General features: G+C 60.8%; 218 protein-coding genes and 1 tRNA gene (2 of these 219 only partly in view). 102 read left to right on the top strand and 117 right to left on the bottom strand.

Annotation, left to right across the window (positions count from 1 at the left end):
* From yaaA to glpK, 5 genes are all read right to left on the bottom strand, one after another.
* Window positions 1–684, bottom strand: the 5' portion of a protein-coding gene (gene yaaA / locus ACOQOT_RS09385; RefSeq protein ID WP_420559025.1) for a peroxide stress protein YaaA. 102 nt of this gene lie to the left of the window's left edge; 684 of the gene's 786 nt are visible here — the first part of the coding sequence; the start codon lies at window positions 682–684; its stop codon lies beyond the left edge, outside the window.
* The gene (locus ACOQOT_RS09390) at window positions 681–3,023 is read right to left on the bottom strand and encodes a xanthine dehydrogenase family protein molybdopterin-binding subunit (protein ID WP_420559026.1); all 2,343 of its coding nucleotides are present in this window, start codon (window positions 3,021–3,023) and stop codon (window positions 681–683) included. Before ACOQOT_RS09390 ends, yaaA begins: the two co-directional genes overlap by 4 nt.
* 90 nt (window positions 3,024–3,113) lie before the next feature.
* Window positions 3,114–3,890 carry a class II aldolase/adducin family protein gene (locus tag ACOQOT_RS09395; RefSeq protein WP_045448087.1) on the bottom strand — a complete coding sequence of 259 codons (777 nt, stop codon included), beginning with the start codon at window positions 3,888–3,890 and terminating at the stop codon, window positions 3,114–3,116.
* A 248-nt stretch (window positions 3,891–4,138) separates the two neighbouring features.
* Window positions 4,139–5,533: an FAD-binding oxidoreductase gene (locus ACOQOT_RS09400; protein WP_420559027.1), complete on the bottom strand. Its 1,395-nt coding sequence runs from the start codon at window positions 5,531–5,533 to the stop codon at window positions 4,139–4,141.
* Window positions 5,534–5,724: 191 nt separating this feature from the next.
* Window positions 5,725–7,221: a glycerol kinase GlpK gene (glpK, locus tag ACOQOT_RS09405; RefSeq protein ID WP_420559028.1), complete on the bottom strand. Its 1,497-nt coding sequence runs from the start codon at window positions 7,219–7,221 to the stop codon at window positions 5,725–5,727.
* 194 nt (window positions 7,222–7,415) lie between these two features.
* On the opposite strand from glpK, the gene moaA reads away from it, so the two are divergent.
* Complete coding sequence (gene moaA / locus ACOQOT_RS09410) at window positions 7,416–8,453, top strand: GTP 3',8-cyclase MoaA (protein ID WP_420559029.1); 1,038 nt, start codon at window positions 7,416–7,418, stop codon at window positions 8,451–8,453.
* Here the strand turns inward: moaA and cutA are convergent.
* Window positions 8,450–8,797: a divalent-cation tolerance protein CutA gene (gene cutA / locus ACOQOT_RS09415; protein WP_420559030.1), complete on the bottom strand. Its 348-nt coding sequence runs from the start codon at window positions 8,795–8,797 to the stop codon at window positions 8,450–8,452. The two genes, moaA and cutA, sit on opposite strands and share 4 nt — an antisense overlap.
* Before the next feature lie 103 nt (window positions 8,798–8,900).
* Between cutA and ACOQOT_RS09420 the strand changes: the two genes are divergently transcribed.
* Window positions 8,901–9,668, top strand: coding sequence for an NAD kinase (locus ACOQOT_RS09420; protein WP_420559031.1), 768 nt, complete (start codon window positions 8,901–8,903; stop codon window positions 9,666–9,668).
* 5 nt (window positions 9,669–9,673) lie between these two features.
* On the opposite strand, the gene ACOQOT_RS09425 is transcribed toward ACOQOT_RS09420, so the two are convergent.
* A complete protein-coding gene (locus ACOQOT_RS09425; RefSeq protein ID WP_420559032.1) occupies window positions 9,674–10,471 on the bottom strand; it encodes an NUDIX hydrolase in 798 nt (265 codons plus the stop codon).
* 224 nt (window positions 10,472–10,695) lie between these two features.
* Here ACOQOT_RS09425 and ACOQOT_RS09430 point away from each other — a divergent pair, with 224 nt between their 5' ends.
* Window positions 10,696–11,841 carry an EAL domain-containing protein gene (locus tag ACOQOT_RS09430; RefSeq protein WP_420559033.1) on the top strand — a complete coding sequence of 382 codons (1,146 nt, stop codon included), beginning with the start codon at window positions 10,696–10,698 and terminating at the stop codon, window positions 11,839–11,841.
* A 17-nt stretch (window positions 11,842–11,858) separates the two neighbouring features.
* On the opposite strand, the gene pcaF is transcribed toward ACOQOT_RS09430, so the two are convergent.
* The 4 genes from pcaF to ACOQOT_RS09450 all read right to left on the bottom strand — a co-directional run bounded on the left by pcaF (window position 11,859) and on the right by ACOQOT_RS09450 (window position 15,861).
* Window positions 11,859–13,073: a 3-oxoadipyl-CoA thiolase gene (gene pcaF, locus ACOQOT_RS09435; protein WP_045448108.1), complete on the bottom strand. Its 1,215-nt coding sequence runs from the start codon at window positions 13,071–13,073 to the stop codon at window positions 11,859–11,861.
* Window positions 13,074–13,131: 58 nt separating this feature from the next.
* Entirely contained in the window at window positions 13,132–14,292 is a 1,161-nt protein-coding gene (locus ACOQOT_RS09440) for a DUF2336 domain-containing protein (RefSeq protein ID WP_420559034.1), read from the bottom strand.
* Between the two features lie 178 nt (window positions 14,293–14,470).
* Window positions 14,471–15,376, bottom strand: a complete 906-nt coding sequence (locus ACOQOT_RS09445) for a sterol desaturase family protein (protein WP_420559035.1) — start codon at window positions 15,374–15,376, stop codon at window positions 14,471–14,473.
* A 140-nt stretch (window positions 15,377–15,516) separates the two neighbouring features.
* Window positions 15,517–15,861 (bottom strand): TraR/DksA family transcriptional regulator, encoded by a 345-nt coding sequence (locus ACOQOT_RS09450; RefSeq protein ID WP_420559036.1) that lies wholly within the window; start codon window positions 15,859–15,861, stop codon window positions 15,517–15,519.
* Between the two features lie 143 nt (window positions 15,862–16,004).
* Here ACOQOT_RS09450 and ACOQOT_RS09455 point away from each other — a divergent pair, with 143 nt between their 5' ends.
* The gene (locus ACOQOT_RS09455; protein WP_420559037.1) at window positions 16,005–17,210 is read left to right on the top strand and encodes a CaiB/BaiF CoA transferase family protein; all 1,206 of its coding nucleotides are present in this window, start codon (window positions 16,005–16,007) and stop codon (window positions 17,208–17,210) included.
* 29 nt (window positions 17,211–17,239) lie between these two features.
* Here the strand turns inward: ACOQOT_RS09455 and ACOQOT_RS09460 are convergent, their stop codons facing one another.
* Window positions 17,240–18,142 (bottom strand): lytic transglycosylase domain-containing protein, encoded by a 903-nt coding sequence (locus ACOQOT_RS09460; RefSeq protein WP_420559038.1) that lies wholly within the window; start codon window positions 18,140–18,142, stop codon window positions 17,240–17,242.
* A 139-nt stretch (window positions 18,143–18,281) separates the two neighbouring features.
* Between ACOQOT_RS09460 and ACOQOT_RS09465 the strand changes: the two genes are divergently transcribed.
* Complete coding sequence (locus ACOQOT_RS09465) at window positions 18,282–19,664, top strand: spinster family MFS transporter (protein WP_420559039.1); 1,383 nt, start codon at window positions 18,282–18,284, stop codon at window positions 19,662–19,664.
* Window positions 19,665–19,777: 113 nt separating this feature from the next.
* On the opposite strand, the gene ACOQOT_RS09470 is transcribed toward ACOQOT_RS09465, so the two are convergent.
* The 3 genes from ACOQOT_RS09470 to ACOQOT_RS09480 form a co-directional block, all read right to left on the bottom strand.
* Window positions 19,778–20,278, bottom strand: a complete 501-nt coding sequence (locus ACOQOT_RS09470; RefSeq protein WP_420559040.1) for a response regulator — start codon at window positions 20,276–20,278, stop codon at window positions 19,778–19,780.
* Between the two features lie 153 nt (window positions 20,279–20,431).
* A complete protein-coding gene (locus ACOQOT_RS09475) occupies window positions 20,432–20,848 on the bottom strand; it encodes an HIT domain-containing protein (RefSeq protein ID WP_045448121.1) in 417 nt (138 codons plus the stop codon).
* Window positions 20,849–20,856: 8 nt separating this feature from the next.
* Window positions 20,857–22,026 carry an acyl-CoA dehydrogenase family protein gene (locus ACOQOT_RS09480; protein WP_420559041.1) on the bottom strand — a complete coding sequence of 390 codons (1,170 nt, stop codon included), beginning with the start codon at window positions 22,024–22,026 and terminating at the stop codon, window positions 20,857–20,859.
* An 83-nt stretch (window positions 22,027–22,109) separates the two neighbouring features.
* Between ACOQOT_RS09480 and ACOQOT_RS09485 the strand changes: the two genes are divergently transcribed.
* Genes ACOQOT_RS09485 through ACOQOT_RS09500 form a run of 4 tightly spaced genes read left to right on the top strand, consistent with a single transcriptional unit; the run spans window position 22,110 to window position 24,628 of the window.
* Window positions 22,110–22,568 (top strand): MaoC family dehydratase, encoded by a 459-nt coding sequence (locus tag ACOQOT_RS09485; protein WP_045448128.1) that lies wholly within the window; start codon window positions 22,110–22,112, stop codon window positions 22,566–22,568.
* Window positions 22,569–22,572: 4 nt separating this feature from the next.
* Window positions 22,573–23,436, top strand: coding sequence for an HpcH/HpaI aldolase/citrate lyase family protein (locus ACOQOT_RS09490; protein ID WP_420559042.1), 864 nt, complete (start codon window positions 22,573–22,575; stop codon window positions 23,434–23,436).
* Window positions 23,437–23,454: 18 nt separating this feature from the next.
* Window positions 23,455–24,282 (top strand): phytanoyl-CoA dioxygenase family protein, encoded by an 828-nt coding sequence (locus ACOQOT_RS09495; RefSeq protein WP_420559043.1) that lies wholly within the window; start codon window positions 23,455–23,457, stop codon window positions 24,280–24,282.
* A 46-nt stretch (window positions 24,283–24,328) separates the two neighbouring features.
* Window positions 24,329–24,628 (top strand): hypothetical protein, encoded by a 300-nt coding sequence (locus ACOQOT_RS09500; RefSeq protein WP_420559044.1) that lies wholly within the window; start codon window positions 24,329–24,331, stop codon window positions 24,626–24,628.
* Window positions 24,629–24,640: 12 nt separating this feature from the next.
* On the opposite strand, the gene ACOQOT_RS09505 is transcribed toward ACOQOT_RS09500, so the two are convergent.
* A complete protein-coding gene (locus ACOQOT_RS09505; protein ID WP_420559045.1) occupies window positions 24,641–25,234 on the bottom strand; it encodes a nitroreductase family protein in 594 nt (197 codons plus the stop codon).
* 172 nt (window positions 25,235–25,406) lie between these two features.
* On the opposite strand from ACOQOT_RS09505, the gene ACOQOT_RS09510 reads away from it, so the two are divergent.
* On the top strand, window positions 25,407–26,219 hold the full coding sequence (locus tag ACOQOT_RS09510; protein ID WP_420559046.1) for a hypothetical protein: 813 nt from the start codon (window positions 25,407–25,409) through the stop codon (window positions 26,217–26,219).
* A gap of 45 nt (window positions 26,220–26,264) precedes the next feature.
* Here the strand turns inward: ACOQOT_RS09510 and thrS are convergent, their stop codons facing one another.
* The 4 genes from thrS to cysS form a co-directional block, all read right to left on the bottom strand.
* Complete coding sequence (thrS, locus tag ACOQOT_RS09515; RefSeq protein ID WP_420559047.1) at window positions 26,265–28,253, bottom strand: threonine--tRNA ligase; 1,989 nt, start codon at window positions 28,251–28,253, stop codon at window positions 26,265–26,267.
* A gap of 10 nt (window positions 28,254–28,263) precedes the next feature.
* Entirely contained in the window at window positions 28,264–28,629 is a 366-nt protein-coding gene (gene yidD / locus ACOQOT_RS09520) for a membrane protein insertion efficiency factor YidD (protein ID WP_420559048.1), read from the bottom strand.
* A 502-nt stretch (window positions 28,630–29,131) separates the two neighbouring features.
* Complete coding sequence (locus ACOQOT_RS09525; RefSeq protein WP_045448149.1) at window positions 29,132–29,572, bottom strand: iron-sulfur cluster assembly scaffold protein; 441 nt, start codon at window positions 29,570–29,572, stop codon at window positions 29,132–29,134.
* Window positions 29,573–29,590: 18 nt separating this feature from the next.
* Window positions 29,591–30,988, bottom strand: a complete 1,398-nt coding sequence (gene cysS, locus ACOQOT_RS09530; RefSeq protein ID WP_420559049.1) for a cysteine--tRNA ligase — start codon at window positions 30,986–30,988, stop codon at window positions 29,591–29,593.
* Window positions 30,989–31,463: 475 nt separating this feature from the next.
* On the opposite strand from cysS, the gene folE reads away from it, so the two are divergent.
* The 3 genes from folE to ACOQOT_RS09545 all read left to right on the top strand — a co-directional run bounded on the left by folE (window position 31,464) and on the right by ACOQOT_RS09545 (window position 33,740).
* The gene (folE, locus tag ACOQOT_RS09535) at window positions 31,464–32,102 is read left to right on the top strand and encodes a GTP cyclohydrolase I FolE (RefSeq protein ID WP_420559050.1); all 639 of its coding nucleotides are present in this window, start codon (window positions 31,464–31,466) and stop codon (window positions 32,100–32,102) included.
* A 24-nt stretch (window positions 32,103–32,126) separates the two neighbouring features.
* Window positions 32,127–32,591, top strand: a complete 465-nt coding sequence (gene hisI, locus ACOQOT_RS09540; protein WP_420559051.1) for a phosphoribosyl-AMP cyclohydrolase — start codon at window positions 32,127–32,129, stop codon at window positions 32,589–32,591.
* Between the two features lie 84 nt (window positions 32,592–32,675).
* Entirely contained in the window at window positions 32,676–33,740 is a 1,065-nt protein-coding gene (locus ACOQOT_RS09545) for a patatin-like phospholipase family protein (RefSeq protein ID WP_420559052.1), read from the top strand.
* A 2-nt stretch (window positions 33,741–33,742) separates the two neighbouring features.
* Here the strand turns inward: ACOQOT_RS09545 and ACOQOT_RS09550 are convergent, their stop codons facing one another.
* Window positions 33,743–34,171: a CBS domain-containing protein gene (locus ACOQOT_RS09550; protein ID WP_420559053.1), complete on the bottom strand. Its 429-nt coding sequence runs from the start codon at window positions 34,169–34,171 to the stop codon at window positions 33,743–33,745.
* 236 nt (window positions 34,172–34,407) lie between these two features.
* Here ACOQOT_RS09550 and ACOQOT_RS09555 point away from each other — a divergent pair, with 236 nt between their 5' ends.
* Both ACOQOT_RS09555 and ACOQOT_RS09560 read left to right on the top strand, forming a co-directional pair.
* Complete coding sequence (locus ACOQOT_RS09555) at window positions 34,408–35,715, top strand: DUF2157 domain-containing protein (protein WP_420559054.1); 1,308 nt, start codon at window positions 34,408–34,410, stop codon at window positions 35,713–35,715.
* Window positions 35,712–36,344 carry a GDYXXLXY domain-containing protein gene (locus tag ACOQOT_RS09560; protein ID WP_420559055.1) on the top strand — a complete coding sequence of 211 codons (633 nt, stop codon included), beginning with the start codon at window positions 35,712–35,714 and terminating at the stop codon, window positions 36,342–36,344. The genes ACOQOT_RS09555 and ACOQOT_RS09560 overlap by 4 nt, the downstream gene beginning before the upstream one ends.
* 1 nt (window position 36,345) lies before the next feature.
* Here the strand turns inward: ACOQOT_RS09560 and ACOQOT_RS09565 are convergent, their stop codons facing one another.
* Window positions 36,346–37,767, bottom strand: a complete 1,422-nt coding sequence (locus ACOQOT_RS09565; RefSeq protein ID WP_420559056.1) for a carotenoid oxygenase family protein — start codon at window positions 37,765–37,767, stop codon at window positions 36,346–36,348.
* 218 nt (window positions 37,768–37,985) lie between these two features.
* Here ACOQOT_RS09565 and ACOQOT_RS09570 point away from each other — a divergent pair, with 218 nt between their 5' ends.
* Window positions 37,986–38,963, top strand: a complete 978-nt coding sequence (locus ACOQOT_RS09570) for an NADPH:quinone oxidoreductase family protein (RefSeq protein ID WP_420559057.1) — start codon at window positions 37,986–37,988, stop codon at window positions 38,961–38,963.
* Between the two features lie 21 nt (window positions 38,964–38,984).
* On the opposite strand, the gene ACOQOT_RS09575 is transcribed toward ACOQOT_RS09570, so the two are convergent.
* From ACOQOT_RS09575 to ACOQOT_RS09585, 3 genes are all read right to left on the bottom strand, one after another.
* A complete protein-coding gene (locus ACOQOT_RS09575) occupies window positions 38,985–39,332 on the bottom strand; it encodes a DUF4389 domain-containing protein (protein ID WP_420559058.1) in 348 nt (115 codons plus the stop codon).
* 106 nt (window positions 39,333–39,438) lie between these two features.
* Complete coding sequence (locus ACOQOT_RS09580) at window positions 39,439–40,224, bottom strand: rhomboid family intramembrane serine protease (protein ID WP_420559059.1); 786 nt, start codon at window positions 40,222–40,224, stop codon at window positions 39,439–39,441.
* The gene (locus tag ACOQOT_RS09585) at window positions 40,217–40,849 is read right to left on the bottom strand and encodes a 2-hydroxychromene-2-carboxylate isomerase (RefSeq protein ID WP_420559060.1); all 633 of its coding nucleotides are present in this window, start codon (window positions 40,847–40,849) and stop codon (window positions 40,217–40,219) included. Before ACOQOT_RS09585 ends, ACOQOT_RS09580 begins: the two co-directional genes overlap by 8 nt.
* Window positions 40,850–41,185: 336 nt before the next feature.
* Here ACOQOT_RS09585 and hfaA point away from each other — a divergent pair, with 336 nt between their 5' ends.
* Window positions 41,186–41,638: a holdfast anchoring protein HfaA gene (hfaA, locus tag ACOQOT_RS09590; protein WP_420559061.1), complete on the top strand. Its 453-nt coding sequence runs from the start codon at window positions 41,186–41,188 to the stop codon at window positions 41,636–41,638.
* A gap of 16 nt (window positions 41,639–41,654) precedes the next feature.
* A complete protein-coding gene (gene hfaB / locus ACOQOT_RS09595; protein WP_420559062.1) occupies window positions 41,655–42,635 on the top strand; it encodes a holdfast anchoring protein HfaB in 981 nt (326 codons plus the stop codon).
* A gap of 310 nt (window positions 42,636–42,945) precedes the next feature.
* On the opposite strand, the gene ACOQOT_RS09600 is transcribed toward hfaB, so the two are convergent.
* Both ACOQOT_RS09600 and ACOQOT_RS09605 read right to left on the bottom strand, forming a co-directional pair.
* Window positions 42,946–43,236, bottom strand: a complete 291-nt coding sequence (locus ACOQOT_RS09600) for a GIY-YIG nuclease family protein (RefSeq protein WP_420559063.1) — start codon at window positions 43,234–43,236, stop codon at window positions 42,946–42,948.
* Between the two features lie 305 nt (window positions 43,237–43,541).
* Complete coding sequence (locus tag ACOQOT_RS09605) at window positions 43,542–44,327, bottom strand: hypothetical protein (protein WP_420559064.1); 786 nt, start codon at window positions 44,325–44,327, stop codon at window positions 43,542–43,544.
* Between the two features lie 448 nt (window positions 44,328–44,775).
* On the opposite strand from ACOQOT_RS09605, the gene ACOQOT_RS09610 reads away from it, so the two are divergent.
* From ACOQOT_RS09610 to ACOQOT_RS09620, 3 genes are all read left to right on the top strand, one after another.
* The gene (locus ACOQOT_RS09610) at window positions 44,776–45,459 is read left to right on the top strand and encodes a PAS domain-containing protein (protein ID WP_420559065.1); all 684 of its coding nucleotides are present in this window, start codon (window positions 44,776–44,778) and stop codon (window positions 45,457–45,459) included.
* 119 nt (window positions 45,460–45,578) lie between these two features.
* Entirely contained in the window at window positions 45,579–46,112 is a 534-nt protein-coding gene (locus ACOQOT_RS09615; protein ID WP_420559066.1) for a MarR family winged helix-turn-helix transcriptional regulator, read from the top strand.
* Window positions 46,113–46,147: 35 nt separating this feature from the next.
* Window positions 46,148–46,627, top strand: coding sequence for a DUF417 family protein (locus tag ACOQOT_RS09620; RefSeq protein WP_420559067.1), 480 nt, complete (start codon window positions 46,148–46,150; stop codon window positions 46,625–46,627).
* 74 nt (window positions 46,628–46,701) lie between these two features.
* On the opposite strand, the gene ACOQOT_RS09625 is transcribed toward ACOQOT_RS09620, so the two are convergent.
* Window positions 46,702–48,342 carry a choline dehydrogenase gene (locus ACOQOT_RS09625; protein WP_420559068.1) on the bottom strand — a complete coding sequence of 547 codons (1,641 nt, stop codon included), beginning with the start codon at window positions 48,340–48,342 and terminating at the stop codon, window positions 46,702–46,704.
* A gap of 229 nt (window positions 48,343–48,571) precedes the next feature.
* Window positions 48,572–49,474 (bottom strand): OmpA family protein, encoded by a 903-nt coding sequence (locus tag ACOQOT_RS09630; RefSeq protein WP_420559069.1) that lies wholly within the window; start codon window positions 49,472–49,474, stop codon window positions 48,572–48,574.
* Window positions 49,475–49,722: 248 nt separating this feature from the next.
* Here ACOQOT_RS09630 and ACOQOT_RS09635 point away from each other — a divergent pair, with 248 nt between their 5' ends.
* The 4 genes from ACOQOT_RS09635 to ACOQOT_RS09650 all read left to right on the top strand — a co-directional run bounded on the left by ACOQOT_RS09635 (window position 49,723) and on the right by ACOQOT_RS09650 (window position 52,710).
* Window positions 49,723–50,325, top strand: a complete 603-nt coding sequence (locus ACOQOT_RS09635) for a PilZ domain-containing protein (protein WP_420559070.1) — start codon at window positions 49,723–49,725, stop codon at window positions 50,323–50,325.
* 113 nt (window positions 50,326–50,438) lie between these two features.
* Window positions 50,439–51,140 (top strand): crotonase/enoyl-CoA hydratase family protein, encoded by a 702-nt coding sequence (locus tag ACOQOT_RS09640; RefSeq protein WP_420559071.1) that lies wholly within the window; start codon window positions 50,439–50,441, stop codon window positions 51,138–51,140.
* 36 nt (window positions 51,141–51,176) lie between these two features.
* Window positions 51,177–51,674 (top strand): RT0821/Lpp0805 family surface protein, encoded by a 498-nt coding sequence (locus ACOQOT_RS09645; protein WP_420559072.1) that lies wholly within the window; start codon window positions 51,177–51,179, stop codon window positions 51,672–51,674.
* Window positions 51,675–51,948: 274 nt separating this feature from the next.
* Window positions 51,949–52,710, top strand: coding sequence for a transglutaminase-like cysteine peptidase (locus ACOQOT_RS09650; RefSeq protein ID WP_420559073.1), 762 nt, complete (start codon window positions 51,949–51,951; stop codon window positions 52,708–52,710).
* Window positions 52,711–52,863: 153 nt separating this feature from the next.
* On the opposite strand, the gene ACOQOT_RS09655 is transcribed toward ACOQOT_RS09650, so the two are convergent.
* On the bottom strand, window positions 52,864–53,643 hold the full coding sequence (locus ACOQOT_RS09655; RefSeq protein WP_420559074.1) for an enoyl-CoA hydratase-related protein: 780 nt from the start codon (window positions 53,641–53,643) through the stop codon (window positions 52,864–52,866).
* Between the two features lie 268 nt (window positions 53,644–53,911).
* On the opposite strand from ACOQOT_RS09655, the gene ACOQOT_RS09660 reads away from it, so the two are divergent.
* Window positions 53,912–54,622 carry a hypothetical protein gene (locus ACOQOT_RS09660; RefSeq protein WP_420559075.1) on the top strand — a complete coding sequence of 237 codons (711 nt, stop codon included), beginning with the start codon at window positions 53,912–53,914 and terminating at the stop codon, window positions 54,620–54,622.
* A 23-nt stretch (window positions 54,623–54,645) separates the two neighbouring features.
* On the opposite strand, the gene ACOQOT_RS09665 is transcribed toward ACOQOT_RS09660, so the two are convergent.
* Window positions 54,646–55,764, bottom strand: a complete 1,119-nt coding sequence (locus tag ACOQOT_RS09665; protein WP_420559076.1) for a hypothetical protein — start codon at window positions 55,762–55,764, stop codon at window positions 54,646–54,648.
* Between the two features lie 100 nt (window positions 55,765–55,864).
* The gene (locus ACOQOT_RS09670) at window positions 55,865–56,395 is read right to left on the bottom strand and encodes a gamma carbonic anhydrase family protein (RefSeq protein ID WP_420559077.1); all 531 of its coding nucleotides are present in this window, start codon (window positions 56,393–56,395) and stop codon (window positions 55,865–55,867) included.
* A gap of 170 nt (window positions 56,396–56,565) precedes the next feature.
* Here ACOQOT_RS09670 and ACOQOT_RS09675 point away from each other — a divergent pair, with 170 nt between their 5' ends.
* A complete protein-coding gene (locus ACOQOT_RS09675; RefSeq protein ID WP_420559078.1) occupies window positions 56,566–58,569 on the top strand; it encodes a PhoX family protein in 2,004 nt (667 codons plus the stop codon).
* Window positions 58,570–58,681: 112 nt separating this feature from the next.
* Window positions 58,682–59,761, top strand: a complete 1,080-nt coding sequence (locus ACOQOT_RS09680; protein WP_420559079.1) for a hypothetical protein — start codon at window positions 58,682–58,684, stop codon at window positions 59,759–59,761.
* Between the two features lie 152 nt (window positions 59,762–59,913).
* Here the strand turns inward: ACOQOT_RS09680 and ACOQOT_RS09685 are convergent, their stop codons facing one another.
* From ACOQOT_RS09685 to ACOQOT_RS09695, 3 genes are all read right to left on the bottom strand, one after another.
* Window positions 59,914–60,201, bottom strand: a complete 288-nt coding sequence (locus ACOQOT_RS09685; protein ID WP_420559080.1) for a hypothetical protein — start codon at window positions 60,199–60,201, stop codon at window positions 59,914–59,916.
* Window positions 60,202–60,419: 218 nt separating this feature from the next.
* Window positions 60,420–60,728, bottom strand: coding sequence for a DUF6949 family protein (locus ACOQOT_RS09690; protein ID WP_420559081.1), 309 nt, complete (start codon window positions 60,726–60,728; stop codon window positions 60,420–60,422).
* 36 nt (window positions 60,729–60,764) lie between these two features.
* On the bottom strand, window positions 60,765–61,106 hold the full coding sequence (locus tag ACOQOT_RS09695) for a hypothetical protein (RefSeq protein ID WP_420559082.1): 342 nt from the start codon (window positions 61,104–61,106) through the stop codon (window positions 60,765–60,767).
* A 321-nt stretch (window positions 61,107–61,427) separates the two neighbouring features.
* Between ACOQOT_RS09695 and ACOQOT_RS09700 the strand changes: the two genes are divergently transcribed.
* The gene (locus tag ACOQOT_RS09700) at window positions 61,428–62,156 is read left to right on the top strand and encodes a hypothetical protein (protein ID WP_420559083.1); all 729 of its coding nucleotides are present in this window, start codon (window positions 61,428–61,430) and stop codon (window positions 62,154–62,156) included.
* 13 nt (window positions 62,157–62,169) lie between these two features.
* Here the strand turns inward: ACOQOT_RS09700 and ACOQOT_RS09705 are convergent, their stop codons facing one another.
* Both ACOQOT_RS09705 and ACOQOT_RS09710 read right to left on the bottom strand, forming a co-directional pair.
* A complete protein-coding gene (locus ACOQOT_RS09705) occupies window positions 62,170–62,388 on the bottom strand; it encodes a DUF3126 family protein (protein WP_420559084.1) in 219 nt (72 codons plus the stop codon).
* Between the two features lie 304 nt (window positions 62,389–62,692).
* Window positions 62,693–63,037 (bottom strand): winged helix-turn-helix transcriptional regulator, encoded by a 345-nt coding sequence (locus tag ACOQOT_RS09710; protein WP_420559085.1) that lies wholly within the window; start codon window positions 63,035–63,037, stop codon window positions 62,693–62,695.
* Window positions 63,038–63,195: 158 nt separating this feature from the next.
* On the opposite strand from ACOQOT_RS09710, the gene gstA reads away from it, so the two are divergent.
* From gstA to ACOQOT_RS09730, 4 genes are all read left to right on the top strand, one after another.
* Window positions 63,196–63,813, top strand: a complete 618-nt coding sequence (gene gstA / locus ACOQOT_RS09715; protein WP_420559086.1) for a glutathione transferase GstA — start codon at window positions 63,196–63,198, stop codon at window positions 63,811–63,813.
* A 69-nt stretch (window positions 63,814–63,882) separates the two neighbouring features.
* The gene (locus tag ACOQOT_RS09720) at window positions 63,883–64,287 is read left to right on the top strand and encodes a nuclear transport factor 2 family protein (protein ID WP_420559087.1); all 405 of its coding nucleotides are present in this window, start codon (window positions 63,883–63,885) and stop codon (window positions 64,285–64,287) included.
* Between the two features lie 14 nt (window positions 64,288–64,301).
* Window positions 64,302–64,511: a tautomerase family protein gene (locus ACOQOT_RS09725; protein WP_420559088.1), complete on the top strand. Its 210-nt coding sequence runs from the start codon at window positions 64,302–64,304 to the stop codon at window positions 64,509–64,511.
* A gap of 30 nt (window positions 64,512–64,541) precedes the next feature.
* Window positions 64,542–65,504 (top strand): NAD(P)H-dependent flavin oxidoreductase, encoded by a 963-nt coding sequence (locus ACOQOT_RS09730; RefSeq protein ID WP_420559089.1) that lies wholly within the window; start codon window positions 64,542–64,544, stop codon window positions 65,502–65,504.
* A 16-nt stretch (window positions 65,505–65,520) separates the two neighbouring features.
* Here ACOQOT_RS09730 and ACOQOT_RS09735 read toward each other — a convergent pair whose 3' ends face one another.
* Window positions 65,521–66,300, bottom strand: coding sequence for a glucose 1-dehydrogenase (locus tag ACOQOT_RS09735; RefSeq protein ID WP_420559090.1), 780 nt, complete (start codon window positions 66,298–66,300; stop codon window positions 65,521–65,523).
* Window positions 66,301–66,496: 196 nt separating this feature from the next.
* On the opposite strand from ACOQOT_RS09735, the gene ACOQOT_RS09740 reads away from it, so the two are divergent.
* Both ACOQOT_RS09740 and ACOQOT_RS09745 read left to right on the top strand, forming a co-directional pair.
* Window positions 66,497–66,784: a hypothetical protein gene (locus ACOQOT_RS09740; protein WP_420559091.1), complete on the top strand. Its 288-nt coding sequence runs from the start codon at window positions 66,497–66,499 to the stop codon at window positions 66,782–66,784.
* Window positions 66,785–66,846: 62 nt separating this feature from the next.
* Entirely contained in the window at window positions 66,847–68,127 is a 1,281-nt protein-coding gene (locus ACOQOT_RS09745) for an NAD(P)/FAD-dependent oxidoreductase (RefSeq protein WP_420559092.1), read from the top strand.
* Between the two features lie 24 nt (window positions 68,128–68,151).
* On the opposite strand, the gene cysE is transcribed toward ACOQOT_RS09745, so the two are convergent.
* Window positions 68,152–68,976: a serine O-acetyltransferase gene (cysE, locus tag ACOQOT_RS09750; protein ID WP_045448274.1), complete on the bottom strand. Its 825-nt coding sequence runs from the start codon at window positions 68,974–68,976 to the stop codon at window positions 68,152–68,154.
* Window positions 68,977–69,156: 180 nt separating this feature from the next.
* Here cysE and ACOQOT_RS09755 point away from each other — a divergent pair, with 180 nt between their 5' ends.
* The 4 genes from ACOQOT_RS09755 (at window position 69,157) to ACOQOT_RS09770 (ending at window position 73,359) form a co-directional block, all read left to right on the top strand.
* Window positions 69,157–69,981, top strand: a complete 825-nt coding sequence (locus tag ACOQOT_RS09755) for an alpha/beta fold hydrolase (RefSeq protein WP_420559093.1) — start codon at window positions 69,157–69,159, stop codon at window positions 69,979–69,981.
* Window positions 69,982–70,060: 79 nt separating this feature from the next.
* The gene (locus ACOQOT_RS09760; RefSeq protein ID WP_420559094.1) at window positions 70,061–71,599 is read left to right on the top strand and encodes a sulfatase; all 1,539 of its coding nucleotides are present in this window, start codon (window positions 70,061–70,063) and stop codon (window positions 71,597–71,599) included.
* An 18-nt stretch (window positions 71,600–71,617) separates the two neighbouring features.
* Window positions 71,618–72,412 (top strand): enoyl-CoA hydratase, encoded by a 795-nt coding sequence (locus ACOQOT_RS09765; protein ID WP_420559095.1) that lies wholly within the window; start codon window positions 71,618–71,620, stop codon window positions 72,410–72,412.
* 89 nt (window positions 72,413–72,501) lie between these two features.
* Complete coding sequence (locus ACOQOT_RS09770; protein WP_420559096.1) at window positions 72,502–73,359, top strand: SDR family oxidoreductase; 858 nt, start codon at window positions 72,502–72,504, stop codon at window positions 73,357–73,359.
* 29 nt (window positions 73,360–73,388) lie between these two features.
* Here the strand turns inward: ACOQOT_RS09770 and ACOQOT_RS09775 are convergent, their stop codons facing one another.
* Window positions 73,389–73,976, bottom strand: a complete 588-nt coding sequence (locus ACOQOT_RS09775; RefSeq protein ID WP_420559097.1) for a hypothetical protein — start codon at window positions 73,974–73,976, stop codon at window positions 73,389–73,391.
* Between the two features lie 138 nt (window positions 73,977–74,114).
* Here ACOQOT_RS09775 and ACOQOT_RS09780 point away from each other — a divergent pair, with 138 nt between their 5' ends.
* Window positions 74,115–74,903: an SDR family NAD(P)-dependent oxidoreductase gene (locus ACOQOT_RS09780; protein WP_420559098.1), complete on the top strand. Its 789-nt coding sequence runs from the start codon at window positions 74,115–74,117 to the stop codon at window positions 74,901–74,903.
* On the opposite strand, the gene ACOQOT_RS09785 is transcribed toward ACOQOT_RS09780, so the two are convergent.
* Window positions 74,900–75,658, bottom strand: a complete 759-nt coding sequence (locus ACOQOT_RS09785) for an alpha/beta fold hydrolase (RefSeq protein WP_420559099.1) — start codon at window positions 75,656–75,658, stop codon at window positions 74,900–74,902. The genes ACOQOT_RS09780 and ACOQOT_RS09785 overlap by 4 nt on opposite strands.
* A gap of 82 nt (window positions 75,659–75,740) precedes the next feature.
* Between ACOQOT_RS09785 and ACOQOT_RS09790 the strand changes: the two genes are divergently transcribed.
* On the top strand, window positions 75,741–76,997 hold the full coding sequence (locus ACOQOT_RS09790) for a M20 family metallopeptidase (RefSeq protein WP_420559100.1): 1,257 nt from the start codon (window positions 75,741–75,743) through the stop codon (window positions 76,995–76,997).
* Between the two features lie 33 nt (window positions 76,998–77,030).
* Here the strand turns inward: ACOQOT_RS09790 and ACOQOT_RS09795 are convergent, their stop codons facing one another.
* Window positions 77,031–78,398 (bottom strand): MFS transporter, encoded by a 1,368-nt coding sequence (locus tag ACOQOT_RS09795; protein WP_420559101.1) that lies wholly within the window; start codon window positions 78,396–78,398, stop codon window positions 77,031–77,033.
* A 31-nt stretch (window positions 78,399–78,429) separates the two neighbouring features.
* Window positions 78,430–79,854, bottom strand: a complete 1,425-nt coding sequence (locus tag ACOQOT_RS09800; RefSeq protein ID WP_420559102.1) for an MFS transporter — start codon at window positions 79,852–79,854, stop codon at window positions 78,430–78,432.
* Between the two features lie 312 nt (window positions 79,855–80,166).
* On the opposite strand from ACOQOT_RS09800, the gene ACOQOT_RS09805 reads away from it, so the two are divergent.
* On the top strand, window positions 80,167–80,391 hold the full coding sequence (locus tag ACOQOT_RS09805) for a zinc-finger domain-containing protein (protein WP_420559103.1): 225 nt from the start codon (window positions 80,167–80,169) through the stop codon (window positions 80,389–80,391).
* A 20-nt stretch (window positions 80,392–80,411) separates the two neighbouring features.
* On the opposite strand, the gene ACOQOT_RS09810 is transcribed toward ACOQOT_RS09805, so the two are convergent.
* From ACOQOT_RS09810 to ACOQOT_RS09830, 5 genes are all read right to left on the bottom strand, one after another.
* The gene (locus ACOQOT_RS09810) at window positions 80,412–81,278 is read right to left on the bottom strand and encodes a PAS domain-containing protein (protein ID WP_420559104.1); all 867 of its coding nucleotides are present in this window, start codon (window positions 81,276–81,278) and stop codon (window positions 80,412–80,414) included.
* Between the two features lie 403 nt (window positions 81,279–81,681).
* Window positions 81,682–82,047 (bottom strand): DUF488 domain-containing protein, encoded by a 366-nt coding sequence (locus ACOQOT_RS09815; protein ID WP_420559105.1) that lies wholly within the window; start codon window positions 82,045–82,047, stop codon window positions 81,682–81,684.
* A 113-nt stretch (window positions 82,048–82,160) separates the two neighbouring features.
* A complete protein-coding gene (locus ACOQOT_RS09820) occupies window positions 82,161–83,966 on the bottom strand; it encodes an arylsulfatase (RefSeq protein ID WP_420559106.1) in 1,806 nt (601 codons plus the stop codon).
* A 13-nt stretch (window positions 83,967–83,979) separates the two neighbouring features.
* Entirely contained in the window at window positions 83,980–85,083 is a 1,104-nt protein-coding gene (locus tag ACOQOT_RS09825) for a glutathione S-transferase N-terminal domain-containing protein (RefSeq protein ID WP_420559107.1), read from the bottom strand.
* A gap of 72 nt (window positions 85,084–85,155) precedes the next feature.
* Complete coding sequence (locus ACOQOT_RS09830; RefSeq protein ID WP_420559108.1) at window positions 85,156–85,758, bottom strand: TetR/AcrR family transcriptional regulator; 603 nt, start codon at window positions 85,756–85,758, stop codon at window positions 85,156–85,158.
* Between the two features lie 105 nt (window positions 85,759–85,863).
* Here ACOQOT_RS09830 and ACOQOT_RS09835 point away from each other — a divergent pair, with 105 nt between their 5' ends.
* The gene (locus ACOQOT_RS09835) at window positions 85,864–87,012 is read left to right on the top strand and encodes a glutathione S-transferase C-terminal domain-containing protein (RefSeq protein ID WP_420559109.1); all 1,149 of its coding nucleotides are present in this window, start codon (window positions 85,864–85,866) and stop codon (window positions 87,010–87,012) included.
* Between the two features lie 33 nt (window positions 87,013–87,045).
* Here ACOQOT_RS09835 and ACOQOT_RS09840 read toward each other — a convergent pair whose 3' ends face one another.
* Window positions 87,046–88,368: a DsbA family protein gene (locus tag ACOQOT_RS09840; RefSeq protein WP_420559110.1), complete on the bottom strand. Its 1,323-nt coding sequence runs from the start codon at window positions 88,366–88,368 to the stop codon at window positions 87,046–87,048.
* A 100-nt stretch (window positions 88,369–88,468) separates the two neighbouring features.
* Between ACOQOT_RS09840 and ACOQOT_RS09845 the strand changes: the two genes are divergently transcribed.
* Window positions 88,469–89,110 carry a hypothetical protein gene (locus tag ACOQOT_RS09845; protein ID WP_420559111.1) on the top strand — a complete coding sequence of 214 codons (642 nt, stop codon included), beginning with the start codon at window positions 88,469–88,471 and terminating at the stop codon, window positions 89,108–89,110.
* 25 nt (window positions 89,111–89,135) lie between these two features.
* Window positions 89,136–89,579, top strand: a complete 444-nt coding sequence (locus tag ACOQOT_RS09850) for a hypothetical protein (RefSeq protein WP_420559112.1) — start codon at window positions 89,136–89,138, stop codon at window positions 89,577–89,579.
* A 3-nt stretch (window positions 89,580–89,582) separates the two neighbouring features.
* Here the strand turns inward: ACOQOT_RS09850 and ACOQOT_RS09855 are convergent, their stop codons facing one another.
* The 3 genes from ACOQOT_RS09855 to ACOQOT_RS09865 form a co-directional block, all read right to left on the bottom strand.
* Window positions 89,583–91,250, bottom strand: coding sequence for a sulfatase (locus ACOQOT_RS09855; RefSeq protein ID WP_420559113.1), 1,668 nt, complete (start codon window positions 91,248–91,250; stop codon window positions 89,583–89,585).
* A gap of 148 nt (window positions 91,251–91,398) precedes the next feature.
* On the bottom strand, window positions 91,399–93,201 hold the full coding sequence (locus ACOQOT_RS09860; RefSeq protein ID WP_420559114.1) for a ShlB/FhaC/HecB family hemolysin secretion/activation protein: 1,803 nt from the start codon (window positions 93,199–93,201) through the stop codon (window positions 91,399–91,401).
* Between the two features lie 11 nt (window positions 93,202–93,212).
* Window positions 93,213–99,110 (bottom strand): MBG domain-containing protein, encoded by a 5,898-nt coding sequence (locus ACOQOT_RS09865; RefSeq protein WP_420559115.1) that lies wholly within the window; start codon window positions 99,108–99,110, stop codon window positions 93,213–93,215.
* A gap of 336 nt (window positions 99,111–99,446) precedes the next feature.
* Between ACOQOT_RS09865 and ACOQOT_RS09870 the strand changes: the two genes are divergently transcribed.
* On the top strand, window positions 99,447–100,400 hold the full coding sequence (locus tag ACOQOT_RS09870) for a LysR substrate-binding domain-containing protein (RefSeq protein WP_420559116.1): 954 nt from the start codon (window positions 99,447–99,449) through the stop codon (window positions 100,398–100,400).
* Window positions 100,401–100,419: 19 nt separating this feature from the next.
* Here ACOQOT_RS09870 and ACOQOT_RS09875 read toward each other — a convergent pair.
* From ACOQOT_RS09875 to ACOQOT_RS09885, 3 genes are all read right to left on the bottom strand, one after another.
* Window positions 100,420–100,506 (bottom strand) — tRNA-Leu (locus tag ACOQOT_RS09875).
* A gap of 168 nt (window positions 100,507–100,674) precedes the next feature.
* Window positions 100,675–100,881, bottom strand: coding sequence for a hypothetical protein (locus ACOQOT_RS09880; RefSeq protein ID WP_156101683.1), 207 nt, complete (start codon window positions 100,879–100,881; stop codon window positions 100,675–100,677).
* A gap of 315 nt (window positions 100,882–101,196) precedes the next feature.
* Window positions 101,197–101,979 (bottom strand): competence/damage-inducible protein A, encoded by a 783-nt coding sequence (locus tag ACOQOT_RS09885; protein ID WP_420559117.1) that lies wholly within the window; start codon window positions 101,977–101,979, stop codon window positions 101,197–101,199.
* Between the two features lie 156 nt (window positions 101,980–102,135).
* Here ACOQOT_RS09885 and sfsA point away from each other — a divergent pair, with 156 nt between their 5' ends.
* From sfsA to ACOQOT_RS09905, 4 genes are all read left to right on the top strand, one after another.
* Window positions 102,136–102,834 (top strand): DNA/RNA nuclease SfsA, encoded by a 699-nt coding sequence (sfsA, locus tag ACOQOT_RS09890; protein WP_420559118.1) that lies wholly within the window; start codon window positions 102,136–102,138, stop codon window positions 102,832–102,834.
* A gap of 47 nt (window positions 102,835–102,881) precedes the next feature.
* Window positions 102,882–103,667: a type I methionyl aminopeptidase gene (gene map, locus ACOQOT_RS09895; protein WP_420561933.1), complete on the top strand. Its 786-nt coding sequence runs from the start codon at window positions 102,882–102,884 to the stop codon at window positions 103,665–103,667.
* Complete coding sequence (radC, locus tag ACOQOT_RS09900) at window positions 103,631–104,380, top strand: RadC family protein (RefSeq protein ID WP_420561934.1); 750 nt, start codon at window positions 103,631–103,633, stop codon at window positions 104,378–104,380. The genes map and radC overlap by 37 nt, the downstream gene beginning before the upstream one ends.
* Window positions 104,381–104,597: 217 nt before the next feature.
* A complete protein-coding gene (locus ACOQOT_RS09905) occupies window positions 104,598–104,855 on the top strand; it encodes a YjhX family toxin (protein WP_045444465.1) in 258 nt (85 codons plus the stop codon).
* A gap of 57 nt (window positions 104,856–104,912) precedes the next feature.
* Here ACOQOT_RS09905 and ACOQOT_RS09910 read toward each other — a convergent pair whose 3' ends face one another.
* The gene (locus ACOQOT_RS09910) at window positions 104,913–106,403 is read right to left on the bottom strand and encodes an amidase (protein ID WP_420559119.1); all 1,491 of its coding nucleotides are present in this window, start codon (window positions 106,401–106,403) and stop codon (window positions 104,913–104,915) included.
* Between the two features lie 262 nt (window positions 106,404–106,665).
* On the opposite strand from ACOQOT_RS09910, the gene purB reads away from it, so the two are divergent.
* Both purB and ACOQOT_RS09920 read left to right on the top strand, forming a co-directional pair.
* Window positions 106,666–107,973 carry an adenylosuccinate lyase gene (purB, locus tag ACOQOT_RS09915; RefSeq protein WP_420559120.1) on the top strand — a complete coding sequence of 436 codons (1,308 nt, stop codon included), beginning with the start codon at window positions 106,666–106,668 and terminating at the stop codon, window positions 107,971–107,973.
* Between the two features lie 133 nt (window positions 107,974–108,106).
* The gene (locus ACOQOT_RS09920) at window positions 108,107–108,823 is read left to right on the top strand and encodes a histidine phosphatase family protein (protein ID WP_420559121.1); all 717 of its coding nucleotides are present in this window, start codon (window positions 108,107–108,109) and stop codon (window positions 108,821–108,823) included.
* Between the two features lie 3 nt (window positions 108,824–108,826).
* Here ACOQOT_RS09920 and ACOQOT_RS09925 read toward each other — a convergent pair whose 3' ends face one another.
* Together ACOQOT_RS09925 and ACOQOT_RS09930 are read right to left on the bottom strand one after the other, a co-directional pair.
* Window positions 108,827–109,585 carry a DUF4336 domain-containing protein gene (locus tag ACOQOT_RS09925; protein WP_420559122.1) on the bottom strand — a complete coding sequence of 253 codons (759 nt, stop codon included), beginning with the start codon at window positions 109,583–109,585 and terminating at the stop codon, window positions 108,827–108,829.
* Between the two features lie 6 nt (window positions 109,586–109,591).
* Complete coding sequence (locus ACOQOT_RS09930; protein WP_420559123.1) at window positions 109,592–111,580, bottom strand: pyrroloquinoline quinone-dependent dehydrogenase; 1,989 nt, start codon at window positions 111,578–111,580, stop codon at window positions 109,592–109,594.
* Window positions 111,581–111,685: 105 nt separating this feature from the next.
* On the opposite strand from ACOQOT_RS09930, the gene ACOQOT_RS09935 reads away from it, so the two are divergent.
* Together ACOQOT_RS09935 and ACOQOT_RS09940 are read left to right on the top strand one after the other, a co-directional pair.
* On the top strand, window positions 111,686–112,369 hold the full coding sequence (locus tag ACOQOT_RS09935) for a helix-turn-helix domain-containing protein (RefSeq protein ID WP_420559124.1): 684 nt from the start codon (window positions 111,686–111,688) through the stop codon (window positions 112,367–112,369).
* Between the two features lie 179 nt (window positions 112,370–112,548).
* Window positions 112,549–113,127 (top strand): PAS domain-containing protein, encoded by a 579-nt coding sequence (locus tag ACOQOT_RS09940; protein ID WP_420559125.1) that lies wholly within the window; start codon window positions 112,549–112,551, stop codon window positions 113,125–113,127.
* A 57-nt stretch (window positions 113,128–113,184) separates the two neighbouring features.
* On the opposite strand, the gene ACOQOT_RS09945 is transcribed toward ACOQOT_RS09940, so the two are convergent.
* Window positions 113,185–113,508, bottom strand: a complete 324-nt coding sequence (locus tag ACOQOT_RS09945; RefSeq protein WP_121879632.1) for a DUF1476 domain-containing protein — start codon at window positions 113,506–113,508, stop codon at window positions 113,185–113,187.
* A 249-nt stretch (window positions 113,509–113,757) separates the two neighbouring features.
* On the opposite strand from ACOQOT_RS09945, the gene purC reads away from it, so the two are divergent.
* The 6 genes from purC to grxD all read left to right on the top strand — a co-directional run bounded on the left by purC (window position 113,758) and on the right by grxD (window position 118,390).
* Window positions 113,758–114,525, top strand: a complete 768-nt coding sequence (purC, locus tag ACOQOT_RS09950) for a phosphoribosylaminoimidazolesuccinocarboxamide synthase (protein WP_420559126.1) — start codon at window positions 113,758–113,760, stop codon at window positions 114,523–114,525.
* A gap of 93 nt (window positions 114,526–114,618) precedes the next feature.
* Window positions 114,619–114,861: a phosphoribosylformylglycinamidine synthase subunit PurS gene (purS, locus tag ACOQOT_RS09955; protein ID WP_045444485.1), complete on the top strand. Its 243-nt coding sequence runs from the start codon at window positions 114,619–114,621 to the stop codon at window positions 114,859–114,861.
* On the top strand, window positions 114,858–115,526 hold the full coding sequence (gene purQ / locus ACOQOT_RS09960) for a phosphoribosylformylglycinamidine synthase subunit PurQ (RefSeq protein WP_420559127.1): 669 nt from the start codon (window positions 114,858–114,860) through the stop codon (window positions 115,524–115,526). The genes purS and purQ overlap by 4 nt, the downstream gene beginning before the upstream one ends.
* Window positions 115,523–117,739, top strand: coding sequence for a phosphoribosylformylglycinamidine synthase subunit PurL (purL, locus tag ACOQOT_RS09965; RefSeq protein ID WP_420559128.1), 2,217 nt, complete (start codon window positions 115,523–115,525; stop codon window positions 117,737–117,739). Before purQ ends, purL begins: the two co-directional genes overlap by 4 nt.
* A 30-nt stretch (window positions 117,740–117,769) precedes the next feature.
* Window positions 117,770–118,006, top strand: a complete 237-nt coding sequence (locus tag ACOQOT_RS09970) for a BolA family protein (protein ID WP_045444493.1) — start codon at window positions 117,770–117,772, stop codon at window positions 118,004–118,006.
* Window positions 118,007–118,045: 39 nt separating this feature from the next.
* On the top strand, window positions 118,046–118,390 hold the full coding sequence (gene grxD, locus ACOQOT_RS09975; RefSeq protein ID WP_045444496.1) for a Grx4 family monothiol glutaredoxin: 345 nt from the start codon (window positions 118,046–118,048) through the stop codon (window positions 118,388–118,390).
* 557 nt (window positions 118,391–118,947) lie between these two features.
* On the opposite strand, the gene rpsD is transcribed toward grxD, so the two are convergent.
* Both rpsD and ACOQOT_RS09985 read right to left on the bottom strand, forming a co-directional pair.
* Window positions 118,948–119,565: a 30S ribosomal protein S4 gene (gene rpsD, locus ACOQOT_RS09980; RefSeq protein WP_420559129.1), complete on the bottom strand. Its 618-nt coding sequence runs from the start codon at window positions 119,563–119,565 to the stop codon at window positions 118,948–118,950.
* Window positions 119,566–119,768: 203 nt separating this feature from the next.
* On the bottom strand, window positions 119,769–120,581 hold the full coding sequence (locus ACOQOT_RS09985) for an RNA methyltransferase (protein WP_420559130.1): 813 nt from the start codon (window positions 120,579–120,581) through the stop codon (window positions 119,769–119,771).
* A 253-nt stretch (window positions 120,582–120,834) separates the two neighbouring features.
* Between ACOQOT_RS09985 and ACOQOT_RS09990 the strand changes: the two genes are divergently transcribed.
* The gene (locus ACOQOT_RS09990; protein ID WP_420559131.1) at window positions 120,835–122,055 is read left to right on the top strand and encodes an NADP-dependent isocitrate dehydrogenase; all 1,221 of its coding nucleotides are present in this window, start codon (window positions 120,835–120,837) and stop codon (window positions 122,053–122,055) included.
* Window positions 122,056–122,109: 54 nt separating this feature from the next.
* Here ACOQOT_RS09990 and ACOQOT_RS09995 read toward each other — a convergent pair whose 3' ends face one another.
* The 3 genes from ACOQOT_RS09995 to recA all read right to left on the bottom strand — a co-directional run bounded on the left by ACOQOT_RS09995 (window position 122,110) and on the right by recA (window position 127,413).
* Window positions 122,110–123,357: a cyclic nucleotide-gated ion channel gene (locus ACOQOT_RS09995; protein ID WP_420561935.1), complete on the bottom strand. Its 1,248-nt coding sequence runs from the start codon at window positions 123,355–123,357 to the stop codon at window positions 122,110–122,112.
* Window positions 123,347–126,022 (bottom strand): alanine--tRNA ligase, encoded by a 2,676-nt coding sequence (gene alaS / locus ACOQOT_RS10000; protein WP_420559132.1) that lies wholly within the window; start codon window positions 126,020–126,022, stop codon window positions 123,347–123,349. Before alaS ends, ACOQOT_RS09995 begins: the two co-directional genes overlap by 11 nt.
* A 281-nt stretch (window positions 126,023–126,303) precedes the next feature.
* Window positions 126,304–127,413 (bottom strand): recombinase RecA, encoded by a 1,110-nt coding sequence (recA, locus tag ACOQOT_RS10005; protein ID WP_420559133.1) that lies wholly within the window; start codon window positions 127,411–127,413, stop codon window positions 126,304–126,306.
* Window positions 127,414–127,803: 390 nt separating this feature from the next.
* On the opposite strand from recA, the gene ACOQOT_RS10010 reads away from it, so the two are divergent.
* Complete coding sequence (locus ACOQOT_RS10010; protein WP_420559134.1) at window positions 127,804–128,592, top strand: hypothetical protein; 789 nt, start codon at window positions 127,804–127,806, stop codon at window positions 128,590–128,592.
* Between the two features lie 20 nt (window positions 128,593–128,612).
* On the opposite strand, the gene ACOQOT_RS10015 is transcribed toward ACOQOT_RS10010, so the two are convergent.
* From ACOQOT_RS10015 to ACOQOT_RS10045, 7 genes are all read right to left on the bottom strand, one after another.
* Window positions 128,613–131,213 carry a response regulator gene (locus ACOQOT_RS10015; RefSeq protein WP_420559135.1) on the bottom strand — a complete coding sequence of 867 codons (2,601 nt, stop codon included), beginning with the start codon at window positions 131,211–131,213 and terminating at the stop codon, window positions 128,613–128,615.
* 69 nt (window positions 131,214–131,282) lie between these two features.
* Window positions 131,283–132,368: a flagellar biosynthesis protein FlhB gene (gene flhB, locus ACOQOT_RS10020; protein WP_420559136.1), complete on the bottom strand. Its 1,086-nt coding sequence runs from the start codon at window positions 132,366–132,368 to the stop codon at window positions 131,283–131,285.
* 23 nt (window positions 132,369–132,391) lie between these two features.
* Window positions 132,392–133,150: a flagellar biosynthetic protein FliR gene (gene fliR, locus ACOQOT_RS10025; RefSeq protein ID WP_420559137.1), complete on the bottom strand. Its 759-nt coding sequence runs from the start codon at window positions 133,148–133,150 to the stop codon at window positions 132,392–132,394.
* A gap of 32 nt (window positions 133,151–133,182) precedes the next feature.
* Window positions 133,183–133,446, bottom strand: coding sequence for a flagellar biosynthesis protein FliQ (gene fliQ / locus ACOQOT_RS10030; protein ID WP_121879651.1), 264 nt, complete (start codon window positions 133,444–133,446; stop codon window positions 133,183–133,185).
* Window positions 133,447–133,523: 77 nt separating this feature from the next.
* On the bottom strand, window positions 133,524–133,844 hold the full coding sequence (locus tag ACOQOT_RS10035) for a flagellar hook-basal body complex protein FliE (protein ID WP_420559138.1): 321 nt from the start codon (window positions 133,842–133,844) through the stop codon (window positions 133,524–133,526).
* A gap of 14 nt (window positions 133,845–133,858) precedes the next feature.
* Window positions 133,859–134,269, bottom strand: a complete 411-nt coding sequence (gene flgC / locus ACOQOT_RS10040) for a flagellar basal body rod protein FlgC (protein ID WP_420559139.1) — start codon at window positions 134,267–134,269, stop codon at window positions 133,859–133,861.
* A gap of 14 nt (window positions 134,270–134,283) precedes the next feature.
* Window positions 134,284–134,658, bottom strand: coding sequence for a flagellar basal body protein (locus ACOQOT_RS10045; protein WP_420559140.1), 375 nt, complete (start codon window positions 134,656–134,658; stop codon window positions 134,284–134,286).
* Window positions 134,659–134,952: 294 nt separating this feature from the next.
* Here ACOQOT_RS10045 and ACOQOT_RS10050 point away from each other — a divergent pair, with 294 nt between their 5' ends.
* Together ACOQOT_RS10050 and fliP are read left to right on the top strand one after the other, a co-directional pair.
* The gene (locus ACOQOT_RS10050) at window positions 134,953–135,372 is read left to right on the top strand and encodes a FliO/MopB family protein (protein WP_420559141.1); all 420 of its coding nucleotides are present in this window, start codon (window positions 134,953–134,955) and stop codon (window positions 135,370–135,372) included.
* Entirely contained in the window at window positions 135,372–136,121 is a 750-nt protein-coding gene (fliP, locus tag ACOQOT_RS10055; RefSeq protein ID WP_420559142.1) for a flagellar type III secretion system pore protein FliP, read from the top strand. Before ACOQOT_RS10050 ends, fliP begins: the two co-directional genes overlap by 1 nt.
* 93 nt (window positions 136,122–136,214) lie before the next feature.
* Here the strand turns inward: fliP and ACOQOT_RS10060 are convergent, their stop codons facing one another.
* The 7 genes from ACOQOT_RS10060 to ACOQOT_RS10090 all read right to left on the bottom strand — a co-directional run bounded on the left by ACOQOT_RS10060 (window position 136,215) and on the right by ACOQOT_RS10090 (window position 144,490).
* Window positions 136,215–139,802 (bottom strand): hypothetical protein, encoded by a 3,588-nt coding sequence (locus tag ACOQOT_RS10060; RefSeq protein WP_420559143.1) that lies wholly within the window; start codon window positions 139,800–139,802, stop codon window positions 136,215–136,217.
* Window positions 139,799–140,509, bottom strand: coding sequence for a flagellar motor protein MotB (locus ACOQOT_RS10065; RefSeq protein ID WP_420559144.1), 711 nt, complete (start codon window positions 140,507–140,509; stop codon window positions 139,799–139,801). Before ACOQOT_RS10065 ends, ACOQOT_RS10060 begins: the two co-directional genes overlap by 4 nt.
* The gene (locus ACOQOT_RS10070; protein ID WP_420559145.1) at window positions 140,506–141,219 is read right to left on the bottom strand and encodes a hypothetical protein; all 714 of its coding nucleotides are present in this window, start codon (window positions 141,217–141,219) and stop codon (window positions 140,506–140,508) included. The genes ACOQOT_RS10065 and ACOQOT_RS10070 overlap by 4 nt, the downstream gene beginning before the upstream one ends.
* Before the next feature lie 215 nt (window positions 141,220–141,434).
* Window positions 141,435–142,223: a MotE family protein gene (locus ACOQOT_RS10075; RefSeq protein WP_420559146.1), complete on the bottom strand. Its 789-nt coding sequence runs from the start codon at window positions 142,221–142,223 to the stop codon at window positions 141,435–141,437.
* 21 nt (window positions 142,224–142,244) lie between these two features.
* Window positions 142,245–142,754: a DUF6468 domain-containing protein gene (locus ACOQOT_RS10080; protein ID WP_420559147.1), complete on the bottom strand. Its 510-nt coding sequence runs from the start codon at window positions 142,752–142,754 to the stop codon at window positions 142,245–142,247.
* Complete coding sequence (gene fliM, locus ACOQOT_RS10085; protein ID WP_420559148.1) at window positions 142,754–143,953, bottom strand: flagellar motor switch protein FliM; 1,200 nt, start codon at window positions 143,951–143,953, stop codon at window positions 142,754–142,756. Before fliM ends, ACOQOT_RS10080 begins: the two co-directional genes overlap by 1 nt.
* Before the next feature lie 15 nt (window positions 143,954–143,968).
* Window positions 143,969–144,490 carry a flagellar basal body-associated FliL family protein gene (locus ACOQOT_RS10090; RefSeq protein ID WP_420559149.1) on the bottom strand — a complete coding sequence of 174 codons (522 nt, stop codon included), beginning with the start codon at window positions 144,488–144,490 and terminating at the stop codon, window positions 143,969–143,971.
* A gap of 326 nt (window positions 144,491–144,816) precedes the next feature.
* Here ACOQOT_RS10090 and flgF point away from each other — a divergent pair, with 326 nt between their 5' ends.
* From flgF to flgH, 4 genes are all read left to right on the top strand, one after another.
* Entirely contained in the window at window positions 144,817–145,551 is a 735-nt protein-coding gene (gene flgF, locus ACOQOT_RS10095; RefSeq protein ID WP_420559150.1) for a flagellar basal-body rod protein FlgF, read from the top strand.
* 43 nt (window positions 145,552–145,594) lie between these two features.
* Window positions 145,595–146,380 carry a flagellar basal-body rod protein FlgG gene (gene flgG / locus ACOQOT_RS10100; RefSeq protein ID WP_045444544.1) on the top strand — a complete coding sequence of 262 codons (786 nt, stop codon included), beginning with the start codon at window positions 145,595–145,597 and terminating at the stop codon, window positions 146,378–146,380.
* Window positions 146,381–146,409: 29 nt separating this feature from the next.
* Window positions 146,410–147,408 (top strand): flagellar basal body P-ring formation chaperone FlgA, encoded by a 999-nt coding sequence (gene flgA / locus ACOQOT_RS10105; RefSeq protein ID WP_420559151.1) that lies wholly within the window; start codon window positions 146,410–146,412, stop codon window positions 147,406–147,408.
* Window positions 147,409–147,485: 77 nt separating this feature from the next.
* Complete coding sequence (gene flgH / locus ACOQOT_RS10110; protein ID WP_420559152.1) at window positions 147,486–148,256, top strand: flagellar basal body L-ring protein FlgH; 771 nt, start codon at window positions 147,486–147,488, stop codon at window positions 148,254–148,256.
* A gap of 152 nt (window positions 148,257–148,408) precedes the next feature.
* On the opposite strand, the gene dksA is transcribed toward flgH, so the two are convergent.
* Window positions 148,409–148,825, bottom strand: coding sequence for an RNA polymerase-binding protein DksA (dksA, locus tag ACOQOT_RS10115; RefSeq protein ID WP_045444552.1), 417 nt, complete (start codon window positions 148,823–148,825; stop codon window positions 148,409–148,411).
* A 188-nt stretch (window positions 148,826–149,013) separates the two neighbouring features.
* The gene (locus tag ACOQOT_RS10120; protein ID WP_420559153.1) at window positions 149,014–149,436 is read right to left on the bottom strand and encodes a flagellar assembly protein FliX; all 423 of its coding nucleotides are present in this window, start codon (window positions 149,434–149,436) and stop codon (window positions 149,014–149,016) included.
* Between the two features lie 326 nt (window positions 149,437–149,762).
* Here ACOQOT_RS10120 and ACOQOT_RS10125 point away from each other — a divergent pair, with 326 nt between their 5' ends.
* The 8 genes from ACOQOT_RS10125 to ACOQOT_RS10160 all read left to right on the top strand — a co-directional run bounded on the left by ACOQOT_RS10125 (window position 149,763) and on the right by ACOQOT_RS10160 (window position 157,733).
* Window positions 149,763–150,905 carry a flagellar basal body P-ring protein FlgI gene (locus ACOQOT_RS10125; protein WP_420559154.1) on the top strand — a complete coding sequence of 381 codons (1,143 nt, stop codon included), beginning with the start codon at window positions 149,763–149,765 and terminating at the stop codon, window positions 150,903–150,905.
* A complete protein-coding gene (locus tag ACOQOT_RS10130) occupies window positions 150,905–151,216 on the top strand; it encodes a rod-binding protein (RefSeq protein ID WP_420559155.1) in 312 nt (103 codons plus the stop codon). Before ACOQOT_RS10125 ends, ACOQOT_RS10130 begins: the two co-directional genes overlap by 1 nt.
* Window positions 151,213–151,689, top strand: a complete 477-nt coding sequence (locus ACOQOT_RS10135; RefSeq protein WP_420559156.1) for a hypothetical protein — start codon at window positions 151,213–151,215, stop codon at window positions 151,687–151,689. The genes ACOQOT_RS10130 and ACOQOT_RS10135 overlap by 4 nt, the downstream gene beginning before the upstream one ends.
* Before the next feature lie 156 nt (window positions 151,690–151,845).
* Complete coding sequence (locus ACOQOT_RS10140) at window positions 151,846–152,211, top strand: flagellar protein FlaG (RefSeq protein ID WP_052379249.1); 366 nt, start codon at window positions 151,846–151,848, stop codon at window positions 152,209–152,211.
* A 150-nt stretch (window positions 152,212–152,361) separates the two neighbouring features.
* Window positions 152,362–154,419, top strand: a complete 2,058-nt coding sequence (locus tag ACOQOT_RS10145) for a tetratricopeptide repeat protein (protein WP_420559157.1) — start codon at window positions 152,362–152,364, stop codon at window positions 154,417–154,419.
* Complete coding sequence (locus ACOQOT_RS10150) at window positions 154,416–156,233, top strand: tetratricopeptide repeat protein (protein ID WP_420559158.1); 1,818 nt, start codon at window positions 154,416–154,418, stop codon at window positions 156,231–156,233. The genes ACOQOT_RS10145 and ACOQOT_RS10150 overlap by 4 nt, the downstream gene beginning before the upstream one ends.
* 212 nt (window positions 156,234–156,445) lie before the next feature.
* Window positions 156,446–156,610 (top strand): hypothetical protein, encoded by a 165-nt coding sequence (locus ACOQOT_RS10155; RefSeq protein ID WP_420559159.1) that lies wholly within the window; start codon window positions 156,446–156,448, stop codon window positions 156,608–156,610.
* Window positions 156,603–157,733: a flagellin gene (locus ACOQOT_RS10160; protein WP_420559160.1), complete on the top strand. Its 1,131-nt coding sequence runs from the start codon at window positions 156,603–156,605 to the stop codon at window positions 157,731–157,733. Before ACOQOT_RS10155 ends, ACOQOT_RS10160 begins: the two co-directional genes overlap by 8 nt.
* A gap of 450 nt (window positions 157,734–158,183) precedes the next feature.
* Here ACOQOT_RS10160 and istB read toward each other — a convergent pair whose 3' ends face one another.
* Together istB and istA are read right to left on the bottom strand one after the other, a co-directional pair.
* Window positions 158,184–158,975, bottom strand: coding sequence for an IS21-like element helper ATPase IstB (gene istB, locus ACOQOT_RS10165; RefSeq protein WP_121881981.1), 792 nt, complete (start codon window positions 158,973–158,975; stop codon window positions 158,184–158,186).
* Entirely contained in the window at window positions 158,965–160,491 is a 1,527-nt protein-coding gene (gene istA / locus ACOQOT_RS10170) for an IS21 family transposase (RefSeq protein WP_420559161.1), read from the bottom strand. Before istA ends, istB begins: the two co-directional genes overlap by 11 nt.
* Between istA and ACOQOT_RS10175 the strand changes: the two genes are divergently transcribed.
* The 3 genes from ACOQOT_RS10175 to flaF all read left to right on the top strand — a co-directional run bounded on the left by ACOQOT_RS10175 (window position 160,490) and on the right by flaF (window position 162,568).
* On the top strand, window positions 160,490–161,602 hold the full coding sequence (locus tag ACOQOT_RS10175) for a flagellin (protein WP_420559162.1): 1,113 nt from the start codon (window positions 160,490–160,492) through the stop codon (window positions 161,600–161,602). The two genes, istA and ACOQOT_RS10175, sit on opposite strands and share 2 nt — an antisense overlap.
* Before the next feature lie 179 nt (window positions 161,603–161,781).
* The gene (gene flbT / locus ACOQOT_RS10180; protein WP_420559163.1) at window positions 161,782–162,174 is read left to right on the top strand and encodes a flagellar biosynthesis repressor FlbT; all 393 of its coding nucleotides are present in this window, start codon (window positions 161,782–161,784) and stop codon (window positions 162,172–162,174) included.
* A 22-nt stretch (window positions 162,175–162,196) separates the two neighbouring features.
* On the top strand, window positions 162,197–162,568 hold the full coding sequence (flaF, locus tag ACOQOT_RS10185) for a flagellar biosynthesis regulator FlaF (protein ID WP_420559164.1): 372 nt from the start codon (window positions 162,197–162,199) through the stop codon (window positions 162,566–162,568).
* Between the two features lie 97 nt (window positions 162,569–162,665).
* Here flaF and ACOQOT_RS10190 read toward each other — a convergent pair whose 3' ends face one another.
* The 3 genes from ACOQOT_RS10190 to ACOQOT_RS10200 all read right to left on the bottom strand — a co-directional run bounded on the left by ACOQOT_RS10190 (window position 162,666) and on the right by ACOQOT_RS10200 (window position 167,539).
* Window positions 162,666–164,165, bottom strand: a complete 1,500-nt coding sequence (locus ACOQOT_RS10190) for a flagellin (RefSeq protein ID WP_420559165.1) — start codon at window positions 164,163–164,165, stop codon at window positions 162,666–162,668.
* A 3-nt stretch (window positions 164,166–164,168) separates the two neighbouring features.
* Window positions 164,169–166,043, bottom strand: coding sequence for a flagellar hook-associated protein FlgK (flgK, locus tag ACOQOT_RS10195; protein WP_420559166.1), 1,875 nt, complete (start codon window positions 166,041–166,043; stop codon window positions 164,169–164,171).
* Window positions 166,044–166,114: 71 nt separating this feature from the next.
* Window positions 166,115–167,539 carry a flagellar hook protein FlgE gene (locus tag ACOQOT_RS10200; RefSeq protein ID WP_420559167.1) on the bottom strand — a complete coding sequence of 475 codons (1,425 nt, stop codon included), beginning with the start codon at window positions 167,537–167,539 and terminating at the stop codon, window positions 166,115–166,117.
* A gap of 388 nt (window positions 167,540–167,927) precedes the next feature.
* On the opposite strand from ACOQOT_RS10200, the gene ACOQOT_RS10205 reads away from it, so the two are divergent.
* Together ACOQOT_RS10205 and ACOQOT_RS10210 are read left to right on the top strand one after the other, a co-directional pair.
* Window positions 167,928–168,773: an AAA family ATPase gene (locus ACOQOT_RS10205; RefSeq protein ID WP_420559168.1), complete on the top strand. Its 846-nt coding sequence runs from the start codon at window positions 167,928–167,930 to the stop codon at window positions 168,771–168,773.
* A gap of 224 nt (window positions 168,774–168,997) precedes the next feature.
* Window positions 168,998–170,176, top strand: a complete 1,179-nt coding sequence (locus tag ACOQOT_RS10210; RefSeq protein ID WP_420559169.1) for a vWA domain-containing protein — start codon at window positions 168,998–169,000, stop codon at window positions 170,174–170,176.
* A 10-nt stretch (window positions 170,177–170,186) separates the two neighbouring features.
* Here ACOQOT_RS10210 and ACOQOT_RS10215 read toward each other — a convergent pair whose 3' ends face one another.
* From ACOQOT_RS10215 to ACOQOT_RS10225, 3 genes are read right to left on the bottom strand one after another with little or no spacing between them, the layout of a single operon-like run.
* The gene (locus ACOQOT_RS10215) at window positions 170,187–170,864 is read right to left on the bottom strand and encodes an ABC transporter ATP-binding protein (RefSeq protein ID WP_420559170.1); all 678 of its coding nucleotides are present in this window, start codon (window positions 170,862–170,864) and stop codon (window positions 170,187–170,189) included.
* Window positions 170,864–172,117, bottom strand: coding sequence for an ABC transporter permease (locus ACOQOT_RS10220; RefSeq protein WP_420559171.1), 1,254 nt, complete (start codon window positions 172,115–172,117; stop codon window positions 170,864–170,866). The genes ACOQOT_RS10215 and ACOQOT_RS10220 overlap by 1 nt, the downstream gene beginning before the upstream one ends.
* Before the next feature lie 3 nt (window positions 172,118–172,120).
* Window positions 172,121–173,131: an efflux RND transporter periplasmic adaptor subunit gene (locus tag ACOQOT_RS10225; RefSeq protein ID WP_420559172.1), complete on the bottom strand. Its 1,011-nt coding sequence runs from the start codon at window positions 173,129–173,131 to the stop codon at window positions 172,121–172,123.
* A gap of 186 nt (window positions 173,132–173,317) precedes the next feature.
* On the opposite strand from ACOQOT_RS10225, the gene ACOQOT_RS10230 reads away from it, so the two are divergent.
* The 4 genes from ACOQOT_RS10230 (at window position 173,318) to ACOQOT_RS10245 (ending at window position 175,595) form a co-directional block, all read left to right on the top strand.
* Window positions 173,318–174,550, top strand: coding sequence for an MFS transporter (locus tag ACOQOT_RS10230; protein ID WP_420559173.1), 1,233 nt, complete (start codon window positions 173,318–173,320; stop codon window positions 174,548–174,550).
* Window positions 174,551–174,564: 14 nt separating this feature from the next.
* Window positions 174,565–174,957, top strand: coding sequence for a hypothetical protein (locus ACOQOT_RS10235; protein ID WP_420559174.1), 393 nt, complete (start codon window positions 174,565–174,567; stop codon window positions 174,955–174,957).
* Between the two features lie 73 nt (window positions 174,958–175,030).
* Window positions 175,031–175,288, top strand: a complete 258-nt coding sequence (locus ACOQOT_RS10240) for a hypothetical protein (protein WP_420559175.1) — start codon at window positions 175,031–175,033, stop codon at window positions 175,286–175,288.
* 16 nt (window positions 175,289–175,304) lie between these two features.
* On the top strand, window positions 175,305–175,595 hold the full coding sequence (locus ACOQOT_RS10245) for a hypothetical protein (protein WP_052379251.1): 291 nt from the start codon (window positions 175,305–175,307) through the stop codon (window positions 175,593–175,595).
* Window positions 175,596–175,598: 3 nt separating this feature from the next.
* Here ACOQOT_RS10245 and ACOQOT_RS10250 read toward each other — a convergent pair whose 3' ends face one another.
* From ACOQOT_RS10250 to ACOQOT_RS10265, 4 genes are all read right to left on the bottom strand, one after another.
* Window positions 175,599–176,219, bottom strand: a complete 621-nt coding sequence (locus tag ACOQOT_RS10250) for a class I SAM-dependent methyltransferase (RefSeq protein WP_420559176.1) — start codon at window positions 176,217–176,219, stop codon at window positions 175,599–175,601.
* A gap of 68 nt (window positions 176,220–176,287) precedes the next feature.
* Entirely contained in the window at window positions 176,288–177,100 is an 813-nt protein-coding gene (locus ACOQOT_RS10255; protein ID WP_420559177.1) for a hypothetical protein, read from the bottom strand.
* Between the two features lie 76 nt (window positions 177,101–177,176).
* Window positions 177,177–177,503: a 2Fe-2S iron-sulfur cluster-binding protein gene (locus ACOQOT_RS10260; RefSeq protein WP_045444615.1), complete on the bottom strand. Its 327-nt coding sequence runs from the start codon at window positions 177,501–177,503 to the stop codon at window positions 177,177–177,179.
* Between the two features lie 27 nt (window positions 177,504–177,530).
* Window positions 177,531–178,559 carry an NAD(P)/FAD-dependent oxidoreductase gene (locus ACOQOT_RS10265; RefSeq protein WP_420559178.1) on the bottom strand — a complete coding sequence of 343 codons (1,029 nt, stop codon included), beginning with the start codon at window positions 178,557–178,559 and terminating at the stop codon, window positions 177,531–177,533.
* Window positions 178,560–178,849: 290 nt separating this feature from the next.
* On the opposite strand from ACOQOT_RS10265, the gene ACOQOT_RS10270 reads away from it, so the two are divergent.
* The gene (locus ACOQOT_RS10270; protein WP_420559179.1) at window positions 178,850–179,149 is read left to right on the top strand and encodes a chorismate mutase; all 300 of its coding nucleotides are present in this window, start codon (window positions 178,850–178,852) and stop codon (window positions 179,147–179,149) included.
* A 3-nt stretch (window positions 179,150–179,152) separates the two neighbouring features.
* Here ACOQOT_RS10270 and ACOQOT_RS10275 read toward each other — a convergent pair whose 3' ends face one another.
* The 9 genes from ACOQOT_RS10275 to ACOQOT_RS10315 all read right to left on the bottom strand — a co-directional run bounded on the left by ACOQOT_RS10275 (window position 179,153) and on the right by ACOQOT_RS10315 (window position 187,833).
* On the bottom strand, window positions 179,153–179,842 hold the full coding sequence (locus ACOQOT_RS10275) for a cytidylyltransferase domain-containing protein (RefSeq protein WP_420559180.1): 690 nt from the start codon (window positions 179,840–179,842) through the stop codon (window positions 179,153–179,155).
* Window positions 179,839–180,918 carry a nucleotidyltransferase family protein gene (locus ACOQOT_RS10280; RefSeq protein ID WP_420559181.1) on the bottom strand — a complete coding sequence of 360 codons (1,080 nt, stop codon included), beginning with the start codon at window positions 180,916–180,918 and terminating at the stop codon, window positions 179,839–179,841. Before ACOQOT_RS10280 ends, ACOQOT_RS10275 begins: the two co-directional genes overlap by 4 nt.
* A gap of 6 nt (window positions 180,919–180,924) precedes the next feature.
* Window positions 180,925–182,004, bottom strand: a complete 1,080-nt coding sequence (gene neuB, locus ACOQOT_RS10285) for an N-acetylneuraminate synthase (protein WP_420559182.1) — start codon at window positions 182,002–182,004, stop codon at window positions 180,925–180,927.
* Window positions 182,001–182,669: a PIG-L deacetylase family protein gene (locus ACOQOT_RS10290; RefSeq protein WP_420559183.1), complete on the bottom strand. Its 669-nt coding sequence runs from the start codon at window positions 182,667–182,669 to the stop codon at window positions 182,001–182,003. Before ACOQOT_RS10290 ends, neuB begins: the two co-directional genes overlap by 4 nt.
* Window positions 182,666–183,838, bottom strand: coding sequence for a UDP-N-acetylglucosamine 2-epimerase (gene neuC / locus ACOQOT_RS10295; RefSeq protein WP_420559184.1), 1,173 nt, complete (start codon window positions 183,836–183,838; stop codon window positions 182,666–182,668). The genes ACOQOT_RS10290 and neuC overlap by 4 nt, the downstream gene beginning before the upstream one ends.
* A complete protein-coding gene (locus ACOQOT_RS10300) occupies window positions 183,828–184,739 on the bottom strand; it encodes a GNAT family N-acetyltransferase (RefSeq protein WP_420559185.1) in 912 nt (303 codons plus the stop codon). The genes neuC and ACOQOT_RS10300 overlap by 11 nt, the downstream gene beginning before the upstream one ends.
* Window positions 184,740–184,763: 24 nt before the next feature.
* Entirely contained in the window at window positions 184,764–185,984 is a 1,221-nt protein-coding gene (locus ACOQOT_RS10305; protein WP_420559186.1) for a LegC family aminotransferase, read from the bottom strand.
* A gap of 9 nt (window positions 185,985–185,993) precedes the next feature.
* On the bottom strand, window positions 185,994–187,181 hold the full coding sequence (locus tag ACOQOT_RS10310; RefSeq protein WP_420559187.1) for an NAD-dependent epimerase/dehydratase family protein: 1,188 nt from the start codon (window positions 187,179–187,181) through the stop codon (window positions 185,994–185,996).
* Window positions 187,182–187,512: 331 nt separating this feature from the next.
* Window positions 187,513–187,833, bottom strand: coding sequence for a 2Fe-2S iron-sulfur cluster-binding protein (locus tag ACOQOT_RS10315; RefSeq protein ID WP_045444904.1), 321 nt, complete (start codon window positions 187,831–187,833; stop codon window positions 187,513–187,515).
* Between the two features lie 287 nt (window positions 187,834–188,120).
* On the opposite strand from ACOQOT_RS10315, the gene ACOQOT_RS10320 reads away from it, so the two are divergent.
* The gene (locus ACOQOT_RS10320; protein ID WP_420559188.1) at window positions 188,121–189,242 is read left to right on the top strand and encodes an NAD(P)/FAD-dependent oxidoreductase; all 1,122 of its coding nucleotides are present in this window, start codon (window positions 188,121–188,123) and stop codon (window positions 189,240–189,242) included.
* 3 nt (window positions 189,243–189,245) lie between these two features.
* Here the strand turns inward: ACOQOT_RS10320 and ACOQOT_RS10325 are convergent, their stop codons facing one another.
* The 3 genes from ACOQOT_RS10325 to ACOQOT_RS10335 all read right to left on the bottom strand — a co-directional run bounded on the left by ACOQOT_RS10325 (window position 189,246) and on the right by ACOQOT_RS10335 (window position 190,977).
* Window positions 189,246–189,641: an Hpt domain-containing protein gene (locus ACOQOT_RS10325; RefSeq protein WP_420559189.1), complete on the bottom strand. Its 396-nt coding sequence runs from the start codon at window positions 189,639–189,641 to the stop codon at window positions 189,246–189,248.
* 488 nt (window positions 189,642–190,129) lie between these two features.
* A complete protein-coding gene (locus tag ACOQOT_RS10330) occupies window positions 190,130–190,516 on the bottom strand; it encodes a hypothetical protein (RefSeq protein ID WP_420559190.1) in 387 nt (128 codons plus the stop codon).
* A 128-nt stretch (window positions 190,517–190,644) separates the two neighbouring features.
* Complete coding sequence (locus tag ACOQOT_RS10335) at window positions 190,645–190,977, bottom strand: nuclear transport factor 2 family protein (RefSeq protein WP_420559191.1); 333 nt, start codon at window positions 190,975–190,977, stop codon at window positions 190,645–190,647.
* Window positions 190,978–191,060: 83 nt separating this feature from the next.
* Here ACOQOT_RS10335 and ACOQOT_RS10340 point away from each other — a divergent pair, with 83 nt between their 5' ends.
* Window positions 191,061–191,474, top strand: a complete 414-nt coding sequence (locus ACOQOT_RS10340; RefSeq protein ID WP_420559192.1) for a winged helix-turn-helix transcriptional regulator — start codon at window positions 191,061–191,063, stop codon at window positions 191,472–191,474.
* A 170-nt stretch (window positions 191,475–191,644) separates the two neighbouring features.
* Here the strand turns inward: ACOQOT_RS10340 and ACOQOT_RS10345 are convergent, their stop codons facing one another.
* Window positions 191,645–194,665: an autotransporter outer membrane beta-barrel domain-containing protein gene (locus ACOQOT_RS10345; protein ID WP_420559193.1), complete on the bottom strand. Its 3,021-nt coding sequence runs from the start codon at window positions 194,663–194,665 to the stop codon at window positions 191,645–191,647.
* Between the two features lie 183 nt (window positions 194,666–194,848).
* On the opposite strand from ACOQOT_RS10345, the gene ACOQOT_RS10350 reads away from it, so the two are divergent.
* On the top strand, window positions 194,849–197,128 hold the full coding sequence (locus ACOQOT_RS10350) for a hypothetical protein (RefSeq protein WP_420559194.1): 2,280 nt from the start codon (window positions 194,849–194,851) through the stop codon (window positions 197,126–197,128).
* A gap of 15 nt (window positions 197,129–197,143) precedes the next feature.
* On the opposite strand, the gene ACOQOT_RS10355 is transcribed toward ACOQOT_RS10350, so the two are convergent.
* Genes ACOQOT_RS10355 through ACOQOT_RS10370 form a run of 4 tightly spaced genes read right to left on the bottom strand, consistent with a single transcriptional unit; the run spans window position 197,144 to window position 200,701 of the window.
* Entirely contained in the window at window positions 197,144–197,806 is a 663-nt protein-coding gene (locus tag ACOQOT_RS10355; protein WP_420559195.1) for an ABC-type transport auxiliary lipoprotein family protein, read from the bottom strand.
* Window positions 197,806–198,729: an MlaD family protein gene (locus ACOQOT_RS10360; protein WP_420559196.1), complete on the bottom strand. Its 924-nt coding sequence runs from the start codon at window positions 198,727–198,729 to the stop codon at window positions 197,806–197,808. Before ACOQOT_RS10360 ends, ACOQOT_RS10355 begins: the two co-directional genes overlap by 1 nt.
* A 52-nt stretch (window positions 198,730–198,781) precedes the next feature.
* On the bottom strand, window positions 198,782–199,558 hold the full coding sequence (locus ACOQOT_RS10365; RefSeq protein WP_420559197.1) for an ABC transporter ATP-binding protein: 777 nt from the start codon (window positions 199,556–199,558) through the stop codon (window positions 198,782–198,784).
* Between the two features lie 3 nt (window positions 199,559–199,561).
* Window positions 199,562–200,701 (bottom strand): ABC transporter permease, encoded by a 1,140-nt coding sequence (locus tag ACOQOT_RS10370; protein WP_420559198.1) that lies wholly within the window; start codon window positions 200,699–200,701, stop codon window positions 199,562–199,564.
* A gap of 188 nt (window positions 200,702–200,889) precedes the next feature.
* Here ACOQOT_RS10370 and ACOQOT_RS10375 point away from each other — a divergent pair, with 188 nt between their 5' ends.
* The gene (locus tag ACOQOT_RS10375; RefSeq protein ID WP_420559199.1) at window positions 200,890–201,288 is read left to right on the top strand and encodes a c-type cytochrome; all 399 of its coding nucleotides are present in this window, start codon (window positions 200,890–200,892) and stop codon (window positions 201,286–201,288) included.
* Between the two features lie 56 nt (window positions 201,289–201,344).
* On the opposite strand, the gene ACOQOT_RS10380 is transcribed toward ACOQOT_RS10375, so the two are convergent.
* Window positions 201,345–203,933, bottom strand: coding sequence for a TRAP transporter permease (locus ACOQOT_RS10380; protein ID WP_420559200.1), 2,589 nt, complete (start codon window positions 203,931–203,933; stop codon window positions 201,345–201,347).
* A gap of 54 nt (window positions 203,934–203,987) precedes the next feature.
* Window positions 203,988–204,959: a TAXI family TRAP transporter solute-binding subunit gene (locus ACOQOT_RS10385; RefSeq protein ID WP_420559201.1), complete on the bottom strand. Its 972-nt coding sequence runs from the start codon at window positions 204,957–204,959 to the stop codon at window positions 203,988–203,990.
* A gap of 271 nt (window positions 204,960–205,230) precedes the next feature.
* On the opposite strand from ACOQOT_RS10385, the gene ACOQOT_RS10390 reads away from it, so the two are divergent.
* Together ACOQOT_RS10390 and dgcA are read left to right on the top strand one after the other, a co-directional pair.
* On the top strand, window positions 205,231–207,420 hold the full coding sequence (locus ACOQOT_RS10390) for a CHASE2 domain-containing protein (protein WP_420559202.1): 2,190 nt from the start codon (window positions 205,231–205,233) through the stop codon (window positions 207,418–207,420).
* A 72-nt stretch (window positions 207,421–207,492) separates the two neighbouring features.
* Complete coding sequence (dgcA, locus tag ACOQOT_RS10395) at window positions 207,493–208,473, top strand: N-acetyl-D-Glu racemase DgcA (RefSeq protein WP_420559203.1); 981 nt, start codon at window positions 207,493–207,495, stop codon at window positions 208,471–208,473.
* A gap of 18 nt (window positions 208,474–208,491) precedes the next feature.
* On the opposite strand, the gene ACOQOT_RS10400 is transcribed toward dgcA, so the two are convergent.
* Together ACOQOT_RS10400 and ACOQOT_RS10405 are read right to left on the bottom strand one after the other, a co-directional pair.
* On the bottom strand, window positions 208,492–209,499 hold the full coding sequence (locus ACOQOT_RS10400) for a zinc-dependent alcohol dehydrogenase family protein (RefSeq protein ID WP_420559204.1): 1,008 nt from the start codon (window positions 209,497–209,499) through the stop codon (window positions 208,492–208,494).
* A gap of 147 nt (window positions 209,500–209,646) precedes the next feature.
* Window positions 209,647–210,504 carry a TauD/TfdA dioxygenase family protein gene (locus ACOQOT_RS10405; protein WP_420559205.1) on the bottom strand — a complete coding sequence of 286 codons (858 nt, stop codon included), beginning with the start codon at window positions 210,502–210,504 and terminating at the stop codon, window positions 209,647–209,649.
* A 141-nt stretch (window positions 210,505–210,645) separates the two neighbouring features.
* On the opposite strand from ACOQOT_RS10405, the gene ACOQOT_RS10410 reads away from it, so the two are divergent.
* Complete coding sequence (locus tag ACOQOT_RS10410; RefSeq protein ID WP_420559206.1) at window positions 210,646–211,404, top strand: polyphosphate kinase 2 family protein; 759 nt, start codon at window positions 210,646–210,648, stop codon at window positions 211,402–211,404.
* Here ACOQOT_RS10410 and ACOQOT_RS10415 read toward each other — a convergent pair.
* The 4 genes from ACOQOT_RS10415 to ACOQOT_RS10430 are packed head-to-tail and all read right to left on the bottom strand — an operon-like array spanning window position 211,401 to window position 215,228.
* Window positions 211,401–212,564 (bottom strand): MFS transporter, encoded by a 1,164-nt coding sequence (locus ACOQOT_RS10415; RefSeq protein WP_420559207.1) that lies wholly within the window; start codon window positions 212,562–212,564, stop codon window positions 211,401–211,403. The two genes, ACOQOT_RS10410 and ACOQOT_RS10415, sit on opposite strands and share 4 nt — an antisense overlap.
* 60 nt (window positions 212,565–212,624) lie before the next feature.
* Window positions 212,625–213,074, bottom strand: a complete 450-nt coding sequence (locus ACOQOT_RS10420; RefSeq protein WP_420559208.1) for a hypothetical protein — start codon at window positions 213,072–213,074, stop codon at window positions 212,625–212,627.
* Complete coding sequence (locus ACOQOT_RS10425) at window positions 213,071–214,111, bottom strand: phosphotransferase family protein (RefSeq protein WP_420559209.1); 1,041 nt, start codon at window positions 214,109–214,111, stop codon at window positions 213,071–213,073. Before ACOQOT_RS10425 ends, ACOQOT_RS10420 begins: the two co-directional genes overlap by 4 nt.
* 10 nt (window positions 214,112–214,121) lie before the next feature.
* Complete coding sequence (locus ACOQOT_RS10430; RefSeq protein WP_420559210.1) at window positions 214,122–215,228, bottom strand: hypothetical protein; 1,107 nt, start codon at window positions 215,226–215,228, stop codon at window positions 214,122–214,124.
* A 272-nt stretch (window positions 215,229–215,500) separates the two neighbouring features.
* Between ACOQOT_RS10430 and ACOQOT_RS10435 the strand changes: the two genes are divergently transcribed.
* The 9 genes from ACOQOT_RS10435 to ACOQOT_RS10475 all read left to right on the top strand — a co-directional run.
* Window positions 215,501–215,878, top strand: coding sequence for a DUF423 domain-containing protein (locus ACOQOT_RS10435; RefSeq protein WP_420559211.1), 378 nt, complete (start codon window positions 215,501–215,503; stop codon window positions 215,876–215,878).
* Between the two features lie 128 nt (window positions 215,879–216,006).
* Complete coding sequence (locus ACOQOT_RS10440) at window positions 216,007–217,497, top strand: FAD-dependent oxidoreductase (RefSeq protein WP_420559212.1); 1,491 nt, start codon at window positions 216,007–216,009, stop codon at window positions 217,495–217,497.
* Between the two features lie 25 nt (window positions 217,498–217,522).
* Window positions 217,523–218,506, top strand: a complete 984-nt coding sequence (locus ACOQOT_RS10445; protein WP_420559213.1) for an alpha/beta fold hydrolase — start codon at window positions 217,523–217,525, stop codon at window positions 218,504–218,506.
* A gap of 47 nt (window positions 218,507–218,553) precedes the next feature.
* A complete protein-coding gene (locus ACOQOT_RS10450; RefSeq protein WP_420559214.1) occupies window positions 218,554–218,964 on the top strand; it encodes a nuclear transport factor 2 family protein in 411 nt (136 codons plus the stop codon).
* A gap of 36 nt (window positions 218,965–219,000) precedes the next feature.
* Window positions 219,001–219,411, top strand: coding sequence for a hypothetical protein (locus ACOQOT_RS10455; RefSeq protein WP_420559215.1), 411 nt, complete (start codon window positions 219,001–219,003; stop codon window positions 219,409–219,411).
* A 131-nt stretch (window positions 219,412–219,542) separates the two neighbouring features.
* Window positions 219,543–220,004: an ABA4-like family protein gene (locus ACOQOT_RS10460; RefSeq protein ID WP_420559216.1), complete on the top strand. Its 462-nt coding sequence runs from the start codon at window positions 219,543–219,545 to the stop codon at window positions 220,002–220,004.
* Between the two features lie 325 nt (window positions 220,005–220,329).
* The gene (locus ACOQOT_RS10465) at window positions 220,330–221,688 is read left to right on the top strand and encodes a glycosyltransferase family 4 protein (protein WP_420559217.1); all 1,359 of its coding nucleotides are present in this window, start codon (window positions 220,330–220,332) and stop codon (window positions 221,686–221,688) included.
* The gene (locus ACOQOT_RS10470) at window positions 221,654–222,376 is read left to right on the top strand and encodes a methyltransferase domain-containing protein (RefSeq protein WP_420559218.1); all 723 of its coding nucleotides are present in this window, start codon (window positions 221,654–221,656) and stop codon (window positions 222,374–222,376) included. The genes ACOQOT_RS10465 and ACOQOT_RS10470 overlap by 35 nt, the downstream gene beginning before the upstream one ends.
* Window positions 222,373–222,464: the 5' portion of a prenyltransferase gene (locus tag ACOQOT_RS10475; protein ID WP_420559219.1), read on the top strand. It continues 994 nt past the right edge of the window; only the first 92 of its 1,086 coding nucleotides appear in the window; the start codon lies at window positions 222,373–222,375; the stop codon falls past the right edge of the window. The genes ACOQOT_RS10470 and ACOQOT_RS10475 overlap by 4 nt, the downstream gene beginning before the upstream one ends.

Below are 222,464 nucleotides of genomic sequence, written 5' to 3' on the forward strand. Positions count from 1 at the left end.
ATCGCGCACATCGTTTTCCACGATGAAGCGCGCCATCATACCCCGCGCGCGCTTGGCATAGAAACTGACGACGCGTGCTGCGCCTGCCCGCTCTTCTTTGAAGACCGGCGTTATGACGGGCACGGAAAGTTTTTTCGTGTCGACGGCTTTGAAATATTCGACCGAGGCGCAATTGACGAGCGCGGCCGCGCCCGCTTCCTCGATATCCGCATTCAAAAGTGCCGTCACCTCTTCCTTCCAGAAGGCATAAAGGTCGCGCCCCTTCGGATTGGGAAGCCGCGTGCCCATTTCCAGCCGGTAAGCCTGAATGAGATCGAGCGGCTTCAAGACGCCGTAAAGGCCGGAGAGAATCCGCAGCCGCTTCTGCGCTTCCTCCACCGCCGGACGTTTCAGCGTTGCGACATCGAAGCCGCGATAGGTATCACCGTTAAAGGCATAGATCGCGGGTTTGGAACTACGCTCGGGATGTTCCGGATCGAAAGCCTGAAACCGCTCATAAGTCAGATCGGCAAGATCTTCGGAAAGATCCATGAGCGATCTGAAGTCCGAGCGGCTGCATTGGCGGGCCACTTGGCCAAGCTCGCCCGCCTCTTCCAAAAGGCGGGGCATCGTAGGAGACGCATCAAGGGCCAGCGGCCCGAAATCGAGTGCCTTGGCAGGCGACACAACACACAACAAACTCACGCAGCTTTCTCCTCCGCCCCGTGCAACGCCTTCCACAAGCTATAAGGCGTCACGGGCATGTCGATATTCTCTACCCCCGCGACGCGCAGCGCATCGAGAATAGCATTGATGAAAGCGGACGGTGCGCCCACCGTGCCGGCTTCCCCCGCCCCTTTCACGCCGAGCTGATTGTTCTTGGACGGGATCTCGTTATAGCTCGTATCGAAGAACGGCAGATCGTCGGCGCGCGGCATCCAGTAATCCTGGAAGGAACCGGTCAGTAGCTGCCCCGATTCCTCATCATAGACCGTCCGCTCGCCCATCGCCTGACCGAGCCCCTGCACGATCCCGCCATGCACCTGTCCCGCAACGATCATAGGGTTGATGACATGGCCGAAATCATCGACAGCAATATAGCGCGTAATCTCGAAATCGCCCGTGTCTCGGTCGATCTCGACTTCACAAATATGTGCGCCGTTCGGATAGGAGTTGCCGGCTTCTTTATATTCGCCTGCTGCTTCGAGCGCGGCGCTGTCCGTCTGGCCTTCGGCTTTGCGCGCCACCTCGAAAAGATCGATGCGCTTGTCCGTGCCCACCACGGCAAAGACCGCCTCGCCGTCCGCGCCCCGGTATTCGATATCGGCCACGGCAGCTTCCAGCTCATTAGCAGCGATCTGTTTGCCCTTTTCGATCAGCGTGTCGGAGGCGACGCCAAGCGCGCCCGTTGCCATGTAAACGGCTTTCGAACCGCCCGTGCCCGCGCCGCCCGGCAGCACATCGCTGTCGCCGGAATGCACGACGATCTGATCGGCATCGAGGCCAAGGCGGCTGGAGATAAACTGCGTCCAGACCGTTTCATGCCCCTGCCCGTTCGTCTGCGAGCCGGTATAGGCATGCACGACATTGGTTTCCACATCCACGGCAAGCTGCGCGAATTCGGACATGCCCGCTGCCGTACGCTCCACGTAATAGCAAAGGCCGAGACCGAGGAGTTTGCCATCCTTCGCCTTTTCCGCCCGGCGCTTTTCAAAGGCTTCGTAGTCGGCCTTGGCCAGCGCATCGTTCAGGTTGCGGTTGAAATCGCCGGAATCGAACGGCAGCGAGGGCTTTTGATTGTAGGGCATTTCCTCGGCGGGAATGAAATTGCGCCGGCGGATTTCGATGGGGCCAAGCCCCGTCTCGTGACCCGCCTGATCCATCAGCCGTTCGATGAGATAAGAGGCTTCCGGCCGCCCCGCCCCGCGATAAGCATCGACGGGCACGGTATTCGTCAGCACCGCGCGCACATGGTTATAGATCGCCGGCACTTTATAGACGCCCGCCTGCATGTCGCGCGGCGCAAGCGTCGGGATGAAGGCGCCGAACTGGCTCTGATAAGCGCCGAGATTGGCGATCGTGTCGATATAGATGCCGAGAATGCGCCCGTCCGCATCGAGCGCAAGCTGCGCTTCGGTCACGTGGTCGCGCCCTTGCGTATCGCTCAGGAAGGACTCGGCGCGGTCCGCCGTCCATTTCACCGGACGGCCAAGCTTCTTGGCGGCGTAAAGCACCAGCGGATATTCGGGATAAGCGAAGGTCTTCATGCCGAAACCGCCGCCCACATCTTCGGTGATGACGCGCAGTTTTTCCGGCGGAATTTTCAGCGTGTCATTCGCAATGCGGTCGCGCAGCCCGTGCACGCCCTGGCTCGGTACATGCAGCGTGTAGCGGTCCTGCTCTTTGTCATACATGCCGAGCGCGGCACGCGGCTCCATCGCATTCACGACGATGCGGTTGTTGATCAGCTTCAGTTTGGTGACGTGATGGGCGTTTGCAATCGCCGCGCGCGCCGCGTCCTCATCCCCCTTGCCCCAGTCGTAAGCAAGGTTGGAGCCCGCTTCTTCCCAGATCACGGGGCTCGAGGGATCGGCGGCTTTTTCGGTATCGACGACGACAGGCAGTTCTTCGAAATCGATCATCACAAGCTCGGCGGCATCGCGCGCCGCAGCTTCGCTTTCGGCAATCACCGCGGCAATGGCATCGCCGGCATGGCGCACCCGGTCCACCGCCAGCACATGGCGCGTCGTTTTGAACGCGGGGCTGCCGTCCCGCTGCTTGATCAGCGCCACTGCCGCATTCGACACTTCGCCGAGCCCTGCCTCCTGCAATTCCTGGCCGGTCAGCACATCGAGCACCCCCGGCGCTTCGCGCGCGCTTTCGGTATCGACGGAAAGAATTTTCGCATGCGCGTAAGGCGAGCGCACGACCACCATATAGGCTTGTCCGGGCGCGCGGAAATCATCCGCATATCTGCCGCCGCCCGTGATCAGCCGGTCGTCTTCCACACGCCGCACAGATTGACCGACACCGAATTTGACCATGGAAAGTCCCCGCTCAGTTCTTATGAGAATTCAAGCTGAAAAAGCCGATGCCTTTATCTAGGCACCGGCCTTATCGAAAACAAGTTTACCTTAATCCCGGTAAGAAGCGTCCTGCCGGTCGAGCGTGCGCAAAAGCGCGGGCCAAGCCAGATCGCCAATGCCGTTCGCGGTGCCAAATTTCGCCTGACCGGCGGTTTTCTCCGGCACGCCCTGATCCGGCATGGTCAGCTCGCGTCCGCCCGAGAGCGCGCGCACCTGCATGGTGCAGGCCCGCTCCAGGAAGAAGAGCCGCAGGAAAGCATCCGCGCAGGTCGCCCCTGTGGTGAGCAGCCCGTGATTACGCAGGATCATGGAATGTTTCTCGCCAAGATCGGCAATCAGCCGCTCGCGCTCATCGAGATCGAGCGCGATGCCTTCATAATCGTGATAGGCGAGATCACCGAGCACGATCATTGCCGTCTGGCTGAGCGGCAGAAGCCCATCGGCTTGCGCGGAGACCGCCACACCATCATTCGAGTGGGTATGGATGACGCAATGCGCATCCTTGCCCGTCGAATGCACGGCGCTGTGGATCGTGAAACCGGCGGGGTTCACCTTGAAAGGCGTATCCATCACGATCTCGCCGTCGAGGTCGATCTTCACCAGGCTCGAGGCGGTGATTTCATCGAAGGTCAGGCCATACGGGTTGATGAGGAAATGATTGTCCTCCCCCGGCACCCGCGCCGAAATATGCGTGTAAATAAGATCGTCCCAGCCGTAATGGGCAACGAGACGGTACGTAGCGGCCAGATTGACGCGCTGCTCCCATTCGGCAGCGCTCACCTGTTCACGGACCGCAGGAAAGCTAAGATCTTCCGCGACGGACATGGCGTCCTCCCTAATTGCTGAATTACCTCAAGATTGGCCCGCTGAGCGGCAACTGTCAAACCACCCGGTTAAAAATGCGGGGGCAGCTGACACGTTTGTCGGCGCCGTGCCACCTTTTTCCTCTGCATGGACCCCGGCACGGGGGCCGGGGTGACAGCTTGTGTAAAAGGCACCGCGTCGCACCAAACACAACGCGTCACCCCGGGCTTGACCCGGGGTCCATGAAGCGCCCGTGTCAGGCAAAGCGCCTACTCCGCCGCCGCCTTCATCTCCGGTTCCAGCACCTTGCCCGGATTGAGAATGTTCTTCGGATCGAGCGTGCGTTTCAGCGTCGCCATGAGCGCGATTTCCGCCGGGCTGCGGGACCAACCGAGATAGGGGCGTTTTTCAAGCCCGATCCCGTGTTCGGCGGAAACGGAACCGCCAATGTCGCGCAAGGGATCATAGACGATCCCCTCCACAAGGCGCCGCGTCTCCGGCGTGCCGTCATGGCTGCCGACGATCACATGCAGATTGCCATCACCCAGATGCCCGAACACGATCAGCGAATGACCGGGCACTTTCGCTGTAAGGTCCGCTTTCACTTTCTCGATATAGGTTTCCATATCCGCGATACGCAGGCTCACATCGTAGGTGAAGATCGGGAAGAGATTGATCACTTGCGCCACATCGTCCCGCAGCGCCCACATGGCATCGCGCTCCGCCTGGCTCTTGGCGATAACGGCATCACTTGCAAGTCCGGCTTCAAGCGCGCCCATCAGCGCGTTTTCAAAACGCGGCGTGTCTTCGTCCTGATTACCGCCCAGTCCTTCCACCAGCACATAGTAAGGGGAGCCATGCGGCAGGATCGGTTTGCCTTGCGCAGGTTCGGTGGAAACGAGCTTATAGAAATCCTCCCACATCACCTCGAAAGCCGAGAGCGTGCCGCCCATCGCCGCTTCCATATGGCGCAGGAGTTTGGGCAATTTAGCGAATTCATCCACCGCCACGAAGCCCGTATCCTGGCTCTTCGGCGCAGCGCGCAGGCGCAAGACGGCGCGCGTAACGACGCCGAGCGTGCCTTCCGAGCCGATGAAAAGCTGCTTCAGGTCATAGCCCGCATTGTTCTTGAGCATCTGGTTCATGGCGGAGATGACCGTGCCATCGGCCAGCACCGCTTCGACGCCCAGTACCAGCTCGCGCATCATGCCGTAACGCAGCACGCGGTTGCCGCCCGCATTCGTCGCGATATTGCCGCCGATCGTTGCCGAGCCACGCGCGCCCAAATCGAGCGGAAAGAAGAAGCCTTTTTCTTCCGCCGCATCGCAGGCCGCCTGCAGCGGCACCCCGGCGCCCGCCGTCATCGTGCCGCTGACGGGATCGATCGCCTCGATCTTGTTCATGCGTTCAAGTGAAAGCGCGATCAGCCCTTCCGCATTGCCGCCTTCCACAAGGCCGGTCTTGCCGCCCCAAGCGACAACGCCCTGCCCCGCCGCGTGGCAGGTTTTCAGCACGAAGGAAACTTCTTCGGTCGTTGCGGGCCGGATCACGGCTTTCGGTGTGCCCAGATGGCTCCAGCCGCCTTGCGCTTTTTCCGCTGCCGCTTCGCCTTCCAGAACCCCGCTCTCCCCGAGCTTGGCTTTCAGGTCTTCGAGCACGCCCATGACGTTCCTCCCGCTGTCTGTTTCTTGCGCCGACTATAGCAGAAGAGGCCGGGACACGCATTTGCTCTTCACCTCTCAACTGTCATGGCCCGGTTTATCCGGGCCATCCACGGCAACCAGCCGAAACGCCTGAGAGAAGCGCCCGTGGATGCCCCGCATAAAGCGGGGCATGACATCTGAAGGAAAACATCCTATCTCGACAAAATACGCCCGACCGCCTCTTTCCAGCGCCCGTAGCGCCGGTCCGCATCCGCGCCGGGCAATGCCGGGTCGAAATGCCGGTCGCAGCGCCATTTCGCGGAAATATCCGCCGGGCTTTGGAAGAGCCCGGCTTCGAGCCCGGCAAGATAGGCCGCCCCCAGCGCCGTCGTCTCGATCACTTCGGGCCGTTCCACCGGGCAGCCGATCATGTCGGTGAGGTTCTGCAGGAACCAGTTATTGGCCGCCATGCCGCCATCGACGCGCAGCGCGTTCGGGCGCGAGAGGCCGGCCCCCTTCATATCCGCCCCCATCGCCTCCATGAGATCGCGGGTCTGGAAGGAGACGGATTCCACCCCGGCCCGAACGATGTCGGCGGCATGGGTGTCCCGCGTCATGCCGAGAATGGCGCCGCGCGCATGCGGGTCCCAATAAGGCGCGCCGAGGCCGGTAAAGGCGGGCACGAGAATGACATGGCCGTCGGGGCTCGCCTCCGCCGCCAGCTTTTCCGAGTCCGCCGCGCTCTTAATGAGTTTCATCTCATCGCGCAGCCACTGGATCGTCGCCCCGGCCATGAAGATCGAGCCTTCCAGCGCGTAATGCGTTTCTCCGCCGAGCCGGTAGCCCACGGTCGTGAGCAGCCGGTTTTGCGAGGCGACGAATTCCGTGCCCGTATTCACCAGCGCAAAACAGCCCGTGCCATAGGTAGATTTCATCATGCCCGGCTCGAAACAGGCCTGGCCGATGAAAGCTGCCTGCTGGTCCCCTGCAACGCCGAGAATGGGGACTTCCGCGCCCAGCACCTCCTTACCCGCCACGCCGAACGGCGCGCAGCAATCTTTCACCTCCGGCAGAAGCGCGCGGGGAATATCGAACCAGCCCAGAATCTCATCGTCCCAGTCCTGCGTGCGGATATTGAAGAGCATGGTGCGCGAGGCATTGGTGGCATCGGTCACATGCGCGTTGCCGCCCGTCAGGTTCCAGATCAGCCAGCTATCGATCGTGCCCGCCGCCAGCTCGCCCTTCACCGCCCGCTCGCGCGCGCCTTCCACATTGTCGAGCAGCCAGGCGAGCTTCGTGCCGGAAAAATAAGGATCGAGCAGCAGGCCGGTCTTCTCCTGCACAACGGCCTCTTTGCCCTCGGCGCGCAGCGTCTCGCAAAGGCTCGCCGTGCGCCGGTCCTGCCAGACGATGGCATGATGCAAAGGCTTGCCGCTCGCCCGCTCCCAAAGCACGATCGTTTCGCGCTGATTGGTAATGCCGATCCCGGCAATGGAAGGCGCGCCCGCTTTCTTTAGCGCCTCGCGGCAGACCTCCACCGTGTCGCGCCAGATTTCGGCGGCATCATGCTCCACCCAGCCGTCTTCGGGATAAATCTGCCGGAACTCGCGCTGCGCAACGGCGAGTTGCTGCCCCGTCTTGTCGAAAACCAGCGCCCGCGAGCTGGTAGTGCCCTGGTCGATACTCAAAATCGCGTGATCCGCCGCCACACTTTCCCCCTTCAAATGCCGCTTTCATCCCGCGCTAGGCTACCGCTCAGGCCGGACGGCGCAAGCCGGAAGGCGCCCTCATGCCGCCTTTACCGCCCCAAACGCTTCTCATCGGCCAAAGAACGCTTATATGCGCAAGAAACCATTCAGAAACGGGGGACGAAAATCCCCCGCAACCATGTTAAACAGTGCTTATGGATCAACACCAGCCCATCGAGACGAAACGCGCGCCCGCCGGGCAGATGATCGACCCCTTCGGGCGGGCCGTGACCTATCTGCGCGTCTCCGTGACGGACCGCTGCGACTTCCGCTGTGTTTATTGCATGGCCGAGCACATGACCTTTCTGCCGAAGAAGGAAATTCTGACGCTGGAAGAACTGGACCGCGTCTGCAAAGCCTTCATGCGCAAGGGCGTGCGCAAGATCCGCCTGACGGGCGGCGAGCCGCTGGTGCGCCGGGATATCATGACGCTGATCCGCTCGCTGGGCGATGAAGTGAAAGCGGGCAATCTCGACGAACTGACGCTGACGACGAATGGCAGCCAGCTCGCCCGCTTCGCTGATGAACTTTACGAGGCGGGCGTGCGCCGCATCAATGTCTCGCTCGACACGCGCGATGAAGAAAAATTCGCCGAGATCACCCGCTGGGGCCGCATGAGCCAGGTGATGGACGGTCTGGCAGCGGCCAAGCGCGCCGGGCTTCAGGTGAAGATCAACACCGTCGCGCTTAAAGGCACGAATGAGTATGAAATTCCCGCGCTTATCGACTGGGCGCATGGCGAGGGATATGACATTACGCTGATCGAGACCATGCCGCTCGGCGATATCGACGGCGACAGGACCGATCAATATCTGCCGCTCTCCAAAGTGCGCGAGGAACTCGAAGAGCGCTGGACGCTTTCCGATATTCCCTACAAGACCGGCGGGCCCGCCCGCTATGTGGAGGTGAAGGAAACCGGCGGCCGCCTCGGCTTCATCACACCGCTTACCCATAATTTCTGTGAAAGCTGCAACCGCGTGCGCCTCACCTGCACGGGCCAGCTCTTCATGTGCCTCGGCCAGGACGACGACAAAGACCTGCGCGCCAAGGTGCGGGCGAGCGAAGGCGATGAGCTCTTGGAAGCGGCCATCGACGAGGCGATTTCCCGCAAGCCCAAGGGCCATGATTTCGTCATCGACCGCGCAGGCCAGGCCCCCGCCGTCAAACGCCACATGTCCCTCACCGGCGGCTAACCTGTCTGCCCTCTCGTCTGCTCCCTAGTCTGCTCTTTAGCCCAGGTCAGATAATCGCCGTCCACCCGGCCGAGCGGAATTTCCAGGAGCGCCGGCACATCATATGGATGAAGGCGGCGCACCTCCTCCATTGCGCGCACTGAAAGCGTGGCAGGCACCTTGATGAAGAGGCTCACTTCCTCATCGATCTCCACTTTGCCCTGCCAGCGGTAAACCGAGCGCATGCCGGGATAGATATTGACGCAGGCGGCAAGCCCCGGCTCCACCAGCGCGGTTGCAATTTTCTCCGCCGCTTCCATATCGCCTACGGTGGTGTAAATGAATAAAAGCGCATCTTCGCTCATGGGTCCTCCCTTGCGATTCCCCCGCCTCCGCTGAACATGTATAGTGCCCGCCACCGGCCAAAGAGCCAATGCGCGAAGCCCGCGCCCAATAACGAGACGGCCAATGACGTTTGAAAAAATCGCCTTTGTCGCCACGGACGTATCCGAAGCGCAGGATGCCCTGGAACAGCTTTCCAAGCGCTACGGCAATTGCCCGCCCGAAGAGGCCGACGTCATCGTCGCGCTGGGCGGCGACGGGCTGATGCTGCAAACACTCCACCGCTATATGGAAAAGCGCATCCCCATTTATGGGATGAACCGGGGCTCGGTCGGCTTTCTGATGAACGAATACAGGGATAACGACCTGAAAGAGCGGCTGAACGCTGCAGAGACCACGACTCTCCACCCGCTGAAGATGGAAGCGGTGAGCGTGGACGGCGAAAGAACCTCGGCGCTTGCCATCAACGAAGTCTCGCTGCTGCGCGAAACGTTCCAGGCCGCGAAAATCCGCATCGCCATCGACGGGCGCGTGCGGATGGAAGAAATGATCTGCGACGGTGTGCTGGTTTCAACGCCTGCCGGCAGCACCGCCTATAATTTTTCCGCGCAAGGGCCGATCATTCCGATCAATGCCGAGCTTCTGGCGCTGACGCCGATCAGCGCCTTCCGTCCCCGGCGCTGGCGCGGCGCGCTCTTGCCGCACACGGCTTCCGTGACGTTCCATGTGCTCGAAGCGGCAAAACGCCCGGTCTCCGCCGTGGCCGATCATACGGAAGTGCGCAATGTGGAATGCGTCACCGTTTCGGAGGAAAGCAGCATCGATCTTCTGATGATGTTCGATGAAGGCCATACGCTCGACGAGCGCATCCTCGCCGAGCAGTTCATTCACTAGGCGCCTCAGCCCATAATGTTTTCAAGCTTCTCTTCGGTCACGGCATAGCCCGCTTCGGCGGGAATCGTGAGCACCGCCCCCTCGCCGCGCTTTTCGACCTTGGGCAGCACGGTGACGATCTTTTCCGCCTTCGCCGCCTTGAACGCTGCTTCCATGTTGGCGCTCTTACCGAGCTTCAAAAGGTTCATCCGTGTCGGGAAGATCACCGTGCGGGTGCCCGCCTCCGCTTCCCGCACCGCTTCATTCGGATCGATCCAGACGGAATCGACCGATTCCCCGCCATCATGGGCGGCGACATGATCCTCCGGCGCCACGGCGATATAAAAATGAGTGTCGAAACGCTTCGGCATCATGTCCGGCGTGATCCAATGCGCGAAGGGCACCAGCATGTCGCAGGCAAGCTCCAGATCGAAATGGGTCAGGAACTCGGCAATGCCCTTCTCGCTGCGATTGAGCGGCTCGCGCCAGCTTTCCATTTCATCGAGGCGGCTGCCGGCAACGAGCTTGCCCGTTTTGTTGTCATAGGCAAGCAGCACACCCGATTCCTCGAACGCCTCGCGGATCGCGCCGACCCGAAGCGCCAGCAGCGTATCGTCGAGTCCCTCCGCCCCGCGGCAGAGCCCGCGCACTTCCGGCGCGCTGTCATGCTTGTCGATTTTCCCGCCCGGAAAGACGAGCGCGCCCGAGGCAAAGTCGATCTGGTGATGGCGCACCACCATGAAAACTTCGAGCCCCTTATCCCCGTCCCGCAGCAACATGATCGTCGCCGCCGGAATCAGGGCGCCGGATTTTTTCTCGCTCATATGTGTCCTCCCAAGAGACGCAGCGTTTTCCGCCGTTTTTGGTTTTGAGGCTTTCCCGCCTCTTCTTCCTTGCTAGCAGAGAGAGCGGGAATGGGAAAGAAAAGCGCAAAACCCGAGGAAATCCGCGCCTTGAACGCGCCAAAAGGGACAATTTTAGATTTCCGCTTCACCGCCTTCTAACGCCCGCTTGCTAGAAACGGGAAGGCACAAAAAGCGGCGGACCCATGCTCCAGCAATTGGATGATTTGAACGATGCAAGAGCGGCCATCGCCCTCGATCAGGGCGAGTTTCACCTGCTCTTCCAGCCCAAGATCGAGCTTGCCAGCGCCAAGATGACGGGCGCGGAGGCCTATGTGCGCTGGGCCCATCCAGAGCTTGGCCGGCTCTTGCCCGCCAGCTTCCTTTCCGCCCTCGAGCGCCAGGAGCGGCTGGCCGACCTCACCAACATGGTCCTGCGCGAAAGCGCCCAGGCCGCGCGGCGCTGGTACAACCAGGGCCGCAGCTGGCATGTGACGGTAAACCTTTCCCCGGCCGAACTCATCGACCCGGAGCTCGGCGACCGGCTGACCGCCCTTGTCGATGAATGCGAGCTGCCTTACGGGCTTTTCGTTTTCGACATTCCGGAATCGGCGTTTCTCGTGCGCGATGAAAACCTGATCCCGGTGCTTGAAGATATGCGCCATCGCGGCTTCGCCCTGGCGCTTGAAGGACGCGGCGCGATGACCGCCTCGGCGGAAGACATTCCCCTCGCGCTATTCAACGAGATCAAGGTGTCCGGCAGCGCGATCATCAAATTCGCGCTGACGACGAAATCCGCCGGCGGGCTCATCGCCGAGCGCCAGAAAATGGCGGCGGCACATTCCCTGCCGCTGACGGCGGTCGGCGCGGAAGATGCCCGCACACTCCATGCCCTGAAAGAACTGGGCTTCACTTATGCCCAAGGCGCTTTCATCAGCCGGCCAGCAGAAGCGCGCGTCCTCGATACATGGACGGTGCCCGCCGCCGTCAAAGCCGCGCTGACCGGGCCCGCCCCCCGCACGCGCCGCGCCGCAGCGCCCCAGCGCGCGGAGAAGAAACCGGCGCCCAAAGCCGCCCCCCTTAAGAAGAGCCTGCAAGACACAACTTTCGGGCCGGAGATGGTGACGCTCGATTTCGAAGCGATCGGCGATTTCGATCTTGCCTTGCCGGGGCCGGGAAATTTCAACCCGCTCTGCCTCATCATGGCCGAACGCATGCGCCTTATCCGCCATGCTCCCCAGCTCCATGGCCGCCGCGTGCCGGGCATCGGCAAACGCATCGTCATGAAGGTGCAAGAACCGCCCATGAAAAAACCGAGGCGGCCAAGCATGCTGGCCCGCCTCGGCTTTTAAAGCCCGTTTGGCTTCAATCAGACGCGTTCGATAATCGTCGCAATGCCCTGGCCGACGCCGATGCACATGGTGCATAGCGCATAACGGCCCTTGCGCCGCTCCAGCTCATAGGCCGCCGTCGTCAAAAGCCGCGCCCCGCTCATGCCGAGCGGATGGCCGAGCGCAATCGCCCCGCCATTCGGGTTCACATGCTCCGCATCTTCCGGAATACCGAGATCGCGCAGCACCGCGATGCCCTGTGAGGCAAAAGCTTCGTTGAGCTCGATCACGTCGAGATCGTCGATAGTCAGACCGGTTTTCTCCAGCACCTTGCGTGTGGCAGGCGCAGGCCCCATGCCCATGATGCGCGGCGGCACACCGGCTGTTGCCATGGCAACGATGCGCGCGCGGGGTTTAAGGTCGTGGGCCGCAATCGCTTCTTCCGAGGCGACGATCATCGCGCAGGCCCCGTCATTGACGCCCGAGGCATTGCCCGCCGTCACCGTGCCGCCTTTGCGGAAGGGCGTCGGCAATTTTGCAAGATCTTCCAGCGTCGTTTGCGGGCGCGGATGCTCGTCCTTGTCCACCACCGTCTCGCCCTTGCGGGTGGAAATGGTGACGGGCACGATTTCTTCCGCAAGCCGCCCGGCTTCCATGGCAGCGCCCGCCTTCTTCTGGCTGCGATAGGCAAAAGCGTCCTGGTCTTCGCGGCTGATCTGGAATTCCTCGGCCACGTTCTCGCCCGTCTCCGGCATGGAGTCGGTGCCGTATTGGCTCTGCATCAGCGGATTGACGAAACGCCAGCCGATCGTCGTGTCATACATCTGCACATCGCGCGCGAAAGCCGTGCCGCCCTTGGCAACAACGAAGGGCGCCCGCGACATGCTTTCCACACCGCCGGCCAGAATGAGATCGGCTTCACCGGATTTGATGGCCCGCGCGGCGGTGCCCACCGCATCCATGCCCGAACCGCACAGCCGGTTCAGCGTCGTGCCGGAAACGCCGACGGGCAGGCCCGCAAGCAAAGTGGACATGCGCGCCACGTTGCGGTTGTCTTCGCCTGCCTGGTTGGCACAGCCGAAGATCACATCATCGACCCGTTCCCAATCGACACCGCTCTGGCGTTCCATCAGCGCCATCAGCGGCACGGCGCCCAGATCGTCCGCCCGCACGCTCGACAAGGAGCCCGCATAGCGGCCGATAGGCGTGCGCACGGCATCGCAGATAAATGCTTCTTGGGAAGAACGGATCATTGTCGGCCTCATCCAGTGTGAATCAGGATGGGGACCCTATCAGCTTTTTTCCGTTGCGTCAGGCAACCTTTTCTGTAGCCCGCTCTGCGCTTTTGCTCAGCTGCTGTTCGTGGCGGATGAGCTTCGCAAGGCCTGCCAACAAGAAATCGAGATCCTTGGTTTCCATGCCCTGATATTGGGTCAGCACACGCTCGACCATGCGGGCGCGGAAGGCCGGACGGCCGAGATCGAGATGCGCTTCCTGCAGCTCGTGATAGATGTCGAGGGCCACACGGAAGGCCGGATAGAAGACTTCCGGCAGGCCGGCGCGCGAATAGATGGCACGGAAGCCGAGCGGGCCTTCATCATGCACGAGCCGCCATACTTTCTGCTCCGGCAGGCCGGTGAGATAGGCCATCGCGGCTTCGACGAAAAGCATTTCGCCGAGGCAGGCAGCGCGCAGAATCAAAGACGGCGTCAGGCGGCCATTGCCCGCAAGCTGGCGCACGAGATGCGGCATGTCGTCGGCGCGCGCATTACTGTCCACCAGATTGACGGTGGCGCGTTCGCGGCTTTCGTCGATGAGGCGCGCAGCAACGTCCTCGCTAATGTCATGCTGCTCGATGAGATAAGTGCGCAGCCGGTCGGACACCATCGTGACCAGGCGCTCGATCATTGTGACCGGCAGATCGCCCCGGCGCACCAGCGGCGCAGCAATGCTTTCGTCGTCGCCGTAACGATCGACCACCTTGCTCATCGTGTCATCGGCAATCTCCGCCCCGTCATTGCCGACAAGGCGCACCACGGCGCGGCGGTTATCGGTGTTGACGAGCGCCTCACTCACCGGCGCGGAAACGGTGGCGCGCCCGGCAATGGCGACCTGCTTGGCTGCCGAGCCTTTGACGATGATGTCGATGAGATCGGCATCGGTCAGAACGGGAGACTCTTCGAGAATGGGCGCGGCCACTTCGTCGATATCGCGGGCGAGAATACGCACGATGTCGCGCGGCGCACCGGGCAGCGCGCTCAGGCTTTTCGACAGGCTCTCGCGCACCAGAACGGCGGCGTCATGCACCATGAAGCCGAGAATGTCCTGCGCCAGCTCACGCTGGCGGTCGGTCAGTTCCACATTCTCGTATTGGCTGGCAACCTTGACCGCGACCTCGGCCCGCACCGTGTCGGAAGGTTCCGTCAAAAGCCGCTCGATATCGCGTTCGCTGAGCGCCAGTGTTTCCGCCATGGTCCGTTCCTTTCGAGCTTTCGCGCGCATGCCCGCTTCTGCGAGACATCTTTGGTCGGGCCAAATTATCAATCAGACGTTAATAACCCGTTCGGCGGGTAGGTCGTTTTTTATGAAAGCTCTATTAAGATCGAAGGCGGATTTCCGCTTCCCCTTCAACCCCTTAACGAAGCGCTGCTCACTCCGCGGGGGAGCTTTCCTCCGCCGGCGGGCTGCGGAAAGGGTAAACGAGCTGATCACGGAAACGTGCCGGCATAGGCTCATGAATGCCGATCCGCGCAGGCGGCCGCCGGCTCGGATCGTCATAGTAAGTGCCGAAAAGCCGGTCCCAGAGCATCAGGTTCTCGCCGTAATTGCGGTTGCCCTCTTCCAACCGCATGGAATGGTGCCAGCGATGGAGCTGCGGGGTGTTAAAGATAAAATCGAGATAGCCGGTGCGCGTCTCGATATTGCAGTGGGTCAGAATGCCGATAAAGGCCGTGGTCGCGCTCACCCAGAGGAAAACGTCGAGCGGCGCGCCCAGCACATAAAGCAACGGCTGGCTGAGCAGAATGCTCCAGAATGTATCGACGAAATGAAAGCGCCCGGTATTGATGAACCAGAGCCGCGTGACCGAATGATGCACGGCGTGAAACCGCCACAGCAGCGGTATTTCATGGGCAAGCCGGTGCGCCCAGTAAAGACCGAATTCGGCCACGACCAGCCCCAGCACAGCCTGCGCCCAGAGCGGCCAGCTTACCGGCCAGATCGCATAAGACGCCGCGCTCGGTTCGACCACCGCCGCCGCGCCGACCACTGCCGACACCACAACCGCAACTTGCACCAGCCCCTTGTTCAGCAGCGTGTGAGAGAGATTGGCAAGCGTTTGATGATCGTTCTCAAGCCAGGTCCGCTCATGCGGCATCAGCCGCTCGAACAGGCCCACCGTCAGCGCGAACGCCACATAGACTGCATTGAAGACGAGAACCGGATACTCCGTCTGCATGCCGAGCCCCGTCAATGTCAGCGCCGTGGCCAAAAGCCCCGGCCAGATGACATAGGAGACGGCGCGCCGCCAGCCGGCCGCGCTATGTGTGGGTTGCATTTCAGACGGTTTACTCACCTCGCCCTCCGTTCGAACACTTTTGGGCCGCCATACCGGCAGCCGCAGGTACTTGCTGAGGATTTTCATGATTAGCCGCTTTGCCGGGCCGGTGCAATTTCCCCAAAAGCACACCTGAACACTTATTTGGCATGAGCGATACAGGTGGCCGCCGCAGGGTCGAGATCCAGCCTTTTGCGCGCGATGGGCTCACCGCAAACCGCACAGAACCCGTATTCCCCCTCGTCCATACGGGAAAGCGCGGCATCGATCTTCTGAAGCTGAATCTGGCGGCGGCGCGCCGTTTCCTGCGCCATGGCCTGGGCCTGCATGGCATCCATGCGCGACAGCCGTCCGACGCTCTGCTGATCCAGCGTCACGGTTTTCACCGCCTCGCGGGAAGCACCAGAAAGCGCATCAAGCTCGTCCTTCTGCGCCAAAAGCAGCGCCTTGTAGCGGGCAAGCTCCGATTCTGTCAGATCGTCCATGCCCCGAGCCTAGCCCTCCCCCGCAAATCTGGCCAGCGAGCCGCAGGCTCGTGCTTTGACAGGCCGCCCGTTTCGTGGATGATCCGCCCATCAAAATTTAAAACCAAGAAACAACAGCAATAAGCAAATACGGGGAACGTCACATGCTCGAAGGCATCCGCGTCATCGAAATGGCAACCTATATCGCAGCGCCCGGCGCCGGCGGCATTCTGGCCGACTGGGGCGCGGAGGTGATCAAGGTGGAGCCGCTATCCGGCTGCCCCATGCGCAATTTCTTCAAATCCGTGGGCGTCGATCATCTGAAAGGCAATCCGGTCTTCGACCTCGACAACCGCGGCAAGCGCTCCGTCGCCCTCAACACGGCAACGCCGGAAGGGGTGGAAGCCATCAAACGGCTGGTGAAAGACGCAGATGTCTTTTTGACCAATGTGCGCCCCGGCGGGCTGGAGCGCGCGGGCCTAGACTACGAGAGCCTGAAAAAAGTCAACCCGAAGCTGGTTTACGCAACGGTTTCAGGTTACGGCCTGCAAGGGCCCGACCGGGACCGGCCGGGTTTCGACATGGCCGCCTTCTATGCCCGCTCCGGGCTCGGCGCCATCACCACGCCCAAGGGCCAGGAACCGGCGCCGCTGCGCACCGCGGTCGGCGATCACACGACCTCCATGGCCACGACGGCGGGCATTCTGGGTGCGCTTCTGGAGCGCCAGCGCACCGGCAAGGGCCGCCTCGTCGAAGCCTCGCTACTGCGCACCGGCATTTATGCGCTGGGCTCGGACATGTCCATCCAGCTCAAGTTCGGCAAGCTCGGCTCGACGAAGTCGCGCCATGAAGCGATCAACCCGCTGAACAATTTCTTCAAGACCTCCGACGGCATCTGGATCGCCATCATCCCGCGCCAGGGCTCCGTCGATTGGGATGCGATCTGCAAGGCCATCGGCCAGCCAAAAATGATCGAGGACCCGCGCTTCAAAAGCTCCCGCGACCGCCGGGCCAACGGCACCGAGCTCGTGGACATTCTCGATGCGACCTTCGCCCAGCACGATCTGGAATATTGGACGAAAGCGCTCGATGAACAGGACATGGTCTGGGCGCCGATGATGCCGCCCGGCGATGTCGCCGCCGACCCGCAGGCGGAAGCTGCCGGGGCCTTTTTCGAAGTGCCGGAAAATGATGGCTCGGGCACCTTCCGCGCGCCTGCCTCGCCCATCCGCTTCGGCGGCGAGGGCGAAGACGCCCACCCGCGCGGGCCCTCGCCCGATCTCGGCCAGCACACGCTCGATGTGCTCAAGGAGTTCGGCTATTCGGAAGCGGATATCGCAGGGCTGCAGAAATCCGGCACGATTGCCTGATTTTCTTATACCCCCCTCAGACGAGTTAATTACGCCACCGCGCCGCGCAGGGAATAGGCGTCATTCGCCGCTTTGCGCGCGCCGTTGCCGCCACTCTCAGCAAAGGGCACGTCGAGCGAGGCGAGAATATCAATCAGGACCGGCGAAAGCTGCAGCCCGCCGGTGCCGGGCACGCCGGACCCAGGAAGCCCCGCATAGCCGCCGCCTGCCGCGCCGGAAGGCGCGCCATAGCTGCGCGCGCTCGGCGCAAAATCCCGCGCCACCGCATAAAAGCGCCCCGGCGCTTCATTTGCCGGAAGGCTGGGTACGGGCACCTGCGTGTCGCCATGTTTCGAGACGAGGTTGGCATAAACCTCTTTCAGCGAACGCGGCTCGCCGGATCTGGAATAGAAGATCGGCTTATTGGCGTTCGCGGCCTGAGGAAAATATTCCGCCGCCGCGCCATTCGGGTTCCGGTCGAGGGCCGTCAGAAAATCGATGGCCCCGCCCGTCCCCATGAAATGGGCGATATAGAGCTCGCCCTGATTGGGCTCCCGGCCCAGCGTCTTTTCCAGGGCATCCGAAATGTCGCTGGTCAGCGCCCCGGCCATGAGCGAGGCGGCTTCGGCATCATGGCGCAGGGCAAGAATTGCCTCCTTCGCCTGCCCATCGGGCACAAAATACCGCCCCTTGCCGTCCTGCTGAATGGCCGCCGCTTCCTGCGCATAGCCAAGCTCAGGCCCGTGCTTCTTGACCGTGCCGAGCCAGGTCTGCTCGATGAACTGAAAGAGCCCTGCCGCACTCGAAGTCTTTGCTTTTGCTTGTGTTTCCAGCCCCGACTCCCGGACGGCCGTCTTCAACAGATAGTCGAAATCCGTACCGGTTTTCAGGCTCGCCTTGTGGATGGCCTGAGTGACGGGGCTCTGCGGTGATATGGCGCTGATAAGGCTCATAAGGGTCTTGCTCCAAGATCTGCCCTTTCAGGAGCAAAGCCCGTGCCAGCTCAAAATATCCTCGGTCGAAGAGGTCATGCGACAATGGGGGCGCTTACGCGTATCATTTGCCCGCGAGTCACCAAGGGAGGGGAGGCCCATGGCGGAAACCGAAATCGCCGCGGAGACGGCGATGGCCGAAAATGCGGCCAAAGCCCCGGCAGCAGCCGGGCATATCGAATATCCCAGCCAGCTTTATGCCTGGTACGCGGTGGCGGTTCTTGTCATTGCCTATACGTTTTCCTTTATCGACCGGCAGATCCTGAGCCTGCTCGTCGGGCCGATGAAGCGGGATCTGGAAATCTCGGACTTCCAGATGAGCCTGCTGCAGGGCTTTGCCTTTGCCATTTTCTACACGCTAATGGGCCTGCCCATCGGGCGCATGGTGGACAGCCACAACCGGGTGCGGATCATCACCATCGGCATCGCCGTGTGGAGCCTGATGACGGCTTTATGTGGGATTTCAAAGTCTTACATGCAACTCTTCATCTACCGCATGGGGGTAGGTGTCGGCGAAGCCGCGCTCTCGCCCGCCGCTTATTCCATGCTCTCGGACTATTTCAAGCCGGAGCGGATCGGCGTCGCCATCGGGGTTTACGGCACCGGTGTTTACATCGGCGCGGGCCTTGCCCTCGTCATCGGCGCGGAAGTCGTGGAAGCCGCCCGGGCGGCCGGTTCCAGCACGTTCCCCATTATCGGCACGGTCTATCCCTGGCAGATGGTGTTCTTCATCGTCGGCCTGCCCGGCCTTCTAGTGGCGCTCTGGGCCTGGACGCTGCGCGAGCCGCCGCGCCACGGGGCGACGGAAACCCCGCCCCTGCGCCAGGTTCTGGCCTATATGAAGGCGAACCGTTTCACCCTTATCTGCCACAATATGTGCTACGCGCTTTCGGCCATGATGGGCTACGGCGTTGCCGCCTGGATACCGGAATTCATGATCCGCACCCATGGCTGGAGCGCCGGGCAAATCGGCTCGGCCTATGGCTGGATCATTGCGATTTTCGGTACGGCGGGGGTTATCGCGGGCGGCTGGCTCGGCGATTTCGCCGCCAAGCGTTCCCGTAACGGGCGGATGCTGGTGCTGGCGCTGACGGGTATTCTGACCCTGCCCTTCGCCCTTGCCGCGCCCCTGGTGGATAACCCCATGCTCGCCGTTTACCTGCTCATCCCGGCGACCTTCTTTGCCACCTTCACGACCGGCGGCGGACCCTCGGCGATGCAGGAACTCATGCCCAACAAGATGCGCGGCATGGCCTCGGCCATCATGCTTTTCGTGGTGAACATCATCGGCCTTGGCCTCGGCCCGAGCGCCATTGCCTTCATGACCGACTTCATTTTGCAGGATGAATCGCAGCTTCGCTATTCGATCGCCATCGTGCCGGCGGTGCTTCTGGCGGGCTCCTCGCTCTTCGGCTTCATCGGATTGCGGGCCTATCGGCGCAGCCGGGACTTCCGCGATCAATACGAGGCCGCGGAAGCCTGATTAATCATAAAAAACAAGCATTTATGCGGGGTTCCGGAATCAGTTTCGGAGCCCCGCTTCATTTTCGAGGGAGTTCCTTGAATCGAACTCTTAAGAACAGAAAAAGCTGAAGCTCAGCAAAGCCTTAGATCGGGTTTCGCAGAAGCGGCCTGACCCTGGGTCACAGAACCACTCATACCGACGGCCTCGCCCTGACGTTCGGCTTCGAGCGCCGTCATCCAGCCCGGCACACGGCCCTGCTCGGCGGCAAGATCGATCTTGAAGAGCAGTTGGTCGGCATCGAACGCATCCGCCAGATAATCGTCCGCTCCGGCGGCCAGCGCGTCGCGGATGAGCTTTTCCGTTACCTCTTCGGCCAGCAGCACCACATGAGCGCCCTGGGAGGGATAGGCATCGCGGAAAGCGTCGATCGCCTGCGCGCCCGCCCCGTCCTTCAGCCAGGACTGCACGAAGAGCACATGGAAATCCTGGGTGCGGGCGTGAAAGCGGATGTCGGCCCCGCAGCGCGCCTCCAGCACCTCAAAGCCCAGCCGGACCAAAAGGTCGGCAAACCGGCGGCGGCGCGGATCTTCGGAATCGGCAATGACGCAGCAAGGCATGGGGCAGTTCTCCATGGGGTCCCCTGCCGGGGTCCCGTTTCGACTGCCCTGAAACTACACAGGCTTTCTAAACCAACAGTTAACCCTGATTTACAATTTATGAGCGCCAAGCCCTGTTCAGGGGCTCATTGGGGGCCGATCTGTGGATAACCGGGCTTTTGGGCTGCCTTACCCCACCGCAAGCCGGGCAACGGTGACATTGAGCTTGCCGATCAGAAGGTCGGCCTTGCCGGGACCGTAAGGCTCCGCCTCCCCCACACCCCAGACCGGCTTCGGCCAGGCGGCATCCCCTTCAAAACGGGCGACCACATGAACATGGAGCTGGGGCACCATATTACCGAGGGCGGCGACATTCATCTTTTCCGCCCCCGAAGTTTCCCGCAGCGCCCGGCTCGCAAGCTCGATTTCCTCGAAAAACCGCCATTTATGGACCGCCGGCACCTCATCGAAATCGCGCAGGCCTTCGATGCGCGGCACAAGAATGAGCCAGGGGTAGCGCGCATCGTCCATCAGGAGAACGCGGCATAGCTCCCAATCGTCGACGGTTTTCGTGTCTGCCTCCAGGCGGGGATGGAGTTCGAACATAAGGCCTCTCAATAGGACTTCGGCTGGCCGAGCACCCGCTCGGCGATGAAGGAGAGAATGAGTTCCCGGCTCACCGGCGCAATGCGGGCGATCATCACCTCGCGCATATAGCGCTCCACGTGAAACTCTTTGGCATAGCCCATGCCGCCATGGGTGAGGATGGCGCTTTCGCAGGCATGGAAGGCGGCTTCGGCGGCCAGATACTTGCCGGCATTCGCCTCCGCCCCGCACGGCTGGCCCGCGTCGTAAAGGGAAGCGGCCTTGAAAACCATGAGGTTCGCCGCTTCCAGCTCCGCCCAGCTTTTGGCGAGCGGATGCTGGATCGCCTGATTCTGGCCGATGGGCCGGCCGAAAACCACCCGCTCGCGGGCATACTCAGACGCCTTTTTAAGGGCGATGCGGCCGATGCCCACCGCCTCGGCACCGATCAGCACGCGCTCCGGGTTCAGCCCGTGCAGGAGATAGTGAAAGCCTTTGCCTTCTTCGCCGATGAGATTTTCCTTCGGCACTTTCAGCCCGTCGAAGAACACCGCATTCGTGTCCACCGCCTTGCGGCCCATCTTGGCGATCTCGCGCACTTCCGTCGCCCCGCCCCGGTCGAGGTCCGTATAAAAGAGGCTGAGCCCTTCGGTGGGCTTGGCGCAATCTTCCTTGGGCGTGGTGCGGGCAAGAAGCAGGATCTTGTTCGCGGTCTGGGCGGTCGAGGTCCACATTTTCCGGCCATGGACGACATAATGATCGCCCGTCTTTTCCGCGCGGGTAGAAATTGCCGTGGTGTTGAGCCCGGCATCAGGCTCCGTCACCCCGAAGCAGCAGCGGTCCTCGCCCTTGATAAGCGGCACGAGCATGCGCTCTTTCTGCTCCGCCGTGCCGAAGACGACAACGGGCATCGGCCCGAAAAGGTTCATATGGATGGAGGAGGCGCCGGAAAGGCAGGCCCCGGATTCGGCAATGGTCTGGGCGATGATGGCCGCTTCCGTAACCCCGAGCCCCGCGCCGCCATATTCCTCGGGCATGGCGATACCAAGCCAGCCGCCGGCCGCGATATCGGCGACGAAATCCTCCGGAAACTCGCCGTCCGTGTCCCGGGCCAGCCAATAGGTATCGTCATATTTCGCGCAAATCCGGGCGACGGCGTCGCGCACCGCTTCTTGTTCCGGCGAGAATGTGAAGTCCATGGGGCCTCCCCTCTTTTTGCGTTATAACCTACCCAATCTCTCAAGCCGCCGATAGAGCGGCACCGGACGACAGGGAGCCTTTCATGCCGGGTATGTATTTTGAAGAATTCGAAGAGGGCCAGATCATCGCCCATGCCATCCGCCGCACCGTCACGGAAACGGACAATGTGCTCTTTTCCACCATGACGATGAACCCGGCGGCGCTGCATCTCGATCACGACTACGCCGAAAAAGAGACGGAGTTCGGCAAGCCTCTGGTCAATTCTCTTTTCACGCTCGGCCTGATGATCGGCATTTCGGTGCATGAAACGACGCTCGGCACCACCATCGCCAATCTGGGCATGACGGACATCACCTTCCCCAAACCCGTTTTCCACGGCGACACGCTGCGTATCGAAACGAAAGTCATGGGCAAGCGTCGCTCGAAGTCGCGGCCCAAGGCGGGGATCGTGACCTTCGAGCACACCGCCTTCAACCAGCACGGCGATGAAGTGGCCAAATGCACCCGCCAGGCTTTCATGCACGCCAAGACGGAGGGCTGATCCCATGCGCTCCCTTCTCTTTGTGCCGGGCGACAGCGAAAAGAAACAGGCCAAGGCCCAGGATAGCGGCGCGGATGCGCTGATCCTCGATATGGAAGATTCCGTCGCCCTTTCGGCGAAGGAAACCGCGCGGGCCATGACCGCCGAATATGTGAAAGGCGCGCCTGCAACGGGCCCTAAACTTATCGTGCGCATGAACGCGCTCGACACGCCTTTCTGGGAAGAGGATTTGAAAGCCATCGTCCCCGCCCGGCCTTTCGCCGTCATGGTGCCGAAAACGATCTCGGGCGCCTGCATCGCGAAAGTCGCCGGGGCGCTGGACAGGCTCGAACAGGAAAACGGCCTGCCGGAAGGCGCGGTGAAGCTCTGCAATGTGGCGACGGAAACCGCCGCCTCTCTCTTCAATATGGGCAGTTATGCAGGCGCAAGCCCCAGGCTCTTTGCCATGACCTGGGGCGCGGAAGACCTGGCCGCCGATCTTGGCGCACGCTCCAACAAGGATGAAAGCGGTGCTTATACCGGCCCCTATCAGCTTGCCCGCACGCTTTGCCTTCTCGGCGCTGTGGCAGCGGAGGCCATGCCCATCGATTCCATCTGCAAGGAATTCCGCGATGAAGCGGCCTTACGGGCGGAAACCCGCGCCGGGCTGCGCGACGGCTTTACCGGTAAAATGGCGATCCACCCCGCCCAGGTGCCGGTGATCAACGAGGTCTATACGCCGAGCGATGACGACCTTGCCCATGCCCGCGCCATTGTGAAAGCCTTTGAGGAGGCTGGCGATGTGGGCGTGGTAAGCCTCGACGGTGTGATGCTCGACCGCCCGCATTTGAAACAGGCCGAGCGCATTCTCGCCAAAGCGGCAGGATAAAAAGACCGGGAGGAGACGATGGAGGAAAAACAGAAGGAAGCGCATCTGGCGCGCCTTAGCGAAGACGGCTACACGATCGTCGAAAACGCCATCGAGCCGGATTTTATCGAGGCGCTGAACGAGACCCTGCTTGGCCTTGAAAAGGAGCTCGGCATCGAGCCCGCCTATAATTCCTTCGAAGGGCACAAGACGCTGCGCATCTACAATCTGCTTGCCCGCGCACGGCTTTTCGAGCGCGTGCCGGTGCATGAGAATGTGCTGCCGCTCATCGAAGGCGTGCTCGACAAGGGCTGCCTCATCTCCTCCCTTTCCTCCATCGCCATTCTGCCCGGCGAGCGCGCCCAGCCCATCCATTCCGACGATCAGGTGATCGGCCTCACCCGGCCGCATAAATCCGTCGTCTGCAATTCCATGTGGGCGCTCAGCGATTTTACGGAAGAAAACGGCGCAACCCGCCTCGTGCCCGGCAGTCACAAATGGGATCATTGCCCGACCTATGGCGAGCATTACGCATCCATTCCCGCCGAAATGCCGAAAGGCTCCGTGCTGGTCTGGGTGGGCAGCCTCTGGCATGGCGGCGGCGCGCATAAAGCTGAAGAGCGGCGCACCGGCCTTGCGATGAATTATTGCGCCGGCTTCATCCGCCAGCAGGAGAACCAGCAGCTCGGCATTCCGCTGGAGCGGGTGAAAGAGTTTTCCCCGCGCTTGCAGGAGCTTGCCGGTTTCGGCACCTATCAGGGCTTGATCGGCCATATCGACAAGCAAAGCCCGCGCGAGGCGGTGCTGGGCCAGAAAGGCGGACATAAATCGATCTGGGATCACGATAAAAAGGAACCGGTCTCCTGAGGTCCCGCTTCATGCTATGCTGATCTTATCCAGGATGGGGGCGAAGATGAGCTGGAGAGATTTGACCATTAAACGCGTTGCAAGCCTTGCCTTGGCGATTGCCACGGGCGGCGCGGCCTTTCTGATTTATCTGGAAAGCACGCTGGGCGGTTTTTGCATTGCCGTGCTGGCGCTGGTTCTGGCGGCGGGCGGTGTACTCGACCGGCGCGTGTCGGGCGGCTTTGCGTCGGACGATCTTGAAGGGCGCAAAGCCGCGCTGCGCGGCGTTGCCGTGCGCCAGGGCCGCGCCATGACACGGCGCGAGGAAGGCGAGATCAGCGGCGCCCCGCCTTCGGGCAATGCATAAGCGCAGGCGCCGTCAGCCTTTCCAGTAACTCACCCGCTCTTCAAGCGGCGGGCGTACGCGCTCATCGGGCTTGGCGGCAGCGGAACCGAGATAGATGAACCCGGCCACCCGGTCCCCTTTCCGCATGCCGAGGAGCTTATGAACCTTCTTGTCGAAGGCATACCATTCCGTCAGCCATTGCGCGGCAAGACCAAGCGCGCTCGCGGCAACCAGCATATTCTGGCAGACGGCGCCGGCGGAAAGCCGCTGCTCCCATTTCGGAATTTTGGGATGATCTTCGGCGGTGGAAATCACCGCCACAACAACCGGCGCGCGCGTCAGCCGTTCGGCTTCTAGTGTCACGCGTTTTTCATCCGCTTTGGGTTCCTGCTTCTTGAAGATACGGGCAAGCTCTTCACCGAACGCCGCCCGCGCCGCGCCTTCGAAAACGACGAAGCGCCAGGGCCCAAGCTTGCCGTGATCGGGCACGCGCCAGCCTGCTTCCAATATCTGCTCGAGCTCGGCCTTACTCGGCCCCGGCCCCTGCATGTCCTTCGCCGTGACCGAGCGGCGGGCAAGCAGCACATCGAGAAAACCGGGCAGCGCGGGAAGCGGCGTCGCACTCATGGGAAGTCCTTTTTGCGAATCTTTATCAAAAATAACAAAGTGCTCCTCACATAAGCCATCCGGGCCCATTGTTCAAACCGGCTTCGCGCCTGCCTCCGAGCCGCACATCACATTTACGCGCGCAGGCGAGCTTTGCCTTTACCCATGAAAACTTGCGTTTCACCATATTTCGATGGGGGCGGCGAATAGTATATGGGGCGGTATCGCGGGAACGGGGCTGGCGCTGATGTCGAGCGCCCTGCCCGCCCATGCCGGCGCCTGGCCGCAGGAGAAAGGCAAGACGCTCGTCATTACCTCTTTCACGGTGGCCGAAGCCAGCCGGGCTTACGGCGCGGACGGGCGCGCGGCGCCCACCAACCCTTTCAGCAAAAAAGAATTTCAGATTTACGCCGAATATGGCTGGCGCGACACCGTCACGCTGGTCGGCAAGGCCGCCTATTCCAGCGAGATTGTGGAGAGCCCCATCGGGCGGGTCGGCTCGAACGATCTGCGTTTCATCGAAGGGGGCGTGCGTGTGGCGCTTGGAGAATGGCGGGGCACCCGCATCGCGCTTGAAACGCTGGGCACGCTCACCACCGCCACCTATGAAGGCGATACGTTTTCGCCGGAAGCGGGCAATGTGGATGTGGAAAGCGCAGTCTATTTCGGCCAGACGACAACGCTTCTGGGACGTGATGCCTTTACCGATCAGCGCGTGGCTTACCGGCTGCGCACCGGCGGCAAACCCGATGAGATCAACGCCATCGCAACTGCGGGCGTTCATATGAGCCCGGATTGGACGGTGCTTCTTCAATCCTCAAACTTTCTATCCATCGGCCCGGAAAATGCGCCGCGCGGCTCGGCCAGCGCCTACAAGGCGCATCTCTCATCCATCATCCGCATGAGCCCCATTCTTTCCGTGGAGATCGGTGGCTACACCACCTATGCCGGCATGAACACGGTGAAAGACAGCGGCATCAAGCTCGGCTTCTGGTATCACTTTTAAAGAGCCCAAAAGAAAAGGCCGGGGTGCCCCGGCCTTTCCTCGATCTTATTCAGCAGCTTTTGCCGCGCTTCGGGCGGGCGCGAGATCCGGCGGCAGCGCCTCTTCGCGCAGCGCGGCAATCGTTTCATCGAGCCCCGCCACCGTCTGATCCTTGGAGCCAAGACGGCGGATGGAGAAAGTCTTTTCCTCCGCCTCGCGCCGGCCCGCGACGAGAATGACCGGCACCTTGGCGACCGAGTGCTCGCGCACCTTGTAGTTGATCTTCTCGTTCCTCAGATCGAGCTCGACGCGCAGACCCGCCGCGCGCAGCTTTTCATACGACTCGCGCGCATACTCATCCGCATCCGACGTAATGGTCGTCACCACCGCCTGCACGGGCGCGAGCCAGAGCGGGAAGCGGCCTTCATAGTTCTCGATCATGATGCCGATGAAGCGCTCCAGCGTGCCGAGCACCGCGCGGTGCAGCATGACGGGCCGGTGGCGGCCGCCATCCTCACCCACATAAGAGGCATCGAGACGCTCCGGCAGCACGAAGTCGAGCTGCAACGTGCCGCATTGCCAGGTCCGCCCGATCGCATCGCGCAGGTGGAATTCGAGCTTCGGCCCGTAGAAGGCCCCCTCGCCCGGCGCGAACTCGAACTCGAGCCCGGCGGCATTAAGCGCGTCTTCAAGGCCCTTCTCGGCTTTATCCCACACCGCATCTTCGCCCGCGCGCACTTCCGGCCGCGTGGCGAGCTTCACCGCAATGTCCGTAAAGCCGAGATCGTGATAGACCTTCTGCAACAATTCGCAGAAAGCGACGCTTTCCGCCGTGATCTGATCCTCACGGCAGAAAATATGCGCATCGTCCTGCGTCATCTGGCGCACGCGCATAAGGCCATGCAGCGCCCCATGCGCTTCGTTGCGGTGACAGCAGCCGAACTCGGCCATGCGCAAGGGCAGGTCGCGGTAGGATTTGATGCCCTGCTTGAAGATCTGCACATGGGCCGGGCAGTTCATCGGCTTCAGCGCCATGAACTCCGCCTCGCCGGAAAGAACCGGCGCATCTTCCTCCGTGCTCGGAATTTCATCCGGCACGACGAACATGTTCTCGCGGAATTTCGACCAGTGGCCCGACTGTTCCCAAAACTTGGAATCGAGAAGCTGCGGCGTTTTCACTTCCACATAATCGCTCTCTTCCAGGCGCCGGCGGATATATTGCTCCAGCGCCTGCCAGATGCGGTAGCCCTTCGGGTGCCAGAAGACCGAGCCCTGCGCTTCTTCCTGAAGGTGGAAAAGGTCCATCTCGCGGCCGAGCTTGCGGTGATCGCGCTTTTCCGCCTCCTCCAGCATATGGAGATAGGCTTTCAGCTCTTTCTCATTCGTCCAGGCCGTGCCGTAAATGCGCTGAAGCTGCTCGTTCTTCGCATCCCCGCGCCAATAAGCGCCCGACACACGCATCAGCTTGAAAGCCTTGCCGAGCTTGCCCGTGGAGGGCAGGTGCGGCCCGCGGCACAGGTCCAGCCAGTCGCCCTGCTTATAGATGCGGATGTCCTCGCCATCCGGGATGTCGTTCACGAGCTCGACTTTGTAAGGCTCGTCGATCTTCTTGAAATAGGCGATCGCCTCGTCCTTCGACCACACCTCGCGCACGATGGGTTCGTCCCGGTCGACGATTTCCTGCATCCGCTTTTCGATCTTTTCCAGATCGTCCTCGGAAAAACGTTCCTCGCGGTGGAAATCGTAGAAGAAGCCGTTCTCGATCACCGGGCCGATCGTGTCATGGGTGCCGGGGAAAAGCTCTTGGACGGCCTGCGCCATGACATGGGCCGCATCGTGGCGCAGAAGCTCGAGCCCGTCCGGGCTTTCCTTCGTCACCACCTCGACCTTGGCGTCATGGGCAATTTCGGAGCAAAGATCGTCGACCTTCCCGTCGATCTTCACCGCCACGGCCTTCTTGGCGAGCGATTTGGAAATGCTTTCGGCCAGCTCGAAACCGTTCAAGGCTTTTTCATACTCGCGGACGGACCCGTCCGGCATCGTCAATTTGATCATCGTTTCTCTCTTAAACGTGCTTACCGGATGTCCGGCAGGCCGCCTCATCATTTCCTTTATCCGCGTTCGGGAGCCGCCAGACACCATAGCGCCAGGGCGCATAGATGGGCTGGGGCTGAAGCGCCGCCGGCACCGGGTCGAAGCCGTGGCTGCCCCAGGGGTGGCAGCGGGCAATGCGGGCAAGCGTCAGCCAAAAGCCCCGCCAGGCCCCGTGCCGGCGCACCGCCTCCAGCCCGTATTCCGAGCAGGTGGGCAAATGACGGCAGCGCGGCCCGATCAGCGGCGAAATTCCCAGGCGGTAGACCTGGATGAAGCCGATCATCAAAAGGCTTCCCAAAAAGCCTAAAGGATTGCGCGCCACGGCTTTCTCCCGCATTCCCGCCCCTTTTGGAGGGCGGCTCGTTCATGACTGTGTAGCCGGTATTGAAAGGCGGCTCAACAGCGCGGATGGAAGGAAAGGAGACGGCTAAACCGTTCTCATCCTTCAATTTTCATCGATTGTGGGTCGGAAAGAAGCCGCCCGGCGCGCCCTCGCGGGGAGCGGCTGGCTCCGGGGCACAGGCTTACGCCCGTCCGGAGCCGGGGGTAGTGAGCGTTACGGTGAGCGTGATGGCACAAGCGCGCGCAAAAGCCCGGCGCCCTGCGGGCCCCGCCTTCAGCATCTTGGCGCTGTTTCTGCCGTAACTCATTGCTGCTCCGTTTTATGCGGTCTCAATATAATAACCGGAATGCTAAGCAAAGGCTAATCCGCCTTATGGACCCCGGGACAAGCCCGGGGTGACACTTTGCGTTTGATGCGACGTTCCGCCTTTTACATGAGGCCGTCACCCCGGCCCCCGTGCCGGGGTCCATAGAGCCTCAGCAAAAAACAACAATCCTTAAGCCGCTCCGGCTTTTTCCAGCGCTTGCTCCACCGCTTCGAGCGTTGCCTCGAAGGTGAGGAGGGTGGAGGCGTGGCGGGCTTTGTACTCGCGCACGGGCTCTAGGATTTCGAGGTCCTTCCACTTGCCGGTGGGCGGGGGCCCGCCTTCTTTCAGCATGGCTTTCATTTGATCGCGGAGCGCGCGCAGCTCTTCCACGTCTGCGCCGATGACGAAATGCGCCATGATCGAGGAGGAGGATTGGCCGAGGGCGCAGGCCTTCACATCATGGGCGAAGTCCACGACCTTGCCGTCCGTCACCTTCACATCGACCGTGACCTTGGAGCCGCAAAGTTTAGAGACGGCCGTCGCCGTGCCGTCAGGATTTTCCAGCCGGCCGATGCGGGGAATGTCCCCGGCATATTTGAGAATGCGCGCGTTATAAATGTCGTCGAGCATATCCGTCTCCGGCGGGGTTTACGCCACCCGCCATTTCGTGCCGTCCGGCCCATCCTCGATGGCGATGCCCATATCGGTGAGCGCATCGCGGATCCGGTCCGCCTCGGCAAAGTCTTTGGCCTTGCGGGCTTCAAGCCGGGCGGCGATGAGCCGCTCGACTTCCGCAGCTTCAATATGGGTATCCCCGCCTGCCTGTTCAAACCAGGCCGCCGGGTCCTGCTGCAGAAGGCCGATCACCTTGCCTGCCGCCAGAAGCTGGGCTTTCACCTCCGCCTTCTCCGCCTGCCCTTCGGCCTGATTGGCTTTCTTGGCGAGCGCGAAAAGCTCGGCGAGCGCTTTGGGCGTATTCAAATCATCGAGCAGCGCCTCGAGGAATGCCGCCGGCAGATGTGCCGGTTCCGCCTCGACATCCGCCAGCGTGCGCAGCGCGCCGTAAAGCCGGTCGAGCATGCGCTTGGCCTGTTTCAGCCCCTCACCCGTCCAGTCCAAAGGCTGGCGGTAATGGCCGTTCAAAAGCGCAAGGCGGATCGCCTCGCCCGGCGCTTCTTTCAACAAATCATGCACGAGAAGGACGTTGCCGAGCGACTTCGACATTTTTTCCTTCTCGATATTCACGAAGCCATTATGCATCCAGAACCGGGCAAGCGCCTTGCCGCCATGGGCGCAGGTGCTTTGCGCCACCTCGTTTTCATGGTGGGGAAACTGCAGATCGATGCCGCCGCCATGAATGTCGATGGTCTCCCCCAGATGCTTCTCGATCATGGCCGAGCATTCGATATGCCAGCCAGGCCGCCCGCGGCCCCAGGGGCTTTCCCAGCCCGGCTGCTCGGCGCTCGACGGCTTCCAGAGCACGAAGTCGGAGGCGTTTTTCTTGTAAGGGGCAACTTCCACCCGCGCGCCCGCTTCCATCTCATCCTGATCGCGCCGGGAGAGCGCGCCGTAATCGCCAAAGCTGGGCACATCGAAAAGCACATGGCCTTCCGCTTCATAAGCATGGCCGGAGGCGATGAGCCGCTCCATGAGCGAGATCATGGTTTCCGTCGTCTCGGTTGCCAGCGGCTCGATATCGGGGGGCAGCACGCCGAGCGAGCCCATATCCTCCCGGTAGATCGCCGCATATTTCTCGGTAATGGCGGAAATCGGCACGCCCTCGTCCTGGGCGGCCTTGATGATCTTGTCCTCGATATCGGTGATATTGCGCGCGTAAACGACGTGCCCCGCGCCATAAAGATGGCGCAGCAGCCGGGCCAGAAGGTCAAAGACCACGGCCGGGCGCGCATTGCCGATATGGGCGAAATTGTAAACGGTCGGCCCGCAGACATACATGGTCACGCGCTTGGGGTCCTGCGGCGTGAAGAGGTCTTTCTGGCGGGTCAGCGTGTTGTAAAGCTTGAGGGACTTGGTCTCAGCACTCATCGGATCTGTTCTCTTGGTCGGATCGGGCCGGAGATGGGCTGCCGGCGCTCCCTAAAAGAGGCCTAGGCCAGCCGGGTGAACGAGGTCTGGCGGCAGCGGCAACACAGATGACAGGTCATATCGTCAACCTCAAGGTGTCGGAAACCGCCGGAACCTAATGCAGAAACCCGCCGAAAACCAGCCCAAATGGCCCGGATTGCGCCCGGAACGCACCGGAAAAGGGAAATCCGGCGCCTCGGGCGGCGCCCATTATCAACATTCCGTCAAGGCTTTGCGCATTTGCAAGGTCCACAAAGCTTGATAGCCCCTTTCTGCAAGGCTATATGCACACTCTAGACGGTGTCACATCATCTGCAGCATGGCATAAGACCCGTGCTTGATGGGCAAAATAGGCAGAGGAGGACCGCTGCCTGTGACTTGAACCGGCACTTTCAAACCCTCCCGTCAGGGTTTTGGCCGGCGAACCCCTAAGAGAATGGTCGAAATGGATATGAATGCTGTAGTGGATAGCTTGTCTTCAACGAAAACCGATCGCGCTCGCCCTTCCCGCGAGGAAGCGGAAGCGGCCGTGCGCACCCTCATCGCCTGGGCCGGGGACAACCCGGACCGTGAAGGCTTGATCGAAACGCCGAACCGCGTCGTGCGTGCCTATGAAGAATTCTTCGCAGGCTACGAAGAAGACCCGGACGAAGTGCTGGGCAAGACCTTCGAGGAAGTCGAAGGCTATGACGACATGGTCATGCTGCGCGATATCACGCTGGAATCGCATTGCGAGCACCATATGGTGGCTATTCTGGGCAAGGCGCATATCGCCTATGTCCCCACCAACCGGGTGGTCGGCATCTCCAAGCTTGCCCGCGTGATCGAAATCTACGCCAAACGCCTGCAGACGCAGGAAACGATGACGGCGCAGATCGTCGACTCGATCAACCGCGTGCTCAAGCCCAAGGGCGTTGCCGTTCTCGTCGAAGCCAAGCACCAGTGCATGACGACGCGCGGTATCCGCAAACCGGACGTGGCGACTATCACCACGCAGTTTACGGGTGTCTTCCGCGACGATCTGCGCATGGAGCAGCGCTTCTTGCAGATGATCCGCGGCTACCAGGAACGGTAAGCCGCCCGCAGCAAGGCACCTGCCGTGAGCGATAAATCCGAATCTTACTTTGCCGAGCGCGGCGCGAAGGCAGAGATCGAAGAAGGTTCCGTCTTCGCCCCGAAATTCGGCGAAGACGGCCTCATTCCCGTTGTCACCACCGATGCGGCGACGGGCGATCTTCTCATGCATGCCTATATGAATGCCGAAGCCCTCGCCCTGACCATCGAGACGGGCGAGGCGGTCTATTGGAGCCGCTCGCGCGGCGGCCTTTGGAAAAAGGGCGAAACCAGCGGCCAGGTGCAAAGCGTGGTGGAAATGCGCACCGACTGCGACCAGGACGCTATTTGGCTGAAAGTCAATGTGGCCGGCAATGGCGCGACCTGCCATGTCGGCTACAAGGCCTGTTTTTACCGCTCCATTCCGGTGGGCACGGGCAAGAAACCCGCCCCGCTCGATTTTGAAGAGAGCGAAAAGGTCTACGACCCCAAAGACGTTTACGGGAAGTAAGGCCGCAGGCCTTCGCGGCCTCGGGCGCCATCTTGTCTAACCGGGTCTTTGTGATGTAATGCGCAGGTAACGTGAAGGGTCCCCATGCGCAAACCTGCTCCCAAACATACCGGCACACCGAAAATCGGCCTCGCCCTCGGCTCGGGCGTGGCGCGCGGCTGGTCGCATATCGGCGTCATGCAGCGCCTTGCCGAAGAAGGGATCGAGATCGACGTGATCTCCGGCACCTCCATCGGCGCGCTGGTGGGCGGGTGCTATGCGGCAGGCAAACTCGATGCGCTGGAAGAGTTCGCTCGCTCGCTGAACGCGCGCCGGCTCTTCAATCTCATGGATATCCGCTTCAACGGCTCGGCGCTTTTCGGCGGCAGCAAGCTGGCCGAGCTTTTGAAAGAACATCTGCATGAACGCCAGATCGAAGACCTGCCGCGCAAATTCGTAGCCGTGGCGACGGACATGAATAGCGGTCATGAGGTGTGGCTGAAACACGGCTCGATGATCGATGCCATCCGCGCCTCTTACGCCCTGCCCGGCGTTTTCGAACCCATGGCCTATGAAGGGCGCTGGCTGATCGACGGCGCGCTCGTCAATCCGGTGCCGATTTCCGTCTGCCGCGCTTTCGACGCCCATCTCGTCATCGCGATCAATCTCAACCTCGATGCCTTCGGCATGACCTCGGCGCTGAATTATTACCGCCTGGAAGAAGAGCTGGAAGCAGAGCGTGAAGCCAAGCGCGAGGCGGAACGGAGCACCTTCGAGACGGAAGACATGATCAGCCTCGAAAACACCCATCTGGAAATGCCGATCGAGGATGACGAAACGCCGGAAAAGAGCCTGCGCAAATCCATCTCCGAGCGGCTGAAACAGATGCGCAGCGGCACGGACCGCGCGCTGCTGCAGCAGCTTTTCAAACGCGACGCCCCCTCAGGGCCGGGGCTGACCACCGTCATGACGAGCGCGCTCAACATCGTGCAGGACCGCCTTGCCCGCGCGCGCATGGCCGCAGACCCGGCCGATGTCGTCATCGAGCCGGATGTGGGCCATATCAATCTCATCGATTTCGATAAAGCGGATGAACTGATCCGTCACGGCCGCGAGGCAGCCGACCGCTCCATGCCTTTCATCGAACGGGCGCTCAAACAGCTCAGCTAAGCTTAGCCGGTGGCGATATACATTTTGAGCTGCTCGGCTTCCATCTCCGTTTCCGCGATCTTGTATTTGACCACGTCACCGATGGAGATGAGCCCGATCATCTCACCCTCTTCCACCACAGGTACGTGACGGAAACGCCCGCCGGTCATGATGCCCATCAGATGGTCCACCGTATCCGCGCGCGAACAGGTGATGACATTCTGCGTCATGGTTTCGCGGACGGGCTTGTCCAGCACGGCAGCGCCGAATTTGGAAATCGCGCGCACGATGTCCCGCTCGGACAGGATGCCGCCCAGCTTTTTCCCATCGGCGACCACCGCAGCCCCGATTTTCTTTTCGCTCAGAAGATCGGCAGCCTCTTTCAGCGTCGCATCGGCGGGAATGGCCACAACCTTGTGGCCCTTTTCTTTCAGGATCGTTTCAACGTTCATTCGGCTCCTCCTGTTGAGGCGCATGCTCGCCGCATCGCCCGTCATCCCCCGGAGACTTAAAGGCTCTCCCAAGCCCGCGAATAAAAATGATGACCCCGCCGCGCCCGACATTCAAGATGCTCGCGAGTCGAAAACATCATTAAAATGTCAGAGACACTGCCCTATTTGCGACACAATAATCCTGACACTGACGTCACCTTTATAGTTAAAAGCGCAGGAAGCCGGGGGAAACGGGCATGGATGGTTGGCCTTTCTGGAAACGCCTGTATCAAAAGCAAATAAATCGTGATCTGGACATTTGGGTCACGAAGGGCTGGGTCACCCAGCAAAATGCCGAAGCGATCCGCCGGTCGCTGGAAAACGAGGATGGCGGTAGCCGCCTGCCTCTCGTGCTTTCGCTTCTGGGCGCGGCATTACTCGGCCTTGCCGCCCTCTCGTTCGTCGCCGCCAATTGGGCGGAGATGCCGAAGCTCCTGCGCCTTCTCATTCTCTTTGCCTCGCTGGGCGCTGCTTACGGCGCCGCGATCTGGCTTTATCTGAAAAAACACACGGGCTTTGCCGAAGCCGCCCTACTTCTTGCCACGCTCCTGTTCGGCGCGAATATCATGCTCATCGCGCAGATGTATCATCTGGCGAGCGATTACACGGGCGGGCTTTTCGCCTGGTCACTCGGAGCACTGGCGCTTGCTTGGGCGGCAAAGTCCCGCGCCGTGCTGGCCGGCTCCTTCGTGCTGCTCTTCATCTGGACGGGCACGGCCTCGCTCGATGCCGGTATCAGCCCGCACTGGACTTACATCCCGGCCTGGGCGGCGGCCACCTTGCTAGGCTTCCGCCTGCAATGGACGCCCTCCTACCATCTGTCCCTGCTCTCCTTTTTCGGCTGGCTGCTGATGGGGCTCGAAGGGTTCGACAATTATCACTGGGACAGCGGCAACCTTCTCTTCTTCGGTCTTGCCATCGCGCTCACCGTCTGGCTGAAAGGCCGGCTCGGCGGCGAGCTTGGCCTGCGCATGGGACGCGTTGCCGAAGCTTACGGCGCCATCGTCACCGGCATCCTGCTTTTCGCCCTGCAATTCGATGAGCTCGATTTTACCGGCGAGATGAGCTGGCGTCTGACACTGCTCGCCTTCGGTGCTTTCAACGTGGCGCTCCTGTTCTTCTGTGTGATGCGCCGCGCCTTCACCATGACGGGGCTTGCCGGGTTCGGCGCGCTGCTGGCGCTCACCGTTCTGCCGGCAATCATCACCAGCGGGGAAACGAATTATCTCGATATGACGACCGGCATGGGCGGTGTTCTCTATTTCGCCTTCGCCATCTGGCTTATCTTTCTCGGTACGCAGTCGGCCAGCCGCTTCCTCGTCAATCTGGGCTTCACCGCCTTTGCCGCCGAGGCTTTCTATATTTACGCCGAAACGCTCGGCACGCTGCTCGACACCGCGATCTTCTTTGCCCTGGGCGGTATATTGCTGATCGCAGGCAGCTGGGCGCTCAACCGCTGGCGCAAAAAGATGCTGGCTGAAACCGGCAAGGGAGAGGCCCAATGAGCTTCATCGATGAGCAGATCAAAGGCCTGCAAGCCCCTGCCCCGCGCGCGCCCGGCACCTTTGCGCTTGCCGTTGCCGCGATCTTCCTTGCGCAGGCGCTCTTTCTCGGCGCCATGATCTGGGACCGGATGATGCTCCTGCGCTCCGGCACGGAAGTCACGCTGGCCATCGAACCGGTCGATCCCCGCGATCTTTTCCGCGGTGACTATGTCATCCTCACCTACGACATCTCACGGCTGGAAGAATCGAAACTTGCCGGCGACAACGATTTCAAAGAAGGCGATACGGTTTGGGTGGCGCTTGAAGAGCAAGGCGGGCTCTGGCAGGCCGCCGCCCTTCACCGCAAAGCCCCAAGCGAGGGTACCTTCATCCAAGGCCGGGTTGATTATGCGATCGGCGCGCGCCCGCGCACCGTGGAAGAAGACGAGCCCTGCGAGAATTGCCGCATGCTCACGCTCTCCTACGGCATCGAAAGCTATTTCGTGCCGGAGGGTACGGGCTGGGATCTTGAAGAACAGCGCAACGAAAACCGCCTTGCCGCGCGCATCGCGCTCGGCGGCGATGGGGAAGCCGCCATCAAAGGGCTCCTCCTCGACGGCGAGCTGATCTACGAAGAACCGCTCTTCTAGTTTACGCGGGCCGCCAATTGCCGTGGAAGCCATGGGGAATGCGTACCGGCAGATGCGCAAGCGCGAGCGGCCCCGCACCGACATCGCTTGCATCGAAGACGGCAAAATCCGAGAGGTTCGTCTCCCGCCGGTAGATCGCGGTAACGAGATAGCCGTCCCCTTCCGCAGAGCCCGGCGCGCGCGGCACGAAGACGGGTTCGAGCACCGTGTTGCCCGCGCCTGCATCCCACTCGGTTTTCTTGCCGGTCTCAAGATCGATATGCACCAGCACGTCATAGGAAGCAGCCTCCGCTTCCGGCCGCGCCATGGAGGCATAATAGCCGTGCCGGTAGCCGAGCCCCGCAAAACGCTCATCGAGCCGCGGAAACTCGCCGCGAAGGTCGGATAGAACCTCTTCGCTATAGCTGTTCGTATTGCCGTCGAGATCGAAGGTCCAGCGCACCAGCAGCCCTTGCTCGCTGGAAAGATCGGAAGGCGGGCGCGCGCCGTTTGCATCCGGGAAAAGCGGTACGCGGGAATATTTCATCACATCGGCAATAACTTTCGTGTGCCCGCCCTCATGCACCGTAAAGGCGTTCATCGGGTGGTACACATAACAGGGATCGCCCTCGAACCAGCGCATATCTTCCACCGCCCCGTCCCGGCGCATGATGCCGATCATGCTCGGCGTATCCGGGTCCCAGGCGATGACCGGCCCGCCCTGCATGATCCGGTCAACATCGATGGTTGCGGGGAAAAGCGGAAAGATCACATGCTCATCCGTGGTGATGAAGTCATGCATCATCGTGCAATAAGGCGCCTCGAATTTTTCCGTACGCGTCACGCGCCCGTCCGCGCCCACCACATTATAGGCGATGGTCTTGGAGCCCGGCCCATCCGCCATATAGGCGAAGAACAGCATTTCGCCCGTTTCAGGATCGATCTTGGGATGGGCGGTCATCGCGCCTTTATATTTGCCCTCGAAGGTCCAGCTTCCCGCCGTTTCCAGCGTCAGCGGGTCCATGGCGACAGGCGAGCTTCCCTCATCAAGTGCCAGAAGCTTGCCGCCATGCCAGACGATATTGGTATTGGCGACATTGTTGCGCAGCTCCTCACCGCCCGGCGCGCGGGGCTCGCCAAAGCCCGTACCGACAAGCCGGCGGCCCGCCTTGCGCTGCGCCTCATATTGCTCGGTATGCACCCAGCGGTTCCGGTAAGAAGCGCGCCCACCTTCCACATGAATGCCATGCACCATGCCCTCGCCCAGGAACCAGTGATGTTTTTCTCCGAGCGGGGGAAACATCGGGTTCGGACCATTGCGGTAAAGCGTGCCGGAAAGCGTCTCGGGCATATCGCCCGTCACAACAAGCTCCGGCGCGTCCATCTCGGCCAGCACCGGCGCGTAATTGCCCTTCAGGACACCAATTTCTGGAAACGGTTTCATAAGCCAGGCTCCTCCATCCTCCCCGCCATTACACAGCCGCCGGGGGCCGATTGCCACCGCGCAAGCGGCTCATTTGTGAACAATGGGATGTGCAGGGAACGCCCGTTCGATTCGCTCGATCTTCAAAACCGCCCTTGCCGACGCGGCGTTAGAAGCGGCGCCATTGCGCTGGACCTTGCCTCTTCTATGATGACGCCAAACAAATTTGGGAGCCTCCGATGAAAGCCATTCTCTGCCACGACTACGCGCCGCCGGAAAAACTGCGTTTTGAAGACGTGCCCGATCCTGCCGCGAAAGACGGTCAGGCCGTCATCGCCATCAAGGCGGCAGGCGTCGGCTTTGTGGACGGCCTGCTCGTTCAAGGGCTTTATCAGGTGAAAATCCCCCTGCCCTTTATTCCCGGCACGGAATTTTCCGGCATTGTGGAGAGTGTGGGCGCAGGCGTCACGGGCTTAAAACCGGGCGACAGGGTGCTCGGCTCGACCATGGGCGGGGCCTGTGCGGAAAAGATCGCCGTGCCTGCCGCGTCCTGCGTGCCCATTCCGGACAATCTGGACTTCGCGCCCGCCGCCGGCATCATCATCTCTTATTGCACGGCGCTTTACGGGCTGCGCGCCTGCGGAAATGCCAAGGAAGGCGAAACGCTTCTCGTCCTCGGTGCGGCAGGCGGTGTCGGCAGCGCCGCCATTCAGCTTGCAAAAGCCATGGGGCTGAGCGTCATTGCCGCCGCTTCCAGCGAGGAAAAGCGCAAAACCGCGCTGGAGCTCGGCGCGGATCATACCGTCGATTATACGAAGGAAGACTGGCGCAGCGATCTCAAGGAACTGACGGGCGGCAAAGGCGTCGATCTTGTCTATGACCCGGTGGGCGGGCCGATTTCGGAAGCGGCGCTCCGCTCACTCGCGCCGGGCGGACGGCATCTCGTTGTCGGCTTTGCGGCAGGCGACATTCCACGCATTCCGCTCAATCTACCGCTTTTGAAGCGCTGCTCGGTGGTCGGCGTGGATTGGGGCGGCTTTGCCCGGGCCGAGCCGCAAAATGCCGCGCCCTTCATGCGCGATCTTATGGCGATGATCGCCAAGGGTGAGCTGAAACCGGAAGGCTTTGCCCTTTATCCCATGGCCGATACCGGGCGGGCGCTCAGCGACATCGCCGCGCGCAAGGCGCTCGGTAAAGTGGTGCTGACGAACGACTAAAGGATTAGCGCGGGACGGCGCTCAGTCGTCCCGCTCGTCCGGCCGCTCTTCCGGAAACTTGCCGAAGGGAAAGGGTTTTTCTTCCTGCCCATAGGTAATGAAGGTCAGGCATTCCCAGACATAGGCGACCAGCCGTTTGGAAAAGGCGGCCAGCTCCTCGTTTTTTTCGCCGTTGATCAGCACGACGATGAATTGCACCGCACCGAGCAGGATCGACAGGGAAAAGGCGATATTTCCTAAAAACCAGAAGCCGATCATGTAAAGCACACGCTGCCAGGCCGCGCCGCCCGGGCGCTCATCCGTGTGCGCGCCGCTGCGGTCTGAACCAGAACTCGAATGGGAACCTGAATGGGAAGATGCGTCGCTCATTGGGGTCTCCTGGAGTTCGCGCCGGCGCGCCGAACGCCGCGCCTTATAAGATGTGGGCGGCAGGGGCGCGCTTTCAAGCTCTAGAGCCGGGGCGGGCTGGCGAAGTTCAACCCTTCCACTCCCCATAGCCCACATTGCCCGGCCCGCCGGAGGGAGAGGTTTTGATGGGATCGAAAAACCCGAAAAGCAGAAGTCCGGCGAAAAAGCCGCCAAGATGCGCTTCCCAGGCAACCGAGACGATCTGGCCCGAAGGCGTCAGCCCCGTAATGCCGAACAGCAGGTTCATACCGATCCAGATGGCAATGAAGATGAGCGTACGCCGGTCCGTCAGGGCCTGCAGAATGCTGGCCTGCGCCCTTGGCGCGCCGGGAAGTCCCGTCTGACCCGTGCCGATCATGCCGAGCGGACCGCCCGCCAGAAAGACGAAGCGCGCCGCCCCGCCCATCAGGCCGGATACCGCCGCCGAGGCCCCCACCACCGGCGTCAGCTCACCCGCATAGATCACCACATGAGTAATGCCGCCAATAATGGCGCAGATCACATAGAAGGTAAGAAACCGCGCCGTGCCGATCCGCCGCGCCACGGGCGTACCGAAGGCAAGTAGCCAGATCGCGTTGAAAATCACATGGGTCCAGCCCCCATGCAAAAAGGCATAGGTGATGAAGGTCCAAAGGTCCGCGAGAATGCCGCCGGGAAAGAAGTAAATATTGCCGTCCACCGCCGGGGCATAACGCGCGGGAATAAGCGAGCCCCAGATCAGGAGATCGCCGGATAATTCACGCCCGCCATACGCCTGCAGCAGAAAGACCGCGAAAATGGCGGCGACCAGCGCAATCACCACGGAAGGCGCGTTGAATGCGGGCGGCTCTTTATATTCCTGTAAATCAGCCACGGGCCGCCGCCTTCTTTAGGGGAAGTTCGCCTTTCAGCGCCGCCTCGACGAGGGGCAGCCGGTCATTGCCGAAGAACATACTCTCTCCATTCACGAACATGGTGGGCGAGCCGAACCCGCCCCGCTCGATTACTTCTTCCGTGTTTTGCTTCAACCGGTCTTTGATATCCTGATCCTTGATCCGTTTAAGCAGCATTTCAGGATCGATGCCGACCTTCTCGCAGATTTTCACGATTTCTTCCGGCTGGCTGATGTCTTTCAGATCGCCCCAATAAGCCTCGAACATGGCCCAGGCATAAGGCACGAGCTTGCCTTCATCCTGCGCGACGATCGCCCCGCGCATCGGGTCCACCGCCTTAACGGGGAAAACCGGCGGCTGGCCGATCTTGATGCCGGTGAAATTCGCCCAGTCCTGCAGGTCCTTCACATAATACTTGCCCTTGATCGGATTGGGTTTGGCGCGCAGCTCGTAAACTTCCTTGTTAACCACATTGAAGATGCCGCCCACCAGGATGGGTTTCCAGATCACCTCAGCGCCCGTGCGCTCGATCACCTCGTGAACCCGCGCAAAACAAAGGTAAGTCCAGGGGCTCGAACAATCGAAATAGAATTCCAGCGTCGCCATCCCGCCGCTCCTTATGGTTAACCGCCCGGCTTGCCGCGGGCATTGAGCGCGAGTGTGGCCGCTCGGGGCCGGATTCGCAACGCGGCCCCGTCTGGCCACCTTTCCGCTCGCCGGTGCCACCTGTCCCAGCAAGAGACAAATCCGGCGTGCCAAAGGGAGGCCGGAAGCGGGATTTCCCCCGTTTTCCCCTTAACCCCGCCTTAACCATGCGAAAAAACCGGCGGAAAAGCTGGGGTTTTTCGCAAAAACATCCCCGCCCTGCCGCTGGCACGGCCATTGCGATCCCCTTGGCAAAACAAAAAAAGATCTCAGACCAATCGTTTGACGAGGCTCAACATGGCAAGCACGGCAACAAAAAAAGCGCTCAGCGCCCTTACCGGCATCACCGCCGGTATTGCCATCGGCACTTTGTCGGCAATCGCGCCGGCAGCCGCCTTCGATTTCGAGGAAAATCGCTTCACGGCCAATGTGCCCTACGGCATGGATTCCTCGGTCGAGCTGAACCAGCCCATGTACCCCTCGTTCCGCGATGACAATGGCAACCGCGTCATTGCTAACGGCGATCTCACCGCATCTGGCGGCGGCACCCACACCTCGGGCGTCGGCTTCACCAACACCAGCGGCGGGAACGGCAATTGCAATGGTGTGAGCTGTGGTTCCAATTCGGCACAAGCCATCGGGAACCAGATCAACGTTGTGACGACCGGCTCCTACAACACGGTCGTGATCAACGCAGAACAAATAAACAATGGCAATCAGCAGGCTACGGTGACCAACAATGTTCAGTAACCCTCTTGGATATACGATGAAAAGCGCGGGCCGCATTCTGTCCATCGCAAGCGTCGCAGCCGCTCTGGCAGGCTGCATCTCCCCGGTGGCGGATACGACGGGCCGTTATGCGGAGCCGATCGGCAATGCCCCGGTGATCAACAATGAAACACCTTATTCGAACGCGCTGCGCTGCATCGCGCGTTCCTCCCGCAACGTCAGCACCGCCCCGCGCATCGCTGTCGGCAATATTCAGGATTACACCGGCAAAGCCGAACCTGAAGGCGGCCGGAAAGTGACCCAGGGCGCCGCCCTGATGGCCATTTCCGCCCTCGCCAAAGCCGGCGTGCGCCAGGTGGAGCGGTATGACACGGGTGTCACCGAGCTTGAGCTGAAATATGCCAATAACAAGCTGATCGGCGACCAGGACGGTCAGGCTTTCCGCCAGATCGTGGCCGGCACCATCCGCGGCTCCGACTATTACCTTGTCGGCGGCATCACGGAGCTGAACTTCAACATCCGCTCCGGCGGCGTGGACGGTTTCTTCTCCGATCTCGACACGGACGGCACGAAAGCCAACCTGCTGGTCAACCAGTTCGTCATGAATGTGGGCCTGGACCTGCGCCTGGTGGACAGCCGCACGCTGGAAGTGATCGATGTCGTTTCCTACCAGAAGCAGATCATCGGCCGTGAAATCAAAGCCGGCGTCTTCGATTTCTTCGGCGGCAACATCTTCGACATCGCCGCGGGCGAGAAGGCCCTCGAGCCGCTGCAGCTCGCCGTGCGCTCGGTCATCGAACGCGCCGTCCTGGAAATGATCGTGCCGGTCTATGGCATCGATCCGGCCCCTTGCGCCAATTTCGGCAAGGACGGCGATCCGCTGGGCGAAATCTACTACGACGCCCCGCGCGGTCAGCAGAACGCCGACAATGGTATGCGCACCGCCGCCGCCCCGGTCCGTCCTTACGACTACTACTCCGAGCCGGTCTTCACGGGCCTGCGCGGCCGGGTCAACTAACCTTCAAGAATTCCGCCGGGCTCCGGCCCGGCCACAAGTTTCCCAAGAGGAAAGCCTGAGAGCCAACTAGGGGAGGATCGCAAGATCCTCCCTCTTTTTTTGTGCGGGGGCGGGTGAGGCGAATGCCCATGGACCCCGGGACAAGCCCGGGGTGACGGTTGCGGAGAATGGTGAGGCGGTGCGCTCTCAGGCTCTCGTGGCGGAGCGCTGGGATTTGGCAAAGCCACAGCTCCATATAGAAGCTGTCACCCCGGGCTAGTCCTGGGGTCCATACAACAGCAAGGCCGAGAAAGCTGGCGTGAAAGCTCCCTCACCCCAGCAACCCCTTATAAAGATCGCGCCACTCCGGGTTGTGTGCCTCGATCACGTTTATCTTGTAACTGCGCCGCCAGCGTTTGATGCGCTTTTCAGAACGGATCGCTTCTTCCACATCCGGCGTTGCTTCAAACCAGACGAGGTCCTTGATGCCATACCGTTTCGTGAAGCTGTCGGCTGCTCCGGCTTTGTGCTCATAGACCCGGCGCACCAGGTCATTCGTCACACCCACATAAAGCGTGCCCCGTCTGCCGCTGGCGAGAATGTAGACGTAGTAAGTCTTCATGACTGCCGAGTATGCGGCCTGTGGACCCCGGGACAAGCCCGGGGTGACGGTTTTATTTGAGGAGATACAGTGCCACACCGTGTTTGTAACATCGCGTGCATCTTTGTGGAGCAAGGCCGCAGTTCCACATAGAAGCTGTCACCCCGGGCGTGTCCCGGGGTCCATACGGCAGCAGCTGCAAATGTACGTGCGAACAGGACGGCAAGAGCAAGCACCGCCCACCCTTTAACACCCCGCACACAAAAAACCGCGGCGTCCGTGCAAAGACGCCGCGGCTTCGAGGTGCCGTCAAGAAAGAGAGAAGATCAGTTGCCGACACCGCCGGAAAGATAAAGCCCCGAAGTGTCGCCCACCTGGCTCATCTGCGGGCCGCCGGTCGTTTTCTGCAGAATGATTTCGGCAAAGCGCGCACGGGGGGCGATGCCGCTGTTGAATGCAAGGTCCGAGGCCGGGCCGCAGGCAACGCGGCCGTCTTCGCCCACATGCAGGCTGCTGCCCACCTGGCATTCGAACGTATAACCGCCCTGATAATCCGTGCTCGTGCCATCTTCCAGGAACCGGCCGAGCGTCACCACCATCATGTCGCCGGCAAGGCAGTGGAAGACCTCGCCTACATAAGAGCCAGCCTCGATGATCTTATTCGGCACGCTCATGCGCGCGGCTTCTTCAAGACCCTTGGCGTCCTGGCACACGCCCTTGACGGGCTTGCGCAGTTTTTCGACCGCGTTCGGCACAACCACGGTGAGCTGGCCGAGCGGAGTAACCGCTTTCGGCGCTTCGATAAACGTGGTGCTGCCGCCGACGAAAACGGTCTTGTTCCGCGCGCCGCGGTCCACATTGATATTGAAGACGCGGTTGTCGTTATGAACGCTCGTATTCGTCGTCGTGGTGTTTTTGTTGATGGTGATCTTCTTCGTATAGCTCTTGTTGATGATCACCTTCTTGCCGCCGCCATGATGCGGGGGTTTATGCGGCCCGCAGGGCGTATCCGGGACGCAGGGCTGGTCCGGGCAATAATCGGCCGGATTGCCTGCCGAAGCGGGCATCGGAACAGCCGCATCCATGGCCGTGGCGCCCGCCGCCACACTCATTGCAATGAACAAATTCTTAACTTTGTGTCCCATAACGGCACTCCATAACGGCACTAAGAGCTATTTTGGCGCATTTCGGCGCGTTTCATTTCCTTGTGCCCTGCCATCGCAGGAGCCGTGCCACTTGCCGGAGGCGCCCGTTAACCTTTTCCCGCCTGCCCTCAATAGAAGAAGCGAACTGGTGCTTTCAGTTTTTAAGCGCTTTCCCCCTCCCGCCCCGCGCTGCTGGCACGCTTTCTGCTCCCTCCCGCCCAAGAGCGCCGCTTGTGTGCCGAAAGTGTTCCGGCACGGCACGCAAGGAAGCTCGAAAAGGAACAGAGGACACACAAATTCCCCCGTTTCGCGGGGCCGGGACGCGACAGCGTCACAAAACTGGATTAACGTGCCGGCTTGGCTCCTCTTGGGGGGAACCCGGCCGGAACGCGGAACGGGTTCAGAGGGCAGAGTAATGCAGCATCAGACGACACAGGCACTTGTTGAATATTGGAACGCGATCCGGGGAGACCGCCCCGCACCGCGCCGCAGCGAAATCGAGCCGCGCGACATCAAGCGGCTGCTTCCTTACGTGTTCATTCTGGAACGCCAGGACCATTGGTCCTTCCGCTTCCGCCTTGCCGGCACCGGCCTTTGCAATGCCTATGGCACCGAATTCCGCCGCCAGAACATGCTCGGCCTCTGGCAGGACGAGTGCCATACCAATATGACCCACCTGCTCAATGACGTGACGGGCAGTGCGGCTGCCGGTGTGCTGGAATACACCGCCGAGACGGGCGAAGGCCGCCAGGTCTCCTTCGAAATGGTGCTGCTGCCGCTCGCCCAGGACAATGGCGCCCTCACCCGCATCATCGGCGCTGCCGTGCCGCTGGAAAATCCGGCCTGGCTCGGCGACCAGATGCTGACCCGCCAGTGGATCGACCGCATTCAGCTCATCGATCCGGATCAAATGCCGAAATCCGCCGCCGCAGCCCTTGCCCCGCGCATCGCCCGGCAGGCCCCGCCGCGTATCCATGCCGGTATCCCGAGCCTTGCGGCCCGCCGCCAGCGCCTGAGCGGCGAGCGGCCTTATCTGCGCCTTATCAAATCGGAAGTGCCGAATACGGGCACGGCGACCGGAAAAGTCTTCGAAAGCTAATTACTTCCTCTGTTCCAACCGGATGAACGGGCCCCTCCTCAGGGGCCCGTTTTTTTGGCTCACGGGAGAGTGATGGGCAGGCGTCCTCTTATTATATGCATCATGCATATAATAAGCGCATGACAGAGAAACAGCTTACCAACCGCCTCGGCGCACTGGCCCTTGCCGCAAGCGATGCGCAGCTCAAAGGCGCAACCCGCATCACCGGGCTCAGCGCTTCGTCCTGCGCACTTATCGTCTCGCTCGGTCTTTATCCCGGCGGCACGGTATCTGAGGCAAGTACCCTGCTCGATCTCAGCCATTCGGCCACCGTGCGCCTGACGGAGAAACTGGCGGCCCAAGGGTTTCTCACCCGCCGCCCCGGCGCGGACAAGCGCGAAGTCGCGCTGGCGCTCACGGCCAAAGGCGAGCGGATGCGCAAAACCATTCTTACCGCGCGCGAAGAGGCACTTAGCACCATTCTGGACGGGCTGACGAAACAGGAGCGCAAAACGCTCTTACCGCTGCTCGATAAATTGCTCGCCTCCTTGACCGTGGATGCCGTTAGCGCCGGGCGCATGTGCCGCCTGTGCGATGACGGCATGTGCGGCCATGACGCTTGCCCCGTCCACCGCACCTATGAAGAGCTCGAAGCGGCGGGCGCCCCGCATTGAGCCCAACCCCCAAAGCGCCCCGAGGAGGACCCCACATGAACGAGACCCAGCTTGCCGCCTATTTCGGCTATGCGGAAAAGATCGGCCGCGCCGTCGCCTATTACGGGCTCGGCCTGATTTTCTTTGCCTTCGGTCTTTATAAATTCACGCCGGAGGAAGCTGCCGCCATCGAGCCGCTGCTCATTCACAGCCCGTTCCTGTCCTGGCTGCATGCCGGTTTCGGTGCGCAAGGCGCATCCAACGTGATCGGCGTCGTGGAACTTGCCATCGCACTTGCGATTTTCGCCCGCCGCTTCCTGCCCCGTGCCGCCGCCTTCGGCTGCTTGGGTGCGGCCGGTTCACTCGTCATGACCGTGAGCTTTCTCTTCACCACGCCGGGCGTGAGTGAGGATACGGCCGGCTTCCTCATCAAGGACGTGCTGCTTTTCGGCATCGCCATGTGGGCGGCGGGGGAAGCCTGGGCCATGGCCCGCAGCGGCGCGCGCAGCCCGGCAGCGCTTGCCCGTTCCGCCTGAAGGAAACGTCCCCCCAAAACAAAAGCGGGCCCTTTCACAAGGGCCCGCTTTCTTTTTACCTGTCTCGTCGGCGCTTACGCGACCTCGCGGTCCTCGGCGATCATGACATTCTCCGGCGGCAGCGGCGCCTTGCCCAGCATGTCGTCGGAAATCTTTTCCGCGATCATGATGGTCGGGGCGTTGGTGTTGCCACCCACCAGCGTCGGCATGACGGAGGCATCGACGACGCGCAGGTTTTCCAAACCGTGCACGCGGCAGCGCTCGTCCACCACGGCCATGTTGTCCTTGCCCATCTTGGCGGTGCCGACGGGGTGATAGATCGTCTCCGCCGTCTCGCGGATCCAGGCATCGATCTGCTCGTCGGTTTTGACATCCGCGCCCGGCCAGAATTCCGCACCCCGGTAAGGGTCCATCGCCTTCTGTGCCAAAATCTCGCGCACCATCTTCACGCCTTCGCGCATCACGATGCGGTCGGCTTCCGCTTCCAGATAGTTCGGCTGGATGATCGGCGCCTGTGAGGGATCGAGGCTCTTCAGCCCGATAAAGCCGCGGCTTTCCGGGCGCAGCTGACAGATATGCGTCGTATAGGCATGACGGTCAGACTTGATCCGCGCGTGATCGCGCATGAAGGCTGCCACGAAGTGGATCTGCACATCCGGCACTTCCAGTTCCTTGCGCGTCTTCAGGAAGCCGCCGGACTCAAGCCCGTTCGAGGTGCCGACACCGGATTTGAAGAAGACATATTGCATGCCCGTCATCAGCTGCTTGAGCGGGTTCGAGACCTGGCTATGCAGCGTGACGGGCTCCGGGCATTCCTGGATCACCGTGCAATCGAGGTGATCCTGCAGGTTCTGCCCGACGCCGGGCAGATCGGCGACGACATCGATGCCGAATTTGCGCAGGTAATCGGCCTTGCCGATGCCCGAGAGCATGAGCGTTTGGGGCGAATTGATCGCACCGCCGCACAGAATGACTTCCGCATCGGCATAAGCCTTCTGCGTTTGTTTCTTCTGCACATATTCAACGCCGACGGCCTTATTGCCTTCGAAGAGAATGCGTGAAGTCAGCGCTTCAACTTCCACCGTCAGATTGGGACGGCCGAGCGCGGGCACGAGATAGCCCTTGGCCGCGCTGCAGCGCTGACCGTTCTTGATCGTATGCTGGTAAGGGCCGACGCCTTCCTGCTGCGGGCCGTTGAAGTCGTCCGTATAAGGATGGCCTGCCTGCTTGCCCGCTTCGACGAAGGCATCGAAAAGCACATTGGGGCTGCGTCCGTTGGAAACGCCGAGAGGTCCGTCGCCGCCATGGAACGTATCATTGCCGTTCTCATTACCTTCCGAGCGGCGGAAATAGGGCAGCACATCGGAGAAGCCCCAGCCCTCAAGGCCCATCTGACGCCACATGTCATAATCGCGCGCATGGCCGCGAATATAGATCATGCCGTTGATGGAGGACGAGCCGCCCAGCACCTTGCCGCGCGGCCAGTAAAGCTTGCGGTTGTTCAGATGCTGCTGGCCTTCGGTCCAGTAATACCAGTTGGCGAATTCATTGCCGATCAGCTTGCCGACGCCTGCGGGCATATGAAAGAGGACGCTCTTGTCCTTGCCGCCCGCTTCCAGAAGCAGGACTTTCTTGCTCGGATCGGCGGACAGGCGGTTGGCCAGAACGCAGCCGGCGCTGCCGGCCCCGACAATGATATAATCGTAACGTGTCATAAGCTTCCCTTCTCACAGCTTCCTGGCCCGCAGTTTCTTATCGCAAGAATGTGGCTGCCATGTCCGGCAGCCCGCTCCCTGCCCTGCTATCCGGGCTCGGCCCTTCACGGCCTTTTATAATGGCCTTTTTCTCAGGCCCTTGTTCTGATTTTGCCGAATTGTGATATGTCAGCAAAGATGACGCAAGCGTCATCTTTGCCAAATCTCGCCTGAAAGCTTTTCCCTTAACTTACGGGATCAGCGTGACCAAGGTGCGCCGGTTCAACGGCTCGCGGACCCCGTCCCCGGTCGCCACGGCAGGACGGGTTTCCCCATAGCCAATCGTCTCGATCGCTTCGGGAAGCGCGCCCATTTCCACCAGCACCGTTTTCACGATTTCGGCGCGGCGTACGGAAAGCCGGTCATTGTAAGAAGCAGGGCCCGATGTATCCGTATGCCCTTCGGCGCGGATGAGGCCGTGGCCGCCGGCACGCGCCGTTTCGATGGCGGTATTGAGCACTTCCAGCGCCTCGGCGGAAAGCGACCATTCATCGAAGCCGAAATAGACGGTGAAATTCGCCGGCTGCGGCGCCTGCACGACCGGCGCAGGGGCCGGGGCAAGGGCCGTTTCCAAACGGCTGATATAGGAAAGGAAGCGGCCCCGGCATTCAAAGGCAGGCGCGGCACCCGAATCCATGGCGATCTCATGGACCCAGCAGTCGTAAGCGGTTTGCGCCACCGCGGCCATATCGGGCTCGGCTTCCTTGGCGCCGAGATTGAAGGCCGCCGTCAGACGCTGACGCGCATCTGCGGTCTCCGGCACGCTGGCGATGGGCGCCAAAGGCTCGACATCGACGCCGCCTGCCGCTTCCAGCGCTTTCGCGGCATAGAACTCGGCTTGCTCATCGGCGCCCTGCCCATCACGGGCCGTCGCTAGATTAAGATAAGAGCGGTAAAGCGCCTGCTGAAAGGCGCTGCCGCCCGGCACCGTGTCCAGCGCATCGTCATAAAGGCTTGAGGAACACGCAGCGACGGCGAGACCTAAGAAAAGAACCACGGCATATTTGAAAGCCGCCCCCGATGAAGCGAATACCGCGCCGATTGCCCGTCCCCGGAAACCGTTTTCCATCGTTTTTTGTGCCGTGCCCCGCATCGTGCCCTCATCTTCGGCTGCATACCGCAGCCCCGTTGCGCCGCTCGAAACGGCTTGTTCTTTGGTCCTGGGTTGTCCTAAGTAAGGTTAACCGCTTTAGTCTTATAGCGCGAAAAGACGTGTTTAGGCCAGCAATGCTGCGTAAAAGCGAAGCAACTCATTAACTTTCCTGTCCTAGGATAAACGGCAAAGAACACCATGCAGAATCGGCAGTTCAAAGGGGCGCGCCTGTCATGCAGGAGAAGAAATTGAACGAAGACCGCCGCCGCGCAGAGCGTAAAGAGCTTTCCGTCGAAGGCCGTCTGATGACGCCGGCGGGCGAGGAATATACATGCAGCGTGCTCGACATCTCGCTGGTCGGCATCGCGCTCTCCACACCTGCCCCGGCGAATCTCGACGACAAAGTCATCATCTATCTGAACGATCTGGGCCGTTTCGAAGGCAAGGTCGTGCGGATGATCGATAATGGGTTCTGCGTGGAAATTCACCTGGTGACGCCGCGGCGCGAACGGGTTGCCGAACGCATCCGCTGGCTGTTCGAGAACCAGCGTCTGCCTGCGGCATCCGCCGAAAGCCAGCGCCAGTTCCCGCGTATCACGCCGAAGGAATCCGGCCTTGGCGCGGCCTCACGGCTCATCCTGCCAAACGGCGAGCGCACAGAATGCCGCGTGCTCGACATGTCGCTGAGCGGCGCGCATCTGAAAACCGATCTGCGTCCGCCCATCGATTCGCGTGTGCAGGTGGGCCGCATGACCGGCCGCGTCGTGCGCCATACGCCCGAAGGTATCGGCGTGCATTTCGACACGCTCGCCACCGAGCTGCCGACCGACGCCTCGCATCTGACCGAGTAATCCCGCCAAATTAGCAAAACAGGGCGCGAGGATGCGGGGACACCCCCGCTATCCGCCCTGCGCCCTGGCCGCTAAACTGCCCCGTCAAGGAATCAGAAAACGGGGCGGAACTCATGTCAGACAATCTGCTGAGCTATGAAGTGAGAAACGGCGTTGCCGAAATCCATATGGATGACGGGCGCGCCAATGCACTTGGTCATGAAATGATCGGCGCGCTCAACGGCGCGCTCGACAAAGCAGAAAAGGAAGCAAACGCCGTCTTGCTCTCCGGGCGCGAAGGCCGCTTCTGCGCGGGCTTCGATCTGTCGGTGATGAGCGGCGGACCGGAAGCTGTGCAGAACCTGGTGGGCTCCGGCGCCAAACTTCTCACCCGTCTTTATATGTATCCGCTGCCCGTCATCACCGCCTGCACGGGCCATGCGCTGGCTGCAGGCGGGCTTTTGCTGCTTGCCTCGGACTACCGGATCGGGGCGGAAGGCGCGTTCAAGATCGGGCTCAATGAAGTAGCGATCGGCATGACGACGCCGCTCTTCCTCCTCGACTTCGCCCGCGACCGCGTGCCCGCGCCGCTCTTCGATCAGGCGACCGTCCATGCGCGCATCTTCGACCCTGAAAGCGCGGTTTCCGCCGGCTTCCTCGATGAAACCGCCACGCCGGAAGCGTTGATGAAAACCGCTATCGCAAAGGCCGAAGCCATGGGCGCCCTGCCCCGCGCAGCCTTTTCCGGCACCAAACGCAAAGCTCATGGCCCCACCGTCCGCCATATTGAAGACACACTCACAGCCGATTCTTCGAGCTTTGATGGGGCGCATTAGCCTCTGTTCTCAGGAGAACGGAAAATGAGGCGGTTCATGCATTTTCGCTTTCTGACGATCGGCCTGCTTGCGGCGGGCCTGGCCTTTGCTCAAAGCGCGCCGGCGAGGGCCGAGTGCGCCGTGGACAGCACCGAGGGCGTCCTTGGCGGGCTTGCCGGGGCGGCGCTGGGCGGTTTTCTCGGCTCGAAAATCGGCAGCGGTTCGGGCAAAACGGCCGCCACGATCGGCGGCGCGCTGCTGGGCGGTTTTGCGGGCAATCAGGCCGCACGTAATCTGACCTGCCAGGACCAATCTTATATGTACGACACCACCCAGTCCTCACTGGAGCGCTACCCGTCCGGGCAGAGCGCCACGTGGCGCAATCCCGATAGCGGGCATTGGGGCACGGTAACGCCGGTCAGCACCTATCAGGGTAACGGTGGGCGCAATTGCCGCGAGTTCGAACAGACGATCTATATCGACGGCCAGCCGGAACAGGCGACGGGCACGGCCTGCCGTCAGGGCGACGGCACTTGGAAGATCATCGGCGGCTAAGCACAGAAACGCCGAAGCGGTTTAAAGCGGGAGACGGCAACGTCTCCCGTTTTGCTTTGCGCCCGCCTGGGCGGCATCCAGCGAAATTGCTTCAAATTATCGGAAAAGAAATCTGAAAATTGAATACAAATAAAAACAAAAGATAATAAAAGTATATACAAATAATCTCTGAACTTATCTCAAATACACCCTCCCGTTTTGGAAATATAGAAACCCGAGACGTGTAACTTACTCAATACAGGATCGAAAGATCGGGGTAAGTACAATGTTCTTGATGCGTTTAGTAATCAGCGTTGCGCTGGTGCTTTATCTGGTGGGGTGCCAGACGATTGCGCCGGATGCGACGTCCGGGCTGAAAGCCGGTAAGCCAGTGGCGCCGGCCGAAAGAGCCCTCCAGCTTGCTTCCATGGAAGCTGGCTCTCAGGTCGTTCCCCCCTTCGGATATATCGGATTTTGCCTGCGCCATGCGGCGGAGTGCGAAACCGGCACCGACACGCCTTCCAGCGTGGAGCTGACGCCCGAAAAATGGCGCGAGCTCAACGAGGTGAACGACTACGTCAACAAAGCCATCCGGCCGGTCGAAGACATCGAGCTTTATAGCCGTGCCGAATGGTGGGCCTATCCGGGCGAAGAAGGCGGCGACTGCGAAGATTATGCCCTGCTCAAGCGTAAATTGCTGATCGAGCGCGGCTGGCCTGCAGATGCGCTGCTGCTCTCCGTGGTGAAGGAGTGGAACGGGGCCGGTCATGCGGTGCTTACCGCCGTCACCGACAAGGGCGACTACGCGCTCGACAATCAGGCCGCCAACATCGTGCTCTGGAAAGACACGCCCTATAGCTGGGTGAAGCGCCAGTCCCGCACCCATCCTTATATGTGGGTCAACCTGGACCCGGAGCGCGAGGAAGCCATCCGTCTTGCAAGCGCCGAGGTGCCGAAGCGCCCGGCCTTGCAAAAGCCTGCCGGCGCAGCGCCGGAAGGCACGTCCAACCTGCAAAAGCCGCTTGAAGAAGGCGTCTTGAAGCAGAGCGTAAATTAGGAGATCGGGCAGGCCCCGCCTGCCCCACGATCCCCCCGATCAGGCCCTTTCACCCCCCTTGGGCCTGGTCCTGTCGAGGCCGGTCCCGTCGCGAGGCGGGGCCGGCTGGACAGTTTTAGGCCATGAGAAAGCGAGGCCGAAAGGGAACGGCTCTTACCGGCCCTTCCATTGGGGTTTGCGTTTTTCGGCAAAGGCGCGCGGACCTTCGATTAGGTCTTCGCTTTTGAACAGTGCCGCAACGGCGGGATATTTCCCGTTCACCGCTTTTTCCAGGTCCGCCTCATCAAGCCCTTTATAGACGCTCTCTTTGGAAGCTTTGATCGACATGGGCGAGCATTCCATGATCAGCCCGGCCCAGCGTTTGGCTGCCTCAAGAAGCTGATCCGCCGGCACGACTTCATTGACGAAACCGAGCTGGCGCCCTTCTTCCGCACCGACGACACGGCCCGTCAGGATCATACCCATGGCCTGCTTCAGGCCGATCTGGCGCGGCAGCCGGTGGAGGCCCCCGGCGAGCGCTGCAAGCCCGACTTTAGGCTCAGGCAGCGCGAAATTCGCTTTCTCCGAGGCAATGATGAGATCGCAGGCGAGCGCGATCTCGAAGCCGCCGCCCATGGCCACACCGTTTACCGCGGCAATGACCGGCTTGTTGAGGTCATAGCGCGCGGTGAGCCCGGCAAAGCCGGTAGCCGGAACTTCCAGCTTGTTGCCTTCGGCCTGGTATTTCAGGTCGTTGCCTGCCGAAAAGGCGCGGTCCCCTGCCCCGGTGATGATCGCCACCCAAAGATCGGGATCGGCGGCAAAATCGTTGAAGACTTTCTCCAGCTCGAAATTGGCCGGCGGGTGCAGCGAGTTCATCCGGTCGGGACGGTTCATCGTCACGATCAGCAGGTGTCCGTCGCGCTCCACCGAGCAGAATTCATAATCAGCCATTTGTTTCTCCCTGTTCGCCGCCCCCTCACCGGAGGGCGCTTTATTGCTTGCCATCAATTTGCCGTGCGCGGCCCGTCAGGACAAGCCGGGGGCAGGCCACCCCCCGGAGCGCGCTAAATTCCCGTAATCGGACGCAGCGGCAGCCCCGGGTAAGCCTCCATTAAGCATTCTGCCCTTAAGTTGTCCTGTGGTGAAAAGCCGCCACAAGTCCGTTTCGAATCAAGGCACACAGTTTATGAGCGCCCAGATCAACCAAGCAGAACTCGACATGGCAGAGACGGCCGCGCCCGCTGGCGATGCCCGGCCGGAGACTGCTGGCGAAACCGGCACGCCCGCCGCCGCTGCAGACGCGCAGCCGCAACCGGCACGCGAGGCGAAGACCTTCTGGACACTGAAATATGGCGACCAGATCTATGGGCCTTATGCGCATGAGGCGATGGAAAAATATATCGGCGAAGGCCGGATCGTCGCGCAAAGCGTCATCGCGCCTGCAGGCAGCGAAGAATGGAAATTCGCCAAGGATGTGAGCGCCTTTGCGGTTCACTTCGGCGGCGCGCCCGCGCAGCCGGAGGCGGAGACAGGCCTTCAGGCAAGCACGCAGCCCGACCGGCGCGCGAACCGCAGAGCTGCCGATACCGGCGATGACCGCCCCGCTTATGGCCCCGCTAAAGGTCAGATCGACCGGCGCAAACGGCCCGAGTCGAATAACTTCGTTATCATTGCCGAGATCAAATCCCACCATGGCCCCGAGCTTGAACGGGCGCTGATGTCCGCCGGGCCCGCCATGAAGATTGCAAGCAACGCCTGGGTGCTGAGCGCCAAAACCTCCGCGCCGGGCCTGCTCAATCAACTCAGCCAGCATATCGGCCGCTCCGACCAGCTCTTCATTTCCGATGCCACCTCGGACCGGATCGCCTGGTTCAATTTCGGGCCGGAGATGGACGCGAAAGTCCGCCGCGTCTGGCGCAAGCCGACCTGATCTCTTTTATTTTTGCAGCAACCTCAAGGGCGCGCCAATGGCAGCCTGAGCCCGCCCGCCGTTAGCGGCAGCGGTGCAGGTGCCGTCACCGCTGCTTCCGCGCCGGGCCGGGCCAGTGGCAGTAGCGCGGCGTCTTCTTCCGCCTCACGGGCCGGGTTTTCCTGCGGCAGGACAACAGACGGCGCAGCAACCGGCTCTCCTCCCTCGCTGCGCACCGGGACCGCATCGCCTGCAAGGCGCTCCATGATGGATTTCGCAGGCCGCCAGCGGGCAATCAGCGGCGCGCGCATGGCGCCAATATCGATGCAGCGCGGGCCCGCCTCCTCACCCCTGTCGCAGCGTACCGTCTCCCGCAAGATATCGAGCTGGAAATTGACCTTGCGCACGAATTCGTCGATCAGCCCCGCATCGCGCACCTTGCCTACCAGGACAAGATAGTCTTCGCAGCCGATCTGCTGGCGCTCCAGGAGCGTTTCGAGTTGGCGCGCGGAGAATGTGTCATGCGGCGGCGCTCCAGAGCAGATGCGCCACAAAAGCTCGGCGGCCACATGATCGAAAAGCTGCACGAGATCACGCTCACTCCCCGAAAGACCGCCATAGACTTGCGCGAGTTCCTTCGGCTCAAGACGGCGGAAGGCTTCCAGAAACCCAAGAATGTCTCCCGGCAAGGGCCGGGAGGTGACGGGCGCCGGTACTTTTTCTTCTTCCGGTTTTTCCTCCGGCGCCTCCGGCAGACGCAGCCCCTCTTTCAGGAACGACATCTCGGTAGCTTCGGCAATATCGGGTTCACCCTCAGGGCCTGCGGGAATGAGCAGAAACTGCAGCCCGAGCGGGCGCTCTTCCATATGAAAATAGAAAGTCTCCGCGCCGCGCTTCAAAAGCCCCTGCGCGGCGGCGCCGGTTCGATGCCCGTTCAATGCGAAAGCCGATTGGCCGGGCGGGCGCAATTGGCCTGCAATGCGCGCTTCGGCTTCCGTCACCGTGAGCCGGTAGCCTTCGGCCTCGGCCAGGCCCGTATAGCTACCGCTAAAGGAACGCGCCTCGGCTTCGGCGGAAATCAACGCCAAAAACGGGAGAATGAGACAGGTCAGAATCCGCCCCCAGCGCCCCCGCCAGGCGAAATCACGGCCACAAGCTCGCACGTCCCCACTCCCCAACTCGTCACTTTCAGGCCGGCACAACAAGGCCGGTCCGCTTCCACCGCCCATCATATGCCGGACGATGGAAAAACCGGTTAACCGGTCAGCCGACCGGCTTCAGCCCCGCCGCATAGCGCTTCCAGTTTTCCACATAATGATCGGCGGAAAGTTTCAGTGCGCCGCCTTCTTCCTCCGACAATTGCCGCACGATCTTGCCGGGCGAGCCCATGACGACGGAATTGTCCGGAATTTCCTTATTCTCAGTGATCAGCGAGTTCGCGCCGATCAGGCAGTTCTTCCCGATCTTCGCGCCATTCAAAATGATCGAGCCGATGCCGATCAGCGAATTGTCGCCGATCGTGCAGCCATGCAGCATCACTTTATGGCCGATCGTGACGTTCTTGCCGAGCGTCAGCGGATAGCCCATATCCGTGTGCAGCACGGAAGCATCCTGCACGTTGGAATTCTCGCCGATGGTGATGCGCTCATTATCCCCGCGCAGCACCGCGCCGAACCAGACGCTGGCCTGATGTTTCAATTCGATATTGCCCATCATCTGCGCATCGGGCGCAACCCAATACTGCCCCTCTCCGGGCAGGATGGGGGTGACGTCCCCCAGCTTGTAAATCGTCATGAATACCTCCTTGAAACGCCGCGCGGAGCGCGCCGTGCTTTTGCCGTTGCCGGTTCTTCTTGCTGGCCGGACTATGCCACGGAAAAGATAAATCTGTCATGGATTTGCCGTCTGCGCGCAATAGGATGGAAGAAACGCACCCGTCAGATTTGAGAGGCAGAACCGAGGCCATGAGCGACACTTCCCGCACCCGCGCCAGCGACAAAAACTTTCTTGCCTTGGAAAAATATAAACGCAGTGAGGACCGGCCCGTTCCGCGCCCCATGGCGCGCGCCTTTCGCGATATTGCCGCCGCACGCTTCAGCCGCCGGTCTTTCCTGCAAGGCACGTCGAGCGCGGTGCTGGCGCTCGGCGTCTCAGGCGCGCTTGCCGCCTGCAGCGAGAAAGAAGAAACGGGCATTCCCGGCTTCGATTTCGACGAGATCGCCCACGGCGTCGATGAAACCCATCACGTCGCGCCCGGCCATGACGCGGATATTCTTTTGCGCTGGGGCGACCCGCTCTTTGCCGATTCCCCGCCTTTCGATCCGGAAAGTCAGAGCGCGGCCACGCAACTCAAACAGTTCGGCTACAATAACGACTTTCTGGGCCTCACCCCACTGCCCTTCGGTGATGCACAGAGCCCGCATGCGCTGCTTTGCGTCAATCACGAATTCACGAACGATCCGCTGATGCACCGCGCGCTCAGCGAAGCTGCCGACCCGCGCCTTGCCTATACGCCGGACATGGCGCGCATCTCCATGGCAGCCCATGGCGGCACCATTGTCGAAGTGAAAAAGACGGACCGCAAATGGGCGCCCGTTACGGACAGCCCTTTCAACCGCCGCATCAGCGCGCTTGAAACAGAGATGGCGCTGGACGGCCCTACCGCAGGCCATCCGCGCCTGCAGACCTCCGCCGATCCGAGCGGACGCAAAGTCATCGGCACATTCAACAATTGCGCCGGCGGCATGACGCCCTGGGGCACCTATCTAATGGCGGAAGAAAACTTTCACGGCTATTTCGCAGGCGATTTGGACAGCCATCCCGAAAAACGCAATTACGAACGCGTCGGCATACCCGGCGGGTTTTATCCCTGGTTCATTGCCGATGAGCGTTTCGACATCAACAAGGAGCCGAACGAGGCGAACCGCTTCGGCTGGGTCGTCGAAGTCGATCCTTACGATCCTGCTTCCACGCCGGTTAAACACACCGCCCTTGGCCGCTTCAAACATGAAGGCTGCGAAACCATTCTCGCGAAAGATGGCCGCGTCGTCATCTACTCGGGCGACGATCAGCGCTTCGAATATCTCTATAAATTCATCAGTGCCGCCAAAGTCGATCCCAGCAACAGGTTGGCGAACATGAAAATACTGAGCGAAGGTACGCTTTACGCCGCCCGCTTCGCGGAAGACGGCAGCGGCGAATGGCTGCCGCTTGTTTTCGGTAAGAACGGCCTCGATGCTGCAAACGGGTTTGAAAGCCAGGCGGACGTCTTGATCGAAACGCGCCGCGCCGCCGACATTCTGGGCGCAACACCGCTCGACCGGCCCGAAGACGTTCAGCCCAATCCGAAGACGGGCCGCGTCTATGCCGCGCTCACCAACAATTCTAAACGCGGAGAAGACGCGACCGACGCCGTTAATCCGCGCGCCAACAATATCTGGGGCCAGATCGTCGAAATCACGCCGGAAGACGGCAATCACGGCGCGCAAAAATTCAGGTGGGACTTGCTGGTGAAAGCGGGGAATCCGGCCAAGCCCGAAACGGGCGCCGCCTTCAATAAAAAGACCAGCGCCAATGGCTGGTTCGCTTGCCCCGACAATCTCGAAATCGATCCGCAAGGCCGTCTCTGGGTGGCGACCGACCAAGGCAAGGACTGGCCGGAAGTATCCGGCACCGCCGACGGGCTTTGGGCGCTCGGCACGGAGGGCGAGACGCGCGGGCTCGGACGCATGTTCTTCCGCGTACCCGTGGGCGCTGAAATGTGCGGGCCGCGCTTTACCGCAGACGGCGAAGCGCTTTTCCTTGCCGTGCAGCATCCGGGTGCCGACGGCGCGGAGGACTACGCTGCCCATGGCCGCCCCTCGACTTATACTGACCCGGCAACGCGCTGGCCGGATTTCGACCCGGCCATGCCGCCCCGCCCCTCTGTTGTCGTGATCACCCGCAAAGGCGGCGGCAAGGTGGGCTAGCTTCGCGCATTAACCATGCCGGTTGCATCAAACGGAACGCTCAAGCACTCTATATGCCTGCTTGCGCGTGCCCATCGGCATTTGCGCCTGGCCAAAGGGAAACGGGGGTTCCATGCGGCTCTTCAATACGGTTGTTCTGCTTTTCATCGGCTTGCCGGCGGCATTCTTCTTTGCCTATCAGCAAGGCTGGCTCGATCCTTATGTCGAGGAAGATTGGATTCCGGCGGGCCCACTCATTCAGGCGGAACTCCGGGCCAAAGTGAGCCCTGAGGAGCTTGAGGCACGCATTGCCAAAGCGCTTGAAGAAGACGATTACGCGGATGCGCAGCTTTATGCGGAAATCGCAGATTACGCTTCCATTCCCCTTTCGGATGAAACACGCGCGGCACTCGACGACGCCAATTCGCTAACGAACAATATCCGGCGCACCGGCGGCTCTTTCTTCGAAGGCTTCGTCTATGGGCGCGGCAGCGACACGGCAAGCTTCATGGGCGCGCTCACCTCGGACCTCACGGTCATCGGTGATGTACGCGACATTGCCGGGGAAGGCGAAAAAATGGTGCGCGGCGAAGACTATTCCACACTGGTGCTCGGCCTTTCCGTGGCGGGTGTTGCGGCGACAGCGGCAACGGTCGGCTCCGGCGGCGCGGCTTTGCCGACGCAGGCCGGCCTTTCGCTTCTCAAAGTCGCCAAAAAAGCCGGCACACTCACCGCCAGCTTTGCCAGCGAGCTGCGCCAGCTCCTTTCCGAAGCCGTCAATTTCAAGAAGTTGAAGGAAACGCTGCAAACGACGAGCCTTGGCGATCTTTCCGCCACGCGCCGCGCGGTGGGCGATTATGCGGACAATGTTTCCTTCGCCAAACTGACGCCGGTTGTCAGCGATGTCGGCGCGCTGCAGCGCGCCGCGGGACCTGCCGAAACCATCCGCCTGATGCGCTATGTGGAAAACAGCGGCGACCTTGCACGCATCACCCGCATGAGCAAAACACTCGGGCCGAAGACACGCGGCATTATAGAGCTGACGGGCAAGACAAGCCTGCGCGCCTTCAAGACTTTGGCGAACTTCGTGCTCTGGCTGCTCTCCTGGGCCTGGGCCATCGTGGCCGGCATCGCCACCTGGCTCGGCGGTATGGGAATGCGGCGCGGCGTGCGCCGCCTGAGACGCCGGCGCGTTTACACCCGCGAAGCCTGACGGCAAACCCACTTAAAACGAAAAGCCCGCAGCACGAAAATGCTGCGGGCTTTTGTCAGTTCGGGACCACCTCTTTTCAGAGGGCTCCACCGGCGGATACCGGGAGCTGTCCCCACTACTGGCCACGCTTCAGAAGAAGCGAAAACCTTCGATTAGAGATAGGTCAGCGTCTGAACGACAATGACCGTGCCCAGCGCGGCAGACGCCACGAAGGAAAGATACCCGGTCTTCGCGCTGCCTTCCGGCTTCGTGAAAAGCGCGGCAATGGCATTGCCAAGCGGCTGGTTCTCGAAAGCCATGAGCTGGTAGCCGGTATAGACCGCGAGCACGGCAAAGGCGCCGAAGAAAGCGTCGCGGGCAGCCAGAAGGCCGAATTCAAAACCGGCCGCAATCAGCACGATCGCGGTAACCGAAACGATATTCCAAAGTGTCGAGCGCATGGGGGGCGTCCTATCTTTGTTTTGCGGTGCAATGTATCGCAATGCAGCATCTTTGCTGCGCCGCACAGGTTATAGATAGGAACTAACTGACAAATAGTCAAGTAGCGAAATTCGGTATGTTTACCAAAGGCTTGCGAATACCGCCATGCTCCTTAACCTATATAGGAGCTATATAGGGGCGGACGCAGGGGAAAACAGCCCCGCCCCGGCCTTATTTCTTAAGCGAGCACCAGGGAGAGAATGAAGATCCCGACAAGGAAGCTCCAGAACGAGGCGATGAGCGTGCTCAGAAGGAGCCAGAAAGGCGGGCGGTTTTCGATCACCTGGGCGCGCACCGCATTGCGCAGAATGACCGTCGGCCCGGCAAAGACCAGCGTGCAGACGCCCATGACCAGTCCGGCGGTCGTTTCCTGCCACATCTGAAAGCTGGCGGGCTTGTTCGTTACCAGGCGGTAGAAGCTGCCCGTCAAACCGGCAGCCACATATCCCGTGATCAGCGTCAAAAAGAAAACCATCAACTCGTGCATAATCCCTGCTCCCATGGCCGCCCCGCGGCCAGCGCCTTACGGCTTTGCCTCATCTTCAATGCCGTTCTCAAAGAGCGGGCCGCCTTGGGCCAGATCCCGGTCTTGACCCTGATCCTTGACCGCAAACTCGTCGGCCAGGGCCGGGCGCAGCGCATTGCCCTCCTCCAGGAACGCCAGATCGGCGCCAGGCGGGGCCGGAACATGACCGTCGAGCGGCAGGACTTCTGCCTTGGCCATGGCACAGCGCGCAGGTTCCGTGATGCAGGGGCTGACGGGGGCCGCGCTGGCGCCAGACCAGACCAAAACGGCATCCGTGGGACCGCCGGCATAAGCGACGTAACCCAGCAACATCATCACTTTGAGAACGAACGTAACCATGCCCCCGCTTGCGCAAGCCCCGTACCAGAGCGCAGCCCAATAGCGGTTTTTGCCGCTAGGGCATGTCTGGCGACGAAAAATTAAGAAAAATCAGGCAGTTATAGGAAAAGCCCGGCATAGGGCAGCCCCCGCGCGCCAAGGCGCGAACCGGCGGTTCTGTGCCGTTCTGTGCGCAAAACCGGGATGGCGAGGCCGATCTGTCTCAAAAGGAAACGCCTGCCTCCCTTCAAGTCCCCCCAAGGGGCCGCTAAGATGCGCCCGCCTGGGGCAAACCGAAACGCCCGGCAATGGCCGGACGAGGACAAGGAAGCGAGTGGTCAAATGGATGCAGCCGTAAAGGAACGCCCTGCCTGGCTCATTCCCGCTATTGTGGCCCTGGCCATTCTCGGCCTCTCGGCCGTCTTTCTCTATTATTACTTCGGCCCCTCGGCGAACGAGATCCTGGGCCTCAGCCCCAAGGCGACGGCAAGCGAGGAAATCGCCGAAGTGACGGTGGGCGGCAAGACGCTCTATGTGCCCTCGAATTTTACCCGTTACCCGGCCCAGCGCGGCGGCGAGCAGGAAGAGCTCGCCCTTCACGCCCTCCTGCCGGACCTCACGCCCTTCAGCCCGGAAGAGCGCGCGCTTTTCGAGGATAACAGCCCGAATTCCCGCGTCGTCCTGTTCAGCCTGAAAGCCGGCGACATGACGCTGCCTGAAGACCAGCGCTTTGCCGCTGTCTATAGCCGCTATTTTTCAGGGGAAGAGCCCGACGAAGTGATGAACGGGCTGGAGCACTACGCCTTTGCCGAAGGCTCGGGCTACCGCGACCAGGACCTTTTCCTCGCCACGGATGATCATGGAGAAATGCTGCTCCTGCTCTGCTTCCGCGAAACACCGGTGATTTTCAGCCCGTCCTGCTCACGCACGAAAGTGCTGCCGAACGGGCTCGTGCTGACATACCGGTATAAGCGCACGCGGCTGAAAAACTGGGCGGCGATCGACAGAAACATCCAGGCGCTGGTGGACAGCTTTTCCGAAAAACCCGGCAAAGCAGCTTCCGCTTCTTAAGGCGGGCGCGGATTTAGATATTTTCCGGCAGATCGATGTCGAGGATCGCCATCTGGAAGGCGTAGGAAACTTCGCCTTCGTCTTCGTCGCGAAAGATTACGCCGATAAATTCATCGCCGATATGCACTTCCACAGAATCGGATTTCTGCGGGCGAGCCGACACATGGATCGTATCCAGCCGGAATGTATCGCGCAGGTATTTTTCGAGACGCTTAACTTCTTGCTTGTCCAAAACGATCCCCAACTCACTGAAACAAATGGAAACACCTGCCATTCAAAGGCAAGGCGCAGGTTCTAACGAGCCTGCGCTGCCGATGCAACCTTTGGGAGCGGCAGCATTAACCGGCGCCAAAGAAGACCATATTGACGCAGCCGGAACAACCACCCGTTGCAGCTCATCACCGAGGCGTGAGCATAGAACGGCGCAGAAACCTGCTCTCCCCACCTTTGCTTGAGCATTTTTACTCCCGCCCGCCGCGCCTTTGCACAATGCGCAGCACACAAGCGGCGCGGGCGATACCTAAGAACGAATCGCTTCACGCCCTCTGCTTCAGCTTGTGGCCGACATCGACAATCGCCTCGATCGCCGGCACAAGCTCGGCGCCGAGTTCCGTCAGTTCATATTCGACGGAAGGAGGCGAAGTCGGCTTCACGTCGCGCCGCACGACGCCGCGCGTTTCAAGCTCGCGCAGCCTGGTGGTGAGCACTTTCGGCGAGACAGGGGGAATATCGAGCCTAAGCTCGCTGAACCGGCGCGGGCCAGCGCGCAGGCTCCAGATCACATTCACCGTCCAGGCACCGCCAATGATCGACATACATTCCGTAAGCGGACAGGCCTCCGGCGGCTGAGGGCTTTTGTTTTTGCGGATTTTCAAGGGCATGGCGCGTTTCCACCGGGTTGCCGGACAAAGAGATCGCCGCAGACGGGTTACCGGATGGAAACTCAATTCTGCAAGTTTCCAAAGGATAGTACATTTACAACAGAAAGCCTACTGCCTAGCTAGGAGCGCATCAGCCACCCCAATGCAAGGGACACAAGATGAAGCTCTACTACAAACCCGGCGCTTGTTCGCTCGCCCCCCATATCGCTCTGCGAATGGCAGGGCTCGACTTCACCCTGGAAAAAGTGGACACCCAGAAAAAAACCACGGAAAGCGGCGCGGATTATCTCGCCGTAACACCGAAAGGGTATGTCCCGGCGCTGGAAATCGCGGGCGGCGAAGTGCTGACCGAAGCTCCCGCCGTTCTGCAGTTCATCGGCGATCAGAAGCCGGAAAGCGGCCTTGCCCCACAGCCCGGCACGCTGGAGCGGCTGCGCGTTCAAGAACACCTGAACTATGTGGCCTCCGAACTTCACAAGGCTTACGGCCCCTTCTTCGGCGCGGCGCCGATTTCCGATGACGCCAAGCCCGCCGCGCTCGCCAATATCGAAAAGAAGCTGAATTATTTCGAGACGGTGCTGAGCGATGGCCGCGCCTATCTGACGGGCGGCACCTTCACCGTGGCCGACAGCTATTTCTTCGTCGTGACCAATTGGAGCAACTTCATCGGTCTCGACCTCGGCAAATGGCCGCATATCGCAGGCTATATGAGCCACGTTTCGGCACTGCCCGCCGTGCAGGAAGCGCTGAAGGCGGAAGGCCTTCTTGCCGCTTGAGCAAGAACCGAGCGGCTGGCCGGCGCAAACCGGCCAGCCCTTCCCTCTCCTTTGATAACGAGGCATCCCATGCATCCCGCGCATGCCACGGCAGCCTTTAGCGACATCGTTCAGACGCTGCAGGATTATTTCGACGGTCTTTATTACAGCGACGCGGAAAAGCTGGCCGGTATTTTTCATACGAAGGCAAATTACGCCTGCGCCACCGAAGCACCGCTTCTTTACTTGCGGATGGACGAATATCTGCCCATCGTCGCAAAGCGCCCATCACCTGCAAGCCGGGGCGAACCGCGGCGCGACAGTATCGAAGCTATCGAATTTGCCGGTCCCTACACCGCCTTTGCGCATGTGAAATGCGCAATCGGTCCCAAATATTTCACCGATTTTCTGACATTGATCCGTACGGACGGGAAATGGCAGATCATCTCGAAGATTTTCCATTACGATATCCTGCCAGAAACGGCAGAAGCTTGAAGAGAGGAGCACCCATGCCCTATGTGAATATCAAAATCACCCGCGAAGGCGTGACCCCGGCGCAGAAAGCAGAACTGATCAAAGGCACGACGGATCTGCTCGTCAAAGTGCTGAACAAGAACCCGGCAACGACGGTCGTCGTCATCAATGAAGTGGACATGGAAGATTGGGGTATCGGCGGCCTGCCGGTGGAAGAATACCGCAAGACCCTCACGTCCTCTTAACAGGATAAAGCCTCATAAAAGGATAAACCCATGGCCCTTGTCAGCGCGCTTACTGAAAAGCTCGGCATCGACATTCCGCTGCTGCTTGCCCCCATGGCCGGGGTAAGCGGCGGGGAACTTGCCGCCGCCGTCAGCCGGGCGGGCGGGCTCGGGTTTATCGGCACGGGCTATATGGAAGAAGACTGGCTGCGCGGGGAACTTGCCAAGGCAGGAAACGAGAAGGTCGGCGCCGGCTTCATTACCTGGGTGCTGGCGCAGAAACCGCACCTCCTCCCCTTCGCGCTCGATCATGCGCCGAAAGCCATCTTCCTGTCTTTCGGTGAGATCGAACCTTTTGCCCCGCAAGTGAAAGAGCGCGGCATCCCGCTCATTGCCCAGGTGCAAACGCTGGCTCAGGCCAAACGCGCCGCTAAGGCCGGAGCTGATTTCATCGTCGCGCAGGGAACGGAAGCGGGCGGGCATGGCGCAAAGCGCGCCACCTTCCCGCTCGTGCCTGCCATTGCCGATGCCGTGGACGTGCCCGTCATTGCGGCGGGCGGCATCGGCGACGGGCGCGGACTTGCCGCCGCCTTGATGCTGGGGGCCTGCGGTGCCGTTTGCGGCAGTGCTTTTTACGCCGCCCCCGAAGCGCTCTCCCACGCCAAAGCAAAAGAGCAAGCACTGAGCGCGAGCGGCGATGACACGCAGCGCAGCTCCGTTTTCGACATTGCCCGCGGCATCAACTGGCCGCGCGAATGGACCATGCGGACGCTGAAAAACAGCTTCTCGGAAAAATGGACGGGTGATACGCAGGCGCTGCAACAGCATGCCGCCGAAGAAGGCGCACGTTACGCAGAAGCTGCCGCCAAAGGCGATTTCGACACCGCCGCCATCATCATCGGCGAGGCCGTGGATCTGGTGACCCAAAGCCGGCCTGCCGAAGAGATTACCCGGAAGATCGCAGGCGATACCGAAGCGCTGCTGAAAAACGCCGCTGCAAATTTTCTGCGCTGAGACTTTCTATAAGGACTTAGCGGGCCGTATAGCCGCCATCGACGACAAGCTCCGAGCCCGTGACGAAAGAAGACTCGTCCGAGGCAAGGAAGAGGATCGCCTTGCCGATTTCCATCGCCGTGCCAAGCCGGCCGATGGGGTGCAGCATCGAAAGCAGGCCCAGCATTTCATTGGGGCTTGCCTCTTCTGAGCGCTCCACCACGCCGCGCACGAGCGGTGTATCGATATAGCCCGGATGCACGGAATTGACGCGGATATTGTAGCCCGCCTCCGCGCATTCCAGCGCAGCGACTTTGGTGAGCAGCCGCACCCCGCCCTTCGCGGCGTTGTAATCGGATGAGCGCGGCGTGCCGACGAGGCCCATGATCGAGGAAATATTGATGATCGAGCCGCCGCCCGAATTCTTCATGGCGCGGATCGCGTATTTGCAGCCGAGAAAAACGCTGTCGAGATCGACGGCAAGCGTGCGCCGCCAGCTTTCAAGCGGCATGTCCTCAATGGGATGACCTTCCGGCGCAATGCCCGCATTATTGACGAGCACATGCAGCCCGCCGAAAGCGCGCACCGTCTCGGCAGTCACTTTCTCCCAGGCCTCTTCGCTCGTCACGTCATGGGACATGAAGGAAGCAAGGTGACCGGCATTCTGGATTTTATCGGCAAGCGCCTGGCCTGCCGCCTCGTCCACATCCGTGCACATGACCTTCGCGCCTTCGCTGGCCAGAAGTTCGGCCGTTGCCGCACCGATGCCTTTTGCCGCGCCCGTCACAATGGCGACCTTGCCGCTCAACCGTCCCATAGGAAGCTCCCCGTTATCGCGTGTTGTTTTGCGGCATCTTGCCGCCGCGACGAGGCAATGGCCAGCCCTTAAACGCCGCACCCTAGAGCGCTTCAAAGAGGACAGAGACGCCCGCCCATGCTATAGGCTGGCGCAAAGAAATATCCGCGCCCGGCAGCGGCGCGGCAGGCAAAACGGTAAAATCAGGGAGTGCCCCATGGCGATCGCCTATCTCATCACCTATGAAGCATCGGACCCGGATACGATCGTGCAGCAGCTCAAAGCCTATAAGGAACGCGAGCTCGACCGCTCGCCGCCCAAGGGCTATCTCGGCGCGCGCATTCTGGAAGGCACGGATGGCAAGACTGTGACGTTTCTGACCGAGTGGGAAAGCGAAGAGCAGCTTGAAGACACCCGCGACAGCGCGCCCTGGGAAGCCTGCATGGACCTGAACGAGACCTTTTCGGACAGCAACAAGGCGCTGACGTTTAAAATGATAAGCTGAGCGGCAGCCGCTCCCACCGGCGCGCTGGCCTGAGACCCGCCGGCGCGTCTATCATTTGCCCCATGAGCAGCACCTACCCCAATTCCTATTATGCGGCGACGGCCAAGGGCGTGCCGGCGCTGACCCGCCTTGAAGAGGACATCACCTGCGATGTCTGCATCATCGGGGCGGGCTATACCGGCCTTTCCGCCGCGCTGCACCTTGCAGAAAAAGGATATAAGCCCGTCGTCCTTGAAGCCGAGCGCATCGGCTGGGGCGCGTCGGGGCGCAATGGCGGCCAGCTCGGCACCACCTTGCGCAAGGAACAAGGTGAGCTTGAAGCGCTCTATGGCAAGGAAATGGCGCAGCGCCTTTGGGAGCTTGCCCAAGATTCCGTTGCCACCGTCAAATCCATCATCGAGCGCTACAAGATCGACTGCGATCTGACGCCCGGTATTTTACACGCTGCCTGGAAGCGCAAGGATGCCGCGGATCTTGAAGAAGAAGCCGCGCATATGCGCGAGGCTTACGGCTATGAAAAGCTGCGCTATGTGCCGCGCGAGGAAATGCGCGAAATGGTGGCAAGCCCGCGCTATTGGGGCGGCGCGCTCGATGAAGGCGCAGCCCACCTTCACCCCTTGAATTTCGCGTTGGGCATGGCTGAAGCGGCAAAGGAAAAAGGCGCGCGGATTTTTGAGGACAGCCGCGTGCTCGACATCAGCGAAAGCGACCCGGCCCGCATCCGCACTGCCCATGGCACGGTAAAAGCTTCCCATGTCGTTATCGCCTGCAACGGTTATCTCGGCAAACTGGAAAGCCGGGTGAACGGCTACATCATGCCGATCAACAATTTCATCATCGCAACGGAGCCGCTCGGCGCGGAAGGCGCAAAGGCGCTGATCCGCGACAATGTCGCCGTGGCGGATACGAAATTCGTGATCGACTATTACCGCCTCTCCCCCGACGGGCGGCTGCTTTTCGGCGGCGGGGAAAACTACTCGCCGAACTTCCCCAAAGACATTGCCGCTTTCGTGCGCAAGCCCATGCTGCGCGTCTTTCCGCAGCTCAAAGACGTGCGCATCGATTATGCCTGGGGCGGCACGCTCGCCATCACCTTGAGCCGCATGCCGCAATTCGGCCGCCTCGCGCCCAACCGGATTTTCGCCCATGGCTATTCCGGCCAGGGCATCAATGTGGCAACACTTGCCGGCAAACTGATCGCCGAAACCGTAAGCGGCACGGCGGAGCGCTTCGATCTTTTGGCCGGCATGAAGACACAAAAATTCCCGGGCGGCACGTTGCTGCGCTACCCGGGTCTTGTTGCCGGCATGCTCTTTTATGCGATGAAAGACAGGCTGCCTTAAGCGGCCTGTTCTTTCAGTCCACGCCTATTTTTCTTTCGGCTTGTCTTCCTCGCGGATCACATGATCCATCGCCCGCGACGGCCGCTCGCAGCCCGCGCAGCCGACGACCTTGGCGGGAATGCCCGCCACCGTGCAATTGGCCGGCACGTCCTGCAGTACGACGCTGCCCGCACCGACGCGCGCGCAATCACCGATCGTAAGGTTACCGAGAATTTTCGCATCCGCGCCGAGCAGCACACCGTTGCCCACCTTGGGATGGCGGTCGCCGGATTCTTTCCCCGTGCCGCCGAGATTGACCCCGTGCAGCATGGAAACATCATCGCCCACGACAGCGGTCTCACCGATCACGACGCCCGTCGCATGGTCCATCATGATGCCGCGCCCGAAGCGGGCGGCGGGGTGAATATCCACCGCGAAAAGTTCCGACACCCGGCTTTGAATGAAAAGCGCCATGGCCTTGCGCCCGCCCGTCCAAAGCTCATGGGCGAAACGGTGCGCCTGAATGGCGTTGAAGCCTTTGAAGAACAAGAGCGGCTGGATATAGGCATGGCAGGCCGGGTCCCGGTCGAAGACCGCCGACATATCCGCCCGGCAGGCCGCCGCAATGTCCGGGTTAGCCTTCAACACATCCTCGAAGACTTCCCGCAGCACCATGGCCGAGACTTCCTCGCTGGAAAGTTTCCGCGCCACATGGAAGGACAGCATTTCATCGAAGGAATCGTGGTTGAGCACGGTGCCGTAAATGTAACTCGCCAGCACTGGTTCGCTGGCCGCCATTTCGCGGGCTTCTTCCTGAAGGCGCTGCCAAATCGGATCGCAGCTCTCGACCTGCTCGATAGGTCTGGACATGGCCGTCCCTCTCTTCAAGTGGCCGCGCGCGGCCTCTAAGTCAAACCAGACTATCACATAGGCCAGCCCTTATGCGAATTCAACTGGGCAGCGTGGTCAACGGGACGTGAATGCTCCCCGGCGCACCTGTGCTAAGCTCGCCCAAAAGCGGGCAGAAAAGCGCGCATTTCGGGAGGTTTCATGACGATTGCACCGGCTGGTTTCGTATCCCTTGAAACGATTCGGCTCTATGCCGAATGGCAGGGCGAAGGACCGCCCCTCCTCTTCATCTCCGGCACGGGAGGCGACCTGCGCAAAAAGCCGAACCTTTTCGACGGCCCCTTGCCCAAAGCCTTCACCACCCTTTCCTACGATCAGCGCGGCCTCGGCCAGAGCGGGAAACCGAAGGCATCGCAGAGCGCGCCCTACACAATGCAAGACTATGCCGAGGACGCAGCCGCGCTGATGGAAGCGGCGGGCTGGAAACGCGCGCATGTCATGGGCGTTTCCTTCGGCGGCATGGTGGCCCAGGAACTCGCCATCCGGTTCCCCGAAAAAGTGGATAAGCTCGTCCTTGCCTGCACCTCGCCCGGCGGAGACGGCGGCGCCTCCTACCCTCTCCATACGCTCACCCATATGAGCGGGGAAGAACGCGCCCGGCACATGATCCCCATTTCCGACACCCGTCACGGCGACGATTGGGCAAAGGCCCATCCCGAACATTATGAAGAGCTCGTGCGCATGGCCGCCGACGATCCTTATGCGGGCGAACCCGGCCATGGCGAGGGCGCGCTTGCCCAGCTTGAAGCGCGCGCCGCCCATGACACCTGGGACCGGCTCGGCGCCATCAAAGCCCCGACGCTTATTTGCGGCGGCACATATGACGGCATCGCCCTGCCCGAAACCCAGGAAAAGCTGCAAAGCCGGATTGCAGGCGCGAAACTGGAAATGTTCGAAGGCGGACATCTTTTCCTGCTGCAGGACCGCCGCGCTTTTAAAGAGATCATCGCCTTTCTGAAGGACTGACTGCCCAATTCGGGCAGTCCCCAGAGAGCACCCAAAGAGCTAGTCTCCCCGGCGGAATTCGGGACTTCGGGAGGACAAGATGGGCCGCAAAATTCTTTTCATCACGACCGACCAGATGCGTTTCGACGCGCTGGGCTGCAATGGCGGCAAGGTCGCGCGCACGCCCGCTATCGACGCGCTGGCGAAAGGCGGCGTCAATTACACCCGCGCCCATGGCCAGTCGGTCGTGTGCATGCCCGCCCGCTCCACCATGTTGACCGGCCAATATGTCAGCACGCACGGCGTATGGATGAACGGCGTGCCGCTGCCCGAGAACGCGCCCTCCGTCGCCGCCTACCTGAAAGAGAACGCCAATTACGCCACGGCGCTGATCGGCAAGGCGCATTTCGAGCCTTTCGTGGATTTCGATCTGAAATTCTATGAAAACCGCATGGCGCGCAACGGCGAATACGGCCCTCACCGCGGCTTCGACCATATGGAGCTTTCAAGCCATACACCGCTCATTCTTCATTACAACGAATGGATGAAGAAAAACGCGCCGGACGAAATCGGCGGCTTCTACCGCAATCTCAATGAAAAATTCGAAGTGAATGCCGCAGGCGGCGGCGACACTGGCGCTTGCCAGGTGCATCACAACCCCGTCTCCCGCGAGCATTACCACACAGACTGGGTGGCCGAGCGCACCATGGCCTGGCTCGACAGTCTGGATGCGGACGAAGATTTTTTCTGCTGGATGAGCTTTCCCGATCCCCATCACCCCTGGGACCCGCCGGAAAGCGAGCTCGCCCGGATAGACTGGCGCGATCTTGCCCTGCCCGAAGCCTATCCGGGCTCGAAGGAAAAGATGCGGGAAATCCTGGAAGGCAAGCCCAAGCACTGGATGTGGTACTGGACGGGCGAGCGCGTCACCAATGTCGAAGCCCCGCCGGAATTCGCCGCCCGCGATATGACGCCCGATCAGGTGCGCGAAATCAACGCCATGACCCATATCGAAAACGAGCTGATCGACGAAGCCTGCGCGAAGGTTTTCGCAAAGCTGGAAGAACGCGGCTGGGCGGACGATACCGACATTATCTTCACTACCGATCACGGCGAGTTCCAGGGCGATTATGGCCTCCTCTTCAAAGGGCCTTACCATGTGGAAAGCCTGATGCGCCTGCCCTTCATCTGGAAGCCGGGAAAATCGGCGGGCATCGCCCCGGCGCAAGTTAACCGCCCCGTCGGCCAGATCGATCTGGCGCCTACCTTCTGCGAGATCGCGGGCCTGCCCATACCGGACTGGATGCAAGGCAAGACCCTGCCCAAAAACGAAGAAGAAGCGGAACGGCAGAACCGGGACCGCGTCTTCACCGAATGGGATTCGGTTTATAAGGACGGTACGGAAGTTTCCATCCGCACACTCACCCGCGATCACTACATCATCACCGCCTATAACAAGACCAATATCTATGAGGGCACCGAGGGAGAGCTTTACGACCTCAAGGAAGACCCCTATCAATGGCGGAACCTTTGGGACGACCCGGCTTATAAAGACATCAAAGCCGGGCTCTTGGACGACCTGAAGGCGGCTCTCCCGCCGGTGCGTGAACCGCGTCTGGATTGGGTGGCCATGGTGTGACCCGGAGCGGAGGCGGAAATGACGAGCAGCACGGAACGTATGATCGCGGAAAAAGACGGCGCCATCGGCTGGATGGTGTTCAACAATCCGCTCCGCCACAACGCGGTAAGCACCGATATGTGGCAGGCCGTGCCGGAAATTCTGGATGCCTTCGAAAATGATGACGCCATCCGCGTGATCGTGCTGGCCGGGGCCGGGGAAAAAGCCTTCGTTGCCGGCGCCGACATTTCCCAGTTCGAGGAAACGCGCTCTTCACCTGAAAAAGTGCAGGAATATGAAGATATGACGGCGAGCGCTTTCGAGCGCATTGCCGCATGCACCAAGCCCACCATCGCCATGATCGACGGCTATTGCATCGGCGGCGGGCTTGGCATCGCGCTGTCTTGTGATCTGCGCTATGCGGCGGAAGGTTCGACCTTCGGTATTCCCGCCGCCCGCCTCGGCCTTGCCTATCCGCTCGGCCAGACGCGCCGTCTCGTCAATCTGGTGGGCCCTGCCTGCTCGAAAGAAATCTTTTTCACCGCCAAACGCTACGGCGCAGAAGAAGCGCTCGCCATGGGTCTCATCAACCAGCTCTTTTCCAAAGAAGACTTGCGCGAGCATGTGCTCGCCACCTGCGCTTCCATTGCCGACAATGCGCCGCTCACCGTTGCCAGTGAAAAGCAGATTGTCGATGAGATCGGCAAAGCACCGGGCAATTTCGATGCGGCCTACTGCAACCGGCTGATCGGCCGCTGCTTTGCCAGCGAAGATTATGCCGAAGGGCGCACCGCCTTCATGGAAAAACGCCGCCCCCGCTTCCGCGGCAGGTAAGCCTCCTATTTCCGAGATCGCGCTAGAGAAGCGCCGCCAGACCGGCTAGAGTCCCGTCCAAACAAGAAACAACGGACAGGGAGTTTGATATGGCAGGTCGGCTGAAAGGCAAAGTCGCCATCGTGACAGGCGGCGCAAGCGGCATGGGTAAAAGCACCGTGGAGCTTTTTCTCGAAGAAGGCGCGAAGGTCGTTGCCGCCGATGTGACGGACCATCTGGGTGAGGAAATGACCCAAATTCTGGGTCCGGATTTTCTCTATATCCACACGGATGTCTCCGTCGAAGCGGATATGAAACATCTCGTCAACGAGACCGTGAAGAAATTCGGGCGGCTCGATTGCATGTTCAATAATGCCGGCTATGTCGGCGCGCGCGGCGAGCTTTTCCAGATCGATATGGACGAGTTCGACGAAACGGTGGGCGTGCTGCTGAAAGGCGTGTTCCTCGGCTATAAATACGCCGTGCCGGTGATGAAGGTGCAAGGGGCAGGCTCGATCATCTCCACCGCCTCCGTCGCGGGGCTCCAGGCAGGCTTCGGACCGCAGCCTTATTCGGCCTGCAAGGCAGCCGTCGCGCATCTCGCCCGCACGGCGGCGCTCGAACTTGGGCCGCACAACATCCGATCAAACGCCATTTGCCCGGGCGGCATCGCCACTTCCATCTTCGGCTCGGCCATGGGGCTCGGCTCGCAGGTGGCCGATAAGTTCGGTGAATTCATCAAGCCGCGCCTTGCCAAGATCCAGCCCATTCCGAAGGCAGGGCTCGGCCAGCATATTGCCGAAACGGCGCTCTTTCTTGCTTCCGATGCCTCCGAATTCGTGACCGGCCAGGCCATCGCCGTCGATGGCGGGCTGACCGCCGGTCCCATGCACGGGATCGGCACCAGCTTGAACATGGAAGAAGCGGTGACGGAGTTCATGAATTCCGTGCAGGACGGTCAGTCCTGAACGGCTGAGAGAAAAGTTCTGGGGGCCGCCTAGCGGATCCCCAGATCCTCGCCCACCACCCCTTCAAGATCGGGCGCATCGCTCCGGCAAACGAAATGGGCGGAACGGTCATCCGCGACGTTCCGCGCCACCGCATTGGCATTCGGTGTTTCCAGCGCATCGATAAAGGCCATGTGGCAGCTTTCGCCGTCCTCGAATTTCGAGACGACCAGTACCTGCCCGTCCGGTAAAGGATCGATGCCTGCCTGATGAGAGCCGCGATCGACGAAATAGCGCACGATGGTGGCGAAAGGCCGCCCCTCTTCATCGAGCCGCCATTCCAGCTTCTCGCCGAGCCGGTTGAAGGGGGCAAGCGTCTGGCCGTGCGTGCCGGGAAACGCCCCGTCCCGCCCGAAAGCAATATAGAACCGCAAATCCCCCTCGCGCAGATAGATGTCATACCCGGCAATGCCATCGCAGCGCCAAAGCGCGGAGCCGAATTCCGGCTCTTCCTCCAGCAGCGTGCATTTGTCGAGCGCGATGTCGGAATAGACGCTGGCAGGCGCGGCCTGAAGCCCGCCGCTTGAAACAAGACATCCAGCAATGATGGCCGCAATGGCCGAAACCCGTTTTCTCATACCCCGCCCCTCTTTGCCCGCAGTTTAGCGCAGATGGCGGCAACATCCAGAGAGGTTTGCAGCCGCGCCGGGGCTAGGGCCGCGCCGCTTTTACCGTTAGACTGCCGCCAACCACAGTCAAAATCCGGGGAGAAATCCATGTCGCTCGAAAATACCGTTTCCATTGTCACGGGCTCCGCAACGGGGCTCGGCGCCGCCGTTGCCATCGGCCTTGCCGAACGCGGCTCCAAGCTCGTCATCAATTACACCAAGAGCGAAAAGGAAGCGAAGGAAACGGTGGAGGCCTGTAAGGCCAAGGGCGCGGAAGCCATTCTCGCCCAGGGCGATGTGGGCAAAGACGAAGATTGCCAGCGCATTGCCAAAGCCGCGCTCGACAAGTGGGGCCGCATTGATGTCCTCGTCAACAATGCGGGCACGACGCAATTCGCCGACCATGCAAAGCTCGATGCGCTGGATGCCGATGATTTTCTCAGCATCTACCGCATCAATGTGGTGGGGCCCTATCAGATGATCCGCGCCTGCGCACCGGCGATGAAGAAACAGGGCATGGGCCGCGTGGTGAACATTTCTTCTATCGCGGGCGTCACCGGCATCGGGTCTTCGGTCGCCTATGCCGCTTCCAAAGGGGCGCTCAACACCATGACGCTCTCGCTTGCCCGTTCGCTTGCCCCGGAAATCCGGGTGAATGCGGTCTGTCCCGGTTTCATCGGCACGCGCTGGTTCTCGGACCGCTTCGGGGAAAATCAGTTCAACAGCATCGTCAAACAGCAGGAAGAAACGACGCCCCTGCAGCGCGCGGGCATGGCCGAAGACATCGCCAAAGCCGTGATCTTCTTTGCCGATGAAGGGGGCGAGCACATTACCGGTGAAACGCTGATCACCGATGCCGGGCTGCATCTGGGCTTTGCGCCGCTCGCCGCCCGTTAAGAACGGGTAACGTTCTTCAGAAAAGCCAGCACCGCGCGCTTCGTTTCCGCATCGCCCACACTGCGCATGTGATCGCGCCGGGGCACGACATGCGCCTGCCCGCCCGCAATGGCATCCGCCAGCGGGCCGGGCGGTCCGGCGAGATCGTCCCGTTCCCCGGCAATAACGAGAACGGGCGCGGCGATGCGGGAAAGTTCCTGGCGCGTGAAAGGCTCCCGCGCCCGCGCAAAACACGCGGCCAGCGCCTTACGGTCCTGTTTGTTGTGATCGGCAAAAATCCGGAAGGCGCGCGCCGCCGGGTCCATGATGCTGGCCGGATCATTCGCTTCCATCGCCGCGATGACGGGCTCGACATGGGAAGGCGGCTCGAAGAGCCGCGCGCCCACCCCGCCTGCGATGAGCGAGCCGAAAAGCTGCGGGGCATCCGAGGCGAGGCGCAGGCCGATCATCGCGCCCAGCGAATAACCCATGACATGGGGCCGTTTGAGGCCCAGATGCTCAATCAGCCCGGCAAGGTCGCGGGCAAGGAGCGCGGGGCTGTAATCCGCCGGATCGTAAAGCTTACCGCTCCTCCCATGGCCGCGCAGATCGAAAAGAATGGTGCGGTAACCGGCTTCCTGAAGCGCGCTCGTCCAGCCGGGCTCCACCCAATTGGCAAGATGCGTCGAGGCAAACCCGTGCACGAGGATGATGGCCGGGCCTTCCCCCTCGTCCCGATAGGCGATCCGCACGCCCTCCGACTGAAAATACTCCATCACGCCTCCTTGAAACCGCCTGCTTTGCTGCCGCTGGCAAGAGCTGCCGCCTCCCGCTAGGATAAAGAAAAGGGAGGCTTATATGGCTGATACGAAAGCGCTGAAAAAGCAAGTCTGCGACATGATCGACGCCATGTCGGGGGAGCTGATCGATATCAGCCATGCTATTCACGCCCGCCCGGAGCTTGCCTTTCACGAGCATCACGCGGCCAAGACCCTGACCGGCGCGCTGGAGAAAAACGGCCTGCCCGTGACCCGGGAAGCCTTCGGCCTTGAAACCGCCTATGCCTCCGCCTTCGGTGCCGGCGGGGCGGAAGTTGCTATCCTTTCCGAATATGACGCCCTGCCCGGTATCGGCCATGCCTGCGGCCATAACATCATCGCCACGACCGGCCTTGGCGCGGCGCTCGCCCTTTCGAAACTGAACGGCGCCCTGCCCGGCCGCGTGCGCTATCTCGGCACCCCGGCGGAGGAAAAAGGCGGCGGCAAGGAACTGATGGCCCAGTTCGGCGCCTTTGACGGGCTCGATGCCGCCATGATGGTGCACCCGGCGGGCATCAACCTTGCCACCATGCCCTGCATCTGCATTTCGGAAGTGGAAGTCACCTATCACGGCAAGAGCGCCCATGCCTCCGCCATGCCTCATGCCGGAATCAACGCGCTCGATGCGCTGATCACCGCCTATCAGGCGATCGCGCAATTGCGCCAGCACATCCGCCCGACCGAGCGCATTCACGGCATCATCACCAAAGGGGGTGATGCGCCCAATATCGTGCCGGAAGTAGCCCAGGCGGTTTTCTATGTGCGCGCGGCGAATGCCGAAGACCTTGCCGCGCTCAAAAAGCGCGTCACCGGCTGCTTTGAAGCGGGCGGCATGGCGACGGGCGCTGGGGTCCAGATCCGCTGGGCAAAGGCGGACTATCTCGACATGAAAACGAGCTGGCCCCTCGCCAAGGCTTATGAGGAGAACAGCCGTATGCTGGGACGGGATTTCTTTCCGCTGGAAAAACTCCCCACCGGCTCAGCCGGCAGCACGGATATGGGGAATGTCAGCCACCGCGTGCCCTCCATCCATCCCATGATCGCCTCGGCGCCGGCCCATGTCGTCATCCATAATCCGGAATTCGCCCGCTGGGCGGGCTCCGACCTCGGCGACAAAGCCTGCATCGACGGCGCCAAAGCGCTTGCCATGACCGCCATCGATTTTTTGAGTGATCAGGCCATGCAGGCAGAAGCGAAAGAGGGTTTTGCCAAGAGCGCGGAATTTTCCGCCCGTTCCGTCGCCGCCGCGTTCAACCCGGACGGCGTGCAGGAAATCGGCGGCTGCGGCTGCTGTTAAGCCGCTGCCGCCGAATTTCGATCACAGACCCGATCACGGAATAGGCCGCTGGGCGCTTTCCACTTCTTCCAGATAGCGCTCTTCCAGAATCTTGCGCATTTCCTTCTGCTTCTTCTCGTCGATGGGAAAGCCCCACATCAAGAAGGCGACGCTGGCATTGGCCAGCATCGGAATGCCGACGAAAATATAGGAAAGACGGTCCACGACCTCCGGCGGGTTATCTCCTTGCGGGTCGAAGCCGACCAGCGCCAGAAGCCAGAAAACCACACCGACGGCAATCGCCGCGCCGGTCTTCTGCGTCAGCGTGAGGAGCGAATAGAAAAGCCCCGTGCGCCGCTCCCCCGTTTCGATTTCATCGAGATCGCCGATATCGGCCATGATCGAGCGGTAAAGCAGGTTCATCGCCCCGGCATTCACCCCGAGGAAAAAGAGCATGCCGCCCGCAATCCAGATATTGCCGTCGGGAATGAGGAAGACGAGCGGCACCAGGCAGGCATTGAACGTGCCTGACGCCACCGCCGCGCGGTGTTTGCCGAGCGCGCGGGCAAGACGCACGACAACCGGTACGAAAAGCACGCCCGCCGTGAAATAGAGCAGCAGAAGAAGCGGGATATATTCTTTCAGCCGCCAGTCATATTCCACGATATAGACGAAGAGCGAGCCGAGCGAGGCGCCGGAAACACCGGAAGCGAAATCCGCCGCCGTCACGCGCCGCAGCGGCGCATTGCGCAGGAGCGGCTCCAGCATCTGCTTGACGGAGAGAACGCCGGGCAGCTTGATGTTGCGTTCCGGCGTAATGGTGACGGCAAAGAAGACCGCGATGGGCAGCATCACGATGACGAACCAGCCGATGGAATTCACCCGGTCCGCATCCACCGTGTCGGGCGTGCTCAGATAAATCTGCACCAGCGCCACGAGCACCAGCACGATCGGCACACCGGCAATCTGCGCCCCTTCACGGAAACCTTGAATGCGCGAGCGTTCATTATAGTCGCGGTCGAGCTCCGCCCCCCAGGACATGTGGGAAATGGTGAGCATCGTCCAGCCGATATAAAGAAAGATCATCCAGCCCGCGAGATAATAGGGCGTGACGGGTTTTGAAGGCAGGAAGACCATATAGGCGGAAAGCATGAGGATCGGCACGGAAAGCGCGATCCAGTGCCGCCGCCGCCCCCAGCGCGAGGGGTACTTGTCCGACAGGAAGCCCATGACCGGGTCCGTCACCACATCCCAAAGGCGGCAGATCAGAAAGATCGTGCCGACCGTGGCAAGGCCGAGCCCCATTTCACCCGCATAGAACTGCGGCAAAAACACCGAAATCGGCACACCGAGCGCTGCAATGGGAACGGCGGGACCTGCATAGAGAAGCAAACGCCAGTTGGACAGACGGCCTTCATTCATCCGCAAAACTCATTTTCTTGTTGGTTGGGGGTTAATCCGCTGGCGCACCTGTCGGCCGCGGATCGACGGTAGCGGCAGTACGCGATCCGATGGCCGCTTCCGCGACATCGAGCGCCCGCGCTTCCAGGATACGGCGGTTTTCCAATTGCTTCGTTTCGTCGATGGGAAAACGCCAGATGAGATAGGCACAGGCCAGCGCGATGATAAAGGCCGGCCACACATAAACGGCCTTGAGGCCCGCAATGACTTCCGGTGAATTGTCCCCGCCCGCCTGAAAGCCGATCAGGTCGAGCGCGGCATAGGCGATGCCGATCGCCACCGCATGGCCGACCTTGTTCGTCATGGTGAGGAGCGAATAGAAAAGCCCCGTGCGCTGCTGCCCGCTCTGCACCGCATCGTGATCTGCCACATCGGCCATGATCGAGCGGAAGAGGAAAGGCCCCGCGCCCATATTGACGCCGAGCGCCACCCAGCAGGCCATGGCCATAGGCACATTGCCTTCGGGAATAAGCAGAATGAGCGGCAGTGTCGCACCGCTGAAAAGCGCGGAGAAGGCAACGGACTTGTGCTTACCGAATTTGCGCGACAGGACCATGATCAGCGGGATAAAGGTCACGCCGGAAATGAAATAGACGAGCAGCATCGCATCCGATGCGCTGCCGAGCTTTAAGGCATCGCTTGCCAGGAAGATAAAAAGCGAGGCGACGATGCCGCCGGAAATACCGGAAATGAGATCCACCGCCAGAATGATCTGCAGCGGCTTGGAGGTGGCCAACAGTTTGACGGCCTGCTTCCAGGGCACATGCTGGGGCGGCGGGGTCTTGCGCTCTTTCACGCCGAACACGGCCACGGCAACCGTGAGAGGGAGCATGATGATAATAAAAAGCCCCATCAGCGTAACCGCATGGGGCTCGGACTCTTCGGGGAAAATCAGATGCGCAAAGACCGGCAGGGTGAGCACGAAGACCATGCCCAGAATAAGCGCGATCTCGCGCGCACCGTGCACGCGGCTGCGCTCATAATAAGCCGGCGTCAGCTCCGCCCCCCAGGACAGGTGCGAGATCGTCAGCAATGTCCACCCCACATAAAGAATGAACATCCAGAACATGAGATAGACGCCGTTCACCTCCCCGCTCGGCAAGAAAATCATATAGGCGGAGAGCATGAGGATCGGTACGGAGAGCACGATCCAGTGACGCCGCCGCCCCCAGCGCGTTTCGAACTTGTCGGAAAGAATGCCGAGCACGGGGTCCGTAAAGACATCCCAGAACCGGGCGATCATGAAGAGGAAGCCGACCAGCGCCAGCCCCAGGCCCATTTCCTTTGCATAGAAAGGCGGCAGGTGCACCACGAGCGGCAGCCCGAGAGCGGAAATGGGAATTGCCGGCAGAGAATAGGAAAACAGCGTAAAGTTTTTCAGCGCGTCAGAACGCTCGCGGCTGGCAGCCTCGGCCATGCCTCTCCTCCCTATGGTCCTCCACCCGGCAGCGCCTTTCTTGCGAGGCGTATTACCGGGATGAAGTATGACAGAATGTCACGGCTCCCATCAACGTTTTTAGGGTAACGAACCGTAACAGAGGCAGAGCCGCCCCGGACAGCGCTCGGCAGCCCCTGCAGAGGGACCAGTTTAGGACTAGGCAGCCGCGCCTCGGGCCGGTAGGTTACGCCCGTTTCAAGCCTCGCAGGAAACGCGTTGCAAGGCTCCGCACTGAAGCCGCAGCGCGGCACGGGGCCTTGCGGCAGAACTTACGCAAAGACGGGATCGAACATGGCCAGCGACCACTCCGTACCGAAATTCGCCAATGATGAAGGTGTTGCCGAAATTCGCATCGGCGCGCGGGAATTCGAATGCATGGGCGCCTCGGCCCCCTTCGATCATCCCCATGTCTATCTGGATATGGGCTCGGACGACCATATCGTCTGCCCTTATTGCTCGACGCTGTACCGTTTCGACGCCAGCCTGAAGCAGGACGAGCAGAAAAACGCCGCCTGATAGAGCGGCATTAAAGCCCGTTATTTCGGTGAAGGCTGGACGCGGACCTGCTTGCCGAGCGAGTCGATGATGTCCTTCTGACTGCCGACTTCTTCGCGCAGGTGCGCAAGCTCCGCCTGCTGGGCATGAACTTGGCCCGTGGAGCGCTCCAGCGCCTGTTCAAGGCGCTGTTTCTCGGCAAGGTCCTCCATCATCAGATAGATCGCCTGCTGGCCGTCATAATCGATATTCACTGCATAGACATGCACCCGGAAACTGCGGCCAGCCGCATCGCACATGGAAATCTCAGTGCCCGTTTCCGCATCCCCGCCATCGGCGACAAGCGCCATCAGCCGCTCGTAATCGGCAGGCTGCGGCACGAAGACGGAAAACCGCCGCTTGGAAAGCTCCGTCGGTGTCAGCCCGAAAAGCCCGCCCGCCCGCCTATTGGCAAAGAGCACGCGGCGCGCAGCCGGCTCGACCACCAGCACGGGATAAGGCGCCACATGAAAAAGCGCATCATGACGCATGGCGAGCCGCCGGGCAGCCCGCAGTGTCATTTCATGGTCGCGCTTTTCCATCGAGAGCGCTTCTTCCGTTGCAGCAAGACCGCTTGAGGCTTCCTTGTAATCGCGCTCCAGCGCGGCCAGACGCGTCTTCGTCAGACGCTGCCCGGCGAACAGCCACATGGCAGCAATAAAGCACAAAAGCCCCATCAGGCTGGCACCCACGGCAATGGTGGCCGCCAGGCCGAAACCTGCTTCCATCTGCGTTTCCGCATCCGCCATCCAGAGCCAGATACCCGCGCCTCCCGCAACAAGGAGGCCCCACAGGACCACCCCGCCGGCCATCAGGCCGGGAAAATACGTGTCGCCGTCCTCGTGAGCGGGATCCTGTGTCCGGCTCATCTGGGACGGCTTGGAGGGCTTCTCTGGAACATCCAGATAGTCCGGGGTGTTGTAAGATGCCGGTGTCCGCATCACCCTGACCAATCCATGAATTCGCCTTTTCAGGCATAGAGGCAGCGCCTTAAGAAACCACGCCTTATCCTCATCAATTTCCGTTAAAATTGAAACAATTGTTTCAACATGCCGGGCGCCAGCCTTCAGTGAACGCCGCAACACAGGCAAAGGTCCCTGAAATATGCAATCCGCAAATGTGCCGGAAAGCCTGAGAAACCAAAGCAGATAGCTTGATCCGTTCAGGGAGTAAGTCAGACAAACATGGCAAAATGAGGGTGTATGGGAGATGAACACGGCAGGTCTTGCCGCCTGGCTGCGTCGTTCTACCGCAGCATTTTAATGGCAAGGATTAGCCGGCTTTGCCGGTCAGCAGCTCCTTGAGAATGACCGCTTGATTGTACTCCTCGTCTTTGGCCCCATAGACGAGGGTCAGCGGCCCCTCCTTCGCAAGCGCCTTGAGCTCACCCAGCGCTTCTTTCTGCGCGCCTTTACCGAGTTCGGCCTTGTAGCGCTTTTTCATCTCGGCCCATTTTTCCGGATCATGATCGAACCACTTGCGAAGCTCCGTACTCGGTGCAACCTCTTTGAGCCAATGGTCCACCTTCAGCGCCTCTTTAGAAATACCGCGCGGCCAGAGCCGATCCACCAGCACCCGCGTTCCATCGCTTTTGGCCGGGGCCTCATAAGCCCGTTTTAAAAAGACACGCTCCACCATGGCGCTGCTCCTCGTCTCTCTTCTCTTCGGCGATCACATGCCGCAGATTTCCCGGAGGTTCAGTATGACAGAAAAGCCAAAACCAGCGGATCAAAAGGGTGTGCTTAGCCCTTTCAGCCGCGGGCCCGCCTGCGCCGGTAATAGACCGCGCCGCCGATAGTGCCCGCGAGCAGCAGCACGGCAAGCCCGGCCCAGGGAAGCAGCCGCCCCATCCGCTTTTCGCGGGTGAGCGCGGCCACCCGTTTCATCTGCTCATATCCTTCCGGCACGTCGAGCACGCCGACGCGGGCGGCATAAGCCTCATACTCACGCATCATATCCGCAAAGAGTTCCGGCTCGGCCGCGGCCAGGTCCTCCGTCTCGCCCGGATCGGCTTTGATGTTGTAAAGCCGCCAGATCCGGTCGCCGAGCGGCGGCATATTCCGCGTCAGCTTATAGTCCCCGCGGAAGAGCGCGGCATTGCCGCCAAGCTCGATGCCGACTGCGTCTTCGGGCCCGCGCACGCTTTGCGCCTCGCCCTTCAAAAGCGGCGCGAGAGAGCGCCCGGCAAATTCCTGAACCGGCACACTGCCGATTTCCGCGGCAGGCGTCACACCCGCCAGATCGAGCAGGGTGGGTGTCAGGTCGGTGACGAAGGAAAAGGCATCCGCCCTGCCTTGGCCCACCCCTTCGCCTGCGATGATGAGCGGCACGCGCAGCCCGCCCTCGCCTGCGTAAAGCTTGAAGAAGGCGCCGGGTGCAGCCGCTGCGCTGGCAAACTCGGACCCGATAAAGGCGTAGGAACCTTTCTCGCCCAGTGTTTCATAATCCCGGCTATAGCCGGCGCTCCAGAGCCATTCCTTAAAACCGAAATGCTCGGTGGGCTCGTTAGGCTCGGGGCCATTATCCGACATGACAACGAAAATCGTGTTCTCATAATCGCCTGTCTCTTTCAGATGATCGATAAGCCGGCCGATATGAAAATCCATCGCCTCCAACATGCCCGCATTCACCGCCATGCTTTTCGCCAGATAGCGCTGCTCTTCGGGCGTGAAGCTTTCCCAATCCTCGAGCCCATCGGGCATCGGGCCCATCTTCGTGCCGGGGGGCAAGAGGCCGCGTTCCATCACAGCTTCGAAGCGCGCGGCGCGCAAAGCGTCCCAGCCGTCCGCATAGACGCCTTCATATTTCTCGATGAAAGAACGCGGCGCCTGAATGGGAATATGGACCGCCTGAAAACCGATATAGGAGAAGAAGGGCTCGCCTTCCTGCCGGTCTTCCTCAAGGTAAGTGATCATCTTGTCGACGAAAAATTCCGAGGAATAGAAATCCTCCGGCAGGGAGGCCGGCTTGCCGTCTTCGAACCAGGGCGCTTCGTCATAAAGCGGCAGATAGCTTTTCTTTTCCCAATTATCCGCTCCCGAGGCATCAAGCGCGAAGGACCGGTCGAAACCGCGCGCATTCGGCAGCGCGCCAGGCTCATGACCGAGGTGCCATTTGCCGGCCATGTAGGTTTTGTATCCGGCCTCTTTGAGAAGGCTCGCCAGCGTCACCACATCGTCCCGCAGCCTGCCAAGATAGGCCGGATGCCCCTGATGGCTTTCGGGCAACGTCTCGGGCAGATTGCCGATCCCCGCCCGGTGGCTTTCCACCCCCGTCATCAGCATGGCGCGGGTCGGCGCACAGACGGGGGAAACATGGAAGTTGGAAAAGAGCGTCCCTCGTCCCGCAAGCGCATCGATATTGGGGGTACTGATCTCGCTGCCATAGGCGCCGAAATCGGAAAAGCCCACATCATCGGCAACGAGCACAACGATGTTCGGGCGCTTTACGCTTTCTTGCGCCGAAACCGGCGCTGCCATGGCTGCGCAGAGAAGCGCCGCCAGCGCGCTCTTTTTCCAGAAAACCCTCATGTTCCGCTTGCCCGTTTCCCCGTTCATGACTTCCGTCCCTTCAGCGCCATTGCCGGTCGGCCGGCTTGGCATGTGCGGCGGGCGCATCCGGCGCCCTGCCTTTGTAATCCGACAAAATCCGCGCGCCCTCTTGCAAAAGCGGTTCGAGCTGTGCCCTCTCGCCGCCGGAAAGCGCTTGATACGCCCCCGCTAGCGCTGCAAGGCAATGCACCCTGTATGGATTGACCGGCAGGGCCCAGCTTGTCCCTGCCGCTTCATAGCGCAAGTCCCGCGCGCCGCGTTCAAAGGCCGCACTATTCGCCGCAAGATAGGGCAGGTATTCATCGCGGAAATCCGCCATCAACCCGTCCAATCCGTCCGGAATGCCCTCGGGCAAAACCGTCCCTTGCGCATCTTCCGGGCGGTAGGCCCAAAGCCGGGCCACCCAGGCAAACACATAAGGCGCTTTTTCCCGCATCAGCGCGGCAGGCGTCGGGTCATGGGAGAAATGCCGGAACATCGAACCGAAGAATCCGAAATCCGCTTCACAAGGACGCGCGCCAAGAAGGAAGGGACGCGTTTGAAGCAGTCCGTCCATCTCGGCCAAAGTGCGCTTGTAGAGCGCTTCGATGGCAGGCGCCGTCTTCGCGGTAACCCCGTCTTCTTTCAGAAAGACTTTGCGCTGGCGCCGTAGAATAAATTGCCGCCGCAATGCGAAAGGCAGCGGCAGATCGCGCAGCATGGTGCGTGCAATCTGACTGCTCATCAGCCGCGCATCTTCATCGAACGCCCAGCGGTAATAAAGCGCGGGCCGCCAGAGCCATTCATCGCCGTAATCCTCAAGCGCAAGACTGAGGAAACGCGTCACGGGATCGGCGGGGCTGAATGCCGGCCCCTCTCCCTTTTCTTCGAAATGCCGGATGATCGGCGTTGTATCGCTAAGCCAGGTGCCATCCGGATATTCAAGCTGCGGCATCTGCGCGATACCCGTCGCGCGCGCCGCCCGGCGGAACGCCGCCATATCCATTTCGCGGAACCTGTAGCCGAGCCCCTTGGCCCGCATATAGGCTTCGAGCTTGCCGGTAAAATAAGAAAGGGTCAGACCGTGCAGGACGGGTAAGGCATCCCCGCCCGCTTCATTCTCTTGCCTGTGATCCATCGCCATGCCGGGCACCCGCTCGCATAATGACAGACATTATGTCATTATATCTCCCGTAGCCAGAAAATTCTCCGGCCCTCAATAGGCGCGCGTGATCAGCTCCGTCACCGTTTCCTCGATCACGGCCCGGGCCTGGGCATCGGAAAGGCGCTGCAATTCCTTCAGCCGCGTCCAGCTTTCGAAGGACAAAAGCAGATCCGCCGCCTCGAAGGTCTTTTTGGGAAGCGCCGCGCATTCGGGCAGTGCCTTCAGCAGCAAGGCGCGCATCAGTTTCTCGTCCTGCCGGGTCAGCTCCTGTAACGCGGGCGAGGTCCAATAGCGCGCAATCAGCGCCCGGCGGAACATGGTGATACGTTTGAAAAAACGGATGCGCTGACGCACGACAAGCTTGATCCGTTCGTCGAGCGGCAGATCCGTGGAAATTTCCGTCAGGATCGGCTCGATCAGTTTGAAGATCTCATCTCTGATAGCCGAATAAAGCGATTCCATTTCCTGAAAATGCCGGAACACCGTCCGGTGTCCCACCCCGGCCCTCAGCGCTACCTGCTCGCTGGTGGGCGCAAGATTGCCTTCATCCACCATCTCGACAAAGGCGGCGGCAATCGCCGCTTTCGTCTTCACGCTCCTGTTCAGCCGGCCGTCCTGTTTCGGCTCGCTCTTTCGTGCGGCGCTGCCCGCCATCGGCCCGTCCTTTTTCACTCGATGAATGCTTTTATTGGCAGATATTATGCCATATGGTCGCGCCATTAGAACGCCTGAAAAGAATTTATTTCCGGAAGAATTTTCATGACCAAGTTCCGCTTTTACGGCATGCCGCATTCGCTTTACTCCGGCAAGGCCCGCTCTTACCTGATCAAGCAGCATGTGGATTTCGAGGAAATGACGCCGGGCCATCCGCGCTATGGCGAAAAAGTCATGCCCGCCATTCAGCGCTGGATCATTCCCGTGCTCGAAACGCCGGACGGCGAAATCGTTCAGGACGGCACGGATATTATCGACTGGTTCGAGAAGCGCGGCCTCGCGCGCCATTCCGCCTATCCTGAAAGCCCGCGCCAGCGCATCACCTCGCTCATCTTCGAAATGTTCGGCGGCGAGGGCATGGTGCGCCCGGCCATGCATTACCGCTGGAATTTCGATGAAACCAATCTCGATTTCATCGAAGATCAGTTCGGCCTTTTCGCCATGCCCTCCGCACCGCGCGAAAAGCGCCTGGAAATCATCCGCAAATCGACAGGCCGCATGCGCGCCGCCGCCGTCATGTTCGGTGTGGTGCCGGAGACGATACCCGTCATCGAAGAGGCTTATGAAGAGCTGCTGGGTGAGCTCAACGCGCATTTTGCCGAAACGCCCTACCTTCTCGGCGGCACGCCCACCATCGGCGATTATGGGCTCATCGCCAGCCTCTTTGCGCATCTCGGCCGCGATCCTTACCCTGCCCAGATGATGAAGCGCCGCGCACCGGCACTCTTCCGCTGGACAGAGCGCATGAATGCCTGGGGCACGGACATGTCCGAGTTCCTGGATTATCCCGAAACGCTGCTGCCGGGTGATGACATTCCCGCCACGCTAAAAACCCTGCTGAAGCGTGTCGCCTCCGACTATCTGCCGGAGATCCGCGCCTTCACCGCCTTCACAAATGACTGGCTGGCCGAGAACCCGGACCTGCCGGCGGATGCGCCCGTCGGCGGGGAAAAGCTCGTGCGCGCCATCGGTAAATGCACCTTCGAATGGCGCGGCAAGACATTCGATGTCGGCGTGATGCCCTACCGCTTCTACCTGCTGCAGCGCATTCAGGACGCGTTCGATGCGCTGGGAGAAGAAGACAGGAAATCCGTCGGCGCGCTGCTCGAGGAAACGGACCTGAGCGACATCATGACACTGCGCAGCGCCCGCCGCGTCGGCCGGAAAAACAATATCGAGGTTTGGGAAGGTTAAACCCAGACCTAACGTTGACGATCAAACGCGCGCTCAGCCTTGGGCGCGCGTTTTCGCTTTCAAGCGAATGATTTCGTCCTCCACCGCCCAGAGCCGGTCCTGCCCCCAAACGGCAATATCGCCCACCGCAAAGGTCGGCACGCCCCAAAGCCCGTGCTCAAAAAGCGCTTTGCGGTTTTCCTCCGCCTCTTCCCGCCAGCTTTCATCGCCCAGAAAAGCTTTGGCTTCTTTCCAGTCAAGTCCGGCGCGCGCCACGATCTTTTTCAACCCCGGATTAAAACCGGAGCGGATCGCCTCCGCCCAGACACCGCTGAGAAAAGAAAGAACGAAAGCCTCTCCTTTTCCTTGGCTCACCGCATAAGGAATGAGCGCAAGGCCCCGCTCGGAAGGCCTGCCGAAAGGATCGGCAATGCGGCCGAAACCGATCCCCGCCCGCGCCGCCTCACGCTTGGCATCGCGCATGATGTAGGTCTGCTTTTGAAAAGACGCAGGAATGCCGCGCATCATCATCGGCAAGACGAAACGCAGCCGCACCGGACAATTGTGATGCCGGGCAAGAGCGAAAAGCTGCGGCGCGGCGACATGCGTGTAAGGACTGCGCAAGGAGAGAAAGAAATCGATCGCGGGTCCTGCCGCTTCATCACCTGGCCCAGCCAAGAGCGCAGGCGGCGGTTTGAGCGGCGCAAAGGGCTCCTCTCCCATATAAGCGCCAAGCGCATGTAACCGCGTTTCCAGATGATGCAGCCGGTCCGCGCCCCAATATTGCTCGCCCGCATAGCAGAAGACCCCGCCGAGATAATGCCCGAGGCGCCTCCGCATCTCGGCCCCTTTTTTCATCGCATGGGCCGTCTCCGCTTCTCCCGCCATGCCGAACTCCCCGGCAAGGGCGTCGATCCTGCCCGTATCCTCCTGCCAAAGCGCCCGGTCCACCGCGCAAACCGCCTCTGAAAAACGCTCCTTGGCGATGGCGCTTGCAAGGATCCGGCGCGCAAGCGCGGTAAGCGCTCCCTCCGGCTGGCGGCCGGGATCATCGAACGAAAGCCCGTATTTTTGCGCCAGCATCGCGCCGTCCCTGCGCGAGTAATTGATCAGCGCCTCGCGCTCCGGCGCGTCATTATCGGCAGGCGGCGGCACCAGCATGGGTATCAGCTTGATATCGAAGCGCTCTGTCAGGCTTTGCAGAAGCTGGGCGGCAAGAACCGCATAGGGATCGTCCGGTTGGTGAAAATAAAAGACCTCATGAGGCGCACCCGCTTTCCGGCGCGCTTTTTCGGCAGCGGCCCTAGCCTCCCTCTGTCTTTTTTCACTGACGATACGGGCTGCAAAAAAGGGAGAAACGATTTCCCGAATGCTCATGGAAGGCCCCTGCCTGGAAGAAATGCGGTTTTCTTTGACCGGCATAATTTATTGACATAATTTATGTCATTAGATTGCGCCCGTCAAATGCGAGGATCATATGAACATTCTCTGGCTCTGGGCCGCCGCCCTTTTCATCTATCTCGGTTTCCTTGGCTGGTATCAGAACTGGCAGGGCCCGCTCACGCCGGAGGAAATCGAGACATATATGGCCCGCCTTGCCGAGGGAACGCCGAACGGCGCAACGGACCCGGCAGTGCTGCGCCGGTTTTTGGAGAAGGATGACGGGCGCGAGTTTTTCATGCTCAATCTCGTCAAACTCCATGAAGGAAAAGTCCCGGACCCGCAAACGGGCGAACTCAAATCCTCCCAGGAAATCTTAAGCGGTTATACCTCCTCTTTCTTCAAAGCGCTTTTCAGGCGCGCGGGCCATCCCGCCATTGCCGCCCGCATTGTGGGCGGCAATGTGGATAGCTGGAACGTCGCTGAAAATCCCGGCTGGACGGTAATGGGCTGGATGCGTTACCGCAGCCGGCGCGATGCAATGGAACTGGTTACAGACCCTGCCTTTAAAGACGGGCACATGTTCAAGGTCGCGGCCATTCCCGCCACGTTTTCCGTCCCCACCTCCCCCATGATCAGCTTTATGGCAGGCCCGCGCATCTGGGCGGCACTGGGGCTCGCTCTTGCCGCTGCACTGGGCAGCATAGTGCTGCTATTTCTGCGCCAGCCGGGCGCATAGCCGAGTGCATAAGGAGAGATATGAAATGAGCGCGCTTCTTCCCGCCCCCACCATTCCCTATCAAGGGCACAAAGCCTGTCCGCCATTCCTCGCCTTTCTAGCCCTCGGCACGATTGTGCCGGGCCTCATCCACAGCTTCCTGCCGGACGGGGGCGCAGGGTCCATCGCCGGGCTCGATCTAAGCGCGGGCGGGCCCGTCATCATCGGTACCTTTGCCTGGGCGGGCGCCACGCAACTTGCCTATGGCACACTCATGCTGCTTGTGGCGCTGCGCTACCGCTCGCTGGTGCCGCTCTTCTTTCTCATCATTTTGGTGGAGCGCAGCCTTATCGCGCTCAATACCTGGGTGCTCAAACCTGCCGGCACCGGCCATCACCCGCCTGAAGCCTATGTGACGCTGGCGCTCCTGCCGCTCCTCGCCGCAGCGCTCTATTTCTCTTTAAAGCGCCGGGCAGGCATCGCCCCTTAAAAATCAGTTTGGCCAGTAGATATATTCATCTCCCGGCTCCGCCTTCTCGGCGCCCGTTTTGTCGATCAGCACGGGCAGTTCGCTAACGGAGGGCCAGGAGGGTTCGGCCTGCTCCGCATTGAACGCGGCGAGCATTTCTTTCAACTCGGCGACTTTTTCAGGCTTCGCCTCCGCCAGATTGTTCTGTTCGGTCGGGTCTTCGCGCAGATTGAAAAGCCATACCTTGTCCGGATTATCCGAGACATGCATCTTCCAGCCCTGGTGCAGGACAGCCTGATAATAACCTTCCCGCCAGAAGATCGGACGCTCGAATGCCTCTTTCTCGCCGGTGAGATAGGGAAGCAGATCGACGCCGTCGATGGGTTTCACCTCCCAGCCGGAAAGTCCGGCAACGCTTGCGGATGTAGGCAGAATGTCGAGATGAGAAACCGGGCTCTCAAGCCGGCTTCCCGGCGCAATGCGCCCCGGCCATTTGGCGAAGAAAGGCACATGGGTGCCCCCTTCGAACATGGTCAGCTTCCAGCCGCGATAGGGCTGGTTGATCTCCGGCAGGCCCACATAATCGGCGCCGCCATTGTCGCTGGTGAAAATCACGAGCGTGTTTTCCTCCAGCCCCTCCTCTTTGAGGGTCTGCAGAACCTGGCCGACGCTGCGGTCGAGCGAGCGCACCATTGCCGCATAAACGCGCAGCCGGTGATCTTCGATATGCGAGAGAGCATCGTAATCGGCTTTGGCCGCTTGGAGCGGGGTGTGCACGCCCCAATGAGCGAGATAGAGAAAGAAGGGCCGGTCGCGGTTGGCCTTGATCGCGGAGACCGCTTCCTCGGTAAAATAGTCGGTCAAATATCCATCCGGCTCGAAGGGCACGCTGTCATTGAAGCTGACGGAATAGTTCAGCACCTGCCATAGCGCCTGGTCGATGAAATCGAAAGGCTGTTTGGAGTTGACGACATCGGGCGAGCTTTCGGGCAGGTAGAGCCCGCCTTCCATCATCAGGCTTTCATCGAAACCCTGATCGCGCGGGCGGAACCCTTCCGTCCGGCCCAAATGCCATTTGCCGATATGCAGCGTTTGATACCCCGCCTCTTGCAGCACTTCGGCAATTGTCGTTTCGGATGCCGGCATGCCGCGCTGCGCGAAGGGAATATCCGATTCAGGTACATCCGCATCCACAATGACGGGATGCAGCCGGTCATCACCGCTGGAGAGCACGCGGATCACCTGCTGCATGCCGTCCGGCACGGGCGTGAACTCGAAGCCGAAGCGCGTGGAATAGCGCCCCGTCATGATCATGGCCCGCGAGGGTGCGCAGACCGCATTGCCCGCATAGCCATTGGAAAGGTTCATGCCCTCACGGGCGATGGAATCGATATGCGGCGTCGGCACGCTGCCGCCCGCCACCCCGCCGCCGAAAAAGCTCAGGTCGTTGAAGCCGAGATCGTCTGCAACGATGAGAACGATATTGGGCCGCTCGCCCGCCGGGCGCGCCGCTGCCGTTTCGTTTTCCGGCGCGGCCCAGGCCACCGCGCGGTTCTGCTCCACATGGCGGTTCCACTGCATGTACATGCCTATGGCGTTGACGAGCAGTGTCTTGCGCTCCGCGTAGGCCGCGCCGATCAGCACCGCCACCAAAAGCACCGGCACCAGAATTTTCCAATTGAGAAAACGCATTCCATCCCCTCCAGGCCCGGTTATTTTCCGCGCGCTCAAATTAATGATATACATTATGTCGATTGAACGTCCCCGTCAATTTCCTGGTGCCGGAACGAAAAAGGCGGCCCGGAGGCCGCCTTGAAGCAAGTGTCAGTATGAGGAAGGATCAATAGCTCAGCGTCACTGAAACCGTGCCCAGCTGGCCTTCGTCGCTCGCACCGGGCAATTCGCGCAGCTGCCAGCCATAATCGAAACGCACGGAAAGATAGCGGTCGAGCACATAGCGCGCGCCCACGCCCACACTTTGCAGCGTCACGCTTTTGGACAGGTTGGGCTGGCGGTCCTTATCCGAAAGATAGGCATAATCCCAGAAACCGACGAGCTGCATCCGGTCTTCGGCCCAGTCGAAGCCCTGGCCTAGAACCGGAAACGGCGGCGAGCGCAGCTCATTGCTCACCAGAACACCCTGCGCCCGGTTCACCGCCCGCTCTTCATAACCGCGCACGCTATCCACGCCGCCGCCGCCAAGCTGCTCACTGGGCAGAAGGTTGCCGTCGGAAATCTGCCCTTTCACGCGCAGCACCCAGCTTGCTTCTTTGGGCAGGCGCGTCGCGCGGGTCAGCTCCAGCGTGTCATAAAGATAAGAAGCCTCGGCAAAGGCGGTGCCGGAACCGGCAAAGGCATCGTCCGTATTATGACTGTTGAAACCGCCCGGCCCCCAGACCAGTGAATTGACCAGCGTCGTCTGCCCGTAAGGGTCCACCGCGCTTGCTTCATAATTCAACAGGAACTGATCGACATTCGTCGTATTGGCAAAAACCTGCGTGCCGCCAAAGGACAGGTTGTTATTGGTCGATTTGTGGTCGAAGCCAAGGCTCACGCTGTGGCTTGCAAAGGAAAGCGAGGGCAGCGCATGGCGGTAGCGCGCGCTGAGCTGATAGGAAAGCCCCTCCTGCCCAAAGAAAGGCCCCAGATCCGGCACCTGCTTCACATGCGAGCCGAAAAGCTGCAGCGTATCCCGCCAGGGCAGCGGCGCGGTGTAGGTGAAGGAATGCGCTTCAAAGCGCAAATCATCGCTCTGGCCCGCGCCCCTGTCCCGGTCCTGCAAAAGATCGCCGCTGGTCGTCACTTGATAGGAAAGCTGATGACCAAGCCAGAAGGCATTGCCCCAGTTGAAACCAAGGCTCCAGCGGTCCCTGTCCGTCAACGGCGTGCCGGTATTGTCGTAACTTGCATAAACGCGCAAAGGAAAGCGGTCTTCGGCCTGCAGCGCGATATCCGTGGCGCCGGGGCTCGCGCCCGGTTTCAGCACCGCATCGACCCGGCGGAACGGGTTGGTATTGAGCTGATTGATGCCCTGTTTCAGCCGTTCGATTTCCACCGGCGCGCCGGGGCGAATACCGATCCCGTCCCGGTACTGCGCTTCAGAAAACCACTTATTGCCAGCCACCTCTATCTGTCCGAGGCGGAACTCCGTCACCAGCACCTGTACGGTGCCCGCCGTCACATCCTGCGGAGGAAAAGAGACATCGACGAAAGGCCGTCCGGCTTCACGGTAAATGTTGACGATGGCCCGCGACACTTTGCCGATATCGCCTTGGTGGAAGGGTGCGCCCAGAAAAGGCTCAAGCGCCGCGCGCACGGCAGCTTCTTCATCCCCGAGCGCAGCGGCATCGATACCCGGCCGGTCGACACCGCCCGCCTCGATCGCGCTCCCATCCCCACGCACCACAATACCTTTCAGCTCCGGCAGAATGACATTGCCTGCCTCGCCATCCGGTTCTTCCAGCGCATCGGGCACCGTGAGGGTGCCGCCCCCTTCAAGCGGCGGGGCTTCTTGCGGAGCAATCCGCTCGAAATCCTCGTCCGCCGCCTGCGCCATGCCGCCGAAAGCCGGTATCATCAGTGCCAGCACCGGTAACGTGTAACGCAAACGCCGCCGGCGCGCTTCTTCCAACCGATCCCCCACACTCTGTCCTATCATTCTGTCGCCCCGGAAAAACTACCGGTGACGGGGAGAGGCCGCAGGTCCTGCACCCCGATATTCGTGTAAGAACCGAAGCGGCCTGCCTGGCCTGTAAAGAGGTTCCAGCGCTCTTCGTCACTGCCGTCATTCGGGCCGTCGCTCTGGCCGTCTTCCTGGCCAATCGAGCCGGTCACGAGGCCGCCATCATCCGTACCGCCGCCGAAGCCGCCAAGCTGCAACAGGATCGGCAGCGTCCAGAAACCGCCTGCTCCCTCGCCCTTGCCGATAGGTTGATCTTCCGGCCGCCAGGCATTTTGCAGCGTGCCGGGCTGGAAGGAGGTCAGCGTAATATCGCCCGGAAGCTGCGGCGTGCCGGGCAGCGGATTGGGCTGCACGAGCGGCATTTCGATCACCGTCAGCTGACCGTTCACATAGGTAATGGCGTAGTTGGAAAGACCGGTGCCCGCGGCATTGCTTGCGGTGATGACATAGGTACCGGGCGCCGCACTTGCCACTGTCCCGGCGCTCGTCAGGCTGACGCCGCTTACGCTGTCCCCGGCCACAAGCCCCGCCACGCTGAAGCCATTGAGCAGCAGCGTATCGCCTTCATCCTTTTGGGCATCATTGGCGGTAATGGTCAGTGCCGCCGGAGTGATGGTGAAGTCGGCGCCGGTGAAATTGATCGTATAGTTGCCGCCGGCAGAAAGCGTGCCGTGGCCGATGGCGTAGGGCCCACCTGCCACCGTCTCCCCTGCCGCGCGGGAAAGTGCGCCGGTAAAGAGCAAGGCATTATCCCCGCCGACAAAGCCGGCGAAGTTGAAGGTGAAGGAAGGATCGGCCTCGCCATAAGTTTTGGAGAGCGCATCCGCCGAAACCGACAGCGCCGCAGGCGTGATGGAAGCGCTCGTTGCCGCGTTAGGCGAGAGCGTATAGTTGCCTGCATCGGCGCCTGAAAGCGTGAGGCCCGTCACATTGACCGCTTTCCCGGCCCCTACATCGGCATCATTAAAGGCAAAACTGCCCGAGGCCGTAACATCATCGCCGCCGACAATGCCGCTCAGGCCGCCTACCGTGCCGGTCGCGGCCACCGTTCCGTCATAGACCTTGTCGTCGGCGGAGACGGAAACGCTGAGCGCCTTCGGCGTAATGACGAGATTGGCGCCATTGAAGCTGATGGTGTAGTTGCTGCCTGCGGAAAGCGTGCCTTGCGTAATGGCGTAAGGTCCGCCTGCTACCGTCTCGCCAGCCGCACGGGCAAGCGCCCCGGTAAAGACGGAGGAATCATCCCCGTTCGCCAGGCCCGTAAAGCCGAAGGTCAGCGCCGGGTCGATATCACCATAAATTTTGGAAAGCGCATCCGCCGTCACGCTCAGCGCCGCGGGCGTGATGGTGAAGTTTGCACCGTTGAAGCTGAGGACATAATTGCTCGTTGCCGCCAGCGTGCCTTGGGTAATGGCATAAGGACCGCCTGCCACTGTCTCCCCTGCCGCACGCACCAGGGCGCCGGTGAAGATCGAGGCATCATCCCCGTTTGTCAGCCCGCTATGGGTGAAGGTAAGCGCCGGGTCCACCCCGCCATAGACCTTGGAAACCGCATTCGCCGTAACGCTCAGAGCCGCAGGCGTGATGGTCAGGTTCGCGCCGGTGAAGCTGATCGTGTAATTGCTACCGGCCGAAAGCGTGCCCTGGCTTATCACGTAAGGACCGCCTGCCACGGTCTCGCCAGCCGCACGGGCAAGCGCGCCGGTGAAGACCGAGGCATCGTCCCCATTCGTCAACCCGCTATGAGTGAAGGTAAGCGCGGGGTCCACCGCGCCATAGACTTTTGAAAGCGCATTCGCCATTACCGTCAGCGCTGCCGGCGTGATGGTCAGGTTCGCGCCATTGAAGCTGATCGTGTAATTGCTGCCGGCCGACAGCGTGCCTTGTGTGATCGCATAAGGTCCGCCTGCCACCGTTTCGCCTGCGGCCCGCACGAGCGCGCCGGTGAAGACCGACGCATCATCCCCATTCGTTAGCCCGCTATGGGTGAAGGTGAGTGCCGGGTCACGCTCAGCATAGACTTTGGAGACCGCATCCGCCGTGACGGTCAGCGCGGCAGGCGTGATGGTCAGGTTCGCGCCGGTGAAGTTGATGGTGTAATTACCCCCGGCGGAAAGCGTGCCTTGGCTAATCGCATAAGGCCCGCCTGCCACCGTCTCCCCCGCCGCGCGGGTCAGCGCGCCGGTAAAGAGCGAGCTGTTATCCCCGCCGACAAAGCCGGAAAAATTGAAGGTGAATGCCTGGTCCGCGTCACCGTAAGTTTTCGTCTGCGCATCCGCCGTCACACTCAAACTTGCCGGTGTAATCGATGCCGAGCTGCTGGCCGTCGGCGAAAGCGTGTAGTTCCCCGCATCGCTGCCGGAAAGCGCAAGGCCCGTTACATTCACCATCTTGCCCGCGCCCACATTGGCATCGGTAAAGGCAAAAGTGCCGGAGCCGTTCGCCGTCACATCGTCGCCGCCGACAATGCCGGTGAGCCCCAAGATCGTACCGGTCGCCGTGACAGTGGCATCATAGACTTTGTCATCCGCGGCCACATTCACACTGAGTGCCTTCGGCGTAATCGTGAAATTCGCGCCCGTGAAATCGATGATGTAGTTGCCGCCCGCCGAGAGCGTGCCTTGGCCAATCGCATAAGGCCCGCCCGCCACCGTTTCGCCCGCTGCGCGGACGAGCCCGCCGGTAAAGAGCGAACTGTTATCCCCGCCGACGAAACCTGAGAAGTTGAAAGTCAGGCCGGGGTCCACATCGCCATAAGTCTTGGAGAGCGCATCGGCCGCAACCGTCAACGTTGCCGGCGCAATCGTTGCCGTCGCCGCCACGCCCGGCGCCAGGACGTAATTATTGGCATCGGCACCGTTAAGCGCCAGGCCCGAAATCAGAATGTCCTTAGCGACGCCCGCATTGGGATCGGCAAAGGCAAAGCTGCCCGAAACCGTGACATCATCTCCGCCGATCACGCCCGTCACGACGCTGCCTGAAACACGTGCCGCCACCGTGCCGTCATAAACCTTGTCATCCACCGTCACGGTCACCGTCAACGTTGCCGGGTCGATGGTCAGCGTGCCGTTCTGCCAGATGATGTCGACGCCGAGCGCATCGGAAAAGAGCCCGCGGATTTCATAAGTGCCCGCATCCGTCACCCCGGCAAGATTGCCGCCCAGCGTGCCGGACAAGGCAGCCATGGGATCGGAGATTGTCGCCGTGAAGCCGCTCGCTGCCTGCCCGTCATAGGTTTTGGTGATATCGTTCACATCTATGGTGATAGGCGTGAGGAACGAGCGCAGCACCGGGCGCGCTTCATCTTCGTAGATTCGCCAGGTCGTGCCTGTGCCGCCATCACCGTCAATGTCCCAGCCCGCATCGATATAGGTTTGCAGGTCCATGAGTTCGGCTGTCGTGTGGCCCGTCACCGGCGAGCCGCCGCCGACACCGTCAAGCCCGATGCCGTTTGCCTGGCCCGATGTGTCCGTATCCCAGAAGGACCCGGTAAGCGGCGCGCCGCTGCCACCGGGGGCAACCCGACCCGCATAACCGCCGACATTGGTGCTGCCCGTCACCGCGCCCGATGAATAGGTATTGACGATGCGGGACTGTGCCGAGGCCGGGGCATAGCGCCCGGCAAAGCCGCCCACTTCGTCATTACCGTTCACGCTGCCGGTTGCATAAGAATCCTCGATAATGCCCGATTGCAGACCGACAAAGCCGCCGATCAAGTTGTTCCCGCTTACACTGCCGCTCGCAAAGGAAAGCGTGATCGTGCCATTCGTGCTGTTCGTACCGGCGAAGCCGCCCACTTCATCCGAAGCGCCGCCCGGTGTCACGTTCCCCGTCGCATAGGACCGCGTGATCGTGCCGCGGCTATTGACGCCGATGAAACCGCCGACCCCTTCGATGCCTGTGCCCGTTACCGTGCCGCTAGCAGAAGAATCGCTGACAGTGCCCAGAATATCGAGGACGTTCACGCCATCGAAGAAAGAGAAACCGTTCGAACCGATCAATCCGCCAACGCTGCCGCTGATCGCATTGTTGACGCTCGTCACATTGACCGAAGAACTGACATTGCGGATGGCGCCGCCATTCTGCCCGACCAAAGCGCCCGTATCCGCGCCGCCCGTCACCGAGCCGCCCGCCAGATGCACATTCTGGATGGTGGAATTACGTGTGCGTCCGAAAAGACCGATATAGCCGTCCGCTTCCCCGCCGCGGCTGATGAAGAGATCGGAGATCGTGTTGTTGAGCCCTTCGAACGTGCCCTGGAAATGATTGTTCCGGTCGCCGATGGGATCGAACCCCAGTCCGCCATTCAGCCCCGAGGTCGATGAAGCATCGAGATCGCCGGCCAGCGCATAGCGCCCGGTAAGACCGGAACCGATCGCCTGCAGATCGTTGACACTATGGATCAGCGTATAGGCCTGCCCATCAATGCTCAGGCTGGCGCTCGCCCCGGCAAGCGTCACGCTGCCATTCGTGCCGAAAGAATAATCCCCGCCGAAGGTCAGCGTCAGGCCGCCCGACGTGCCGGTCGAGGTGATATCCGAATTGATCTCGATATTGCGCACCGCATCGAGGATAAGAACCGTATCGGCGCTCCAGGTAATATCGTCGTTGATGAAGATATCGCCGTTGCCCGCGCTAGCGCCATTGTCGCTATCGAGCGTCACATTTGTGCTGGCAAGATTCGTGGAAACCGTCGCCCCCGTAATATCCCCGCCGGAGGCTGCCACGGTCAGATCGTTCGGGTCGATGAGCCAGGTACCGGTCGTGCCGTTTTCAGCCAAGGTCGAAACACGCGTGCTCTCGGCAATGTCGATATCGCCGCCGGAGGTTTCGATGAAACCGCCCGAGGCACCCGCGCCGCCTTCGGCTTTCAACGCGCCCGAAACGCGCATGCGTCCGCTTGCCACAAGCACGGCGTCACCGCCATCCTTGCCCGCGCTTGACGCGGAAACATCGACGAGGCCCGAAATATCGATATCCGCAGCCTCAGCCGTTACCGTGCCGCCCGCGCCATCCTGATTGCGCGCTTCCAGCGTGCCGGAAATATCGATCTCATTCGATGCGGTCAGAAGAATGCGCCCGTCCCGCTCGGCGCTGCCCGTCGCGCGCACCAGCCCTTGCGTGTTCCCGGCAAGCGCATAGACATTGCCATGGGCGGCGGCAAGCTCCACTTGCGCCGCGCTGACCGCGCCTTCATTCGTTACATCGCCGCTCGTGCTGGCGCCCTGAATGAAAAGCCGCTGCCCGCCGCCTTGCGTTTGCAGCAGCACCTCATCGCCCGCGCCGAACGCCGCCACACCGTTTGCCGCCTCAACCGTTCCGGAATTCTGCACCGCCCGGCCGATCAGCACCACGTCGCCCGACTGCGAGACGATGCGCCCCACATTGACGATGGAACCATGCGAGGAACCGGCAAAGCGCATCGCCCCGCCATCCAGAAAATCCTCATTGGCAATGTCGCGGGTCGAAGCGATGAAGCTGCCCCCCGTGACGATCTCGCCGCCGGGGCCAACCACAATGCCGTTGGGATTGATGAGATAGGCCGAGCCTGTCGCCGTCAAAAGCCCGTCGATCTGCGAGATGTCGCCGCCCGTCACGCGGTTCAGCGTGGCGCCGAGGCCGTTCTGGATCGCCACGCTATTGCCCGCGCCGATGGAAAAGCCGTCCCAATTGATGATCCCGGCCAGCGAGCTTTGGGTGATGGTGGCGCTGGCGCCGGAAAACTGGATATCCCCCTGCCCGGCGACGAACTGCCCGCCGCTCGGCAGCGCCTCCGCGCCCAGCGCCGGCATCGCATAGCCCTGCGCAATGATCGTTGCACCCAACAAAGCCTTGCGGCTCGTCCCGAACACACGGTCCCCAGTAGCCATGCCGATCACCTTTCTACTCACTCATGAAACTGCTGTTCTAGGTGAAGCAAAAAAGGCGGGTGAAATCTAGGTAATTATTGATATATTATTAAAAAGTGATCGACTATTCACTTCATTTATATCGGAATTTACTTGGATGAATAATAAGTATTCTTGTTATTTACAAGTAAACGCAACTGATCTTAACACATAAGTAAGGATTCCGCATTTCACCATAGTGTGAGCGAAATTTTGGCGGTTTTCCGCGAAATCTCGTCAAGGCCACCACGTCTCTGATTAACCAATCCATCGCGCCAAACCATTACCGCCAAGCTCGCGCAGAGGAAGCCGCCGCCCATGAATATCCAGCAACTGGATCTCAATCTGCTTCTGGTTTTCGATGCCGTTTACAAGGAGCGCAGCATCAGCAAGGCGGCGGCGCGGCTCGACCTTTCTCAGCCCGCCGTCAGCAATGCGTTGAAACGTCTTCGCCAGTTCACTGGGGACAATCTCTTTTTCAGAGCGGGTAACGCCATGGTGCCGACCCGCGCCGCCAATGCGCTTGCGGTGCCGGTCGCCCATGCGCTGCGCACGGTTGAGGAAAGCCTGTCCTCGCTGCGCGCTTTCGATCCGGCGACATCGGCGCGGCTTTTCAAGCTCACCATCAACGACTTTCTGCGCGTAACGCTTGTCCCCCCGCTCACCAATTTTCTTGAGCGCGAGGCACCCGGCATCAAAGTGGAGTATCAGGCCCGGACCGGCACCGCCGCCGCTCATCTCGATGCGCTCCGGCGCCGGCAGACGGAAATGAGCATGCTGCCCCGCTCGGCGGTCGAAGGGCTTGAGGAGATTTCCTATCTGCCGGTGACGACCGACGGGTTGCAGCTTGCCGTGCGGGCGGGCCACCCCCTGCTCGCCGCCCCCGTCACCAAGGCAGCGCTGGCCGGGGCGCGCTATGTCGCCACGAATAACGCCCCCTTCGTCCGCGCCATCGTCGACGGCGCCTTCAAGGCGGAGGGGATCGAGCGCAACATCACCTGCTTTGTGCCCGACACGACGACGATCCCCTCCATCGTCGAAATGACGGACCTGATCGGCGTGATCGGCCAGAACAGCCTTGCCCGGCATCAGCGCGACCATGCACTTGTCAAACTGCCCGCCCCCTTCACCTTCCCGCAGATCGAGGCAGGCTTCGTCTGGCTGCGCGAGGCGGATGACGATCAGGGCCTGCAATGGCTGCGGGACAAAGCCGCGCAGATCCTGCAAACGGCACTTGCCGTCCATCCGCAAGGCGCGGCACCGGAAAACTAGAGGAACGTGAAGCTGGAAGTGGTGGCCGCGGCCGGACTCGAACCGGCACTCGCAAAAAGCGAAGCAGATTTTAAGTCTGCTGTGTCTACCATTCCACCACGCGGCCAGCGGGACCGGGCGAAAGAGGCCCGGCAAGAAACGCAGGGATAAGGCCCCAAAGAGACACGGATTTCAACACGCTTGTCGGAATAGTTGCGCCTTTTCCAAGAGTTTTCCCCAAACAAAAACGGCGGCCCGAAGACCGCCGTTTTGAGACTTTTCAGTCAAGACAGGCTTAGTTGGCCATGCCCTGCCAGACCGGCCAGCAGTTGTTGCCGGCTTTGGCGGCGAGCTTCGCCTGCGCGTCTTTGGCGTTGGAGCCATCCGCAGCTTCGACGTAGTCGTCCTTGCCCGTGCACCAGACGTAGAACTGATGCTTGCCGGCTTTCGACATGGCATCGAAGCTGGAGTCGAGCGCCATGGCGCCAGCGCTCATCAGCATCGTTGCTCCCGCAGCCATCCCAAGAATACCAAAAACTTTTTTCATCTTCCTGATCTCCCTCCGGGTTTAAAACCCTTGTTACAGGCCAGTGCCTGTTTTCCCCCACATGGCTCTTTCTCACCCAGGAGCCAAATGCACCGGGCGGCGACTGACAAGCCTTTTTCATTCGGCAATTTAGTCGATCGTGGGGAAATTGTATCCGATTCCATAAGAGATTCGACTGAATTCTTCGTAATGTTAGGGAGGATGTTGCAGAAAAGTGACGAAAAACCCAGCTTTTCCGCGGGATTTATACCGCCACGGCCCCGCGCAAGGTTAAGAGGCCGCCCGCACGTCCCCCTCGATCGGCACCGCCCCCAACTCCCGCATCAGGCTCCGCACTCGGTCCTGCACGCTCGCCAGCGCCGCCTCATCGACCGAGCGCATGACGATACTGGTGCCATAGCGCTTGCCGACAAAGAAGGGATAAGAACCAATGCTGACATCGGGATGCGCCGCCTGCAGCGTGCCGAGCCCTTCCGCCAATTGCCCCTCGCCCATCTCGCAGCTGACCGTGGCCGACAGCATTTTGCGCCCGCCTTTCAGGCGCCCGGCAAGCCCGTCCATCATCACCTGCATGATCATGGGAATGCCCGCCATGACGAAGACATTCTCCATCTGAAAGCCCGGCGCCTTGCTCACGGGGTTGGGAATGAGCGAGGCCCCTTCCGGGATCCGCGCCATGCGCTTGCGCGCCTCGGTGAAAGGGTTGCCGGTTTCCTCATAATGTTTGGTGAGAATCGCCATGGCTTCGGGGTGATGGCCGATGGGCACACCGAAGGCCTTGGCCACACAGTCCGCCGTGATGTCGTCATGGGTCGGGCCGATGCCGCCGGTGGTGAAGACATAATCGTAGGCCGCCCGCACCTCGTTCAGCGTCTCGACGATCACCGCTTCCACATCCGGGATCATCCGCGCCTCACGCACCTGAATGCCCATATCGCCGAGATAGCGGGCAATATAGGAAAGGTTGGCGTCTTTCGTGCGCCCGGACAAAAGCTCGTCGCCGATCAACAGAACACAGGCCGTTACAGAGCCTTCCGCCGCGCCATTTCCCATCGGGGCCTCCAGGTTGCAAAATTTTCTCTAAGGATAATACGCCGGCGGGCAAGGGCAATGGCCGCCATCACCCTTCCCGTGCAAGGCGCCCCGCGCTAATTGCAACGAAAGCCCCTCAGTTGCGGCTTTCGAGCCGACTGATTATGGTCCGCTCCCATGAAATTCGACCCGCCCCTTCTCTCCGGCCGGCTGCTCAAGCGCTATAAGCGTTTCCTGGCGGATATCCGCCTCGATAGCGGCGAGGAAATCACCGCTCATTGCGCCAATCCGGGCTCGATGATGGGCCTTGCCGGTGAAGGCATGCGGGTCTGGCTCTCAAAAAGCGACAATCCGAAGCGAAAACTCGCCCATTCCTGGGAAATCGTGGAACCGGAGGCAGGCTGCCTCGTCGGTATCAACACGGCCCATCCCAACAGGATCGTCGAAGCGGCCATCCTGGCAGGCGAAGTGCCGGAGCTGGCAGGCTATGAAACGCTGCGCCGGGAGGTGAGATACGGCCAGAACAGCCGCATCGACCTGCTGCTGGAAGATCCCGGAAAGCCGCCTGCCTATGTCGAGGTGAAAAATGTCACCCTCGCCCGGGAGCCCGGAATTGCTGAGTTTCCAGACGCCGTTACTGCCCGAGGGGCGAAACATATGGAAGAACTCGCCCGGCGGGCAGTTGCGGGCGAGCGGGCGGTTGTGTTCTTTCTTGTCCAGCGCAGTGATGCGGACCGTTTTCGCCTCGCTGAAGACATCGACCCAGCCTACGCCAAGGCTTTTGAGGCGGCTGTTAACGCCGGGGTCGAAGCCCTATGTTATAAATGTGTGATCACGCCGGAGGAAATCCGGCTCGACCGGAAGCTGACGCTATGAGCCTGACCGACCAAGACGAGGATTTCGAATTCGGGGATTACGACCCGATGGGCCGGAATATCAAAACCCATGGCGCGGAAGCCTTCGAGGGCATGCGCGCGGCAGGCCGGCTGTCGGCAACCTGTCTCGACATGCTGACGAAGGAAATACGTCCCGGCATGACGACGAAGGCGATCGACGATCTCGTTTTCGAATTCGGCATGGACCATGGCGCGATGCCCGCGACACTCGGCTACCGGGGCTTCACCGCTTCCTGCTGCACCTCGATCAATCATGTGGTCTGCCACGGCATTCCCGGCGACCGCGTGATGCGCGAAGGCGATATCGTCAATGTCGATGTCACCTTCATCAAGGATGGCTGGCACGGCGACACGAACCGCATGTTCTTTGTCGGCCAGGTGCCGCGCAAGGCCGAGCGGCTATGCGAGATCACCTATGAAGCGATGATGCGCGGCATTGCCGAGGTAAAGCCCGGCGCAACGCTCGGCGATATCGGCGCCGCCATCCAGGAATATGCCGAAGGAGAGCGCTGCTCGGTGGTGCGCGAGTTTTGCGGCCACGGCCTCGGCCTCGTCTTCCACGATGCGCCCAATGTGCTGCATTACGGCCGGCGCGGCGAAGGCGCGGTGCTGAAGGAAGGCATGTTCTTCACTATCGAACCGATGATCAATGCGGGCCGCCCGCATGTGAAAATGCTGAATGACGGCTGGACCGCCGTCACCCGCGACCGCTCGCTCTCTGCCCAGTTCGAACATTCGATCGGCGTGACGAAAGACGGCGCGGAAATTTTCACGAAATCCCCTGCCGGGCTCGACCGCCCGCCTTACGCCTAAACTCCGTGGCAGAAGCGGGGCAGCAGGATAAAGCCTCCGGCACGCCGCATCATGCCGGCCACCGCCAGCGCCTGCGCGAGCGGTTCAGAAAGGCAGGCGCCGAGGCGCTGGCCGACTATGAGCTCTTGGAGCTCGTGCTTTTCCGCGCCGTCCCGCGACGCGATGTCAAACCGCTCGCCAAAGACCTGATCGCGAGGTTCGGCTCCTTCGCCGCAACCATTGCCGCAGAGCCCGCCCGGCTTCTGGAAACCAAAGGCATCAGCGAGGCGGTCGTGACCGAATTCAAACTGGTGCAGGCGGCAGCTCTCCATCTTGCCCAGGCAAAGGTGATGAAACGGCCCGCCATTTCTTCCTGGTCGGCGCTTCTCGATTATTGCCGCGCCGCCATGGCATATGGGACGACCGAGCAGTTCCGTATTCTCTTTCTCGACCGCAAAAACATTCTGATTGCCGATGAAATTCAGCAAAAAGGAACGGTCGATCACACGCCCGTCTATCCGCGCGAAATCGTCAAACGCGCGCTGGAGCTTTCCGCTTCCGCCATCATTCTCGTGCACAATCACCCAAGCGGCGATCCGACCCCCTCCCAGGCCGATATCGATATGACGAAAAAGATTGTGGAAACGGCAAAACCGCTCGGCATTGCCGTGCACGACCATCTCGTCATCGGCAAGGACGGCCATGTGAGCTTTAAGTCACTTGGCCTGCTTTAAGAGTGCCGCCCGCCGCTTTCGGGAATTGACGCCGCGCCGCGCACGGGTATTCTCAGGGCCGCCGGACGTCCCGGCGATCAGGAGACTTTATGTCCAGCAAGGAAATTGTGCGCTAACTGCCCCGCTCTTCTTGAGTGAGCCTGGGCAGTGATCAATCCGCCCCGCAGGCCGCGCGTGCGCCTGCGGCGCTCGTTGATGTGTAACTTGCTGGTTTCCAATGAACATCTCGAAGAAAGAGCAGCGCGTGCTTCACGCGCTGGCTCAGGGCGGGCGCATCGTCATTGAACGCGATGGCCCCCGCAAACTCACCCGTGTCGATTGCATTACCCGCGACGGCTGGTTCCTGACGGACTGCACCGAACCGGTTTTCAAGAAGCTGAAACGCCGCCGCCTCATCCGCTCGCAAGGCGGCAAGCCCTATAGGATCACCCGCGAAGGGCTCGAAGCGGTGCGCGCGCAGCTCGACAACAGATGAAAAGAAAGGGCGCCTCACGGGGCGCCCTTTCCTGATCTTTTTAAGTTCTCGGCAAGCTCAGACATTCACCGCCGAGTAAGGCGCCCATTTGTCCATCCAGGGCTGGGCTTTTTCCAGCTCATAGGCAAGCTGCAGAAGCAGCCCTTCCTGGCCCTTGGCGGCCGCGAACTGGCTGCCGATGGGAAGCCCCGCCTCATTCCAGCTCAGCGGCACGGACATGGCCGGTGTGCCCGCCACATTATGCTGCGGCGTGTATGCGACGTAAGTCGTCGTGCGCTCATAAAGCGTATCGAAATCAACCGTCGGCGCCTGCTCGCCGAGTTTGGGCGGCGCGCTCGCCAGTGTCGGCGTCAGCCAGACATCGTAGCCGGTGAAGAACTCGGCAATATCCGCTTCCACCTTGGCGAAATAGGCAAGCGCGTTTTTCATCGCATCATCGTCCTTGGCATTGAAGAAATCGGCAAGGCCGAGCGTCCAGGGCTCAAGCAGTCCCGTTTCGGCGGCAGGCTTGCCGGTCTTTTCTTCCACCAGCGCTTTGAGCTGCGCCGGGCCGGAGGCCCAGGCGGTCAGGAAATGGTCGATGAATTGCGGCCCGTCGATGGGCGGCGTCACATCGACAATCTCGTGGCCGAGCCCTTTGCAAAGCTCCGCCGTTTCCTCGATCGCCTTGCGCACATCGCCGTCCGGGTCGCTGCCGTCGTAGCGGGCCATGCTGAACGCGATCTTGAGGCGCTTCGTGCCCGCATCCGTCACATTGCCAGTCGGAGCAAAGGCGCCGCCCTCTTTTACTTCCGTCAGATCGAGCAGCGCCGCGCTATCGCGCACCGAGCGGGAAATGACATGCTTCACAGAAATATCGCCCGGCATCGGATCCTTGTTCTGCTCCAGCATGCGCCCGCGGCTGGGTTTGAGGCCGAAGAGCCCGCAGCAGGACGCGGGAATGCGGATCGAGCCGCCCCCATCGCTCGACTGGGCGAAGGGCACCATGCCCGCCGCCGTTGCCGCCGCCGAACCGCCGGAAGAACCGCCCGTCGAATGCTCGAGATCCCAGGGATTGTGACAGTCGCCAAGCAACAGCGGCTCGGTCGTCGCCAGTAGGCCGAATTCCGGCGTGTTGGATTTGCCGAGAACGACAAGCCCCGTCTCCAGCGTCTTGTCCGTGTAAGGCGACTGCCAATCGGACACGTAATCGGCGAGCATTTTAGAACCGGAGGTGCGGCGCACGCCTTTCAGGTCGTTCAGGTCTTTCAGAAGATAAGGCACGCCGGCGAAAGCCCCTTCGCCTGCCCCTGCCTTGGCTTCCTCGCGGGCCGCCTCGAAGGTCTCGGTCACCACCGCGTTGACCTTGCCGTCCAGCCGCTCGATCCGCGCAATGGCGGCATCCACCAGTTCAAGCGGCGTCACTTCTTTCTTCTTCACCAGCGCCGCCTGGCCCAATGCGTCCAGCTTGACAAAAGGGTCGTTTGCCGCGCGCGCGGGCATATGGCGAAAACCGATGGCAAGGGCGCCGGCCGCAGCCGAGCCCTTCAAAAATTGACGGCGATCCATGTATTCCTCCCAGAATTCTGTCTTTTCCATCTCGGCCGATGGGTAGGAAGGCAGTATTGCGCCTCTTTTTGCCAAATAAAATGCAATATATCTGAAGGACCCGTTCAGATTATTCATCGATAGGCCCCTTTCCTGGCAGAATTGGTCCCCTGCCCGCCCGGTGGGGCAAGACTCAACCGGGCCGGACCGGGCCAGTTGAGCCTCGCCCCGCCATCTGCTAAAGCAACGGCCTCCACTCCACCTCATTAAAGGCGAATGCTCGATGATCCCGCGCTACTCCCGGCCGGAAATGGCCTCCATTTGGGACCCTGCCACGAAATTCCGTATCTGGTTCGAGATCGAGGCCCATGCCTGCGATGCGCTGGCGGAGCTCGGGGTGATTCCCAAAGAGGCGGCCAAAACCATTTGGGAACGCGGCGGCAAGGCCGAGTTCGACGTGGCGCGGATCGACGAGATCGAGCGCGAGGTCAAACACGACGTCATCGCCTTCCTGACGCACCTGTCTGAATTCGTCGGCGAGGACAGCCGTTTCGTCCACCAGGGCATGACCTCCTCGGACGTGCTCGACACCTGCCTCAATGTGCAGCTCACCCGCGCCGCCGACCTTCTGCTCAAAGACCTCGACGCCCTGCTCGCCGCGATCAAGAAGCGCGCCTTCGAGCATAAAGACACGATCACCATCGGCCGCAGCCACGGCATCCACGCCGAGCCCACCACCTTCGGCCTTAAAATGGCCCAGGCCTATGTGGAGTTCGAGCGCTGCAAAGAGCGCATGCTCGCCGCGCGCAAGGAAATCGCGACTTGCGCCATTTCCGGCGCCGTCGGCACCTTCGCCAATATCGACCCGCAGGTCGAGGAGCATGTGGCAAAGGCCATGGGGCTTGAGCCGGAACCCGTCTCGACCCAGGTTATCCCGCGCGACCGCCACGCCATGTTCTTTGCAACGCTGGGCGTCATCGCAAGCTGCGTCGAGAGGCTGGCGACGGAAGTGCGCCACCTGCAGCGCACGGAAGTGCTGGAAGCGGAAGAATATTTCTCCGAGGGCCAGAAGGGTTCCTCCGCCATGCCGCATAAGCGCAATCCGGTCCTGACCGAAAACCTGACCGGCCTTGCCCGCCTCGTGCGCGGCATGGCGCTGCCGGCCATGGAGAACGTCGCCCTCTGGCACGAGCGCGATATTTCCCACTCCTCCGTCGAACGGATGATCGGCCCGGACGCCACCGTCACGCTCGACTTCGCACTCGTGCGTCTTACCGGCGTTATCGAGAACCTGCTCGTCTATCCCGACCGCATGCAGGAAAACATGGACAAGCTCGGCGGCCTCGTCTTCTCCCAGCGCGTCCTTCTGGCGTTGACGCAGAAAGGCGCAAGCCGCGAGGATGCCTACCGCTTCGTGCAGCGCAATGCGATGCCCGTCTGGCGCGGGGAAGGCAATTTCCTCGAGCTTTTGAAAGCCGACAAAGAGGTTTCCGCGAAACTCTCGGACGCCGAACTCGATGAGCTTTTCGACATCGGCTACCACACCAAGCACGTGGATACGATTTTCAAGCGCGTCTTCGGCAAGGCATAACGTTTTTGTCGTCCCGGGACTTGTTCCCGGGATGACGGAAGAGCGATGCGGCGATGCGCAAAGCCGCCAACACATGCCACACAGTTGACACCTAAACATGTATAGTCCCCGGCAAAACAACCAGAGGATAGACATGCGCACCGCTTTCGATGGCTCCATCCGCCGCCGCATCCATTTTTTCCGCCATGGCGATGTTTCCTATGTGGACAAAGAGGGCAACCGTGTGCCCGACAGCCGCGCCGTGCCGCTGACCGATTGGGGCCGCGAACAGGCCGCGCTGATGTGCGATTATGTAAAAGAGCTTTCCTTCGACAAGGCCGTCTGCTCGGGCCTGCCGCGCACGGTGGAAACCGCCGAAGGCATTTTGAAGGGCCGCGATCTCAAGATCGAAGTGATGAGCGAGTTCGAGGAAATCCGCTCCGACCCCGACCGCTACAAGAACCTGAAAAGCCTGCACGATGTCGCTTACGCCTTCGAAGGCGCGCATCTTCCGGGCGCCCGCTACGGCGAGGGCGAGAGCTTTCTGGAATTCGAAGCCCGCATCGTTACCGGCTTGATGCATCTTGTCGCCGATAAGAGCTGGCAGAACCTTGCCCTTATCGCCCATGGCGGCGTCAACCGCGCCATTCTGGGCTGGGCGAGCGGCGCCAGCCTCGGCGCCTTCCACGCTTTCGATCAGAACACCTGCTGCCTGAATATCGTCGATGTGGACACGCACCCGGACACCGGCGAAATCCGCCGCATGACCGTGCGCGGCATGAACATCACGCCTTACGATCCGGTGAAAAAGAACGTCGACAAACTAGCACTCGAAATGATCGCCGAACGCATGCGCGCGAAATACGGGTGAGGCTCAGGCAGACTTGATCCCCGCCCAGCGGAAGGAGCAGCGCAGGAAGGAAAGCGCGCCGCTCTCGATGCAAGCGCCGTGGGCGAGGATGATTTTCTCCGGTTTCCAGGACAACATTTTTTGCACCTCGGCGCGCACATGAGCCTTTCTGCCGAAAAACGTCGCGCGCAGATCGCGCGGCGCGGCGCCATTGGGCGCCATGATGCCGGTGAGGCGCAAAAGAAGATGCGTCCAGAACCCATGCACTTTTTCAGGTTCGAAATTCTCGATGAGGTCCGTGACGATCAGCGTGCGTGAAGCGGCATGAAAGAACACGGCTTCGCTGAGCACATGCCCTTCGACGACACAGAACGCAATCTCCCCCGCCCAGGGTGTGTCTGCGCCGTTCGTCAATTCGCGGTCGAAGCGCACACCCTTCTCCGGCCATGAGCGTTCTTCGACGCGCGGCGCAGCGAAACTTTGCGCGCCCGGGTAAGCCGCCATCCAGTCCCCGATCCACCAATAATGAATTTTGTTGGGTGCGATGAGATAAGCAACCTCGCCCAGCGCATCCACTTGCGCTTTCAGCTTATCGGTCAGCGGCACGGGCGAATGAAGCCAGAGCTTGCCATCTTTAAGGCGCACGATGGTCATGCGCGTCGGATAAGGCACGGTCACGATGCCCGCTTTGAAATCGATCAGCGGACCGTCGGCAAGCCATATGTCCGGCCCGAAGGGTTTCAGTTCATAAAGCGGCTCATACGCATCGATCTGCCAGGCCATATCTTCTCACTGCGGACTTTCCTCCGGCAGCGCAAAGCCTATCACAGAATCGCCGAGCGTCGTGGTGGAGCGCGAATGACCGCCCGCCGCGATCACCACATATTGCCGCCCTTCCCATTCATAAGACATGGGCGTTGCCTGCCCGCCTGCCGGCAAGCGCCCTTTCCAAAGTTCCTCGCCGGTTTTCGCATTAAAGGCGCGCAGGTAATTGTCCATCGCCGCACCGATGAAAAGAAGACCCGACTTCATGACGAGCGGCCCGCCGAAACTCGGTGTACCGAGTTTCAAGGGGATCGGCACGGGCGCCAAATCTTCCACCGTGCCGAGCGTCGCCTCCCAGGCAATGCTGCCATCGGAAAGGTCCACCGCATGCAGCACGCCGAAAGGCGGCGCGTTGCAGGGAAGCGAAAGCGGCGAGAAAACGAGATCGCGCTTCATGCCCCAGGCCGTGCCGGTCTGCGGGCTTATCTCCTTGTCCGGCTCCGCCGCCTTTGCCGCTGCAAAATCTTCACGCCGGATAAGTTTGACCATATGGAGCGCGCGGTTCGTGTTCACATACATGAGCTGGCTTTCCGGATCGAACGCCATGCCGCCCCAATTCGCCCCGCCGCCCGTAAAGGGGAATAGCAAAGTGCCCTCCTCGCTCGGCGGCGTGAACAGCCCTTCGGAGCGGTATTTAGCGATCTCCCTCGAACAGGCCCACCTGTCGAGAGGCGTCAGCCCCCAGGCTTCGTCCGGCGTAATCGTCGTCGGCACGAGCGGCGGCGGGGCAAGCGGGAAAGGCTGTGTCGGCGAAAGCCTTTCGCCCGCCACCGCCCCTTGCGGCACGGGCCGTTCCTCCACCCCGAAAATCGGCTCGCCCGTCTCCCGGTCGAGCACAAAGACGAGCCCCGTCTTTGCCACTTGCACCACCGCATCGCGCGGACCTTCCGGGCGCTGCAGCGTCACAAGGCTCGGCTGGGCGGGCAAATCGTAATCCCAGACATCGTGATGCACGGTCTGGAAATGCCAGCGCACCTTTCCGCTCTCCGCCTCAAGCGCGACAACGGAATTGGCATAGCGGTTATCCCCCGGCCGCTCGCCGCCGAAAAAATCCGGGCTCGGCGAGGAGGTCGGCAAAAAGACGAGCCCGCGTTTTTCATCCACCGACATGGGCGCCCATACATTGGCATGGCCGGTGCGCGCGGCGCGCGTATCCCAGCTTCCCTCCTGCTCCGCTACCCCCCGCGCCACGGGATCGAAATCCCAAAGCGGTGCGCCGCTGCGCGCATCGAAGGCGCGCACAGTGCCTTTCGGCGCATCGGCGCGGTTATTGTCCCCGATCGACGAGCCGGTAATGAGAACGCCGCGCGCCACGATGGGCGGCGAGGTGATTTGAAATTCGCCGGGATAGGCAAGCGCCATGCCGGGCGCGATACGCACCTCGCCGCCCGCGCCGAAACCCTTACAAGGCAGGCCGCTTCGCGCATCGAGCGCAATGAGCCGGGCATCATTCGTGCCCATGAAAATGCGCGCGGCGCAGGCTGCGCCCTCAGCCGCCGCCTCGTCCTTCCAATAGGTCACACCCCGGCAGACGAACTGATTAGCCGGCTCATAATCGGTTTCGATCTGGGGGTCGAAGCGCCACTTTTCTTCCCCCGTGCCCGGATCGAGTGCCACCACCTCGTTGAAAGGCGTGCAGAAGATAAGCGAGCCTTCGGCAAGAATGGGCGTGCCTTCAAAGGCGCTCTGCTTGATCGCCTCGGGCCGCGCCTTCATGTCACCGGTCGAATAGCGCCAGGCGATTTCGAGATCGTCCACATTTTCAGGCGTGATCTGCCCGGCGCTGACATAGCGCTGGCCGCCCGCATCCCCGCCATAATGGCCCCAGCCGCTTTCAGCCCCTGCCGGCCCGCCGCCCACGAGCATCACAGCCACCAGCGCGGCAAAAACCGCTAATCCCGCAACCGGACGGCCCCTGCTTCTCGTCTTCTCGCCCATGATCCGACCGGCCATAGCCATCTCCATAAATGAATGATTCATTCATATATTGGCATCTACGCTCTCCCGGTCAAGTCTGATATATCGACCTATCAGCAACCCACCTCACCTGCGGGGCCCATGCGCAAAAAATCTCCCGACCGGCTGGACGCCATTGTCGAAGCGGCCCTCACCTGCTTCTCCCAGGCCGGCTATGCCCGCACGCAAATGGCCGATGTGGCGCGCGCCGCCCATGTTTCCGCCGGCACACTTTACCTTTATGCGGCAAGCAAGGAGGCACTGCTCCATCTTGCGGTGCTGAAAGCCGCCGGGGAGCCTCTGGAGGGGCTGGAGCTGCCTTTCGCCACGCAAGGACTGGAAGCGGTGAACGGCCTCATCCGCGGCATTGCGGGGGAAGAAGGGCTCTGGCCGGTGCTCACCAAGGCGCTGGAAAGTGACAAAACCCCGTCCCGCGCAGAGCTTCAGAGCATCGGCGCGGAGCTTTACGATCTTCTCGTCCCCATCCGCCGGGCCGTCTGGCTGCTCGACAAGCTGGTGCTCGACATTCCCGAGATCGACCAGACATACGCTGACGTGATGCGCGGGCGATATATTGCAGATCTTTCGGCATTGATCGCGCGGCTGCCGGGCGCGGCCTCCCCCATGGAAGAGCGGCTGAAAGCGCGCATGGCCATCGAAATCATTTCCTGGGCCGCCATGCACCGGCGCAAGGAAAGCGAGCGGCACAGTTTCGCCCCCCTCAGCGAGGAAGACATCCGCCGAACGGCGACCGCCGCCTTCGCTGCCTCTTTTTTCAGCGCGTAAGAAAGCGCCCCTATCCCCCGATAGGCAGCGAGGCCTGCCTAAATTCCTATACCGCCACGTCTTTTTGCCGTTTTCACCTCCGGAATCCGCCCGCCATTTACCGGCGGTAAAGGCGCCTTCCTGTCTAATGAAGGTGAGATAGCGCCCGCACCGCGCGAGCGCCTTGGGGAGATGACATCGTGGCCCGGCCCGCTTTATTCGGTATCAAGAGGGATAAGTTCTCCCTCGACACGGTCCGCCTTTATACGCAAGTCCAGGTTCTGGAGCATCCGGAGCATCAGGACGCGTGCTACATCATGGAAGAATGGCAAAAGCTGCGCGATGAAGACCGCCTCCTTCACGCTCAGGACCTGCCCTCCAAAACCTTCGCCCGGCTGCTCCCCCGCCTCTACCTGCTGGAACCGGCGAACGAGGCGGCGACCGACTGGCGCTTCCGCCTCGTCGGCACCGATATCGCCAATGCCTTTCCCGCCGACCCGACGGGCCGCGCGATCAGCGAGCTTTACGCACCGGAAAAAGTACTCTCCAACGCCGCCGTCTACCGCGACGTGCTGGAGCATCTGCGCCCCGTCGTTACCAAGGGCCAGGTCGAAGGGCTCGACCGGGACTACAAGATCGCGGAGTTCGTCCATCTCCCAGTCGCCATCGGCGAGAAGGACGAAAGAGTGCTGCTCGGCGGCGTCTTCGAGCATGGCTACGGCCGCCTGCCGCCCGCCTTCCCGAAAAAAGACAAGAAAAAAGAGCCGTCCGCTTCTTAAAAACCGGACGGCCCCGCTTCAATTTACCGCAGGCTGAAAAGCCCCGCGTGAGGCGTCTTACGCCTCTTTTTCGATCTGCTCAGCGGCAGCCACCAGCAATTCGGCCATCTGGCGGCGAATCTGATGGTCCGACTGATCGACGCCGGCCGCATCGAAATCACCGCGCACCTTGCGGAAGACATCCTCTTCGCCCGCCTCTTCCAGGTCCGCTTTCACGACTTCGCCGGCATAGGCTTCCGCCTCCGCGCCCGTCTTGCCGAGCAGGCTTGCCGCCCACAAACCAAGGGCCTTGTTGCGCCGGGCCTGGGCCTTGAAGCGCAGCTCCGCGTCATGCGCGAATTTGTTTTCGTAAGCTTTCTCGCGATCGCTGAAGCTCGACATATCGGGTCTCCTTGGGAACAACTTTGACACAAATCTGCAAATCGGCGCTCTTGGGCGGCCTCTCCGCGCAGATTAGCGTCAACCGGTTGATTTTCATATATATTTTGAGTGACAAGAGGGTCGTTGTGCAAGTCTGGGTCTTCGGGTACTTTCCGAGCCATTGAACGGGGCGGAATCGACGGCTGACCCGCCCCCGCCTTCCGGCATCCGCCGCCGTCGGACGGGTGCAAGTTGATTGGAATCACACATATGAACCGCCGCAGACGGGTTTATGAGGGAAAGGCCAAGGTGCTTTATGAAGGCCCCGAGCCTGGCACCCTCATCCAGCATTTCAAGGATGACACCACTGCCTTCGACAACACCAAGCACGAGTTGATCGACGGCAAGGGCGTTCTGAACAACCGGATTTCGGAATATATTTTCACCCGGCTGAACGATATCGGCGTGCCGACCCATTTCATCCGCTCGCTCAACATGCGCGAGCAGCTGGTTCGTGAGGTCGAGATCATTCCGATCGAGGTCGTGGTGCGCAACGTTGCCGCCGGCTCCATCGCCAAGCGCCTCGGCATCGAGGAAGGCACGCCCCTTCCCCGCTCGATCATCGAGTTCTATTACAAGGCCGACGAGCTGCACGATCCCATGGTCTCCGAAGAGCACATCACCGCCTTCGGCTGGGCGACGCCCCAGGAGATCGACGACATCATGGCGCTGGCGCTCAGGATCAACGATTTCCTGACCGGCCTTTTCCTCGGCGTCGGCATCCGCCTCGTCGACTTCAAGGTCGAGTTCGGCCGTCTTTATGAAGGCGACATGATGCGCATCGTGCTCGCCGACGAAATCAGCCCCGACAGCTGCCGTCTCTGGGACATCACCACCCAGGACAAGCTGGACAAGGACCGGTTCCGCCGCGACATGGGCGGCCTTGTCGAGGCTTATCAGGAAGTGGCCCGCCGCCTCGGTATTCTCTTCGAGAACGATCCGAAAAAGCGCACCGGCCCCACGCTGGTTAAATCGTAAAAAGCGCCGGCCTCTTCCCCCAAAAGAAGAGGCCGGTCCCTTTCCGCTCCATCCGGCCTCCCCGGCCCGCGAAGACCCCTAAAAGGCTCGTACATGAAGGCTCGTATAATTGTTACGTTGAAAAACGGCGTTCTCGACCCCCAAGGCAAAGCAATCGAACATGCGCTCGGCCAGCTCGGCTTCGGCGGCATCGGCGATGTGCGCCAGGGAAAATATTTCGAGGTCACTTTGAGCGAGCAGGACCCGGCCAAAGCCCGCGCCCAGCTTGAAGACGCCTGCAAGAAACTCTTCGCCAATACCGTCATCGAAAACTACGCGATCGAGCTCGACGTATGAAATCCGCCGTTATCGTTTATCCCGGCATCAACCGCGAACGCGATCTTGCCCGCGCGCTGGAACTGGTGACCGGCACCGCCCCTTACATGGTCTGGCATGACGATGCCGAAATCCCGGATGTCGATCTCATCGCCGTGCCGGGCGGCTTTTCCTATGGCGATTATCTGCGCTGCGGCGCCATTGCCGGGCAGGCCCGCATCACCGCCGATCTGAAAAAGAAAGCTGCCAAGGGCGTGCGCGTCTTCGGTGTCTGCAACGGGTTTCAGATCCTCACCGAAATCGGCCTCCTGCCGGGCGCGCTCCTGCGCAATGCGCATCTGAAATTCGTCTGCAAGGAAGTGAAGCTGGAAGTCGCGAACAACCGCACCGCCTTCACGAACGCCTATACCCAAGGCCAGATCATCCGCTGCCCCGTCGCCCATCACGACGGCAATTATTTCGCCGACGAAGGCACGATCCGCCAACTGGAAGACGAGCACCGCGTCGTTTTCCGCTATGCGGAAGGCACGAACCCCAATGGCTCCATCAACGACATTGCCGGCATTATAAATGAAAAAGGCAATGTGCTCGGCATGATGCCGCATCCGGAAAATCTGGTGGAACCCCTTCATGGCGGCCTCGACGGCCGCGGCATTTTTGAAAGCCTGTTGGAGACTGTTGCGTGATCCCCAACGAGATTGAAATCACCCCCGAGCTGGTTGCCGAACACGGGCTGAAGCCCGACGAGTATCAGCGTATCCTGGACCTGATCGGCCGCACCCCGACGCTCACCGAGCTCGGCATCTTCTCGGCCATGTGGAACGAGCACTGCTCCTATAAGTCCTCGAAGAAATGGCTGCGCACGTTGCCGACCAAAGGCCCGCGCGTCCTTCAAGGTCCCGGCGAAAATGCCGGCGTCGTCGATATCGGCGACGGGGAAGCCGTAGTCTTCAAAATGGAAAGCCACAACCACCCCTCTTACATCGAGCCCTATCAGGGCGCGGCGACGGGGGTCGGCGGCATCCTGCGCGATGTTTTCACCATGGGCGCCCGGCCCATCGCGGCCATGAATGCGCTGCGCTTTGGCGCGCCCACCCATGAGCGCACCCGCCATATCGTTTCCGGCGTCGTTGCCGGGATCGGCGGTTATGGCAATTCCTTCGGCGTGCCGACTGTGGGCGGCGAGGTAAACTTCGACCCGAGCTATAATGGCAACTGCCTCGTCAATGCGTTCGCCGCGGGCCTTGCCGACACGGACAAGATTTTCCTTTCCGAAGCCAAGGGCGTCGGCATGCCCATCGTTTATCTCGGCTCCAAGACGGGCCGCGACGGCATCCACGGCGCGACCATGGCCTCTGCCGAATTCGACGATGACTCGGAAGAAAAGCGCCCCACCGTTCAGATCGGCGACCCGTTCGGCGAAAAGCTGCTGCTGGAAGCCTGTCTCGAACTGATGGCGACGGGTGCCGTCATCGCCATTCAGGACATGGGCGCGGCGGGGTTGACTTGCTCGGCCGTTGAAATGGGCGCGAAAGGCAATCTCGGCGTCGAGCTCGACCTCGACAAAGTGCCCTGCCGCGAAGAAGGCATGACCGCTTATGAGATGATGCTGTCGGAAAGCCAGGAGCGCATGCTCATGGTGCTGCATCCGGAAAAGCAGGCCGAGGCCGAAGCCGTCTTCCGCAAATGGGATCTCGATTTTGCCGTTGTCGGCAAGACGACGGACGATCTGCGCTTCCGCATCTTCCGCCATGGCGATTTGATGGGCGATCTGCCGATCAAGGAACTGGGCGATGAAGCGCCTGAATATGACCGTCCCTGGGTGGAGACGAAACCGCCCGCCCCGCTCGACCCGGAAAGCGTGCCCGCGCCGAACGATCTCGGCGAGGTTTTGCTGAAGCTGCTGGGCTCGCCCGACATGTGCTCGCGCCGCTGGGTCTGGGAACAATATGACCATCTGGTGCAGGGCAATACCGTTGTGCGCCCGGGTTCGGACGCCGCCGTCGTGCGCGTAAAGGACTCCAACAAGGGCCTTGCCTTCTCGCTCGATGTGACGCCGCGTTATTGCACTGCCGATCCCGTTCAAGGCGGCAAGCAGGCGGTTGCCGAATGCTGGCGCAACATCACCGCCTCGGGCGCCGAGCCTTTGGCCGTTACCGACAACCTCAATTTCGGCAATCCGGAAAAGCCGGAAATCATGGGCCAATTCGTCGGCTGCATTAAGGGCATCGGCGAGGCTTGCGAAGCGCTTGCCTTCCCCGTCGTCTCCGGCAATGTCTCGCTTTACAACGAAACGAACGGCCAGGCGATCATGCCCACGCCCGCCATTGGCGGCGTCGGCCTCATCCCCGATCTCGGCAAAACCGCCACCACCGCCTTCAAGGGCGAAGGCGAGGCGATCTATGTGATCGGTGAAACGCTCGGCCATCTCGGCCAGTCCGTCTATCTGCGCGATATCGAAGGCCGCCGCGAGGGCCCTGCCCCGCATGTCGACCTCGGCGCGGAAAAACGCCACGGCGATTTCGTCCGCTCCCTCATCCGCTCGGCCCGTGTCACGGCGGTCCATGACGTCTCCGACGGCGGCCTCCTTATCGCCCTTGCCGAAATGGCGATGGCGGGCGGTATCGGCGCTGAGCTTGAGGCGGAAACGGACCTGCCGCTCCATGCCTGGGGTTTCGGGGAAGATCAGGCCCGCTACATCGTCACCATTGCCGAAGCCGGCGCAGGCGATCTTGAAAAAGACGCGGAAAAAGCGGGCATTCCGCTGACCCGGCTCGGGCGGACAGGCGGACGTGAATTGACACTGAGCGGCCAGCTCACCATATCATTGGATAAGTTGGCCCAGGCCCATGAGGGCTGGTTCCCGGCCTATATGGCCGCTCCCGATACCAACGCCTAAGCAAGGCAGGCTCGGCAAAGGAGACAAGACATGGCCATGAGCGCCAAGGAAATCGAAACGCTGATCAAGGACGCCCTGCCGGACGCAACGGTGGAGATTCAGGATCTAGCAGGTGACGGCGATCATTATGCAGCCGTGGTCGTTTCCAAGGAATTCGAAGGCAAAAGCCGGGTGCAGCAGCATCAGATGGTTTACAAGGCCCTGCGCGGCCAGATGGGCGGCGCCCTTCATGCGCTGGCCCTGCAGACCTCTGCCCCCAATGCATGAAATTGGCGCATAAATCTCAGAGTTGAAAAGGACCCCGACATGAGCGAGCCCGAAGTTTTCAGCGCAATCCGCTCCGACATCGAAAACAACGACGTCGTACTTTTCATGAAAGGTACGCCGGTCTTCCCGCAATGCGGTTTCTCCAACACGGTCGTGCAGGTGCTCACCTATCTGGGCGTGCCCTTCAAAGGCGTGAACGTGCTGGAAACGGACGAGCTGCGCCACGGCATCAAGGAATTCTCGGATTGGCCGACCATTCCCCAGCTCTATGTGAAGGGCGAATTCGTGGGCGGTTGCGACATCATCCGCGAAATGTTCGAAAACGGCGAACTACGCGAATATCTCGCCGCCAAAGGCATCGAAGCCGAACCCGCGCAGCAGTAAGCATTGCTGGTGTGAAACACAAAGGGGCCTTCAAGGCCCCTTTTCTTTTGCGTGGCCGTTACCCAGACCGCAGCTATCACCCCGGTCGGGGGCCGGGGTGACGGTAGTAGGTGCAGGGGCGCAGTGCGTCCCAAACACGAAGACACACCGCCTCGCACCACAGGGACATATTTTCCTTAGACACATATTAGGCCCGTCACCCCGGGCTTGTCCCGGGGTCCACGCAGCGCTGCGGCAGGCGGAGACGCCGTTTGGCCCCCGGCTCGGGGGCCGGGGCGGGGTGACGTGAGCGGGTGCTGGGGGCGCGGGTGCGTCCCAAACGCGAAGACACACCTCCTCGCACCGCAGGGACGTATTTCCTTAGTCACATATGAGGCCGTCACCCCGGGCTTGACCCGGGGTCCATGCAGCCTCCGCATCCGGCACCACCGTCCCATAGATGCTCGGGTCAAGCCCGAGCATGACGAGCGGAAACAAAAAAAGCCGCGGAGCGAACCCCGCGGCTTTTTCAATTTGCAATCGCGCGAAACTTAGCGCGAACAGAATTCCCCAGCGCGTTAGCGCGAATAGAATTCGATGATGAGGTTCGGTTCCATCTGCACCGGATAGGGCACATCGGCAAGCGCGGGCACGCGCACGAAGCTTGCCTTCATCTTGGAATGGTCGACCTCGATATAATCGGGCATGTCGCGCTCGGCGCTCTGGCTGGCTTCGAGCACGATCGGGTGCTGGCGCATACGCTCACGCACTTCGATGACATCGCCCACACGCACCCGGTAGCTCGGGATCGTGACGCGCTTGCCGTTCACGAGCACATGGCCGTGGCTGATGAACTGGCGCGCGGAGAACACGGTCGGCACGAATTTGGCGCGGTAGATCACCGCGTCGAGGCGGCGCTCCAAAAGACCGATGAAGTTCTCACCGGCGTCGCCCTTCATGCGCGTGGCTTCGTGATAGGTGCGCTTGAACTGTTTCTCGGTGATGTTGCCGTAATAGCCTTTCAGCTTCTGCTTGGCGCGCAGCTGAATGCCGAAGTCCGACAGCTTGCCTTTGCGGCGCTGGCCGTGCTGGCCGGGGCCGTATTCGCGGCGGTTGACCGGGCTTTTCGGGCGGCCCCAGATGTTTTCGCCCATACGCCGGTCGAGTTTATACTTGGAACTGATGCGCTTGCTCATCGCGGTTTCCTTGTCTTTATTTGTGTCAGGAAACGCGCCCTCCTCTGCTTCCCGAAGAAAGCCGACAGGGAGACGGTGCCAAGGCGCCTGGCCCTCCCGCGGGTGCGTAAATGCCCGCGGGCCCGGCTGCGAAAGCCAGACCCGCAAGGAACGGGCTGGGTTTACACCGCCCCTCCACGTAAGTCAATTGGCCAAAAGGGCCCTTAATCCCCGGATTTCCTGGCGCCGAGCTCTTCCCGGGCGCGCCGGTAAGCATGCTTGGTGAGCGCGGAGATGATGCCCCGGAAGGTGCGCACCTCCTGCTCGGTCATGGCCGCTCTTTGGAATAAATTCCTGATATTGCGGATCATGGCCGGGCGCTTTTCTTCCGGGCGCAGAAAGCCCGTGTCATCGAGCTCTTCTTCCAAATGGGTAAAAAGCCCCAAAAGCTCGTCCTTATTGGCCGGGCGCGTATCGGCCATGGGCAATTCCTCGTCCGGCGTCTCATCGCCCGCCCTATTCCACTCATAGGCCATGAGCAGCACCGCCTGCGCGAGATTGAGCGAGGAAAAGGCGGGATTGAGCGGCACCGTCACCACCGCGTCGGCCAGCGCCAGATCGTCATTCGTCAGCCCCGTGCGCTCCGGCCCGAAGAGAAAGCCGGGATTGCCGCCTGCCTTCAGGTGGGCGCGCATGCGCTTTACCGCTTCCTCGGGCGTATAGACGGGTTTGACCATGTCACGCGGGCGCGCCGTCGTCGCCAGCACGAAATCGAGATCGCCCACCGCTTCTTCCGTGGTCGCCACCACTTTTGCATTGTCCAAGAGCGAATCGGCGCCCGAGGCCGCCTTCCAGGCGCGCGGGTTCGGCCAGCCGTCGCGCGGCGCCACAAGGCGCAGGTCCGTGAGGGCGAAATTCAGCATGGCACGGGCCGCCGCGCCGATATTGTCGCCGAGCTGCGGCACCACCAGCACCATGGCCGGCCCCTTGGGCAGGTTTTTCGCAGCGTCTGCCTTGCGTTTATCCGTTCCGGCCATGCGCCCTTAAAATTCCCGTCACAAAAATCGGTTTCCTTGGCTCCCGCCCGCCCCGCCAGATGCGGAAAACAGGCGGAAAACTAAGCCAGCGCCGCTGCTTAAGCGATCCGCGATCTTTTATCAATCACCGCCGGATGCTATAGGTTCTGGCGGCTTATATAAGACACGAATCCCGCCTGCGGCCCCCCGGCCGTCCCACCCCAAAGAGGCCAGCGGCCCGCCACGGTCCGCTCAATAAACGAGGTACGTATCGATGTCCAAGATCAAGGTCGAGAATCCGGTTGTCGAGCTCGACGGCGACGAGATGACGCGGATCATCTGGGCGCTCATCAAAGAGAAGCTCATTCTTCCCTATCTGGACATCAAGCTGGATTACTACGATCTGGGCATCGAGCACCGCGATGCGACCGACGATCAGGTGACCGTCGATGCTGCGAACGCCATCAAGAAACACGGCGTCGGCGTCAAATGCGCGACCATCACCCCCGATGAGGCGCGCGTGGAAGAATTCGGCCTCAAGAAAATGTGGCGCTCGCCCAACGGCACCATCCGTAACATTCTCGGCGGCACGGTTTTCCGTGAGCCGATCATCTGCCGCAACATTCCCCGCCTCGTGCCGGGCTGGACGGAGCCGATCATCATCGGCCGCCATGCGTTCGGCGACCAGTACCGCGCCACCGACTTCCGCGTGCCGGGCAAAGGCAAGCTGACGGTGAAATGGGAATCGGAAGACGGCAAGGAAACCATCGAGGAAGAGATTTACGACTTCCCGGGCTCCGGCGTCGCCATGGGCATGTACAACCTCGATGAGTCGATCCGCGACTTCGCCCGCGCCTGCATGAAATACGGCATGGACCGCGGCTATTCGATTTATCTTTCGACGAAGAACACGATCCTGAAAGCCTATGACGGGCGCTTCAAGGATCTCTTCCAGGAAGTTTACGAGAACGAATTCAAATCCCAGCTCGACGCCAAGAAGCTGACCTATGAACACCGCCTGATCGACGACATGGTGGCCTCCGCCATGAAATGGAGCGGCGGCTATGTCTGGGCCTGTAAGAACTATGACGGCGACGTACAGTCCGACTCCGTTGCCCAGGGCTTCGGCTCGCTCGGCCTTATGACTTCCGTGCTGATGACGCCGGATGGCAACACGATCGAGGCGGAAGCGGCCCACGGCACTGTCACCCGCCACTACCGCGCCCATCAGCGCGGCGAGGAAACCTCGACCAACTCCATCGCTTCCATCTTCGCCTGGACGCGCGGCCTCTCCTACCGCGCCAAGCAGGACGGCAACGACGATCTGGCCGAATTTGCCGACAAGCTGGAAAAGGTCTGCGTACGCACGGTGGAAAGCGGCTACATGACGAAGGACCTTGCCCTTCTCGTCGGCGCCGAACAGAAATGGCTCACGACCGAAGGCTTCCTCGACAAGGTCGATGAAAACCTCGCCAAGGCAATGGGCAAAGCCTGAGCCTCTTCAATGGCAGCAAGATTCTAAAAGGAGCCTGCGGGCTCCTTTTTCGTTTCAGCCTTCGGCTTTGGGCGGGACGCTTTCCTTTTCCGCCGCAATTTCTTCCGCCATTTCATCGCTGTCATCGAAGGCATGCTGACGCGCGCGCGCGGCGGCAGAGATATTCTCGAACGCCTTTTCGTGGCGGCTGACAAAGCGGTGAAAATCGGCCCGCGAAAGCTTAAGCACATGGCAGCGGGTCAGCGCCTCCACCGAGGCCGAGCGCTTGCGCGCATCGATGAGCGCCATCTGACCGAAGAAATCGCCTTCCTCCAGGTCCACCACGCCGCCGGGCAGATAGGCCCGCGCTTCGCCCACAACGATAAAATACATGCCGTCCGCCTCTTCCCCGCGCTGGGTGATAAGCGTGCCGGCGGGAATGATTTGGGATTGCAGGAGTTTGAGAAGATCGCCGACGGCAAAAGGCTCAAGCCCCTGAAAAAGCGGCACACGCGCCACCATGTCCCAGTTCACCACGAAATCGCGCCGGTGAATTTCCTGGGCAAAGCCGCTCGAAACAATGGCAATCGGCACCGCGAACATGCAAAGCCCGAGCAGCATGACGATGCCGCCCACCAGCTTGCCGAGAAGCGTGATGGGCACCGCATCGCCGTAGCCGACGGTGGTGAGCGTTGCGATCGCCCACCACATGGCATCGGGCACGGAACCGAAATGCGCCGGCTGCACCTCCCCTTCGATCCAGTACATGGCCGTTGCCGAGGTCATGAGAAGACCGGCCATAATGATGAGCGCGCCCATAATGGCCCGGCTTTCGGACGCCAGCACCCGCCCGAATGTGGCAAGCGCGGGCGAGAACCGCGCCAGTTTGAAAAACCGCAAGAGGCGGAAGAGCCGCAGCACCCGCAAGTCGATAAAGAAAAAGAAAGAAAGATAGAAAGGCGCGATCACCGCAAGATCGATCAGCATCGGCCAGGTCAGCGCCCAGCGTGCCCGCGCCTTGAAGGGCGAAAGATGCCGCACCGTCGGATGATCCACCGCCACCCAGAGCCGGGCGAGATATTCCACCGTAAAAACCGTGATGGAGAAAATCTCGAACTGAAAGAACGCCGCACCATAGCGCGCATCGATCTCCGGCACGGTCTGCAGCGCGAAGGCTGCGACATTCGCCAGAATGAGCCCGACCATAAAGACGTCGAAGATGATGCTGGGCAGATCGCCGGTCTTGCCCGCCTCTAACACCACATAGAGACGGCGGCGCAGCCCATGGGCGCCGGACGCGTTATGCGGGCCTTCAGGCTGCACCGGCAAGGGAGCTGACCATGGCGCGGATGGCGCCGAGTGCCGCTTCTGCTTTCGCCCCGTCTGGGCCGCCTGCCTGGGCCATATCGGGCCGGCCGCCGCCGCCCTTGCCGCCCACGGCTTCCGCGCCCGCGCGCACGAGTTCCACCGCGCTATAGCGGTCCGTCAGATCGCCCGTCACGCCCACGGCAAGGCCTGCCTTGCCTTCTTCGGTCGCCGTGACGAAAGCCACGATACCGGTGCCGATCTGCTTCTTGGCATCGTCGATCATGCCGCGCAGGTCCTTCGGATTGACGCCGTCGAGCTTGCGCGCAATGAGCTTGATACCGCCAAGCTCCTCAGCCGCCTGCTCCGAAGAGGACGCGCCGCCGCCGCCCAGCGCGAGCTTGCGCTTGGCATCGGCGAGTTCCTTTTCCAGGCGCTTGCGCTCCTCGACAAGGGAGATAACGCGGGCCGGCACTTCATCCGGCGTCACGCGCAGGGCGGCTGCCGCATCGCGCGCAATCTCTTCCTGATGGACGAGATAGCGCCGCGCGCCCTCGCCCGTCAGCGCTTCGATACGCCGTACGCCCGAACCCACGGCCCCTTCCGAGATGATTTTGAACAGCGCGATGTCGCCGAGGCGGCGCACATGGGTGCCGCCGCACAGTTCCACCGAATAAGGCCGCTTGCCCTCTTCATCGGGCTCGCCCATGGCAAGGACGCGCACTTCATCGCCGTACTTTTCACCGAAAAGCGCCAGCGCGCCCGCTTCGATCGCCGCATCCGGCGTCATCAGGCGGGTCGAGACATCGGCATTGCGGCGGATCTGATCGTTGACGATCTCTTCCACCTTCGCGATCTCCTCCGCGCTCATCGGCTTGGGATGAGCAAAGTCGAAACGCAGCCGCTCCGGCGAGACAAGCGAACCCTTCTGCGCCACATGCTCGCCCAGCACCCGGCGCAGCGCCTCATGGACGAGGTGGGTCGCGGAATGATTGGCGCGCGTTGCCGTGCGCCGCGCCCGGTCCACCTGCAATTCGGCTATGTCACCGCTTTTCAGGCTGCCGCGTTTCAGCGTGCCGAGATGGACAATGAGATCGCCCACTTTCTTCAGCGTGTCGCGCACTTCGAATTCGGCCCCGGCGCCGGTAAAGATCACGCCGGTATCGCCGACCTGGCCGCCGCTTTCCCCGTAAAAAGGCGTCTGGTTGAGAATGACCGCGCCTTCATCGCCGGCTGAAAGGGCGTCCACCCGCGCGCCGTCTTTGACGAGCGCTACGATCTTGCCTTCCGCCGTTTCGTTCTCATAGCCCAGAAACTCGCTCGCACCCGCTTCATCGCGCAGCTCGAACCAGAGCGTTTCGGTTGCCTGCTCGCCAGAACCCGACCAGGCCTTGCGCGCTTCGGCCTTCTGGCGGGCCATGGCCTCATTGAAGCCTTCAACGTCCACATCCATGCCCCGGCCGCGTAGCGCATCCTGGGTCAGATCGAGCGGAAAACCGTATGTGTCGTAAAGCTTGAAGGCCGTCTCACCCGCCAATGTGCCTTGCCCTTGCTGCTGCGCAACTTCTTCATCGAGCAGCTTGAGGCCGCGGGCGAGCGTTTCGCGGAAACGGGTTTCTTCCAGCTTCAGCGTTTCGGTGATGAGCGCTTGCGCACGGGTTAGTTCCGGATAGGCCGCGCCCATCTGCTGAACAAGCGCCGGCACCAGTTTCCACATCATCGGATCGCTGGCGCCCAGAAGCTGAGCATGGCGCATGGCGCGGCGCATGATCCGGCGCAGCACATAGCCGCGCCCTTCATTCGACGGCAGCACACCGTCGGCAATGAGGAAGGAAGACGAACGCAAATGGTCGGCAATGACACGGTGGCTGACGCCATGGGTGCCGCGCGGCTCGGTGCTTGAGGCATGCGCCGAGGCCTCAATGAGCGCGCGGAAAAGATCCGTCTCGTAATTGTCATGCGTGCCCTGCAGCACGGCGCTGATCCGCTCGAGCCCCATGCCTGTGTCGATGGAAGGCTTGGGCAATTCCACCCGGTTGTCGGGTGTCAGCTGGTCGAACTGCATGAAGACGAGGTTCCAGATTTCGATAAACCGGTCGCCGTCTTCATCCGGGCTGCCGGGAGGTCCGCCCGGAATATGATCGCCGTGATCGTAGAAGATTTCTGAGCAGGGCCCGCAAGGTCCCGTCTCGCCCATGGACCAGAAATTGTCCGAGGTCGGAATGCGGATGATCTTGCTGTCGGAAAAGCCTGCGATCTTTTTCCAAAGCTCGAAGGCTTCATCGTCTTCGGAATAGACGGTCGCCAGCAGTTTGTCCTTCGGCAGGCCGAATTCCTTCGTAATCAGGTTCCAGGCAAACTCGATCGCCTCGGCCTTGAAATAATCGCCGAAGGAGAAATTGCCCAGCATCTCGAAGAAAGTGTGGTGGCGCGCCGTATAACCCACATTATCAAGATCGTTATGCTTGCCGCCTGCGCGCACGCATTTTTGCGAGGAAACCGCGCGCACGTAAGGGCGCTTCTCCGCCCCGGTGAAAACGTTCTTGAAGGGCACCATGCCTGCATTGGTGAAAAGCAGGGTGGGATCGTTCGAGGGAACGAGCGAGGCCGATTGCACGGTCTCATGGCCATTGGTGGCGAAATAATCGAGAAACGTCGCGCGAATATCGTTCAGGCCGCTCATAAAATTCACTCAAAAGGTCAAGGTTTGTGGGCAGTTACCGGCAATAGCATGAGCCTAGCTTTTACTAGGCAAGCCCTACCCTGTCCAGCGGCGCCGGAGGCCCGCGCCGCCCGCCCGCTTACCATTAGAACGCCCCCTCCCGCCGCCAAACGGTGGCACCTGGGGAGAAGGGCAGGCCCCGAAAAACGAGCCCCCGGAATCAAGAAGCGGCGCCGGGAACCGGCGCCGCTTCAACGCCTCAGGAGGCGTCACAGGAACTTTTAGCCCCGGAGGGAGGCAGGTCAGGCCGTCTCGGCCTCATCGCCATCGTCACCCTCTTCGGCATCGCCTTCGAACTCGGTTGCAACGAGCCCGGCATTTGCCCGCACAGCCTTTTCGATGGAAGCGGCCATGTCCACATTTTCCTTGAGGAATTGCTTGGCGTTTTCCCGGCCCTGGCCGATCCGCTGGCTGTCATAGGAATACCAGGCGCCCGATTTCTCCACGACCCCGGCCTTCACCCCGAGATCGAGCAATTCACCGGTCTTGGAAATACCCTCGCCATACATGATGTCGAATTCCACCTGCTTGAAGGGCGGGGCAACCTTGTTCTTGACCACCTTGACGCGGACATTGTTGCCCACCACCTCGTCGCGCTCCTTGATCGAGCCGATACGGCGGATATCGAGGCGCACGGAGGCATAGAATTTCAGCGCATTGCCGCCCGTCGTCGTTTCCGGGCTGCCAAACATCACCCCGATCTTCATGCGGATCTGGTTGATGAAAATCACCATGCAATTGGATTTGGCGATGGAAGCGGTCAGCTTGCGCAGCGCCTGGCTCATCAAACGGGCCTGAAGACCGGGCAGACTGTCGCCCATATCGCCTTCAAGCTCGGCGCGCGGCGTCAAAGCGGCCACGGAGTCGATCACCACAATATCCACCGCGCCGGAGCGTACCAGCGTGTCGGCAATCTCAAGCCCCTGCTCGCCCGTATCGGGCTGGGAGATCAGAAGGTCTTCCAGATTGACGCCCAGCTTGCGCGCATAAATGGGATCGAGCGCATGTTCGGCATCGACGAAGGCGCAGACGCCGCCGCTCTTTTGCGCTTCGGCCACCGTGTGCAGCGCCAGCGTCGTCTTACCGGAGCTTTCCGGCCCGTAAATTTCCACCACACGGCCCTTCGGCAATCCCCCGATGCCAAGCGCCACGTCGAGACCGAGAGAGCCGGTGGAAATCGACCCGATTTCGACCACCTGCTCGTTCTTGCCGAGGCGCATGATCGATCCCTTGCCAAAGGAACGTTCGATCTGGCCCAAGGCTGCGTCCAATGCCTTCTGCTTATCCATATCGCTCTTATCGTCTTTCCTGGAAAGGCTGACTACGTTTTCGGCTGTATCGCTCTTCGCCATCTTCGGCACCCCTTATTTCACAGGGGCCGTAGCCCCGCAATGGAAGTAAATGTACATATTTTGTTCTCATTGGCAAGCGATGCAATAAGCAGCTGTTTTAAAACGATAAATCGGAACGTGTTCGCAGAGCGTTCTCGAAAATTTGACCTTATCCCGCCCCCGCCGGCGCGACTCGCCGCTGCCGTCCGTCCGCCGCTTCCCGCGAAGGAGGATTCGGAAGCCCGGCGCAGCTTATGAGCGTGCAAATGCCCCCTCTCGGGCGCGCTCCCGGCACTCGCGCAAATATGAAAACCGAAGGCCAGAATTGCCGCGCGCCTGCCATTGCGGGCCCGGCGCAAACGGGCCACCTAGAGCGCGGGGATGATCACGCCAATTCCGGGGGACAGGCTCATGACCGCCACCAGCTTTCCGCTCTCTTCCTTGCCGCTGCTGCTTGTGGCGCTTTTCGGCTTCATCGCCTTTATGGGCGCGCGCGCCTGGCGGGCAGGCACGCTGACCCAGAGCGAGGCCGCGCTCCTTTTCGGGTTCTTTGCCGCCGGCGCACTCTGGACCTGGGTCTGCGCTGAGCTCGCCCTTTCCGGCGCCGCGCGCAGCGCCGAATTCCTTTTCTGGCTTCCCGGCCTCTGGCTGCCCTACACGATCATCCTCATCCTGCAGCCCTTGCGGCTCATGGCTTTCGGCCGCCAGGCGCTTTACAAGCTGATGGATGAAGTGCCGCCCGCCGCCATCGTCGCGCTGGAAGGCTTGCGCATTCTCGGCCTCGGCACCTTGATCAAAACGTTTCAGGGCACCTTCCCCGTCCATTTCGAAGTGCTGACGGGCATCCCCGATCTTCTCTTCGGCTTTTCCGCCCTTGCCGTCCTCTGGCTCATTGCGCGCGGCAAGATCACCTGGCGCGGGCTTGTGCGCTGGCACCTTGCCGGTCTTTTCCTGCTCGTGCCCGCCGGGCTTTTCATTCAGCTCGGCCTGCCCGGCCCCTTGCAGCTTTTCTCCAGCCCGCCGACAAGTCTTGCGCTTTTCGAGTTTCCGATGATCCTCGCGCCCGCCTCCGCCGTGCCGCTCTTTGCCTTCATCAATGTCTGGTCGGTGCTTTGGCTGCGCCGGCGCAGACCTGAAAACCTGCTCGCGCCTTACGCGCGCAGCACCGCAGCGGCAACGGAGAAAAAAGCACAAGCCTAAGGGAGATAGAAGTCGGCGCCTCAGGCGTCGTCCATCGCCTCTTTCACCGCTGCGGCAAGCTGCTTCAGCGAGAAAGGTTTCGGCAGGAAGCGGAAATCCTCATTGGGATCGAGGCTTTTGGCAAAGGCGTCTTCGGCATAGCCCGACACGAAAATGATTTTCGTCGCCTTGCCCCGGCTGCGCAGCTCTTTCAGCATGGTCGGCCCATCCATATTGGGCATCACCACGTCGGAGACGATGAGATCGATCTTGCCTTCATGGCTGTCGACGAGTTCAAGCGCCGCCTCGCCGCTTTCCGCCTCCAGCACTTCATAGCCGCGCGTGGTCAGCGCGCGCACGGCGAAGGTGCGCACCGCATCTTCGTCTTCCACCAACAAGATGGTGCCCTTGCCGGTCAGATCGCGCGTATCGGCGGGCGCGGCCTCTTCGGCCTTGGCGGCCTTTTCCTTCTCGGTCTCATAATAGCGCGGCAGATAGATGCGGAAGGTCGTACCCTTGCCCACGGTCGAGTACGGGAAGATATAGCCGCCCGTCTGCTTGACGATGCCGTAAACGGTGGAAAGCCCGAGCCCCGTTCCCTTGTTCACGTCCTTCGTGGTGAAGAAAGGCTCGAAGATCTTCGCCAAGTGCTCCTTGGAAATCCCGGTGCCGGTATCGGCCACCTCGACCAGAATATATTCGCCGGGCGGCATCACCGAATGATCGAGCGCGCGGGAATCGGCCTCCGACACATTCGCCGTGCGGATCGTCAGCCGTCCGCCTTCGGGCATGGCATCGCGGGCATTGACCGACAGATTGACGATCACCTGCTCCAGCTGGCTCTGGTCGACTTTGACGAGGCCGAGATCGCGCCCATGAACGATTTTCAGGTCCACCGTCTCGCCCAGCAGCCGGTCGAGCAGATTATGCAGTTCGGCCAGCTCGTCCGTCAGGTTCAGCACTTTCGGGCGCAGCGTCTGGCGGCGTGAGAAAGCCAAAAGCTGGCGCGTCAGATTGGCCGCGCGGTTGGCGTTCTGCTTGATCTGCATGACATCGGCAAAAGAAGGATCACCAGCCTTGTGGCGGGCAAGCAAGAGATCGCAAAAGCCGATAATCGCGGTGAGCAGATTGTTGAAATCATGCGCCACGCCGCCGGCAAGCTGCCCCACCGCCTGCATCTTCTGGGACTGGGCGAATTGCAGTTCCAGCGTTTTGCGCTCGGTGGAATCGACAATGTAAAGGGCAAGCTGCGCGGTCCCGCCGTCTTCCGCCCCGCCCCCGGCAGCCCCCGCCCGGCTATCGAGCCGGCTCGTATAGACCTGCACGATCCGGTCGCTTTGACCGGCCAGATGCGCCTCGAAAGAAACGATACCGTCGCCCTTCAGCCCGCGCGTCAGCGCGTCGCGGAAAGCATCCCGGTCTTCAGGCGCCAGAAACTCGGCAAACTTGCCCGCCTTGTTGACGGGCATATCGACAAGGCCGGTAAAGGCCGCATTCGCCGCTTCCACCCGTCCCTTGCCATCCAGCATGACGACACCAACGGGCGCGTGCTGGAAGAAGCGGGAAAAGCGCATCTCCGCCTCGCGCAAGCTGGCTTCCATCTCATCGCCCGGCGAGCGGTCGAGCACCAGCGAGCGCGTGGCAAGGGGCGCGCCCTCGCTGTCATAAGCATAGGTCTGGATGATGCGGCTCGGCAGCGGCCCGTCCGCGCCCTTGAGGTCGAGATTGACCACCTGCAGGTCCATTCCCTCCTCGCCCACGGGCGGCGAGAGCGCTGCCACATCGCCCACCGCCAGATCCTGAAGGCTCATGCCGCGCGCGGTAATCTGATCCGGCTCGAGCCCGAGGCTCGCCGCCAGATGCTTGTTCACATAAGTGACCTTGCCGTCCGCACCGGCGGAGAAGAAACCGAACGGCGCCTCGTCGAGATAAGAGAGATAGCGCGTGCGTTCCTCGCGCGCGTCCTTCGCCGCCGCCCGCTCGCTTGTCAGGTCTTTGATATGCCAGAGCGCCGCGTCCCGCCCGAAGCTGCCCTGCCCGTCCAGCGGGCGCACGGAAACAAGCGCCGTGATGCTGCGCGCCGCGCCTGCCGAGGGCTGAAAAGTCAACTCCGCCTCATCGGCAAGGCCGAGCCGGGCGGCCTGTGCAAGCTGATAAAGCGCTTCTTCCACCCCTTGCTGGCCCGAGAGCAGCCGGTCGAAGGGCACCGCCCGGCCTTTATCGTCAAGGCCAAGGGCGCGGTAGGCTTCATTGGCAAAAAGCACTGTGCCGCCGGACGAAGTAACGAGGCAGGGATCGGGCAGCGCCTCGAGTGCCGGGGCGGCAAAGCCCTTCACACTGCGCGAGAGCGTGCCGCGCGCGCCTGCCCCCGCGCCCCGAAAGGCCAGGCCGAAAAAGGCCAGCGCCACGGCCGAGCAGATGCCGGCCAGCAGGAAATAGGCGATGGGGCCGATGGCGGAAAAATCGACAAGAGAAAAGGCCAGCAGCGCCACGGCGATAATCGCCCCGAGCCAGCTTACCCGCGAGAAAAGCCCCGGCCCGCGCGGCGCGGCAAGCGCAGCCGCTTCGGCACCGTTCAACGTGCCGGGGGCAGCTTCCAGCCCTTCGGCCTGACCATTTATGTGAGCATCCAGCTGGCTCATGCGCTCAATTCGACCCGCGATCGGCTCTCGTGTCCAGGGCCGGACTTAAACGCCGGCAGAGCCTGCGAATCAGGTCCGGCGCGTCCGCCAAGCCATTTTAGCCTTAAGACGCATGACGTAGCCAATAACCTCTGCCACGGCGCGGTAATGTTCCGGCGGGATTTCCTCGTCGATCTCGACCGTCGCATGGAGCGCGCGGGCAAGTGGCGGGTTGACCACAACGGGGATTTCATGCGCCTCGGCGATTTCACGGATTTTCAGGGCCACCGCATCGATACCCTTGGCCAGCACCAGCGGCGCGGCCATGCCCTGCTCGTATTTCAGCGCAATGGCATAGTGGGTCGGGTTGGCGATCACGACCGAGGCTTCGGGCACGGCGGCCATCATGCGCTTGCGCCCGCGTTCCATACGCAGCTGGCGCAGCTTCGCCTTGACGGTCGGATCACCCTCCATCTGCTTATATTCGTCTTTGATTTCCTGAATGCTCATGCGCTGCTTCTTCATCCACTGGAAGCGCTCATAGAGATAATCCAGCCCCGCCACAATGCCGAGGATCGCCAGCACGCCGAGGGAGACGCGGATCGTGAGCATGCGCACCAGCGGCAAAAGCTCGCTCACTTCATAGGTGACCATCACGGCCAGCCGGTCCTTCTCCGGCCAGAGAATGAGAAACGTCACCGCCCCCACCACGCAGATTTTCACGATGCCCTTCGTGAAGTTGACGAGGCTGGTCAGCGAGAACAGCCGTTTGAAGCCTTGCAGCAGCGAAATCTTGTTCAGCTTCGGCTTCATCTTTTCGGTGGTGAAGATCGGCTTGTGCTGCAGCACATTGCCCGCCAGCGCCCCCAGCATCAAAACCGCCATGGGCAGCGCGAGCGACAGCAGCACCGCCTGGCCGATATCGAGCCAGAGCATGCGCAAATGCTGCGCGTCCATGGGAATGTCGTGGGGCGAGGCGATGAAGACCTCGAAGAAATGCGACAGCTTGCTTGCCATACCGGGTGAAAGAAAACCCGCCGTCACGCAGGCGCCAAGCATCACGAACCAGGTATTGACCTCCTGGCTCTTGGCCACGTCGCCTTTTTTATGGGCGTCTTCGAGCTTCTTACTAGTTGGCTCTTCTGTTTTTTCTGTATCGTCGGATTGATCGGCCATGCCTCACCTCCAAAATTCAGCCGTCAGGCGAGGAACTGGCTCAAGGTCGCCTCGAAATAGCCGAGGAACCACGACATCATCACACCGAGCAGCACCATCAACAGCAGGAAGCCGAGGAAGATGTTGGCCGGCAGCGCAATAAAGAACACCTGCAATTGCGGCATCAGGCGGGAAAGGATCCCGAGCCCCATATAAAAAACCAGACCGAAAACGAGGAACGGGGCGGCAAGCTGCACGCCGAGTTTGAACGACCCGGCGATCACGCCTGTCACAGCCTGAAGAAAATCCCCGACCGGCAGCGGCGCGCCCGGTTTGAAAAGCGCATAGCTGTCATTCATCACCGCGATGAGCAGATAGTGCAGATCGGTGGCGAAAATCATCGTCACCGCCACAACCGACATGAAGGAGCCCACAAGCGCGCTCTGAATACCCTGCGTCGGGTCGACGTTCTGCGCGAAGGCAAGGCCCGTCTGAAAAGCGATGATCGTGCCGGCGATCTGCAGCGCCGTCATGAGAAGGCGCGCGGTGCCGCCGATCATCAGCCCGATCAGAAATTCCGAAACGATCTGGCCTGCCAGAAGCGCGGGCGTTGGCGGCAGCGGTCCGTAATTATCCTGCACCAGCGGCATCAGGATCGCGGCGAGCGCCACGGCAAAGGTCAGACGGATGCGTCCCGGCACCGAAATTTCGCCAAGCGCCGGCATCAGCATGATCATCGTGCCGATCCGGCAGAAGATCATGAGGAAAACGAAAACCGTATCTGGCGCGGCGGTAATGTTCACGCGGGAGTTCCCTCGCCTCTTTCGAGCGGCGGTTAACCGGCGACGATTTTATCGGCGATATACGTCATGTAGGTGCCCATGGCCTGGCCCATGAAAGGCAGGAAGACGAGCATGAAGAGAAAGATCGCCAGGATCTTCGGCACGAAGACCAGCGTCATTTCCTGAATTTGCGTCAGCGCCTGGATCAGCGCGATGGCAAGACCGACCGCCAGCGCAACCAGCATCAGCGGCCCGGAGACTTTCAGAAGTACGTAAATCCCTTCGCGGGCCACATCGAGAATTTCAGCGCCGGTCATGCGGCTTGTCCCCTTGTCGATTTCCCCGCTCCCCCGAGCGGAACTTGTCAGCAGTCGGTCTAAACAGTCAGGCGCGCCTAGATCGGCATGCGCATGATTTCCTGATAGGCGGTGATCACCTTGTCGCGCACGGCAACAACGGTCTGCACGGTGGCCTCGGCTTCGGAAACGGCGGTCACGAGATCGACCACATCGCCTTGCTGAGCGACCGCGCTCACGGCCTGGGTTTCGCTCGCCTTGCCTGCTTCCACAACGCCGCCAAGCGCCTGGCCGACAAGATCACCGAAGCTCTGCCCGGCAAATTCCTTCGGCCCCTGGCTTTTTTCCGCGCTGCCCGCCGCAGCCGATTTGACCGCATTGGCGTAAGCGTTAAGCGCAACAGATGCTGGAATGGTCATCTTCTAGCCCTTTCCTAACGGCGAAGCAGGTCGATGGTGCTGCCCAGCATGCGGCGCGTCGCCTGAATGACGTTCAGGTTCGCTTCGTAGCTGCGCTGCGCTTGGCGCATGTCCATGGCTTCCACAAGCCCGTTGACGTTCGGCGTTTTCACATAGCCGTCGTCATTGGCAGCCGGGTGGCCGGGCATGTATTTCAGTGTGAAAGGCGACTGGTCGAGCTTCGGCCGGTCCACCTGCACTTTTTTCACGCCAAGCTCGCGGTCCAGTTCGTTGGAGAACGTCACGACCTTGCGCCGGTAAGGATCGGCGCCCGGCGTCGTGCCGGTGGAATCGGCATTGGCGATGTTTTCGGCGATCACCCGCATGCGCCCGCTTTGTGCGCGCAGGCCCGATGCCGCAACCATCATGGCTTTAACAAAATCCATCTTACTTCTCCCAATCAGCTGCGCGGCCCGAGAGCCGTGCGCAGGAGCCCAAGGCTCTTGGAGTAAAGACCCGTCACCATCTCGTAATCGACTTGGGTCTCGGCAACCTTGATCATCTGCTCTTCCAGCACGACGGAGTTACCCGTCGGCGTGGTTTCGGAGTCGGGGCGTTCTTCGCTTTTCGGCTTGGTGCCCGTGGCGCCGCCCGGCCCGATATGCATTTCATTGGTGCGAACGGGTTTGAGAACCGGCCCGTGCGCGTTCAGCACGGCGCCGAAGTCCTGCTTCTTCAGATCGCGCGCGGCATAGCCGGGCGTGTCCGCATTCGCGACGTTCTGGGACAACACGCGCTGGCGCTCCGTCAGCCAGTGCATACGGTCCTTGATCATGCCAAATAGGGGAATGTCACCTAAGGCCATTGCGATCTCGCGTTTCAACGTTGCAGAGCAGCTCTCCTTCCTTGGAGCGCGCCTCCGGCACATCGTCACGCCACACAATCCTTGGGCGGCAGGTCAATCTTTCCTACCTCGGGGCTAAAATTTCCTTAACAAAACCGCCAACTAGGAAATTCTGTCCCAGTAAGGCACCCCCTTAACCCGTTTTTAAGCTTAACAGCGGAAATATCTGCCTAGTGACCTGCACGCGGGAGAACCCGCTGAGCGCCAATACGGCATGAGGGGCAGATGGATCTGGCAGAATACACACGCTTTCTAGGGGCCTTGCTTCTGGTTCTGGCGATGATCGGGGGCTGCGCCTGGCTGGCGCGCCGCTTCGGGCTCATGCAGCACGGCCTGACGAACGGCCCGGCAAGCCGCCTTGCCATCGTCGAAAAGCTGACCCTCGATCCCAAGCACAAGCTTCTGCTCATCCGCCGTGACGGCAAGGAACATCTGATCGTGGTCGGCGAAACGACGACACTGATCGAGGCCGGCCTTGACGCACCCGCCCCCGCCGAAACCGGCGCGGAAGCAGAGACCGTCAATGTCGCGTCCTTTCCCGGCTTTGCCGCAAGCACGCCTGCCGCGCAGCCGGCCCACGCCAAGATGACCGCCCCCGACTTCCTTCTCAAAGGGATCGCCTATCTCAAGGAGCGCCGTACGTGATGCATTTGTCCAAGTTCACCCGGCCTGCTCTTTTTGCCGCCGCCGCCCTTGCGGTGCTGAGCCTCGCCTCGCCCGCCTTCGCGCAGAGTGTGAGTATCGATTTTGCGGAAGGCTATGGCCTCACCGAGCGCGTGGTGCAGCTCATTGCACTGATCACGGTTCTGACGCTTGCCCCTTCCATCCTCATCATGGTCACGTCCTTCGTGCGGATCGTGGTGGTGCTGTCCTTGCTGCGTACCGCCATGGGCGTGCAGCAAAGCCCGCCCAACGCCGTGATGATCTCTCTTGCGCTCTTCCTGACCGCCTTCGTCATGGCGCCGGTTTTCGAAAAAGCCTATGAGACAGGCATCGAGCCTTTAATGAACGATCAGATGGAGATCGGCGAAGCTTTCGACAAAGCCTCGCGCCCCTTCCACACCTTCATGATGAGCCAGGTGCGCGACAAGGATCTCGGTCTTTTCGTCAATCTCGCCAAGATCGAAGAGCCGGAATCGCCCGAAGCCGTGCCGCTGCGCGTGCTCGTGCCCGCCTTCCTGATCAGCGAATTGCGCCGCGCTTTTGAAATCGGCTTCCTGGTCTTCGTGCCCTTCATCGTCATCGACATGGTCGTCGCCTCGGTGTTGATGTCCATGGGCATGATGATGCTGCCGCCGATCATTATCTCACTTCCCTTCAAGCTCATCTTCTTCGTCCTAGTGGACGGATGGAACTTGATTACCGGCTCCCTGGTGAAGAGCTTCGGCATTTAGCGCCGCTCTTCCTCCCAACTGAAAACCCCCGTGCCTCGGGCACGGGGGATTTTTTTGGGCCGGGCATGAAGCCCTGCAAATCTTCCGGGAAAATCAGTTGATGGCCGTCGCCGCCTGCTCGTCCAGGTCCTTGCCGATGGTCGAGACGAATTCGTCCAGCGTATCGGAATTGGCGAACTCTTTTGCCAGACGGCGGAATTCCTCGCCCTGCCGCTCGATGGGTTCGGAGAGGATGGCGAATTTGCCCGCATCGGCCCCCGCACGCATCTGATCGCCGAATTTCTCCCGCAGCCGCCCGAGCCCGATGGGATCATCGGCCAGCGAATAGGCGATGGCGGCGCGCATGATCATGCGGCGCACCTTCTTCGGCACCTCGCGCTCATTGAGCCAGGTATTGCCGAGCGTGGATTCGATCTGCTGACCCGTCTCTTCCCAGCGCTGAGCGGCCCAGAGCACATCGGCCTTCATCCACTCCGCCTCCACCGTCTCCATCTCGGAGAGAAGGTCGATCGCGTGGTCATAGAGATTGAGCTCGGACAGCGCGCGCGCTTCCAGAAGGCGGCGTTTGTCGGCAAGATTGTCGGGCAGCAGCGACTGGCGTGTAGAGCGCAGTGCCTCCAGCGCTTTTTCCGGTTTGTGATCCATCAGCCGCACCAAGGCAAGGCGCGTGGCAACCTGCGCCCGCGCAATGCCGCGCAACCGGTGATCCACCTGGTGCTGCAGCAACTCGGCGGCCTGATCGAGCAGGTCCACATCGACGAGTTTGTTCGACAACTGCCGGATCATCGCATCGCCGCGCTGACCGATCGGCGTCAGCTCACGGAAATCGTAATAGAGCGACAACGCCTCGATCGGGTCCATCTCATCGGCCCCGCCGCCGAGGAAGAGGTCCGAGAACGTGTCCGTCATCGTCGTGGCGATGCGCCGGGCCTGATCGGTCTCGGGGAAATTCGTCACCGCCGTCTGCATCACGCGCAGCCCGTCTTCCACCTCGCCCATCGCAACATGCATTTCCCCGAGCCGTTCCATGACGGAAAGCTCGAGGTCATCGCCGCGCCACATGAAGCCGATCGCCTCGAGCTCCTGCATGAAGCCCGCATCGGCAAGCAGCCCCATCTCATGCTTGATCTTGGCTTTGGCAAACCGCGCGCGCGCCGCCACGGGGCGCGGCCCGCGTTTTTCCAGCCGCTCCAGCGTTTCCAGCGCTTCGTCCGTCTTGCCCGCCGCCTCGAGCATCAGTCCGCGCACGAGCTGGGCTTCGGCAAGCCAGATATTGTTTTCCGTCTCTTTCGGAATCTCGTTCAGATTATAAGCGACGGAGGCAAGATCGCCCGCCGCAAGCTCCGCCTCGGCGGCCTTGACGCGGAACATCGCCTGGAAGTCGGGCTCATATTCACTGAACGCCTGACCCGCCCGGTCGAACTCGTCGCGCGCCTCGCGCATATTGCCAAGCTCGGCCTGCGCCGTGCCGCGCCAGAGCGCTGCATGAGGGTCCTGCGCCAGCCCGCGTCCCGACAGATCACCCAGCGCCTCGTCGAAGCGGTGCATCATGATATGGCCCACCCCGCGCAGCGCGAGATAGGCCGGCTCCAGCGCCACGTCCGAGCTGAGCTTCTCAGCCAGCCGGAGCACGGCAATCGCTTCCGCGCCAAGCTGATAGGCAAGAAGGAACCGGGCATAATCGAGCTGGTCCTGCAAACTGTCTGTGGGCGCATTGGCCAGCTTGTCGAGATGGAACTGCCGCCGTTCGGCATAGCTCGCGCCCGGCGCTTCGCGCCAGCGCTTAAAATCCATCTTGCCGGGCTGCGTGGGCGCCTCGATCGAAACCTGGGCGCTTGCATCTTCCTCCACATCGCCGGAGGAAAGCGTCAGCCCCGCCCCGCGCGAGACGATCACCTCGTCCTTGATGGCACGCACGTAAAGATCGTCGGAAAGCGAGACGAAGGCGAGGCCCTGCGCCGTCGCCAGCGCGGCGAACTCCACGAAATTGCGCGGCGCGACGAGCCCTTGCGGCGGGCCCTCCGCCGTCACGATGGCCAGCACATCCTTCACATTCGGGTCACGCACCCAGTGCACCTTGCCGCGCCCGTTGAGATCGAGGCTGACTTTCGCCTCGCCATTGGCGCTCCAGCCCCTAAGCAACGAGACGGGCCGCACCGGCTCGACGATCGTGTCGCCGACCGTGAAGACCCAATTATTGCCCTTCTCGCTTGCCGCCAGCAGAACCCGCTGCGGCGGCTGAAACTGCACGATGGTCGCATCGTCCATGGGCACCAGTTCCGCCGGGCCCAATACCTTGCTCATGTCCGCCGTCAGGGCGGAGAAGTCGAGCTCGCGCTTGGCATCGAAGACCAGCCAGACGCGCCCGTCCCGCTGAAAGGCCGCCGCGCCCGTGCGCTCGGCCCAGGGGAAGATGAGACGCACGCTCTCGCCCACAAGCTCGGCCACCACATTGAGCGGGCCTTCGGTATCCGCAGCCACCACCGCCCCAGCTTGAACGGCAGCAAGTTCGGGTTTTGCCTCGGCCGCCGCTTCAACTTTCGCGCCCGGTTTTCCCTCTTGCGTTTTTGCCGGCGCCGGCTGCGCCTCGGCCTGCTTGGCGGGAGCCGGTTTTACCGGTTCCCCTTCCGCCTTCGCGGTGTCTTTCGTCTGCGGCTTTTCAGCTTGAGCCGGAACTTGCTTTTCTGCGGAGGCAGCGGCCACCGGCTTTTCAGATTCCGCCTTGGCTTCCTTCACGCCTGCGTTGCTTTCGGCCTTCTGCGCTTTTTGCTGCGGCTTGGCAGGCACCTCGCTGCCTTTCGGCGGCTCGGGCGCCTTGGCAAGCGGCGCCGCGCCCCGGCCAGGGGCCACGATATCGATCACGACATTCAAGTCCTCGCGGAAATCACGCACCGTCACGCCCGGCACCGTATCGAGCGCCACGGTCAGGCGGCCATTGCTGCTGCCCGCCGAGGCCCCGGTCAGAAAGGCCGGCGGATCGACCCGGAGCCGTGCCAGCGGAAGTTTCGCATCCCGGTCGAAGACCACCGTCACCCGACCGTCGCGCGAGGAAACGTTGTAGAGCACCGGCTGGCCCCAATCGAAGACAAGCCGGGTAAAGGTTTCATGCTCGCCCACCCGCAAGGTCACGCCGGGGGCGGGTTCGGCAATGTTCAGTTCCGCCTCGCCTTCCTTTTCGGCGACGGCCTGTTTGACGGCGCTGCGTTCAGCTTCCAGCCGCGCCATCACATCCGCGGGCAAGGGCGGCGGCGCGCTGCGCCAATTGGGCGGCAGAAGATCGATATAGACCTCATTGCCTGCCTCATGGGTGTTGATGCGGAAATCGGCTTTCATGGCAAGGCGCATCGTCCGCTTGCCCGGATCCGTGCGCACCAGCGCCACATAGCGCGGCATATTGGCGGCAAGCTCGCTCAAATCCGCCTCGAACGGGTCCTCGAAACTGATGACCAGCACGTTCGCCGCCGTCAGCGCCTCGAAGCGCGGCGCGCTTTGCACCCGCAAAGGATCGTCATGGCGCGGCCAGGTGAAGACCAGCCTGCCGAACCCGTCTTCCTCATCGCCCGTCACGGTAATGGGCGTGGCCGCGGAAGCCTGCGCAACATAGGCGAGCGACAGCGCAAGCACGGCAAAGGCCGCGCGCGCAAAAGCGCCGATCCGCCCATGTCTGAAGCGCATGCTCACCAATTGGCCTCCTTCACGCCCGCAATCACGATGGCAATACCCGAGCCCGCATCGCTCGCCACCTCGGCGGACAAATCAATGGTGCCAGTATACCCCCCTTCGCGCAAACGGTCGCGCAGAATGGCCGCCCGGTCGAAAGCGAGCCGCCAATCGCCCGTATCCGTACCGAAACCGCCGGTAGGGCCCGCCGGCACCGTGACGCGGATCTGCAGCGGATTGGAAGCATACTGAAGAACGGCTGCCAGCCGGTGCAGAAAATCCTCGCCCTCGATAGTAAGCGTACGCATCCCGGCGGGGATAAGTCTGTCGGCCCGCGTCAAAAGGACGAGCTGATTGCCGGATGCCTGGGTCACTTGGCGCGCAAGTGCCGTCTGATCGCGCGAGGAAGCCACCCCGCCCGTCTCAAGCACCGCGGCGAGATACCTCGTCTCAAGCCGCCCGCGCGCGCCTTTCAGCGGCGCGGCAAGCCCTGCGCTGCCCTGCTCGACGGTTCCCAAAACCGCACCGCCCGCCGCCGGCTGGCCCCGGAACGCGCTGCCAAGGGCCTGCCAGGCCGTGCCGCTCGGCGCCGAGGCCGCATAGATCAGCACGAAAAAGGTCAGCATCAATCCCATAAGATCGGTGAAGGTGATGAGCCAAAGCGGCGTCTCCGCGCCGCCTGCCTCATGTTCCTGCCCGCCGAAAAACGCCTGGAGAATGCCCGTCATGGACGCCCTCCCTGCCCGCGCGGGCGTTCGGCAAAAAATTCAAACAGCACATCGCGCCCGCTCAAGGCCGATACATCGGCCACAAGCGCGCCAGAAGCAACGCCCCGGCTTTCCAGCGCCCGTGCAAAGGCCATGGCGCGGCGCTCATCCAGCCGTCCCTGAGGCGCCGCAGGCACAACAACGCGCAGGCGGTGGCGAAACTCCATCTCGCCGCGCATCAGCATGGCCGCAAATGTATCGAGAAGCACATCCTGCTCGGGGCGCAGCGCGCCGACGCCTTTAGTGAAAAACGTCTCAGCGGGAAGGCGCAGCCGCAAAAAGCCGCCCTCATCGGAAAGCCCGGCCCCCATGCCCGCAGCCCCCAGCCTGGCGCGCAGATCCTCAGCAAAGGCCGCCGAAACGGGCCTGTAAGCCGGCGCCCCCGGCAACGCCTCACGCACCATGGCGCGGCTTGTCTCCGATGCGCTTTGCCCAGCTGTTCCCTTGAAAGCCGCCTGCACGCTGCCGATCACCGGCCCGCCCTTGGCGACGTCGGTCGATGCCTGACTGTTGAGAAAGGCGAACATGGCAAGCAGAAGAAGAAAAACGGAAAGCAGCGTCCACAGCGCGCTGATGGAGCCGTCATTGACCTCCAGCGGCAGATCGCTCAAGGCGTTCCGGGCACTGCCTTTGCGGCGTGCCGGCGCAGAATGCGCTGAGCGCTCGCTCATAACTGGGCCCCCCGATACGCCATTCTGGCTTGCTCCGATGCAGGTTCTTGCACGCGCCGCCTCATGCGGCAGCCCGCTTCCGGAGAGGAAAGCGGACGGAACCAGATTAACGATTGACGGTTAAGTGCCCCTTAAGGCGGACCTATGCGAAACGGGAAATTCGCAGCATGGAGGCGGGCAAAGAGCGAAGGCGGCTCAAAGCCGCCCGGAAAGCGTCAGTTTGCCGCGCGTTTTCCTTCGCCGTCTTCCATTTCCGCTTCCATCATCGGCGCGGTTTTCTCGAACTGCGCCGCCATTTCCTGCAATTCGGCAGGCAAAGGCTTGGGCAGGGCGATTTCCACGGTCAGCTCCTGCGCCGTGACCGGGTCCATTTCGGCCATGATCGCGGCCATTTTGCGCTCGTTCATCATGTTGGCGAGCTGCAGAAGCACATCCATGTCGAGGCGTTCGAAGATGCGGGCGGCATCTTTCGGCTTCATCGCCGAGTACATTTTCACAAGGCCCTCGACACGCATTTTCGTCTCGTCGTCTTTCTTGCCGAGATGCGCGGCGATCTTTTCTTCCACCGCCTCAAGCTTTTTGAAGCGCTCGCCGACACGCTTTTCCGCCGCGCTGATCAGCCTTTCGCGCATATCGAGCTCGCGGGCGCGCTCTTCCAGCTCCTTGCGCCGTTCGGAAAGGTTTTTGAGCACCTGCAATTTCGACGGGGTGAATTCGGCAGCCGGGTTCATGACATCGCCCTGGGGCGTCATGACCTGCATCGCATCTCCTGCCATGCTGTCCTTGGCCATCTCCCCGCCCGCTTCCATGACCCCGCCTTCCATCGCCTCGCCTTCTCCCTTCCCTTCCATGGCTTCTTTTTCCATGGCGCCGCTTTCTTCGGCATAGGCAAGGGCAAAGCCCGACAGCGCATTCAGACTGTCATCGAGACCCATGACTTTCAGCCCCAACAGCAATGCGGCGCTGAGCATCAAAACGGGAAGCAAACGCAGGCGGTTGCTCATGGCGAGGTTCCTTCAATCCGCCTAGCGCGCGCGGCGCAGGGCTTCCAGGAGTTTGTTCTGCAAAGCGGGAGGCGCGGCGGCATGCTGCGTCTCCTCGCGCGCGGGCGCGGTGCGGTTCACCCGCAAGCTGGCGGGCAACTGGCGCGAATGGGTGCGGGCAGCGACCTGCGCTTCCAGGCGCTCGGCCAGGTTGTTGCCGCTTTCCACCATCAAAGACAGTTCATCGGCAAGCGCCTTGGCTTTGGAATTGCCTGCCTCGATTTTGCCGGTCACTTCATCGCCCACTTCCCGGGCGCGCTTGACGCGCTCGTCGAGATGATCGGCCGCAGTGCGCGAGGTGTCGTGAAGCTGGCCGACGGAGCGCTGCGCCAGATCGGTCGCCTTGTGCAAGGCATCGATCAGCTCGCGCATGCCATCCTGACCGGAGCGGAGCGCCCGCAGTTTGCGGTCCAGCACATAACAGTAGCAAATCGTGGCAACCAGGAGGACAGCCAGCAAACCTTCGAGAATAAGTCCTGTGGGAATAGCCATCAGACCGTCGCTCCTTCATTATTGTTCAAAAGCCGGTTCTTGATCGATTGTTTGATGCCTTGATCAAGACAGACCGCTACGTGATTACCCATGCGCCCCATCCGGCCTGCCATCAGCGGAATGCCCCCGCAGCGCATGCCGATCTGGTCCTGCGGGCCGTTGTTGAACATCACCGTTTGGCCGACTTCCAGGTTCATCACCTCGCGCAGCATCATCGGCTGCTCGTCGAGCACCGCATCGATCTGCACTTTCGTGGACCAAAGCTCGGTCGCAAGGTGACCTTCCCAAATGGAGTCGCGGCCGAATTTTTCCCCCATGAACATCTGCAAAAGCAGTTCACGAATGGGCTCGAGCGTCGCGTAAGGCAGCAGCATTTCCAGCCGCCCGCCGCGGTCTTCCATATCGATGCGCAGCTTGACCAGGATCGCCGCGTTGGCCGGGCGCGCGATGGCCGCAAAACGCGGGTTCGTTTCCATCCGGTCGAGCTCGAAATGCACCGGAGAGAGCGGCTCGAACGCGGTCTTGGCATCGGCCAGCACCACTTCGATCATCCGCTCCACAAGCGAAAGCTCGATGGTCGTGTAAGGCCGCCCTTCGATACGCATCGCCGCCGTGCCGCGCCGCCCGCCGAGCAGCACGTCCACGATGGAATAGATCAGGTTGGAATCGACCGTGAAGAGGCCGTAATTGTCCCATTCCTCGGCCCGGAACACCGAAAGGATCGCCGGCAGCGGAATGGAGTTCAGATAATCGCCGAAACGGATCGAGGAAATATTGTCGAGGCTGACTTCCACGTTGTCGGACGTGAAATTGCGCAGGCTCGTCGTCATCAGCCGGACCAGCCGGTCGAAGACGATTTCCAGCATCGGCAGGCGTTCATAAGAGACCAGCGCGGAATTGATGATCGCGCGGATACCGCTGCGCTCGGCCGCATCGTTCTCGTCGATCTCGAAGCCGAGAAGACTGTCGATCTCGTCCTGATTGAGCACGCGTTCGGCAGCGCCCGCCTTGACCATGGAAGCTTCGCCCGGATTGGTCGTGGCGGGAGCGGCGGCTTCTTCTTCCGCCTCGCCATCCCCTTCCTCGGCCATGGCAGCCCACTCGGCGGCCATGGCCTCCTCGTCGACTTCCTCATCGCCTGCAGCTTCCGCTTCCCAGGCAGCGGCCAGCTCTTCCTGATCCAGATCTTCGTCAGCCATTTGCCAAACCCACCCTTACTGAACGATCACTTCGCGGAACAGAACATCGGTCACCTTGACCGGACGCGCGGCAAGATTGACCCGCCGCAAAAGCTCCTGACGCAGCAAATACATGCCGGCCGAGCCTTGAAAATCTTCCGGGCGCAGCTCGCGCAGATAGACCTGAAACCCGTCCACCACGCGCGGCATCACCATTTCCAGGTGCTCCATGCCGTCTTCGCTGGCAAGTTCGAGCGAGACGCGCAGCTTCAAATAGCGCGTCGGCCCGCCGCTCGGCGAAGACAGGTTCACCAGAAATTCCGGCAGGTCGTAGAAGATGGGTTCGCCCTCTTCGATCAGCGAAACTTCCATCTCCCCTTCCGCGCCGGACGCGCTGCTTCCGCCGGAAAGAAAAAATGCATAAGCGCCGTAGCCAAGCCCCCCGACGGCCAGCAGCGGCAGAATGATATAAAGAACGAGAAACTTGCCGCTGAGCTTCTTGCGGGAAGGCTCCTCCCCGCCTTCGGCAGCATCCGTTTCCATATCGATGTCGCTCATAATCTGCGTATCCTATGTGCGCTCTTCAGCAATCGCGGCCTGAAAGACAGGCCTCTTTGCGCTTCGTTTCAGCCATCCCTGCGGCACGAGACCCCCTCGCCCTTTTCCCGGCGACCCTGAAACTTTCTGAATTCTGACTGTCTTTGGTTAATGAAGTCTTTTGTTCGGCAAATCTTGCCGGGTCGAGTTTTCCGCCCGACGGTCCTTGCCGGGCGCCATTTCAGCCAAGCCATTGATTTTCCTGAAAAATCCATCTGGCACGCCCTCTGCAAATGATCCAGCGAAGCAGACCGCGGACCTGTCCGCAGAATGCATTGGGTGTGAAAATGGAAAACGCATTACTGATCGGGTTGACCCGTCAGATAACCCTGAAAAGGGAAATGGCGATTGTCGCCAACAATCTGGCGAACGCGAACACGACCGGCTTCAAAGCCGAACAACCGCTGTTTGAGGAATACCTCATGCCGGTTGCCCGCGATGACTCGCCGAACAAACGTCTTTCTTTCGTTCTTGATCAGGGCATTCACCGCAACCTGGCCGATGGCGGCCTGAAAACCACGGACAACCCGATGGATTTCGCCATTTCCGGCGACGGGTTCTTCAAGGTTCAGACGCCCGAAGGCATCCGCTATACGCGCAACGGTCATTTCCAATTGGACGCCACGGGCCGTCTGGTGACGGATAATGGCGACCCGCTGCTGGCGGAAGGCGATGCCCCCGTTTTCTTTTCACCTGAAGAAACCTCCATCGAAGTGGCCTCCGACGGCACCATTTCGACCGAGCTCGGCGAACGCGGCAAACTGACCGTCGTTGCCTTCGACAATCCCCGCGACATGAAAAAGACGGGGAACAACATGCTCGAGACCGACCAGCCGGAAATCGAAGCGCAGAACACGCGCATCATTCAAGGCGCGCTGGAAAGCTCCAATGTGAATTCGATCGAGGAAATGACGCGCATGATCGACGTCCTGCGCTCCTACACCTCGGCAGCCAAACTCGTCGAACAAGCAGATGAAATGAAACGCCGTGCCATCCAGGAATTGGGCGGTCGCAACAACTAACCGGCGCGCCCGGAACGGATTGAACGGATAGAAAGGTCAAGCCATGCAATCTCTCAGCATCGCAGCCACAGGCATGATGGCCCAGCAGCTCAACGTCGAGGTCATCTCGAACAACATCGCCAACATGAGCACCTCCGGCTTCAAGCGCCAGCGCGCGGAGTTTCAGGATCTGCTCTATCAGAACCTGCGCCGTGTCGGCTCGGCCTCCTCGGATGCAGGCACCGTCGTCCCCGCGGGCGTTCAGGTCGGCCTCGGTGTGAAAACCGGTTCGGTTTACCGCATCACGACGCAGGGCAACCTCGACAATACCGAAGCCCCGCTCGACATCGCAATCCAGGGCCGCGGCTATTTCCGGGTGGATCTGCCCAATGGTGAAACGGCTTACACCCGCGCGGGTAACTTCTCGCGCGACCCGAACGGCCAGATCGTTACCTCCGACGGCTATGTCGTGCAGCCCGGCATCACCATTCCCGAAGACGCGATCGACATCACGATCAACGCGCAGGGTCAGGTGCAGGCCACGCTGCAGGGCGAGACGGACCCTGTGATCGTCGGCCAGTTCGACCTTGCCACTTTCGCCAACGCCCCGGGCCTCGATCCCATCGGCGACAACTATTTCGTGGAAACCGCAGCGTCCGGCGCCCCCAATATCGGCGCGCCCGGCGATCAGGGCTACGGCACCCTTCTGCAGAAATTCCTCGAAACCTCGAACGTCAACGCGGTGAGCGAAATCAGCTCTCTCATTACCGCTCAGCGCGCTTATGAGATGAATGCCAAAGTCATCACCGCTTCGGACGAAATGATGTCCGTCACCTCCAACCTTCGCTAACGCTTAAACCCGGCGCGAGGAGAGACACGATGAAAACGACCATGAAAAAAGCAGCACTTGGGAAAATCGCGGCCCTTGGCCTGACGGGCTTTCTCGCCTTCACGCTGCCCGCCGCAGACGCCGAGGCCGCTCGGCTGAAGTCGGATGTCATCGTCTCCGGCAGTCAGATCACGCTTGGCGATATTTTCGACGAAGCAGGCGCCGCCAGCGATGTCGTCATCGCCGAAAGCCCCGTGCCGGGCCTCACCGACACGCTCTCCGTCTCACGCATCAGCGCCATGGCGCGGCGCAACGGCCTCGACTGGCGCAACCGGGACGGGCTGACCCATATTGCGGTCAAACGCACGGGCCTGCCCGTCGGCACCGAGGAAGTGCGCGATGTGCTGGCCGAAGCGCTCGCCTCCCGCTTCCCCGCAATTTCCGGCGCCGGTGTCCTTGAAGTCGAGATCGCGCCGAACAGCGCGCCGATCCTGGTGGCCGAAGGCGAGTTCCCGAGCGTCTCCGTCGACCGCTACAGCGTCGATGCCGGCAGCGGCCGTTTCGTCGCCCTGCTGCGCGCGCCCGCAAACGACCCCGCCGCCCCGGTGCGCCGGGTGATGGGCCGGGCTTATCCTGCCCTCGATGTGCCGGTGCTCACCAATCAGAAATCCGGCGGCGAACTGATCCGCGCTTCCGACATCGAATGGGTCCGCGTGCCGCTGACCCGTCTCGGTCAGAACATGATCACGGATATGAACAAGCTCGTCGGCATGACGCCGCGCAACGGCATCCGCCCCGGCCGCCCGATCCGCGCCTCGGATGTGGAAACGCCCGTCGTCGTGGAGAAAAGCTCGCTCGTCAACGTCACGTTCAAAAGCGGCGCCATGCTGCTGAGCACCCGCGGCACGGCGCTGAATGCCGGCGCGGTCGGCGACACGATCAGCATTTTGAACAGCCGCTCGCGGCGCACCATTCAGGCCGTCGTCACCGGCCCGGGGGAAGCGGAAATCACCGCGCCCGATCCCGTCCGCCTCGTATCGGCGCAGTAGTTTGAAGGCCCAGTACTAGAGCCACAGGAATTCGCCACTAGGGCGCCGGATTGGCGCCAGGCAAAGGAGCCAAGAAAATGTTCCATCTCTCCGCACCCCTCGCCGCCCGCCTGCGCACCGGCCTTGCCGTTACCTTGATGGGCGCCAGCCTGGCAGCCTGCAGCGCGGCCGACCGTCTGGCCAATGTCGGCAAACCGCCGCCGCTGAACCCGATCGAGAACCCCACCTCGCAGCCCGGCTACAAGCCCGTGACCCTGCCGATGCCGGCGCCGGAACAGGTGGTCTATCAGCCCAACTCGCTGTGGCGCTCGGGCTCTCGCGCCTTCTTCAAGGATCAGCGCGCCTCGCGTATCGGCGACATTCTGACGGTCAATATCGACATTACCGACCGCGCACGGGTCAATAACAGCACGACCCGCACGCGCTCCAATTCCGAAGACGCCAATGTCAGCGCGCTTCTGGGGTACGAGTCCGCTCTCGGGAAAATTCTTCCCGAGGCCGTGGACCCCGACAATCTGGCCGAGTTCGGCAGCGACAGCGCCAGCCAGGGCACCGGCACGGTGAACCGGCGTGAAGAAGTGACGCTTACCGTCGCCGCCGTCGTCTCGCAGGTACTGCCCAACGGCAACCTCGTGATCGAGGGACGCCAGGAAGTCCGGGTCAATTTCGAAGTACGTGAACTGCTCATCGCGGGCGTCGTCCGCCCTGAGGATATTTCCGCCACCAACACGATCCAGCACACCCAGATCGCAGAGGCGCGGGTTTCCTATGGCGGGCGCGGCCAGCTGACCGACGTGCAGCAGCCCCGCTACGGCCAGCAGGTTTACGACATCATCATGCCGTTCTGATCCATCAGAACCCGATTTAAAGGGAGGGCCGCCTTACGAAATACCAAGGCCATTTTCACACCACACACCCAAAGAAAAACGCGGCTCAACCGAGCCGCGTTTCCTCTTTCCGGGCAAGGCACTCCAAACCCTGCCGAATATCTTCTTCCCGCTTAGTCGTCGCGATAAACTTTCTCGCGCTTCTCGTGACGCTCCTGCGCCTCGATCGACAAAGTGGCGATGGGACGCGCATCGAGCCTCTTCAGGCTGATCGGCTCGCCCGTCTCTTCACAATAACCGTAAGTGCCTTCCTCGATCCGGCGCAGCGCGGAATCGATTTTGGAAATCAGTTTGCGCTGCCTGTCCCGGGTGCGCAGCTCGAGCGCGCGCTCCGTTTCGCTCGACGCGCGGTCGGCGATATCGGGATGATGACCGGAATCGTCTTGCAGGTGCTGCAAGGTTTCCTTGTTTTCGCGCAGAATATCGTCCTTCCAAGCGAGCAACTTTTGCCGGAAATACTCCTGTTGACGCTTGTTCATGAACGGTTCGTCGTCAGACGGCACATACCCTTTTGGTAACCGAACGCTCATGAGCCCTGCTCTCTCCTTCTCAACGCGATTCCCCCCCGCGTAAAAGCGGCTGGAGTATAGGTAGAGCCCCGACGATTCTCAATATCGGGACGAAAAGCTGGTTTACGCACGGGCCAGCTGGGCTTCTTTAGCCATAATCCCGTGACATGTCGGTGAAAAATGGCCCTTAAGCAAGAAATTTTAAGGGGTCAGCGCCCGAATTTTGCCAGCTCTACCCTGGCGCGCAGCTCGATATGGTCCAAAACCTCGCAAAGCTGCGGGTCGGCAACCTGATCGCGCTGGCGTTCCACAATGCTCAAAAGCCGGGAGAGTTTGGGGCCGGGCACCTGGCCGCTGAGCAGACCGAGCTTGATTTCATCGAGAATATCGAGAATTTCCTCGCCCCGCGCGACGGCGCGGCGCTTGCCGCCTTTAAAATCGCCCACCGTGTCGGCGCCCTGCACGGCAAGCAGCGCATCGAGCGCCGCCAGAGGGCCGGTGCCGGCGGCGGCGCGGGCCGGGGCCGCATCGCTGGCCCCTGCGGGTTGGAAGACAGCGCCGGAGGCGGAAGATTTTCCTGCCCGCGGCGCGCTGCCGCTCGTGCCGATCTGTGTTCTGCTGCCCACTTTCATGATCTAGCCCTGATACCCAACGCTGGTTTCCATCCCGGACGACGCCGGCTAACTGCCTGCCGGAAAAGCGCAATTCCGGCTATGTTTGAGGAATCCTGCGCCAGAGCATTTAACATGACGTTAAGGTTAAATGGCGGCAGGCAAATTTTACCGCCCAGGCCCGGCGTTTCTTGCCCTGCGGGCAGATTGCGGCTCGCGGCGCGCCACCAGGCAGCAAGAAAATTTCAGCAAAATCAATATGTTAAGAAACACACCCGCCCCAAGCGACTTGGCACGCATTTCGCTTTCTACTTTCACAGAAATTCATGCGCGGAGTGCAGCAACCGATGAAAAGCCACGCTCGACAACTCAGCCACCGCCTGTTCGGCGCCTTTCTGGCCGGTCTGGTTCTGGCCGCGGGCCTTCTTCCCGCGCCTGCCCAAGCTACCTCCCGGATCAAGGACATTGCCGATGTCGAGGGCATCCGCGACAACTTGCTGGTGGGCTATGGCCTCGTCGTCGGCCTCGACGGCACGGGCGACACGCTGCGCAACTCCACCTTCACGTTGCAGAGCCTGACCGCCATGCTGGAACGGCTCGGCGTCAACACGCGCGGTTCGGATCTGAAAACGGAGAACGTCGCCGCCGTCATGGTGACAGCCAACCTGCCCCCCTTCGCCCCGCAAGGCACGCGCATCGATGTGACGGTGAGCGCGCTCGGCGATGCCGAAAGCCTGCAAGGCGGCACGCTGCTGGTGACGCCACTCATGGGCGCCGACGGCGAGGTTTATGCCGTGGCTCAAGGCTCCCTCGCCGTGGGCGGGTTCAGCGCGCAGGGCGAGGCCGCCTCCATTACGCGCGGCGTACCCACCAATGGCCGCATCGCCAATGGCGCCATCGTCGAGCGGGAAATCGAATTCGAGCTGGCGACGCTGGGCAAGTTGCGCCTTGCCTTGCGCAACCCGGACATCACGACCTCGAACCGCATTGCCACGGCCATCAACACCTATCTGGGCCAACAGGCCGCCGAAGCGCAGAACCCGACTTCCGTCGAACTGCGCATGCCCGCCGGCTACCAGGGCTCGGTCATCGATCTTCTGACGGAAGTCGAACAGCTGCGCGTACAGCCCGACATGCCCGCCCGCGTCGTCATCGACGAATCTTCCGGCGTCATCGTCATGGGCCAGGATGTGCGCGTCAGCACCGTGGCCATTGCCCAAGGCAACCTGACGGTCCGCGTCACCGAGACGCCGCAGGTCAGCCAGCCCAACCCCTTTGCCGAGCAGGGCGACACCGTTGTCGTGCCGCGCACGGAAGTGGAAGTGGATGAAGGCGCAGACCGGCAGCTCGCGCTCGTCGGCGGCTCCGTCTCGCTGCAGGAGCTTGTCAACGGTCTCAACGCCCTTGGCATCGGCCCGCGCGACATGATCACCATTTTGCAGTCGATCAAGACCGCCGGCGCCCTTCAGGCTGAAATCGAGGTGATGTAATGGAACTCTCCGGCGCATTTTCCGCACAGCTCGCCGCTCAAAGCCACGAGCCTTCTTCCTTGCGCACGCGCAACGCCGAAAAGGCCCGCGAAGTGGCGCAGGATTTCGAAGCCCATGTGATTTCCGCCTTTGCCGAAAGCATGTTCGCTGAAATCCCGACCGACGGCCCCTTTGGCGGCGGCCATGGTGAAAGCGTCTTCCGCTCCTTGCTCATTCAGGAATATGGCAAGGAAATGAGCCAGTCGGGCGGCATCGGTATCGCCGACAATGTCTTCAAGGAAATCCTTAAACTGCAGGAGGTATCCCAATGACCGCTGCGCCCAGATCCAACTATACCGCCATTGAAGCGGCCCCGCCCCGCGAGCGCGTGGAGCGGCTGATCTCCGTCACCGACCATCTGATGCGGATCGTCGAACAGGAGAGCACATTCCTGCGTAACAAAGAGCCTTACCGCATCGAAGAGGTGCATGAGGAAAAGCTGCGCCTGACCTCCGACTACGCCATGGATATCGGGCTTTTAGGCAAGACGCCGCATATTCTCGATCAGGCCCCGGCTGAAATCGTCTCGCGCCTGAAAAGCAATATGAAGCAGCTCTCCGAAAAACTGACGGAAAACGAAAAGCTGCTCGGCGCGCTGAAAGAGGCCTCCGAAGACCTGATCAAAAACGTCGCCCGCATCGCCGCGCGCGAAAGACGTCCGGCTGCCGGCTACGGCAATTCCGGTCAGATGTCGGACCTGCCGAAGACGGCGCCTTCTGCCCTCTCGCTCGACCGGCAGATTTAGTTCGGGTCTCCACCAGTAGGGGCTTCCGGGCCCTTACAGTTTTCCACAAAAGGTTAAAACGCTTTAACCCGCCGTTAAAGCTTGCCGTCTAAGCTGCTTTCCTAGGGGATATTTGTGTTCAACCTTAAGGGGGGAGAGCATGAAACGGTGGCTTAGATGGATAGCATCGCCCCATTGCCAGGAACCCAGTCGCTAGCGGCGCTCGCTGCTGGCGATAAACCCGCGCGCACGGCCGAAGCCCAAAGCGTAACCCCGCGTCCGGTCGAACGATCCCGCCCTGCAAACGCCGCTCAAAACGGCCAGGAAGGCGACGAAGCCGCCATCCGCGCAACCATTGCCGAATTCTTTGCCGAAAACCGCGAAATCCATGTCGAAGTGGACGACCCGTCGGGCCGTGTCATCTTTCAGTCGCTGGACAAAGAAACCGGCGAGGTGAAAAACCAGGTCCCGAGCGAAGATATCGTCAAACTCGTCACACAGCTGCGCAACCCGCGCGGCCTGATCGTCGACGCCAAAGCCTGAACGCCCCTCCCCTCCGCATCACTTCTGCGCTGCCCGAAATCCGCACGCCTTTTCTTCTCCTTAACGGATCACTAACCTTAATTTGGGACGAATAAGGTCCCCAAGGTCAGATCTGACGGGCGCCCGCGCCCGCAAGGAGCCCCAGGCATTATGACGGACACGCCTTCAGCGCCCGCTCTGCAGGAAAATACCGGAATTGCGAGCCGCTTCGAGCGCGCCATGCGGCTGCACCAGAAAGGCCGGCTCGACGAAGCCGAACGCCGCTATGCCCGCATCCTGGAATCCGATCCGAACCATGCCGATACGCTGCACCTCCTGGGCGTTCTGAAAAGTCAGCGCGGCCAGCGCGAAGAAGCCGAAGCATTAGTGCGCAAGGCCATCGCGATCGATCCGACGCACCCGGTCTATCATCTGAATTTGGGCACTATACTCATGGAGGCCGAACGCTTCGAAGATGCACTTCCCGCATTAGATACAGCTCTAGAAATAGACGACAGCATCGCCAAAGCGCATTACCTGCGTGGCCAAACACTACTCAAGCTCGGCAAGCTGGACGAAGCCGAAAAACAATTACGCCGCGCCCTTACATTGCCGGACGCTGAAACCGACCTCGTCTACCAAGAAATCATGAATTTGAACGTCAAGCAGGAAGATGCGACGGCGCTGCGTAAAACGATTTCAGAAGCTCTCGAAACACATACAAATGACGCCATGCTGCACTATCTTGCAGCAAATTCGCTTCATGCCTTCCTGTTTCACGAGGACGCGCTTCCCTATTACAAGAAGGCGGCGGAAATCGACCCGGCATTGGTCGGCGCTTACTGCAATTGGGGATTGGCGCTTTCAAAGTTGGAACGAGCCGAGGAAGCCAGAAACATCGTGCAGCAAGCACTGCGCCGGCGGGGGGACATCCCGGAGCTCTACCTTACCTTGTCCATCATCGCGCATGACGACGATGAATTGCAGGAATCCATAGACTGGGCTGAGAAAGCCCTCGAAGCCGACCCCAACTTCGCACATGCCTATAGCGCGATCGCACGAGCGTTCGACAGCAATGGCATGTATGAAGACGCGATCGCAGCGTATAAAAAAGCGCTCGACATGGATCCGACCATGTATTCCGCGCTCCAGAATCTAGGCAGTACGCTTTATTCGATAGGGTTTCCTGAAGAATCCATCGCGTATTATGCAAAGGCGCTCGAACAAAACCCGAAGAACGAAATAGCCTATTGGAATCTATCGCTGTCTTTCCTCTCCATTGGACGGCTTGACGACGGCTGGGGTCTTTACAGTTACGGTTTTGGCAGCAAACAGCGCAAACCTTATAGGCCATTTCCTGGTCTCCTGTGGGATGGCTCTTCCCTCAAAGACAAAACCATCATGGTTTGGCGCGAGCAGGGGATAGGCGACGATCTACGCTTTTCCTCTATGTATGGTGAAATCGTCGCACAAGCCAAAAAGGTCATTATCGAAACGGATGCCCGCTTCGTGCCACTCTACCAACGCACCTGGCCCGAAGCGGTCGTCCGGCCCGAGACCAATACAAGCACCGGCCTCGGAAACATGAAGGAAGTGGACTTCGATGTTACGGCGCCGGCCGCATTGCTAGCCACCTACCTACGCCCGCGTATTGAAGACTTTCCGAGGCACGAAGGATATCTCGTGCCCGACCCTCACCGGCGCGCTGCCTTCAGGGAATGGCTGGACTCTCTCGGCTCAGGCATTGCGCTTGGTTTTGCTTGGCGGTCGGGAAAACGAAATGCAGTGCGCAGCCATTACTATACGGAGCTTGAAGACTGGCTTGAGCTTTTTAAAACACCTGACATCAAGCTGATCAATCTTCAATACGATAACGCTGGCCCCGATCTCGAAGCTTTCGAACTTGAATATGGGATCAAAATTCATCAAGCCCCCGATCTCGATCTTTATTCAGACCTTGACGGCGCAGCAGCGCTCACAAAAGAGCTCGACCTCGTCGTAAGCGCCGGCACCTCAGTAGGGGAAATGTCCGGTGCCCTCGGCGTGCCTGTCTTCATCTACACTTCCGCCAAGCACGTCATCAAGCTCGGGACAGATTACGTTCCCTGGTATCCGTCCATGGACATCGTGGATTTCCATCCGGGACTCTCTCCCAAGGAAGACTACATTCCTGAGGTGATCAGGAGATGCCAACGCAAGATCAAAGAAATCCAAAGGACAGCGCCATGAACGGAAAAAACCATATCCTTGCGGACGCTGCCGCTCCTATGGGGATCGATCAAATCATCCAGAACGGCCTGCAATTTCACCAGCAGGGCGCGTTCGACAAAGCGGCTCGCCTTTATGAAAAAGCGTTGAAGAAAGAACCGGGCAACCTTGCCGCGCTCAACTTCCTGGCCGATGCGAGATTGCGGGAAGGCAAACCGGCGCGCGCCATTCAAACCGCCCAAAAAGCTCTCAAACTCAAAGCAGACATGCCCGGCACACTCTTTATTCTCGGCAATGCGCTCAGCGCCATGGGCCGCCACGCCGAGGCCGCCGAACACTTGCAGCAAGCTATTCGGCTGAAGCCCGACTATGCCGATGCTTACCTCTCACTCGGCAATGCCTACCGGGAACTGGGTGAAGGTGGAAAATCGCTCGCCGCCTATGAAAAGCTGAGCGATTTGAGCCCTGGCTTCGCCGAAGCCCGCTTCAACCTCGCCAATGCTTACCGGCGCGAAGGACTGCTGGAAGAGGCGGCGGAAGAATACGAAGAAACACTGCGCCTCGCCCCCGGCATGGCTGCCGCCCACAGCAATCTCTCTGGCACGCTTTCCAAACTCAACAGACCGGAAGAAGCGCTCGATCACGCGCAAAAAGCCCTCGCGCTCGATCCCGCCCTAAGCACGGCTTACGTCAATGCCGGCAATGCGCTCAAGACACTCGGCAATCTGACAGCAGCAGAGGCGCAATACAGAAAAGCCCTGGATCATGCTCCTCAGGACGCAAGTGCCCATGGCCTGCTTGCAACGAGCCTGCAGGGGCAAGGCCGTTTCGAGGAAGCCTTCGCCGAATATGCCATTGCCCGCAAACTCGATCCGCGCTCCGATCTTATCCGCGGGGACTTGAGCACCGCGCAGCTTGGCGCCGGTATCATTGCCGAAGGGTGGGACAACCACGAGGCCCGTTTTGCCGCCGGTATCAATGTCGGCAATCGCGAATTCCCGGACATCTCCCGCTGGAACGGGGAGCCCCTGGATAACAGGACGCTTCTTGTTTGGAAGGAACAAGGGATCGGCGACGATATCCGCTATGTCTCCTGCCTGCCCGATCTTCTGGCCGCCAAACCTGAAACTGCGACGTGCCGGGTGGAAACCGACCCCCGGCTCATCAAGCTTTATGCCCGCAGCTTTCCCGGCGCCATAATCGAAGGTGTCGGAGCAAACGATGCGGCTGACGATATCGATTATCAGATCCCTATGGGCTCCCTTGCCCGTCTTTACCGGCGCACCTTGGAGGCCTTCCCTGCAACACCGGGGTATCTCGTGCCCGATCCGGCACGCCGGGACCAGTTTAAAACATGGATTGATGGGCTCGGAGAAGGGCTGAAAGTCGGCTTTGCTTGGCGAAGCGGAAATATGGGTGAAGGACGCTCAATCCATTACACGCAGATCGACGACTGGGCGGAGCTGCTCTCCCTGAAAGGGACCGAGCTCATCAATCTGCAATATGGCGCCGTCGATGATGAGTTGAAACGGGCCGAAGAGAAGACCGGCCGGGTCGTTCATCAAGCCGATCTCGATCTTTTCAACGATCTGGATGGAGTAGCGGCTCTGACCGCCTCACTAGATCTTGTCATCAGTGCAGGCACCTCAGCTGCCGATATGGCTGGCGCCGTCGGCACCCCTACCTTCATTTACACCCCCGCCTTCCACCCCATGATGCTGGGCACCGACCACCTGCCCTGGTATCCCTCCATGCAAGCCTTCCCGCGCAAATGGAATGAACCCATGGCCGAGGTTGTGGATAAAATCACGGCAGCCCTTGCCGCCCGGCTCTAAGTCTTTGTTTTTCAAAGCCGCCTTACCGGTCCACCTCACTCGGCGCAATTTTCCGGTAAGGCGGCAAAAAATGCCTGCGAACGGCAGGTTTTCCCTACCCCCGCCCCCGCAAAAAACAAGCAACCTATTGAAATAACATAGTTTTTCAATGTGGCCCGCCCTTTGCTCATATCTCTTCGACCATTGCCGGTTGTCGGCACGAGGAGATCGATATGAGCGATCAACGGATGTTTCTTTCGGACGACAAGACGAGTGTGAATAAGTTCGCAGTCCGTAAAGACGCCGTTTACCCGGAATTAATCATTAATTCCGAGTATATAGCTCGTGCCGCAGTTAAACAGACCGGCTTAAACCCGGAGGGTAGCAACAATGGCTGAAGTGGTTCTATCGGGTGCAATCCGCTCGAACCTTTTGAGTATCCAGAACACGGCAAGATTGCTGGACGACACCCAGCTGCGCCTGTCCACGGGCCTCAAGGTAAATAGCGCGGTCGACGATCCGACTGCATTTTTCCAGGCACGCTCGCTCAACACGCGCGCCGGTGACCTGAACCGGCTGGTGGACTCGCTCCAGCAGTCGATCAACACGATTCAGACGGCCGATGAAGGCATCACCTCGCTGCAAAAGCTGGTGGAAAGCGCCAAGGCACTTGCCAACCGCGCGCTGGAAACGCCCATCGTCGCCTCTTCTTCCGAAGGCCCGCGTCAGGTGGTGACGGATCCCGATGTGACAGCAACGGCTTTCGCTTCTGGCATCGCCTCTGGTGACGTGCTCACAGTGCAGGTCGGCGGCGGCTCTGTCCGCTCCGTCACCGTCGGCAGCAAAACCATCGGCGAGCTTGTCAGCGCCATCAATGCGATTACCGGGGTTTCTGCGGAAATCACCAACGAGCGTTCGCTCAAGATCGAAGGCGATAGCGGCCGCGCACTGGTCATCGGCAGCTCGGCCGGCTCCGTCGCAAACGACCTCGGTCTTGCCGGTTCCTTCACGAACGGCACGAACCGCGACAAATTCGAGACGGACTATAACGAGCTCCGTCTCCAGATCGACCAGCTGGCCGGTGACGCGAACTATCAGGGCGTCAACCTGCTGCGCGGCGACGATCTGACCATCAATTTCAACGAAAGCCAGACCAGCCAGATCACTATCCGCGGCGTCGACTTCACCGTGGATGGCGACCTGAGGCTGCCGGAAATCACCGCCCGTTCGTGGGAAAACGAGGTGAACCTGCGCAATACGGTCCGCGATCTCGATGCGGCAAGCCGCACCCTGCGCACTCAGGCCTCCACTTTCGGTTCCAACCTTGGCGTGGTGGAAATCCGCCAGGGCTTCACCGACCAGCTCATCAATACGCTGGAAGGCGGGGCAGCCGACTTGACCCTGGCCGATACGAACGAAGAAGGCGCCAATCTGCTTGCCTTGCAGACCCGCCAGCAGCTCGGTTCGGTGGCGCTCTCCATCGCCTCGCAGTCCGAACAAAGCGTGCTGCAGCTCTTCTAGAAGGGCTATCTGCGGCAGTTCATTGTTGCCTTTTACTTCAGCGGAGCTTCGGCTCCGCTTTTTTTTTGCAATTTTTTTCCGCGGATTTCCGCCGAATTTTCGAAAAAATTGAGATGAGTAAAACTTTTCCAGGCGCGTTTACCGGCCATTAAGCGCGCTTTGCCATGATCACATCGAACTCAGAAAGAGTTCCGGTTCAGGAAGAACCAACTGCTAATCCTAGGAAAGGGATGCTATAATATGTCTGGTATTACTCTCTCGAGCGCTGTTCGCGAAAACCTTCTTTCTCTCCAGAACACCGCTAAACTCACCGCTGACACTCAGAGCAAGCTTTCTACGGGTCTGAAGGTCCGGAGCGCTGTCGATAACCCGACTGTTGATTGCCGCTGAGATCTGACCCGGTATTTTCACCGAGAATTGACCCGCCTCGTGGATATGATTTGGGTTTGGTTAGATGGTCAAGTCGGTGCTTTCTCCTTTTTTGGTTTTTGCGGCCTGGGCCGAGCTGTTCCTGAAGCGGAAGCTGTCGTTTCCGGTTTCGAGAATGTGGCAGTGATGGGTGAGCCGATCGAGCAGCGCGGTTGTCATTTTGGCGTCGCCAAACACGCTGGCCCATTCGGCAAAGCTGAGATTGGTGGTGATGATGACACTGGTGCGCTCGTAGAGTTTGCTCAGCAGATGGAATAGCAATGCCCCTCCTGATGCGCTGAAGGGCAGGTATCCAAGCTCGTCGAGGATGACCAGATCGGAATGGACAAGCCGGTTGGCAATCTGTCCGGCCTTGCCCTGAGCCTTTTCCTGTTCCAACGCATTGACCAGTTCCACGGTCGAGAAGAAGCGCACTCTCTTGCGGTGATGCTCGATGGCCCGGATGCCCAGCGCTGTGGCGATATGGGTTTTGCCGGTTCCCGGCCCGCCCACCAACACCACGTTGTCGGTCTTGTCGATGAAAGCCCCTGAATGAAGCTGGCGCACCAGGGCCTCATTGATCTCACTGCTGGCAAAATCGAAGCCGGCCAGGTCCTTGTAGGTTGGAAACCGTGCCACCTTGAGCTGATAGGCAATCGATCTTGTCTCCCGTTCGGCCATCTCGGCCTTGAGCAACTGGGAGAGAACCGGAACGGCTGCCTGGACGGCCGGAGACCCCTGTTCGGTGAGCTCGCTGATCGCTTGGGCCATGCCTGTCATCTTGAGGCTTTTGAGCATGATGACCAGAGCTGCGCTTGCCGGATCATGACGCATGGCGCACCTCCTTGTCCGCACGCAGGGTATCGTAGCGTTCCACATTGGCCTGCGGTTCCTTGCCCAGGACAAGGGCTTGTGGTGCCTCGACGGGCGCGATCGCGGTCGATTTGCCATCGACCAGTCTGTGCAGCAGGTTCAGAATATGGGTCTTGGTGGGCACCCCGGTCTCAAGGGCCATCTCGACCGCGGCGAGCACGGCCTGTTCATCATGGTGGAGAACCAGGGCCAGGATATCGACCATCTCGCGATCGCCACCGGGTTTGCTCAGAAGATGGCGCTGCAACTGCCGGAATCCATCGGGCATGTCGGCAAAGGGTGCACCATTGCGCAGGGCACCGGGCTTTCGCTGGACCACGGCTAGGTAATGGCGCCAGTCATAAACAGTATGCCCGGTTCCATGATGGCGGTCGATGATCCGTAAGTGCTCACAGATCGTCTGTCCTTCGGCGACAACGACGATGCGCGCCGGATAGACTCTGACGCTGACCGGCCTGTTGGCGAAAGAGGCCGGCACGCTGTAGCGATTGCGTTCCAGGTGGATCAGGCACGTTGGGGAAACACGCTTGGTGTGTTCGACAAACCCGTCAAAGGGCCTTGGCACAGCCATCAGGAACTGGGTCTCGACCCGCCAGGCATCAGCAATGGTGCCCGGTTCAACGCCGTGAGAGGTCTCCTCCCACAAGCTCTTGCACCGATGCTCGAGCCAGATATTCAACTCCTCAAGCGAGTTCGCGTGCGGAATGGGCTGGAAAAGCCGGTGCCGGGCATCTTGCACGTTCTTTTCCACCAACCCCTTCTCCCAGCCGGCGGCCGGATTGCAGAACTCGGGCTCGAACACAAAGTGACTGGCCATGGCCGAGAACCGGGCATTGACCTGCCGGGCCTTGCCACGGCCAACCTTGTCCACGGCCGTGCGCATATTGTCGTAGATGCCGCGCCGGGGCACGCCGCCCAGCACGCGGAAGGCATGATTGTGGGCGTCGAACAGCATCTCGTGGGTCTGGAGCAGATAGGCCCTTACCACAAAGGCCCGGCTGTAGCAGAGCTTGGTATGGGCCGCTTGCAGCTTGACCCGCTCGCCCCCGATCAGCGCCCAGTCCTCACTCCAATCGAACTGGAAAGCTTCTCCAGGCTCAAAGGCCAGGGGAACGAACACGCCGCGGCCGGTGGTGTTCTGCTGGCGCTGGAGATCCTCTTTCCAGCGCCGGGCAAAAACCGCCACCCGACCATAGGAACCTTTAAAGCCAAGGCTGACCAGATCGGCATGGATCTGCTTGACTGTGCGCCGCTGCTTGCGCGGTTTGCGGCTCTCAGCCTTCAGCCAGCCCGATAGCTTCTCGGCAAAAGGATCGATCTTGCTCGGCCGCTCGGGCACTTTGAACTTCGGCTCAACCGTATCGGACCGAAGATATTTGCGAATGGTATTCCGGGACAGACCCGTGCGCCGTGCTATCTCCCGGATCGAAAAACCATCCCGGAAATGCCAGCGCCGGATAACGCTCAAAAACGCCATGTCCAACACTCCTCAATCTCCTGCCCAAAACGAGCAGGATAGCGTTCAAACATGGGTCAAATCTCAGTGGAAAAATCCCCCAATACCGGGTCAGATCTCAGCGGCAATCAACAACCCGACCTCGTTCTTCACCTCGCAGAGCCTGAACGCGCGTGCAGGCGACCTGAACGCCCTGCTCGACAACACCGGCCTTGCCGTTCAGACGCTGCAGGCGGCTGACGAAGGCCTCTCCGCTCTGACGAACCTGGTGCAGCAGGCTCGTGCGACGGCCACGCAGGCTCTGAACACGCAGATCACTGCTACGACGGCTTCCTCGTCCGACACGGGCGCTGCCGGTACGGCAGTAGCCGCCGGCACGTCCGGTATTAGCACCGGCGACACCATTACGGTCACCACGACGAATGCCGCCGGCGCGACCGTTACGGTTACGGCAACCGCCACGGCAGCCCGCGATCTTGACGGTTTGGCCTCAGTCATTAACGCCCAGACCGGCGTTACTGCCAGCTTCGCCAATGGCGTTCTGTCCGTTTCCGGTGACGGCGGCCGTACGGTCACGATTTCCGGTGCGGTTGCAACGAACCTGAGCATTTCAGGTACCTTCACGAACGGTACGAACCGTGACCAGTTCGTGACGGACTTCAACAACCTGCGCACGCAGATCGACCAGTTGGCCGGTGACGCAAGCTTCAACGGCGTTAACCTGCTCGACGGCGACAACCTGACGGTGACGTTCAACGAAACCGGCACGTCCACGCTGGAAATCTCCGGTGTGAGCTATGACTCGGCCGGTCTCGGCATCTCCGCTCAGACCAATGCAGGCTTCGAGACCGACTCGGGCGTTCAGTCCGCTCTGACGAGCCTGAACGGCGCGCTCACCTCGCTCCGCTCGCAGGCATCCACCTTCGGTAACAACCTTGCCGTTGTGGAAAACCGTCAGGACTTCACGAACAACCTGATCAACACGCTGGAAAGCGGTGCCGCCGGCCTGACGCTGGCTGACACCAACGAAGAAGGCGCGAACCTGCTCGCTCTGCAGACCCGTCAGCAGCTCGGCTCGATCTCGCTCTCTCTCGCTAACCAGGCTGACCAGGCCGTGCTGCGTCTCTTCTAATAGCGGCACAAGACGACATCTAAAGCGGCGGGGCCCAGGAAAGGCCCCGTCGTTTGCTTTTGTGCCCTGCCCTTCAAAACGTCCTGCAAGAAGCCGCCAATACCGCCGGGTTTCCGCCCACCGCAAAAAGCAGGTAATCTGCCGCATCTTATGCAGCGGCGAATCAGGGGTGCAGAACCATGGCTTTGAAAGTCGAACTGAAACCGGGCGAGCGCATTATCCTCGGCGAAAGCGTCATCACCAATGACAGCCAGCGCACCCGGCTCTTCATCGAAGGCACTGCCCCCATCCTGCGCGAAAAAGATATCATGCGGGTGGAAGAGGCCGACAGCCCTTGCAAGAAAATATACCTAGTAGTCCAGATGATGTATCTGGCCGCCGATCCTTCCAAACACCACGATCTATATTTCGAACTTGTGAAGGATGTGAGCGAGGCCGCCCCCAGCGTAGTGCCGCTGATCGACGCCGTTAACAACCGAATATTAACCGGCGAAATGTACAAAGCTCTTAAGGAAGCTCGCAAATTGGTGGATTACGAGCAGGAGCTAATTGCCAATGTTAAATCCGGCTGAAGCCTACGGTAAGACGGCTAAGATGGCCCCTGGGGCCCCTCGGGAGCTGGAAGGCAACCTTCTCATCAAAGCCGCATCGCAGCTTCAACGGATCAAGGAAGGCTGGCCCGACAGCAAAAAAGAGCTCTCCGGCGCCCTCCTTTACAATCGCAAGCTCTGGACGATTTTCGCCGCCTCCGCGGCCGAGGACAATCATCCCCTTCCCCGCGAGATCAAACAGAACATCGCCAACCTGGCGCTCTTTATCTTCAAGCATACGGCCTCTGTGGAAGCGAAACCCGCGCCCGAGCGCCTGGATACGCTGATCAACATCAACCGCCAGATCGCCGCCGGCCTCTTCCAGAAGCCGGGGGCAAGCACGGCCCCTTCCGAGCCCGCGGCCGCGAATTTCTGAACCCGCAATTGCCGCAACGCTCTCTACCACAGAAAAAACAAAGGCCCGCCGAAGCGGGCCTTTTTCATTTCATGTGCCTTGGAAGTCTGCCGGCGTCTTAACGGATGAAGTTCAGAAGCGACAATTCGTTGGCGCGCGCGGTTACCTGATAGCTTGCCTGGATCTGCACCTGCAGCTTACCGATCTTGGCACTGATCTCGTAAGGGTCCACCCCTTCCCGGTCCTCCACGAGCCCCAGAGACAGCGATAGGTTTGTCTCATGGCGGGTTTGGGTCTGTTCCAGCCGGTGCTGCGTCAGACCAAGCTCGGTCACCACATCGGCGACGGAGGCTTTGCCCTCGAAAGTCAGCTCCTGACCGAGGCGCTTGGTCAGCGCCGCATAAGCATCCGGCGCATTGGGGTCGGCGTCGGAAAACTGAAGCGCGGCATAAATCGCCTGGGTCTTCAGCGTATCGCGGATCGGGGCCTCATCGGCCCGGGCACCATAAGAAATGCTCTGCCCCTCGCCGATACGCGCGGTGACGCTGTCGCGGGCAATACCTGCCCCATCGCCCTTGTACCAGTACACCGTATTGGCCGGCGTCCCGTCGATCAGACCCGTTGCCGTATCGAAAGGCGGGCCGTCCACACGCTGCGGCGCGGTCCCGTTGCCATAATCGAAGAAATTATCCGCTGCCGCCTTGGCCGAGGCTGCCCGCAGCGTCGTCTGGGAGAAGTCCTGCAAGGCCGTATCGAAAGCGGCATTGAAGTTCGCTGCCGTCGCATCTTCATCCGCGCCGATCAGAAACTGGCCTTCCTCGGGCGGGTTCGTGTTCGTGGCTTGCAGTGTAATGGTCTCCGTCGTGCCATCTGGCAGATCGACTTCAATGGAAATCGTTTCCCCCTCATTCGGCAGCGTGGCCGAGAAGGCAATGGTCAACCCGGCCGGTGTGCCTGTCGGCTGCGGCACCGTCGTGCCCGTCAGATTGGAGGTCGTCGCCGAGAGCTTAAGGCCGAAAGCATTCGGCGAGGCGGATTCGGCAATCCGGACTTCCTCGGGATTGGGCTGGCTCAGCGCCAGGCGGCCGCGGTTATCGGCGCCAAGGTCGGCCTGACGGCGCTCATCGATGATCTGCTTCAAGCCGGCATGGGTCACATCGCCGTCCAGGATTTCACCCGGCAGCGCGACGGGACGCGTGTCCGTATCCTTGCCTGCGAAAAGATAGCGATCGTCCAGCTCCAGATTCAACAGCGACACAAGCTCATCGAGATTGGCAGCCGAGTTCGCCTGGAGCTGCGTCTGCCCGGTGCTGAGAAGCTCGAACGTACTGGTGAGGGAGGCGGTCTTACTCGTATTGGCAATCTCTTCCACACGGGTCAGTGCATCGACAGAGGCTTTCGTGCGCAGCTTCACCCTTTCGATCGTCGAGATGAACCCATCCGTCTCCGTGACCTGGCTGCGCAGGGAAAGCACCAGCGTGCGATCACTGCCGAGCCCAGAAAACGTGTCGGATTTCTTCAAGGTGACGAGCTGACGGCGCAGGTCTTCAAACTGCGTCTGCAGGCGGGAAATATCGTCCTTGAAGCGAAGAGCCTGAGAGAGAGAAGAAATTTGCATGGCTTACCTGCCAATTGTCAGAAGGGTCTGAAACATTTCCTGGATCGCGGTGATCACCCTGGCGTTTGCCGCGAACGCGTTCTGCAGCACCAGGAGATTGGCCATTTCCTCATCGACATTCACCCCGGTCCCATCCGCGAATTTTTCTTCCAGCGCGTTTTTGACGAGCGAGACGCTTTCAAGATCGCGCTTCACTTCGGCGACCTGGCCGGTCTGGAAGGTAACAAGCCGGCGCGCAAAGGCATCGACCGAACCGGAGAAAGGGGAACCGGCGCCGCCGATCCCGCTATCGGGATGATACTCGCGCTGGTTCTCTTTCAGCCGGCGGATCAGGTCGAGCGGCCGGGTATTGTCCCCGGAAGCCGTCGCAGGCGAGGTCTGATAGTTAACGAGCAGCGTATTGTCGTTGCGCACCGCATCGTTTAGCTGAATGCGGCCGGCAAAGCCCAGCTTCTGCGTCTGGCCGTCCTGGCTGTTGGAATAGATCTTGTTCGTCGCCCCGTCCACGAAGAGCGCAAGGCCGGTACCCGCGTCCTGCAGAGCGGCGGGCGTGACGACAGCCGACACACCGTTCACATCCGAGGTCGCGCCTGCCCCGTCATCGAGGAAGCGGATCGTGTTCGCACCCGGTGTGGAAGCAACAACTTCAGCAGGCAGCGCCGCATTGATATCCGTGATGATATCGCCGATCGGCTGATTGAAGTTGATGCCGACGACCTGATCGTTCGGATTGGCCGTGACCGTGTTGGCAAGCGGCAGTGAGGCCGGATCATCCACCGCGATGAAAGTAATGTTCACCGGGGTGCCGGGCGGCGTCACCGTATAGTTCAGGTGAATTTCGTTGCCCGGCTGGACGTTCGCAATATCGATATCGAAACCGCTCGCCGGGCCCGCCGTTGCCGCAACGCCGTTCACCTGCTCCTCTGAGAAGGCAAGCGCGAGGCCCGAGGCAAGCTCATCAAGTTGAGCCTGGGTTTCCACCAGAATATCATCGCGTAGCTTCAGATAGCCGCCGATTTCCCCGCCCTGAAAGGCGCCGGCCTGAATGAGGTCGACTTCCACCCCGCCGGAGGTGATGGAGATCGTGCCGACATTGCGCTGCGCCGGATCCGTGGAATATTGCGAATTGGCCGCAATCGAGGTGCGCTCGTCGAAATTCAGCACCTGGGCGGTCTTGTCCGCCAAGAGAAAACCGCTGGAGGTGAAAACCGACAGCGAGCCGTCATTCTGCTCGACCACACGAATATCGAGCAGCTTGGAAAGCTTGTCGATTGCCAGATCGCGCTGATCTTCCAGATCGGCCGTGGAAATGGACCCGTCCTGGCGCTGGGAAATCTGCACATTGACCGTAGCAATGTTCTGCAGGAGCGCGTTGACGTCATCCACCGCGGTCGCGATGTTGTTTTCCGCATCGAGGCGCAGTCCCTGCACCTGATTGGTCAGATAGTTCAAAAGCTCGGCGGAACGGCTAGCCTGGTTGATGACCGACTGACGCACGGCCGAGTTGGCCGGGTCCGTCGTCAGGTCCTGCAGGCTGTCGCCCAAAGCTTCCAGGACGCCGGCAATGGACGTTTCGTCCTCCGGACGCCCGAAAAGATTATCCACGCGCTGCAGGAAGCTGGAAAGCACTTCGAGGGAACCGGCCTGCGCATTCTGCGTGCGCAGCTGCTGCTGCAGGAAAAGATCGACCTGACGCACCGCCCCTTCGGAGCGCACGCCGATGCCCTGCCCGCCCGCCACAACGTTCTGCTGCGGCAGAACCTTGCGCGTGTAGCCGGGGGTGCTCGCATTCGCCACGTTGCGCGAGACGAGATCGATCCCGGCTTGCGTAGTGCGAATGCCGCTAAGGGCAACACTGATGGACGAATAAAGACCCATGGTCCCGTTTCCTGCCTAAGGTGCCGGGCTAAGGGAAAGGCAGCAATGCCTTTCCCCGCCTCAGTCAGCCGTTAGCGCTTCATGTTGAGCGTTTCCTGGACGAGTTCGTCCGTGGTCGTCACGATACGCGTGCCTGCCGTATAGGCCTGCTGCGTGATGATCAGCTTGGAGAACTCATCGGCAATATCCACGTTCGAGGCTTCCGTCGCCTCGCCCACGATATTGCCCGGATCGCCGGTTAGCGGCTCACCCGATTCCTGCGTCACGGCAAAGGCCGTGCCGTCGATCTTTTTCAGCTGGTCCGGCGAGTTGAAGCGGGCCACTGAAATTTCCGCAAGATCCAGCGTCTTACCGTTGGAATAAGAGCCCGTCACACGGCCATTGTCCGAAACCCCGACTTCCACGAGCCGGCCGGCGGCAAAACCGTCCTGGTCGATCTCATTGACCGTAACCTTGCCGTTCGGATCGGAAAATTGCGTCACGTTACCGGAGCCATGATTGACTGTGATATTGCCCAGGTTCACCCCGTTCACCGTCAGCCCCGTAATCGTGGTGGAGTTGACCGCCGGGTTCAGCTGGCCGTTCTGGAAGCTGTAATCCTGGCCGACATTGATCCATTTAGGCTGCGCGCCGGCAGCCGTATCGCTCGACTTGTAGAAAAGGTTCCAGGTATCGCCATTGCCCGAGCCGGCACCGTCCGCAGCGTTATCAACCTTGGCCCAGCGCAGCTGCACGTTCAGCGGATTGCCGGTCGGATCGAAAAGCGTGATGGCGCCGCCCGAGAGCGAGCGGTCAAGGAAGATATTCTCATCGCCCGCCTGCACGAACCCGTTAACCGGGGGCGAGCCCGCAGCCGTGATCGTCGAGGGGTCGTTGGCGAAGGGGTTGCCCGGCGCCCCAGGGGCGCCCGCCGTCAGCAATTCGCTGTTAGCGGTGTTGGGATCGAAGGCCACTGTCTTGGGATCGGACGGCAGGTTGACTTCATAATCGAGCTGGGTAGAGGCCTGAGCCGGCAGGAATTGCCGGGTGACCTGAATGACGCCCGGCGTATTGCCGGAGGGGTTGCCCGTTGCCGGGTCGATGGAGAGACCCTGAAGGTAGTAGCCACCGCCATTCACCAGATAGCCGTTCTTATCGACCGTGAAGTCGCCGCGGCGGGTGTAACGGTCCACATTCAGGAACACAGGATCATTATCGACCGTGGCAATCCGCTCGGATACCACGAAAAACCCGTCCCCGTTGATCGCAAGGTGGGTTTTCACGTCCGAAGCGTTGATCACGCCCTGCACGGAATTGGTGAAGGCGGGCCGGGCCGTTACGGACCCGGGCAAATGATTCCGCCCGCTGGACACCGTCACCACATCGTAAAAGCTCGTATCCGTCCGCTTGAAGCCGACGGTCTGCGAGTTGGCGATATTGTCCGAAATATGCCCGAGGGCGCTGGCCTGTGCCCGGATCGAGTTAACGGCCGTGGTCATCGCACCGAAAAAGCTCATCGCATTCTCTCCTAACCTGCCCCCGTCCACGATCCCCGCTGGAGGCACTTTCAACTGCCCTTCCATGAGCAAGGAAGAGGCCAGATTTTTTCTCTATATTTTTCAATAGGTTAGGGAAAATCGGAGCCAAGCTCCCCGGCAATCTCCGCCGCCGGGCGGCAAGTTTTGCCCGCCTTGCCCGGCCATTTCAGCCCCGCCCGCCCCCTCCTTTGCCCAAGGGGGCCCGCACCATCCCGACCAAATGTGCAAGGCGGCTATACGCGAGCGTTTCTTGATCAATCCCCCGCCAAGCCCTAGTTTCGGGGCCATTCTGCCATTCAGCGCTGAGCGAAGGGGCAGGCGAGCAATGCTTGGCCAGGCGCCTCGAAAAACAGGGAAGAAAAGAAATATGAAGTTTCAAGGGACACAGGATTACGTCGCCACCGAAGATCTGCGCGTGGCGGTGAACGCCGCCATCACGCTGGAACGCCCGCTCCTCGTGAAGGGCGAGCCCGGCACCGGCAAGACCGTGCTGGCAGAAGAAGTGGCGAAGGCCCTGAATATGCGCCTCATCACCTGGCACATCAAATCCACCACGAAAGCCCAGCAGGGCCTTTATGAATATGACGCCGTCTCGCGCCTGCGCGACAGCCAGCTCGGCGACGAGCGCGTGAAGGACATCGCCAACTACATCGAGAAGGGCAAGCTCTGGGAAGCCTTCGATGCGGACGAGCGCGTCATTCTGCTGATCGACGAGATCGACAAGGCCGATATCGAATTCCCGAACGACCTGCTTCAGGAACTCGACCGGATGGAATTCTTCGTTTACGAGACCGGCGAAACGGTGAAAGCCAAGCACCGCCCGATCGTCATCATCACCTCGAACAACGAAAAAGAGCTGCCCGACGCCTTCCTGCGCCGCTGCTTCTTCCACTACATCAAATTCCCGGACGACGAGACGATGACCCAGATCGTCGATGTGCACTTCCCGGGCGTCAAAGGCCGGCTCGTGCAACAGGCGCTGTCGATCTTCTACGAAATCCGCGATGTGCCGGGCCTGAAGAAAAAGCCCTCCACCTCCGAGCTTCTGGACTGGCTGAAGCTGCTGCTGGCCGAAGACATTTCGCCCGAAGCGCTGCGCGAAAAGGACCCGACCAAGCTCATCCCGCCGCTCCACGGCGCTCTCCTAAAGAACGAGCAGGACGTGCACCTCTTCGAACGCCTGGCGTTCCTGGCGCGCCGCGAGCGCAACTAGGGAGGCTGCCCCGTCGCCCCCTCCTTCGTCACCCTCGGGCTCGACCCGAGGATCCATCAGAAGGCTGCGGCAGGTGGAACAACCTCATGGATGCTCGGGTCAAGCCCGAGCATGACGATTAGGGATAAGGGCGGCCCTTTGAAAATGCCGCCCTGCCCTTTAAATTATAAGAAAGCGCCAATAGGCCGTTTGGCCGAGAGGGATACCCTCGAGAGGAACGCCATATGTTTATCAACTTCTTTCAGGAACTGCGCTCAGCCAATATTCCGGTTTCCTTGCGCGAATATCTGACGCTGATCGAGGCGGTGGATTCCGATGTCATCGAGCAGAAGGTCGAGGACTTCTACTACCTCTCGCGCGCCGCGCTGGTGAAAGACGAGACCAATCTCGACAAGTTCGACCGGGTCTTCTCCCATGTCTTCAAAGGGCTCGACAGCCTGGAGGAAGGCGATCTCGCGCAAATCCCGGAAGAATGGCTGAAAAAGCTAACCGAGAAATTCCTCACCGAAGAGGAAAAGGCGCAGATCGAAGCGCTGGGCGGCTGGGAAAAGATCATGGAGACGCTGCAAAAGCGCCTCGAGGAACAAAAAGAACGCCATGAAGGCGGCAATAAATGGATCGGCACCGGCGGCACCTCCCCCTTCGGCGCGTACGGCTATAATCCGGAAGGGGTACGCATCGGCCAGAAGGAAGGGCGCCACGGCAAGGCCGTGAAGGTGTGGGACAAGCGCGAATACAAGAACCTCGACGACAGCGTCGAGCTCGGCACACGCAACATCAAGGTGGCGCTGCGCCGCCTGCGCAAATTCGCCCGCGACGGCCAGCCGACGGAACTCGATCTCGACGATACGATCAAGTCCACCGCCCATCACGGCTATCTCGACATCAAGATGGTCCCGGAGCGCAAGAACAAGATCAACGTGCTGATCTTCTTCGATATCGGCGGCTCGATGGACAGCCACATCAAACTCTGCGAGGAGCTGTTCTCGGCGGCGCGTTCCGAATTCAAGAACATGGAATATTTCTACTTCCACAATTGCCTTTACGAATATGTGTGGAAGGACAATAAGCGCCGCCACAATGAGCGCATGAACACCTGGGACGTGCTGCACAAATACCCGTCCGACTATAAGGTGATCTTCGTGGGTGATGCCTCCATGAGCCCCTATGAAATCACCTATGCCGGCGGCTCGGTGGAGCATTGGAACGAAGAGCCCGGCGGCATCTGGCTCGAGCGCCTGCAGCAGATTTACGAAAGCGTGATCTGGCTGAACCCGGTGGGCGAGCAGCACTGGCAGTACACGCCGTCCATCGAGCTTATTCAGCAGATCATCCATAACCGGATGTTCCCGCTGACCCTGGAAGGGCTCGATAACGCCATGCGCGAGCTGAGCCGCGGCTAAGCCGTCATCTCTATGAGCGGGCGACCATGCCGTCGACCAGATGGATATTCCGGTCGGCTGCTTCCGCAAAATCGGTGTCATGGGTGACGGCGACCACCGTCATCCCCTCCTCTTTTGCGAGGCGGACAAAAATATCGCGCACGATGTCCGAGTTCTTCGTGTCGAGATTACCCGTCGGTTCATCCGCCAGAATGATCTTCGGCCGATTGGCCAGGGCCCGCGCCACGGCAACACGCTGGCGCTGCCCGCCGGAAAGCTGGTCCGGGCGTTTGGTGCCCTGCTCCCCGATCTCGAAATAATCCAGCAACTCCGCCGCTCGTTCCTTGATCTCTTTCTCGCTGAGCCGCCCGAGCCGCTGCATGGGCAGCATGACGTTATGGGCGACCGTGAATTCGGGCAGAAGAAAGTGGAACTGGAAAACGAAACCAAGTTTCTCCAGCCGGAGCGCGGCAAGCTCGGCCCGCTCCAGCCCCGCCGTCGATTGCCCTTCGATCAGCACTTCGCCTTCCGTCGGCACATCGAGAAGGCCCAGAAGATAAAGCAGAGAGGATTTGCCGGAGCCGGAGGGGCCCGTCACGGAAACGAACTCGCCCGGCGCGATCTTCAGGTTAATATCCTTGACCAGCGTTACCGGCACGGTTTCCTGCAGGATACGCGTGACATGGCGTGTTTCGATGGCAGGTTCCATTACGCCGCCCCCCGGATGATATCGACGGGACGCACCTGGGAAGCGCGGTGCGCGGGCAGCCAGGCGGCAAGCACCGCGGAGGCAAGCGCGAATATCCCGGCAATGACGAATTGGGTAAAGCCATAATCGAGCGGAAAACCTTGCGCATCGATCAGCCCTTCCACATCGAACTCGATAGAAGCGAGAATGGATATGAGCCCGACGCCGATGCCCCAGCCCGTCAACATGCCGATAATGCCGACGACAAAACCCTGAATGAGGAAGATGGCCCGGATGTCCCGCGCCCTAAAGCCCATGGACATGAGAATGGCAATATCGCGGCGTTTTTCCATCACCACGGTCGATATAATGTTGAAGATGCCGAACGAGGCCACGATCATGATGGCGCTGACGATGGAATAAAGAATGGCATTCCGCACGACGAAGAGGCCGAGAATATCCTCGTTCACTTCCTGCCAGCTTTCCGCCTTGTACTCCCAGCGCTGTTCGAGCTGGCGGGAAAATTCAAGCGCGGCATTGGGATCGGGCAGCTTGATCCGCAGCCGGTCGGCGATATTGGGTTTGTTGAACAGCACCTGCGCATCCTTCAAGAGAACATAAGCCTGCCCTTCATCGAGCAGAACATTCCCCGCGCGGAAAATACCCACCACTTTCATCAGCACCACATTGCCGCTGGGCGCAATGACGGAGGCAAGATCGCCCATGCGCAATTGCAGCCTGTCCGAAAGGCCCTTGCCGATCACGATCCCGTCCGCCGTGGTTTTCAGCGCATCGAGTGAGCCTTCGCCCATGTCCTCTTCGATGGTGGTAAGGCGCGGCTCGACATCGGGGTCGATGCCGAGAATGGAGACATTCCGCTCCTCCCCGCCATAGCGCACGATCGAGGCGCCGGATAAGCCCGGTGCGGCGATCACCCCTTGAATGGCTTCGAGCTGCTCGAGCTTGCCTTTGTAATTCTTGATGCCGCGCAGATATTCACGCGGTTTGACACCCTTTAGCGCCACCGCCCCGTCCTGAAAGATCATGAAAAGCGGCTGGCGTGCCGGCTCCCGGAACTCGTCCTTGACGGTGATATGGGGCTGGCTGTCGACGAGGCGGCTGACAAAATCGTTTTCCGACCCCTGCATGAGCGAGGAAGTGCCGATAAAAAACCCGACGCCCAGCGCCACGCCCAGCACCGAGACGAGGCTTTGCCGCCGCCGGTTCATCAGATGGGCGAAGGCGATTTGAAAATTGACGCGGGAAAAGAGCAAGGTTCACTCCGCTGGCAGCGCGGCATCGACCCGCATGCCATCTTCAAGCCCGGCGGGATTAAGCAGCACGATTTCACCGGCCTCCAGCCCGGAACGGATTTCCGCTTCATCGCGGCCGATCGTGCCTATCTCCACCTCTCGTCTCACGGCTTTTCCGGTTTTCAGCACATAAACCGCATTGCCGGAAAGCGCGGAGGTGGGCACCAGCACCGCCTCTTCCGTCTCCCGCACGACAATATTGATTTCCGTCGTCATGCCGGAAAGAAGCGGCGTGTTGCCGGGCAGCGCGATATGCACCCGGTAGCTGCGCCGCACGGGATCGCCGAAAGGCGTGATCTTGCGCACCTCCCCTTCCAGCGCGCGGCCGGTGAAGGCATCGGAACGGATAAGCGCGCGCTGGCCGAGCTCGACCTGCGGAATGTCTTCTTCATCCACATCCGCTTCGATCCAGAGTTGGGCCGGATCGCCCAGGATAGCGAGTGTTTCACCCGCCCGCACCAGATCGCCCACTTGCGGATCGTCCTCAAAGCGCAATATCTGCCCGCTCATCGGCGCGCGGATGTGATGTTCCGCGAGCTGCGCTTCTGCAGCATTGAGCGCGGCCTGCGCGCTTTGCGTATTCGTGAAAGCCTGATCGCGGGCCGAGGCGCTGATATTACCGGAGCGGAAAAGCCGCGCGACGCGCGCCTGCTCGGCTTTGGCAAGATCGAGCCGGGCCTCGAGCTCGGCAACGCGCGAGCGTGCTTCGGTATCATCGAGCACCACAAGCAGATCGCCCTTGGCGACCATCTGAGATTCGCGCACCGGCATCGCCACGATGCGGCCTGCGATTTTCGGGCCCGCCCGGGACATACGCACCGGCTCTACGGTGCCCGTCGCATAGACGGCCTCGACGGCAGGACCAATCCTGGCTTTTTCAGCCTGATAAGTGGAACCGCCGAAGAAAAAATACGCCCCGGCTGCGGCCAAGATCACAAGCCCGGCGGCAGCCGCCCATCCCCATTTTGAAGCCACACACGTCTCCTGCTTTGGCCGTTCCAACCGGCTGCATGCGCGGAAAACTGAGACCCGCGCGAATGCGGCGCAAGCATAGCGCACTTACCCCGCATTTCCGCCGCCCGATTTGCCCATTTTGAGCAAGACAGGCGCCCCTGCCATGATTAGGGTCAATCCGCCGCATCACAAGCGCACGGCCCGATAATGAGCAACATTTTTCAAAATTTAGCCGGACGGACAGCCGGAAAGACAGACTGGCGCCGGCCGGAAATATTGCTGCTCGTCATGGCCGCCGCCGTGCCGCTTTCCTTCGCCACCTGGCAATCACTGGTCAACAATTTCGCGATCGAGCGGGCAGCTTTTACCGGCGCGGAGATCGGCATTCTGCAATCGCTGCGCGAAGTGCCGGGCTTTCTGGCCTTCACCTTCGTCTTCATTCTGCTGGCGATCAAGGAACAGCGCTTCGCTCTGCTCTCCCTTGCGCTGCTCGGCACGGGCACGGCGCTGACCGGCTTCTTTCCCACCGCCATCGGTTTTTACTGCACGACGGTGCTGATGTCGGTCGGCTATCATTATTATGAAACGGCGCAGCAGTCGCTGGCGCTGCAATGGCTGCCGAAATCAGAGGCGCCGGCCATCCTTGGTAAGCTTATTGCCATGGCGGGTTTTGCCAGCCTCGTTGCCTATGCGCTGATTTATGTGACCTTCGAGGCGCTGCATCTCGATTATAAGTGGGTCTATGCCGCAGGCGGCGCCGTCACCTGCCTCATCGCGCTGGCCGCCTTTCTGCTTTTTCCGGAATTCAAAGCCGCGGTGCCGCAGCACAAGACGTTGATCCTGCGCCAGCGCTACTGGCTTTATTACGCGCTCACTTTCATGGGCGGCGCGCGGCGGCAGATTTTCGTCGTCTTTGCCGGTTTCATGATGGTGGAAAAATTCGGCTATGCGGTGACCGAAATCACCATGCTCTTCCTGATCAATCAGGCCTTCAACATGGTGCTCGCGCCCGCCATCGGCCGCGCCATCATCCGCTTCGGGGAGCGGCGCGCGCTCACCTTTGAATATATCGGTCTCATCCTCGTTTTCGTGACCTATGCCTTTGTGGAAAATCCGCTGATCGCCGCCGTGCTCTATGTCATCGACCATGCCTTCTTTGCGATGGCAATCGCGATGAAAACCTATTTCCAGAAAATCGCCGATCCGGCAGATATCGCCCCCACCGCCGGGGTCGCCTTTTCGATCAACCATATCGCCGCCGTTGTCATCCCGGCGCTTTTCGGACTGATCTGGCTTTTCAATCCTTCACTGGTTTTCCTTCTGGGTGCGGGCATGGCGGGCATTTCTCTCGTCTTTGCCCGGATGATCCCGTCTCATCCGCAGCCCGGCCATGAGCTTATCTGGCAAAAGCCCGTGCCCGCCCCGCAAGCGGCGGACTGAAGAAAGGCCTTCCCATGGAAAAGACCATCCGCTTTTTCGCCGGGCTCGATCTTCTCGTCACGGGGCTCTTTGTGCTGCCGCTCACCGCGCGGCCCGTGCTCGATCTTATTTTCTGGCTGCATGACCGCCTCATCGCCCCGGAAGCTGCACCGGAAATCGGCGGGGCCGCCATGGCCTTCATCAACATCATGGGCGTTATCGGCGTTATCTGGGCGCTGGCGCGGCTAAAAATGCCCTTAGCCCCTCTTGCCCGGCTGGACGGGGCCGGGCGGCTTGCCGTCGCCGCATTGCTGCTCTGGCATATCGCGGGCGGGCTATCCCCGGTTTTCGGGCTTTTTGCCGTGACGGAACTGGCGGGCGCCCTCTTCCAACTCCGCCCTGGTTTTACCGGTTCCAGAACGGCTTGACCCCACCATATTTTCGCCTCAACTCTTGGTAAGGCTGTTTCCATCCAACCCATAACGGGCGGGGGGCGAAATCATGTTCAAAGCATTCATCGTGGCGGCACTCAGCGCGGGCCTTTTGGCTGCCTGCGCGAGCGAAGCGGACAAACGGGCCGAAGCCGCCCGTATCGAAGCGGAAGACGACCGGAACTGCCAGGAGCTCGGTTTCGAACCGGGCACGGAGGCTTATGGCAATTGCCGCCTGAAACTAAGGGAAATCCGCGCCAAAGAACGGGCCAAGCAGAACTCTTCCCCGACCTTCGGCGTTGGTATCGGCGTGGGCACCAGTTTTTAAGGCCGAGGAGAGAAAGATGCGCACCTGGCCCCTCATCGTTTCACTTGCCGCGCTGCTCAGCCTCGGCGCCTGCGTCTCCGCAGAAGAGCGCGAGCGCATGGCCGCCGAGCAGCGCATCGCCGATGAACAGGAATGCACACAGCTCGGTTTTGAACGCGGCACGGAAAAGTTTTCCGAATGCCTGCTCAAGCTGCGTGAAATCCGCGCCGAAGAACGCCGCGCCCAGGCGATCGAACAGGCGAACCGCCATCCCTTCTTCTATGATCCCTGGTATTACGGCCGGCCCTATCCGCACCGCTATTGGTAAGGCCTAGCGGGCCTCCGCCGCGCCCCAATAATTGAAGCCGGCGATCTTCGGCGTCGAGGGCAGATACATCGTCTCCAGCTTGCCGATCTTGAAGCCAGAGCTTTCGATGATCGAGGGGATCTCGCGGTTGAGATTGCAGCCGCCGCAGACCGCCTTCCAGACGGGATTGACCCGGTCCTGCCATTTGCGAACGCCTGCATCGGGCGCCGCGCCATGCTCGCAGAAAATCATCTTGCCGCCCGGCCGCAAAACCCGGCGCATCCCTTCCAGCGCCTTTTCAGGCTCCGGGATCGTGCACAGGCTAAAGGTAACGAGCACGGTATCGACGCTGTTGGCATCGAGCGGAATTTCCTCGCCCGGCAGGCCGATGAACTCCACATCGAAAGGCAGGTCCTTGGCGCGGTCGCCGGCAATGCGCCAGCTTTCTTCGGAAGGGTCGAGACCGATCAGCTTTTCGACCTTGGAGGGGTCGTAATATTCCAGATTGAGGCCCGTGCCGATGCCGATTTCCAGAATACGGCCTTCCGCCTGCGGCACGACCTTGCGGCGCTGATAGGAGATGGGTTTGGTCCCGCAGGCCACGTTGATGATCCGCGGCACGATATATTTTTCGTAAAAGCCCATGTCTTTCCCTCTCGGTCTTTGTCCGCCACCACGCGGGAGGCCCGAAGAGAAATCCAGCTAAACGCGCGTCACCGCCACTGCGAGACGCCGAAGCGCAGAAGCCGGTCCCCCTCGATGGGTCCAATAAGACGGCCCCGCCCCTTCAACGTCAACACGCAAGCGCGCAACAGGCCTTTGCTTTTGAGCGTGGAGGCAAGGCGCACGCCCCGGGAAAGCGCCTCCCAGATGAGATCGGGCTCCATGACCGGCACCTCCCGCACCGCCTCATAAGCGCCGAAAAACCTGTCTTCCCCTTGAAAGAGGCTGGCTTTAACCCCGTCTGCCTGCACACCATGGACGATATAGGCGCTGGCATAGGCGGCAAGAGCGGCATTTTTGGAGAGGACGCAAACCGTATCGGCAAGCCCCATGCTGGGCAGGCCGCCGCCGGTGCCTGTGCATTGCACGGCGCCGAAGGTACCGGCATGGAGCATAAGCTCGCTTGCCTTGCGCGCATGCACCGCTGCTTCCTCCTGCCAAGCGCTGCCTGGCTGTGCGGCAAAGAGCAGGCCTTCTTCGAAAACCGCCCCTTCCGCTTTTTCCTCTACCGCCCAAAGATCGGCCAGCGCGCCATAAGCGGCAAAGCGGGGGGAGACGGCCGGCTCGCGGGCCGTGTGGCCTACCGCCTCATGCACCTGGCGCATTGCCTCCATCATGGCGCGGCCCACGGCCGAGCGGGGCAAGGCATCGCTGCCATGGGCATCGATCAGGGCGAGATCTTCCGGCAGGCCGTCCAAAAGCGCCTCCGCCCCGGCGGGCAACCCCGGCGCGGCAGTATCTTTTTTCTGAAACAGGAAATGACCCGCATGAAAGCGGGACGGAACTTCACCGGCGGCCTGCATCTTTCCTCCCTCAAAACAGCGCCCTTTCATAGCAAGACGCGCCGCTGAAGGCGAGGAAAGCCGGGGCCGAAACCCGTCAAGCGGGCTCCGGCGCCTTCACATTTTCCGGAAGAACGAGGCGCAGCCCGTCCAGCTCCTCGGTAAAGATGAGTTGGCAGGACAGGCGCTCGTCCGGCTCGGCGAAATTCTCGTCCAGCCGTTCCAGCTCGTCCTCACGCGGCTCATGCAGCCGGGCGGCCCAGGCCGGGTCCACATGCACCTGACAGGTGCCGCAGACGCAGGAGCCGCCGCATTCCGCCTCAAGGCCGAAACCGTGGGCGCGGATGATTTCCATCACGCGCCATCCTTCCACGGCGTCGAGCGCGTGCTCGACCCCGCCGCTGTCAGCGACGATGATTTTCATGTGTCCGCTCCTTGCGAAGGAGAAAGATCAGGCGACGCCGAGCTTCTTCTGCAGGCTCGTCGACGACGTCGTGTACTGGAACGTGATCTTGGCATCCGGATTGATGTGCTTGAAGGCGGCCTGCGCCATCAAAGCAGCTTCATGGAAGCCGGAAAGGATCAGTTTCAGCTTGCCCGGATACCAGTTGATATCACCGATGGCATAGATGCCGGGCTCGTTGGTGGCGAATTTCTCCGTATCCACCGGGATCAGGTTCTCATGCAGGTTGAGCCCCCAATTGGCGATGGGGCCGAGCTTCATGGTGAGCCCGAAGAAGGGCAGCAACGTGTCGCATTCGACATTGAACTCGCCGTCCGCGCCCTTCACCGTCACCCCTTCCAGCTGCCCGTTGGCGCCGTGAAGCTGGGTGATCTGGCCGAGATGGAACTGCATCTTCTGCTCGTCCACCAGCGCACGCATCTTGTTCACCGAATCCGGTGCGGCGCGGAAGCCGTCGCGGCGGTGAATGAGCTGCATGGAATTGGCGAGCGGCTGCAGGTTAATCGTCCAGTCGAGCGCGCTGTCGCCGCCGCCGGAGATCAAGATGTTTTTACCGCGGAAGTTTTCCATCTTTTTGACGGCATAGAAGACGGACGTGCCTTCATATTCTTCGATGCCCGGGATCGGCGGTTTCTTCGGCTGGAAGCTGCCCCCGCCCGCGGCGATGACGACGACCGGCGCTTCGAAGACGAGGCCGCCATCGGTCTTTAGACGCCAATGACCTTCCCCGGTCTTCTCCATGCTCTCGACCATCTCATTATAGTGATAGGTCGGATCGAAGGGGGCGGCCTGCTCCATCAGCCGGTCCGTCAGCTCCTGGCCGGACACTTGCGGCAGGCCGGGAATGTCGTAGATCGGCTTTTCAGGATAAAGCTCGGCGCATTGCCCGCCCGGCTTGTCGAGAATATCGATAAGGTGCGCCTTCAGGTCCAAAAGGCCCAACTCAAACACCGCGAAAAGCCCCACAGGGCCTGCGCCGATGATGACAACGTCCGTCTTGATCGTTTCCTGGGTCATAAAATGCCGTCCATCTGTGTCGCACCCGGCGCCCAATTAGCAAGGCTGGCCCGTGAGGTAAAGAACAAACTCCTGTTGTAATAATCATTCAAATTCAAAATTCAAGTGTGAAAATGAATAATTCACACTATTAACTTGTTTATTTAGGATATCTTTGACCGCCCTTTCCGCCGCCCGGCGCATCTGCCACACCGGGTTTGCGGTGATTTCAGGGTGACTTTCCCGGCGCGATGCCTATCTTCCCCCTAGATAGACCGATTTGCCCCCCGATTGACCCCAAGGAGGACCCGGTGGCCGTTCACTGCGAAACCATGTCCGATGTACGCCGTGAAATCGACCGGCTCGACCGCGAGCTGGTGAAACTGCTGGCCGAGCGGCAGGGCTATATCGAGCAGGCTGGCCGCATCAAAGGCCAGCGCAGCGCTGTGCGCGACCAGGCCCGCATCGAGGACGTGGTGCAAAAAGTCCTGGCCGAGGCCGAAAAAGCCGGCCTCTCCGGCGCCATCGCCGAACCCCTCTGGCGGCTCCTCATCGAAAAGAGCATCGAGCACGAATACGAAGTCTTCGATAAGAAGGCGGCGGCTGAGTAAAACTCAGCGGCGCCCCATCAAAAATACCGCAAACTCGAAATCGAGCGGTGTGTCGATATCGACGGAACGCTCCTCGGGCATTTCATATAGTCTTGTGCCCGGCTTAAAGAGCTTCATATCGGCGGTAAGTACTTCCCGACGCCAAACATAGACAGAGCCGTTCATATCGAAAGTGCGCGGCGCATCCTGGCGGCGGATAATTGGCGGATCGGTCGGTTTGGAAAGGCCGACACTGCCGTCCGCCCGCTCTTCCACCAGATTGAAATAGGGCGAGCATTTGGCCGGCAATCCGGTGATAACATTGGGCGCGCCGCTTTCCTCCAGAAGCGCGACAGCGCCTCGAATATCCGAAGGCTCGCGCAAAGGCGAAGTCGGCTGTAGGTCCACAACCACATCGAACCGGCCCTCACGCTTTTCCACGTCCTCCACACAGTGAAGAATGGCCGGAAGCTTGGGCGCCGTGTCGCTCGCAAGTTCTGCCGGGCGCACAATCAGTTCATGGGCCCCCGCCTCTTCAGCAGCGCGCAAAATCTCGTCATCGTCGCTTGAAACGGCCACCCTCTCGAAAAGCCCGCTGGCTAGCGCTTGGGCGATGGAATGCGCAATCAGCGGCTTGCCGCCAATGAAGCGGATATTCTTGCCCGGCACGCCCTTCGAGCCGCCCCGCGCCAGAATGGTGCAGATCCGCCTCACAGCACCTTGCCTTTCATAGCGCCATCCTTACCGAAGACCGCACCATATTCTTCCTGGGCTTTGTCGAGATCTTCAAAGCGGCCGATATCGATCCAGTATTCATGGATCGGGAACGCGGCGGCAAGACCGCCGTCTTTGATCAGCGCTTCGAAAAGTTCGGGCATGTCGTACATTTCATCTTCCGGCACATAAGAAAGAACCGAAGGCGAAAGCGCATAAATACCGCCATTGACGAAATAGCTTTGCACCGGTTTTTCCACAATGCCGGTGATGCGGTGCCCACGTGTGTCGATCACCCCGTAAGGCACTTGCAGGCGGTAATCGCGCACGCCCATCGTGGCATCGGCCTCCTGTTCTTTATGAAAATCGACCAAGCGGCGGAAATCGATATCCGTCATGAGGTCTGCATTCATGACAAGGAAAGGTTCCACCGGGCGCTCAGGGAGAAGATGCAATGCGCCCGCCGTGCCAAGGCGCTTGTTTTCTTCGAGATACGTAATCTCGACGCCCCATTTCGACCCGTCCTTGAAATAGTCCTCCACTTTTTCCGATTGGTAATTGACGGAGAGGAAGAGCCGTTTGAAGCCTTGTTCGGCAAGGCGCTCGATAATGCCTTCCAGCACGGGCTTCCCGCCGACGGGAATGAGCGGCTTCGGCAGGTCCTCGGTCAAGGGCCGCAGCCGTGTGCCGAGCCCGCCCGCCATGATCACTACCCAATTGCCGCTGTCCTGCTGACGCATGAGCTGGCTGAGCGTCTCAAGCCCGACGATATGCCCGCCATCATCCACCACCGGCACTTGCGCGATGTTGAACTGCTTCATCCATTTAAGAACGGTCGCCCGGTCGATCTCCGGCCCGGCGGTGATGGGGTTTTCCTTCATCGCCTTGGTAACGGGTGCCTCCATCCCTTCCCCGCGCAAAAGCGCACGGCGAATATCGCCGTCCGTGATCGTGCCTTTAAGATGCGTTTCCCCATCCACGACAAGCACGATCTGCAGGGCGCTTCGATCGAGCGAGGCAATCGCCTCACGGATCGTGGCGCTTTCAGGCAATGCGGCTTTTTTCCAATCGGCCATTTCCCCTCACAGCCCAATAAGCTCGTCCGGCGCAAAAGCGCGCGGCGCCGGTTTGCCGAGTAGCGACCAGAATGCAAGCGGCGACAACCCCGTGCCCGGCCGCTTCACCGTCAGATTGTCTTCTGTAAAAAGCTCACCTTCCGCAATGGGCCGCGCCGCCACAAGGCTTTTGCGCCCTATAGGAATATTCGCTTCCTCGCTCGGGCGCGGCGCCTTAACCCCATTTCCCAAGGCTGTCGAAATACGTCGCACCGACTTTACCAACGCCGACAGCTCTCCAGGCTCTAGTGAGGCCTTATGGTCCGGCCCAGGCAGTCCGCGATCCAGAGTAAAATGTTTTTCTATCATGGATGCGCCCACCGCAACGGATGCAATGGGAATATCGACACCAGTACTGTGGTCTGAAAACCCTACAGCTAGCCCAAAAACGTCTCTCAACGTACCGATCGCAGCAAGGTTGATATCTTCATCCGGGGTAGGATAAGCGCTCGTACAATGAAGCAGTGTCACATGACGGCTAAGCGCCGCCTGACCTTCCGCGCTTTCAAATGCAGTCTTGAATGCATCAGTTTCCGGCGGGCTACCGTTCCTTGTGTAGCCGAAAGCAAGAACCTCCAATGCCGCGCGCACCTCTTGCAGCGCGCTCATACCCGTTGAAAGAATAACGTCGCAACCCGTCTCCGCAAGGGCAAGCAGGAGTGGTGCATTGGTTAACTCGCCGGAACCAACTTTCAGCCGTTTCAACTGCAGATCTTCAGCAAGAAGTTTCAAACTTGGTAAATCGAACGGCGTTGAAAGAAATTCGATGTCTCGTTCAACACAGCGGGCGATCAATGCTTCATGCGCCTTCTTATCCAATTCCAGCGCTTTGAGCATTTCATACTGACTTTGCCTCGCCCCCGTCTCCTGTATCTGATAGGCCGCTTTAGGTGCAGATTTGGTCGCAATCGCGTCAGCGCTAAATGTTTGAAACTTAACGACATCCGCCCCAGCCGCTGCAGCCACATCCACCATCTCAAGTGCACGCGCCAACGAGCCATTATGATTGACCCCGGCTTCGGCAATAAAGGTTACATGCGGGCTCATGAGCGGATCTCCTTCACCAGCATGAAGGCCTCTGCAGCCATAAATCCTGCTTCTGCCCCGCGAACCAGTGCCTTAGCGCGGATCACCTCTTCGCTGCGGGGGAAAGGCGGCACACCTGTTTCCCCCTTGAACATGTTCATCGCCGCAATCTTGCCGTCCATCTGAGTAGTAACATCCTCATAGACATTAGCGAGAAACTGCGGCCCGCCAGGCTTTGGAGAAATATCCGTCTCCGACAGCGCTTCGTAACAAAGGATGCGTTTTACAGACGCAGCACGGAACCATTTGGAGCAGGCCATCACTGCATCAAAAGCCACCTTATGATCAGAATGCGCATCGCCAGGGAAAGGCAGATAAAGAGTGTCAGGACCGAGTTCGCCGATGATCTGCGCAATCTTCCCAATCATCTCTCCAATCGGGACCTGCTCAAGCGCCGCCGTTCTGTATCCAAGCCGGTGCACGCTCGCAAAACCATAATGCGCAGAAATAGCCTCGACTTCCTTTTGCCGCGCGGCAATACGTGCCTCTGAATAGCCAAGCGCTTTATCCATCTCCGAGAAGATTAACCAGTGAACAGGTACGCCCGCTGCGCGTGCCTTCAAAAGCGTACCACCGCAACCGATGGTCTCATCATCCGGGTGAGGTGCTGCTACAAGAATGCTCAAAACGTGTTCCTCTTGGAAAGAAGCCGAACCTTGTCCGTCTCACGCGCCAGCACAGCCGCAATTTTCTCGCCCGCATACCCGTCGCCATATGGGTTGGCCGCTGCCTTTACTTTCGCGCGGTAATTCTCATCAAATACTGCGCGCTTCAATGCAGTGGAGATTTCCGGAACCTCATATCCCGTGAATGTAACGTTGCCGCCATGCTCCCGCCCCCGCTGACGCGAGCCAACATTCACCACTGGCAAGCCCAAAAACGGCGCTTCGATGATCCCAGAACTCGAATTACCGGCAAGCACACTGGCATGCCGCATAAGATTGACGAAAAGGTAACGCTGCAAATTGTGATAAGCATGAAATTGCGCGTAACGTGACGCATAATCCGCAATCGCCTCGCGCACCGCCAAATTACCGGCGTCCGAATTGGGTGCGCTGACAAAAACGGGAATATCAAGCTCTACCATCGCCTCAAGCGTTGCCCGCATTTGCGCACCGGCCTTGTCCATTTCCGGCAAAATGGGATGTTGGATAAGAATGGCAAACGGCCCATCCAGCGCCACACCCATTTTTTGGCCAAGCTCATCACGGCCCAACAAAGGCTCTTTCCGAAGCCTGTCAAGACCCGGCGCACCTACGTTATGCACCCGCCATGTTTCTTCCCCGAATTTTACAATACGCTCAGCGCTGCCCGGCGAGGCCGCCATATGAAGATGCGCCAGTTTCGTTACCGCATGACGCACCGCATTATCGACATTGAAATCATCTGCCGTGTCCCCGCCCGCTATATGGACAACTGGAACATTCATGTAAGCGCCCGTCATTGCAGTGGTGATGGCTTCTTCCCTGTCTCCTACAACGACGAGAAAATCCGGAGCGCGGTTCTGTACAAGATCGACAAGCCCGGAAAGCTGAATGGCAGCGGACTTCACCCGCGCACCGGCACTATCCGAAGCAAGAAGATTTTCAATACGCCCAGCAATAGGAAAACCATCTGCCTCTACCTCTCGCGCCGTGAGCCCGAATTGCGGCGCTAGATGGCTACCCGTCACCGCAATGGCCGGGATAAGCGTTTGCGACGCCGCCACGGCCTCAATGACCGGGAAAAGAATATCATATTCCGCCCGCGACCCGGTAACGAACAACACGTCGCGACGTGAGGCGTCAGAAGACATCGGACATCCCCATCGTCACATGCCAGCGTTCCGGTTTAAAAAGATCTTCTGCGCCGGCCAGCGACCGTCCGCCCATATACGTGACCGGCGCGCCGGGCACGAAACCTAGTTTTTCCAGTGCGCCGAACCGCGGATCAAAAACCGGCATCCATGTGTTGAACGCCGTCACGCCTTCTTCCCGGGCCCGGACACCGAACGCCGATATGAGTCCGGCAGCCGCATCACCCGAACCAGCGTAATCCACGATATCCATCTCTTCACCGAAACGTTTGACGACAATATAGGCAGCATCATTTTTGGATTTGAAGAAACGGTAGTCGTGCTCCGGCTCCTGCTCGAAGCGCCAACTCAGAAATGCAGCACTTCGCCGAAGCGTAACTCCTGCATCGTGCGATGCGCATGCAATCTCCTCCGCCAAGCGCACTTCAACCGCCTCAGCGCTTTTCTCAAGCCGCGCAGTGCCTAACTCAAGCCGCATCATGGGGACGGGTGCAAGGTCTTGCCACCCGAGATCCCGTGCAAAAATGCGGTGACTTTGTACGTTGGGAAAGCCGAAAACCAATTCATAGCCTTCTTCCGCTAGCCGTGCGTAAAGTCGTCCGGCAAGTTTGGGAAAAAGCCCAAGCCCTCGATAATCGGGATGGGTCATTGTCGTCATGGAAAGCGCAGCTTTGATTGGTTTTCCATCCAACTCAAGCTCGACTGGCGAAACCGCGTAATGCGCAGCAAGCGTGTCACCCTCCCAGGCAAGTTCGATTGCAGGTCCACCCACCGGATTATCCTGATAACGCCAACGCCAATAATCCGTCCCCATCGCGTGCCCAAAAGAAGTTTCGAACAGACGCAGGATTGCGCCCTCATCACCCGGGGAAAATCTGCGGATGTCGAGATGCTCAACCATCTTCAGTCCTCACACGCCGCTCATTCATATCGCCTCCCCAAGCTCCACGCTGGAGGGAATGTTGATCAAGCACGCTTCAAGGGCCCGCGCTGCAGGCAGATCCATGGAAGGACAGCTTGTATACATAGGAAGGTCCGGCATAAGCGTCCAAAGCGGCCGGGTCATCAGACCCGCATCGTTCGTTGCATCGAGAACGGCGTTCCGGGTCTCCATATCCGGGGTATCGAGAAGCAGACAATTGAGCCAGTTATTGGACCGGGCAAAAGAAGGCGGACGGTAAAAGGAAACACCTTTTACCCCGGAAAACTCCTCCATATAGCGATCTGCAAGACGTGCCTTTGCTTGCAAAAAATCATCGAGCTGTTCCAGCTGCGCGCACCCCATTGCGGCATTCAAGTTAGGCAGGCGGTAATTGTAACCCGTCTCATCATGATTGAAGGCCCATTTATGAGAAACCTTGGCCGTGGTCGTCAGGTGCTTTGCATGACGGGCAAGCTCGGCATCATCTGTCAGGATAGCGCCGCCGCCGCCTGTGGTGATAATCTTGTTACCGTTGAAACTCACCGCTGCCACAAGCCCGAGCGAACCGCATGGTTGGCCTTTGTAAAAACTGCCAAGCGACTCGGCGGCATCCTCCACGATCGGCAGGTTCCACTGCGCACCGATCTCTGCAAGCGCTTCCATATCGACGGGATGACCGAATGTGTGCATGGGAACAATCGCGGTAATGCGCCGGCCAGTCAGCCGGTTAAGCGTGCCATCTCCGGTCACTTCGGCGATATCTTTAAGATATGCGCCCAGTTTTTCAGGGTCGAGCCCAAGCGTGAGCGTGGAACTGTCGGCAAAGTGCGGCACGGCGCCGAGATAAGAGACGGCGTTCGCCGTCGCCACGAAAGTCGCGGCAGGAATGATGACCTCATCTACGGCTTGAACGCCCGCCAGCCGAAGCGAGACCTGCAAAGCAGCGGTACCGTTTACGACAGCTACCGCATGCGCCACCCCGCACCGCTCAGCCAGCATCTCCTCGAACCGGTCCACATAAGATCCGACGGAAGACACCCATCCAGCATCAAGACAGTCTTTTACGTAAGTCCATTCAGCGCCGGCTATGCGCGGAGCATGCAACGGCACAAAACCGCTTTCGGCGCCTCGCCCTATCGCCGATCGCAGCGCGGCAACAACCGCGCCGGCATCGACACCGCGCTTGTTATCAGCCATGCCGGAAACGTCCACGGTGAGCGCCATTGCGCCTCCTTACGCGGCCGCCACTTCCGGCCGCACCTCATAATTGCCGTAATAGCCTTGAATGGCATTCTGGCGTTGATAGAAACCGGCATGCACTGCGCCGATCAGCTCCGGCACAAATCCAGCGACCGAATGCTGGGGCACGAAATCGAGAACTTCGCGGATCTTGCGGAAGGAAACCCGGTAATTACGGGGATCCGACCCATGCTCCACGAAATTCACTTTACCGTCGATGTGCTTGAGAATCTCTTCGATGATCATCGCTTTGGTGTAGTTGTTCTCATCCGAGCCGACATTGAACACCTCGCCGCGCACCTTGGTTTCATCCGCTTCCAGCACACGGATCACGGCACCGGCAATATCGCGCACATGGCAATAGGGCCGCCATGTATCTTTGTCATAAACGTCGAGAGCTTCGCCGCGCGCCAAGGCTGCGGTAAACTCGTTCACCGTAAGATCGAAACGCATGCGCGGGCTTAAGCCAAACGCCGTCGAAATGCGCAGGATAGTCGGTATGAAATCAGCTTTATCCGCATGCGTTAGAATGTACTTTTCAAACGCCACTTTTGTTTCCGCATAAATCGAAAGCGGCTTCAACTCGGCCTCTTCCGTCGCAGGGTCATCGGAGGTGCGCATGCCGTAGTTCGAGCATGTGGAGGTAAAAACGAATTTATGGATGCCGCGGCCTTTCATCGCTTCGAAAAGCGCCTCGCTGCCTCCGCCATTCACGGACCGGGTCAGCTCCGGATATTTCTTGGAAATCGGATCGCCGACCAGCGACGCAAGCAGCACGACGTCCGTCACCCCGTCCAGCGCCCGGTCCAATACGGCCTGGTCACGCATATCCCCGAACACAAAGCTAAATCCGGGCTCGTCGAACAGCCCTTCCACCGACAGCGAATTGGCATAAAGGAAGTTGTCCAGAACACGCACGCCGTAGCCTTGCTTCAAGAGCTCGCGCACCATCACCGCGCCGACATATCCTGCACCGCCCACCACAAGCACCTGGCGCGCCCGCAGCGGGCCCCGCTGCGCCTCACGCTCAAGCCGGCTCATCGTATCCTGCAGCGCTTCAACCGCGCGCGCGGCATCACCCGCTTTCAGCCAATTGGCGCAAGCGGAAAGAGCCGCCCTATAGACGGCTTCGTCGGCAAGAGGATTGGCTGACACAGGCGGGCGGGAATCGTTCGATGCCATTCATCTCTCCGTGGCCAGAAGTCTCCGGCGGGATCGCCGGTCTTTGGGAGAAAAGATGCGCTTGTTAATGTTAATAAGCCGTAAAGTAGCTGAGAAAATCCCCGGATTTCCAGGAAATAGAACCGCTTTTATGGTTTCTGAACCGTAAACGCCAACAAATGGATGTTTGGGCGCATCCGCCCAAACGGTCTCAGAATTTATCTGTGAGAATTGCTTTTACGTAAACGGACTTGCGAACGGCACACAGGCCAAACCGCCCCGAACCTGACCGGCAGGGACTAAAAAGAAAAAGCCGCTCCGAGACGCACGGAAACGGCCTTTTCTCAGAAAATCAGAACTGCTTCTCGGGCAGGTCGACGACGAGGCCGTCGATTTCGTCGGTGACCTTGATCTGGCAGGACAGGCGGCTGTTGTCGCGCACGTCGAAGGCGAAGTCGAGCATGTCTTCTTCCATCTGCTCGGCCGTGCCCGTCTTGTCGAGCCAGTCCTTGCCCACATAAACGTGGCAGGTCGCGCAGGCACAGGCGCCGCCGCAATCGGCATCGATGCCGGGAACGGAGTTCTTCACGGCCGCTTCCATCACGGTCATGCCGTTTTCGGCCTCGACCGTGTGTTTGGTGCCGTCATGCTCGATAAAGGTGATCTTTGCCATTGTCTTTTTATCGCCGTCTTTGGATGCCGGAAAAGTTGCCGCCGCCTCCCTGACCGCAGCCCCTCTTACATAATTGACGCCGGCTCGCCTTTTCAAGGCCTTCCCCTTGAGCTTTGCGCCCCGGGAAGCCTGCCAGCACCTTGTTCGAGGAGGGGCTTATCACGCCTCTTTGCCCAGCGTCCAGCCACTTTTCCCCGCCCTTTTGGCCTCGCCCCGGCGCTCTCATGGTCATTTCGCCGCAGGCCGGTTAAAACGGGCGCTACTCAAAAACGGAAACGGTTCGGTCCATGACATCCCCCTCTTATGAAAGCGAAGCTGACTGCGTGGTCATCGGCGCGGGCGTCATCGGCCTCGCCGTCGCCCGCGCGCTTGCCCGCAAGGGCCGGGAGGTGATCGTGCTGGAAAAGGCCGGGCAGATCGGCACTGAAACCTCCTCCCACAATTCGGAAGTCATTCATGCCGGGATCTATTATCCCGAAGGCAGCCTGAAGGCGCGCACCTGCGTGGAGGGGAAAGAACGCCTCTACCGCTATCTTGCCGAGCGGAACATCGCCCACCGGCGCTGCGGCAAGCTTATCGCCGCGGCGACGAAAGAGCAGGAAGGCGCGCTTGCCGCCATCCGGCAAAAAGCGGCGGTAAACGGCGTCACCGATCTTGAAAGCCTCACCGCCCGCCAGGCAAAAGCGCTGGAACCGGCGCTTGCCTGCGAGGCGGCGCTCCTTTCCCCCTCCACCGGCATTCTGGACACCCATGGCTATATGCTGGCCCTGCAGGGGGATCTGGAAGACAGAGGCGGCATGATCGCCTTCGGCGCGCCGCTTTTGAAAGCGGCCCGGCTCAAGGATGGGTATGGGCTGGAGGTGGGCGGCGCGGCGCCCATGCGCCTTAAAGCCCGCTGTCTCGTCAATGCGGCAGGTTTTAGCGCGCCGGACCTTGCCCGTAAGATCGAAGGGCTGAATGCCGCCCATGTGCCCCCAGCCTATTACGCCAAGGGCAATTATTTCACGCTACCCAGCAAAGCCCCCTTCTCCCGGCTTATCTACCCGGTGCCGGAGGCGGCGGGCCTTGGCATTCACCTCACCCTCGATTTGGGCGGCCAGGCCCGTTTCGGGCCGGATGTGGAATGGGTGGAGGGCCCGGACTATTCAGTAGATGCGGCGCGGGGGGAGCGCTTTTACGGCGCCATCCGCACCTATTGGCCGGGGCTGGAAGAGGGCGCGCTGCAGCCGGGCTATGCGGGCATCCGGCCGAAAATCCAGGCGCCGGGCGAACCGGCGCGCGACTTTCTTCTCTCCGGGCCCGCCGATCACGGGCTCGAAGGCTTGCTCAATCTCTTCGGGATCGAAAGCCCAGGCATCACCGCCTCCCTCGCCCTTGCGGAAGAAGCGGTCTTGCGCCTGGAGCTTTAAGGATCAGCTCGCGAGCAAAAGATCGATATAAGCCGTCGCCGTATCGAGCTGGGCTTCGATCTCGCCGATCGCTTTGAGCCGGGCGTCCTGCGCGCCTGCGCCAAGGCTCTCCGCGCCCTCACAGACCTGGGCCACCGCCCAAGCGCCGACCGCCTTCGCCGAGCCCTTCAGGCTGTGCGCCGCGCGGTGCCAGTCCTGATCGCTTTCCGCGTCCCGCATCCGGCTCACATAAACCCGCGCCTGCTGGCAAAAAAGGCCCAGCAGCTCCGATTCCAGATTACGGTCGCCCATCGTGTAACGGGAAAGATGAACCAGATCGACCGGCCGTCCCGCGCCGCCGGAAATTCCGTTCAGGCCTGCCAAGGCCTCAGCCTCACTGGCGATAGACATATCCTTCATACTCAAAAGCCCCTCGAGAAACGCCACTACTGCCCAGGCACAAATCCGAACACGAATGAATAATGTGCCTTCAGCGCACTCTACCGCGCAATTGCCTTCTAAATACTTAGCTCCAATCGTTTTGGCACAGTTTAAAAAACGTTTAATTCTCCTTAAAACTTTAAACAATTAAATCTCGATTTGTTTACGAATGACTCTATTTACTGTGCAAAATAGTTAATCATTATTAACAAACGGCCGTTTTTATCTTGCGCCTAAAGTTAAGGCTTGGTAAAAATAACAAACGGGGCACCAACAGCCTCGTGAATCGTCAAGAACCCCTCGTAGTGCCCCCGGCGCCCCCCCACGCCGGGGGCTTTCGTTTGCAGAGCGCCGTCGTTGCAGGGCACAGACCAAGGAAGCACCGCGCGCCAAGGCGCGCTGCCACACTTCAAGTCTCAGATTGTTAGGATGCTTTTCCGCGCGCGTTCCACGCGGCAGGAAAATCGTCAGGCTTTCGGTTTTGCCGACCCCAGCACTTTATAGCCTTCCGCCGTCAGCTTGCAGACCAGCCAGTCTTTCTTGATCGGGTTCTTGAACCAGGGCTCCGCCCAGCCCCGCTCGATGCAGGAGCGGATGGTGCGAATGTCGATCTCCTGCCCCTCATCATCGAACAAAGGCAGCTTGCCGCCCGGCTGTTTCAACCCGCGAATGAGATAGCGCGTCTGCGCCCAGGTGGGTTTGTGGGAAAAGCGTGCTTCGTGAGCCTGCGGGCCGTGCCCCGTGCCGGCAGCAGAGGCAGAATCCCCGCCGCCGTCCGGAAAATCGCTCCCGGAACGGACGGCTTCCTCCGCCGCTCCCGGAATGGCCCCAAAGCGCTGCCGCTCATCTGCCATATCAGCCTCCCAGGCCAAGGTCTCAAGGCTTATTGGGAAACCATCTTGAAACCTCGGGCAACGGGACGCAAGAGCAACCGCGCCCGGCTAAAAGGCGCGGACCCCCGCTCATTCCAGCGCCTACCTTCTCAGGGCGAAATGCGCAGCGACTGAATTTGCCCACCCTTCAGCCCGAAATCGAACGTCAGCATGATCGGCGTACCGGGAAAATCACCCGCTACCTCCGCCCGCACGCGGCAATCACTGTCTTCGGCATCAACGACAGCCCGAGGCAGCGGCACCGCCTTGGCGGCGATCGCCGCACTGAGAATCCATGCCCTGATTTCTTCACGCCCGCGATGCGTGCGGTTCTCGTCGAAAACCTCCGCATCCGGCGCGAAGGGCGCAAGAATGGCGTCCGCATCCAGCCGGGCGCTGGCTTCCATATAATCGGCAACGGGTTGGGGGAGCGTAATCGTCATGACATGCCTTCCTTTTCTCAGGCGCGTTCTCAGGCGCGGCGTGAAAGATTGCCGGGCCTCATACATGCCGCTAGGCTTGGAACATGACAAGAACGCACGAAAAGGTAACTGACAGACCTCCAGGTAAGCGCCCCGATTACACGGCGGAGCTTGCAGCGAGAGGCATCGAAAACGTGCTGCAGGTCATCGGCGGCAGATGGAAACTCGTCATCCTCTTCCAGCTCTTCGGCGGCAAGACCCTGCGCTTTTCCGAACTCGAACGCGCCATCCCCGGCATCTCGCAAAAAATGCTCATCCAGCAATTGCGCCAGCTGGAAAAGGACGAAGTCGTCACCCGCACCGTCCACCCGGAAGTCCCGCCCCGCGTGGAATACCGTCTCACCGATTGGGGCCAATCCCTCTGCCCCGCCCTCGACAGCCTTTTAATGTGGGCAGAAGCCGCCTCCGGCGAAAAACGCGAAGCACTGTTGAACTTGAATGGGGCGGACAGTGAATGAATTTTCCGGCGGCAAGCTGACGCACGAGCGATTACGGTGTCACGCACATCTTTCTAAACGGAAAATCTCTAAGCGCTGACATTCATCCACCATATCAGCTTCCCAGCCACCCCTCCGAGGCGTGTTGGGAGATTTGTGCGGGCCCTTAAGGGCAACGAGGCAAGCCCCCCTCAAAATTTCAGCGTCAGCCGGGCGGTGAGGCCGTGGTCCTCAGCCTCGTCCGAAAGCTGGCCCTGATAGGCGACGCTAAGGCCAGCATCCGCTGAAATCGCGCCGCTAAGGCCCGCTTCCATCACGAGGCTGTCTTCGGCAATCGGCGCGCCGTCGATGGCAAAGCCGGTGCCGCCGGCAAAAGCATTGATGCTTGAGGCGTTTGTATCGCCGAACGCATGTTGCCAGCCCGCCATGAGGCCGAGCGTGAGTTCTTTACCCTCTGCCGTGAACGGCTTGTCGGCGCGAAGACCGAGCGTCGAATAGACCGTCTCGGTCGTGGCGCTTTGAACGCTGAGCGCGGCGGCACCGCCCGTCTCGCTGAAACCGTCCGCATCGAGAGTGAGATAGGCAAGGCTTGCGAAAGGCTCAAGCTCGGCCATTGCCGTTTTCAAGCGGTAGCCCGCTTCCCCATAGGCCTGGAAGAGCCGGGCATCGTACTCGGCGGTCAGGTTATCGGTGAGCCCGCCGCCGCTGACCTGACGCGCGCTTTCAATATCATGGAAGGAATAGGAAAGCCCCGTGCGCAGCCCAAGCGCGCCAAGCTGCGTGCCTGCATAAGCGCCGAGGTGATAATCATTGCTTTCGGCGGAAGAGGCGCGGGCATCCGCATCCATATCCGTCTGTCCGGCGCCTGCCATCAGCCCGAGGCGCCAGCCTTCGAAAGCCCCCTCGCCGATTTGCGCATCCGCGCCGAACAGCACGCCGCGCGCGCGCCGGTCGGTTTCCGCCGCATTGCCATCGCTATCGGTACCGCCCCAGGCGCCATAGGCGCTCGCCCAGAAGACCGTGCCTTCATAGGTTTCGGGCACGGGCATGGGCCCGCCCTCACCATTATAGGCAACGGCAACGGGCGCTGCCGCCCCCGCCCCGCCAAAACCCGCGCGTGTGCGCGCGCCAAGGGCCTGGCGCACATGCTTGCCCCCTTCCAGAAGCGCGCCGCTCATCGAGGCATGGACTTCACCGGAAAGAAGATCGAGATTTTGCTGCAGGCCCGCCGCGTTGCCGCTCAAGGCAAGCGCGCTCCACACCGCGCCGCTGCCAAGGCTCTCCGCACCGTTCGCCGTGCTCGCCTGGTTCGCGCTATTGGCCAGGCTGGCAAAGCTTGTGTCGTTGCGCACAAGGGCGAGCGTCACATCATTGCCGTCCCCGCCCGTATAACCGACGGCAGGGGTGAGAAAGAGGAGGTTGCTCGTGACAGCGGCAAATGTGCCCGTCACCGCGCCCGCGCTTTGCTTGTCGATAATCGTATAAGGCCCGCTCAGCGGCCCCCAGCTTGCAAAAGTCGCGGGAGACGCCGTCACTTCCAGGCTCGCGCCGGAAATATCGACCGTGCCTTGCACGATCACCTTGTCCGCCGCGCTGGGCGAAGCCTCAATGGCAAGCGTGCCGCTATTCACGTAATTGCCGCTGACGGTCTGCGTGCCGATGGAATTGCCCGGCGCATGGCGCGCGCCTGACGCCAGCATTACATCCCCGCCGATCGTGCCCGTACCGCCCAGCGCCGCGCCCGAAGCCACATTCACGTCGCCGCCCAGGGAGCCGAGACCGCCGACACCGACGACAAGCGTGCCCGCCGTGACATTGGCCGTGCCGGTATAAGCAGACCCGTTGCCGACGATGCTGAGCGTGCCCGTGCCCGTCTTGGAAAAATTGCCGGTGCCGGTGATGGCGCCGGTGAGCGCGGCATCATTGCCATCGGTATTCACGGTGCCGCCGCCCGCACCGAAATTCACGGGCGCGCCGATCTGCAGATTCGTGCCGTCGATGAGCAACGTACCGCCGGTGAAATTCGCCGCGCCGCCCGCGCAGGCAAGCGCCGCCGCGCTTTTAGCGACGAAAGTGCCGCCGCTTCCCAGCAAACCGCTGCCGCCGCTGCAAATGCTCAGCGCCACAGGTGAATCGCCGACCGCCGCGGTGCCGTTTGCCGTCAAAAGCCCCGTGACGGGATCGATGGTGAAGGCATTCACACGGTCACTCGCCCCTTGCGAGGAGACATAAAGAAAGGACCCGTCCGGTGAAACGGCCACGCCATTCGCCTGCGGACCCGCCGCCGTGACCGCAACCGTTGTGTCGGTCGCCGCGTTGACGATGCTGACATTCCCCGTCGTCCGGTTCGCGACATAGACGAAGCGCCCGTCCGGACTGACTGCCACGCTGTCCGGCCCGCGGCCGAGCGTGCCGCCGAAATCGAGGCCGATGGTCGCCGACACGGTGTTGGTGCCTGCATCGATGATCGAGAGCGTGTCGTCGGTGAAATTGGTGACATAGAGCCGGGACCCGTCCGGCGAGACGGCGATACCGAGCGGCTGATCGCCGACCGTAACATTGGTGAGGACATTGTTGGTCGTAGTGTCGATCACGACGAGCCGGTCCAGAGATTGGTCGACGGCATAAACACGGCTGCCATCCGGCGAAATGCTGATCTGGCGCAGCCCGCTGCCCCCGCCCGTATCGATATTCGTGACGGCGCTAAGCGCGCCCGTTGCCGCATCGACGTTGAAGACATCGACGCTGCCGCTGCCATTGGAGACATAGGCCCGCGTGCCATTGGTGTTGAACGTCACACCGCTCGGCTGCGCGGCCGTCGCAACCGAACTGACGACCGTATTGGTCGCCGTATCGATCACATAAACCCGGTTGGTATTACGTGCCGGCGCATAGACATAAGCCTGGTCGCCGCGCACCTTAACGGTGAGCAAGGTCGTGCCCACACCGTTTACCGTGGCCACCACACTGGCCGTGCCATCCGCTGCCAATTCCAGGCCCGAAACGGTGTCATCGTTGAAATTGGGCACATAAAGGAAGAGCCCCTCTTGCGCCTCAGCCGCGCCTGCGCAAAGGCCTGCAGCCAGGATCAGCGTGGCGGCGCTTGCCTGCCGCCGCAAAGCGCGGCAGTGCCGCGATGTATGAAACAACTTGCCGTGAAAAGACGCCGCGCCGCTATCCCCAGCAGAACGTCGGGTGTCTTGCTCTGCCATCTCATCCCCCTGACGCAGTGCAGATATCCTTTTTATTATTAGGTCTTTTAAGGGGTTTTCCCCGCCTGGGAAAGAAACGAGTACTGTTTTTGAAGACCTCGCGGCGCTCATTGCAGCATTGACGCCCCCCGCGCCATGGGCGAGTCTGAAAGACAATCTGTCCGGAATTCTGGGAAAACCCTCATGATCAAGCCGACATCCGCCGCGAAACCTGCCGGAAATGCCCCGGCGCCTGCCCCTGCCGCAGCCGCCGCCAATGAGGACTCGCCCGAGGCCGGCCAGCTTTACCGCCTGATCAATAAGCGCCCCAGCCGTTCCATTCCCTATGTGGCCGCTCTTCTCAGCCTGTTTGCCGCCGGTGCCGTCCTTGCCTATATGACCGGCCGGTTCACCGGGCCCGCCGCCCTGCCTTCGACATTGGCGGAGGCCGCGCCGCTTCTGGCCGCCGTACTCGCCCCCGTCATCATTATCTGGCTTTTCGCCTGGCTGATCTGGCGCGGGCAGGAAATGCGGCTGATGGCCGAAGCGCTGGCCCGCACCGCCCTGCGCATCACCGAACCGGATGAGACCGCCCGCGAGCGCGCCAAGTCGCTCGCCGCGTCCGTGCGCCACGAGCTTCTTACTTTGCAAAACGGCATGGACGCATTGCTCGCCAATGCCTCTCATCTCAGCCAGGAGCTTGCCGAGAATATCGACACGGTGGACCGCAGCGCGACGCGCACGGAAATGCGCACCGCCGATCTTGTGCGTGCCATCGAAGAAGGCCGCGCCAGCCTCGACGCCATTTCACGGGCGCTCGGGAGCGAGGCCGATACGGTGCGCCAGGCGATACGCGAGCAGAATGACGATGTGCGTGCGCTTACCGGCAGCGCCGAAGAGGTTTTGAAAGACGCCGCCGAAAAACTGCGCCTGCAGACCGAAACCCTTGCCCGCGTGAGCGAAGCGGCGGCAACGGGCGCGGACAGCACCGCCACCATGCTCGACAAACAATCCTCGCGTCTGGAAGTCGTCGCCGAAAGCGCGCTTGGCAAGGCAGATACACTCGCTCAGCGCTATGAGAAACAGCGCGAGACGATGCGCGAGACGGTGGACGGCATCGAAAAAGAACGCGAGGCCCTGGACGCCGCCTTTACCCGTCAGCGCGAGACGATCGAAACCACAACAGAGGCGCTGCGCGCCCGCACGAAAGAGATCAACGAGAGCGTTTCCAAATTCGCCTCCGAGCTCGACCATGCGCTGGAAGCGGCGGACAAACGCGCCAAGGCGCTGGGCACCACCTTAAAGCAGGAAGCCGGCGGCATGAGCGGCGCCGTCGAAGACGCAGCAAAATCGATTACCGAGGCCGCCGAAACCGCCTCCCATAAAATCGGCCAGGCGGCTGGCTCCATCCGCGCTTCCTCCCATGATCTCGAAACGGGCCTCCAAGGCACCACAGGCACAATCAGCAGCGCCTATAAAGCGCTGCGCGAGGAAGTGGACGCTCTTTCCCAGAAAGTGGAAAGCAACACCGCCGCGCTGAAAGAAACGCTGGAAAGCGAGCTTGCGGCGCTGACGGGCCGTTTCGGCGAGGAAACGGCGGGCCTGGAAAAAGCCGCCAAGGACACGATGACGGGCATCCACGATCATATCGAGGAAAAGTCGAAGGACGCCCGCGAGACGCTGCACGATGCCGCCGTCGATATGGAAAAACTCTCCGAGCAACTGAACTCGGCCATGTTCCGCCTCGGCGGGGCGGCAAAAGATGCAGGCCGCTCGCTCCACGAAGCAACGGACGATCTGCAAAAGCGCATCGACGAGTTGCCCGCAGAGGCAACCGAAGGCGCCAAAGCGCTGCGCGAGGTGATCGAAGAACAGATCGAGGTACTGGCCTCCATCGCCGATATCGTGGTGCGCAATGCCCGCGTCTTCGACCGCACCGCCGCCGTTGCGCCCCGCTCGGCCGCCGCGCCCATGCCGCCCTATCGGGGCGAGCCCCTGCCGCCTGCGCCCGCCGGCATGCAGGCCGACAGCCGCTGGAGCCTCTCGGATCTTTTAAGCGCGGCGCGCAAATCGGAAACGAAAGAAAGCGAGAGCGCGCGGGGCCCGCAAAAAGGCGGCGATCTGAGCCGTGCCTCTTTGCATATCATCGAGACGCTGCAATCGCTCGCCATCGATCTCGACCGGGCGCTGGAGCAAAGCCCGCCGCCTGAGCTTTGGCGGCGTTATCATGGCGGGGAGCGGAACATCTTCACCCGCAGGCTCTACAATCTGCAGGGCCGTAATCTGCACGACAAGATTGCCGAGCGCTATGAAAGCGACCGCGAGTTCCGCCAGCATGTGGACAAGTTCATCGGGCTATTCGAAGAACTGCTTGCCGCTGCCGGTGAAAACGACCGGGAAAACATCCTGCTCGACACTTACCTCACCTCCGATACCGGCAAGGTCTATCTGATGCTTGCTCAGGCAAGCGGCCATTTGAGCTGAGGAATCTTATGGGCGTCAGCGCCTCTCCGCCTTCTCTTCTTCATGGGCATCCACGGCATCATGGGTCCATTGCGCAAGCTCGCCCATGATACCGGTCAAGCCATTGTCGAATTCCAGCACCAGTGCCTCGACCCGTGTTTCATTCGTCGGGCGCACCGCCTCGAAAGAACGCGAGGCAACGATCCGGTCATTGGGATAATCGATCAGCCGGGCGTTCAGAACGATATGAACGTTCTTGCCCGCACCGCTTTCATTCTCGACCCCGAAAGCGCGCAGCTCGAGGCGTAGCTCGTAATCCGGCTTCAGCCCTGCGCCCTTGCGCCCGACGGCGAGAAACTTGCCCGTATTGTCGAGCGAAGCAACGGTGAGCGATTGCACCATACGCGGTGCGCGGTCCGTCCAGCGGGCATCGGCGAAATAGCTGACTTCATTGGGGGTCGGCAGATAAACGATGCGGTTCGTGTCATAAGCGGCCGGTGAGAAAGGCTCGGCCACGACGATCTGCGCCCGTGTCGGCTCTTCCTGCGGCATGGCGGGCTTTGCCGCCGTCAGCACGAAAATGCTGGGCGGCTCGCTATCGGCGGCTGAAAGAACCGCGCAGCCCCCAAGCGCCAGCATCAAGAGGCCCGCCGCGCAAAGCGCTGCTATCCGGTTAAACCCGCCCGTCATCGTCATCATTATTCCGCCCCTTGATATTCAGGCACATCCTTGCCGAGGAGAAAGGCCCCGGGATTGTCTTCGGCCCGCGCCACGACCCTGTCGAGATTGCGCACCAGCTCGCGCATTTCCGCGATCAGAAGCGGCATCTCGCCGAGCCCCTCGCGCGCAAAACGGTCGATGGAAGCGCGGTTGCCTTCCACGATGCTTTCAAACTGCTGGCCGAGCTGACGGTAGGAATTGGCCGTGGCGCGCGCGTCCGCCACGAAACGCTTCACATCTTTTTGCAGGATGTCATCGGCCCCTGCCGTAATGCTTTCCACATTACCGGAAATCTTGTTCACGTTTTCCAGCGTTTCCTCCAGCGCGTCGGAGCTGGCCGCCAGTTTTTCCGAGACCGTGTTGAGATTGGTCATGATGCCGGTAACGTTCTGATCGTTCCGCTGCACCAGCACCCGCAGATCGTGGATAAGTTGATTGGCATTATCCACGGCTTCCGGCGCGCTGGTGAACAATTGCTGGATGGTGGACTTTTCCGCCTTGATCACCGGGTAATCCTGACCGCCCTGCGCTTCGAGCGAAGGCGAACCGGCCGAGCCGCCGGAAAGCTCGATCAGGGCTACACCGGTGAGCCCGAAAAGCTCAAGCCGTGCTTCCGTATCTTCTTTCACGGGCGTGCGCGCATCGAGCTCGACCAACGCCACCACCTTGCTCGGATCGTTGCGGGCAAGGCGCAGATCCACCACCTGGCCCACCTGAATGCCGTTATATTGAACGGTGCCCGATTTCGTGAGGCCGGAGACCGAGCCTTCGAAAACGATCTCGTAATATTCATAGGTACGGTCGAGCTGAAAGCGGCCGATCCAGAGCGCAAAGAGAAAGATCGCGGCGATGCCCGCCAGCGCGAAAGCGCCGATCAGCACGTTGTTCGATTTGATCTCCATCAGATGAAGCCTCTTTCCTGGCGGTGTGTCATTTCCGCTTCCCTACCCGGTTCTATGCCCGGCCTTGCGCTTTGCGCGCGGAGCGCCCGCGCGGGCCTTTGAAATATTCGGTAATCCAGGGATGATCGCTTGCCATCATATCCTCGATCGTGCCGGTAAGGATAACACGTTTATCCGCCAGCACCGCGATCCGGTCGCAGGTCGAGTAAAGCGTATCAAGGTCGTGGGTGACGAGGAAAACCGTGAGCCCCAGCGCCTGTTGCAATTCTTTCAAAAGCCGGTCGAAGGCCGCCGCTCCGATGGGATCGAGCCCTGCCGTCGGCTCATCGAGAAAAAGGATTTCCGGGTCGAGCGCCAGCGCGCGGGCAAGCCCGGCCCGTTTGCGCATGCCGCCCGATAACTCGGAAGGATATTTCGACGCCGCATCGATCGGCAGGCCGACAAGGCGCACTTTCAGCGCCGCCAGTTCGTCCATCATCTCTTCGGGCATATGCAGATGCTCGCGGTAGGCGACCTGAACATTTTCAGCCACGGTGAGCGCGGAGAAAAGCGCGCCGTCCTGAAAGAGAATGCCCCAGCGCTGCTCTAGCGCCTGGCGTTCTTCCTCGTTCAGTTCGGAAGGCTCCTCCCCCAGCACGTTGATATGCCCCGCTGCCGGGCGGTTAAGCCCGACAATCGTACGCAGAAGAACCGACTTGCCGGTCCCCGACCCGCCGACAATGCCGAGCACTTCTCCTTTTCGAACTTTAAGGTCGAGATTTTCATGCACGACATGATCGCCGAACTGCGTGCGCAAGCCCCTCACATCGATGATAGTTTCATCCGCCATGCGTTAAATTCCCACCGCCGTGAAGAACATGGCGAAAAGCGCATCGAGAATGATGACCATGAAAATGGATTTCACTACCGATTGCGTGGTCTGCTGGCCGACCGATTCCGCGCTGCCCGTCACCTTCATCCCGCAGTGACAGCCGATAAGCGCAATGGTGATGGCCATGAAGGGCGCCTTGAGGAGCCCCACCCCGAAGGTCCAGAAGCCCGCCGCCTCCTGAAGGCGCACGAGGAAGACGCCGGGCGTCGTATCGAGCAGCATCCAGACCGTCACCGCCCCGCCGAGAAGCCCCATAATATCGGCGATGAAGGTGAGAAGCGGCAAGGTCAGCACCAGAGCCAGTACGCGCGGCACGATCAGCATTTCGACAGGGTCGAGCCCCAGCGTGCGCATGGCGTCGATCTCCTCACGCATCTTCATCGAGCCGATCTCCGCAGCAAACGCGCTGCCGGAACGGCCCGCAACGATAATGGCGGTGAGCAGGATGCCGACTTCCCGCAAAAAGATGATGGCAACAAGATTGACTGTATAAACGTCCGCGCCGAAACGCTTGAGCTGCTCCGCCCCTTGCTGAGCGATGACCGCGCCGATCAGAAAGGTAATGAGGCATACGATGGGCAGCGCGTCAAAGCCCGCCTTTTCCATATGATGGACAAGCGGCACGAGACGCAGGCGCCGGGGTGATTTTACCGCCCGCCAAAGCGCCTGCAGAAAAACGCCGAAATAACCGACAATGCCGCGCACCTCCGCGCCCGTCGCCAGCAAGACGTCCCCCACCCTTGCCGTCAATTGCACGGCAAAGGGGCGCATGTCATGCAGCGTGTCTGGGCAGCTGCCGCGATTGGCTTGCACCGTGGCAAATAACGTCTGAAATTCCCCGCGCAGCCCTTCAAAACGGGGATTGAGCCCCTGCGCGGAAAACCGCTCCGCCGTGCGGTCGATCAGCCAGGCGCCCGCCGTATCAAGCCGCGTCACATTCTTGAGATCGAAAATGACCTCTGCCCCGCGGATGCGCGAGGCCGGAAGCGCCTCAAGCGCTGCGTCAAGCGTGGCAGCCTGCCGGACGGTCCAGTCACCGGACGCCTGAAACATGAAGCCGGAGCCGGTTTCTTCGGTTTTGAAACTGGGCGTCTGGCTCATATCCCCTCAATACGCTAAGTTGCCCGCACAATCGTAGTTTTAACTTCAAATCCGGCCCGCGTCACCGGGCCGCATGGATTTGAACCCTACCTGTTCTAGCTTCGTTGTATAAAGTCTCATCCTGATGCGGAGAATGGCGCGGTAGAACGCCCCGGGACCATAATTTTAGAGTGCAGAGGACCAAAACGATGAATTTCATGAAGATCGCCATGATTGCCGGCGCGGCGCTCGCCTTCAGCCAGGTAGCCTCGGCCGACGACGCGGACCTTGAAAAAGGCGCGAAAGTTTTCAAGAAGTGCCAGGCGTGCCACACGCTTGAAGAAGGCGCGGCAAACAAGATCGGCCCGAATCTCCACGGCCTCTTCTCCCGGGGTGTCGCGGCGAAAGAAGATTTCCGCTATTCCGACGCAATGATGGAAAAAGCGGGCGAAATCGGCTCCTGGGACGAAGAGAATCTGGCAACCTATCTCGAAAGCCCGCGCAAATATGTACCGGGCACGAACATGGCTTTTGCCGGCCTGCGCAAGGAAAGCGACCGCACCAACCTGATCGCATACCTTAAACAGGAAACGGGCGCCGCTGAATAAGCGGACACCACTAACGTTTTTAAACCGGTCCGGGTTTTCATATCCGGGCCGGTTTTTCATGTCCGCTTCCGGCGCAGCTGACCCCGCGCGATAAGAAGGGTCAGGAGGAAAGCAGGCAGATAGAGCCAATAGGGGTCGATCCGCTCCTGCGCCACTTCCGCGCCGAGCACCTGCCAGTCGAAGCCGACACCGAGTTTTTCGGCGGGCGAGGCAAAACGCACGAGATCGACAAAGGTCTTGCCCTCTTCCTGTCTGAGATCGATGCCCGCAGCGCTAAGGCGCTCGCCCGCGCTGCCCTGTGCCCCGAGCGGTAAGCGGATCGTGCGGCGGACAAGATCGCCCTCGAAAGTTTCCCCTTCAAAAATGAGCGCCACGCTTTCTCCCGCCGGCGCGCCCTCGATAAGCGGCACCGCTTCTTCATAAGAGATGCGCTCAAACGGCGGCACGACCTGATCGACCCAATAGGCCGGGCGCAGCAGCGTGAAAGCGATAAGGAGCAGCACCGCCCCCTCCCAGATTTTCAGCCGCGTGAAGAAATAGCCTTGCGAGACGGCGGCAAAGAGCAATACGCCGAGCGTTGCTCCGAGCGCCGTCAATACCAGATCGAGCGGTCCTTCGATACCGATCAGCAACAGCTTCGTATTGAAGATAAAGAAGAAGGGCAGGATGACAGTGCGCAGCGAATAGCGAAAGGCCGTAATCCCCGTCTTGATGGGATCGCCGCCCGATATCGCCGCCGCCGCAAAAGAGGCAAGACCGACAGGCGGCGTTACATCCGCCATGATGCCGAAATAGAAAACGAAGAGATGCACCGCAATGAGCGGCACCACAAGCCCGGCATCCGCGCCAAGCTCTACCACCACGCCTGCAAGCAGCGCCGACACGACGATGTAATTGGCCGTGGTCGGAAGGCCAAGCCCGAGAATGAGGCTAAGCACCGCGACATAGATCAGCATCAAAATGAGATTGCCGCCGGAAAGGAATTCGACGAGCTCGGCGAGCCGGAGCCCCACCCCCGTCAGTGACACGGCGCCGACAATGATGCCGGCAGCAGCCGTTGCCACGGCAATCACGATCATGTTGCGCGCGCCAGATTCAAGCCCGTCCCAGATCGTGCGCGCGCCTTCTTTCAAATCACCAAGGCGAAAGCCCCGCCCGGCAAAAAGCGAGATGAGCACATGCTGGGTCGCGAGAATGACCATGAGCCCCACCACCGCCCAGAAGGCGGAAAGACCGGGCGAAAGCCGCTCGACGACGAGACACCAGACAAGAACGGCAATAGGCAAAAGGAAATGCAGCCCCTGGCGCACTGTCTCCGAAAACCGGGGAAGGAAAGGCGCATCGTCGTCGAAAATATCGGTCCCGCCGGTACCGGAACGGGCCTCGTCCCGCGCGGCGGTATAGACGGCGCCGATATAGAGGGCGAAGAGCGCGCCCATCAGTACCCAGAAAGCGCCAGCGCCAAGGCCCTGAATAAGCTCGATAATAAAATAGGCAAGGCCGAGAAAGACCGTGATGCCGGCCAGCATCAAACCGGTGCGCACAAGACGCATAGGCAAAGCGGGCAGCGGGTCCGGCCGCTCCAGAAGCGGCATATCCGCCTTCACCGCTTCCAGATGAACGATATAGACGAGCGCGATATAGGAAATGACCGCGGGCAGGAAGGCATGGGTGATGACATCGACATAGGAAATGCCGACATATTCCACCATCAAAAACGCCGCCGCGCCCATGACGGGCGGCATGATCTGCCCGTTGACCGAGGACGCGACCTCCACCGCCCCTGCCTGCTCTTTCGAAAAGCCGACCTTGCGCATGAGCGGAATGGTGAAGGTCCCCGTCGTCACCGTATTGGCGATGGAAGAACCTGAGACAAGCCCCGTCATGCCGGAAGCAAGCACCGCCGCTTTTGCAGGTCCCCCGCGCATATGCCCGACAAGGGAGAAAGCAAGGCGGATGAAATAGTCCCCTGCACCGCCCGTCTCAAGCAGCGCGCCGAAAAGCACGAAGAGGAAGATCACACTGGTCGAAACACCGATGGCGATGCCGAAGACGCCTTCCGTCCCCAGCCAGAGATGGCTCATGGCGCGGGAAAAAGACGCGCCTTTCCAGGCGATAATGTCCGGCGCGTAATTGCCGAAGAAAATATAGGCAAGGAAAAGAAGCGCGACGATGACGATGGGCGGCCCGAGCGCCCGGCGCGCCGCTTCCAAAAGCAGCAAGAGCCCGAGCCCGGACACCGCAAGGTCGAGATCGCTCGGCAGGCCCGGCCGCAAGGCAAGCCCGTCCCGGAAAATGAAAAGATAAGCCGCGGTAAAAGCGCCGAGCGCGCCCAGCCCCCAATCGGCAAGCGGAATGGCCTTGGCGTGTTTCTTGAGCGCGGGAAAGCAGAGAAAGGCGAGCAACAGCCCGAAGGCGAGATGGATGGAGCGGGCATCCGTATCGTTCAGTACCGGAATGACGGAGGCGGCAAGAAAAGGCAGCGGTGAGGCATACCAAAGCTGAAAGAGCGACCAGAGCACGGCAAGCACAGCCACCGCTTTGCCGGGCACGCCGCCCGCCGCCCGCTCGCCCTCAAGCTCCCACAAAAGCTCTTCATCCGGGCGGGTATGGCCCGTAGCAGCTGGGCTGCGCGGCTCGCTCATTCTTCTTTTCTCCGCAAATCCCGTGAGAAGGGTGCCCGTGCGAAGGGCGCAAGCTTACTCGATGAGGCCCGCTTCCTTGAAGTAGCGCGCCGCCCCTTCATGCAAGGGCGCGGTGAGCGCGTGTTTCGCCATGCCTTCTTTCGTCAAAGCCTGGAAAGCCGGATGCAGCTTGCGGAAATCATCGAAATTCTCAAAGACCGAGGAGGTCAGATAATAAACGACATCCGCCTCCACATCCGCCGTCGAAACAAGCGTGGCGGCAACGCCGAAGGTCTGCACATCCTCCGAATTGCCCTGGTAGAGGCCGCCCGGAATGGTGGCGGGCGCATAGAAGCTGTTTTCTTCGATCAGCTTTTCGACTTTCGGCCCGTTCACATTGATGAGCCGTGTCTCGCAAGTCGTCGTCGCTTCCTGGATCGAACCGCTCGGATGGCCGACGGCAAAGACGATCGCATCGACTTTATTGTCGCAGAGCGCCATGGACTGTTCGGTGGAAACCAGCTCGGAGGCGAGCAGGAAGTCGCTCAGCTCCCAGCCATAGGCTTTCATCAGCACTTCCATCGTGGCCCGCTGGCCGGAGCCAGGATTGCCGATATTGACGCGCTTGCCCTTCAAATCTTCAAAAGAAGAAATGCCCGCATCGGCGCGCGCCAGCACGGTGAAAGGCTCAGGGTGCAGCGAGAAAACCGAGCGCAGGTTTTCCATCGGCCCCGCATCGGTGAACTGCGAGGTGCCTTTATAGGCGTGGTACTGCCAGTCGGACTGGGCAACGCCCAGCTGCAACTCGCCCTGGCGCAGCGCATTCAGGTTGAAAATCGAGCCGCCCGTGCTTTCCACCGAGCAGCGGATATTGTGCTCCTCGCGGGTCTTGCGGGTCAGCGCGCAAATGGCCCCGCCCGCCGGATAGTAAACGCCGGTCACCCCGCCCGTGCCGATGGTCACATACTGGCGCTCCTGGGCGCCTGCGCCTGCCGCGCCGGCCACCAAAGCGATAATTCCCATAAATAGAGCTGCCAGACGCGCCATTTAACACTCCCTCGATGTGTTTTGTTCCGTTTCACCCCTATTGATGGCAGCAGGCTTGCCATATGGCAACCGCGCCTCAGGTTCCACGGGGCTCATTTTACCGCCGATTTTTGGAACAAATGCTGCAAGTCAGCCCTTAAGTCATGGTCCCGTGTTCCAGTTCGGGACAATGGATATGGTGCAACCCGGGCCAAAAGCCCAGACCTGAGTCAAGATTATGCAGCCCTCGGCCTTGTTCAGACGCCTAGCCTGGTCCCTTCCGGTCCTCATTGTGGCCGGATCGCTCGCGCTGTCCATTTATGACCCACTCAGCCTGCGCACCCGCATGGCCGAGATTTCCTTCGATCTTATTCAGCGCTTCGAGCCGCGGCCCGCGGGGCATCCGGAAGCCATCTATATCGACATCGATGCGCAGACCGCCGAGCGCGTGGGTACCTGGCCCTGGCCGCGCCCGCGCCTGGCCAAGCTCCTGGACGCCGTGCATGGCGCAGGGGCCAGCATCATCATTCTGGACGAAACCCTGGAGAGCCCGGACCCGACCTCGCCGGAACAGGCGCTCGCACAGTGGCCGCCCTTTCCCGCCGATGCCGACGTCATGGCGGTGACGCAGGCGCTGCGCGCCCTGCCCGATCACGACATGGCGCTGGCTGCGAGCCTGCGCCGCGCCCCGACCGTACTTTCCATCACGCCCGGCAAGGGCGAGGCCCGTAAGCCGCGCAATACCGGCTGGACGCTAACGGCGACCGGCGGCGATCCTTACGCGCATCTTCCCGCCTTCACCGAATGGACCGGCAATCTGAGCGCGCTCGACCGGGCGGCGGCCAGCATCGGCGTGCATCTACCCTCGCAGGCACGCACGGACATGGTCCGCCATTTGCCGCTCTTCGCCAATCTGCGCGGCGATCTCATGCCTGCGACCGCGCTTGAAGCGCTGCGCCTCAAAGAAGGGGCAAACGCTTATGAGATGCGCCTGCGCACCGCGCCGACGAAATACGACATCACCAATCTGGGCGGCATTGCCTCCATCACCATTGCCGGCAAAACCATCCCGACGCTGCAGGACGGTTCTTTCCCGCTTTATTTCCGCATGGAGCGCGAGGGCGCGTCCGTGCCCGCTTGGCGCTTTCTGGAAGACGGGGCGGATGCGGCGGACCTGAGCGGGCGCATCGCAGTCATCGGCGTTTCGAAAAACGGCATCGACAAGTTTCACACGACGCCCATCGGCCCGCTGCCCTCCGGCGCGATCATCACCGAAGCGCTCGACCAGATCATCACGGGCACCATGCTGACCCGGCCGGAATGGGGCCAGGGCGCCGAGATGCTGCTGATCGGCGGCGGCAGCCTGCTCATTTTGCTGATCGTACTCGGCTCGCGCCGGTATCCCTGGCCCATTCTGTTCACGCTGCTTCTGACGGGCGGCGCGGCCTATGGCACCTGGTATGCCTTTACAGAAAAAATGTGGCTCCTGCATCCAGTGCAGCCCATCGCGACGCTGCTTGCCGTCTATCTCATCTCGGCCATGCTGAACCGGCTGCGGATCGATGCGGAAACCCGTTTCATCGAAAACCAGTTCACGCACCGCCTGCCGAAATCGAAACTGAACAAGCTGATCGCCCAGCCGCGCCGCGTTCCCCACAAGGGCACGGGCGTGGAAGTGACCTCCATGACAGGGGGCTTGCGTGGCTTCAACATCATCGCCGACCGGTATCTGGCGGACCCGGAAGCCTATGCGGATATTCTCAACCGCTTCTTCACACCGGCGACGAAACTCGTGCATGACCGGGGCGGCATGATCGAACGCTATATGGGCGAGACCATGCACGCGGTCTGGAATACGCCCTTCCCCACCAACGATCATGTGGCGCGCGCCTGCGACGCGGCATTGCGCATGACCGAACAGCTCGACGCGCTCAACGACTTCCTTTTGGAAGATGCGAGCCGGCTCAACATGTCCTATGTGCCGCTGTCGGTTTCCATCGGCATCGATTCGGGCGAGGCGATTGCCGGTAATCTCGGCGCGGATCACAATTTCGATTATGGCGTTTCCGGGGAACCGGTGACCTTTGCCAATTATCTGCAGCGCCATGCCCGCCACTATGGGCCCGCCATCATCGTGGGCGAAGGGGCGCAGCGCATCTTGGGCGAGCGCTATGCGCTGCTCGAGGTCGATCTTATCGCCACGCCGCGCCATCCCAACGGCTCGCGCGCCTTTGCGCTGCTGGGCGATTCCATCGTCCGCGCCAGCCCGAAATTCCGCGCACTGCAGGAAGCCCATAAAGCGCTTTTCGAAGCCTACCGCAATCAGCGCTGGGCCGAGGCACGGGCCGTCATCGCCCAAGCACGCAAGCTCAACGGGGCCATCGAAACGCTCTACGATCTTTATGAGCAGCGCATCGCGCATTTCGAGGCGAACCCGCCCGGCCTTGCCTGGAATGGGGTGTGGTACGCGGGCCGTATTTAATCCTTCGCCCATTTATCGGGCCTTTGCGTAATCACCCTTGGCGGGCGTGCAAAGGCCCGGCATGATGCGTTCATGCGCAACCTGACCGTCACCATCGAAGCCTGGCCCATCAAAGGACGCTTTGCGATTTCCCGCGGGGCCAAGACCGAGGCGGAGGTGATCGTCGTTACGCTGGAAGACGGGCCCCATAGAGGGCGCGGTGAATGCGTGCCTTATGGCCGCTACGGCGAAACGCTGGAAAGCGTTGCCGCGCAGATCGATTCCATTGCAGATGAATTTCAGGAAAAACCGAGCCGGGAAAAGCTGATGCGGCTCCTGCCCGCAGGCGCGGCGCGCAATGCGCTGGACTGCGCTCTTTGGGACCTGGAAGCGAAATGGGCAGATATGCCCGTTTGGCAATTGGCAGGACTGGCGAAACCCGAACCACTCACCACCGCCTTCACGCTCAGTCTCGATACGCCTAAGGCAATGCACGAGGCGGCAAAGAGCGCGGCAAGCCGCCCGCTCCTCAAAATCAAACTTGGCGGAGACGGCGATCTTGAACGGCTTGCCGCCGTGCGCGAAGGCGCGCCGGGCTCCGATCTCATCGTCGATGCGAATGAAGGCTGGGCGCCGGACAATCTGGAGCGCCTTTTAAGCGAGATCGCCCCGTACCGCGTGGCGCTGATCGAACAGCCCCTGCCCGCCGGAGACGACGCCTGCCTTGCCTCGGTAAAAAGCCCCATTCCGCTTTGCGCCGATGAAAGCTGCCACACCTCGGCGGACCTCGTGCGTCTTGCCAGCCTTTACGATGCCGTCAACATCAAGCTCGACAAGACGGGCGGCTTTACCGAAGCGCTGCACACGATCGAGAAAGCGCGCGGCCTCGGCATGGAAATCATGATCGGCTGCATGGTGGGAACATCGCTGGCGATGGCGCCGGCCGCCCTGCTTGCCGCCGGCGCCTCCTTTGTCGATCTGGACGGTCCGCTGCTCTTGGCGGAGGACCGGGAGCCCGGCCTTCGCTATGAAGGTTCGGTGCTTTTCCCGCCCGAAAGAACGCTTTGGGGATAGGCCCAAAGCGCCATTCCATCAGATATCGAGCACGATCTTGCCGAAATGACTGGCGCCCTGCATCAGCTTCAGCGCAGGAACGATCTCTTCCAGCGGAAAGGTCTTGTCGATCACGGGCTTGATGTCGTTCTGCTCCACCGCGCGCACCATTTCCTCGAAGTGCTGGCGGCTGCCTACCGTGATGCCGGAGATTTTGGCGTTCTGACCGAACATCGCCGCGACATTCATGTCCTTCACGAGACCGGAAAGAATACCGATCACGGCGATATGCCCGCCGGTACGGATCGCCATGATGGATTGCGGGAAAGTTTCCGCACCGCCTACTTCCACGACATGATCGACGCCGCGCCCGCCGGTCAGCTTGCGCGCCTCGCTCGCCCAGTCCGGCGTTTTTTTGTAATTGATGAACTGATCGGCGCCGAGCGCCTTGGCCCGGTCCAGCTTTTCGTCAGAGGAGGATGTGATGATGACATGGGCGCCGGCGGTCTTGGCAAATTGCAGTGCGAAAATCGACACGCCGCCCGTTCCCTGCACAAGCACCGTGTCGCCCGCTTTCAAATTGCCTTCCACGAAAAGCGCCCGCCAGGCGGTGAGCCCGGCGCAGGGAAGGCAAGCGGCCTCCGCCGGCGTCAGGTTCTTCGGCGCTTTGGAAACGCCGTCGGCAGAGACGCAAACATAGTCTTCCGCGCAGCCATCGATCGGCCCCCCGAAAGAAGTGGCAAGCGCGGCGGGTGTCGGCGGACCCGAAAGCCAGCCCTGGAAGAAAGACGGGCAAACAAGATCGCCCTTTGCCACGCGGCGCACCCCGTCGCCCAGTTCCACCACTTCACCGCAGCCATCGGAAAGCGGGACAAGCGGCAAAGGGTAATCCCCGCCGAAACCGGAAGTAATGGCGAGGTCGCGGTAATTCAGCGAAGCGGCCTTCAGCTTGACCAGGATTTGCCCTGGCCCCGGTTTCGGCACGTCCCGCTCTTCGAGTTTCAGATTGTCCAGCCCATAGCTTCCGGAAATCACGGCGGCGCGCATGATCACCCTCCCTCATTGCGTCTTATTGAATATGGATAAGACCAATGTGACCGGGACGACGCGGATTTCAAGCCAAGCTTTGCCCTGCCGTAGCGTCAACGCGGCGTGTTTTTTAAGCAGGAAAATACGGAGACCACAAAGACCGAATTAAAAAGGTCTATCGCCCTTGATCTGGGTGCGGTGCATGACGCGACGGCTAGAGGCATCGAAACTATCGCGCCGGTGGATGGTGCAGCGATTATCCCAGATCAGAAGATCGCCGAGCGCCCATTGATGGGTCCAGGCGAATTTTTTCTGTTCGCAATGCGCCCAAAGCCGGTCGAGCATTGCATCGCTTTCGGAGACACTCAGCCCTTCCACATAAGCATTGCGGCGGCGGCCGAGATAAAGCGTCTTACCGCCGGTTTCAGGATGCGTGCGCACCATGGGATGCATCTCGCCCGGCATCTGGCGGATATCCGTCACGCTTTCAAACCCGGCGCGCGTTTCCCCGACACTGGTCGTGCTGGCATCGTGAAAGCAGCGGTGCCCGCCAACGAAGGCGCGCAGATCCTCCGGCAGCTCTTCATAGGCTTTGTACATATTGGCAAAGCTCGTATCACCGCCCGTGGGCGGAATTTCGAGCGAGTAAAGCACGCTCGCCTTGGGCGGCGCGGCCACATAGGACATATCGGTGTGCCAGTCGGCTTCCTTGTCGCCCAGCGCGCCGATGGGCCGTCCGTTTTCCTTCACATTGGAGATGATCCAGATTTCGGGGCGTGAAAGCGCCTGGCTGCCCGCCATATCCGTTGCGCTGGCCGGCGCCATGTCGAGCTCGCCGAAATGTTTGGAAAAACGCACGAGATCGTCGTCGCTGATTTTCTGCCCGCGGAAAAGCAATACCTGATGGTCGAGCCAGGCCTGCTGCACGGCTTCCATGTCGCTCCCGCTCAGCGGGGCGGAAATATCTATTCCCGAAACGACGGCGCCCAGCGCGGCGCCCGTCGGCACAACCTCGATTGCCATTCCTGCTTACTCCTTTAGGCTGGGGCCATCATAATCATCCGGCAGGCAATTTCCAGATAGGCCGGGGAGCGGCAAAGAGCCACCCCAAAACCGCCGGCACACCCGAATTTGAAGACACAAAGCCTGAGGACAAAACGGTAGATGAGCGAAGGGAAGATGGACAAAGCCGCCTATAAATCCCGGCTCAAGGAACTGCAGAAACGCCTCAATCTTCTCCAGCACGCCATGGCGCGCCAGGGCCTGAGCGGGATTGTGGTGCTGGAAGGCTGGGATGCAGCGGGAAAAGGCGGCGTCATCCGCCGCATCGCCTGGGCACTCGATCCGCGCCATTTGAAAGTCTGGTCCATCGGTGCGCCCTCTCCCGCCGAAAAGCGCCAGCACTGGCTGAAACGCTTCTGGCAGCGCCTGCCCGATGAGGGGGAGATCGCCGTCTTCGACCGTTCCTGGTACGGGCGCGTGCTGGTGGAACCTATCGAGGGGTTTGCCAGCCAGGAAGAAGCGGCCCGCGCTTACCGGGAGATCAACGAGTTCGAGAACATGCTCACCGATGAAGGGCTGCGTATGGTCAAACTCTTTCTCGACATCACCCCGCAGACCCAGTACAGGCGCTTTGAAAAAAGGTTCCGCTCACCGCAGAAGCGCTGGAAAATGACCCGCGAAGATTTACGCAACCGCAGCCGCTGGGACGCCTATGAAGAGGCCTATGAGCAGATGATTGCCGAAACCTCAACACCTGCCACCCCCTGGGTGCGGATCGATGCGAATGAAAAACGCGCCGCCCGCATCGCCTGCCTTGAAGAAATCCTCAAAGTGCTGGGCGCAAGGATCGACGTGACGCCGCCGCCGGCCGACCCGGAGGTCAAAGCCTTCTTCGATGAAAAGAAAAAAGAAAAGCTTTAAGCCGCTTCGACCAGAAGCCCGCCCTGCCAGCGCCGCCAGGTGATGAGCGCTGCCCCCGCCCCCATGAGGGCCACACCGGCCATGACATAAAAGCCCGTGCTCTGCGCGGCCTCATAAAGCGGGCCCGATAGCGCCATGAAACCTGCCATCATGATGCCGCCGGAAACCGCCGCATAAAGGCTCTGCGCCGTTGCCGCAAGCTCAGGGGCAACGGCCCGCGCAATGAAATGCATGGCGCCAAGATGCGCCGCCCCGAAGCTGAGCCCGTGCAAAGCCTGCGCAAAACAAAGAATGGCAAGACCGGGTTCCTGCGCCGTAATGAGCCAGCGCAAGACGCCCGCCCCCGCCGCAAGAACGACAAGCCCCACGGGCCCGAAGACCCGCGCAAGCCAGGCGGAGGCCATGAAAAGCGAGATTTCCGCAACCACGCCAAGCGCCCAGAGAAACCCGATCAGTGTTTCGCTGAGCCCGAGCCGCTGCCAATTGAGCGAGCCGAAGGCATAAAGAAAAGCGTGGCTCGACTGGGTAAGCCCCGCGGCGAGCACGAAGCCGAGAAAGACCGGATGGCGCAGCACTTTGAGCGCATTCGCCCAGGAAAGCGGCGGCGCGGCGCTATCCTTGCGCCCTTCGGCAGGCAGCAGAAAGCCGATGGAGAAGGTGAGCGCGATGCCGAATAGCATCGCCGCCAGAATGTGGTTTTCCCGGCCCGGCAAAAGCCACCAGCCCATCGCATAGCTTGCGACGATGAAGCTGACCGAGCCCCAGAGCCGCACCCGCCCGTAATCCATCCCTTCCTCGCGCACGGCGCGCATGGCAAGGCTTTCGGTCATGGGAATGATGGAGGGATAACGCGTCATCAGCACAAGGCTGATGAGAAAGATGGGCAGAAACCCGTCCGCCAGAAAATAAAGCGCGGCGGCGCAAAAAGAAACCGCCGCCAAAGCCAGCATCATGCCGCGCCGGTTCTCCGCCCTGTCCGCCAGAAAGGCGAGCGCGGGTCCTGCCAGAATGCGCAGCAGCATGGCGCCGGAGAGCACGATGGAGATTTGCGCGGGCGTCAGCGCCTGCGCCCCCAGCCATACCGGAAAGAACGGCAGATGGACGCCGGGAAAAATAAAAACGGCGGCATAGAAAAGGCCAAGACGCGCGGCGAGCGGCAAAAAAATCTCCCTGTCCGCATAAGAGCATGACAGGGAGACTACAGAGGCGCTTTGAAATGTCTATCCGATAGAAGGATAAGGCAGTTTGCGTTTCTCCGCCGCCTGGCGGAGAAAACTCCAGATGCGCGCGCCAAGCTTGCGCGCCGGCGGGCTGTCCAGTTCTTCCAGTGCCGCTTGCAGCTCGATCAGAAGCGTTTTGAGCCGGTCGTTTTCCTGATCGAGATCGGAAATGAGCAGCGAGGCTTCCCGGCCCCCCGCTGCCGCGCCAAGACGCTTTTGCAGATCGCCCGGCAGGCCAAGCCCGCCCGTCTCTTCGAAAATGGCGCGCATCTCCGCATTTTCTTCGGCGCGCAGCTGCGCCCCGCGCTCGAACTCCGCCGCCGACATGAACATCATGAGACCGATGACGGAGGTGTTGCCCACCGCATATTCGGCGGTGAGGTTCGGCGCGACTTCCAGCAGAAGCTTGCCGAAGGAATGCTGCAGAACGAGAGGAACATCGGGTTTCATGCGGCTTCCTCCTCGGCAATTTCCTGCATGCGTTTCGACAGGAGCCGGTTATGCACATCCGTGCAATACCAGCTCGACAGCGCCATGACGGGATCAGTGTTGTTACCCGCCTGATATTCCTTACCGGCGGAAATCCAGATCGCAAGGCCCTTGACCATGGCGAAGATTTCCCACCAGGCAAAAGCCTTGGGATCGACCTTCAGGCCGCTTGCCTCTTCCCAGAGCTTCAAGGCTTCGGCACGCGGCAAAAGCCCGCCCGGCTTTTCTTCATTCTCGAATGCCCATAGCGGATCGCAGGCCCAGGCAAGATCCTCCAGAGGATCGCCCAGATGGCACATTTCCCAATCGAGGATCGATTTGATCTCGCCTGCTTCGTTGAAGAGAAAATTGCCCGTACGGTAATCCCCATGCACGACGCGCAACTCTTTGGGCGGTGGCGGCGGATTGCGCCGCAGCCAGCGGATCGCGCCTTTGGCGATGGGCTGGGCGATCAGCGTGTCCTTATCAATCTCCCCTTCCCAATAATCAAGCTCGCGCTTCCAGCATTCCTCCGGCGCAGGCTTTTCCATGCTTTCCCCAAGGCCGATGGCGCCCGGGTCCTGCGCGGCGATCTTGCCGAGGATGGTGAAGAATTGCGGGCCGATCTTCGGCGCAAGCTCGCCGTAAGGATCGGGAGAGAAAGGACTTGCCGCCTGGCAGCCTTCGATCTGTTCCATCACGAAGAAGGACCGCTCGAGCCATTTCTCATCCGTTTCCAGAAAAAGCGGCTCGGGTACCGGCACGCCGGTCGGGTGAAAGGCGCGGTAGGCATTGAACTCGAGATCGCGCTCGGTCTCGATCAGGCTTGCCACCGGATCACGGCGCAGGATGAGCGGACGCGACACCTCTTTGCCCCCCTCCTGCCAGCGCGCGGTCAGGCGGTAGGTCTCCCGGCTTGCCCCGCCATGAATGCGCGAAATTCCTTCCACCACCATGGCGCTTGCCTGCGGCATTTTGTGGGAGAGGTAAGCGGCGAATTTTTCTGCGATTTCTTCCATCACCTTCTCCTTATGGCGCCATGTCGAGAAGGTCTTTGAAACCGGACGGCGCGTGGGGGCCGATGATGAGCTGCTCGAGAATGCCCGCGCCTTTCTGCACCGGCTTGTCACCGTCTTTCATTTCCGCTTCCACAAAGGCCTGAATGTGCAGATAAGGCGGCACGCAGGTGTCGATATCGGCGGTCTTGAAGCAATCATAATCCACTACAAGCTCGCCCTTATAGCCGCCATGGTTCCAGTCCGGGTTCCCGTAACCGAGCCCGGTCATGTAGAAATTCCATTTCGGCGTGAGCTTAATGTCGATGCGGCTGCCGTCATGACGCTGGAAATGCAGCTCCGCGGCTTTTGCGTGGCGCGAGCCGGACTGGAAAGAAATGTCGGACCAGCAGCGGTCCATTTTTTCTTCCTCGCCATCGCCCGTGGGGCAGAGAACGGCGGCCGTGTTCCAGGCATCGCCCTTGGCATCGGCATTGATGTGGTAAAGCGTGATGGCATTTTCGAAATTGAGCGGCGACCAGATCCAGTAAAATTGCGGCTGAGGCGGCGGCGCCACGGGCTGCGGATCGGACGCGCCGACCGGGCGGATGCCCCAGGAGCGGTCGCGCGTACCGACGAACTGATCCTTCTTCACTTCGATGCGCCGACCCTTGACCTCGATCCAGCCCTCGTAAGAGCCGTTCTGGGTCATGCGCGTATAGTCCATGAAAATGCGCGGCCCCTGCCGGTAGGTGAAGCGCGGTTCTTCCAGCGCGCGGGCGCGGCCGCGGAACGTGATATCGGCTTTGAAATCATGCTCGGCGCTATCGACCGTGATGCGCAGCGCCTGAAGCGGCTCGATGACCTCCACCGCAATGGGGCCGACTTTCGTATCCAGCCGCTCCATGTGAAGTACGCGGGAGGCGTGAATATTGTGCTGCACGCCGTCCACGACGACGGCGAAATTCGCATCCATCACATTGAGATGCGGATAGACACCGAGACCGCAGCCGAAGAAAACGCTGCCATCCCAATTGTAACCGTTGAAGAAATAGCGGTCGTAAAAATTCCGGTCCGTCCCCGAATAAGCGATTGGTTCGGGGGTTTGGTGGATCGGATACTCATCCCCTTTCGTGAGCATCAAGGCCTCCCTGTTCTCCGGTTTCATTGCCCGGTTTGCTTTTGATTGCAGGCAGCATGGCGCGCGCCCGCCCATGGGTCAACTTGACTGGGTGGCTCAGAAAATGACGTCGCGTAACGGGAGCAATGAAAGCTCGGACGCCCTGCCCGCCCGCGCCTTACGCAGTTCAGCTCCGCATTTTTTAGAGCTCTTCCCATGAGTCTTTGCGCACCCTCAAACGGCAGGCTAAGAAAGCAGGCAGGTTTAAAAAGCAGCGGATCAGGAGACGGCCCATGAAACTCTGGCTCATTCTCGGCGCGGTAAACGGCTTTATCTCCGTGGCGCTCGGCGCCTTCGCCGCGCATGGGCTGGCCGGCAGGGTTGGCGAGAAGGAACTTGCCGCTTTTGAAACCGGCGCGCGCTATCACATGTATCACGCGCTGGCGCTGCTCGCCGTAGCCTGGCTGGCCCAGCACGCTTCCGCCTCGCTGACCTACGCGGCGGGCTGGGCTTTCCTTGCGGGTATGATTCTTTTTTCCGGCTCGCTTTACTATCTCGGCATCACCGGCAGCCGCGCGCTTGTGCTCGTTACGCCTGTGGGCGGGCTCGCCTTCCTCGCAGGCTGGGCTCTGCTTGCCGCAGCGGCGGCGGGGCTGAAAGCGCATCCATAAGAAAAGCCCGCGCAAGAGGCTGGACTTACGGCACTCCCCTTGCCAGAATTTACTAGACTGCGGTCCAGTCATGGGGCCCAGTCGCGCAATTGCGCGGCTGGATGGAGGCTGAAAGGCCGGGAGGAAAGATGAGCCGCATTATCGTTCTGGGCGCCGGGATCGGCGGGCTCTCGGCTGCCATTGCGCTGGCAGGCGAAGGACATGAGGTCACGGTGATCGACCGCGATCCGCCCCCGCCCGAGCTTTCCGCCGATGCCGCCTTTGACGAATGGCAGCGCCGGGGCGTCGGCCAGCTGCGCCACAGCCATGCCTTTCTCGCCCGGCTCTATCAGCTCATCCGCGAAAACCACCCCGCCTTGCTAGCCGATCTTCTGGAGGCCGGCTGCCGCGAGCTGAAATTCGCCGACACCGTGCCCATGCCGCTCGTCCCCTCTTACGTGCCGGCAAAAGGCGATGAGCATCTGACCATTCTATCAAGCCGCCGCACGACGCTTGAACTCATCATGCGCCGCTATGCCGCCCGCCAGCCCGATGTCACCTTCCGCACCGACGAAGTAGTGGAAGGTCTGATCGCGGAAAAGAACGCGGAGGGCCAGGCCGTCATCCATGGCGTCACTTTGCGCTCGGGCGAAAAAGTAACGGGCGATCTGGTTGTCGATGCGATGGGGCGGCTCAATCCAGGCGCCGACTGGCTGAAAGAGCTCGGAGTTCACATCCGCGAGGAAGATGCGCCTGCCGGGATCGTCTATTTCACCCGCCATTACCGTATCAAAAACGGCATGAGCGAGCCGGAACGCACCGCCGCCCCTGGCGCCGCCGATCTCGGCTTCCTCAAGTTCGGTGTCTTTCCGGGCGATAATGGCTGCTTCTCCATCACCCTTGCGGTGCCGGAGGTCGAGCGCACGCTTTCGAAAGCCATTCTGGATACGGAGGTTTTCGACAAGGTCTGCCGTTCCATTCCCGGCCTTACCCCCTGGCTCGAAGAAGAGCGCACCGAGCCGCGCTCGAAAGTCTTCCTGATGGGCAATCTCTTCAGCCGCTGGCGGCACATGACCGAGGCGGGCAAGCCCCATGCGCTGAATTATTTCCCGCTTGGCGATTGCCACATCCGCACCAACCCGCTTTACGGACGCGGCTGTTCTTTCGCAGCCATTCAGGCGCATATCCTGCGCGATGTGCTGCGGGCCGAAAAAGATCCGGCAACACGCGCGATCGCCTATCATGCAGCAACACGCGAAGAAATCCGCCCCTATTACGATAATATGGTCAAGCAGGACCTCGGCGCGATCAAACGCGCGCGCAACGAACTCACGCCGGGCTATAAGCCGGGCTTCAAGGCGCGGCTCGTCAAACGTTTCACCGAAGACGGCATCAATATCGCCATCCGCTCCGATATCCAGCTTTACCGCGCCTTCATGCAAGGCTTTCACATGCTTGCCCATCCCACCGCCTGGCTGCTGGAAAACAAGAAGAACCTCGCCAAGGTCTTGTGGGTCTGGGCGCGCGGGCGCAGATGGAACCGTAAGTATTATCCGCCCCGCACAGGGCCGGAGCGCACAACGCTTTTCAACATGCTCGGCCTTCCCAAAGATGCCGATCTGATCACGGATCAAGCCTGATCCCGCCCAAACACAGGACGCAGTCATGACCCAGGCACCCGCCATGCCCGATCCCATTTTCGTTGAAACGAACGGCATCAACATGGCCGTCTATGAAGCCGGGCCGAAAGACGGCGTGCCGGTCGTGCTGTGCCATGGCTGGCCGGAGCTTGCGTATTCCTGGCGCCATCAGATCCCGGCGCTTGCTGCCGCAGGCTTCCGCGTCATCGCGCCCGATCAGCGCGGCTACGGGCTGACAGGCGGGCCGAAGGGCGAGGAAAACGTTCCCCTTTACGACATCGAACATCTGACGGGCGACCTTGCCGGGATGCTCGATGCGCTCGGTATCGATAAAGCGGTCTTTTGCGGCCATGACTGGGGCGGCATGGTCGTCTGGCAAATGTCGCTTCTGCAGAAGGAGCGTGTGGCAGGCGTCATCGGCGTCAACACGCCCTTCATCCCCCGCCTCACCTCCGACCCCATCGAGGCGATGCGCGCGGTCTATGGCGAGAAAATGTATATCGTTTTCTTCCAGCGCTTCGGCGAGGCGGAAAAGCTGCTGGGCAAGGACACCGCCCGCTCCTTGCGCTTCTTCTACCGCAAAAGCAGCGTAACCGCCGAAGAGTGGGAAAAAATGCCCGCGGAGGAAAAGAATCTCTCCTTCCTCGATGCGCTCGAAACGCCGGAAGAAGAATGGCGCGGCACGCCGCTTCTCAGCGATGAGGAATATGCGGTCTATACCAAAGCCTTCGAGCAATCGGGCTGGGAAGGCGGCATCAACTGGTACCGCAATTTCTCGCGTAACTGGCGTCTGAGCGAAGGCGTGGAGCAGAAAGTCACCGCGCCGAGCCTGATGATTTCCGCCGCGGACGACGTGGTGCTGCCGCCCGCCATGACCGAGGGCATGGAAAAATATGTGCCGGATCTCGAAAAGCACATCATTCCGGCCTGCGGTCACTGGACACAGAGCGAAAAGCCGGATGAACTGAACACACTCATGATCGATTGGCTCAAACGCCGCTTTGGCTGATCCCGTTTCGGCAGGGCGGCGCTTCGGGCTTTCCTGCCGGGGCTTCCATGTCGGATACGGACGCGCTGCTTTTTGCCAATGAAATGTTCTACCGGGCCTTCGCGGACCGGGACATTACCGTCATGTCCGAAATCTGGGCGGAAGATGCGCCCTGCACCTGCCTCCACCCCGGCTGGCACCCGCTGGAAGGGCGCGAGGAAATTCTGCAAAGCTGGCACAATATCTTCAACGGCCCAGAGCCGCCGCGCATCGATTGCGTGGCCCCTGTGGCCCGCATCATCGGCGAAAGCGGGATTGTGATTTGCTATGAGAAAATCGGCATGGACTACTTGGTCGCGACGAATCTCTTCGTCCGGCGGGGGCATGTGTGGATGCTGATCCATCATCAATCGGGTCCTGTGACCAGCCCTCCGGAAAAAGAAACGGAAGAACGCCGCAAACCGGACGCCATCAATTAGCGCGGCAGTAAGAAGCGCTATGTCCGGGCGGCCCATATGCGAGGGAGGGACACGGCCATGGACGGCATGACGCTCAACGATTTCATTCTTCAAGAACCCATCTGGCTGCGCAGCTGGCTTTTCTGGCTGATGTTCATCAACACCGCCTCCATTGTCTTTGCGTTCACGCGCACGGAGGCGCATTGGGTACTCACCGCCTGGCTCGCCAATCTGCTCTTCATGCCCATGCTCTTTGCCGAGTTCGGCTATACGCGCATTCTCGGCCTCAGCCATATCGTGTTCTGGACGCCGCTTCTCGTCTATCTGTGGCGCCGGCGCGCCGAGATCGAGCTGCGCAGCGTCTCGGGCGCTTATCTTTGGGCGCTTTTCGCCTCCAACGGCTTGTCGCTCGTCATCGATTATATCGACCTTGCCCGCTATCTGGCCGGGGACGGCGCGCTGACATAACGCACACGCCCACCTGTCTTACACTCTTTGCTTGAGTTGCCTTAGCCGCCTGCTAGGCTTCCTGCCACTGCGCAGGGGCCGGCGGCAGGGCATGCGGCCGCGCCCCTGCCCATTTGGAGGGGGAGAACGTCATGACGCCTGATGCCATTTTTCTGATAGCCACATACGGCCTTGTGCCTTTCTGGCTGCTGCTTGTGGTGCTGCCGCGCTGGAGCGGGACGCAGTTTCTTGTGCACTCGGCGCTGCTGCCGCTGATCTTCGGCTGTCTTTATACCTACTATCTGGCCGTTGCCTCTTTCGGCGGCGGACAGCCGGAAGGCGCGAGCTTCGGCACGCTGGCCGGCGTCATGATCTTCTTCCAGATGCCGGAAGCGGCGCTTGCCGGCTGGCTGCATTATCTCCTTTTCGATCTTTTCATCGGTGCCTGGGAGGCACGCGATGCGCAGCGGCGCGGCATGTCCCATTGGCTGGTCATCCCCTGCCTCGTCTTCACCTGGCTTGCCGGGCCGCTTGGCCTTCTGCTTTACATCGTCCTGCGCGCGGTATCGGGCAAAGGCGGCTGGCGGCTTCAACCCGCCGACGCCCCTGCGTAAAGGGCGGGCGTTTTCAAGCCGCCGCCTAGGCGAAAGCTTCACTGTGGTTTATGAATAGCAGGCGCCGTTCCGGGGCCTGCGGCCCCTCCGCCATGGCGGACTGACAAAGCTGTTACCAAGCCTTGAGGGGACCCGGCCTCTTGGGTATGATCCGCGCGCCGAAGCGGCACTCAGACTGCCGAAAGTTGGGGCGGGGCTTCGGCCTCATCCGAAAAGCATTGTTTTACCCCGGCGGGGTCCCAGACATCAGCCTCGCCGGCCAGCCCGATATGGGCACGCCCACGAGCGGCCTTGGAGCCGGCTAAGAGTTTGAAAGGAGAGGCGCATGTCGCAGGCCCTGGACCGGCAAGAGGCGTTTGAAACGCCCGCGCCGCCGCAGAGCGGAAACGCGCCGTCCGATGCGACGATCGCCGCGCTATCGGGCGACCGCCCGCTGCGCATTCTTCTGCCCAGTTACCGCTCCAACCCGACGACCGGCGGCCAGGGCGTTTACATGCGCCACATCTCCAAGGCGCTGGTCGATCTCGGCCATACGGTGGATGTGATTTCCGGCCCGCCCTACCCCGATCTCGATCCCCGGGTCGGGCTCATCAAGCTGCCCTCGCTCGATCTTTATGCCAATCCCCATCCCATTCGCGCCTTCCGGCCCTGGATGCTGACCTCCCCCATCGATCTTTTCGAATGGTGGAGCCACAATTGGGGCGGCTTCTCCGAGCCTTATACGTTCGGCGAGCGCATGGCGCGCTACATGCAAGGCCGCATCCACGAATATGACGTGATGCATGACAACCAGACGCTCTGCTGGGGCATGCTGAAAGTGCGCGACATGGGCCTGCCCGTGGTCGGCACGATCCACCACCCGATCACCATGGACAAGCGCATCGACATCAAGCATATGCCGGGCCCGTTCATGAAATTCCTGAAATGGCGCTGGTATTCCTTCCTGCGCATGCAGATCAAGGTGGCCCGCCAGCTCGATCCCGTCATCGTCGTTTCCGAAAGCACGAAACGCGACGTGACGCGCGATTTCAAACTCGACCCGCAAAAGATGCGCCTCGTGCTGCACGGCATCGACCATGAAACCTTCCGCCCGCGCCCGGATGTAAAGCGCCTGCCGAACCGGCTGATCGCCTGCGCCAGCGCCGATGTGCCGCTGAAGGGTCTTATCTATCTTATCCGCGCTTATGCGGAGCTGCTAAAAACGCGCCCCGATCTCGAGCTTTATGTGATCGGCAAATTGCGCGAGGGCCCTACCGCCACGGAACTGCGCAAACTCGGCATCATCGACAAGGTGAAGTTCATCACCAATCTCACCGACGACGACATTACCGAGCAATATGCCAAGGCGACCATTGCCGTCTCTCCTTCCGTTTATGAAGGCTTCGGTTTTCCGGCGGGCGAGGCCATGGCATGCGGCGCCCCGGTCATTGCAACGACGGGCGGCTCGCTGCCGGAAGTCGTGGGCGAAGCGGGCGTGATCGTGCCCCATTCCAACCCGCCCGCGCTTGCCGAAGCGATTGCCGACCTGCTCGACAATCCGCAAAAGCGCGACGAGCTCGGCAGGCTTGCCCGCGAGCGCATCCTGCGTGAATTCAAATGGGAACGGACCGGCCGTCAGGTGGTCGAAGTATATAAAGAGGCGATGGCCAATGCGAACGGTGGACTTCAATACGCTGGGTCTTAAAGACGGGCTGCGTGTGCTCGATCTGGGATGCGGCGAAGGACGCCATGTGCATGCCATGTATCACCACGCCGTTTGTCATGTCGTCGGCGTCGACCTTGCCTTTGAGGACGTAAAGAAGACCCGCAACGGCTTCAGCGCCTGCCCGGACATGGACCCGGAAACGAAGCGTGTTTATTCGCTGTGCGTCGGCAACGCGCTCACCCTGCCTTTCGCCGATAACAGCTTCGACAAGATCGTCTGTTCCGAAGTGCTGGAGCACATTCCAAATCACCGCCAGGCGCTGAAAGAAATCACGCGCATTCTGAAGCCGGGCGGCACACTCGCCGTGTCCGTGCCGCGCTATTGGCCTGAATGGATTTGCTGGGCGCTCTCTGAGGAATATCACAACGAGCCGGGCGGCCATGTGCGCATCTTCCGCACCGGCCAGCTCAAAAAAGACGTAAGCGAGAACGGTCTTTCCTTCTTCCACCGCCACTGGGCGCATGGACTGCATTCACCTTACTGGTGGCTGCGCTGCGCCGTCGGTGTGAAAAACACGAAGTCGAAACTCGTTGCCGCCTATCACCGCTTCCTCGTCTGGGACCTGGTCAAACAGCCTTGGCTGACCCGCACGCTCGAAGCCTTGGCCGCGCCCTTGATGGGCAAGAGCGTCGTTCTCTATTTCACAAAGGAGAACCGCGCCGCATGACCTATTTGAGCTTCGGCGACCGGCTGCCTGACGGCTTTTTCGAGGGATCCGTTCGCCGCATTCTCGAGCTTCAGCGCGATAATGGCGC

Origin of the sequence: Tepidicaulis sp., assembly GCF_965222285.1 — a bacterium.
Taxonomy (GTDB): Bacteria; Pseudomonadota; Alphaproteobacteria; order Parvibaculales; family Parvibaculaceae; genus Tepidicaulis.

Coding starts and splice junctions, on each gene's coding strand:
- ACOQOT_RS09390 (WP_420559026.1), bottom strand. CDS start 3,023: ATGGTCAAATTCGGTGTCGGTCAATCTGTGCGGCGTGTGGAAGACGAC.
- ACOQOT_RS09395 (WP_045448087.1), bottom strand. CDS start 3,890: ATGTCCGTCGCGGAAGATCTTAGCTTTCCTGCGGTCCGTGAACAGGTG.
- ACOQOT_RS09400 (WP_420559027.1), bottom strand. CDS start 5,533: ATGGGCGTGCTCGAAGACCTGAAAGCCAAGCTCGGGGAGAGCGGGGTT.
- moaA (WP_420559029.1), top strand. CDS start 7,416: ATGGATCAACACCAGCCCATCGAGACGAAACGCGCGCCCGCCGGGCAG.
- cutA (WP_420559030.1), bottom strand. CDS start 8,797: ATGAGCGAAGATGCGCTTTTATTCATTTACACCACCGTAGGCGATATG.
- ACOQOT_RS09420 (WP_420559031.1), top strand. CDS start 8,901: ATGACGTTTGAAAAAATCGCCTTTGTCGCCACGGACGTATCCGAAGCG.
- ACOQOT_RS09425 (WP_420559032.1), bottom strand. CDS start 10,471: ATGAGCGAGAAAAAATCCGGCGCCCTGATTCCGGCGGCGACGATCATG.
- ACOQOT_RS09430 (WP_420559033.1), top strand. CDS start 10,696: ATGCTCCAGCAATTGGATGATTTGAACGATGCAAGAGCGGCCATCGCC.
- pcaF (WP_045448108.1), bottom strand. CDS start 13,073: ATGATCCGTTCTTCCCAAGAAGCATTTATCTGCGATGCCGTGCGCACG.
- ACOQOT_RS09440 (WP_420559034.1), bottom strand. CDS start 14,292: ATGGCGGAAACACTGGCGCTCAGCGAACGCGATATCGAGCGGCTTTTG.
- ACOQOT_RS09445 (WP_420559035.1), bottom strand. CDS start 15,376: ATGCAACCCACACATAGCGCGGCCGGCTGGCGGCGCGCCGTCTCCTAT.
- ACOQOT_RS09450 (WP_420559036.1), bottom strand. CDS start 15,861: ATGGACGATCTGACAGAATCGGAGCTTGCCCGCTACAAGGCGCTGCTT.
- ACOQOT_RS09455 (WP_420559037.1), top strand. CDS start 16,005: ATGCTCGAAGGCATCCGCGTCATCGAAATGGCAACCTATATCGCAGCG.
- ACOQOT_RS09460 (WP_420559038.1), bottom strand. CDS start 18,142: ATGAGCCTTATCAGCGCCATATCACCGCAGAGCCCCGTCACTCAGGCC.
- ACOQOT_RS09465 (WP_420559039.1), top strand. CDS start 18,282: ATGGCGGAAACCGAAATCGCCGCGGAGACGGCGATGGCCGAAAATGCG.
- ACOQOT_RS09470 (WP_420559040.1), bottom strand. CDS start 20,278: ATGGAGAACTGCCCCATGCCTTGCTGCGTCATTGCCGATTCCGAAGAT.
- ACOQOT_RS09475 (WP_045448121.1), bottom strand. CDS start 20,848: ATGTTCGAACTCCATCCCCGCCTGGAGGCAGACACGAAAACCGTCGAC.
- ACOQOT_RS09480 (WP_420559041.1), bottom strand. CDS start 22,026: ATGGACTTCACATTCTCGCCGGAACAAGAAGCGGTGCGCGACGCCGTC.
- ACOQOT_RS09485 (WP_045448128.1), top strand. CDS start 22,110: ATGCCGGGTATGTATTTTGAAGAATTCGAAGAGGGCCAGATCATCGCC.
- ACOQOT_RS09490 (WP_420559042.1), top strand. CDS start 22,573: ATGCGCTCCCTTCTCTTTGTGCCGGGCGACAGCGAAAAGAAACAGGCC.
- ACOQOT_RS09495 (WP_420559043.1), top strand. CDS start 23,455: ATGGAGGAAAAACAGAAGGAAGCGCATCTGGCGCGCCTTAGCGAAGAC.
- ACOQOT_RS09500 (WP_420559044.1), top strand. CDS start 24,329: ATGAGCTGGAGAGATTTGACCATTAAACGCGTTGCAAGCCTTGCCTTG.
- ACOQOT_RS09505 (WP_420559045.1), bottom strand. CDS start 25,234: ATGAGTGCGACGCCGCTTCCCGCGCTGCCCGGTTTTCTCGATGTGCTG.
- ACOQOT_RS09510 (WP_420559046.1), top strand. CDS start 25,407: ATGGGGGCGGCGAATAGTATATGGGGCGGTATCGCGGGAACGGGGCTG.
- thrS (WP_420559047.1), bottom strand. CDS start 28,253: ATGATCAAATTGACGATGCCGGACGGGTCCGTCCGCGAGTATGAAAAA.
- yidD (WP_420559048.1), bottom strand. CDS start 28,629: ATGCGGGAGAAAGCCGTGGCGCGCAATCCTTTAGGCTTTTTGGGAAGC.
- ACOQOT_RS09525 (WP_045448149.1), bottom strand. CDS start 29,572: ATGCTCGACGACATTTATAACGCGCGCATTCTCAAATATGCCGGGGAC.
- cysS (WP_420559049.1), bottom strand. CDS start 30,988: ATGAGTGCTGAGACCAAGTCCCTCAAGCTTTACAACACGCTGACCCGC.
- folE (WP_420559050.1), top strand. CDS start 31,464: ATGGTCGAAATGGATATGAATGCTGTAGTGGATAGCTTGTCTTCAACG.
- ACOQOT_RS09545 (WP_420559052.1), top strand. CDS start 32,676: ATGCGCAAACCTGCTCCCAAACATACCGGCACACCGAAAATCGGCCTC.
- ACOQOT_RS09550 (WP_420559053.1), bottom strand. CDS start 34,171: ATGAACGTTGAAACGATCCTGAAAGAAAAGGGCCACAAGGTTGTGGCC.
- ACOQOT_RS09555 (WP_420559054.1), top strand. CDS start 34,408: ATGGATGGTTGGCCTTTCTGGAAACGCCTGTATCAAAAGCAAATAAAT.
- ACOQOT_RS09560 (WP_420559055.1), top strand. CDS start 35,712: ATGAGCTTCATCGATGAGCAGATCAAAGGCCTGCAAGCCCCTGCCCCG.
- ACOQOT_RS09565 (WP_420559056.1), bottom strand. CDS start 37,767: ATGAAACCGTTTCCAGAAATTGGTGTCCTGAAGGGCAATTACGCGCCG.
- ACOQOT_RS09570 (WP_420559057.1), top strand. CDS start 37,986: ATGAAAGCCATTCTCTGCCACGACTACGCGCCGCCGGAAAAACTGCGT.
- ACOQOT_RS09575 (WP_420559058.1), bottom strand. CDS start 39,332: ATGAGCGACGCATCTTCCCATTCAGGTTCCCATTCGAGTTCTGGTTCA.
- ACOQOT_RS09585 (WP_420559060.1), bottom strand. CDS start 40,849: ATGGCGACGCTGGAATTCTATTTCGATTGTTCGAGCCCCTGGACTTAC.
- hfaA (WP_420559061.1), top strand. CDS start 41,186: ATGGCAAGCACGGCAACAAAAAAAGCGCTCAGCGCCCTTACCGGCATC.
- hfaB (WP_420559062.1), top strand. CDS start 41,655: ATGAAAAGCGCGGGCCGCATTCTGTCCATCGCAAGCGTCGCAGCCGCT.
- ACOQOT_RS09600 (WP_420559063.1), bottom strand. CDS start 43,236: ATGAAGACTTACTACGTCTACATTCTCGCCAGCGGCAGACGGGGCACG.
- ACOQOT_RS09605 (WP_420559064.1), bottom strand. CDS start 44,327: ATGAGTGTGGCGGCGGGCGCCACGGCCATGGATGCGGCTGTTCCGATG.
- ACOQOT_RS09610 (WP_420559065.1), top strand. CDS start 44,776: ATGCAGCATCAGACGACACAGGCACTTGTTGAATATTGGAACGCGATC.
- ACOQOT_RS09615 (WP_420559066.1), top strand. CDS start 45,579: ATGACAGAGAAACAGCTTACCAACCGCCTCGGCGCACTGGCCCTTGCC.
- ACOQOT_RS09620 (WP_420559067.1), top strand. CDS start 46,148: ATGAACGAGACCCAGCTTGCCGCCTATTTCGGCTATGCGGAAAAGATC.
- ACOQOT_RS09625 (WP_420559068.1), bottom strand. CDS start 48,342: ATGACACGTTACGATTATATCATTGTCGGGGCCGGCAGCGCCGGCTGC.
- ACOQOT_RS09630 (WP_420559069.1), bottom strand. CDS start 49,474: ATGCGGGGCACGGCACAAAAAACGATGGAAAACGGTTTCCGGGGACGG.
- ACOQOT_RS09640 (WP_420559071.1), top strand. CDS start 50,439: ATGTCAGACAATCTGCTGAGCTATGAAGTGAGAAACGGCGTTGCCGAA.
- ACOQOT_RS09645 (WP_420559072.1), top strand. CDS start 51,177: ATGCATTTTCGCTTTCTGACGATCGGCCTGCTTGCGGCGGGCCTGGCC.
- ACOQOT_RS09650 (WP_420559073.1), top strand. CDS start 51,949: ATGCGTTTAGTAATCAGCGTTGCGCTGGTGCTTTATCTGGTGGGGTGC.
- ACOQOT_RS09655 (WP_420559074.1), bottom strand. CDS start 53,643: ATGGCTGATTATGAATTCTGCTCGGTGGAGCGCGACGGACACCTGCTG.
- ACOQOT_RS09660 (WP_420559075.1), top strand. CDS start 53,912: ATGGCAGAGACGGCCGCGCCCGCTGGCGATGCCCGGCCGGAGACTGCT.
- ACOQOT_RS09670 (WP_420559077.1), bottom strand. CDS start 56,395: ATGACGATTTACAAGCTGGGGGACGTCACCCCCATCCTGCCCGGAGAG.
- ACOQOT_RS09675 (WP_420559078.1), top strand. CDS start 56,566: ATGAGCGACACTTCCCGCACCCGCGCCAGCGACAAAAACTTTCTTGCC.
- ACOQOT_RS09680 (WP_420559079.1), top strand. CDS start 58,682: ATGCGGCTCTTCAATACGGTTGTTCTGCTTTTCATCGGCTTGCCGGCG.
- ACOQOT_RS09685 (WP_420559080.1), bottom strand. CDS start 60,201: ATGCGCTCGACACTTTGGAATATCGTTTCGGTTACCGCGATCGTGCTG.
- ACOQOT_RS09690 (WP_420559081.1), bottom strand. CDS start 60,728: ATGCACGAGTTGATGGTTTTCTTTTTGACGCTGATCACGGGATATGTG.
- ACOQOT_RS09695 (WP_420559082.1), bottom strand. CDS start 61,106: ATGGTTACGTTCGTTCTCAAAGTGATGATGTTGCTGGGTTACGTCGCT.
- ACOQOT_RS09700 (WP_420559083.1), top strand. CDS start 61,428: ATGGATGCAGCCGTAAAGGAACGCCCTGCCTGGCTCATTCCCGCTATT.
- ACOQOT_RS09710 (WP_420559085.1), bottom strand. CDS start 63,037: ATGCCCTTGAAAATCCGCAAAAACAAAAGCCCTCAGCCGCCGGAGGCC.
- gstA (WP_420559086.1), top strand. CDS start 63,196: ATGAAGCTCTACTACAAACCCGGCGCTTGTTCGCTCGCCCCCCATATC.
- ACOQOT_RS09720 (WP_420559087.1), top strand. CDS start 63,883: ATGCATCCCGCGCATGCCACGGCAGCCTTTAGCGACATCGTTCAGACG.
- ACOQOT_RS09725 (WP_420559088.1), top strand. CDS start 64,302: ATGCCCTATGTGAATATCAAAATCACCCGCGAAGGCGTGACCCCGGCG.
- ACOQOT_RS09730 (WP_420559089.1), top strand. CDS start 64,542: ATGGCCCTTGTCAGCGCGCTTACTGAAAAGCTCGGCATCGACATTCCG.
- ACOQOT_RS09735 (WP_420559090.1), bottom strand. CDS start 66,300: ATGGGACGGTTGAGCGGCAAGGTCGCCATTGTGACGGGCGCGGCAAAA.
- ACOQOT_RS09740 (WP_420559091.1), top strand. CDS start 66,497: ATGGCGATCGCCTATCTCATCACCTATGAAGCATCGGACCCGGATACG.
- ACOQOT_RS09745 (WP_420559092.1), top strand. CDS start 66,847: ATGAGCAGCACCTACCCCAATTCCTATTATGCGGCGACGGCCAAGGGC.
- cysE (WP_045448274.1), bottom strand. CDS start 68,976: ATGTCCAGACCTATCGAGCAGGTCGAGAGCTGCGATCCGATTTGGCAG.
- ACOQOT_RS09755 (WP_420559093.1), top strand. CDS start 69,157: ATGACGATTGCACCGGCTGGTTTCGTATCCCTTGAAACGATTCGGCTC.
- ACOQOT_RS09760 (WP_420559094.1), top strand. CDS start 70,061: ATGGGCCGCAAAATTCTTTTCATCACGACCGACCAGATGCGTTTCGAC.
- ACOQOT_RS09765 (WP_420559095.1), top strand. CDS start 71,618: ATGACGAGCAGCACGGAACGTATGATCGCGGAAAAAGACGGCGCCATC.
- ACOQOT_RS09770 (WP_420559096.1), top strand. CDS start 72,502: ATGGCAGGTCGGCTGAAAGGCAAAGTCGCCATCGTGACAGGCGGCGCA.
- ACOQOT_RS09775 (WP_420559097.1), bottom strand. CDS start 73,976: ATGAGAAAACGGGTTTCGGCCATTGCGGCCATCATTGCTGGATGTCTT.
- ACOQOT_RS09780 (WP_420559098.1), top strand. CDS start 74,115: ATGTCGCTCGAAAATACCGTTTCCATTGTCACGGGCTCCGCAACGGGG.
- ACOQOT_RS09785 (WP_420559099.1), bottom strand. CDS start 75,658: ATGGAGTATTTTCAGTCGGAGGGCGTGCGGATCGCCTATCGGGACGAG.
- ACOQOT_RS09790 (WP_420559100.1), top strand. CDS start 75,741: ATGGCTGATACGAAAGCGCTGAAAAAGCAAGTCTGCGACATGATCGAC.
- ACOQOT_RS09795 (WP_420559101.1), bottom strand. CDS start 78,398: ATGAATGAAGGCCGTCTGTCCAACTGGCGTTTGCTTCTCTATGCAGGT.
- ACOQOT_RS09800 (WP_420559102.1), bottom strand. CDS start 79,854: ATGGCCGAGGCTGCCAGCCGCGAGCGTTCTGACGCGCTGAAAAACTTT.
- ACOQOT_RS09805 (WP_420559103.1), top strand. CDS start 80,167: ATGGCCAGCGACCACTCCGTACCGAAATTCGCCAATGATGAAGGTGTT.
- ACOQOT_RS09810 (WP_420559104.1), bottom strand. CDS start 81,278: ATGAGCCGGACACAGGATCCCGCTCACGAGGACGGCGACACGTATTTT.
- ACOQOT_RS09815 (WP_420559105.1), bottom strand. CDS start 82,047: ATGGTGGAGCGTGTCTTTTTAAAACGGGCTTATGAGGCCCCGGCCAAA.
- ACOQOT_RS09820 (WP_420559106.1), bottom strand. CDS start 83,966: ATGAACGGGGAAACGGGCAAGCGGAACATGAGGGTTTTCTGGAAAAAG.
- ACOQOT_RS09825 (WP_420559107.1), bottom strand. CDS start 85,083: ATGGCGATGGATCACAGGCAAGAGAATGAAGCGGGCGGGGATGCCTTA.
- ACOQOT_RS09830 (WP_420559108.1), bottom strand. CDS start 85,758: ATGGCGGGCAGCGCCGCACGAAAGAGCGAGCCGAAACAGGACGGCCGG.
- ACOQOT_RS09835 (WP_420559109.1), top strand. CDS start 85,864: ATGACCAAGTTCCGCTTTTACGGCATGCCGCATTCGCTTTACTCCGGC.
- ACOQOT_RS09840 (WP_420559110.1), bottom strand. CDS start 88,368: ATGAGCATTCGGGAAATCGTTTCTCCCTTTTTTGCAGCCCGTATCGTC.
- ACOQOT_RS09845 (WP_420559111.1), top strand. CDS start 88,469: ATGAACATTCTCTGGCTCTGGGCCGCCGCCCTTTTCATCTATCTCGGT.
- ACOQOT_RS09850 (WP_420559112.1), top strand. CDS start 89,136: ATGAGCGCGCTTCTTCCCGCCCCCACCATTCCCTATCAAGGGCACAAA.
- ACOQOT_RS09855 (WP_420559113.1), bottom strand. CDS start 91,250: ATGCGTTTTCTCAATTGGAAAATTCTGGTGCCGGTGCTTTTGGTGGCG.
- ACOQOT_RS09865 (WP_420559115.1), bottom strand. CDS start 99,110: ATGGCTACTGGGGACCGTGTGTTCGGGACGAGCCGCAAGGCTTTGTTG.
- ACOQOT_RS09870 (WP_420559116.1), top strand. CDS start 99,447: ATGAATATCCAGCAACTGGATCTCAATCTGCTTCTGGTTTTCGATGCC.
- ACOQOT_RS09880 (WP_156101683.1), bottom strand. CDS start 100,881: ATGCTGATGAGCGCTGGCGCCATGGCGCTCGACTCCAGCTTCGATGCC.
- ACOQOT_RS09885 (WP_420559117.1), bottom strand. CDS start 101,979: ATGGGAAATGGCGCGGCGGAAGGCTCTGTAACGGCCTGTGTTCTGTTG.
- sfsA (WP_420559118.1), top strand. CDS start 102,136: ATGAAATTCGACCCGCCCCTTCTCTCCGGCCGGCTGCTCAAGCGCTAT.
- map (WP_420561933.1), top strand. CDS start 102,882: ATGGGCCGGAATATCAAAACCCATGGCGCGGAAGCCTTCGAGGGCATG.
- ACOQOT_RS09905 (WP_045444465.1), top strand. CDS start 104,598: ATGAACATCTCGAAGAAAGAGCAGCGCGTGCTTCACGCGCTGGCTCAG.
- ACOQOT_RS09910 (WP_420559119.1), bottom strand. CDS start 106,403: ATGGATCGCCGTCAATTTTTGAAGGGCTCGGCTGCGGCCGGCGCCCTT.
- purB (WP_420559120.1), top strand. CDS start 106,666: ATGATCCCGCGCTACTCCCGGCCGGAAATGGCCTCCATTTGGGACCCT.
- ACOQOT_RS09920 (WP_420559121.1), top strand. CDS start 108,107: ATGCGCACCGCTTTCGATGGCTCCATCCGCCGCCGCATCCATTTTTTC.
- ACOQOT_RS09925 (WP_420559122.1), bottom strand. CDS start 109,585: ATGGCCTGGCAGATCGATGCGTATGAGCCGCTTTATGAACTGAAACCC.
- ACOQOT_RS09930 (WP_420559123.1), bottom strand. CDS start 111,580: ATGGCCGGTCGGATCATGGGCGAGAAGACGAGAAGCAGGGGCCGTCCG.
- ACOQOT_RS09935 (WP_420559124.1), top strand. CDS start 111,686: ATGCGCAAAAAATCTCCCGACCGGCTGGACGCCATTGTCGAAGCGGCC.
- ACOQOT_RS09945 (WP_121879632.1), bottom strand. CDS start 113,508: ATGTCGAGCTTCAGCGATCGCGAGAAAGCTTACGAAAACAAATTCGCG.
- purC (WP_420559126.1), top strand. CDS start 113,758: ATGAACCGCCGCAGACGGGTTTATGAGGGAAAGGCCAAGGTGCTTTAT.
- purS (WP_045444485.1), top strand. CDS start 114,619: ATGAAGGCTCGTATAATTGTTACGTTGAAAAACGGCGTTCTCGACCCC.
- purQ (WP_420559127.1), top strand. CDS start 114,858: ATGAAATCCGCCGTTATCGTTTATCCCGGCATCAACCGCGAACGCGAT.
- ACOQOT_RS09970 (WP_045444493.1), top strand. CDS start 117,770: ATGGCCATGAGCGCCAAGGAAATCGAAACGCTGATCAAGGACGCCCTG.
- grxD (WP_045444496.1), top strand. CDS start 118,046: ATGAGCGAGCCCGAAGTTTTCAGCGCAATCCGCTCCGACATCGAAAAC.
- rpsD (WP_420559129.1), bottom strand. CDS start 119,565: ATGAGCAAGCGCATCAGTTCCAAGTATAAACTCGACCGGCGTATGGGC.
- ACOQOT_RS09985 (WP_420559130.1), bottom strand. CDS start 120,581: ATGGCCGGAACGGATAAACGCAAGGCAGACGCTGCGAAAAACCTGCCC.
- ACOQOT_RS09990 (WP_420559131.1), top strand. CDS start 120,835: ATGTCCAAGATCAAGGTCGAGAATCCGGTTGTCGAGCTCGACGGCGAC.
- alaS (WP_420559132.1), bottom strand. CDS start 126,022: ATGAGCGGCCTGAACGATATTCGCGCGACGTTTCTCGATTATTTCGCC.
- recA (WP_420559133.1), bottom strand. CDS start 127,413: ATGGCGAAGAGCGATACAGCCGAAAACGTAGTCAGCCTTTCCAGGAAA.
- ACOQOT_RS10010 (WP_420559134.1), top strand. CDS start 127,804: ATGACCGCCACCAGCTTTCCGCTCTCTTCCTTGCCGCTGCTGCTTGTG.
- ACOQOT_RS10015 (WP_420559135.1), bottom strand. CDS start 131,213: ATGAGCCAGCTGGATGCTCACATAAATGGTCAGGCCGAAGGGCTGGAA.
- flhB (WP_420559136.1), bottom strand. CDS start 132,368: ATGGCCGATCAATCCGACGATACAGAAAAAACAGAAGAGCCAACTAGT.
- fliQ (WP_121879651.1), bottom strand. CDS start 133,446: ATGACCGGCGCTGAAATTCTCGATGTGGCCCGCGAAGGGATTTACGTA.
- ACOQOT_RS10035 (WP_420559138.1), bottom strand. CDS start 133,844: ATGACCATTCCAGCATCTGTTGCGCTTAACGCTTACGCCAATGCGGTC.
- flgC (WP_420559139.1), bottom strand. CDS start 134,269: ATGGATTTTGTTAAAGCCATGATGGTTGCGGCATCGGGCCTGCGCGCA.
- ACOQOT_RS10045 (WP_420559140.1), bottom strand. CDS start 134,658: ATGATCAAGGACCGTATGCACTGGCTGACGGAGCGCCAGCGCGTGTTG.
- ACOQOT_RS10050 (WP_420559141.1), top strand. CDS start 134,953: ATGGATCTGGCAGAATACACACGCTTTCTAGGGGCCTTGCTTCTGGTT.
- fliP (WP_420559142.1), top strand. CDS start 135,372: ATGCATTTGTCCAAGTTCACCCGGCCTGCTCTTTTTGCCGCCGCCGCC.
- ACOQOT_RS10065 (WP_420559144.1), bottom strand. CDS start 140,509: ATGACGGGCATTCTCCAGGCGTTTTTCGGCGGGCAGGAACATGAGGCA.
- ACOQOT_RS10070 (WP_420559145.1), bottom strand. CDS start 141,219: ATGAGCGAGCGCTCAGCGCATTCTGCGCCGGCACGCCGCAAAGGCAGT.
- ACOQOT_RS10075 (WP_420559146.1), bottom strand. CDS start 142,223: ATGAGCAACCGCCTGCGTTTGCTTCCCGTTTTGATGCTCAGCGCCGCA.
- ACOQOT_RS10080 (WP_420559147.1), bottom strand. CDS start 142,754: ATGGCTATTCCCACAGGACTTATTCTCGAAGGTTTGCTGGCTGTCCTC.
- fliM (WP_420559148.1), bottom strand. CDS start 143,953: ATGGCTGACGAAGATCTGGATCAGGAAGAGCTGGCCGCTGCCTGGGAA.
- ACOQOT_RS10090 (WP_420559149.1), bottom strand. CDS start 144,490: ATGAGCGACATCGATATGGAAACGGATGCTGCCGAAGGCGGGGAGGAG.
- flgF (WP_420559150.1), top strand. CDS start 144,817: ATGGAAAACGCATTACTGATCGGGTTGACCCGTCAGATAACCCTGAAA.
- flgG (WP_045444544.1), top strand. CDS start 145,595: ATGCAATCTCTCAGCATCGCAGCCACAGGCATGATGGCCCAGCAGCTC.
- flgA (WP_420559151.1), top strand. CDS start 146,410: ATGAAAACGACCATGAAAAAAGCAGCACTTGGGAAAATCGCGGCCCTT.
- flgH (WP_420559152.1), top strand. CDS start 147,486: ATGTTCCATCTCTCCGCACCCCTCGCCGCCCGCCTGCGCACCGGCCTT.
- dksA (WP_045444552.1), bottom strand. CDS start 148,825: ATGAGCGTTCGGTTACCAAAAGGGTATGTGCCGTCTGACGACGAACCG.
- ACOQOT_RS10120 (WP_420559153.1), bottom strand. CDS start 149,436: ATGAAAGTGGGCAGCAGAACACAGATCGGCACGAGCGGCAGCGCGCCG.
- ACOQOT_RS10125 (WP_420559154.1), top strand. CDS start 149,763: ATGAAAAGCCACGCTCGACAACTCAGCCACCGCCTGTTCGGCGCCTTT.
- ACOQOT_RS10130 (WP_420559155.1), top strand. CDS start 150,905: ATGGAACTCTCCGGCGCATTTTCCGCACAGCTCGCCGCTCAAAGCCAC.
- ACOQOT_RS10135 (WP_420559156.1), top strand. CDS start 151,213: ATGACCGCTGCGCCCAGATCCAACTATACCGCCATTGAAGCGGCCCCG.
- ACOQOT_RS10140 (WP_052379249.1), top strand. CDS start 151,846: ATGGATAGCATCGCCCCATTGCCAGGAACCCAGTCGCTAGCGGCGCTC.
- ACOQOT_RS10145 (WP_420559157.1), top strand. CDS start 152,362: ATGACGGACACGCCTTCAGCGCCCGCTCTGCAGGAAAATACCGGAATT.
- ACOQOT_RS10150 (WP_420559158.1), top strand. CDS start 154,416: ATGAACGGAAAAAACCATATCCTTGCGGACGCTGCCGCTCCTATGGGG.
- ACOQOT_RS10155 (WP_420559159.1), top strand. CDS start 156,446: ATGAGCGATCAACGGATGTTTCTTTCGGACGACAAGACGAGTGTGAAT.
- ACOQOT_RS10160 (WP_420559160.1), top strand. CDS start 156,603: ATGGCTGAAGTGGTTCTATCGGGTGCAATCCGCTCGAACCTTTTGAGT.
- istB (WP_121881981.1), bottom strand. CDS start 158,975: ATGCGTCATGATCCGGCAAGCGCAGCTCTGGTCATCATGCTCAAAAGC.
- ACOQOT_RS10175 (WP_420559162.1), top strand. CDS start 160,490: ATGTCCAACACTCCTCAATCTCCTGCCCAAAACGAGCAGGATAGCGTT.
- istA (WP_420559161.1), bottom strand. CDS start 160,491: ATGGCGTTTTTGAGCGTTATCCGGCGCTGGCATTTCCGGGATGGTTTT.
- flbT (WP_420559163.1), top strand. CDS start 161,782: ATGGCTTTGAAAGTCGAACTGAAACCGGGCGAGCGCATTATCCTCGGC.
- flaF (WP_420559164.1), top strand. CDS start 162,197: ATGGCCCCTGGGGCCCCTCGGGAGCTGGAAGGCAACCTTCTCATCAAA.
- ACOQOT_RS10190 (WP_420559165.1), bottom strand. CDS start 164,165: ATGCAAATTTCTTCTCTCTCTCAGGCTCTTCGCTTCAAGGACGATATT.
- flgK (WP_420559166.1), bottom strand. CDS start 166,043: ATGGGTCTTTATTCGTCCATCAGTGTTGCCCTTAGCGGCATTCGCACT.
- ACOQOT_RS10200 (WP_420559167.1), bottom strand. CDS start 167,539: ATGAGCTTTTTCGGTGCGATGACCACGGCCGTTAACTCGATCCGGGCA.
- ACOQOT_RS10205 (WP_420559168.1), top strand. CDS start 167,928: ATGAAGTTTCAAGGGACACAGGATTACGTCGCCACCGAAGATCTGCGC.
- ACOQOT_RS10210 (WP_420559169.1), top strand. CDS start 168,998: ATGTTTATCAACTTCTTTCAGGAACTGCGCTCAGCCAATATTCCGGTT.
- ACOQOT_RS10215 (WP_420559170.1), bottom strand. CDS start 170,864: ATGGAACCTGCCATCGAAACACGCCATGTCACGCGTATCCTGCAGGAA.
- ACOQOT_RS10230 (WP_420559173.1), top strand. CDS start 173,318: ATGAGCAACATTTTTCAAAATTTAGCCGGACGGACAGCCGGAAAGACA.
- ACOQOT_RS10235 (WP_420559174.1), top strand. CDS start 174,565: ATGGAAAAGACCATCCGCTTTTTCGCCGGGCTCGATCTTCTCGTCACG.
- ACOQOT_RS10240 (WP_420559175.1), top strand. CDS start 175,031: ATGTTCAAAGCATTCATCGTGGCGGCACTCAGCGCGGGCCTTTTGGCT.
- ACOQOT_RS10245 (WP_052379251.1), top strand. CDS start 175,305: ATGCGCACCTGGCCCCTCATCGTTTCACTTGCCGCGCTGCTCAGCCTC.
- ACOQOT_RS10250 (WP_420559176.1), bottom strand. CDS start 176,219: ATGGGCTTTTACGAAAAATATATCGTGCCGCGGATCATCAACGTGGCC.
- ACOQOT_RS10255 (WP_420559177.1), bottom strand. CDS start 177,100: ATGCAGGCCGCCGGTGAAGTTCCGTCCCGCTTTCATGCGGGTCATTTC.
- ACOQOT_RS10260 (WP_045444615.1), bottom strand. CDS start 177,503: ATGAAAATCATCGTCGCTGACAGCGGCGGGGTCGAGCACGCGCTCGAC.
- ACOQOT_RS10265 (WP_420559178.1), bottom strand. CDS start 178,559: ATGACCCAGGAAACGATCAAGACGGACGTTGTCATCATCGGCGCAGGC.
- ACOQOT_RS10280 (WP_420559181.1), bottom strand. CDS start 180,918: ATGGCCGATTGGAAAAAAGCCGCATTGCCTGAAAGCGCCACGATCCGT.
- neuB (WP_420559182.1), bottom strand. CDS start 182,004: ATGAGCCCGCATGTAACCTTTATTGCCGAAGCCGGGGTCAATCATAAT.
- neuC (WP_420559184.1), bottom strand. CDS start 183,838: ATGTCTTCTGACGCCTCACGTCGCGACGTGTTGTTCGTTACCGGGTCG.
- ACOQOT_RS10300 (WP_420559185.1), bottom strand. CDS start 184,739: ATGGTTGAGCATCTCGACATCCGCAGATTTTCCCCGGGTGATGAGGGC.
- ACOQOT_RS10305 (WP_420559186.1), bottom strand. CDS start 185,984: ATGGCGCTCACCGTGGACGTTTCCGGCATGGCTGATAACAAGCGCGGT.
- ACOQOT_RS10310 (WP_420559187.1), bottom strand. CDS start 187,181: ATGGCATCGAACGATTCCCGCCCGCCTGTGTCAGCCAATCCTCTTGCC.
- ACOQOT_RS10315 (WP_045444904.1), bottom strand. CDS start 187,833: ATGGCAAAGATCACCTTTATCGAGCATGACGGCACCAAACACACGGTC.
- ACOQOT_RS10320 (WP_420559188.1), top strand. CDS start 188,121: ATGACATCCCCCTCTTATGAAAGCGAAGCTGACTGCGTGGTCATCGGC.
- ACOQOT_RS10325 (WP_420559189.1), bottom strand. CDS start 189,641: ATGAAGGATATGTCTATCGCCAGTGAGGCTGAGGCCTTGGCAGGCCTG.
- ACOQOT_RS10330 (WP_420559190.1), bottom strand. CDS start 190,516: ATGGCAGATGAGCGGCAGCGCTTTGGGGCCATTCCGGGAGCGGCGGAG.
- ACOQOT_RS10335 (WP_420559191.1), bottom strand. CDS start 190,977: ATGACGATTACGCTCCCCCAACCCGTTGCCGATTATATGGAAGCCAGC.
- ACOQOT_RS10340 (WP_420559192.1), top strand. CDS start 191,061: ATGACAAGAACGCACGAAAAGGTAACTGACAGACCTCCAGGTAAGCGC.
- ACOQOT_RS10345 (WP_420559193.1), bottom strand. CDS start 194,665: ATGGCAGAGCAAGACACCCGACGTTCTGCTGGGGATAGCGGCGCGGCG.
- ACOQOT_RS10350 (WP_420559194.1), top strand. CDS start 194,849: ATGATCAAGCCGACATCCGCCGCGAAACCTGCCGGAAATGCCCCGGCG.
- ACOQOT_RS10355 (WP_420559195.1), bottom strand. CDS start 197,806: ATGATGACGATGACGGGCGGGTTTAACCGGATAGCAGCGCTTTGCGCG.
- ACOQOT_RS10360 (WP_420559196.1), bottom strand. CDS start 198,729: ATGGAGATCAAATCGAACAACGTGCTGATCGGCGCTTTCGCGCTGGCG.
- ACOQOT_RS10365 (WP_420559197.1), bottom strand. CDS start 199,558: ATGGCGGATGAAACTATCATCGATGTGAGGGGCTTGCGCACGCAGTTC.
- ACOQOT_RS10370 (WP_420559198.1), bottom strand. CDS start 200,701: ATGAGCCAGACGCCCAGTTTCAAAACCGAAGAAACCGGCTCCGGCTTC.
- ACOQOT_RS10375 (WP_420559199.1), top strand. CDS start 200,890: ATGAATTTCATGAAGATCGCCATGATTGCCGGCGCGGCGCTCGCCTTC.
- ACOQOT_RS10380 (WP_420559200.1), bottom strand. CDS start 203,933: ATGAGCGAGCCGCGCAGCCCAGCTGCTACGGGCCATACCCGCCCGGAT.
- ACOQOT_RS10385 (WP_420559201.1), bottom strand. CDS start 204,959: ATGGCGCGTCTGGCAGCTCTATTTATGGGAATTATCGCTTTGGTGGCC.
- dgcA (WP_420559203.1), top strand. CDS start 207,493: ATGCGCAACCTGACCGTCACCATCGAAGCCTGGCCCATCAAAGGACGC.
- ACOQOT_RS10400 (WP_420559204.1), bottom strand. CDS start 209,499: ATGCGCGCCGCCGTGATTTCCGGAAGCTATGGGCTGGACAATCTGAAA.
- ACOQOT_RS10405 (WP_420559205.1), bottom strand. CDS start 210,504: ATGGCAATCGAGGTTGTGCCGACGGGCGCCGCGCTGGGCGCCGTCGTT.
- ACOQOT_RS10410 (WP_420559206.1), top strand. CDS start 210,646: ATGAGCGAAGGGAAGATGGACAAAGCCGCCTATAAATCCCGGCTCAAG.
- ACOQOT_RS10420 (WP_420559208.1), bottom strand. CDS start 213,074: ATGAAACCCGATGTTCCTCTCGTTCTGCAGCATTCCTTCGGCAAGCTT.
- ACOQOT_RS10425 (WP_420559209.1), bottom strand. CDS start 214,111: ATGGAAGAAATCGCAGAAAAATTCGCCGCTTACCTCTCCCACAAAATG.
- ACOQOT_RS10430 (WP_420559210.1), bottom strand. CDS start 215,228: ATGCTCACGAAAGGGGATGAGTATCCGATCCACCAAACCCCCGAACCA.
- ACOQOT_RS10435 (WP_420559211.1), top strand. CDS start 215,501: ATGAAACTCTGGCTCATTCTCGGCGCGGTAAACGGCTTTATCTCCGTG.
- ACOQOT_RS10440 (WP_420559212.1), top strand. CDS start 216,007: ATGAGCCGCATTATCGTTCTGGGCGCCGGGATCGGCGGGCTCTCGGCT.
- ACOQOT_RS10445 (WP_420559213.1), top strand. CDS start 217,523: ATGACCCAGGCACCCGCCATGCCCGATCCCATTTTCGTTGAAACGAAC.
- ACOQOT_RS10450 (WP_420559214.1), top strand. CDS start 218,554: ATGTCGGATACGGACGCGCTGCTTTTTGCCAATGAAATGTTCTACCGG.
- ACOQOT_RS10455 (WP_420559215.1), top strand. CDS start 219,001: ATGCGAGGGAGGGACACGGCCATGGACGGCATGACGCTCAACGATTTC.
- ACOQOT_RS10460 (WP_420559216.1), top strand. CDS start 219,543: ATGACGCCTGATGCCATTTTTCTGATAGCCACATACGGCCTTGTGCCT.
- ACOQOT_RS10465 (WP_420559217.1), top strand. CDS start 220,330: ATGTCGCAGGCCCTGGACCGGCAAGAGGCGTTTGAAACGCCCGCGCCG.
- ACOQOT_RS10470 (WP_420559218.1), top strand. CDS start 221,654: ATGCGAACGGTGGACTTCAATACGCTGGGTCTTAAAGACGGGCTGCGT.